Origin of the sequence: Legionella quinlivanii (assembly GCF_003265995.1) — a bacterium.
Taxonomy (GTDB): Bacteria; Pseudomonadota; Gammaproteobacteria; order Legionellales; family Legionellaceae; genus Legionella_C; species Legionella_C quinlivanii_A.
In genome coordinates this window covers 1-230,686 of the sequence record NZ_MVJN01000002.1, presented here as the reverse complement: position 1 = coordinate 230,686, position 230,686 = coordinate 1, and the positions used below count along the sequence as shown (strand labels likewise).

Here is a 230,686-nt window from a genome sequence, read left to right as displayed (position 1 = left end):
AGAAATAAAAAATAATGTCTTCTACGTATTGCCAGATCGAGAAGTGAAAGACTACTGCGAGCAGCGTACTCAGGCAATATTAGAACAAACACCTCCACACCAGCATAGTCTGGAAAAAATTCTGGCCTCTCTCAGTCGAAGAGCAATGACAATTGAATAAGGAAGCGATTATGAAACGTATCTTAGTACTTACTTTTGCCTTGTTGTCAGGCATTACACATGCCCAGGAGTTTAAAATTTTCTGGCGCTGTGCGGATACACATCTGGAGGCCATTGAGTCGCAAGCCAATCTGAACGGTAAACTTAGCGATCTCTATATTAATTATGCTTCGCCGGGAAATAACAGTTTTAATTTTTCACCGGTGAGCAAAAAAAGCCTTGTTGAGCTTCCCAAAGAAGTGGTTCATGGTAACTATCTGATGCTGGGTATAAAAGGCGAATGGTTGATGAATTGCGTCGGCCAGGTTGTTGTAAGTCCCAATTATCATTATCCAAAGGTAGTTTTTGATGCGGGTAAAAATGCCTATGGTTGTCCGCTTATTCCAAAAAATTGTTCCGGAGAGGGCAGCGTGGTGCTTCTCGATTATTAATTTTACTCGCACCTGAAGAGGGGTTTAGTCTCTGCAGGTGCAATTCATCTATGAGCTTTTAGGTGTGCCACCACGGTGCTGCGATAATATGCTGGTCTGTGCCTGTTGTTCAGCGGGCCTTGCACTGGGTTTGAAAAACTGTTGTCTGGCTCCCGGGTTTGCTTCTGGCTGCTCTGAATGTGGGGAAGTAGCGGTCTGCTGCGAGGGCATTAAAGGATCGGATTGTGTCACATCATAGTCGGGATCACTAATTACCGTTGGTAAGCTATTTGTTTTTCCCAACAGGTTACTAGCTGATTCGGAAGGCGGAGTGGGGAATGACTTGGCTTTATACTTTGATCCTTTTTCAGGTTCTTTCTCTTTATTTTTACTACGTACAATATTTGGCAGATTAAGCAGACTGCTGCCCATTCGATCCAGAAAACTTTTTTTGCTCTGCGCTGAGGACTCTGCAGCCGCTGGTGCAACTGATGCAGCGGGTTCTATAAAAGGGGTCTCATCGACAACCGCCTTATCACCTGGCAGATAGTGTTTTACACACTCAAGATGCCCCATCTGAAACCCTGCCTGGTAGGCAGACAGATAGTCCCGAATGGGCCTGCCCTGCGTTGGCTCTGACAGCTCTCCTGGTGTGCGCCCCAGTTTAGTAATAGTAACTGCCACGATATTTTTCACAAAGGCGATATGATCAATATCTAAACTGCCCTCTCCTGCTATGGGGGCATATCGTTTAAATAATTCAGGATTTGGGGTACCATCCGGCTTTAGCGGGCCCTCATAACCGATTATATGAAGATTAATGTTTTGGGGTATCATTTGCGGAAATTTCGACAAATAATTATGTAAGTCATTCAGTATTTCCGGATTATCATCCAGGATATAAAAATCGTGTGTTTCAGAATCGTTGCGGTACTTTAATGCAAACTCATACATCTCCCAAATGGCAATTATTAATTTGCTTTTATCATGGGCCCATTCAAGATGTTTATATTGTTGCTTGCGCGCTTCACCAATTTTTTTAGGATCGTATTCATTCGCAGGATTAACAAACTGCTTTATTGCCTCCATTGCAGTTCCATAAGGCTGTTTATTAAAAACATCTGCCATGAGCATGTAATTTGGAGTGGCATCAATTGCTTTACAGATCAAATTAAAATAATAAAAGCCGGACCCGCTTTTATTAGTGTAAGAGTTCAACAGATCATCAGAATAACATTGCCTGTTGCTAAACACATAAGCATCGGAGGATGCGTACTCCGAAGCATTTTCATTAAAAAGCTGAATCAGCTCTCTATTCACTTTATAAAAGATGGCCGTTAATTTTCCAAGATGCTCCTGATAAATAGCGTCTAACTCTTCTGTGTTATTCGAGTTAATTGCTTCTTCTTCAAGCGAGCTTAGCTGTTTCTGCAGGTTTTTATAACCTTCTTCTGCTCCCTGGACATAACGATAAAAAGCAGCGTTTAGCAGGCAATTATCGATATCAAATGCAAAGCCGCGTCTTTTGGGCATAATTTGTTTCTCAAGAAAACGGATGTTGTGCTTAGATTAAAGCACAGATTGAGCAAAATGTCATCATATTGCGTGGTTTGTGTATACGCTGATAAATGCCGAATGTTGCCTGAGTTTGACATCACAGCGCTTTGTGATTAACTTAGCGGCTTTATATCATAAAATCGAATAAATAGAATGAGATGGTACGAATTATTAGCTAAAAGAAACTTTCTTCCCCTGTTTATTACTCAGTTCTGTGGCGCATTGAATGATAATGTGTTTAAGCTGTCAATGCTTACGCTAATCAGTTACCATCTTAGTACCTCTCAAAGTCAGTCCGAGCATTTTCAGGCCTTGGCCGGTGCCTTATTCACACTTCCTTTTTTTCTCTTTTCAGCGACTGCAGGACAACTGGCTGACCGCTACGACAAAGCAACAATTTCAAGGGTTGTTAAATTACTGGAAATTATTTTAATGATTATTGGGAGTATTGCGCTTTATCGAGGGAGTATAGTTCTGCTCATGTTAACTCTTACCGGAATGGGAATTCACTCGACTTTTTTTGGTCCTATCAAATATGCCATACTTCCCGATCACTTACCCAAAAGCCAATTACTGAATGCCACCGCATTAATTGAAGCCAGCACCTTTCTTGCCATTCTACTGGGCACAACCCTGGGCGCTTTATCGATTGGCAATACAGGCTCCAAGGTTCATCTGGCCGTGTTTATCATTAATTTTACTGCAGTTACTGGTTTGATTTTTAGCCTTTTTATTCCTAAAGCACCTGCTTCTGCAAGCCAGTTCACTGTAGACTGGAACGTGTGGAGGGCCACAAAAACCATGCTCCGGGAAGTTGTGCATAACCCAAAAGTATTACCCGCAATACTTGCAATTTCCTGGTTTTGGCTTATTGGGGCAGTTGTGTTAACCAAGCTACCGGATTATACGCATTATATTTTACGTGCGGATACAACCGTTTTCGCATTGTTTCTTACACTATTTTCAATCGGAATAGCACTTGGTTCAATGGCTATAAGCCGATTTCTTGCTGGACGAATTACCATACAGTTCGTGCCTTCAACTATGCTGCTTATGACCTTGTTCGCCGCTGATCTGTATTGGGCTACTCCAGCGCTCAATAGTCAATTGCCTTTGCAAAGCTTAATCCAGTTTATGTTAAAGATACAAAACTGGCGTATTATTTGTGATTTCTTCTTTTTCTCTGTATGTGGCGGGTTGTTTGTTGTTCCTCTGTATACCTATTTGCAAATTTGTAGTGAGGAAGGCCAAAGGGCGCGCACCATCGCTGCCAATAATATTTTCGGTGCGCTGTCCATGGTTCTTGGTAGCCTGCTTATCATGGTATTGCTGCAATTCAATATCAATATTGCTTCGATATTTATCATTCTTGCCGTGCTTAATGCCTTGGTTGCCGCCGCGTTCTGGGGCACATTAATTTATAGTAATCGAAAAATTACGATGGGGGCGTGAAAAACCAGGCCATGTCCATTCGCCTGGTTTGAATTAGCCAACGCTGTTGTTTCATTTTTTCAGCCAATCTTTCGCCGGCAGAAAATCACTATACAAAGCAGCTTCCGGAGTACCGGGTTGTGGTTGCCAGTCATAGCGCCAGGAAACCTCCGGAGGCATGGACATTAGAATAGATTCCGTACGCCCGCCTGATTGGAGTCCAAACAGGGTGCCTCGATCATATACCAGATTAAATTCCACATATCGCCCTCGGCGATAAAGTTGGAATTCTTTTTCCTGCTGGGTGAATGTACAGTTTTTTCTGGCTTCCACTATCGGAAGATAAGCTTTTAAAAAATGATCGCCAATGCTTTTCATCAGTCCAAAACTCTCTGTAAAACCCAGCTCATTGAAATCATCAAAAAACAGGCCGCCGATTCCGCGTGCTTCCTGACGATGCTTGAGAAAAAAGTAGTCATCACACCATTTCTTAAAACGTGGATAAATATCAGTTCCAAAAGGGTCGCAGGCCGCTTTGGCCGTTTGATGCCAATGGATACAGTCTTCTTCAAAAGGATAAAAAGGCGTTAAATCAAAACCGCCGCCAAACCACCAGAAAGCTTCATTCTTTTGATTTCTGGCTATGAAAAATCGAACATTGGCATGGGTAGTGGGAATATAGGGATTATCGGGATGAATCACTAATGAAACACCAAGGGCATCAAAGTGGCACCCAGCTAACTCAGGACGCTGGGCGGTAGCGGAAGGAGGCAGCTGATCCCCATTGACATGGGAAAAATTAACGCCAACTTTCTCGAAAATCCCGCCATTAGCCAGTACTCGCGTTAAACCACCGCCGCCCTGGGCCCTTTGCCACTCATCTGTGATAAAAAGGGCCTTTTCATCAATTTGCTCCAATGCGCCACAAATTTCATTTTGCAAATTAAGAAGATAATTTTTTACCAGTTCAATGCCATTGGATGGAAGCTCATGCTGGTTCATTATTCTGACCCCCTGATGGACAACTCAAATTGGCACATTAATTGCTTGGGCATTAGCAGTTAATGAAGGAGTTGCTATGGTTGATTTGGATACTTATTTTGGCACGCATTCCAAAGCCTTGTTACTAAGAGAGCAGCGCGCTGCTCAGCTGGCTACCAATATCACAAATGCTGATACCCCTAACTACAAGGCAAAAGACCTTGATTTTAAGAGCGCCCTGGAGAATGCAATGGGTTCTTCGCCCCGTCAAATGGTAACTGACCAGCCCGCCCATATCAATGCTTCCACTGATTTTTCAGCTCAATTAAAATTTCGCCAGCCCAATCAGATTTCATTGGATGGAAATACTGTGGATAAGGATTTGGAAACGACCGAATTCGCAAAAAATGCTTTATCCTATCAGGCATCTCTGTCGTTCCTCAGCGGTAAAATTAAAAGCATGCTCATGGCATTAAGAGGGGAATAATGTCTTTAGGTAAAATATTTGACATAGCTGGCACAGGACTCGCAGCCGAGACAACACGTATGACCGCCAGCGCCAGCAATATGAATAATGCCAATGTGGCAACTGGCAATCCTGACGAAACGTATCGCGCTCAGTATCCTGTCTTTAGTACAGTTCAGGAGCAGATGAACGGTCTGGCTGGATTAGAATCCAGGCCAGGGGTTAAAGTGACAGGAATCTATGAAAGCGAAACCCCGCCGATACAGCGTTATGAGCCGAATAATCCCCTCGCTGATGCGGATGGATTTGTTTATGCACCCAATATCAGTTATGTTGAGGAGATGGCCAATCTGATTTCTGCCTCACGTTCCTATCAGATGAATCTGGAAATGATTAACACCACCAAGCAGCTAATGCAGCGGACACTGCAATTAGGTGAATAGTGTAAGGACAAAATTATGTCAATGGATCAAATTAATGGCATCAATTCAGTAGGCAGTAACATGACCACACCGGGTAATAATCTGGGGCAAAAGGATTTCTTAAGGCTCATGATTGCTCAGTTCAAAAATCAGGATCCCACCAGCCCTAAAACAAATGGTGACTTCCTGGCTCAACTTGCTCAATTCAGCACCAATGACGGGATCGGAAAAATGCAAGAATCAATACAACAGCTGGCCAATTCCTTACAATCGAATCAGGCACTCCAGGCTTCATCCCTGGTAGGAAGAAAAGTATTGGTGAATAGCAATACTGTCAAATTAGCGACAGAAGGGGAGTCAAAAATATCTGTCGATCTTCCCGCGCCGGTCAATAAAATAACGGCTTCAATTTATTCGGAAACAGGTGAGCTCATCAGACAAATCCCCCTGGGTCAACATGGAATGGGCTTATTTGATTTTAGCTGGGATGGTATGAATCAGCAGGGTGAGCGTGTTCCTGCGGGTAACTATGCGATTAAGGTAAATGGAATTTTTGACGGAAAGGAAGTCGCGTTAAGAACAATGACTGCCGCTAATGTGGATAGTGTAAGCCTTGGACAAAATGGAGAAGGTGTTAAACTGAATGTCGCCGGTATAGGTTCATTAACGCTGGATCAGGTTAGGCAAATTACTGCTTAAATCAGCAATATGACTTTAGAAATGGTCAGTGATGACCTGTTAAATAATGCAGGAGGCAAATATGGTTTTCGGAACAGCGATCAGTGGAATTCAAGCCGCTTCAAAAGACCTGGAGGTTACCGGTAATAATATAGCCAACGCCTCTACATACGGATTTAAAAGTTCGCGCGCAGAATTTGCAGATGTCTATTCTACCGGAAGTTTTGGCGGCGGACGTTATGCAATCGGTAATGGAGCCCGCCTGGCGCGTGTCCAGCAAATGTTTGGGCAGGGCCAGTTCGTGTTCAGTAATAACAGTCTGGATCTGGCAATCAGCGGCTCTGGTTTTTTTGTTTTAAATGATCAGGGCTCAAGAGTATATTCGAGAGCAGGGGCATTCGGTGTTAATAAAGACGGATATATTGTGAACAGCTCTAATCAGCGTCTTGTTGGATACACCGCTGATGATAATGGACAAATTACCACACTAAGCGGCGATTTAAAGGTTCAGACTGCCAATATTAATCCTCAGGCCACTTCCAGAGTGACTGCTGGCTTTAATCTGTATGCCAATGCGACACCGCCCTCTGTGGACTGGGCTGGCGGCAGCAATCCTGCCACCGACACTTACAATAATGTCGCCTCGTCAACGATTTACGACAGTTTGGGTAACTCACATGTTCTGTCAATGTATTTCATCCGGGCCAATGCGGATGCTGCTGTCGGTGATCCCAATGCGGCTTCACCTGCAGGAACTGCTAATCAATGGTATATCGCCTTCCAGATTGATAATCAGAATGTTCCAGCCAATGTGGGGAGTCAGAATATTGACAATTTATATCGTGTCAATTTTAATTCTGACGGATCATTTGCCGGGGTTAGCGATACTTCCAATACTCCCTTAGCCAATAACGTGATTCCATTGAGCATGGCCTTAAATAATGGCGCAAATGCATTAAGTTTTGATGTCGATTTGTCTGACACAACACAATTTGGCAGTCCTTTCGCTGTACAGGAGAATGTTCAGGATGGCTACACAACTGGCAGGCTGGATGGTCTTGATATTAATGAGGAAGGGATTGTTTTTGGGACGTATACCAATGGACAGTCGCGTGCAATGGGACAGGTTCAACTCGCCAATTTTGCCAATCCGGATGGTTTGCAGAATCTTGGCGATACCAACTGGGCTGAGACATCGGGCTCAGGACAGGCACTAATCGGAGCGCCGGGAACCGCGAGCCTTGGACTTATTCAGTCCGGTGCTCTTGAAAATTCCAATGTGGACTTAACGAGTGAGCTTGTCAATCTCATTACGGCGCAGCGTAATTTTCAGGCCAATGCGCAAACCATACGCACAGCGGATGCTCTTGCGCAAACCATTATTAATATTCGATAAACGGAGTTGAGATGGACCCTCTTTTGTACAATGCAATGAACGGCGCTCTGCATAATATGGATCGCCAGTCATTAATTGGGAATAATCTTGCTAATTCCAACACGCCGGGATTTAAGGCTGATATGGCTCAGGCCTCGAGTATGTATTTTAATAAAGAGAATCTGAATGGCGGAGCTCTGGTTGTTGCAGACGTGAACGCCAGCGATTTCACCCCCGGCCCCTTACTGACAACGGGAAGAGATTTGGATGTCGCTGTGCAGGGAGAAGGTTGGTTTGCTGTGCAGGATAGTTCAGGAAAAGAGGCTTATACGCGTGCGGGAAGTTTTCAGATTAATGAAAATGGCATGCTGATAACGTCTAATGGCAGGCCTGTTTTAGGCGATGGCGGCCCAATATCGATTCCACCCGCGCAAAAGATAGAGATCGGCAGTGACGGCACTATTTCAATCGTTCCGCTGGACGGGAAGCCTGATGAACTCGCTGTTCTCGACCGCCTAAAACTGGTAAGAGTCAAAAACACCGAGCTGGTTAAGGGAGGCGATGGCTTAATGCGGCTTCAAAAAGGTGGCGTGGCCCCGGCAGATGCTGATATTATGATTACTCCCGGCGCATTGGAAGGCAGTAATATCAATGCAGTGAACGAAATGGTTCATATGATTGAGGTGGGAAGAGAATTTGATGCGGAAATGCAGATAATTCAGACAGTTAATGAAAATTCACAGAAGCTGGCGCAGATTTTGCAACTCTAGGCGGCTATGTGAACAGGATTTGAGGAAAAGCAATGGAACCTGCACTGTGGGTCAGTAAAACCGGGCTAGAAGCTCAGGATAAAACAATTGCCAATATTGCCAATAATCTGGCGAACGTCAATACAACCGGCTTCAAGAAGGGGCGGGCAGTATTTGAAGATCTGATATATCAAAACCTGCGTCAGGCAGGGGCTCAGGCTACACAAAGTACAGAAATTCCTACGGGTATTAATATGGGAACCGGTGTGCGGATGGCCGCTACACAGAAAGTGTTCACTCAGGGAAGCATTCAAAATACTCAAAACTCTCTCGACATTGCGATACAGGGACGAGGTTTTATGCAGGTTCTACTGCCTGATGGCACACAGGCGTATACACGGGATGGCACCTTGCAGATTGATTCACAGGGCCAGATTGTTACGGCGGATGGCTATGTCATACAACCGCCGATTACCATACCCGAGCAAATGATAAGTCTCACCATTGGAACAGATGGTACTGTTAGTGCCTTGACTGCCGGAAATAATATACCAACACAGATCGGTCAGATTCAGTTGAGCGATTTTATTAATGCCACCGGTTTACAGCCCATTGGACAAAATCTCTTTTTAGAAACCCAGGCCAGTGGTCCGGCGCAGACCGACAATCCCGGAAATAATGGATTGGGAACCCTGCTTCAGGGATCGCTTGAAGCCTCCAATGTGAACGTGGTTGAAGAATTGGTTAACATGATTCAGGCTCAGCGTGCCTATGAAATTACAGCAAAAGGCATTCAGACTGTGGATAATATGTTGCAATATCTGACGCAAACGGTCTAATGGAACAGTAATGGGTTTATTACGCATTGTATCAACTGGTGTTTTAATCAGCCTCCTGGCAGGCTGTGAATTATTTCATCCACCAATTGCCGGTACTGATCCTGAGTATGCGCCCACTTATCCGGTGACCCCCGATGTCAAAAAAAGCAAATACATGAGCGGGGCAATTTACAGCGCTGAAAGTGCTTTGCCCTTATTTGAAACCCCCAGGGCCAGACACGCAGGGGATATTGTCACTGTACTGCTTATTGAAAAAACGGATGCGAAAAAACAAGCGACCACCCGACAACGAAAGAATGACAAAATGCAGATTCTGACCGCCAAATTTATGGGGCGGCCTATTGATTTTGGTTCTGGCTATAGCGCTGATTTTGACATTAATGCCAAGCGTCAATTTGACGGCGATGGGCAATCAGTACAAAACAATAAACTGGCAGGCAGCATCTCCGTGACGGTAGCCAAGGTACTTGCCAATGGCAACATGGTTGTCCAGGGTGAAAAATGGATCCAGATTAATCAGGGTAAAGAGTTTGTACGCCTTTCTGGAATTATCAGACCGCAGGATATCTCTCCGAATAATGTGATCACATCAGACCGTATTGCCAATGCGCGTATCTATTATGGTGGAACAGGACAAGTGAATAATACCAATGCTCAGGGCTGGTTTTCCCGTTTTCTATGGGGCCCCTGGTTTCCTGTATAGCGTCCTTCCGGTATGGGTTGATGGATTGAATATGGATAGTACATGCTAAGAATTTATGCCTTACTTTTTTTATCATGCTTTGGCTCTCTTCATGCTGAACGCATTAAGGATGTCGCAACACTGGCGGGGGTACGCACCAACCAGTTGGTTGGCTATGGTTTAATGGTAGGTCTTGATGGCACCGGTGATCGAGCCGGCACCAAGTTTACAGAGCAAAGTTTCGGTAACATGCTGACGCAACTGGGAATTAATATTCCACCAGGCACAAAACTCAATTCAAAAAACATAGCCGCTGTAATGGTGACTGCCAATCTGACCTCGTTTATGAAAAAAGGGCAGACCATTGATGTCAATGTGTCGTCTATCGGTGATTCAAAAAGTTTACGGGGCGGCACCTTGCTGCTTACTCCCTTGAAAGGGGCTGACGGCCGGGTTTATGCGATGGCACAGGGTAACGTGGTGGTTGTGGGGCTTAGTGTTACCGGAGAGGATGGTTCCAGTGTCACAGTGAATGTTCCAAGTGGCGGACGAATTCCCAATGGAGCAACCGTTGAAGTGGATATTCCAAACCCCTTCTATTTTTCGAGAACGCTTACCTATAATCTGCGGGTTCCTGATTTTACAACAGCAAAACGTATGAGTGACGCAATCAATGAGATGATGGGTCCCGAAACGGCCCATCCTCTTGATGCCGCCTCTATTGAAATCACCGCACCTCGCTTGATGTCACAGCGTGTTGATTATGTGTCGGTACTGGAGAATATTGAATTTCTTCCGGGTGAAGCTGAAGCCAAGGTTATTATTAATGCGCGAACGGGTACCGTGGTGATTAATCAATTGGTAAAGGTCAAGCCGGCAGCCGTTTCTCATGGAAATCTGATTGTCACTATCAGCGAGAACCCCCTGGTAAGCCAACCCAATCCATTTGCAAACGGGCGGACAGTCGTTACACCGGAAACACAAATTAATGTGCAGCAAAAGAATAACCGCGCCTTTGTATTCGCGCCTGGTGCCAATTTGCAGGATATTGTGAAAACATTAAATTCAGTAGGAGCAGCCCCCGGCGACATCATCGCCATACTGGAGGCTTTAAAACAGGCAGGCGCACTGAATGCCACATTGATTGTGATATAAATTAGTTGTCAGCTTCCGTAATTTAGGAGTGCTACGTCCCGCTATAAAGGAAGATAGGTGCTGCACAAAAAACCGTCTTTGCGAGCGTTAGCGAAGCAATCTAGCTCCATACTTTATTCAAGGTTAGATCTGGATTGCTTCACTTCGTTCGCAAAGACGACAGGGCTATTAGCTTGGTTACATTTATGCAACAACGCCGGATAAACCGCAGAACGTAGAGATTAAGAATTCAAGCGTAAATTAAAGCAGGAAAAATAATGACGATAGAAGGGATTGCAGTTAGCGATTTTAAACAATTGAATGACTTGAGATATAAAGCTCAAACGGATTCGAGGCAAGCTCTGCCCGAAGTAGCCAGACAGTTCGAAGCAATATTTTTGCAGTCAATGCTAAAAAGCATGCGAATGAGCCAGCATTTCCTTGATGACAGTAACCCGCTAAGGGGAAAGCACCAGGAAACTTTCCAGGAGATGCTGGATGGTCAATATGTCAATAATATTACAAGCAGACAAAGTATCGGTCTTGCGAGCATGCTGGCTCAGCAACTGGAAAAAACCTTAGGCGGTGCTCAGGTGACGAATGCTGCGGACTCCACGCCAGGGATTTCAGCAGATCGCTATCTGAAAAACCTCCATCCAGCGACTTCTTCCCTCAAGCCTGAAAACGCTGGCAGTATCGATGATTTTGTAAAATCCGTCTGGCCTTATGCACGTCAGGCTGCCAGTGCGATAGGTCTTGATCCTAAAATTTTGATGGCGCAGGCTGCCCTTGAAACAGGATGGGGAAAACACATTATTAAAGATGAAAATGGCTTAAGCAGTAATAATTTGTTTAATATAAAGGGAGTACTGGGGGATAAGGAAAACTCGGTAGAGATCAGAACGACGGAATACATCGCTGATACGCCGATTAGGATGAATGCCTCTTTTAAACGTTATGCGACTCCCGGTCATAGTTTCAGTGACTACATTGATTTAATCAAAGGCGACAGCCGCTATGAGGCAGCTCTTGCGAATACTGCAGATCCCCAACGCTACATTAATGAATTGCATCAGGCGGGTTATGCCACCGATCCTTCCTATGCTTCTAAAATTTTGTCAATATATAATGGAGGAGAGTTGCAACAGGCTTTAGAACGTAATGGTTTATTGTAAAGTTGACTAGAGCATGGTTTGCATTCACCTTGTAAACTGTCGGATAGGAGAAAGACAGCATGGCAAATATTCTGAATATAGCAACTTCCGGACTCCTGGCTTTTCAGCGGGGCCTGGATCTCACCGCCAATAATATTTCAAATTCAAAAACACCTGGCTATACCAGACAAATGCTGCTGTTAAAAAGCCTGCCCTCACAGCGGTTTGCCGGATCGTTTATCGGCGCGGGCGTAAATCCGGCTGAAGTGAAGCGCAATAGCGATCGTTTTGCAACGCAGCAAGTCAGGGAAACCTTAACTACCAAGTCACAATACGATATTTTTTTCGAGCAGGCCTCTCAGATTGACAAATTGCTTTCCCAGGATGGCACCAGTATTTCGACCACGCTACAAAACTTTTTTAATGCATTGGGGCAGCTTAATGAGTCGCCTGATAATACGGCCTCCCGAGGTGTAGCATTAAATCAAAGTCGTTTATTAGTTGAACAATTCAGAGCAATGCAGCTTCGTCTGGATGAGTATCAGCATAACAATAGCCAGCAACTTGATGAAGCAGCCAATCAGATTAACCGTTTAACTGCAGATATAGCGAAGTTAAATGAAAAAATAAGCGTTGTCGGAAACTCCCCTGAATTACTGGACACCCGCGATGAGTTATTACGTCAGCTTTCCCAATATACAGACGTTATTGTAGTTGATGATGGAAACGCAGGCATTAGTGTGGCTATTGGGAGCGGTGAGGTTTTGGTCAACGGAACCAACCAGCGAAATCTTGCAGTGCTACCAGGATTTAATGGACAAAGCGGGTCTCGTCTGGCAATTCAAAACGGAACTGCTTTCATTGATGTGACTGATAATCTTCATTCAGGGATGATTGGAGGATTGCTGGATTTTGAAGATACAGTGTTAAAGCAAGCCAGCGAGCTTTTGGGACAAATGGCAATAGGTTTGGCAAGCCAGTTCAACCAGCAGCAAAGACTGGGTATGGATATGAATAATGCAATTGGCAAAAATGTATTTACCGATTTCAATGATGCCATGAGCCAAATAGCCCGCGCCATACCCTCATCGCTTAACACCGGCACCGGTGGCATGTCAGTAAACCTCTCAGACCTTACTCAGCTTAAATTAAGTGATTATGAGCTATTTGTAACCGATACAGGAAGCAATGAGGTACGCATTTTAAGAAAATCAGATAATCAATCCTTTGTAATGAATTTAACAAGCTCACCCCCTGCACCTCCAGCAGGTCAATTGCAGATAGATGGGATGACCATTTCGATTGACAATCTCGCCAATATGGCGAATGGCGATCGTTATTATTTTAATCCAACCAAAGGAGCGGCTGGCAAGCTGGAGTTGGCCATCAGTGATTCCAAGGAGTTCGCCCTGGCTTCTCCAGTCCGTGTGCAGGCGGCACTTGGCAATTCAGGACAGGGAAGGATAGAGTTGGGTGATATACTGAATTCCAGCAATGTGAACAAGGATTTTCGCATTGAATTTATTTCAGATACGCAGTATAACCTGGTCAATCTAACTGATGCAGTGACGAGTGGTCCCTTTAGTTTTACCCCAGATTCCGATAATCTGGTGCAAATACCTGATGCGTTAAATCCATCCTATTCCATCGTTCTTTCAGGCAGACCTTCTGCAGGAGATCAATTTAATGCCTCCTATAATACCAATGGTTTTGGAGACAATCGCAATGGTCTTAAGCTTGCGGCCATACAGAAAGCAAACTTGTTTGAAGGCGGAACTGAAAATCTCTCGGATCGCTACGCTAATTTATTGGCGCAAGTCGGTAGTAAAACCAATCAGGCTAAACTGCGCAGTGAGGCTGCCGATATATTGCATAAGCAGGCCCTGGATTTCAGAGACAGCAAGAGTGCGGTGAATCTGGATGAGGAAGCAGCCAATCTCATTCAATTTGAACAGGCTTACCAGGCGGCCAGTAAATTACTTACTGTAGCCAGTGAAATGATGGATGTCCTATTTGCGGCAATGAGGTAGATCATGCGTATATCAACTAATCAGATTTACAGACGCGGCCTGGATAATATCCTTGAGCAGCAGCTACAGGTCTCCAAATATCAGGGCCAGCTGTCTTCTGGTAAAAAAGTTCAGTCGCCTTCGGATGATCCAATTGCCGCGGCCAAAATCAGTTTAATGAAACGACGAATTGCTGCTACCGAACAACTTCAGAAAAATAAAGAGGGCGCCCAGGCGGCTGTCAGTCTTGAGGAGCAGGTTCTGGGAAATACAGTAAATGTGGTGCAGCGCATCAGAGAACTGCAGGTACAAGCCGGCAATTCTGCACTCTCAGAAGCTGATCGCCTTTCCATAGCCGGTGAAGCCCAAACATTGCTTAATCAACTGCTTGATTTGTCTAACAGTCAGGATAGTAATGGCTATTATATGTTCAGCGGCGGCTTAACTGGAACGCAGTCTTTTAGTAAAGACAGTAGTGGCCAGTATGTTTACAATGGCGATGACACCCAACGTTTTCAGAATGTGACTGACAGTATGGGTGTGGCACTGAATGACGCGGGTTCGGATGTGTTTATGCGTATTCGTAATGGGAATGGCTATTTTGCAATCAATGCAACTGGTGCGCCTAATACGGGAACCGGGGTCGTGAGTTCAGGAGGGATTGTTAACTCGACGCCTTATGTACCTGATAATTATACACTGCAATTCAGTTTGAACAGTTCTAATCAATTGGTGTATATGGTAAGCGGTGCGAATGTGGGTAATGTCATCCCGCCTAGCGGAAATCCCGATGATGCGCCTTTATATTCAGACGGGGAATCAATAAGCTTTAATGGAATCCAGTTTAAGGTAAGTGGAATGCCCAACCCTGGAGATGATTTCTTAATTACCCCCGCCAGAAACGAATCTGTTTTTTCTACCGTGGAGCGGATGATTAATAATTTAAAACAGCCAGTGACCACTCCTGCTAATAAGGCGGCTATTGAAACTGAAAATAACCAGATTTTAGAACAGTTAGACAGTAGTCTGGATAACTTGCTTGCTTTCCAGGCTCAAACGGGAACCAGGCTCAATCAGTTAAGTATCGTCGAAAAATTAAATGACGATTTATTGCTAGTTAGCCATAGCACATTGGACGGGTTGGAGAATGCAGATTTAAATGAAACTGCTGTTAATTTAAATCTTCAGCTGATATTTCTGCAAGCTGCCCAGCAAAGCTTTGCCCGCATTCAGGGGTTAACCGTATTTAATTACCTCTAATCAATATCACTTCAATATTGGGGTAACCTCTGGTCGTCTCAACGTCCTCCTGAACGCAGTGAAGGATCTCCTGAATCTGGATCAGCTCTAAGCAGCAGCGTAGCCTGGTTGGCGCCTTGCGACAACCGGGGTTTCTTGAAACTTATACTGAAAAAACCCGGTTGTCGCAAGGCGCCAACCAGGCTACATAGGATCTAAATTATAATAAGAACTCGCGGTCTTGCTTATACCCAAAATGGAGTCAAGCAACGGGGTGCTCATTTTGATTTTAAATTCATTACTTATCATCCCAAAGAAAGATTTTTAAATCAACTTTACCCTTTTCGACAATAACACCTTCTGCTTCGAGCTTGCTTTTCTGAGTCTCGAAAAGGGGAGAGGATTGTGGAAATGATAACTGTCCGTTTGATTTAATAATTCGATGCCAAGGAAGCTCATGTTTATCGGTACAGGAATGAAGCAGCCAGCCCACTCCGCGAGCTCCCTGCGGACTACCGGCGAGTCTGGCGATAAGTCCATAAGTGGCAACACTGCCTTCAGGTACCGAACGAATGAGTCTGATTACATTTTTAGAAAATTCGGTGCGATTGTCTTTCATGAATACTATTGTAGAAATCGTAGCAGATTATTGAATTCTACATTGATTTTAAATCATTTACAGAAGTTTGTATGCTACCAGTTTAGCAGGGACTTTAAGCCTCAAAATATAACCTATACTTGATGTACATATTTCTATCAGAGATTACAATGGGAAACAAGAAATCAGGTCATAGATTTAAAGATAAACTGATATCGGATAAAGAATTAGAAAATGTTTCTGGTGGTAGATCAGGCCCAGTAGCGCCAGGATTTTCACCCAGTCGCGCTTCTTCAAACTCCTCATCATCTACCAAAAGAAAGCGTCCTAAATAAAGTGCTTGAGAGGCGCGCTAGTTCTGCTGCGCCATTTATTATGTACTGGAGCGCTCAAGATACAGGTGGAGGAACCTAATCCTCTTTTTTTGTGGCAATACTCGCTTTTCTTAGCAGTTGTTCCATTGAATCTGCGTTTAAAGGTCTGCTAAGCAGATAGCCTTGAATTTCATCGCATTCCTGATCTTTGAGAAAGTTCATCTGGTTTTCGCTTTCCACTCCCTCGGCCAATACTCGAAAATTCAGGCTTCTGGCCATTGCGATGATCGCTTCGATAATGACTTCGTCGCTTCTGGATTTTGAAATATTCTGTACGAATGACTGATCGATTTTCAGGCGATCTATGTGAATTTGTTTCAGATAATTGAGACTGGAGTTACCGGTACCAAAATCATCCAGTACGATTTTTACTCCAATTTTATTTAGTTCATGTATCATGCGCTGGACCTCCACATGAGTAATAATCACATTTTCTGTAATTTCAATTTCCAGATATTCTGGCGGGATTTGATATTCATTAAGAATCGATTGAACTGTTTCAGCAAAATTCCACTGTTTTAGCTGATGTGTGGCGACATTCACAGCCACTCGAACCAGTGGGAGCCCACGGTCGCGCCACTCAATTATTTGTCGGCAGACTTCACGAATTACCCATTCACCAATCGGGATAATGAGCCCGGAATCTTCTGCTACTGGAATGAAATCCAGGGGTAAAATAACGCCTTTTTCTGGATGCTGCCATCGTATCAGAGCTTCTAATGCTAACAAGCGTGTCTCATTCATATCAAACTGGGGCTGATAAAGCAGGAAGAATTCCTGATTGCTTATTGCCCGGCGCAATTCATTTTCCTGTTTCAGGCGCTTCAAACTCTGGTGATTAAGCTGATTAATATAAAATTTGAGCTGATTACCGCCTTGCTCTTTGGCCATGTACATTGCCAAATCTGCGTGTTTTAGCAGGGTATTTGCTGTTTTGCCATCTGTAGGATAAATACTGATGCCGATACTTGCACTGGTATTAACTTCCTTACCCATAATCATGAAGGGCTGGGTAAAGAGCATTAAAATCTTATGCGCTACATTCAGGCTTGCTTCTGATTTATTCAACTCAGGAATCAGCATGACAAATTCATCACCGCCCAAACGTGCCAAAGTGTCTTCTTCTCTGACTAATGAAGAGAGTCGTTTGGCTACAGCGCATAATAATTCGTCGCCAAACTGATGGCTGTAACTATCATTCACCAGTTTAAAACGGTCAAGATCGAAAAAAATAATTGCGAAATAGCGATCATGCCTGGCAGAGGAAGCAATAGCCTGCTGAATGCGATCATAGAGTAATACCCGATTGGGCAGCCCTGTCAGAGGATCGTGTGTGGCCTGATATTCAAGTTTCTGTTCCAGCAGTGCCTGATCGGTTATATCGCGAAAACTCCAGACCCGGCCCACGGTATCGTAATTTATTTTGTGGGGTTGAGAACGGCATTCGAGAATCTTACCTGTTTTGAATTTGACAACAACTTGACTAATTTCATTGATATTGTTAGACAGATGGTCAATCTGGCTTAAAAACTCATCCGCATCCTGCAGCTGCTCAACCATGTATTCCAACATTAATGTTTCATTACCTAAATCCATAACTGATTCTGGCAATTCCCACATAGCAACAAATTTAGTATTGTAATCTATAATTTTTTTATCCAGATTAACTACCAGAATGCCATCGGCGGAAGACTCAATGGTTGCCCGCAATAGCGAAAGCGATTGTTGCAAGGACTCCGTTCTTTCTTTAACAATGCGATTTAAGGATTCTGTATGGCTTTTGGATTCTTTGGACAAGATCCATTTCTTGGTCAATGCACAGGCCAGTTGGCGCACAGCTACTTTGTCGAATGGTTTTTTAAGAACAAGCAGATTATCTGTCATCCCCAAATTAGTGACAGTTTCTTCCCATGAGTAATCCGAATAGGCGGAACAAATAACGACCTGAATTTCCCGGTCAATTTCCCACATGCGCTTAATTGTTTCAATTCCATCCCAGCCTGGAGGCATGCGGATATCTACAAAAGCGAGTGCATAGGGTTTTCCTGAGTAATAGGCGGTCTTAATTTTTTCAACACCTTCCATTCCCTGTGATGCTGTATCAATTTGAAACTCTGGTAGAAAGTTAAGATTTTCTTTGGGTTGGGAATCGCCAAATAACTCCATATCCAGTTTATCAAACAGTGGAGACCTTTTTTCCGTAGTCAATACTTTGATGAAATCCTGATGAATGGCGGGATTATCATCAATAATAATAATGCGTAATTCGATGTCATTCATTGAAAATCCGTTTCGGTTGAAGATTACTTTTCTGAGAGGGTAGTGTTAACTTAAATACTGCGCCTCTACCCAATCCTTCACTGTGGGCCGTCAATGAGCCGCCCATTTCCTGAGTGGACAATCCCGAGCTATGCAAGCCAAAACCATGGCCCTCTGTTTTGGTGGTAAAACCAAAGGAAAATATTTTATTCAAATTCTCAGGGTCAATTCCTGAACCATTATCTTTTACGGTAATATGGATGCTGTCATTATGCTTTTGAGCGATTACTTCAATTTCCTTATTCTTGTTAATATTGCTTAAAACGGCATCTTTTGCATTGCGAATTAAATTAACTAATATTTGTAGCAACTTGGATTTATCTGAAACAATAAATACGGGCTCAAGATTTTTTTTAACTTCAATGAACGTATCTCGTGCCAAATTAATTGACAACTGTAAGGCAGTGTCGATGATATCCGGAATGAAAATTTTTTCCTGGACTCCGGGTACGCCGCTGAAACATTGCTGCATCGAAACGATATCTTTAATATGATGTAAATCTCTGCTGATATTAGCAATTTCTGCTTCGCATTTTTGATTGTTTTCTATAATAATCTCGTTTAATTTTAACAAGTATTGTGGGATCAATCTGCCCTTGGGATCCTTATCAAAGTAGTGGGCTAAACCTTTTTCGTTATTGCTAATCATTTCAATTACTTGTCCCAATTTCTTATAATAAGGTTGTTTAAACTCATCTCTTAAGATATTTATAGAAAGATTGGAGCTGTTTAAAATATTGCCGATATTATGTAAAATTGATGTCGCTACTTCGGACATACCTGCTCGTCTGGCGGATTGCATAAACTGATCATGCAATTCTCGAATTTTTTCTTCTGCTTCTTTTTCTTTGTGAATATCTCTGATAATTCCGGTTAGTTGGCCAGGCTCTTCAAGACAGTGAGCAATAATGTGAAACCATCGGTATTCACCTGTAGAGTCTTTAATTTTAATTTCGCAGTCATAATTAATTTGCATGTTTATAGCATTGCTCACCAGCTTTTGAAGCAAGTCGTGATGATCAGGGTGTACCAGCTTGAAAAACTCGTTGTAGTCTGGAGCTCCATGCAAAGGGTCCAGATCAATAATTCTATAAAGTTCCTTAGACCAGATGGCATTACCGCTATTATTGTCATAAAACCAGTAGCCCATTTTTGCGATATGCTGAGCCTGCTCGAGTTTCTCATTGAGCATCTGCATTTCCCGAGAAGAAATATCCATCGACCGTTCTATCAGATATCTGTCCTGATCTGCTTCCTGATAGGTTTTATTAATACGAGAAATCAACTCTTGCCATTTATCCAAATCAGGCGGCAACTCGTCAATTTTCAATTGCAGTCGGTTTAACTGTCTCGCTAAGAGCTTATGAACTTCCATCGCATTTCTCTCTCATGTAACAGCGATTTACAATTAATTGCTTTCATAATACGTTGTCAGGGTCATGGTTTGATTATGTAATTCACAGCTTCCCAGATTAAAAGGGCTAAGCTCGCCATAGGAATAAAATCCAATCTGTGTGGTCATGGGAGGCAGGGCTTCCAAAGTAGATTCAGTTTCTTCTTCGATTCGCTCTCCTAACAATAAACGTCTTCCTACGCAACTTACGGCAATTGCCAAAACCGGCCTATTTAATGGTTCCTCTTTGTCATAGAGTCTGTTTTTTGCCAATTCACCTGCTTCATATGCACTGGTTATCAAGCGATCGAAATTAGCCCGCATTAATTGAGCCTGATAGCCCATCGGCATGTCACCAGCAAATATCAGAGACTGTGTTTTTTCATCGACTCCCAGAATTGTTCTGACCAGCTGTACTGGATTTTTGGTATTTCCATCTTTTATCGCCAGAGGATACAGTAACCCGGAGGCAGGTAATTCTGCTGCCCGTTCTCCCAGATATTCTTTATATAACTGCAGGGCGGGTTGATTATCCAGCTCGTATAAAATATTTCCTTCAGACCGCGTGATGCGCCTCGCCGGGCCAAAAATATCCCAGCCTCCCTGTGAGGCGTGGCCTACATGGATATGATTACCATAAAATCCTACCGCTACTACGTAATTGTCAACAATTTCACCATTACATAATGTCCAGGTATTGCTGAAATGGCTGCCGTCTGCCGCCAGTCCTCCAGTAATAATCAAACCCTTCTGGGTGTTGGCATTTAAACCCTTTACCAGAGCAGTACCATTTACGGTTAAGCCATCAGATAAAACAAAAATACTCCGCAGATCCGGGCTTTTTAATTCATTTGCAATCAGTTCGCCTGCTTTATGGGATTCTGAGGGTTGGGCTACTTTGGCCGTGCATAAGCGAAGTGTTGTTTTTTCAAACTTTATAACCGCTACTGCCAGGCTTTCATCGACAATGTGAGAACCAAATATTTCCCCCGCAGTGGAGCATCCAATTATCTTCGATTTCTTGTAGGTATCAGCCAACTGTCTTAAAGGAACCTGATAATTAAGAAAAAAAGGGGAGGAAAACACTAATACCAAGGTATTTACTGAATCAATTTGTGGGAAGCTTTCGACACTCCATCCTTTATTTTTAATATACTGAAATGATTGAATTTGCATGCTTTATACTTTTCCTGGTTACTATTCAGCGATCACTAGGAAAAGTATAGTTTATAAAATCAACAATTTCTCAGGCTAGACAGCCGCTTCCTCGTTGGGCACTTCTATATCATGGGCAAGAAGCCGGCGATAAGCTCGAAAATAAGTGATAGGGGATTGAGCAAACAAATCAGTCAGTTTTTCCATATATATGCAGGCGAAACGATCCACTTGATAGGCAAAATAACTCTCCTCCGCGCCAGCTCGAAATGTTCTGCCCCAGCGTTTGTTATAAAAGGTTTGCTGTTTTTGTAACAAGGACGAGATCTCGGTGTCAATGGCCACAATTTTTTGTTGCAGTTCGCTTAAAAGTTCTTTTCCTTCCTCGAAATGCTCTTCGATAATTCTGGAGTGAAGTTCGACATATTGTTTCTCCAGTTTTTTCTTTGCATTCATTGAGGCAATAATTTCCTCCTCAATCGGAAGAGAATTGACCTGTGCCTGAATTTCTTCGCCAAGCTCCTCGACAACCAGAGCAGTACGCCAGTTGCAATCTTTTTTCAGACGAAGTATGTCGCCGTAAATGTGATCTCCAATATAGAGAATTTCATCACCATTTAACTGCAGATCGTCGGTAAATTTTCTGGCATTACCTCCCTGATAAATACCATGACTAATCAAACCATTCGTGTTTGTCATCGTGCCATCCTGCGGGTTAACCGTCAGAAAGCGAAGATTGTCATAAAAAAAGCGGGGTTTATTGGCAAGCGTTATGACTATCTCAAAAAAATCCTGCCAGGTTTCATTTTGGCCGAGGAAAGGATTGATGGCAAAATCGAGTAAAAGCTTGGAATAAAAATAATCAGAATTCGTCAGTATAAAAATCTTCTTACCATAATGAACATAGCGCTTCAATCCATCCACAAGCTCAGGGTCTTTTTGTACGAAACTTTCCAGATGTTGTGCGATGTAGTTTTTTATACTGCCGTCTGAGTGAGCTGTATCCACACAATATAGAACGTCACGGGCAATTTCTGAATAGCTGGGCAATTCATCCGGAGACTCATCTTTGTAATCCACTAATTGGCCATACAAAACGCAGAACGCAATCGAGAATGAGGTATCAATTGCCATGTAATTGCTATCTTTTAAATCTACATAGGTGCTGCGATAGATTTCTTTCTGCTCGGCAAAGCTGATTAGACGGGTGCCGTGATAGCTTTGTCGTATAGCACCATAACGGCTTAACTTAAGAATATTTCCATTTTTACTGTCTATAATCAGTCCGCGAATTGCATCTGAAAAGTTAAAGCTAAAGTTTAAGACAGCTGATGGATATTTTTTTTGCTCAACCAGTTTCCTGACGACGATTTGATAAACGAGAGCCTCAAAGTTCTCTGTATTATATCGAATAAGTGTATGATCCATATCCAGACCAATATACTTAATCTTTTTCATGTTCAATATTCGGTTCACAAACACAGGCTGAGACATCTGACTTTCCTTACCAGTTATTCAAAGTGGGCAATCTGGTGCAATTATTCACAAAAATGCTCCTGCCAATTAACCAATTAATGTTTCTGCCACAAGAGGCGATGACAATGGCCTTTATAGCACTACAGAACAAATTATTCTACTTTTCCATCAGTTAGAAGAGAGGGGCTTATTCTTTTGCAGATTATTGTTTATCATTCTCGCAGGCGTTAAAGCTAGCTAAGGAGTACAGAATGACAATATCGTATGATGAATTTGAAAAAGTTGATTTACGATCAGGCACCATTGTAAAAGTTGAGCCATTTACAAGGGCCAGGAAACCGGCCTATAAAGTCTGGGTTGATTTTGGACCGGAGATCGGCGTACTGCAAACCTCCGCTCAAATCACAGTACACTACACGCCAGAGTCTCTAACCGGGAAAACAGTGATAGGCTGTGTAAACCTGGGAGAGAAAAATATCGCGGGGTTTACCTCACAATTTCTGCTGGTCGGCTTCTCAGATTCGGAAGGGGCCATATGCCTGGCTACGATTAATCCCCTTGTACCTAATGGAAAAAAAATGCATTAGGGTCGTGAAATCGACCCTGCATTAATCGATTCAATTTGTTCTTTAAAAACGGCATTCTTCTCTAAATCGTGTCGAATTTCTTTGAAGCTTAAATGATTGGAATGTCTAAAGGAATCAAGTACCTCATTAACATGCTCAGTGCTCTCGAATTGACCTGCGTCGCGAATTTTTATCTTAATTGCAAGAAGTGTGTGAGAGATATTTTCTTCATCTGAATAATCAATAGCATTCGCTAAATCTCGTATCTCCTGAATAAGAATTGGTACAGTTCCATCCAGGCCTTTCATCAGATCATCATTATTTAATATATTACATACAGCAGTAATATTTTCTTTCCGATCATCTTCAGGTACTCGTATAACATTATTTCTGATTTTAAAATTATTGGGAACGCTAACGCTATTCGATGGGTTCCCTGGAGTGGGGGCATCTGTAGGTTTACTGGCTTTTATCAATTCATCTTGTTTTATACCCTCTACAATCTTCTGTAGTCGGCTTTCTATTTCATTTAAAAACGAAGGATCGATCTCTTTTTGCAGATCGTTTTGTTCCTTGATCTTTTCTTTTAAATTTCTTAGGTTCTGTAGAGATTGTTCTAAAATTCTCAGATATTCTGTAGAGTCTGATAATATAGAAGGTACGTTCTCCAGAGCGGCTACATGTTTGCTAATCTCTGACAACAATTTCCTTACAGTCACTTGTTCACTTTGTATAATCCTCCAATTGGGTGTTATAACAGGAGCGAGTGTGGAGTAGCGCTCTGCAGCATGTTTGCTTAGTTTAAGGATGTTCTCTCGTAAATTGGTATCCATTATTCCTTTAACAAATCTATCTTTCGACAATAGCAAAAACTCTTCGGACGCAGTGGATAGATCATACTGCTTCGCCATCCTGATACTATAGTCTATAGCGCCTAACGCTGATTCAATCCCGGATCTGTTTCCTATCATTAATTTAATGATGTTCAGACTCTCTTTCGCGCGTTTCGCTTCTGGAAAGTCAAAACGAGCCCATTCTTCATCATCAGGAAATTTATGTAGCATATAGGATGCCTGATATCCGCTTCCTTGTAGAATCGCAACATATTCTTCTAACAGAGGATTAATTTTTGTCTTTAGAAATTCTTTGTATTCCTTAACGCTGTCACTCTGAGTCTCCAATGGCAAGAGTTCTTGTGTTTTGAGTTGAATATATAGCTTATAAACGGAATCCAATTGATTTTTCTGATTATTCTCTAGCTCTTTTAGTTCCTGGTCCAGGGTATTTTTTATCTTTATTGCATCAGCAATTATGGTGTTCACTTCATCCGCCAATGGAGCCAGGTCTATTACGGGTTGTATCGTTCCACTGTTTATCAGTTCCAGTTGTTCATTTAACGCATTCAATATTGGTAAAGTTGCCGCTGCCTGTAAATCCTTCAGGCTGGTATTGTCCTTTAATTCTGTTTGAGAACTATATTCTGGTACAACAGATTCTCCACCAATGTTAAATGATTTGATATGGTGCAAAAATTCATTGAAATCTTTTTGCGCTGCAGGAGTAAAAATATACTGTCTAAAGGAACTATTTTCCAGCGCAGCTATTTTTAGATTGTCTCTGCGGGTTTTGATTAACTCGGCATATGACTTTCTGCTTATTTCATTGTCTTCAGGTATGTAAAATTCAACAAATTTATCGATATAATCATCAGATAAAGTTAAAACTCTTAGCATTGCCTGATTTATTTCAGAGCGGTATTGTTCATTAATCGAAAGCGTTTTTGGAAGAAAATTCAGCCAATTGCTTGCGGAAAATGTGCTTTTAGCGGGTAATTTAGCAATGGTTTCAGATGTAAGATTAAATTCAAGATTATAATTCAAAAGAGATGCGAGGCTCTGATCACCATCAATTTTTACAACTCTGTTCTGGCCATCAATACCTATGTTACCATTTTTTAAATCCATTTCCTCAAGAAAAACTGCAACCAACATGGCTTGTCCCAAGCCTGTAATATCTCCTCTTTCAAAACGGCTGCCTTCATAAGGGAGGTCTCTGTATGATTCTATTTTTTCTGAGCAGACAAAGTAGGTTGTTTCATCCTGTGCAATGCGTGTTTGCTGCTGATGAGGAATGAATAATCGAAAAAGCTCCTGTGCCAGCACCTCGTGTCTGGCAATCATGTGATCATCGGCAATCTTGACAATCCACTTCCCAGGCAGTTCTGAAAATGTTCCTTCAGAAAATAAATGGGTAGCTGCATGACCTTTTTCAGGTTTAGGACCTATAAAATTATTATAATTTAATAAGGAAAGAACCATGGGCTGCCCTTGCAATGACCTTTTGGTAATTATGGTGAACAGAAATAAGAAAATCCAATTACAAGAAGTGTCGAAAGGCGGATTAAAGAATGACTGTCTATCAGAATTGAGCGTATTGCTAAATAACTAGCTAAACAAATACATTATTGGCGTCCCGGAGAGGATTAGATCCCCCATTTACAAACAGAATCAGTTATCCGGCATTTCCGGATAACTGCCATTGAAAATAGAATTATAACACTTTGTTTTATAATTTAGATGCCATGAAGGGTTAAAAACAATTGTGCAACGCAACGTTGCACAATTGTTTTGTAGGAAAAATAATTATGGCTAAATTAACAGCAAAATATATTGAGCATCAAAACAATCCAAAAGATAAAGAATCGCAAACCAGATGGCGAAGGGTTATTTCTTCGGATTCGTCCTAATGGTGCCAAAAGCTGGTTATTTTGCTTTCGAATAGGGAAAGACCCAAAAACAAATTAATCGCTACTTATCAAAGAGCAGTTTATGCACAAGAGCAGAAAAATATCCGGGCGCGTTGGGGTAGCTTTGTAGATCTGCATATTGCTAATGAGTATCAAAATGTTACAGCGCTTAAAGAAATTAGCTGATTATGCTATGGCTGGTGAAAAGGCTACAGAGTATGGATTAACTGGTTGGTCACAAGGAGAAGCTTTGAAAAGTATTCTTGACCTTATGAAATATTGGCAAGATTTTAGAGGGGAAGGACAAACAGAAACAAGGCAAATCCTGGAATGTATACAGTCTTTTATTGAACGCCATGGTGACGGTCGTTTTTCTGGTCTTCATGATTTGAGCAAATCAGGAGATAACGACAATATAGATCAAAAACCAATTGTTCGTGATCGTGCTGGGTACTGGAAAGATATAAAAAAGGGAAGAGCTTCTCTATTTAATTCTTCTGCTCTGAAAGAGGCTGCTGCTGGTTATGATTTCAAATTTATCTTACGGACGTTAAATGATGCTGGATGGATTATGGCTTCATGATGCGAAAAAGCAGTCCAAAAAGGTAAAAGTTGATAATCGACCTCTCAATCTTTATTGGATTCTTCCCAAAGAACATTAAGAATAGATTACTGGATTGTCTTAGTTATCATCAATAAGGCAATCGTTCTCCGTGTTCACTCTGCCCTCTGAAAAGGGACAAAAGTCTAAAAAGAACATCAATCACACTCAGTAAAAGCGATATTTTTGCTGTAAAATACGGTAAAATAGTCAATTATAATGCTATTGGTTAATAAGATTTATCGGAGGTCATTATGAAGAAAAATAAAGCTGGCCGTCCAGGTGACTATACGCAAGCACTAGGCGATCTTATATGCGAACGAATAGCTACTCATAGTATCGGATTACAAAGGCTGTGTGATTTGTATCATGACATGCCTGAAAAATCGACAATACGGCGATGGTATTTAAAATATACACAATTTAGAACCCAATACGCGCAAGCAAAAGCACTTCAAGTGGAAACGTTGATTGATGAAATTATTGACATTGCTGATGATGCTAGTCAGGACATAGATAGTAGTGAAAAGGGAAGGAAATTTGTAATAGTGAATTTATTGCTCGATCTAGATTAAGGATTAATACACGTAAATGGTTAGCGTCAAAACTAGCACCCAAAATATATGGACAAACCCCTGTCACTCTTGAAATTTCACCCCGATCAGTAAAAGCCTCGCTGAAAGAGGTAACTGACCCAAATGAAGCTGCTCGAATTTATGCACAAATCATGCGTTCTCCTATAAGCTAGTCTCTTCTCATTTTTACATGAGTCATGTGTATTCTTATCTTATTAAGATTCTCCCATTCTTATAAAAATTAATAAATTGATTAATAATTTACTTTGAATAACTTTATGAAAAATATATGAATAATAATTATCATTGTGAATCGTACCATAAAAAGCATTGACAATTTATTTAGTCGTCCCCATACTTCGCTTCGAAATGTTTTTTAAAGTACGATTATAGAGAAATGCCATGATTAGAAAATTAGAACAAGTAACAACAATTATTTCAGGGGCTGGCAGTAACGCATACACTAACTTAGAAAATCCCGATATTCAGCCATTTCATCTTATGAGAGGCAATGATCTCGATCAAAATGGTCATATTTCATTACATTCTATGGAGCAGGTGTATTTATCGAGTTCTCAAAAGACTGGGCGGTATATACTAGAAAGCGAAGACGTTGTTGTTTTAGCCCGGGGTTCAGCAATTAGAGTGGGATTTATAACAAAAGAAATAGCCGATGCGGGGGTAATTGCGAGTGCGAACTTTATAATTTTGCGCCCTAAGAAAGCACAAGTTCAAGGTGAAGTTATTACTGCGTATTTAAACTCGGAAATTGGGCGAGAGCATTTATTAAAGTTAAGCAAAGGTGCGGTAATTCAACACATACCTACTTCCAATCTAAAAAGCATGGAGATTCCAGTTCCTAATCTGCAAATTCAGAATAAAATTCGTGAAATTTTTTATGCAACTCAGTTGGCTTATCAAGCAACTTTAGATCTTGCTGAACAGCAAAAAAGGACTGCCAACGCATTAATATTGGATTTAATGCAGGAGGCAGCATGAGCCTAAATAAACACCATCAAGTATTTGATGCTCATCACAAAGAATTCCAGTTATTTTTGTATGAGACACGTAAAAGCACGTTGCCTATTGATGATATTCTTGTCTGGTTGGTTTTTCTTTCATTGATATTCAAAGAAAGCCCACAAGTTTTTGATAGGCTACGAGATATTGATTTGGGCGATCAAAAAGAATTTCTCATTACTCTATTTCAAAAAAATGAATTTATCGATAAGTCTGATAAATCGCATCTTTTGTTATCGTTAAATCAATATATTTCAACGGATGATTTAGTCAAGCTAATTAGATATGTCAATAATATTAGTGACTGCAATAAATTTGCCGATGAATTAATCTATGCATTTCAAGAAGTAGCCTCAAAAGGAGAGGGAGAGTCAATTACGGATCAAGTGATAGTTGATATTATTAAAGAGATCCTTGGGGATGTAAGTCAATTAAAAATATATGACGGAGCTGCTGGTCTTTGCGCTCTAACTAGCCAGATAAATGCTAAAAACCTTGTTTTAGAGGATATTAATCCCAGAGCAGTGGTTATTGGTAAATGTATTTTATTATTAAAAAATATTAATAATGAATATTCATTGGGAAATAGCTTAATTTCACATAAAAAATCAGTTAAGGCTGATGTTGTTTTGACTCAAGCTCCTTGGGGAGTTCGATTGACTCCAGAGCTTATTGAAAAGATAAAAGCGTCTAAATATATTCAAATGAATGAACAGATCGAAATTCCGACTTCAGCAAGTGATTCCTTGTGGATACAGCATTCTTTATATCATCTGAATGAAAATGGGCGAGCTATTCTGTTAATGCCTCAAGGTTGGCTATTTCGTGGTGGTTATGATGCTCAGTTAAGAGATTTTTTGCTTGAATCTGATTTAATTGAAGCTGTTATTGGTTTGCCGTCAGGTTTATTAAAAATCACAAACATACCTACTGTTCTATTGATATTTAATAAAAATAAAGTAAATAAAAAAGTAGTTCACTTTATAGATGCTAGCCAGATGGGCGCAAATATCAAGCGAAACAAGGAGTTAGATAGAGATGAAATAAGATTAATAGCTGATTTGATCAAGGGCAAGCATCAGGCTCATTCTTATTATCGGTCTGTTTCCCTTGATGAAATAAATGAGAAGCACAATGAATTAAAAATAAGCAATTATTTTAACTTTCCAATAAATTTAAAAGTAAATGATTTAAAAAATGAACGGCATAAGCTTGAGTTGGCTCAGAGAAAATTTAATGAGGCTCAAGAAAAACTAATGAACTTAATTGTAGAAAATTTATAGGTGATGCGAAATAAAATAATTTTATGTTTTTGACTTGGTGTGGACTTTGTGAAATAACTGCATGCTTTTGGGCTCGAAAAGTCTGAAACATTATATTTATCGAATCCTGATTTAATTCAGGCGAATTTTAATAGAAGGGAACAAATGGGTAATTATTCTGAACTTGTAGGTTTTATTTGGTCAATAGCTGAAATTTTACGTGGTAATTATAAACAATCGGAGTATGGCAAAGTAATTTTGCCATTTACCATTCTTCGCAGATTAGATTGTGTTTTGGAGCCAACGAAACAAGCAGTGCTTGAGAAGGTTTCTAGTCTACCAAGAGATATTGATGCCACTATGTCTGAAGTAATGCTTGGATTGGCAAGTGGTCATAAGTTCTACACTACAAGTAAATATACATTTCCAATGTTGCTCAATGAACCTGAGAATATTGCAGCCAACTTAAATGATATTATTAATAAATTAAGTGAAGATGTCAGAGAAATCTTTGTTGAGAAATTTGAATTGCCAGTACAAATAGCTCGGCTTGAGAAAGATAATCTTTTGTATTTGGTGGTTCAACGATTTGCTCAAGTTGATCTTCATCCTGATAATTTAGATAACACCAGCATGGGATATTTATTTGAGGAGTTAATTAGGCGTTTTTCTGAGCAGTCGAATGAAACTGCGGGGGAGCATTTTACTCCACGTGAAGTTATTAAATTAATGGTGAATTTGCTATTTCAAGAAGATCATAAGGCATTGAGCCAAAAGGGAGTGATTCGACGTTTATATGACCCAGCTTGCGGTACGGGTGGTATGCTCAGCGTTGCAGAACAGTATCTTAAAGAACTTAATCCTCATGCTCATCTTGAACTATATGGCCAAGAGCTTAATGGCGAGAGTTTTGCTGTTTGTAAATCCGATATGATGATTAAAGGTCAAAATCCTAAAAATATTAAATATGGGAATAGCTTTACTGAGGATGGTTTGCCTCATGAATCCTTTGATTACATGCTTTCAAATCCTCCCTTTGGTGTCGAGTGGAAAAAAGTAGAAAGTAAAATCAAAGAGGAAGCGAGCGATTTAGGTTATGACGGTCGTTTTGGCGCAGGTCTGCCCAGAGTTAGCGATGGTTCATTGTTATTCGTTCAGCATATGATTTCAAAAATGAATAAGCTTAGTAATGATGGAGCGCAGATATCACGAATTGCAGTTGTGTTGAACGGTTCTCCTTTGTTTACGGGGAGTGCAGGCTCTGGCGAATCAGAGATCCGAAGATGGATTATTGAAAATGATTGGTTAGAGGCCATTGTCGCATTGCCTACAGATATGTTTTATAACACAGGGATTGCAACTTATATCTGGATTATCACCAATAAGAAAAAAGCAGAGCGACGGGGCAAAATACAACTTATTAATGCCGTGGATATGAGTGTCCCCATGCGTAAAAGCTTAGGCTCTAAACGTAAGCAGATTAGTGAGGAGCAGATAAAAACTATTACTCAGTGGTTTGGTGATTTTGAAGAGAATGATCAGGTTAAAATTTTTAATAACGAGGATTTTGGCTATTCACGAATTACTGTTGAGAGACCTTTACGGTTAAACTTTGCAGTAACAACTGAGCGGCTTGAAAAGTTGCAGGATGAAGCTGCTTTTTTAAAACTTAAGGAAGCTCAACAGACAGCAATTATGCAAGCTCTTAAAACATTGGATGATGAGCACATTTGGGAAAACCGAGAGATATTCTTAAACGCCTTAAAAACAGCATTCAAAGAGCATACTGTTGATATTAAAGGCCCATTACTTAAAACTATTTGGCAAGCTTTGAGCGAACGAGATGAGCATGCAGAAATTTGTAAAGATAGTAAGGGTAATCCAGAAGCGGATACTGATTTACGTGATTATGAAAATGTACCTTTGACAGAGGATATTGAGGCTTATTTTCAATGCGAAGTCATTCCTCATGTTCCTGATGCTTGGATTGATTATAGTAAAACAAAGGTGGGATATGAGATCCCATTTAACCGTCATTTTTATAAATATGTACCGCCTCGGTGTTTAGAGGAGATTGATGCAGATTTGGATAAAATTAGTTCTGAAATTATGCAGCTTCTTCAAGAGGTGCATGTATGAACTATTCACCATATTTAGAATATCAGAATTTAAATAATGATTGGAATAAATCTGCTCCGAAACATTGGCTTAAATCAAAACTTAAATATGATTCGTATATCAAGGCAAGGGTAGGTTGGCATGGACTTAAATCGGATGATTTTACTGATGAAGGTCCTTATCTTGTAACAGGTTCAGATTTTTTAGGAAAAATTGTAAATTGGGATAAATGTTACCATTGTGATGTTGAAAGATATGATCAAGATCCATACATCAAATTAAAAGATGATGATTTATTAATAACTAAAGATGGAACAATAGGGAAAGTTATTTTAGTTGGAAAACTACCAGGTCCTGCTACGTTAAACAGCGGGTTATTCCTATTAAGACCATTAAAATCACAGTACCTCACAAAATTTTACTATTGGTTAATGCAATCATCTGTATTTCATGGATTTGTAGAATATTATAGGACTGGCAGTACTATATTGCATTTATATCAAGAAACATTTTGTAATTTACCATATGCATTACCACCTATTGAGGAGCAACAAAAAATAGCAGATTTTCTCGATGAAGAAACTGCTAAAATTGATGCGTTGATTGGAAAGCAAAAAAAATTGATTCGATTGCTTGAGGAGAAACGCCAAGCGGTGATTTTTAATACTGTTACTAAAGGTTTGAACCCTGATGTTAAAATGAAAAAAACAGGGATAGCTTGGATGCCGTTGTTGCCTATGGGATGGGATTACGGTTCTTTGAGATGGTTCTCTAATATTTACGCAGGCGGCACACCATCGAAAAATATTGAAGCATATTGGAATAATGGAACTATTCCTTGGTTAAATTCTGGCTCTGTAAATCAAGCCCTTATTAAAGAGGCTTCAGCATATATTACACAAGAAGCATATAATAACAGTAGCACTAAATGGATAAAAAAGAATTCTCTTGTGATAGCTTTAGCTGGTCAAGGAAAAACAAAAGGGATGGTTGCACAAATGGGAATTGATGCAACTTGTAATCAATCAATGGCAGCTATTGTGCCAACCAAACATTTCCCAAGGTTTCTTTATTGGTGGTTAAATATAAATTATCAAAATATTAGGAATATGGCTGGAGGAGATTTAAGAGATGGTCTGAATTTAGAGATGTTAGCTGACATTAGATGTCCTTTGCCTCCAAAGAATGAACAGATTGATATAGCAAACTATCTAGATAACGTAACAGCTAAAATTTCTGTTTTAGTTTTAAAATCAAAAAATTTAATACAAATATCAAATGAGCGTCGAGTAGCATTAATATCAGCTGCTGTTACTGGAAAAATTGACGTGAGAAACATCACATTAGAGGATTTTAATGAGCACACGCCCAACACAAGAAAAAAACTTTGAAGACGCGATTGAAGATTGGTTAATTACTCATTCTGGCTATGAGTCTCGTTCTAACAAAGCATTTAATACAGAACTTGCATTTGATACAGAAGCGTTAATTGATTTTATTAAATCAACTCAAAAATCTGTTTATGCTGCATTAGCATCCAGTTATGGTAGTCAAGTAGATGATTTGATAGTCAGACGTATAGCAAAAGAATGTGATCAACGCGGTTTATTAGATGTGATTCGACAAGGCGTGCGTGATCGTGGGCAATTGGTGCGTCTTGCTTATTTCAAGCCAGCGACTTCATTAAACCCAGAAACAGAATGGCTCTATCAGCAAAATCGCTTAACTGTTATGCGTCAGGTTTATTTCAGTTTGGAGGGTAATGATAGCATTGATATGGTACTCTTTATTAACGGACTGCCAATTGCTACCGTTGAATTGAAAAATCAATTCACTAATCAAAGTTGGGTTCAGTCAGTTAAACAATACAAAGAAGATCGAATCCCAACGCTCAAGACACCATTAATCCAATTTAAAAAGCGAGCCTTGGTTCATTTCGCTGTGGATACTGATGAAGCTTACATGACCACAAGACTAATGGGAGACAAAACCTATTTCCTGCCTTTTAACACTGGTGAGCATGGTGGTAAAGGAAATCCCACTGATCATAACTATGCTACAGGCTACAAAACTGGCTACTTATGGGAAAAAATCTGGCAGCGTGATAGTTGGTTAGACATAGTCCATCGATTTATTCACTTACAAAAGAAGGAAGAAAAGGATCCTGAAACAGGAATGGTTAATATTCGTGAAGCAATTATTTTTCCTCGTTATCATCAATTGGATGCTGTTAGGCAATTAACGCAGGTGACTTGTTCTGACGGAGTAGGATTAAGCCGATTAATTCAGCATTCCGCTGGCTCTGGTAAATCAAATACTATCAGCTGGGCAGCTCATCAATTAGCTAGTTTACATGGTGGGGATAATAAACCATTTTTTAACTCAGTGATTGTGATCTCTGATAGGCGTAATCTTGATAAACAATTACAAGACAATGTGTATGCGATTGAACATAAGCAAGGTGTCGTTGAAAAAATTGATGAAAGTAAGCATGCTTCAGATTTAGCAGAGGCTTTGAATAAGGGGGTGAAAATCATAATCACCACTTTACAGAAATTTAGTTTCCTTTTGGATAAAGTAAACGATTTTTCTAATAAGACCTTTGCTGTTATTGTTGATGAAGCGCATTCTTCTACAGGAAGTAAGCACACTGGTAATTTAAAAAAGGCGCTTGGTTCGGTGCCACGCAAACCTGGCGAGAGTGATGAGGAGCATGATTCTGCTATTTTTGATGCAGCTACTTTAGAAGATTCAAAGGTTGAGGAAGAGCCGAGTATTGAGGATTTAATAATTGATGATGCCAGGAGTCGAGGTAAGCAGCCTAATATTAGTTTTTTTGCTTTTACAGCGACCCCTAAGCATAAAACTTTAACATTGTTTGGAACTCTTGATGCAAACGGTAAACCAAAGCCATTTCATTTATACTCAATGCGCCAAGCTATTGAAGAAGGTTTTATTCTTGATGTTCTGAAATATTACACGACATATAAGACTTACTTTAAATTAACAAAAGCAGTTGCTGAAGATCCCGAGGTGGATGAAAAAAAAGCCAAGAGAGCTATTAATACCTATCTCAACTTACATCCTTCTAACCTGGCTCAAAAAACGGAAATTATGATTGAGCATTTTCGAAAATTTACCCGACCTAAAATAGGTGGTAAAGCAAAAGCAATGGTTGTTACTCGTTCACGGTTGCATGCTGTCCGCTATAAGCAAGCTTTTGATGCTTATATTGCTAGACATGGATATAAAGATATTAAAACAATAGTTGCTTTCTCAGGTACAGTAGATGATCCTGATTTAACCGAAATTAATTATACAGAAGTTGGGATGAATGGTTTTAGTGAAAAAGAATTACCTAAAAAATTTGAAAGCCCAGGATATCACGTTTTAATCGTTGCAGATAAATACCAAACAGGCTTTGATCAGCCCTTATTGCACACTATGTTTGTGGATAAGAAACTTGCAGATGTTAAAGCAGTTCAAACTTTATCACGATTAAACCGGACAACAAGCGGTAAAAAAGACACTTTTATTTTAGATTTTGAAAATACTGTGGAAGATATTAGAGAAGCGTTCATGCCTTTTTATGAGGTCACAGAGGTTGATGAACCCACAGATCCTAATATTCTTTATAATTTCGATTTGACACTTAGAGAGGCGCCCGTTCTCAGGCAAAGCGATATCGATCAGTTTGCAAAAGTATTTTTTAAAGATCGCTCAAAACAAAATAAAGGGGATCATGGCAAATATAACCAATGGGTGGATCCAGCCGTTAAGCGTTATAAAGAAGCCTATCGCGATCATACCCAAGAGGGGGGGATATATACAGAAGAGGGCGAGCTATTCAAAAATAACTTAAGAAGCTTTGTTCGATTATATAGTTTTTTAAGCCAAGTTGTTGATTTTGTCGATCCGGATTTACATAGGCTATATGCTTATGGGGGATTATTACTAACTAAACTTCCTTATCGCTCCAATGCTGGTTCAATAAACCTTAATGAAGAAATTGCTCTAGAATCGTATCGATTAGAAAAAACTTTTGAAGGTAGTGCTGTCTTAAGCATCAATGAAAATGCTCCTGTTTATGGTCCGTCTGAAGTTGGAACTGCTGGAATAAAAGAGCAGAAAAACTCAACTTTATCCGTAGTTATTAAAGTAATTAATGATAAATATGGAACTGATTGGACAGATGACGATCGATTGTTATTTGATCAGATTGCTGGTGACATGGTAAACAATGAATCTCTAGTTGAAAAAATGCGCGCAAATACCAAGGAGCAAGTGAAGCCTGTATTTGAATCTGAGGCTATGACTGCTTTTGTTACTCGTCATGGCCGAAATGAAAAAATAATTGGTGACTTCTTGCAAAATGAGCATTTGAGGAAATTGATTATTGCTGCATTATTAGATGATGTTTATCAAAGGGCCAATGAGTAAATAACTCAATCTAACTAGCTTTTTTGTCTTCTTTTAAGTTTAAATTTGCCAATGACTCAGGAATATAGTTACTTATCGCAGACAAAAATTTATCTATATATTCATCGCGATTTGATAGTCGTATAATTAAAGCAGGTAATTCATTTTTACTTAACCCAAAGTTAGCTCCAACTCTTGATGCAAGAGCTTTTCGATTGTAAAAAGAGAGCAAGCCTTCGTAATTGCCAGTTTGAATAATTTGAGTAAGTTGACTATGCAATTCATCATAAACAGTATTCACATTGATTGCATTTATTAGTTGCGAATATTTGGAATCTAATTCGGTTTTTGTTTTGCAACTTAGGTCCAATCTACTAAGTCTATATTTTAATTCTTGAACAGCCATTTCTGAGACTTGAATATTAACTTCTTTTGCTAGCTCATTTGTTAGGAATTCTCGAATTTCTTGAAGTTTGTTTTCATAATCAAGCTCCAAATGATCCGCTACAATTTTTAATATTTCAGGAGTAATAAATAAATTTTCTACTTCAGCTACGCTCAAAGTAAATATACCATGTTTTTCTAATTCGGTGATTTCAGTGGGGGTGCGTCGGTCTTTATCTATTAGCCCGTAGACATCGAGTTGATGAAAACCTTGATTAGATCGTAGAGTCTTTGTATATGTAATTACATTTTCGCAGCTACCACAAGGCCTGACTAAAAAATCGCTAAAGATATTTTTATAAAATTGCACGTCATGACTACTATTTGACCCTTCAACAAGCAAAACTTTTTTTCTACTTCCATAAACCTCAAATAGCAATTCTTCTGGAAGATCCATTCCCTCTTCTAGTTCACTCCAAGTCCATTTTGCACCATTATAATCTTTAAGCCAGATCTTTTTATATCCTGCACGTGAAGCAGCAAATTCAACATCATGAGTCAAATATATAAAAAGACAATCATGTCGTATTTTTTCAATTTTATTCCAAAGAGCATATTGTATGGATTTATGTAAATGAAGCTCTGGTTCATCAATAATTAAAATGCTATTTTCAGGCACTGATAAACACCGACCAATAAGATAAAAAACAACTCGTTCTCCATCGCTCATTTGAGATGCATTGTAAGCGCTAGCGCCATCAGTGATAGGGCAAGTTTGAATGTTTCCACTTTTAATAATGAGGCTACGATGTGGCATAGTTTCTTGCCATATTTTTCTTACTAGATCCATTTTAGTAATGGGAGGTTTAACTTTGAGATCAGTTTTCTTTGAATCATCTACGTATTCTACACTGCGCTCATTATGTTCAGAAAGCAAATATACTAAAAGATGCTCATAATCATTAATTAGAATAGTCTCTGCTTGATTACCCCATTTATGAGAAGATTTATAACGTTGATACTGCTCTGATATTGCCCCTTCATGTCCGCATAATAAAATTGACATTGCTTTGTCAATAGCCATTGGACGTACATTGTCAGGTATATTCAGAGATTTTTGTGCAGAGATACGATGAGATTTAGCATTCTGAGCAGATTTAAGATCAATCCAACTACCAAAACGGGTTTTTCCTGAACCATTCGAACCTATAATGACGAGACCACGATCAACTTCTATTTGTTTGTCTTCAGGTAAAATTATTATTTGTTTACTTTTTTGAGAAATATTCAAGATGCAATACCGAAAATAAGATTAACAAGTTACACTTTTTCTATTGAAGTGTGCCATATAAAATAGTTTTGGTATTTATACCAAATTAGTTTTTGTAATTATTTTTAGGTACCCATCTAGGCACCCATAGAATAAAGCACCTCAATATTTTAGCATTTAAATCTGTAACCGATTGATTTTACTGGCGTCCCGGAGAGGATTCGAACCTCCGACCTGCCCCTTAGGAGGGGGCCGCGCTATCCACTGTGCCACCGGGACTGAGTTACAGAGAGCAAGTCTACTCTCTGATTTGATAAATGACAATGAGATTTACATTTCACTGTAATTTGGGCCGCCACCGCCTTCTGGAGCTACCCAGACAATGTTTTGTTTGGGGTCTTTTATGTCGCAGGTTTTGCAATGAATGCAGTTTTGCGCGTTAATTTGTAAGCGTGGTCCTTTTTCTTCCTCAACAATTTCATAGACGCCGGCTGGGCAATAGCGCGTTTCAGGAGAGGCGTATATTTTATAATTGACGGATATGGCGAGCTCGGGATCTCTAAGCTTAAGATGGACTGGCTGGTTTTCTTCGTGATAGGTATTGGTGAGATAAACTGACGACAGTCTATCGAAGGTTAGCAGTCCGTCTGGTTTGGGATACACAATTTTTTTGCATTGATCTGCCGGCAGAAGGGCGCTGTGATCTGCATGGTGCTTGAATGTCCAGGGAGATTTTCCGGCTGTAATATAGGTTTCCACAAATGCATTTGCAAGGCCAATCCATAGTCCATGACGAAAAGCGGGCCGTATGTTTCTCACTGAATATAACTCATCGCTTAGCCAGGATTGCTTCACTTTTTCGGGGTAAATGGTCATTTCCTGGGGAGATGAAGTTTCATTCGCAAGAAGGCTAAAACAGGATTCGGCTGCCAGCATACCGGATTTCATTGCGGTATGAATTCCTTTGATTTTGGGAACATTGAGAAAACCGGCTGCATCGCCAATCAGTGCACCTCCTGGGAATGTTAATTTAGGCAATGCCTGCCATCCGCCTTCATTTATGGCACGAGAGCCATAGGCGATACGCTCTCCATCTTCAAGAAGCGGGCGAATCAATGGATGTGTTTTAAAACGCTGCATTTCATTAAAAGGGCTTAGCCAGGTATTTTTATAATCGAGTCCGATCACAAAGCCCAGGGCTACCTGATTATTTGCCAGGTGATAAACAAAGGAGCCTCCGTAGGTTTTCGTGTCCAGAGGCCAGCCAAATGTATGGATGACCTTTCCAGGCTGATAATGAGAGGATTTTACCTGCCAGATTTCTTTAATCCCTATCCCATAGGTCTGCGGCTGCACCCCTTCACGAAGTTGGAAGCGGTTCATTAAATTCTGGCTTAACTGACCACGGCAGCCCTCTGCGAAAAGGGTTTGTTTAGCCAGTAAATGCATGCCTGGCTGATAGTTAGGTGTTTGCCTGGATTCTTTATCTATACCAACATCACCGGTGGCCACACCAATAACTTCACCCTGATCGTTATAAAGGATTTCAGAGGCTGGAAAGCCGGGGTAAATTTCGCAGCCCAGATTTTCGGCCTGAGTGGCCAGAAAGCGGCATAATTCCCCAAGGCTGATGATATAATTTCCTTCATTTTTCATAGGAGGAGGAGTGGGCAGGCGAAAGCTCTTTTTAGCGGTCAGAAAATAGAATAAATCCTCTGTGACTGGCGTATTGAATGGTGCCGTTTGCCATAGATCAGGCAATAACTCTATGAGGCTTCGTGGTTCAAGTACTGCGCCTGATAGAATATGAGCCCCCACTTGCGCGCCTTTTTCCAGGATACAGACACTGATTTCTTTGCCCGCCTGTGCGGCAAGCTGCTTAATTTTAATGGCTGCTGATAAACCAGCAGGTCCTGCTCCTACAATGACTACATCATATTCCATCATTTCGTGATCCACACCGAATTCCTTTACACAAACAAAAAAAGAATAATCGCCTGTCTGATTCTCAAGATCAAGCTTTTCCAGACAATGAGAGAATGATTTTTATGGCTAAAGTGTTCAAATTTACTCCATATTGTAGTATGATCGTTAATCTGCAGATAAGAGGATGGTTAGATGTCTCTTGATAATTGTTACGCTGGTGGTTTAACGCTTGATTTTTTCCCTTCTCGCGAATTAGAAAACGCAGATCCTTCTAACGAAGAACAATATGTTCTGGCGCAAGCTCGAAATGTGCTTCGTATTCTTATGATGGGCTGGCAAAAGGATTGGAAGAAACTGTTATCATGGCGCGCTTTTAATGCCGTTTTTGTAGAACGGGATCATCAGCTGACCAGGGCCATGCGACGAGGCTTTCAGGAGGGTTTTGATTATGTGTATGAGCAGCTTAAGAGCCAAAAAGAATTATCAAAAGAGCAAATAAGACAGGCTCAGTTATATATCAGTAATTGTTTATGCCTGCTTCCCTATGGTGATATCACTCCTTACGAAAGCTTCCATATTCCTCAGTTTGTGAATGGCCAGTGGGTTAAGGTGGAATATAAAGTCACCCAAATTGAATTAACACCAACCTCCGGCCTGAAGAAATTATTTCTAAGCGACAATGACCGTGTTTTTGCTTATGGGCTTACCCCGGTCAATAATAAAGATGCAGAACCCCATTTAGTCTTTATGGGTACTACCTATCCTGCAGGACAAGGATTCTGGCAGCAAGTCAAAACCGATCTGGAAGATGTCGAAACAGCAGGGAAGGAGTTATATCGCTCGGGAAATAAAAATGTAATTCGCTGGGCGGAAAAGCAAGATAAAAAAGTGCATGTATGTGGAACCAGTCTGGGAGGAGCGCTTTCACTGATATTCGCATGCCACCGCGGCGATTTGATTTCAAGTGTGGATGCTTTAAATCCGCCTGGCCTTTATAAAGGCCTTAGAAAAAGCCGTTATGATAATTGGGATGCTCTGGTCGCCGAAGGGAAAGCCCCTGAGGTACGTGTTCAAAAGCAGAAAAACGATCCGGTATCCAAATTTGGGGAATGGAAAAATGAATGGATTATTCTGGAGGTTGACCCGCCAAAGGAACTGGAAGGCCCGAATTCGGTCGCGGCTCATGCCTTGAATTATGCTGGTTTACCAGGAACTGAATTTCATCAGATCAATACTGAAGAAGATAATCGTGAGCGCAAGCGTAGAAACTTCTGGTTATATATTTTGGCTCGCAGTTTGTTTTCTTATTTTGTCATGCAGCCATTCAGATATCTGATACTCCCAACGGTCCGTTTTCTATGGGAGCATAAATTACAGCTGTTATTTTTTATTCCTCTGGTGGCTGTATTTTATATGTTTCCTCCACTGGGTGTAAGCCTCACAATTACTTTGCTCGGAGCGTCCACTCTATTGCTGATTAATGCAGTGATTTCAGCGGCAATAACCAGCTATTTTATCGATTCGGTTTTACGTTTTATAGGTGATCAGGTTTCAGGTAAAAGTACGACACTCTTATCGCGAGCACTGGATTGGTTTGGACAGCATCCTTTTCTAAAAACCGCAGCGTATTTTGCAATCGGAGCTTCGGTGGTTGGTCTGCTTGCAGCGGCTATTTTCTTTCCCCCATTTTTACCAGCAGTCATTCCTTTAATAAAACCGGTTATTATTCTAAGTGTTTTAAGTATCCCATTAGTTATCAGTATCGCTTATAAAGCCGTCACTAACTTTATGCTGCTATTTGGTTTGAAAAAGCCGGAGCCAGCCGCCTGCCATGATCCTGCGCTTCCCAGAAATAAAGAAATGGATATTTACGCTAATAAACAGGAAGGAACCTTCACTATGAAGGAAATACATGATTATTATCATGTAACGCGCTGCTTGTTAAAAAATAAGCCCTTAATTAAAGCTGAAGATGGTTCGTCAACCGAAGTGGATCTTGAGTCTGGGAAACCACAGAAACTGAGTAAAAGGCAAATCCTTACGAAGGGAATTAGCAAGGAAAATGCTAGTACGGAAGTGAAATGGACAGTTAGTAAAGCCAAGCTCTTTCACATAAAAGAAACTGTGAATATCTACAATAAATTAAGTGATCAGCCGCAACGATTAATGGATGAACTACATGAAGAAAAAGAAAATTATCGACTAGGAAAGAATAGGTAATTGCTGTGATGACTGGATCCCTCGGACAGCCCTGAGGAATCCCCCTCATTATTCCATTCAAAAAATACGTAGCTTATCAGGTCAAAATGACTGTAAACAGTGTCGTTTCCGCGTAGGCGGAAATCCATCTTGCAACCAACGTCAGGAATTATCTTGAGAAATAGATTCCCGCCTTTGCGGGAACGACACGATAATAGATCTGTTTGAGTAATTGGTAAGTGATCCGCTGACTATATAAATAATGAGGGGATCCGTCGGACAAGCCGTGGGATGCAGAAGCCAGAAGAAGGCTTTGTTATCGAGATATTTAGATAAGTATGCAACAAGTCGGGGGGCGAAGATAGCGAGTTAATTTTTTCTTAATCTTCATTTCTTATAATCATTATATATTTATAGTTCCATGGCTAATTTATAATGACGCATAATGAATTTCTTGATTGGCTGGATGAGCTTGACAGGCTTAATCCAGAGCAGCCTAAACTGGCGGTTTTAATTGAAAGACTGAAAGGAGAAGCGTACAACCTCAACCAAGATCAAGTTATCGCGAACATTCAGGCTTTACTCAACCAGATAAGTACCTTTGACGAGAGTATTGTCTATCCTCGTGCTCATCCGGTAGGTCGGGTACTAAACACCTTTATCAGAGGAAGTGAAACAGAGCTTTTTTTTAGCACGAGAACAGCGGTTGCAGCCATTCAAAGAGTGCTAGATGCCTTGCCATCAGACAGCTCACCGGAGTCAATACAAAGGTTTTATACCCGTGTAATGGATTGGACACAGTTTGCTCCAAAAGATGGGCAAAATGTTTTAAGCGAAGAAGAGAAAGCCTATATTAAGGCATATTTTAAAAAACAGGCAACTGAGGCAGTTAAACAAACGCTTGCCACTATTTATTCTGTAAATGATAAGGTTTCCAAAAGAGCCGCGCATGAGCGTTATATCTCGGCAACAGCTTCAAACGTCAATACAGCCATTTCCACTTTGTATGATCACGTTCTGGAGCCTAATGAGCGGATCTCACCTGAGAGAGCTCTTTCTTCCCGGGAGCTGGCGCGAGCAATTACCCAAATTTCCACGACGTCATTAATCTTCTATGCCCATAAGCTGAGCCTGATTGATGAACACCAGCGCGAAGTAAATCAACTCAGGAAAAGAGCGGAAATTGTCAGAGATCTGACTGGGGACGGATACAGAAACCCGAAAGATGTGAATCGCTTTTTGGATCTTTTAGTATCGATTCCAGATGAACATATCAGTTTCCTAAGCTATATAAAATCATATAAAAAAGGGATACAAACGGCTTCTAATACCAATGTGTTTGCACAGGAATTGGCAGGTAAGGAAATCAATCATCTGATAGATCGATGCCTTAAATATTTTGAGCAGCCACAGACTAAGGAAAATGTAAAACAATTCATTGAACAGGCTAATTTAGAGATCATTGGCATCTACAGCGCTTTTCAAGTGCACAGCAAGCAGATTTTTAGTACTTCGGCTAGCGATAAAATTACTGCTTTGCTGCAACTTGAGAGTGATACAACTTATTTTGTCCGAGTGTTATTTGCATTACAACAAACAATTGACCATAGCAAAGATCGTGCTATGCGACAAAGAATTTTCGATATGATTTTAAATGCTGGAGTTGCTTATCACAGTGATATAGAAAATCGCTGGTCAATTGATACCTTGGCAATTTGCCTTGCAGTTGTTAGTGTAGCCTTGAAGACGCCAGAAGAAGCCCAGCAAGTTATTGATTTCGCAGCCAGGATTAAACCTTTAATGAAGCTGCAGGAAGATAGAACCGAACTGGTTAGTCAGTTATTTAAACTTCAGCTCAAAATTGATAGCAGTAACTCTCCTCAGGAAAAACAAACGCAGCAAGAGATCTTTGATATTATTTTGGAAGAAAGTATTGCCTATTTTTCCAATCCTAAAACGCAATGCTCAAGGGACTTTTTTGAATATTACATCGAAATATGTGGAGTTGATCATTTCAAAACAGCCGACCAGGCTCGTCAATTTATGGCATTCGCTTCTGCCGTCAACAAGGATGGCACTGTATTGTTCCAGGAGCTGGCCGATTTTCATTCGAAAATAATCAGTATGGAAAAGAAAAATCCGGTTGTTTATCAACCAGCCGTTGACACAGCTACGAAGCTACTGTTTGATCTTATGAAACGAAGCACGGAATTTCTCTCAAAACCAAAAACCAAACAACTTTGCAAAGATTATGAGAATGATTGTCAGGAAATCATCCACGCGGCTCTTCCGGTACTGAAGGAGCACCGCGGTGCAAAGAACGTTTTGGCCTGGGCTGCTTTAGTAATGAGTGTGGGCATTATACCGCTGGCCGTAGCCACGTTTAACAAACTTTTTTATGGGGAATTTAAGTTTTTCCCTCAGACAGCAACAGAAAAAAAGGTGGATGGTTTAAAAGCGGTGGTTCATACTGTATCTGAGCCTCCTGAGGAAAAACCTGAGGGAACGGATAGTTCTGAACCGTTTCAGAGTCCATGAGCTCAGATTGATTGACATTTAATTTTCATGATCAAATATTAAACAATAGTCAGCGGCTTAAAACAGGGAAGGTATTATGACTAAGCGCAATCATTTCGACAGGGATCCCAAGCTCTACCGGCAGCATCGTCCCCAGTATCCCGATAGCCTGTATCAGTTTCTTTGGGAGCAAACGCTCCATCACGATACAGTATGGGATTGCGCTACGGGCAATGGCCAGGCAGCGCTGCCCTGGCTCAATCGTTTCAAGCAAATCATTGCGAGTGATATCAGCCAGTCGCAGTTGGATGAGGCTTTCAAACATCCGTCTGTTGATTATCGCTGCTGCTCAGCAGAGGACTCTGGTATCAAAGCGCAAAGCGTAGATTTAATCACCATTGCCCAAGCCTTACACTGGTTTAATTTTGACTTGTTTTATCAGGAGGTCAGACGAGTAGCCAAACCTTCGGCCCTGATTGCCGCCTGGTGCTATTCGTTGGGACGCTTCGATTGCAACCTGGATACCATTGTATGGAATTTGTATGAAAATATTCTGGGCGACAACTATTGGCCCCGTGAACGTCGTTATATTGATAACCGTTATACAGATATTCCTTTTCCTTTTGAAAAAATTGAAAGCCCTTTATTTTTTATCGAAAAAGAATTTAATCTTGACGATTTTAAAGGTTATTTGAATACCTGGTCTGCTGTGAAAGAATACCAGCTTCAAAATCAAACCAATCCAGTTGAATTAATTTCCGATGAATTAACACTGGCGTGGGGCGCACCTGATCAAATCCGCAAAATGCAATGGCCTATTCATCTGCTGGCGGGACGGGTTCGATAAATAAGCCAACTTCGCTGAGATTAACGGAAACCTTCCAGGACAATTTTTCCAACGGATTTTCCACTTTCAAGTAAGCGGTGAGCTTGTTGCAGATTGGCTGCAGTGATTTTACCCAGATTTTCATTCAATGTGGTTTTGATAGTACCTGCATCAACCATTATAGCCACATCGCTAAGAATCTGGTGCTGTTTTATCATATCAGGAGTTTTGAACATGGAGCGTGTGTACATCATTTCCCAGTGAATGGAAATACTTTTTAGTTTGAACAATTTGATATCAAGAGACTCCGGATTATCGATGAGCGCGAATTTACCCTGAGGTTTAAGGCATTTTATAAGCTCGGCTGCATGCTCATCGGTGTGGGTGAGACTAATCACATAATCGACTTCGCTTATCCCCAGTTGCTGCAATTGCTCTGATAGTGATTGCTGGTGCGAAATGACATGATGGGCGCCGTTTGCTTTAATCCATTGCGAGGACTCAGGGCGTGAGGCAGTGCCAATAATAGTGAGAGAAGTTAACTGTCTTGCTAACTGCACAAGAATGGACCCGACACCGCCTGCCGCTCCAGTAATAAGCAGTGTGCCTGTATCTGCCTTATCAATTTGCAGACGATCAAAAAGCAGTTCCCAGGCTGTTAGGGTTGTTAGCGGCATTGCAGCGGCTTCGGCATTGGAGAGGCTATGTGGTTTTAATGCGGCAATACGTTCATCAATCAAATGAAACTCTGAGTTACATCCCGGGCGGGTTAAATCACCGGCATACCAGACTGTATCTCCTTTTTTAAATAAGCTGACTTTACTGCCGATATCTTTCACTATACCGACTGCATCCCAGCCTAGAATTTTATAGGGGCTGTTTTCGGGTTGAGTCCTTGAGCGTACTTTGGTGTCAATAGGATTCACGGCTATCGCCTTAACTTCAACCAATAAGTCATGCTCCATCATTTCTGGCATTGGCAGCTCAATTTCCTCGAGAACATCTGCCACACCTGCTTGTTTATAACCAATGGCTTTCATAAATTGTCCTTAATAGTAAAAGTTTGATTATACTTCAAATAGGAAGAACTGAGAGGATGTAATATGAAAAAATGGATACTGCTGATTGGTTTGTACTTATCAGGCCAATCGTATGCTGCAGTTTATGATTCCCCTGAAATATTCATGAATGTAGATATAAACCACCCTCATTTTTCGATTAGTTTGCCCTCTAATCCAACCACAGGCTATAGCTGGACCCTCAAAAAATATAATGACAAATTGTATGAACTGATGACGCATCAATTTCATCCCACCAAACCTAAATTAATCGGAGCAGGGGGAAAAACTGTATTTGTTTTTGAGGTGCTAAAAGGAGTGACTCTTCCTAAGAGAAGCACCTTTGAATTTTTTTACGCTCGCCCGTGGGAACCTCAGAATGGAAGAACGCAAAAAGTGATTATTACATTTCAAAAAGGATTGAATACGGCTCCGCCTGTACTGGAGCAGTAAAACCTGTTGGTTTAAATCAACCCTCTCCCAGCTTGAGAGGGGATTTCCTTTTTAAATGAATCTTTCCTACAGTCCTCTCTCCCTTTGGGAGAGAGTTAGAGAGAGGGAATTTCTCTTAAGATGACGTGGCAGGACACAGCTTGATGAAGACTCTCGGTCATTACGCCTTGCGTCGAAAGGGCAAATACCGTGCTTCCCAGAACCGGTCATTAATCAGCTTGACCAGATTTTCATTCTGATTGGTCTGTGCCAGTCCTTCCTCAATCGCTGCCTTCGCAACGCTTACAGCAATTTGTCTGGCAACCAGTTGTGCGTCATTCAATGAGGGCAGCAGCGGCAGAAAACTGTCTTTACGGCTAGGTGAAAACTCACTTAAGGTTTTTGCAGCAGCCCAAATCATTTTTTTGGAAAGACGAGTTGCCTGTACAGTTAATATGCCCAACCCAATGCCTGGAAATACCAGTGCATTGTTGCATTGCGCGATATCAATCAGGCGATTTTGATATTCTACCGCTGGAAAAGAAGTGCCGGTAGCGACTAGTGCCCGTCCTTGGCTCCACTGCAAAATATCGGCGGGTTGCGCTTCGCATTTTTCATCGGGATTGGATAAGGGGAAAATAATTGGGCGATCACAGGCTTGCGACATCGTCTCAATGATATCCTGTGAAAAAGCGCCTGGTTGTGCAGAGCAGCCGATTAAAATGGTTGGTTGTACATGGCGTACAGTATCCGTTAATGATGGATTTGAACCATTTAACGACCAGGATTGGATTTCGCTGCGCAAGCGTGCATAAGGCTGTTGGGCTTCAGTGAGATCCGCATCATCATTTATCAGTAAGCCCTGGCGGTCTATCAGCCAGAAGCGCTGATAAGCTTCTTCCTCAGTTAAACCTTGCTGAATCAGCGCATCAACGATCTGATCGCTTATACCAGTTCCTGCCGAGCCTGCTCCGAATACTACAATCCGGTGTTCAGATAGTTTCTGCCCGCTGACATCGGAGGCTGCCAGTAAAGCTGCCAGAGTAACAGCACCCGTTCCCTGTATGTCATCATTAAAAGTACAAAGTTCATCCTGAAACCGTTCCAGAATCCGTCTGGCATTGCCGCGTCCAAAATCTTCCCAATGTAAAAATGCGTTTGGAAAATGCTTATGGACCGTTTTAACAAAGGCATTAATGAAGTGATCATAATCCGCTGCGGGAATGCGTGGATGACGGCAGCCTAAATAAAACGGATCATTTAGCAGTTCCTGATTATTGGTTCCCACATCAAGGAACACCGGCAGTGTACGGCTGGGATCAATTCCTCCGCACAGGGTATAAACCATCAGTTTGGCGACCGGAATATCCATACCGCCAATTCCCTGATCACCAATGCCAAGTACACCTTCGCCATCGGTTACGACAATTAAGTCAATTTCAGGATTGGAGCGATTATTAAAAATCTCATCCAGTTGGTTTTTATCCGAATGTGCAATGTACAAACCTCTCGGCTGTCGATACTCGTGGCTAAAACGCTTGACGGCAGTGCCTACGATGGGGGTGTAGATCGTAGGAAGCATTTCCCCAAGATGCCTGCTTAATAATTTATAAAAAAGGGTTTGATTTTTGTCATGCAGATTATTCAGATAGATATTTTGCTGGAGTCGGGTTTGATAACTTGAATACTGCAAATAGGCGCGCTTGACCTGTTCGTCCAGGGTTTCTACTCGATGCGGCAGTTTCCCCAATAAACCAAAGGCACGACGTTCCTCCTGAGTAAAGGCGGTTCCCTTGTTTAATTGCGGCAGAGTCAGTAAAGCCTTACCTGTGATAGACGTTTCAATATATATTTCATCGGTTTGTTTATCGCGAACAACACTAAAATCCAGCATAAATAGAATCTGTTGATTAGAAAGCTGACAACGATACCCAATTGCTGGCATTTATTCAATGAACAAAATAGCAATTAATGGATATTCTGAGCAAGATTTGGATGGTGAAGCTATTCCTGGCAATATAAACATCGTGGCATAAGTATTTGACTAATGATAACATGCAGGTTTTCAGTATTTTGTGAAGAGGTTGGGATGATAAAACATTTTGTCTGGGGGATGGCCGTTCTTCTCTCAACAAGCTGCTCTGCCCGAGACGAAAATTATTATCGACTAAATCCAGAGAAGGTTGAGCAGGCTTTAAAAAACTGTCCGGCGGCAAGCCCCGGCAAAATCAGCTGTAATGAGCTGAAAGCTTTGTCTGCCCGCCAAAATCAACTGGCTTATGAGCTACAATTAAGTCCACAGGGTTTTGGACAGCGAATTTTGTCCTTGCAAATGAAGCTGGCCGGACAAAAACTGGAGCTGAAAGAAAGCGCCAATCAGACTGAGTTACGGGAAATCATTGATCAGAATGAGCGGCAGCTGGCTGAATATCTGGCAATCGTAAAATGGTTAGAGTCTCCTGAGAGTTGATGAATGAGAATATTAGTGAGTAATGATGATGGTGTTTCTGCGCCTGGTATAAGAGCTTTGGCAAATGAAATGTCTACATTAGGCGACGTCAGTGTGGTCGCTCCTGATCGCAATCGCAGCGGAGCCAGCAATTCCTTAACCCTGACTCGTCCGTTACGGATAAGACAGATGGATAATGGCTATTACAGCGTCGATGGGACACCGACTGACTGTGTGCATCTGGCTCTTACAGGATTTCTCGAACCAACGGTCGATTTGGTTGTTTCCGGTATTAATGATGGCGCAAATCTGGGTGATGATATTCTGTATTCAGGAACAGTGGCCGCAGCTATGGAAGGCCGATACCTTGGTTTGCCGGCGATCGCATTTTCTATGACGGGGGAAAACATTCAGCATTATGATTCTGGGGCGCATATTGCAAAGCAGCTTGTTTTGAAAATGCACTCTAATATGCTGCCTTCCCAAACCATTTTGAATGTAAATATCCCCGATTTACCCTTAAATCAAATTAAAGGATTTGAGGTGACGCGTTTAGGTACACGCCATTGTGCTGAACCTACGATTACCGAGCTTGATCCCCGAGGCCGGCCGATTTATTGGGTAGGACCCTCAGGCTCTCAGGCCGATGCTGGGCCGGGAACAGATTTTTATGCAATCGCAAGGCAATACGTTTCAATTACTCCCTTGCATCTTGACATGACCCACTATAAGGTTTTTGATCAATTATCAACATGGGTGGATAAGTTAAATTGGGAATAATGAAAATCTTCAGTTTTCTGTATGATAAAACGGTGCAGTGGTCCGGTCATGCGCATGCGCCTTATTATCTGGCAGGTGTATCGTTTGCGGAATCTTCTTTTTTTCCTATCCCGCCTGATGTCATGCTTATTAGTATGGGCCTGGCAAATCCCAGACGTTCCTGGCAATATGCTTTTATCACCACGCTTTTTTCGGTGCTTGGTGGAATTTTTGGCTATTTGATTGGTTATTTTTTTATCGAAGCGATACTACCCTGGATTGAAAGCTCTTCCTGGAGTGATAATTACCATTTGATTCAGCAATGGTTTACCCAGCATGGTATTCTGGTTATTTTTATAGCAGGTTTTTCACCCATTCCCTATAAATTGTTTACGATTGCGGCAGGTGCTATGAGCATGGCTTTTTTGCCCTTTGTTTTTGCTTCGATTCTGGGAAGAGGGCTGCGATTTTTTCTGGTTTCAGGCATTATGTATTTTTATGGTCATAAGCTTCATAATAATTTGCGGCAATATGTCGATATAATTGGCTGGAGTGTGCTGGCCCTGTTAGTATTGGTCCTTCTAATAATGAAATTTGTTGCATGAGACAGACTATGCCTGCTTTATTTCTCCTGCTGTTAATTTCTTTTTTATCCGGCTGTGCGGTAAACCCGCGGCCGGTACCTGTTGAGGATATTCGTTCCCGGTGGGAGCTTAGCCATAAAACTATCCATGTAGTTCAGCCTGGCGACACCTTGTACGCAATAGCTTTTCGGTACGACCGGGATGTGCGTCAGCTGGCAGCCTATAATCATTTACGTATTCCATATTCTGTTCGCGTAGGTCAAACCATCCGTTTAAGCCCTAACGCACAAATCAGGACAGGCAGCAGCGTCAAACCTGCTCCACAACACTATGAAAAACCCTTTAAAACGGCAAAAACGCCACAATATATTCAAAAGAAGCCAAATTCTGCCGTTGTTCCTCAACCTGTTCCCGCTCAGTACGCCGGTGGTCAATGGAGATGGCCTGCTCCAGGTCGTGTGGTTACAACATTTAATCCTGGGCAAGGAAAAAAAGGCATAGATATTGCTGGTAGTAAAGGGGCGGCAGTGTATGCTTCGGCAGATGGAGTGGTTGCTTATTCCGGGAATGGCCTCTCTGGTTATGGTAATTTAATTATCATAAAGCACAATGGCCAGTTTTTAACTGCCTATGCCAATAATTTAAAAAATAAGGTACAAGAGGGGCAAAAGGTTAAAGCCGGACAGATTATTGCCGAAATGGGAATTATAGACAGGCAGTTTTGGGGCGTTCATTTTGAAATTAGAAAATCAGGTCAACCTGTAAATCCAATGCTGTATTTGCAAAAAAGATAATACTGACCTAATTTATATAATTCAGTGGCTAATTTCAAATGAGACTGTGTTTTTTTCAGGCTGATATAAACACAAAAGGTGACAATCATGCAAGCCGAAGATGAATCAATAAAAGAACCAGAGATCGCAGAGACTGAATGGGAAGATCCTGTCGAGGAAGATTCATTGCTGTTGGAAGAGGAAACCTTGGCTACTGAGGATAACGAGCCTGATTTTACTGATGAAGAGATTTTCCCTACCTACCAGCGAGGCAGACAGACCTCTAAGGCAATGGATGCTACTCAACTCTATTTAAGTGAAATAGGTTTCTCGCCATTACTTTCCGCTGAGGAAGAGGTTTATTATGCTCGCCTGGCATTGAAAGGGGATGTTGCAGCGCGTAAAAAAATGATCGAATCCAATCTTCGTCTGGTGGTTAAAATTTCCAGACGCTATCTTAATCGTGGACTGCCTTTACTGGATTTAATTGAAGAGGGAAATCTGGGATTAATGAAGTCCGTTGAAAAATTTGATCCGGACAGAGGGTTTCGATTTTCAACCTACGCTACCTGGTGGATTAGACAAACGATTGAACGAGCTATAATGAACCAGACTCGAACGATTCGTTTACCAATTCATGTAGTTAAAGAACTAAACGTTTACTTGCGCGCAGCCAGACAACTGACGCAAAAGCTCGATCATGAGCCCTCTGCGGAAGAAATTGCCGAGATGGTGGACAAGCCTCTCGAGGACGTTGAAAAATTACTGGGATTAAATGATAAGGTTGCATCAGTAGATACACCTATCGGCTATGACGATAATAAATCCTTGCTTGATACAATAGCTGATGAGAATAGTGTGAATCCGGCTGAATTGCTTACTGATGAAAATCTGCGAGCTCACATTGAATCCTTGCTGGATAAGCTGACAGATAATCAGCAGCAGGTCATTGCCCGACGCTTTGGTCTTCGTGGGTTTGAAAAAGCAACGCTCGAAGATGTAGGTAAGGAGATCGACCTTACTCGTGAACGAGTTCGCCAAATTCAGGTGGAGGCTCTGAAAACCTTGAGAGGATTATTGGAAAAAGTGGGATTAACTCAAGAGGATCTTTTTTAACTATACCCAGGCAACTTCAAAAATAGCATTTTAAAGTTGCTTGGGTATATACTGTATTTAGGAAGATCCGCATGCAGGTAAAGTATTATGATAAGGGATTTAAATTGGTTCCAGGAAGGCCCTTTGCCTGCAGATACTATTTATGGCAGCTATGATCCTAAACTGGTTGTTCTTTCATATATTATTGCTGTTCTGGCTTCCTATGTCGCCCTTGATTTTGCAGGGCGGCTAAGAGCAGAAAAAAATTCACGCGACAAAATATACTGGCTTCTGGGCGGGGCTTTTGCAATGGGAGCTGGTATATGGTCCATGCATTTCATCGGTATGCTTTCGTTTATTATGCCGATGGCAATGGGATACGATGTCTTCTGGACTGTTTTCTCCCTTCTCCTGGCCATCGCTGTATCCTTCTTCGCCTTATTTATATTAAGGGCGGATAATCATTCTGTTCCAAATCTTATCGCGGGTGGGATTGTAATAGGTCTGGGAATTGCAGGCATGCATTATGCAGGCATGGAAGGAATGCGGGTGCATGTTCAAATCCACTATATAATGCCCACATTTTTCCTCTCCATTCTGATTGCTATTCTGGCTTCAGAAGCGGCACTTTGGCTTGCTCTGGAAAGTAATCGAGGATCATCGCGAAAGCAGTTTTATACTAAAATGCTAAGTGCTTTAGTGATGGGAATCGCGATTTGCGGTATGCATTATACAGGCATGGCGGCAGCCGTATTTACGCCACTGGCAGCTCATGGTCCGCATATTGAAACGGTTAATCAGGATTTGCTTGCTTTTTTTGTAGCAGGTATTACCGGTCTTATCATAAGTCTTGCCCTGATGGTTTCTACTTATTATAAACAGATGCTTAAAGTCGTGCAGAATGAGCGTGAGTTTGTAGACGCTATTCTGAATAACCTTGATGACGGGATCATTGCCTGTAATACTAGCGGGATCATTACTGTTTACAATAAAGCACTGAAAAAAAACTATCAGCACAGCTCACACGTTGCCGGCTTAAAACTGTCTGATTACTTACATTTTGAATCATTAGACAATCAAAGAATCAATGACAATCAGTCGCCCTTGATTCGTGCTCTGCGCGGCGAAAAGATTCATGGTATGGAGTTGTTAATACAATTTAACAGTGGTGAGCGTCGAAATGTGGTGGTAGACGGCCAGGCGATAAAGAGCGCCGATGATTCCACAATGGGTGCGGTAATTGCTATTCATGATATTACTGATTTAAAAGAAACAGAAAAAATGAAAAGAGAATTTGTTTCAGTGGTCAGCCATGAGTTACGAACACCCCTCACATCTATCCGGGGGGCGCTCGGTCTGCTTTTAGGGGGAGCTGTAGGCAGTTTTACGGAAAAAGCACAACGCCTGCTTGATATCGCCAATAAAAATTGTGAGCGTTTGTTATTATTAATCAATGATATTCTGGATATGGAAAAAATCCAGGCGGGTAAAATGGATTTCAAAATAACAAAAATAAATCTATCCAGTCTAATACAGGATTCGATTCAAGCGATAAAAATGTATGGTGAAAAATACAATGTGTCGGTTCGCTTTGAAAAAGCACTTCCAGATATTATCGTGCAGGTTGACCCGGATCGTTTGATGCAGGTTATCGCCAATTTATTATCCAATGCCATTAAGTTTTCACCATCTGGAAGTGAAGTCACCATTTCCATGAAACAGCAGGGAAATCACGTTCGTGTGATTATTACCGATTGCGGCTCAGGGATCCCATCGGAGTTTCAACCGCGTATTTTCCAGCAATTCAGTCAGGCCGACTCCTCCTCAACGCGCGGAAAAGGTGGAACCGGGTTAGGTCTGAGTATAAGTAAAGCAATTATTGATAAAATGGGTGGTCACATTAATTTCACAAGTCAGCCGGGAGTAGGCAGCCAATTTTATTTTGATTTGACTACATGTGCTGAAGCACAGGAACAAACGGCGCCTCCAATTATTAATCAAAATCGCGATAGATTTTTAATCTGTGAAGACGATCCGGATCAGTCTAAATTTCTCGCGCTATTAATGGAAGGTGCCGGGTTTGCTGTGGATATTGTAGAATCAGTGGCTGAGGCAAAAAAATATCTGAACACAACAAAATACAAGGCCATTTTGCTGGATCTCATTTTACCTGATCAGGATGGAATCAGCTTTATCAGAGAATTACGAAACTCTGAAAAAACAAGAGAGTTGCCTGTAATTGTACTTTCCGTTATTGCTGAAACGGGGCATTCAATTATTAATGGTGATGCAATTTCAGTAATTGACTGGTTAGACAAACCTATCAATTTTGACAAATTACTATTATCTATTGGAAAAATTAAAGAAAAAAATAAAGACAGGATCCCGCTTATTTTACATGTTGAAGATGATATCGACATGCAGAAAGTCGTTCGTACTGTGTTAGAAACAGAAGCAAGCTTAACCTCTGTCTCCACATTGCATGAAGCAAAAGAAGTCTTGGAAAAGCAGCAGTTTGATCTGATTATTCTTGATTTGCTTTTACCGGATGGCAGCGGTACTCAGCTTCTGCCTGTATTGGCTGAGAAGAAATTTCCGGTAATTGTTTATTCAAATACGGAACTGGATCAGGAGTATTCCAAGTATGTTGTCGATGCTTTGGTTAAAGCAAAAACGACTAATGATGATCTTTTAAACAAGATTAAGCATTTGTTTAATGAACAGCAGGGAGGCCATTATGCCTGATAAAGAATTGTCGAGCATTCTGTATGCGGAGGATGAGGCCGATATTCGTGAGATTGCTCAGGTTGCACTCGAGGATTTGGGAAATTTTAAAGTCATTTTCTGCCATGATGGCTATGAGGTCATTGAGGCGGCAAAAGGTATTATTCCCGATCTTATTTTATTAGATGTGATGATGCCAGGAATGGATGGTCCGTCTACGCTAATTGAATTGAGGAAATTACCGAGGTACACCGATATTCCCGCTATATTTATGACTGCAAAAATACAGCCGGATGAGGTTGAACAGTATAAATCGCTTGGCGCTGTAGACGTCATTGCCAAGCCCTTTGATCCGATGACCTTAGCCAGCGATATAAGAGCGATCTGGGATCAATTATGAAAGCTGAGGTGAAGGAAAAACTCCAGGCATTATATACGGAATATGCCAGGAGCTTGCCAGATAAACTACAGTCTATAAAGGCTGAGTGGTTAAACCTTAAAGCGCATTGGGATAAGAACAGATTTCAGGATTTTCATAGAACACTGCACAGCCTTTGTGGTTCTGCAGGCACTTATGGTTATGACTCGCTTTCAAAAGCTGCAAGAAAGATTGAAATTTTCTTAAAATCAAAAACTGATCAGGAATTTCTTTCCAGGGAAGAGATAGATGAAATCTCTTCTCTTCTTGACAACCTGGAGGCTTCATTCAAACCAGCTCAATCACAAACTACCATTTCTGAAGATTTTTTCACTGGCAATGGAAAAATTTTACTGGTAGATAATGATAAGCGATTCATTCAGGAGTTAAATAGTAATTTGCAAGAGTCAGGTTATCAGGTTCATGTTATTTCCTGCGAGGAAAATATTAGACAAGCTTTTTTTGAGATCTCTCCAGCAGCATTAATTGTAGATGTCGAAAACATCAGCCAATCGACGGCAGATTTCTTATTTGAAATTTATAATAAGGAGAAGCTATCAACTCCCTTGTTCTGTATGGCATATAGTGCCGATATTCTCACCAGGCTGAAAGCGATTCGTCTGGGTAGCAGTGCCTTTTTCCAAAAACCAATGGAATCCATTTATCTGACTCGGAAACTTGACCAGTTCTGTGCCAGCATGCCGGGTGAGCCTTATCGGGTATTGATAATCGACGATTCTCTGTCGCTGGCTGAATATTACGCGCTTATTCTTAAAGAAGCCGGCCTTATTGCGAGATACATTACGAATCCTTTGCTTCTGATTGAAACGCTTGAAGATTTTCAACCTGATTTACTGCTAATGGATCTGTATATGCCAGAATGTTCTGGCCTGGAGCTGGCAATCGTACTTCGACAAGAACCCCAGTACACAAGGCTGCCGATTATATTTCTGTCAACTGAAGACGACAGATTAAAACAATTATCAGCCTTGAATCTTGGTGGAGATGATTTTCTTGTGAAACCAATTGTTCCCCAGCATTTAATCAAAACCGTATTTTCCAGAGCAAAGCGAGCCGAGATTTTAAACTCATTCATGACCAAGGACAGCTTAAGCGGATTGTATAATCATACTAATATATTACAGCGCCTTGACCTGGAAATAGCTCGTGCCGGTAGACAAAATGAGCAGCTGTCTTTTATCATGGTTGACATTGACCACTTCAAATTGATTAATGATAACTATGGTCATCCTACTGGCGATAATGTAATTAGAAAAATTTCTTCCATGCTTTTATTGTGTTTTCGTAAGACAGATATTATTGGCCGATACGGGGGAGAGGAATTTGCTGTAGTAATGCCCAACACCAGCCCTGAGGACGCTTTTCGGGTGATAGAAAATTTTCGGATTAAATTTTCAAGGTTCAGTTTCCAATGCAATGGACAGACCTTTTCTGTCACCATCAGTGCCGGTTTATCCAGCTTTCCTGCTATTCAGGACGTAAGCAGCCTCGTCTCCGCTGCAGATCAGGCTTTGTACGAGGCTAAAAATCATGGCCGAAATCAGGTTATAATTGCTGACTGTGGTATTTAATCAGCGTCGATGCTGCGAACAGGAAAGTTCTTCCAGCAATCCGTGTAATTCTTTTGTCTTGATGAATGCCGCATTGCCGCTTCGCTGACCCGCCATATCTCACGCGTCTCAAACATAAATGCCAGGGTATTTTCATAACGTACCGGCTTAAGATCCGCAGAAACCGCCTGCGCATAGCTTTCAATATCTGGACCGTGACCACTCATACAATTATGAATGCTGATGCCTCCCGGTAAAAAGCCAGATTTTTTCGCATCATATTCTCCCCGAATCAGGCCCATTAATTCATTCATAATATTACGATGAAAATAGGGGGGGCGAAAACTGTGCTCTGCCACCATCCATCTCGGTGGAAAAATAACGAAGTCGAGATTAGCTACACCTGCTGTTTCACTTTCAGAAGTCAGAACAGTAAATATTGAGGGATCAGGATGATCAAAGCTCACCGTGTTAATAGTGTTAAACAGGGATAAATCGTAGCAATAGGGTGCCAGGTTGCCATGCCAGGCAACCACATTCAAAGGAGAAGTGTCACTTTGAGCTGCCCATAAGCGCTGTTGTGATTTACAAACCAGCGTAACTTCTCGGTTCAGCGATTCAAAAGCTGCCACTGGATAGAGAAAATGCCTGGGGTTGGCCAGGGAGTTAGCGCCAATGACTCCTAAAGGCGGGAGTGTAAGAGGAGAGCCTGCATTTTCGCACAAATAGCCGCTTGCTGAAGCGCCATTTAATTCCACGCGAAATTTTACTCCTCTGGGAATTACAGCAATTTGTCCTGGTTTGATTTTCAGATGACCAAACTCGGTGAGCAAAGACAATTCGCCTTCATAAGGGACGAACAATAATTCACCGTCAAAATCGCTAAAATAACGATGTACCATCGATTGGTTGCACTGATAAATATAAGCCCGGATTAGATTGCTTCCTGCAATAGGAAATAATCCATCGATAAAATCCACTGAATTCTGAGGTGAGGGCAATGGCGACCAGCGGTAGGGATTAGGGGCCTGATATTCGAGCAAATCATTAAACTGAGCGCCTTCATAGGGAACATAATCCTGCTGTTTAACCGACGGAGCTGTTTTATAAAGCCAGCTGTGCAAATTTGCTGCACGCGCTTTGGTAAATGCAGAGCCGCTCAATTGCTCAGCATAAAGCCCATAAGCGCAATCCTGGGGAGAGTTCTGATTTTTGGGTAGTGCCCCTGCTATCGCTTCTGTCTGATGATGATTGCCAAATCCGGACAAATACACCGCAATTCTCCCTGAAGTTAGTTATTTTCTAGAATATCTCGATCGATTCAGCCTGTCGAGAACATAATTCTATCGGCAGAACCTCTATTCCGGAATCGGCTTGAATGCTATAATTTTTTCAATTTTTTTAGCATTGAGGTGTGTCGTGGCCGGTCATAGCAAATGGGCGAATATTAAATTCAGAAAAGGCGTTCAGGATGCCAAACGAGGTAAAATTTTTACCAAATTAATCCGTGAAATTACGGTTTCTGCTCGGATGGGCGGGGGGGACGAGTCATCCAACCCGCGTTTGAGAGATGCGGTGATTAAGGCACTGAAAGCCAACATGAAGCGGGATACAATTGATAATGCGATTAAGCGCGGCGCCGGTGGTCTTGACGGTGACAATATGATGCAAATGCGTTATGAAGGCTATGGTCCGGGTGGTGTGGCAATTTTGGTTGACTGTCTGTCCGACAATAAAAATCGTACCGTATCAGAGGTCCGCCATGCGTTTACCAAGAATGGTGGAAATCTTGGAACTGATGGTTCTGTTGCTTATTTATTTAATAATCAGGGTGAGATTTTATTAGCTGCGGGTCAATCAGAAGATGCTGCTATGGAAGCTGCCATTGAAGCAGGGGCTGAGGATGTTTCCACAGAGGAGGGGCAGGTTGAAGTGATTACCGCTTCAGAAAACTATCATGCAGTACTGAATGCGCTGCAGAATGCTGGTTTTGAAGTTGAGCAATCAAGTCTGACTATGCGTGCGCAGACAATGATTCCCGTCGATAAAGAGACTGCAGAAACCTTAATTAAGCTTATTGACATGCTTGAAGATCTTGATGATGTGCAGGATGTCTATAGCAATGCTCAATTGCCGGACTCATTGTTTGAATGACCGTTATTCTAGGGATTGATCCCGGTTCAAGGGTTACCGGATATGGAATTGTCAGAGAAGAAAAGCGCAAGCTGGTTTATGTGGACAGTGGCTGCATTAGAACATCCGATGCTGAATTAAGCCAGAGATTGCTGGAAATCTTTAATGGTATATGCCTTTTAATGGATAATTATACACCTGACGAAGTGGCTATTGAGCAGGTGTTCATGCATCAAAATCCTAATTCTGCTCTAAAACTGGGGCATGCCCGAGGCGTGGCTATGGTGGCCGCGGCTTCGCATCGCGTTAAGATCAGTGAGTATTCTCCCAGAGAAGTCAAGCAGGCGATTGCGGGTTATGGCGCTGCCGAAAAAGAGCAGGTTAAGCGAATGGTGGTCAGTTTATTAATGTTAAATAAAGCACCGCAAAGTGATGCGGCTGATGCGCTTGCTATCGCAATTTGTCATTGCCATAATCGGCGAACTGTCAAGGCATTGGCTTTAAGTTAATTCCTGAGTTTTGGACTATGCAGAGCGAGATGCTAACCGTTAATATGAAAAGTCAGGAGTTATGCTTATGATTGGTTGGTTACAGGGAACGATTATCGACAAGACGCATCCTGGACGTTTTGTAGTAAACGTCAATGGCGTTGGCTATGATGTAGAAACGTCACTTAATACATTTTTCCAACTGGAGGCTTCTGGCGGTCAAATTGCTTTGCATATTCATACCATTGTCCGCGAGGACGCTTTCCTGCTGTTTGGTTTTGCCGATAAACTGGAGCGTTCACTATTCCGTGCCCTGATTAAAGTAAACGGAGTAGGGCCGAAGTTGGCAATTAATATACTTTCCAGCATAGCCCCCACTGAGTTCATTCAGACGATAATACAGCAGAATGCGGTCTTTTTAACCAAACTCCCTGGAATAGGTAAAAAGACAGCGGAGCGTTTAATCATTGAAATGAAAGACAGCATTGAGCAATTGATGGTTTCGGAATCTCTTGAAGTGCCTAAACGGGAGCAAATTGTTAGTCATCGCGAACAAGACGAAGCGATTCGCGCCCTGGAGGCTTTGGGCTACAAGTTGCAGGAAGCGACAAAAGTAGTTTCTCGGCTGGATGACGGAACTAAAAACTGCGAACAATTAATCCGACAGGCACTGAAAGAATTGGCAGGTCGAGCCGTATTCGGCTGATAGAGATTGTTCATTAAACTGTGTCATTATTCACAGGTACGCCGTCATCTCGAACGCAGTGAGGGATCTCCCAAATCTGACATGGCATGACACAGTTTGATGAACACTCTCGGCTGATACAAATAAATGGATTAACTTAAAGGAAAAAGGACTCTGACGATTAAACCGGTACCTTCTTTAGGTGATTCCAGCTCGACTCTGGCGCCATGAAGGTCGCAGATTTGTCTGACTATAGCCAGGCCAAGGCCGCTGCCTGGGCTTTTATTTCCAAGGACTCGGAAAAAGCGCTCAAAAACACGGCTCTGTAATTCTTCCGGGATACCGGGACCATTATCGGATACTTCAAAAATAAGCTGACCTTCTTTTTGAAACACCCGAACGATAACCTTTCCATTTTCCTTGCAATAGCGAATTGCATTATCAACCAGATTACGAATTAAAATTCCTATGGCTGTAGAATTGCCTTCCAAAACCGGCAAATTGTCATCATGGTCAAACTCAAGCTCAATTTGCTTTTCTAATGCGCTGGGAGCGAGCATGGCCATGATTTCGCGAGCGACTTTAATCAGGTTAACTTCATCCACATCATTAATGCCTGTGGAACCTGGAACCAGTTTGCTCATGGTTAAGAGCTGCTGGACAATATGAGTACTGCGATTGACGCTGGCTATGAGTTTATGCAATGCCTGATTTTTTTCATCAATATTGCTAGTATTTAATGCGACTTGCGCCTGAGCTTTTAAAGCAGCCAGAGGAGTACGCAACTCATGAGCTGCATCAGCGGCAAATCGTTTTTCGCGCTCAAAACCTTCCTGCAGACGATAAAATAGTTTATTTAATTCATCAATTACCGGCTTAATTTCTTCCGGTACTTCCTGAAGATCTACGGGCTCCAGATGGGTTGGGGCTCTATTCGCGACCTCTTGGGCAACTCTATCCAGGCTATCCAGCCCGCGTCCGATAATAATCCATATTAACAGGCCTGACAGCGGAAAGGTCAGCAGCATGATATACAGATCGTCCTGAGCGATGCGGTGTCCCAGTTCGTTGCGTGTGTCGTAACGTTCTGCAAGTACGGTGCGGATTCCGGCTTTATCATTATAAGTAGTGAAAACCCGCCATTTCTGATTCGATAAAAATCGATCGCTAAATCCATCTATTTCTGAGGTCAGGGGAATTTTGGGAGCCGTTGGTGAGTGCAGTAATAATTTACCGCCATTAGTCCAGACCTGAAAATTAAACTTGTCCATGTAATTTTTAGGCGGTAAATCATTTAAAAAACGGCGCTGATAATAATTCTCGATTTTCTCTGGAATAACCTCCAAAGCATCCTGAATCTTTGCTAAAGGACGCTGGTGCAGATCGTCTCCTAAAAGCGCCTGATAAGAAAGCGCGGATACTGCCATGAGTGTATCAAGATGCTCCTGGATGTCTTTCTGGTCGAGATAATAGTTACCAATAGCAGTCAGGGTTGTTGTTATGGTAATTGCCAACAACAAATTGATTAATAGAAACTTGCGTATTGATGATTTCACAATAGCTAACTACTCTCGCTTTTATCAGTCTTTTCGGCCATGTAGCCTACGCCGCGTATAGTTCGGATAAAGTTTGCATTGAGTTTTTTGCGAAGATTGTGGATATGTACTTCGAGTGCATTGCTATCCACATCCTCGTCCCAGCCATATATACTTTGCATTAATTGCTCTCGGGAAAGAACCTGGCCGCTGTTTTCCAGCAGTTTTTGTAAAAGAGCAAATTCACGTCGTGGTACATTGACAATGACATCATCCACATAAACAGAGTGAGCTGCAGGATCAAGTGTAATATTACGATATTGAAGCACTGCGTCAGCTCGTCCCTGCGAACGCCTGACCAGGGCTCTTACTCTGGCGCTCAGCTCATTTAAGTCAAAGGGTTTGATTAAATAATCATCGGCCCCGGTATCCAGGCCTTTCACCTTGTCTTCTACCGAGTCTCTGGCTGTTAATATAATTACTGGTGTGGCATTGCCGTCGTTGCGTAGGGATTGCAGGAAGCCCAGTCCCGAGAGTTTGGGTAATCCCAGGTCAAGGATGATTAACTCAAAGGACTCTGATTTCAAAGCAGCGCGAGCCGCTTCACCGTCTTTTAGCCAGTCAACCACATAACCAAACTGGGTAAGCCCTGCCTTAACCGCATCTCCAAGCAGTTCATCATCTTCTACCAATAGTAATCGCATTACAACTCCTTTATTCAAGGCAGACTCTTTCCTGAGTCACCGGAGGGTTGATCACTTACTTCTTTATCTAACAAATGCCTGGTCAGATAAAGTGCCTGAAGAAATACAAAAACCAGAGTTAAGCCTGCACCGCCAAATAATTTGAAGTTTACCCATACATCCGTACTGTAAAAATAAGCAACATACAGGTTGATTGCGCCCATTATCGTGAAAAAAAAGAACCAGGCGTAATTTAGACGATACCAAATTTTAATTGGGAGTTGAACATTATTTTCCATCATACGCTGAATAAGCGGCTTGCTGGTTACGTAAGGGGAAAACAGAAAGGCCAGGGCAGTCAACCAATAAATTCCGGTAGGCTTCCATTTTATAAACCAGGGATTATGAAAAATCAAAGTGGCACCGCCAAGAACCGTTATTATAGCAAAGCTTATAACGTGCATTTTTTCAAAGCGTTGATGCCTGAGACGGTAAATAAAAACCTGCAATAAGGAGGCCACCATAGCTATTGCGGTCGCTGTGTAAATACCAAATAGCTTATAGCCAATAAAAAACAGAACAATAGGAAAAAAATCAAACAATAATTTCATAGTATTTATATGAGTTTACATAGTCTTAAGTATAACACACGATTTAAAATCAACTTGCAAGTTTTAAACATAGTATTTCGTTGGTATTTCACGGTACAAACAGAGCTCGACAGTATTAAATGCTTTAATTCAATCAAATCGTCCCAACGTCATCCTGAACGCAGTGAAGGATCTCCTGAAACTGGCTCCGCTCCAAGCAGTTCGAGATCCTTCGCTACGCTCTGGATGACGTACCTGGGGAGTTGGGGAGTACCTTCCAGAATTAATGTTTTTTTGCAAACTGCCAGGGCAGCAATACAAATAATACTAAACCGCCCACTAAAAAACTTTCATAGGCGGCTACATTGCCTATAGGAATCTGACTGGGAGGAATAAAACCGATGAGCATGGCGAATAAACAACATAATGTGCCAATTCCTGCGATTATCCACATCATGATATTTCCGCCTGGAACTGTATAGGCGCGCGGTCTTTGCGGATCGCTGTAACGTAATTTAATCGCGGCGGCAAACATGAAGATGTAAACCAGCAATGCCATTTGCGCGCACAAATCGCTGAGAACCCAATAGGCTGCGTTTATAGAGTCAAAGAGAATGAAAACACTACTAAGCAGAGTAAAAATTATACCCTGGGCAATAAGTATTCTGACAGGTGCATTGTATCGATTAACTTTTGCAAAATAAGCGGGTAGGGAGCCATCTTCCGCGGAAACCAGCAATCCTTTTGTCGGACCAATAATCCATGCTGAAACACCGCTTAATCCACCAAGAATAACCAGAATCGCAATCACCTTTGTCATCCAGGACAGGTGATAGGCATTAAAGAAAACGGCATAGGCATCAATTAACCCCGATACGACGCTTAAGCTGCCGCTGGGAACTACGATTACAATGGCGAGCGAGCCAAAAACAAGGGTAGCGAAGATCAGAATAGTGGAATACAAAATTGCTCTCGGATAATCGCGCTGGGGATTTTTGACTTCCTCGGCATGAACTGCAGACATTTCCATACCAATTAATCCAAAGAGAACGACTGCAAATAGTGATAAATTACTCAGCGAGCTTAAGTCAGGCAGCCAGGAGTTATGAATTCCATCTGCCAGCGGACGGCCTTGGACGAGCCATACAATACCCAGGCCTATAATGCCGAGCATAGGAATAATTGTGCCAAAAATAGCGCCCAATATGCTCACAATACTGGAGAGCCGCATGCCAAAACAATTTAAAAAAGTGAATAGCCAGAAAAGGCCGATAACCGTGCTTAACAGGTAAATCTTATTATTGGCCAGCTCCGGGGAAAACAGATAGGAAAATGTAGCCGCAATAAATGCAAGAATTGTGGGATACCAGACCACATTATAAATCCATTGCAGCCAGATGGTGATAAATCCGGCACGTTTACCGAATGCCTCGCGCACCCAAACATAAAGACCGCCAGTATTAGGATATGCAGTAGCCAGTTCAGCAGCGACCAGGGCAATGGGGATAAAGAAAGCAAAGGCGGCAAGCAGGTAGTAGGAGACGAGAGAAAAACCCAGCGTAGCGCTGATGGGAAGCGTTCGTAAGCTGTCAACAGCAATCACATTAATCATAACCAGAGAAAAAATGGATAAAACTTTTTTGGGTGATTGCATTTAAAGCCCTTTTCGCAAGTAACAGCGAAATTTAGCAGTTAATATGAACAAAATCAATGAAGGCCTGTTAAATCTTAGACAGAAAAGCATTTGTGTTAGATTATCAGGTAGCCTGGATGGTGCTTGCACCAACCGGGTTTTCTTGAAAGTTATACTTTTCTAAATTATCTTCCAGGAAATTGGGGATTAGGCTAGCAAGATTGAAAAACCCGGTTGTCGCAATGCGCCAACCAGGCTACATAGTAATGATGCAGAACTCCCGTACTCTTATTGAGCGAGATTTCTCAAAACATATTGCAGAATACCGCCATGACGGTAGTACTCCAGCTCATTGACAGTGTCGATTCTGCAAAGCACTTTTACCTCTTCTTTTTTGCCATTGCTTCGCTCAATCTGCAGAGCCAGGCGGGCGCCAGGTTTCAAGGAATCATCCACCGCAATGCTAATGCGCTCATCGCCTGTTAAATGGAGTGATTTTCTGTTTGTTCCTTCCTCGAACTGCAGAGGGAGAATACCCATACCAATCAGATTGGAGCGATGAATACGTTCAAAACTTTCTGTAATGACCGCTTTTACACCCAAGAGATTGGTTCCTTTAGCCGCCCAGTCTCTTGAAGATCCTGTGCCATATTCTTTTCCGGCAATCACTACCAGCGGGTTACCATTTGCCTGATATTTCATTGAAGCATCGTAGATTGACATCGTTTCACCCGATGGAATGTAGCGGGTAACGCCGCCTTCTACTTCCGGAGTCATTTCGTTACGGATTCTGATGTTGGCAAAAGTACCTCGCATCATGACTTCATGATTACCCCTTCTTGAACCATAGGAATTAAAATCAGCTTCACTGACGCCTTTGGATTTCAGATACAAACCTGCCGGCGAATTTGCCTTGATAGAACCTGCTGGCGAGATATGATCCGTGGTAATTGAATCGCCCAGCAAAGCCAGAACATAGGCGCTTTCGATGGACTTAATCGGTGCAGGCTGTTTGGGCAGGTTATCAAAGAATGGCGGATGCTGAATATAAGTGGAGTTTGAATCCCATTCATAAGTGGTTCCACTACTGGTTTTAATAGCTTGCCAGTGAGCATCACCCTGGAAGACTTCGGCATATTCTTTTCTAAACATGGCGCCAGTCACCTTATTAACTTCTGCAGCCACTTCCTCGTTACTTGGCCAGATATCTTTGAGATAGATTTCCTGACCGGAGGCGTCTTTACCGACAGGCTCAGTATTCAGGTCAATGCTGGTTGTGCCGGTTAAAGCATAAACCACTACCAGTGGAGGAGAGGCCAGCCAGTTTGCTCGAACCTGAGGATGTACACGGCCTTCAAAGTTACGATTTCCAGACAGTACAGAGCAGACAACCAGGTCGTTCTCACTGACGCTTTCAGCGATTGCATCTGGCAGAGGGCCTGAGTTACCGATACAGGTTGTACAGCCGTAACCCACCAGATTGAAGCCTAACTGATCAAGATAGGGCTGTAATCCGGCATGTTTCAGATAGTCAGTTACCACCTTGGAGCCTGGAGCCAGAGAAGATTTAACCCAGGGTTTACGAGCCAGGCCTTTTTCAACTGCTTTTTTGGCAACTAATCCCGCCGCCATTAAGACACTTGGATTGGAGGTATTGGTGCAACTGGTGATTGCTGCAATCACCACATCACCGTGGCGTAATTTGAATGAATTGCCTTTGACCGGAAATTCTTTCTGTTTTTCGTCTGCTTTTCCTGACTGAGTAAGGAAACTGTCAAATTCACCGGGAAGAGTAGCCAGATTGACCTTATCCTGCGGTCTTTTGGGGCCGGCCAGGGACGGCTCAACAGTTGACAGGTCAAGACTTAGCGTATCTGTAAATTCAGGATCAGCAGAGTTTTGGTCATACCACATGCCCTGTGCCTTGCAATAGGCTTCAACCAGTTTAATACGATGTTCGTCTCGGCCAGTTAATTCAAGATAGCGCAAGGTTTCCTTGTCAACGGGAAAAAAGCCGCAGGTGGCGCCGTACTCAGGAGCCATATTGGAAATAGTCGCCCGATCAGCTAAGGGTAAAGCAGCAAGCCCTGTTCCATAGAACTCAACAAATTTGCCAACCACGCCTTTTTTACGCAGCATTTGAGTGACTGTAAGCACCAGGTCGGTTGCAGTGATACCTTCGCGCAGCTTACCTGTTAATTTAAAGCCGATCACTTCTGGAATAAGCATGGAAACCGGCTGGCCTAACATGGCTGCTTCCGCTTCAATACCGCCCACACCCCAGCCAAGGACCCCCAATCCGTTAATCATGGTGGTATGAGAATCGGTACCTACCAGAGTGTCCGGATAAGCATAGAGATGGCCATTGTATTCGCTGGTCCAAACTGTTTTTCCCAAATACTCAAGATTGACCTGATGGCAGATCCCGGTACCAGGAGGCACCACCTGGAAATTGGCGAATGCTTTCTGCCCCCAACGTAGAAATTCATAACGCTCTTTATTTCGCTGAATTTCTATCTCGGTGTTGATAGTCAATGCATCGGCCGTTCCAAACTTGTCAACCATCACTGAATGGTCAATCACCAAATCGACTGGAGAAAGCGGAGAGATTTTACTGGCACTTCCGCCCATTTTTTCGAGAGCAGCCCGCATGGCTGCCAAATCGACTACTGCGGGAACACCGGTAAAGTCCTGCATCAGAACACGCGCTGGTCTGTAAGCAATTTCATGCTGTGAGGTTTTAGTATTTAACCAATCGGCCAATGCTTTAATATCCTCGACAGAAACAGTAGTCCCATCCTCAAAACGGAGCAGATTTTCAAATAATACTTTTAGAGAGTAGGGAAGGCGGTTAATGCCCTTAAAGTGCTTGTTTTCAGCTTCTTTCAAGCTGTAATAATGGTAGGTTTTACCATCGACCTCTAATTGACTGCGAGTTGAAAGACTATCTTGTCCAACTATCATAAATCCACTCCAGAGTTCAAAAACGCTAATCATAGCCTAAAAATTCAAGCTTTTCATCGAAAACAATAAGGCTTGTACCAGGCAAATGAAAAAACTTATTTTCAAAAATAAAAGATATTTGCTATTAATAAGTAAATACCCGATGTTTATGACAACTAGGATGTCATTCATGATTAATCAGATTCCCCCAGACTCCTTTTTTATGGTATCCGATGAGATCCCTCCTCTTGAGACCAGTGGGGAAATTGAAGCTGGGCCTTCTGGTATCAGCAATTACTTTTTAGAATTAATTACGGACTATTTATCTGAAGGCCCTCTTCCTGAGACGAAACCTGTTGAAAATGAGGTAATCCTCTCGGACGAGCAAACGCTTTCTCTCGATCCAAGCCCCAGAACTCAGTCTGAATTGCCTCTTGAGAATGAATCATCTGCTGAGTCTGATAATGAGGAAGATGATGATAGTAAATTCCTTGTTAATCCCGCACTGACCTGGCTAAATGCTATTCATAATGAAACCCTGGCTATTCAGGAAGTAGATTCCGGGGAGCAAGTTTCTGATGGAAACCTGTCGTCTCCATCGTCTGCTTCAGAAATACCATCATTGAATCAAATGCAAAATCGCCTCTTAAGTCCGGTTAAGAATAATCAAAAACAACAGAAAGAGGCGGCAGATATTGAATTCACGTCGATTGTTTCAGAGGAAAAAACGGCACAGGTAGTAGAGAGTGAGGTATTAACTAATCAAATCATCCAGGCAGATCCTGACAATGAAGAGTCAGCTGTGGAACCCGAAAAATCCCTGAATATTGATATAAAAGAAATCCCTCTGAGGGTAATAAAGACAGATTTCACCCCATCTCATCCAGAGAGTAAAACATCTGTAGGCATGACGAACACTTTCGAGCTTTCGTCTGAGGTTAATGAAAGCAGCTGGCAAGACGATTTCAATGCACGTGTCACGTGGCTGGGCCAGCATAAAATTAATCAGGCAATACTCAAGCTAAATCCTGTAGAGCTTGGGCCCGTAGAAGTTAAAATTCATTTATCAGAGGAAACGGCGAAAATAGACATAAGCACTCATAGTCTGCAGGTTCAGGATTTGATTGAGCAGTCGATTCCGCGATTGAGGGAGATGCTAATGAGCCAGGGTATACAGCTGTCAGAAGTTAATATTGAAACAGGGGATCGACGCTCGCATTCACAGCACACTCACCAACCCGATGAGGCTCTTTTTCAAAATCAGGAAGAAGAGAGCAGTGTTGAAACGAGACAGACAAAAGGGATTGTTGATTATTTTGCCTGATTATGTAGCGCAGGCAAAAGGTAAGAGGCAGCGTATGGCCACCTCTTAGTCGTTATACAAATTAACAACGTCTGACGCATTTAATAACTTGCCCATTCCACTGATTAATTAAACAAGTCTGCCGGCAATGCCCATATGGCCGCCATCCTGACCAATAATTTCGATAATAGTGTTTAGGATAATAGGTTCGGTTATAATAACGGGGGCCATAGTAGATGTAGCCAGGGCCATAATAATTTCCGGGGTATCGATACCAGTGTCCTCCATAATAGTAAGCGAGTTGTTGTCCTGCCAGAGAAGTTTGTGGCTTATTGGGAGTTGTTTGGGCTTGTACAGATTGAATTGATCCAAAAGTCATTAATAAAACTAACAGTGCAGGCAGCATTTTCCTTATCCTTGCAATATAATGATTCATTTTTCACTCCCTAAATCACATGGTGCCATTGAAATTATAGCCCCGTTGGTAATTTCTTGCCTGATGTATTCAGCTAAACACTAGATCGAGCTTTATATGAAAATTTTTGACGCGATAGAGAAAAATGAATTCCTGGAAAACTATTGGCAAAAAAAACCATTCATTTTTCGTCAGGCCTTTGGCCAATTTGACAGTCCTCTAAGCGGGGACGAGTTAGCCGGACTAGCGATGGAGGAGGGGATTGAAAGCCGTCTGGTCTGGCAGACACCAGGGAAGACACCGAACTGGCATTTAAAAAGTGGACCATTTTCCGCTGGTGAGTTTAAAAAACTGCCGGCTTCTCATTGGACCTTATTGGTCCAGGCCGTCGATCGATTTGTTCCAGAGGTCACAAAATTATTGGACGCATTTAATTTTTTACCCCAATGGCGGGTCGATGATGTCATGATTAGTTATGCGACAGAGCATGGCGGGGTGGGTCCGCATTATGATAATTATGATGTGTTTCTGCTTCAGGCCAAGGGGCGCAGACGATGGCTGTTAACGACTCAAAACTGTCAACCCGATAATTATCTGCCCAACCTTGAACTGCGTATAATGAGCCAGTTTGAAGTGGAAGAGGAATATATTCTGGAAGAGGGAGATATGCTATATCTTCCGCCACATGTCGCTCATAATGGTATATCGCTTTCAGAAGAATGTATGACCTATTCATTTGGCTATCGAAGTTATCCGGCGAGAGAGTTATGGGATAGTTTCAGTCAACATTGCTGGGATGCTCCGATTTTTTCGCAATTATATAAAGATCCCATCTGGTCAACATTGAAAAACAGCGCTGAAATCCCACAGCAAGCTGTAGATCAAGCCAGAAATCTGCTAAAGAAACTGATTGATGACAATGAAGCTTTCAACTCCTGGTTTGGTGAGTTTGTTACGGGCCTGGATGAGCAGGCAGAGGCTTTTTTGCCCTGTGAAAAGCAAAAGAAAAAAGCGAAACTGTCCAATTATTTAAAAAAATCAGGAGAGCTGGCTCGAAATCCCTTCAGCCGCTTTGCTTATTACGAAAACCCTGATCTTGAATTATTTATTAATGGCGAGCGCTGGAATATTCAGGATGTTTCAGCAGAGTTGGTTAAACTGATTGCCAGCCAGCGGATTATTTCTACTAGTCAATTATCAGATTATTCCGGGAATAGCCTGGATATCTCTTTTCTAAATAGTCTATGGGATATGGGTTTACTGGAGCCGGTTTAAAGGCACAGGTTTTGCATCTTGAGGATTACTGGCTTGTTTTATCAAGGATATCCATGAACATTAAGTCCATTGTTGCGGCTATGTTTCTATTGTTCAGCTCTAATCTTTTAGCTGCCGGGAAAGAAATTGCAATAACGATTGATGACTTGCCTTTCGTAGGCTCCGCTAATAATGATCCAAAGAAATTGCAGCGGGAGCATGATCGGTTTATGGCCATTTTACAGGCCCTGGTTGATCATAAGGTGCCGGCAACCGGTTTTATTATTGCCGGTAGTATTGAAAAGGGTCAATGGGAACTTCTGGAGGAGTTTCGTAATCAGGGATTTCAATTAGGAAATCACACTTACTCCCATCGAAGCCTGAACAGTGTGACACCTGAAAAATACATTGAAGATGTTAATAAGGCAGATGAGATTCTGTCACGGATTATGACCAGCCCTAAGTATTTTCGATACCCTTATCTTGCCGAAAGCAAGGGAGAAAAACGGGAAAAGGTGTATCAATTTCTGGCCGAGAAGAACTATACCATTGCTCCGGTGACTATCGACAGCAAGGATTTCATATTTAATAATCAGCTTTTCGCAATCCCCTATCGTCTGCGCCCGCAAAGTTTGCCTGCGCTGAAAAAAAGATATTTGAATTACATCTGGGGGCAGACTCTGAAAGCGGAAGCACGCTCTAATAAGCTTCACCCGGGAACCAGCAAGCAAATATTACTTATCCATGCCAACCTGATTAATAGCCATTTTTTAGGAGATATTATTGATATGTATCAGAAAAACGGCTATCGAATTGTGAGTCTCAACGAAATTATTAATCAGGAAAATATGCCCGTTGCAGGGGAGGTGAGTGGGGTAGTGAGGAGTTTGTTCAAGCAGTAATGATTTATGACTGTTATTTTATTCCAGCGCTACTTAGCTTAAATGTATATTAAACTGTCTTCCCCGCGAAGGCGGGGATCCATCTCTGAGCGAGCTATAATGCCAATTGAGGAATAGATTCCCGCCTTCGCGGGAATGACCAAATTCCCTAACTTAATGGCAGTGATGGTTGATTTTAACCCCGAGATCAATCAAATTGCTTTGGCAATTTCCCCGCAGCCTGTCGAGGTAAAAATAACCAATAATGCCCCGGGTTTTTCATTAGGCCCGCGGTGTAAGTTGCTTCCTCTCCCTCTCCCCAGAATACATCACCACGCACCTGGCCGCGAATGGCACCGCCTGTATCCTGAGCAATCATAAGACGCTGGAATGATTGCGGTGTTGAATCATTGGGAGTGGGACGTGATGTATCTAGCCACAGCGGAGTTCCCAGAGGGATCCATTTCCGATCGACAGCAAGAGAGTAACCTGGCGTGAGTTGCACTCCCTGGGCACCCATAGCGGCGCTGTCCTTCAGCTTCTTGAAAAAAACAAAGGATTTATTTTGATTGGTAATCGCTAGTATTTCATCTGGATGAGATTCCAAATAAGCACGAATGCTTTGCATCGAAGCATTTTCCTTAGTCAGAACTCCTTTTTCTATCAACACACGGCCCACCGGGGTGTAAGAGGCGCCGTTCTCTCCTGCATATCCCAGAAAGACAGTTTCGCCGTTTGGCAGTTTGACTATTCCAGAACCTTGAATTTCCAGGTAGAGGCGATCAATATGGCTATCCACCCAGAGCAACACTGGCGCGTTCTCTTTCAGTACACCCTCATTAATTTCCTTACGTACATGAAAAGGGAGAAGTTTGCCCTTCACTACACGGCCAACGAGTCGACGATTAATTCCGTTATAACCAAAGTCGGCCGGATTAACTGTCACAATATTGTCAGGAAGCCCATAGATAGGCACATTAAACTCATCTGTTTTAGCCAGGCTGCCGTGCAACAAGGGTAAATAATAACCGGTAAATAGCCCTTCAACGGATTTTTCCTGATAAAATTCATAGGGCTTAAACCATTTTTTGAAAAATGATCGCGCTTGTTTTTCTGAAATTCCGGATTTATTCGCTGCTGCTTTACAGGCTGGCAGCCAATCCTTGACTTTCAATGGAATTTGACTGCTCCCGGCATCAGCAAGCGGATCCTGTTTCAAAAAAGTTTTGCAGGATTTCTGAAAAGCTATGAATGATTTTTTTATTTTTGTTTCTTTCCAGCCTGGCAACTGGCTAAAAAGAGCAGGTTTAAGCTGAAGTGGGGGGGGTAATGGAAGAACGGGTTCAGTCTGAGTCACTGTTGGCGGTATAATTTGAGGTTCAGGATCTTTCGACCAGAACTTGAAAATCAGGATTGCTGATAAACAGACGCACAACAAAATAAGAGAATAAATTAGTCTTTTCATGCTTTGAGCAAACAATATTCTAACTGGAATTAATTTCAGCAATCTATCATTATTCGTTCAAAAATGCTACTAAAAACCCTCAAAAGTTTGGTATGATTATTAAAATATTTAAATTATTCATATGCTTGCTGAAGCTACCCGCAAATTTTTATTTTGCTGACAAGATAATGAAAGAAAGCTCGCCAATCCCGACTGGGCTATTTTTTCCCCTAATTGATACATGGTATAGCATTCAAACTTATCCTTAATGGAAGCCACATGCCGCTCAACCGTTTTTCGAGAAACGCCCTTGATTTCCGCAATTAACTCAGCTGATTTACCTAAACGAATCCATTGTAATAATTCCCGCTCTTTGGATGTCAGCAAATAATGATTACTATTGGTCCACTCAAAGCTGTTTTGCGCTACTTGCTCAAGCTCCATTGTTCTAAGATCGGCTTTTATATTGACAACTTTTTTCCCCATAGAAGCATGATCGATATCAATGTTAACAGGCAATTGATAGACTGAAGTTAATTCCGGAATCATTTGCAGACAATCTTTGAAGTAAGCAATAAAGGCATGCAATGAATCCATTTTTTCGAGATAAATCTGATTAATGCCCGTTTGACTAAGAGATGCGCTGAAATGATAGCAGTGGGTCATCTGTGGATCATGTGAGGTTATTGTCAATGTGTGGCTTTGATCAAATAATGCCGCCATTTGATAGAGTGATTGGGTGTGACTGTCTTTTTCAAGATAATCCCAGAAAGAGTATTCAAATAGATTTTTTTCTTTAGCATGATGGTAGTGGACATCATTCTGAGCATGATTTAATCGCAGATATTCTGATGCATATTCTGGTTTGGAGCCCAGACAAAATGCTTCCCCCTGCGCATTGACGGCGGTATAACCAAAAAAATTGACACCCAATTGTTCAAGAGGATTACAAATATCTCGAAGAATATTATGATGAGCAAGGCTAGGATTTTGTAAGATATGATCAATATTCATTTGTACTCCTTTATGATGGGAGAATAATAACATACAAAATGTATAAAATAAATACAATATAAGTAGAAATTAATCTTATTTGTCTCCTTCTGTCCGTTTTTCGACATTCCTATGTGCAAAATTTAGTCATATCATTGTGTCATAAATGAGCAACAGGAGAATTTAATGAAATCCAAGCATGAGAACAAAGCGTTCTTTGAGAAGAACTCATGGCCTAACAAAAGAGGCCTGGAAAAAATCCGTAAACTTCATGCGTATAACACAGAAACAACCTTAAAAAACACGCCCAACTTATTAGATATCGTTAACAATATTAAGGATGATGATATCGTAATGGATATGGGAATGGGTAACGGACAATTTTTAATTGATTTACGAATTGAACTCAATAAGGTAAAGAAAAGAGCAGAACTAATTGGTGTTACTGCTTCTGAGAAAGAAGTCCGGCATCACACTTGTGAATTGGCTAAAATTAAGATTGCTAAAATGAAGCTGCCCTGCGATTCAGCAAGATTCCAATTATTGCAGGACACGCCGCAATTGGAAGCAGTAAAGCGTCCGGAAGATGATCGCGCTCGGGAATACTTGCAAGCGCTCGAAGGGGAGGTAGGATTTATTTTTGATACTTATGGTCCGGGTACTTACAGCTACAATGTCTTACACAATCTAATTTATGCCGCGATACTTTTAAAGCCGAGCGGAAAGTACTCAGCTATCTCGTCAACAGGAGGAGATAATGAGGCCGACTTGTCTGTGTTGGGTGATACTAATTGCCGCGAGAAGATTCAGAAATTTTTTGAAGAAAAACTGGGAATCAGCATTACTTTTGAAAAAACTGCGATTGTTTCTGAGGTAAATCCTGGAGCTATCAATAGTGACTGGTTGATAAAGTTTGAGAAAGCTGCTGAGCCATTAAAGGCTTTGACTGCGATGGATTACAATGTTTTATGCAGGGCTGCTGATGAGATGATCGGACTTCCCTGGAAAAAACAGAAAAGCTGGTTTAAATACCGTGAGTTTGAGATCAATATGCGTGATTATGCACCTTTGAAAAGTAAGGAACCTGAAGCGGCGAGCGCGCTTGTGATGAAATAGCAGGTTGGGCTTTGAAGCCCAACCAAAAAACTAGGGTACATTCCTTTGTTTTTCACCAGTATATAATTGCCGTGGTCTGCCAATACGTGATTTGCTGGCCACCATTTCCATCCAGTGAGACATCCAGCCAACTGTTCTGGCCAGTGCAAAGATTACCGTATACATGTTGGTTGGAATACCTATTGCACTCAAAGTGATCCCTGAGTAAAAATCAACATTGGGATAAAGTTTTTTCTCAATGAAATAATCATCTTCCAGCGCAATACGCTCAAGTTCCATAGCGAGTTTAAATATTGGCAAGTCATGAGCGCCAACGGCATTCAGCACATCATAACAGGTTTTTCTCATTACTTTAGCGCGCGGATCATAACTCTTGTAAACCCGATGACCAAAGCCCATCAGACGGAATGGATCGTCCTTATCCTTAGCGCGTTTGATAAAATGATTAATGTTTTTTACGTCGCCAATTTCTTTCAGCATGTTCAGACAGGCTTCATTGGCTCCGCCATGAGCAGGCCCCCATAGGGCACCGATTCCGGCAGAGATACAGGCAAAGGGATTGGCTCCGGTTGAGCCGGCCAGACGCACTGTAGAAGTTGATGCGTTTTGTTCATGGTCTGCGTGCAGAATAAAGATTTTATCCATCGCGTCAACAATAACCGGATCAGGCGTTGTATCTTCTGATGGCACGCCAAACATCATGTGCAGAAAGTTTTCTGCATAGGACATTTTATTCTGGGGATACATGTAGGGCTGACCCACAGAATATTTATAGCTCATTGCTGCCAGCGTAGGCATTTTGGCTATAAGCCGTATAGCAGAGATATAGCGATCATGCTGATTATTAAGATCCATTGAATCATGATAAAAAGCAGAAAGGGCACCTACAATACCGACCATAATCGCCATAGGATGCGCGTCACGACGAAATCCATTCAGGAAATTATACATTTGCTGATGGACCATTGTGTGGTTATTAACCAGGCTGACAAAGCTGGTTTTTTCATTCGGATTAGGCAGCTCGCCGTTCATTAACAAATAGCAGACATCAAGAAAATCTTTCTTTTCAGCCAGTTGCTCAATGGGATAGCCGCGATATAACAGGATGCCCTGATCGCCATCGATGTAAGTAATCTTGGATTCACAGGACGCTGTAGAGACAAAACCGGGATCGTAAGTGAAATATCCTGCTTCACCTAATTTATTGATATCAATAACATCATTGCCAATGGTAGGCGTTAATATCGGTAATTCAATAGGCTCCAGGCCGTCAATACTAAGTTGTGCGGTTTTGTCGGTCATCGTGTCTCCTCATAAACAGTTGACAGCCAGCGCTGCGTTAAGCGCTGAACTATATAAAAATGCCAGGGTTGAGTCAATTTATCATTTAGGCATGTGTTATGATTTAGTATGAAGCAGTTTGATTATTATTCACAGCGTTTTAGCCAAAATTTAATTGTCTCCTGATAATACAAGCATAATCCAAAAACAGTCTCGGAGGCGAACTTTGCGAGCAAAGGCATTTTTATTCAATTGAAAGGCTGCTTGTGGTATAATTCGTGGTTTATTTTGAGTGATGCAGAAGGACGCCAGTTAGCTATGATCAATTCAGCAAAAGAAATCATCCCGGTCAATATTGAAGACGAGCTCAAACAGTCTTATCTCGACTACGCTATGAGTGTTATCGTCGGCCGCGCGTTGCCGGATGTTCGCGATGGCTTAAAACCGGTTCATCGCCGAGTCCTGTTTGCTATGAGCGAGTTAGGGAATGATTGGAACAAGCCCTATAAAAAATCAGCTCGTGTGGTCGGTGACGTAATCGGTAAATACCATCCACATGGTGATACTGCGGTGTATGACACGATTGTTCGTATGGCACAGCCTTTTTCAATGCGTTATATGCTGATTGATGGTCAGGGGAACTTTGGATCAGTCGATGGGGATATGGCCGCCGCCATGCGGTACACGGAAGTGCGTATGTCAAAGGTCGCGCATGCCTTATTGGCGGATTTGGAAAAAGAAACAGTTGATTTCAGTCCAAACTATGATGAGACAGAGTTCGCTCCCGTCGTTTTACCTTCGCGCATTCCCAATCTGCTAATCAACGGCTCATCAGGGATCGCAGTAGGTATGGCGACCAATATCCCGCCACATAATTTAACCGAGGTTGTCAACGCCTGTATTGCACTGGTAGAGGAGCCTGATTTAACGCTTGAAGATATCATGGGATACGTTCCAGGTCCTGATTTCCCGACTGCGGCTATTATCAATGGTAAAGCGGGCATTCTGGAGGCATACCGTACAGGTCGGGGGCGAATCTCTATTCGAGCAAGAACTGAAATTGAAACCGACAGTCATTCCGGACGCCAGGCCATTATCATTAATGAACTTCCTTATCAGGTAAACAAGGCTCGTCTGGTTGAGAAAATCGCTGAATTGGTCCGGGATAAAAAGATTGAGGGCATTTCCGGACTGAGGGACGAATCGGACAAGCAGGGTATGCGCGTTGTGATCGAGCTAAAGCGCGGTGAGGTGGCTGAGGTCGTTTTAAACAATCTCTATGCCCATACTCAAATGCAAAATGTGTTTGGTATCAACATGGTTGCCCTGGTTGATGGTCAACCGCGAACACTGAATTTAAAACAAATTCTTGAATACTTTATCAAACATCGCCGCGAAGTCGTTACCCGCCGTACCATTTACGAACTGAAAAAAGCACGAAACCGAGCTCACTTATTAGAAGGACTGGGGATTGCCTTAGCCAATATTGACGAAATGATTGAGTTAATCAAAAAGTCTCCCACTCCACAGGATGCGAAGGAAGCCCTACTGGCCAGAGAGTGGCAGCCAGGCTTAGTCAAAGCCATGCTTGAAAATGCCGGCAGCGATGCTTGCCGTCCTGATGACCTCCCATCAGAGTATGGCCTTGGAAGTAATGGATATAAATTGTCTCCAGCACAGGCGCAGGCAATTCTTGAATTAAGATTGCATCGGTTGACTGCGCTGGAGCAGGAAAAAATCATTAATGAGTTTGAAGATTTACTCAAACAGATTAAAGATTTAATGGATATTCTTGCCTCACCCGAGCGATTGATGCAGGTGATTAAAGATGAATTAATTGAAATTAAATCACAGTTTGGCGATGAGCGCCGCACAGAAATCACGGCATCACAGGAAGATCTGACTATTGAAGACCTGATCACTGAAGAAGATGTTGTTGTAACTTTATCCCATCAGGGCTATGTCAAATACCAGCCTATTTCATCCTATCAGGCCCAAAGAAGAGGTGGAAAAGGCAAGTCTGCAACGAATGTTAAAGACGAAGATTTTATAGAACGTCTTGTGATTGCCAGTACTCATGACACGCTTCTTTGTTTTTCAAATCATGGCAAATTGTATTGGCTTAAAGCCTATCAACTGCCTTTGGCCAGCCGAATTTCTCGAGGCAAGCCCATTGTGAATATTTTACCTCTGGCAGAAGATGAAGCCATTAATGCCATGTTGCCGGTGAGAGAGTTCAACGAAGGATATTTTGTGTTTATGGCCACCCGTTTTGGAACCGTCAAAAAGGTTTCTCTGGAAGCCTTCAGCCGTCCACGAGCCAATGGGATTATTGCGGTTGATCTGGATGAAAATGATCGCCTGGTCGGTGTGGATATTACTGACGGCAGTAAAGACATTATGCTCTTTACAGATGCGGGCAAGGTGATTCGATTTGATGAGAAATTAATCCGGCCAATGGGGCGCACCGCGCGTGGTGTGCGGGGAATTCGATTAGGTGAAGATCAATCGGTTATTTCTCTGGTTGTCGCCAAACCAGAAGGCACCATCCTGACCGCTACTGAAAATGGCTATGGCAAGCGAACCGATGTTGAAGAATACCGTGTGTCCGGTCGCGGCGGTCAAGGAGTTATTTCTATTCAGGTCAATGAACGAAATGGTAAAGTGGTAAGAGCGCTGCAGGTCAGTGAAGGAGACGAGGCGATGCTCATCACCGATAAAGGAACGCTGGTCCGCTTCAGAGTGGATGAGTTATCCATTATTGGAAGAAACACCCAGGGAGTACGTCTGATTAATGTCAGCTCCGGCGAACACGTGGTAGGGATGCAGCGCATTGAGGATCTGGGTGAGGCTGATAGCGATTCAGAAGATTTTGAAATGGATGATGATTCCGATGAGTAGAGGATACAATTTTGGGGCGGGACCTGCGATGCTGCCCGATGCAATCCTGTCAGAGGTTCAGGCTGAGTTATTAGACTGGAACAATACCGGGATGTCGGTGATGGAAATAGGCCATCGCACTAAAGAATTTACTCAGATAATGGAAGAATCAGAATCGCTTCTACGAGAGCTGCTGGTTATTCCCAGTGACTATCATGTGCTCTTCATCAGTGGAGCGGCGCGTAGCCAATTTGGTATGATTCCCTTAAATTTTTTGTCGGAAAATCAAAAGGCAGGCTATTTTCAAACAGGGATCTGGTCAGAAATGGCTTATGAAGAAGCTTGCCGCTTAAGCAAGGCCTATAGCGTATGTTCTGCTGATAAAAACTATAGCCGGATACCAGAACGCTCCACCTGGGAGATTTTGCCGGATACTCGTTTTTTGTATTATACCCCTAATGAAACAGTCAATGGACTTCGATTTCCTCAACCGCCTGTTATTAATGATATCCCTTTAATCGCTGACATGACTTCTTGCTTGCTTAGTGAGCCGATAAATATTAATGACTATGCACTGATATTTGCAGGTGCACAGAAAAATATAGCCAATGCCGGTTTGACGCTGGTTATTGTGCGAGACGATTTAATTAAAGAAATAAGCAATGACGCAATTCCGCGAATGCTTGACTATCGAACATACACCACAACTCGCTCAATGTATGCCACTCCGCCCACATTTAACTGCTATCTGGCGCTTAAAATGTTCCAGTGGATTAAAAGCCAGGGAGGAGTTGAGGCTTTGTATCGATTAAATTGTACTAAATCCAGATTGTTGTACGAATTTATTGATTCTTCCGATTTTTATGGCTGTAAGATAAGGAAAGAAGATCGAGCACTGGTTAATGTTTGTTTTAATCTGAAAAAGCCTCAGCTGGAAGATGAATTTCTCGCAAAGGCCCGTGACCAGGGCTTGCTTGCTCTGGCGGGACATCGTACAGTGGGTGGCTTAAGAGCCAGCATGTATAACTCCATGCCGCTCGCTGCAGTGGAGAAGCTGATTGACTTTATGGCAGTATTTGCCAAGGAACATGAAAATGAATGCTAGTTATGATTTTGTAAGTTCACCGGTTAAAACAATTTCCGGCGAAATTTCTGTTCCAGGTGACAAGTCAATTTCTCACCGCGCAATTATTCTTGGTTCAATTGCAAAAGGCACAACCAGTATTCAAAACTTTCTGCAGGGGGAGGACTGCCTGGCTACTTTGCAGGCCTTTCGCAGCATGGGAATCGAAATTGAAGGTCCTTTTAACCAGCAGGTAGTTATTCATGGCAAGGGTAAATTTGGTCTGAACGCTCCCAAGCAGGTTATTGACTGTGGAAATTCAGGAACCAGCATGCGTTTATTAGCAGGTTTGCTGGCTGCCCAGTCATTTAGCAGCATCCTGACAGGGGATGAAAGTTTGCTTCGACGCCCTATGGAGAGAGTAAGCCGCCCTTTAACGCAAATGGGCGCTGATATCAGCACCGAGCATGGAAAACCTCCAATTACAATCAACGGTAAACAGGAGTTAAAGGGAATTCATTATGTGATGCCTGAAGCTAGCGCCCAGGTTAAATCCTGCCTGCTTTTAGCTGGAATGTATGCAAAAGACGAAACAACGGTTACCGAGCCAGGGTTTACCCGGGATCATACAGAGCGCATGCTGACTACATTTTCATATCCCATCCAAAAATGTGGTCACCATATTACAATTAATTCCGAGAGCGAATGTATTGCAACCGATATAATCGTGCCCGGCGACATTTCCTCAGCCGCTTTTTTCATTGTGGCCGCTACCTTAATTCCTGGTTCTGAAGTGCTCATCCGAAATGTAGGCATTAATCCAACGCGTACAGGAATTATTCAGATCCTTAGTCAAATGGGAGCTTCTATTGAGCAAAGCAATAAACGTCTTTTTGGCGAGGAATTAGTGGCTGATTTGTATATCCGCCATGCTCCTCTGGAGGGTATCGATATTCCGGTGGAGTTAGTTCCCTTGGCAATCGATGAATTCCCGGTAATTTTTATTGCTGCTGCCTGTGCTTCTGGCCAAACCCGATTGCACGGAGCAAAAGAGTTACGCAGTAAAGAAAGTGATCGCATTGGAGCGATGGTTGAAGGACTGATCCAACTTGGAGTTACGGCTCAGGCATTCGAAGACGGCGTATTTATAAAGGGTGGTAAACTGCAGGGAGGCGAGATAAAAAGTTATGGGGATCATCGAATAGCGATGGCTTTTGCTATTGCGGGTGCGGCGGCAAAAGAACAGATTGTAATCAAAGATTGCAAGAACGTAGCCACTTCATTCCCTGATTTTGTCAAGACTGCGCAAGCCTTACAGTTAAATATCCAAGAGGTACATAATGACGCGTGAGAAAAAAGCTCCTGTAATAACCATTGATGGACCTAGCGGAACAGGTAAGGGAACCATATGTCATATGGTGGCAAAACATTTGAACTGGCATGTGCTGGATAGTGGGGCAATATATCGAGTTCTGGCTTACGCAGTTCGATTACGAGGTATTCCATTTTCAGACGCGGCCGCGATTGTCAGTTTAGCCAATCAGCTGAACGTCAAATTTGAAATGGATGCTGAAGAGCAGCAAGTCATTCTCGATGGAGTGAATGTTTACGATAATATTCGCAGCGAGCAATGCGGGCAAGATGCTTCGGTTATTGCTGCAGTGCCGGAAATACGCGCAGCATTGCTTGAACGGCAGCGTGCATTTGCCACGATCCCTGGTCTGGTAACCGATGGTCGTGATATGGGAACAGTAGTCTTTCCAGAGGCTATACTTAAAATATTTCTTTTTGCTTCAGCAGAGGAAAGAGCAAAGCGGCGCTACAATCAGTTGAAAGATGGTGGAATTGATGTTAGCCTCGCGCAGGTGATCGATGAGTTGGCTCAGCGTGATGATCGTGATGCAAAACGAGTTCATGCACCACTAAAACCGGCATCGGATGCGATTTTAGTCGACACCACTGGATTAACGATTGTACAAGTCTTTAATAATGTTTTAAAATTGATAAATAGGCATTCGTTCTTCCGCTAGATTGGGTCATTATTTCAACAACCTGATCGAATAAGAAGGGATTATTTGCATATTGGCAAAAAGCTGCTTATGCTTAGTCCAGTGTTTGTAAGATAGTTACAAACAGTTTGTATGGGGGGAAGGGTAATTCGGAATTACACTTTCATTTTTTTACTAAAGAGTTTATTAACATGTCTGAAAGTTTCAAAGAATTATTTGAACAAAGTATCGCTGGTGCGCAATTTTACCCTGGCGCAATTATCACTGCAAAAGTTATCGGTATCGACGACGATTTTGTCACATTAAATGCTGGCTTAAAATCCGAAGGTATTGTCGCTGTTGAAGAGTTCCACGATAAAAATGGTCAATTGGAAATTAACATCGGTGATACGGTCGAAGTAGCTCTTGATTCAGTGGAAGACGGCTATGGCGAAACTCTGTTATCAAGAGAAAAGGCCAAACGTCAGGAAGCCTGGCGCAAGCTGTCGAAATGTCACGAAAACAATGAAACCGTTACTGGTTTAATTTCGGGCAAAGTCAAGGGTGGTTTCACAGTTGAGATTGGTACAATCCGCGCATTTTTACCAGGATCTTTGGTAGATGTCAGACCTGTTCGCGATCCTTCTTACCTGGAAGGCAAAGAATTAGAATTTAAAGTGATTAAAATGGACCTGAAGCGCAATAATATTGTCGTTTCACGTCGCGCTGTTGTAGAAGAAGAAAGCAGCGCTGATCGTCAGGCCTTGCTTGAGTCACTGCATGATGGTCAAATTCTTAACGGTATCGTTAAAAACCTTACTGACTACGGTGCATTCATTGATCTCGGCGGTATTGATGGTCTTCTGCATATCACTGATATCTCCTGGAAGCGAGTTAAGCACCCAGCCGAATTACTGACTGTAGGTCAGGATGTCAAAGTTAAAGTATTAAGCTTTGACAGCGAACGTAATCGCGTATCTTTAGGTATGAAGCAGTTAGGTAATGATCCTTGGGTTGACCTGGTTGATCGCTATCCTGTCGGTAAAAAACTGCAAGGTAAAGTCACCAACATTACCGATTACGGTTGTTTCGTTGAAATCGAAGAGGGCGTTGAAGGTCTGGTTCACATGTCTGAAATGGATTGGACTAACAAAAACGTTCACCCAAGCAAAGTCGTTTCAATGGGCGATTTAGTTGACGTGATGGTACTTGAGATCGACGAAGAAAGACGTCGTATTTCTCTGGGTATGAAACAATGTGTCGGCAATCCCTGGCACCAGTTCTCCCAAAGCCATAGCAAAGGTCAGAAAGTCAGCGGAAAAATCCGTTCTATTACTGACTTCGGAATCTTCATTGGTCTGGATGGCGATATTGATGGATTGGTTCACCTGTCTGACATTTCCTGGACTATTCCTGGTGAAGAAGCTGTCAAGCAATTCAAGAAAGGACAAGAGCTGGAAGCAGTTATTTTAGCCATTGACGCAGAAAGAGAGCGTATTTCTCTGGGCCTGAAACAACTTGAAAGTGATAACTTCTCAAGCTTTGTTGATGAGTTTACCAAAGGAAGCGTTGTCAAAGGTCGTGTTACTGCCGTTGACGCTAAAAATGTGACTGTTGAATTGGCTCCAGAAATCTATGGTACTATTCGCGCGAATGAGTTATCTGAAGATCGTGTAGATGATGCCAGCCATTTCTGCAAGGAAGGCGATGAAATCGAAGCGAAAATTATCAATGTTGATAAGAAAAATCGCAGCATTGCCCTTTCTGTTAAAGCCAAAGATGCTCAGGAACAAGCTGAAGCCATCAAGAAATACTCCAGAAGTGGAGAAGTTGCTTCGACAACTCTTGGTGATCTGCTTAAAGAAAAAATGGCAACCAAAGATTAATTCTTTGTGCCAGTAAAAAAGCGTAGTTTAACTACGCTTTTTTTTTATTTATACAATTCTTAATCAGGTTTTGATATGTTCCATGCCAAGACTTGATTGTCCTCCTGCGAGGGATGATAATACTTCGTAAATTTATGCATTGTTTGCATAGGAAGGTAAATAAAAATGCGTTTACTTATGTTTTTTGTTTATTTAATTCTTATAATTGTAGGTGTGACATTTGCAGCTCTAAACGCGAGTTCCGTGCCGATCAATTTATACGTAAAGACCTTTAGCATGCCAATAGCCGTGTTAATGGCAATAATGCTAGCTTTGGGGCTTGTCATTGGTTTTTTCCTTGCACTAGGCAAGTATTGGCGCCTGAAAGTTGAATTTTCAAAAATGCGCAATCAACTCAGGCTCACTGAAAAGGAAATCAAAAACCTGCGAGATATCCCTCTAAAAGATCAACACTAGAGTCTGCTAAGTGATGCAAGCGTCCGCAAATTACCATAAGCTAAGCCCTCCAAATCAGAGTAAATCAGGTCTTGTGGAGGGCAATCATATGGATATAGCGATGGGGCTATTTGGGAGCTGGTGCTGTTTTTTCTGAAGTGGATTCAGCTGTATTCGTTTGTTTTACAACGGGTCTATCGATCTTCCAAAAAGCGAACAGCATACACCGCTCCAATTTACTTCGAGGAGATTTGCCAGACTCCTTTAGTTCTTTAATACTCTCATATGAAATTTGTTTCTCATTAAGGTCCGCTTTGAATTGCTCGAGTTGATTACGGTCGTTGGCATTTGCTCTTTCTGGAAGTTTTAGCCAAAATCGCGTCACAAAGTCAGGTGCTGGAATCGTATCGTTACCTCTGGTTATAGTGACCTCACTCCCGGTAACGCCAATTATAACGGAATTATCATCTGAAGATCGCGGAGCCTCATTCGTACTCAAGTTTGTCTCAGCCTCATTTAACATTCGACGAATAGCATCAAAGTTTGAAGTACTGCTTCGACGAGAACGGTGTTTCTTAATTTGCTTAATTATTGTCATTTAAACCTCTAAATTCTGACATCCACGCGAAAGGCGGGAATCTATTCCTCAGTCCGCATTGTGGCTAGCTCAGAGATGGATCCCCGCCTATCGCGGGGATGACAGTATATACAATTGAGCTTAACTTAATGGCAGTGGCTATTTGGGAGCTGATGCCATTTTTTGATGTGGATTCGGCTGTGGGTTCAATAATTGGCCATAGGGGCATCTAAGCTCCGATTACTGGATTTTTTAATACGCCTGGGTCGACGGGGCATTTAGCTCCTAACTAAAAATAGGTATTATATCCCTATGGGTGATAAATGTTAAGGCATTGTGAGCGTTTTTAGGTTTGATTGAGCAGCGCCAATTCGAGCGATAAATTTGCCTTTTAAGAAGGTTTTTTAATTGGGCTGAATTTGATAGTCTATTGCCATTGTTCTGAACAACGTATTTTGAATGCAGCACTTGTCTTTAAATCCAGGACCTAGTGAATTAATGGAGTGTGTTAATGATTAACTTATGGCCATTGTTATTACCTGCTGCTGCCTGGTCTGGTTGGTGGGTTGCAAGCCGTAATTATTCAGGTAAGAAATCTGAACAAAACAATAAACTATCAAGGGAATATGTCGTTGGATTAAATTATCTGCTTAACGAACAGCCTGATAAAGCAGTTGATGTATTCATTAAGCTATTAGAGATTGATAGTGAAACGGTTGAAACCCATCTGGCTTTGGGCAGTCTTTTCCGCCGTCGCGGCGAAGTTGACCGGGCCATCAGAATTCACCAGAACCTGATTGCGAGACCGCAATTAAGTCTTGCTGATCGAAAACAGGCCTTACTCGCACTTGGTCAGGACTATATGAGCGCTGGCGTGTTTGACCGTGCGGAACGCATTTTTCTGGAAGTCGTGGAGCTGGGAGGCAGCAAGGAAATCTGTAGTTTACAAGGTTTACTTGCTATTTATCAGCAAGAGAAAGCCTGGGAAAATGCCCTGGATACCATCAAGAAACTTGAAGTATCCACTGGACAGAGTTTGCATAGTCAGGCAGCCCATTATTATTGTGAAATTGCAACACAAGCGCTTAAAGATAATGCCATTGAAAAAGCTCAGAATGCCGCCAGGCAGGCACTGGCCATTGATAAAATGTCTGTGCGCGCCAGCTTATTACAAGCTTCTCTCGATATGAAGCATGGGCGGTACAAGCAGGCGATTCGCTCATTGAAGCGGGTTCCTCAGCAGGATCCTGAGTTTATTACTGAAATTATTGAGCCGCTGGTAATCTGCCACAAAGAATTGGGAATTATGGACGAATGCGTGGAGTTCCTTCAGCAAACACTGGAGAATCATCCGCGGGCTTCGACTATTTTCGTCATTGCCGAGTACCTGCGTAACACAAAGGAGATGGATTCTGCTGTGGATTTTGTAGCCGACAAACTGGGCAGTTACCCTTCAATCAGGGGTATAAATCGATTAATTTTTTGGCATCTTGAAACAGCGCATGGTAAAGTACGCGACAAATTACAAATGTTATACGATATTACAAGCAAGTTTCTGGACAATAAGCCAGTTTATCGTTGCGGTCATTGTGGTTTTGGAGGCAAGCATCTTCACTGGCATTGCCCAAGTTGCAAACAGTGGGGTAGAATGAAGCCTGTGCATGGTTTAGAGGGTGATTAAGACGAGTTTTGGAATTCCGTCAGACCCTGATACGAACAAAAATTACTGAGAACATTATGCAATTTATTGATTTAAAAAAGCAATATCAACTCATTGAAGCGGATATTTTAAAAGGTATACACGCAGTGTTAAATCATGGACAGTACATAATGGGGCCAGAGATAGCCCAGCTTGAAAAAAAATTAGCAGAGTTCGCCGGCGTCAAGCATGTCATTGTCAATGCCAGTGGTACTGACGCCTTGCTTATGGCATTAATGGCTATTGAAATTGAGCCGGGTGATGAAGTGATCACCAGCCCTTTCAGTTTTTTTGCCACTGCGGAAGTGATCACCCTGTGTCAGGCCAAACCAGTATTTGTTGATATTGATCCGCAGACCTACAATATCGACCCGCAAAAAATTGAAGCAGCGATTACCTCACGTACCAAGGCGATTATGCCTGTCAGTCTGTATGGCCAATGTGCGGATTTAACAGCGGTTAATGCAATCGCCAAGCGTTATGGTTTGGCGGTAATCGAAGACGCCGCCCAAAGTTTTGGTGCGACTCATCACGGGCGCTATTCATGTGCCTTGTCGACAATAGGATGCACCAGCTTTTTCCCATCCAAGCCCTTGGGCGGCTATGGTGATTCCGGGGCCTGCTTCACTGATGATGATATTCTGGCTGAGCGCCTGATTGAAATTCGCAATCATGGGCAAAATACTCGTTATAACCACCGCCGTATTGGAATTAATGGCAGAATGGATACGATCCAGGCAGCGATTTTAATAGAAAAAATGAAGCTTTTTCCTAATGAAATTCGACTTAGACAGCAGGTGGCCAGCCGATATATTTCCCTGCTGTCCGATCATGTCAAAACCCCTCAGTTATCTTCAGAAAACACCAGTGTTTATGCGCAATTCACTATTGAAGTAGATAATCGTGACGAGTTTCAACAGGCGATGCAAAAACAAGGCATCCCCACGGCAGTTCATTATCCTATCGCAATGCATCAGCAGCCGGCATTGTCCTTCTTAAACTATAAAACAGGGGATTTCCCTATTTCTGAACGGGCAAGTGGACGTGTGGTAAGCTTACCCATGCATCCCTATCTGACATCGAAAGAGCAGGAAACAGTCGCTGAGGCAGTGAAGCTAGCACTGGAGCAGGTTTCAGAGGTGATGGCCTAAAATGTCAGCTCAATTAATTGTCGCGCTGGATTTTGATACCAGGCAGGATGCCTTGAATCTGGTAGAGCAGCTCGACCCAGGTCGATGTGCTGTTAAGGTGGGCAGTGAAATGTTTACCTTATTTGGCACGGAATTCGTGCATACTCTGGTTAATAAGGGATATAAGGTTTTTCTTGATTTAAAGTTTCATGATATTCCCAATACGGTGGCTCAGGCCTGCCGCGCGGCTGCCCAGCTTGGGGTATGGATGATCAATGCTCATGCCAGTGGCGGAAGCCAGATGATGCAAGCGGCGAGAGAGGCTTTGGAAGAGGGCAGGAACAGACCTTTATTAATTGCCGTGACTGTATTAACCAGTATGAATGATAATAGCTTTTCTGCTTTGGGCATTCCAGAGTCGATAAATAGCCATGTTCAGCGTCTGGCCAGCATGGCCAGTGAGTCCGGTGTCGATGGTGTTGTCTGTTCGGCTTTCGAGGTTCCTGAGATAAAGGGACTTTGTGGAAAATCTTTTCTTACGGTAACGCCCGGTGTTCGGCTGGATTTGAACTCTCGGGATGATCAAAGCCGGGTAGTCACTCCACTCGAAGCAAGCAGGCTAGGGAGCGATTTTTTAGTGGTGGGGCGCCCTATAACCAGAGCAGCGAATCCCGCGAGAGTCGTTGAAGCCATTCTGCAGGAAATCGGCTAGTCTGTCATAAAATTAACCTTGATACACCTGCTGTATCAAGGTATATCTTTCCGTTTTTGTGCGAATGTTCAGTAATCCTGGTCATTTAGCTATTCATTTCTGACAAAAAGTATGCTAGTTATAAATTAGATAAGCAGCTTAGCAACTGGGCAGGATCAATAGAACCTGGAATTTACAGATATCAAAGCTCATCTTAAGTAAAGGATTACTCTATGGACAGAGACCAGGTATTGAAGGAATTGATTTCTCAAAACAGTGTCTTTCACCCCAATAGCCAATTATTAAAAAAGTTTGTTTTGATTGCATACTATGGATGGCTACGTATTAACGGGCAACCACCCGATGATCAGTTTTCTTTAGCGGATTACTTATTCGATGAAGAAAAAATAATAATTGATTACAATGGCCTAAGCGACAAATCACGCAAAAAATTCAACCATTGGTTTTGGAAATCCCATGCTAACAATGCCCACCGAGCTTTTTTAAGCGACGCCGCCACTACCGATTACCGAGGCTATACTGCGGAGGTAGGTTTAAGTTGGTGGGGTAGAATTGTCAATTGGATATTTTATCGAAAAAAATCATATCAATGGCCTTTATCCCCTGTAGAACTTACTTTTGATTATCAGCTTAATGGTTTGGAAATTTGCAAGGGGCAATACGGTTTGCTAGTTGGATTAAATCAATTTTGCACCACAAAACAAATCAACAAATATCATCAGCCAGGCGATCCGCAGGAAGAACCCCTATTAAATACCAAGCGTCTCCGATTAACGGATGATATGGTGGAAAGTCTCTCCTCTCTGGATATTGAAAATCAGGAATACGATTCTATCCTAAATTCACCGCATCCTTTTTCAATCCATGTCAGAGACCCTAAAAAGCGTATGAAAGCCATGTATGAATACCGAAAGGTGGAGCGCTTTATTACTGCTCCTGCCTGGTATCTGCGCTTATGGCAACGGCTGGTAAACATTTACACGGACAAAAAAGAGTCTGTAAAGCCTGAAAAAAAGCGGTCCAAACCCAATACGTTCCGCCCTGTCTTAAAAAAAGATAAAGCAGAAGTATTCCAGCATCCGGATACAGGAGAAATATTAATAATTGAAAAACGCCCTGAAATTGACACGATGGTCTTTTGCGGGGGAGGAGCGAAAATTTTTGCGCATGTCGGCGCTTATAAAGCGTTCCAGGACAGTGGAATACAGCCCAGTAAATTCGCGGGTAGTTCTGCTGGTGCCATTATGGCGATTCTGTGTTATCTCGGATATTCATGGTCAGAGATTCTTACTTTCTTTCAGCAGTTTAAGGAGGAAAACATTGTCCATTATAATATTGACAGCTCAGGGATTTCGGATACAGATGCCTTAAAAGCAGCACTGGATTTCATGATTATCAAAAAAGTAGATCAGATTTTATACGATTATGAGCTGATTGCAGGCAAAGCAGAAGCCAAAGCCTTACGCAATCAGGTTTTTGAACGAGGGGTGATAAGTTTTGAATCCTTAAAGCGCTTAAAAGAAGGGTATCCTGATTGTTGTTTGGGCGAAGAGCTTATCGTAACGGCAACGAATAAAGAAAAAAGAAAGACAGTTTATTTTTCCTATGAGCATTCGCCGCACAAAGAGGTTAGTAAAGCGGGGGCTATGTCGTCCAGTTTCCCTATTGTTTTTAAGCCGACCTTGCTGCCGGATGGAAATACCTATAACGATGGCGGAATTTTGAGTAATCTGCCTACAGAAGCCTTTAGCGATGATAAAACTACTTTTTTAAAATCTGAACATGAGAATTGCCTGAAACTGGTAGCTTTCCAATTTGATAATGGACCGGAGCGCAGGATTTTGAATCGGTTTGTCCATCGTATTTATAGAGAAAATTTTTTATGGAACTGGATTTATGGCCTGCTCACCGGGGTACGGGACCCTGTCAGCGGATGGGAACAGGACCGTTTGAAATTGTTGCATTATAGTGGACAAACTGTGCTTATTCCTATTGGGAATGTGAGCGCGACCCAATTTGATATCTCTGCAGAGGATCAGGATAAATTATTCAAAAAAGGCTATAAGGCTGCTAAACGCTATATCGATACCCGGTATCAATTTTCTGAAAACGGAGCTGAAAATGCAGAATACTTGCATGTAAAATTTTCTGGTATCGAGGAAGCTATTTATTACAGCTGTTTCAGAGGTAATCATGACTGGTTTGAAGAGTTGGCAAAACTTGGCTTGAGCCAGGGTATATGTGCTAAAAAAATTGAACAATTAAGGGATATGTATTTCACAGATGTTGAAATCGAGAAAAAAGACCCTGTAAAGACATCAAAAAATTCAGGCGGGCTATTTGATAGCCAACTCCCTAAAGTCATCGAGAAGAAAGCAGTTAAAACCAACATGCGAATTTTTCAATCGATTTATCCTATATTCCTGGACATTCCCTATGGATGGATAAAAAAAAGCAGTGATTTAAGCTTATATAAAGACGGACGGCATGCGAACTCTGCTCATTCCCCATTACGCGCCTTGCATAGTTTGAGTTTGATTAAGGGAGAAACTCATATTTTATTTCGTATCTTTGTCGAATTACTAAAAAATAAAACTGAAAAAAATATAAATGAATTATGCCGCCAGTTCAAAATACTTGAGCAGTCTTTATTACATAAAAATGAATTGAATCAGGTTGCCTTATTTGGACAATGGGATTTGCTGCCTCATCAGGTGAATCGTATTCTTAAAATTTGTGAAAATAAAGCCTGGGCGGCTTTGACCAGACTTTGTGAATCCCTGAAAAATGGAGAAGAGCCCTTGCAGCATATCGTTCGAGAGGGTGAGTTACAGGAAATAGATTCCACCACGGATTATTGGAAGATTAATTCTCAAAAGGAGCCCACACCAACGGATCATTGGTACGAGCATGCTTGCAGTTATACTATCAGTGCCTAGATCTGCATAATCTATAAGCCTCTAATTATTTCATTCAAGAAATAGGTAGCTTATCAGGTCAAAATGACTTTAAATTGTGTCATTCCGCGTAGGCGGAAATCCATCTTGCAAACAACGTTAGGAGTTATCTTGAGAAATAGATTCCCGACTACGCGGGAAAAGCATTGTTGCGTAAATGAAGATAGGTGCATAAAAAACCGTCTTTGCGAGCGTTAGCGAAGCAATCAAGCTCCTTACTTTATTCAAGCTTCAATCTGGATTGCTTCACTTTGTTCGCAAAGACAACAGGTTGCTGCTTGGTTCTATTTACGCAACAATGCCACGCGGGAACGACACGATAATAGATCTATTTGAGTAATTGTTAAGTTATACGCTGACTATATAAATATTGAGGGGTTCCTCAGGCCTTGTCCGACGGATCCAGAAGACTCATAGAGAAACACTGGACCCTGCGCACAAGCTGCAGGGCGTAGAGGTGATGGGTAGATACTTATGTCCCGAAGGCGGGGTCAATTCTGTAAGAATAGTATAAACGTGTCAAAAGTAATTTATTATTAATTATTAGGTTGTTAACGAAGTGTTTGCCCTCTAAAAAAGCACTGAAAAAAAGTCAAGACTGGTTCTTCTAAAAAAAAGAAGATACAATGCATTTCCCAAAATTCTATCTCATTCGTGCCCTTTGTGGATAAGTTTTTTGGTCCTTCCCCTGGCTTCACCACTTTAAAACACATTCTCCCTTCAAACTCCACGACTACAAAGGTTCCTTAACTTATATACGCAGGAAATGGCAGGCTTACTTATCCACAAAATCTGTGGATAACGATGTGCATAGAATGTTATAGCGCTGATAAGTAAAGAAAAAAAGAGACTGCCCAGACATTTCTCAATCTGTGTCGATGCGAAGGACGCTATGCCGCCTTTATTGTTTAGAACTTCAATTTAAAGGGGTTGTAATAAACGAAGTTCTAATTCGGAATCATTCAATTGAGTATTGTAGTCAGATTGTATTAAAATAGCGCATTGCAATTTGTGGTGTATTTTATGATTACAGTAAAACAGCTTAAAGATTTTCTGACAACCTTCAAAGATGCACCAATCGAATTACCTCCAGGGCTTGACGTAGAAACAATTAAAGCGATACAGGATGAATCTCAGTACAGCTTTTCTTTCTTTAGTCGGTTTATTGCTCGCGATGAAAGTTCCGTTTTGTCCGCAAGCGTTGTTCAAGAAATAAGACATTATCTAGCCCTTCGCTGGAAAATGCTTAAAACAGAACAGATTGCTTATACTCGTTTCCCTTTTTTACCCATCAATCAATTTTGCCTCAAGGTAGCAGAAGGAATTGCTGGCCAAGGAGAGGCCGTGTGTCAAATATTAATGCCGGGACTTACTGGTTTAAACAGGGCCTGTTTTTCTCTCAAATCTGAAACTGAACACAATGGTCATTTTGAGGTTGAAAACTTTATAGTCAATCAAAACTATACCAAGTTAATCCCCATTCAGGAAGTATTTGAAACGGCCGCACTGGACAGTAATCATGTATTACTGGACTTTCAGCCGGAAGGCACGAAGCTGTCCTACGAGCTTGGCGGGCAGGATTTTCTTAATCTGGCGAATGTGGCAGGGGATGCGAGCAGGGCCTTTATCCAGGCTTTAAAGCAAAATCATATTCAGCGCTATGATAATAATTCATTAGGTTTTGCGATAAAAAAGTTGGCGACTGAACTTAAAAAAGCCTCGGTATCGGATGCCGGTTCAGAAGAACTGGCCAACAATAAGGTCCTTGGGGATGCGGTGAAATCTTTTTACACCCTTTGGAAACAGCTCCCAGCTGAGCTAAGTATGCCGCAGGAACAATGTACTGCATCAGGTGAAATATGTTTTGTGAAAGATATCAAAGTTGAGACCTATGGATACGATTTACCTTTGGAAAGTTACTTTCTAACGCTTTTTTTTCATATGCAGCTCGCTATCACTGAGGAAGAGGGTAGGCGTGTTCTGGCAGAGGACGTCTTCCCTTGCGCCGATCAGCTTTCTAATATTTTGTCCGAGTTTCTAAACCAATATCCTGCGCTATATCATATTTTAATCCAAAATAACCGAGATGAGCCTGTAGAAAAGTTGCCGGCAATGGCAGATTTACTGCCTGCTGTCCTTGAGGTATTGCCCCAACGCCCCCCTGTATTCGATGGTGAGGGCAATCTTGATTCACAGTTCATGCAGCTGCTCATAGAAAGCAATTGCGGTGTTCCCGCTCGTCCTGAAGGATTAGTATTCATAGCAGAGCGAATAAAAAGTTATAGTTGTTTGATGCGCCTGAAAAATACCCCTGCGCTACTGTCATCAGTCACTCCCCTCATTCATGATCGTCTTGCGGCCTTCCCGTATGAATCCAGTTTACATCGTCTTTTCTCTTTCGTTCCAGAAGCGCAACAACAAGTAATTATCAAAGCGCATGTTAAGAAGCTGATTCAGGAATACAATACCCTGGAAAAATACAATCTATTAAAGTTCTATTTAAAGAGCGCGCCATTCAATTTTTTGAAGCAACAATATGCCGAAACTCTAGCGCCTGATATCCATACAGTAGATGATTTTTGTGCCTTAACAAAGAAGGTCGATAGCTCGATACTGGACCTGGTCTTTGAAAAACTACAAAATAAATATACCGCATTGCTTGGTTCTTATGAAAATACGCTTAAAGTTTTACCACTTCTTACAGAGACAGGTGGGCAGCGAAAGACGATTATTAATTTTGTCAGCCCCCATTTGTATGAATGGATAACGCCCGATAACTTCTATTTTTTTGAAGCTTGGGTTAAATGTTCAGTTATAGTCGCAAACCATATAAAAACCCGCATCGATTCATTCAAAACATGGTTAAAAGAATATATTCGCTGGCAAACTTGCTTTCCAGTACAGGATATTTTACGGGAGCAGCTGTTCACTCAGTTCCTTACGGGAGTAAACGATAGCGCCATGTTGCTAAGTGTTGTGAAGACGACTTCCGGGCTTGAGCGCTTGACAGTAATCGCGAAGTATACATCCTTAATTAGCTCAAAAGAGCTATTTACACAATTTGCTAAATTAATCTCTGAACAAGACAAAGAACGCTATCTGGATTTAATTCCCTGGGAACGCTTTATAGGATCTGTAAGTGAGCTTACAGAGCTTAAGACTCTTTTTAGCTGGGAAACAATTCAAAAACTGATTCCTTTCCGGCTTACAGCGGCCCAACTAAATTGTACTGAAGAAGAGTTTTCCGCCTTGTTGCCCCGTTACTCTCCGCAAGAGAAGGCATTACTTGATAAATTCGATTGTAACTATGCTATTGAGGAACTCAAACGCTACCTTGATGAGGGCTATCCTCCTCTTTTCGGGCCGAGGCTTTTAGCAGATAAACAGAAAACCGCAACACAGTTGATTGAAGCGATGAAATCCAAACATCTGACTTCACTTGAAAAAATTAAAGCATTGCAAACAGCCCTGCTCGATCTTGATTATCGATACCATTCCCCCCGTGGTCGATTAGAGCAGATTATCTCAGGAATTTTAAAAGGAAAGACGCCTTCTGCTTATTCAAGCAATTCCGCTGCGATGTTCGCGCGTTATGAACAAATCCCTGAGCATGAAGAGCGACTCAATCCATTGCGTCATGGTAACTAGATACCTTTAAGCGGTATCATCTGAAAATTCATTACCCGGTTACCTTCTTTCAACACGCAACACCTAAAGAAGAACTATGCAAACGGATAGTCCGAGTACTCGATACGATGAAAAAAGCAATTAAAAGCGCAGGGTCGCTGAAGAACTACAGGACTCTCTTACAAAAACAGTGTCTGGGGCCTGAAAAAATGTCGACGAATAAGGCGATGCATCAGAAGTTAATTGACTGGATGAATATAAGGAAGTTTGCTGATTGATCACTTTGTTGAGATCCTCTGGCTGCCTATTAATACAGCTTTCCATATTACTGATTTTCTTTTGTATTGTATTAAATGCGAAATTACCCATTAACGAGCTAAAATTTTGTTTTAATCTTTTACAGAAACGGCTTAGCCGTTGAATATGGCTGCTTTCGCCAGCCAGTAGCGAATCAAGATCCAATAGGTCTAGTTCTAAACGAATGGACTGGATGACCTTTTGTATTCGCTCATTATTTTGATAATACTCTTCCGTTTCGTTAGCAGGCAAAAGGCTTTGAACTCTAATTAATGATTTCAAACATTTATTCAATATCTCAAGACTTGTCAGTGGATCTTCTGTTTCTCTGCTTTCAAAGGCTGTAAATCGTGCACTAGCCGCCTGGACTGCAAGCCGGGCAGCTATATGAGTATAGTGTTTCTTTTTTATGCTGTCTGATGAGGATAATTTTGTCGCAGCGGATTCATAAAGATGGCTGAAATAATTGTGACCGTTGTAAATAGATTGCTGTCGGGATTGTTGCAAAACAGTCAGATCACTTCTGTACAGTCCATCAATAAACATAAACACTTCATCTTCGATTGACTTAAAATCAATAGTTTCAATAGTTCCCTTATTTATTTTAGTATGTTTGAGCATGATTTCAAAACAATCGATCCCGCTATCAACACCGGACGCACTGCGGTAATCAGTGCCTTTTAATGCATCAAAACCAACTAGGACTGCAGGAAGGGCGTTCGATTTAAAGGTAGCACGATTCAACACATGAATCTCATTTGTGAAACCCTCAATTCGTGGTTTTGTTTCATATTTAACAGGAGATTTTAAAGGAGTGTAGCTTGAAATTCTCCCATTGCTGTAAATGCCTAGTAATAGATTAACCCACTCTGATTGTTTCGCGTCGGATAAGTCATGCGGCGCCTCCATATAGGCACAGACTTTTCCCTTCGCTTCTCTCGAGTGTACATAAAATGTAGGAAAAGCGTCATAATGCCAGCCAAGGTCTTGCAGCGCTTCTCTTGTTGCTATGCTTTGTTCAGCAGACTTATGTCTTTTATAATAAGAAGGAACAGGATTTGCACTTGATAAATTATAGAAATTTTTTATTGAATTGGGATCAGCTATAATAATTTGAGCAATCAAATGATCAGGAATGGGATTTATATCAACAAGAGGGCGAGACACGAAGACTTTATCCAGATTTTGTTTCTGCTGATACTCATTGACTGCCCGTGCTACAATTCCTGTTTTGCCTGAACAGTCATAGACATAACTTGCAGGGTAAATATGCTGGATGCCGTCACTCGCAACAGTAATGACGCCACATTCCTGGCTTGCCTCTCCGGGTTTCATACCAATAAATGTTTCGTTCAGAAAAAGGCAGCCCTTTGACTGAAGGGATGTGTACATAAAGCGTTCCAGCTCTTTTATATGACAGGCAGGTGAGTGATCGCTGGTATCAATTCCTGTTTTTTCCTGGACTTTTGAAAATGTCGACTTCTTGATGTGCCCGGGTCTTGTATAAATTCCGCTACGGCGGTCGATAAGAACTATATTATCTGGATGAATCCCTTCATTAATTAATCGATTAGCGGTATACAGGCCGCCTAGACCGGCACCTATGATAATAATTTTTGACATATTCTCATCGTCTCACCCAAGGCAACTCAATTGTATAAAAAGAATATTAAGAGAGCATTAAGCAGTCAATGCGGAATGTTATCTGAGCAGTTACGAATAGATGTCGAAATTAACTCATTAATCTGGCACAATTCACATGAATCACCGCATTAATTGATCGATGAATAAAGAATTACAGCAATATTACTTACAGCAAATGGGAATAGAGCTTTGGCAGGAGCGTTCAGAGCCAGCAAAAGCGCCGGACTCTGATGATTTGAATGTTCTCTGTCAGGAAGTGGCATCCTGCCAGCAATGCGCTTTGCATAAAACCAGAAAGCAAACCGTTTTTGCGCGGGGTAATTCAAAAGCCCGATTAATGATAATTGGAGAGGCGCCTGGCTATCATGAGGATCAACAGGGAAAGCCTTTTGTGGGCAGAGCGGGGGGATTGCTCGACCAAATGCTTAAGAGCATAGGCTTTTCAGAGGACGAAGTGTACATTGCCAATGTATTGAAATGCCGCCCGCCGGATAATCGTGATCCGAATGGCGATGAGATTGTCCGCTGCAGCCAATATCTGACCAGGCAGATTGCGATAATTAAACCCGTAGCTTTATTAGCCGTGGGGCGCTTTGCCGGGCAGTTTCTATTAAAAGAGGCTCTCTCTATGGCGCAAATGCGCTCAAGCGTGCATCATTATGAAGGCACTCCTTGTATCGTCAGCTATCATCCTGCCTACTTGTTAAGAAAACCCATGGATAAAAAGAAGGCTTATAAGGATCTTTTGCAATTGAAAACGCTTTTAAACTGACAGAGAGACTGATAGTGTGAAAACCCATTTACTACTGAAAAGGAAATCCGATTGCGTCTGAAATTTTATGCCGGGTTTACGCTCATTGAAAGCCTGATTTGCCTGGCACTCATCCTTATTTCATTCTCTATAATCTCTCCCTTATTAAAAAATAATGATCAGCAGATTCGCTTAAATGTCTGTCAGAATCAGCTGATTCAAGCGCTTCATTTTGCCAGAAATCAGGCGATTCTTTCAGGAAAACCGATGGTACTACAGGCTGATCCGGCCAGTGATGACTGGGCAAAAGGGATGGTTTTGCTGGCTGATACCCCTGATCATCGATATGAAGCCGGCTTATTACAACACCAATGGCGCTGGAATTGCCGGAATGTTCTGATTAAATGGCAAGGGTTTCTTTCAGATAAATTCCTGGTTTTTGCAGCCAACCCTACCCAGGCCGCATCGAGCGGACGATTCAAGCTCTTGGCCGGAAACAGGTATTCCGATGTGATTATCAATCGATTAGGGCGTATTAGAAGCATCAGCTGATTAGCTCCTAAATCATAACGCTATGATATAATTATCAAGAGGCAATTCACTGAATCACCAGTATGAAAAGGATAGTTGAAAAAGGATTTACTCTGACCGAATTGATAGTCACACTTTGCATTGCTGCCATTTTTATCACCGTGGCGGTGCCGGGTTATTATGCTTTAATCCAAAATAATAAAGTAGTTGCCATGGTGAATCGATTGTCAGCCAGTTTGAATTTCGCTCGAATGGAAGCTATTAAGCGCGGAGTGCGAGTATCGGTGTGCTCTGCAGGAAATGCCGCTTTAACCACCTGCGGTTCCGCAAGCCAGTGGGCACAGGGCTGGATTGTATTTGTGGATGCCAATAACAACAATCTCATCGATAGCAATAATGATTTAGTGAAGGTCAATGAAGCCTTGCCCTCAGGAACACGAGTCAATGCCGATGCCAGTATAGTCAGTTATAATAGCATGGGTTTTGCATCCAGCGGGGCCATGAATTTAAGTGTTACCGCAACGGGTTGTAAGGGCAACAATGCCCGCTCTTTGAATATATCCGCCAGCGGGCGTCTCAGCATCAGCCGAATTGCCTGTCAGTAACTCGTGTTTCTTATGATATACTAGTCGAAATTTTGAATGAGACGATTCTCCTATGCAAACGCTATTACCGCCAGCCGAGTGGGCTACATGGCTGACTCATAAAGCGGCATTGACTGAAAAATTAAGGCAGGAGACGGGCGATGCGCGTCTGGAATTAATTCAGCAGGTCATGACAAAACGCAATTGGTGGGATCGATTTTTCCTAGGTATCTCGGAAGAAAGTGTAATTCATCGGGATGTAATGATATTTTCAGGGAATCAATGCTGCTGGTTTGCACGTTCTGTGATACCAGAATCCACTTTTGAGCAGAATAACTCTTTTTTTAATCGATTACAAAAGGAATCCCTGGGGCAGATCGTTTTTAACAGCCCAAATGTGGAGCGAGTGTCTTTAAGTCATTATTCTATCGATAACAATTTTCAGGAATATTATTGGATTAAAGAAGAATTAATACGAAACGCTTCTAAACTCTGGGTACGTTATTCACGATTTATTATCAACGGTCATTTTCCATTTTATCTGATAGAAATTTTATTGCCTGATTTGTCGAGGATTAAAAAATGAATTGGCATGCCTATTATCGATTAGGGCGTTTTGATAAACCTATTGGAATTATCTTACTGTGGAGTCCTTCCGCCTGGGGTTTATGGTTTGCCAATAAGGGCCATCCTTCCCTGATGTTATTTCTGCAGTTTTTAGCCGGCACTATTTTAATGCGGGCTGCGGGTTGTGTCATCAATGATATTGCTGATCGAAAAATTGATTGCCATGTTCGACGCACACAACATCGGCCTTTGACCGCAGGGGAGATCCCGCTTAAAAATGCCTTGGTCTACCTGTTCTTTCTGCTGTTTGCTGCCCTGATGATCCTGGTTCAACTACCGCTGACCTGCACATATTATGCCCTATTCGCATTGCTCATCACCATTATGTATCCTTTTTGCAAACGCTTTATTCAGGCCCCGCAGGTGGTGTTGGGATTGGCTTTTTCAATGGGTATCCCAATGGCTTATGCTGCTTCCCATGTTCCCCTGGATTCTATCGCAATCTGTTTGCTTCTCATCAATTTTCTGTGGACAGTCGCCTATGATACAGAATATGCAATGGCTGATCGTGAAGATGATTTGAAAATTGGAGTTAAATCGAGTGCTATCCTGTTTGCAGATAATGATCGTTTGATAATTGGTTTATTGCAGGCAGTCGTTCACGCCCTTTGGTTCTATTTACTGCTCAGTGCCCAGTTGTTTAATGGCGTGCTGGCACTGTGCTGGATAGCCGCAGGAGCCAATTTGTTCTATCAGCAATATCTAATCAGCAACCGTGAGCCTGCTGCCTGTTTCAGAGCGTTCATTAGTAATGCCTGGTATGGTCTTTTCTTATGGCTGGGGATGGTTGTCGGTTTTTGAAACTCAGGCAGTTATCAGCTCATCCAGCAGACTGCTTGCTCCAATTCTGAACCAGGAAGGGGCGATTTCTTTTTTGAGTAATAGCGTTGCCATTTCAGCGTAGAGAAATGCGTCCTCAGTTTTACGAACACCGCCCGAGGCTTTAAACCCGACTGAGGCGCCAGAATCCTGAATAGCTTTGAGAAGAGTGTAGGCAGATAAGGGTGTTGCGCCAATGGCAATTTTGCCAGTCGAGGTCTTTAGGAAATCACAGCCCAAATCTATAAGCTCGCGAGCCAGGATATACAAAGAGTCTGACTCTGTAAACTGACCGGTTTCCACAATTACTTTGAATAAAACATTTCGATGCTGACATAAGGATAGAGCTTGCCGACAGCGCTCAAGTGCTTGCTGTTTGTATCCTTTCAGGTACAGCGAGTAGGGAAAAACATAATCTATTTCATCAACTGGATAAGCCGATAGAGTGTCTTCCAGTTGTGACATTACCAATGCCGCTGGCAAATCGCCACTGGGAAAGTTAAGCACGGTCGCTCTTTTGCAGATATCCTGGGGTGCCAGAAAGGCTAAATGTTGCGGGTAGATGCAAAGAGCGGCCACTTTATACTGATTCGCTTTGAATTGCAGCTCGCTAATCTGTTGTTCAGTGGCTTTCTCATCCAACAATGTTAAATCAATGCAGGATACAATAGCCTGCCGGGACTGTGCTGTCTTGATATCCTGCTTTTCCAGACAAAAGTCTGCAAATCCGGTTTCTATATTCATGCCAGACTAGCAATAAATTCTTTAACCAGAATATTTAAACGCCTGGCTGCCTGATTGGCCATTTCCACTACCGAATCATGACTATGACTGCAGCTTGCAAGCCCTGTGGCGTGGTTGGTAATGGTGGCAATAACTGCTACTTTCATTCCACAATGATTAGCGACCAGTACTTCAGGCACAGTTGACATGCCTACGGCATCCGCACCTAAAATACGAAATGCGCGAATTTCAGCTGCTGTTTCATAATTAGGGCCAATCACTGAAATGTAGACGCCTTCATGCAGCCTGATTTGAGTCTGTTCTGCAATTTGCAGAAACTTCTGACGCATTGCCAGATCATAGGCGTTATCCAGCGGGAAGAAACGTGGTCCGAATTCTTCTTCATTATGACCTACCAATGGGTTGCCTGGCTGAAGGTTGATGTGGTCGGTGATCAGCATTAATTCACCGGGGCCTACTTCCTCACGTAAAGAGCCTGAGGCATTAGTGGCAAGAAAATATTCGCATCCCAATAATTTCAGTGTACGTATATAATTTTTGACAATCTCATGGTTCTGACCTTCATAGCTGTGCGCTCTGCCTTGCAGACATGCGATATTAACACCTGCCAGTTTTCCCAATACCAGATTACCGCTATGCCCTTTGACTGTTGTGCAGGGAAATCCGGGCAGGCTGTCGTAGCTGATAGTCACCGCGTCTTCAATCTGTTCTGCAAAACTTCCCAGCCCTGATCCCAATACAATACCAATCAGAGGTTTAAAATCAGGCAATATTTTGCGAATTTCTGAAACAGCCAGAGAAGGGGTGCTTTTAGTGATTTCGTTCATTTTACAATCGATTTAAAACTAAAAAGAGGAAGGAATATACTGGGTAATTGCAGTAATGACAAGTGGCGTTGCTGCATAAAATAGGATCATGCAACTAACCTGTAGTCTTTGCGAGTGTAGCGAAGCAACCCAGATAGAAACTTGAAGGTCTGGAGGTGGATTGCTTCGCTAATGCTCGCAAAGACGGTTTTTGTGATCTATCTCTCGTTGCTATACACAAACAGGCTGATTGCTTAAGATGGGTAGAATGATTCTGACCTGCAAACCACCCTGAGGACGATTATACGCCTTAATCTGGCCTTGATGCAGCTTCACTGCTTTTTGGGCAATCGACAGACCTAGACCATATCCACCTGTTTTCTTTTCTCTGGATGTGTCAACCCGATAAAAGGGATTGAAGATATTCTCGAGCTGGTCTTCCGGAACTCCCGGGCCGCAATCACAGATATCTATCAGCAAATTGTCCTCTACTATATCTATATGGACGGTAACGAGTTTATTGGGAGGCGAATAACGTAAGCCATTGCGAATAATGTTTTCTATGGCTCTGTGAATCAGGCGCTCGTCAATAAAGAGAACACAATCGACACTGTTTTGTAAGCTTACCAGTGGTTTTGAATTGGCAAACTCATAATTTGCATCAGCAATAATCCGGGTAAGTAATTCTTTAATATTGCAGGGTGTACGCTGCAGTTCATCTGCGGATTTATCAAGACGTGCGAACTGCAGGATTTCACTAATTAAGGTATTTAAACGCAGGCACTCCACTTCCATACGGCAAAATTCTGTATCTGCTGCACTTTGAGCTTTCTTGCGTCCCAGTTCTATCGCTATCTGCAATCTGGCGAGAGGTGAGCGCAATTCGTGGGAGATGTCTTGCAGCAATCGTTCTTTAGAGCTGATGATCGCTTCAAGCTTCTCCGCCATGCGGTCAAATTCTCCACTAAGCTCGGCAATTTCATCGCGACTGTGTCCTTTGAAGCTGCCTACCCGAGTATTTAATTTACCAGTGGCAATGGATCTGGCGGCCATTCTTAATGAACGAAGAGGTTGCGTCAGGTAAATTGAGAGCAAGTAGCATATAAGGCCGCTGATAAAAATGGCGATGGTCAGACGAATGGTGAGTCCTGCCCAGGGAATTTGTACAAAATGAGCCAGGGGTTTTTCACTGACAGCCACCAGACGATAGGCTTTACCTGATGTTGACAGGATCTCATGGCTGACAATAATTAAATTTCCGTATTTTATCAGGCCGTCATCAAGTTCTTCTTTAACCAGATGTTCAGTAATATCCTTAACTACATGAGGCGGCGACTGATTACCAATAATTTCACCGGTGCTGCAAATTAAGAACAATTCCATATGCCTGGCAATTCCAATCTGCGCCAGCCAGGTTTTTAAAGCGGTGTGTTTACCTGATTCAAAGGTCGCTACGGCTGCATTGGCATAACTATCCATAAAAACGTGTTCGCGTGCCGGTATTGACGATTTTTGAGCAATTTCACTGGTTACCCAGGCGGTAGTTATGATAATCAGAATGGTAGCCAGCCAAAAGGAAAGAAAGATTTTCCAGTACAGACTACGCATTAAACATATACCCAAAGCCGCGGACGGTCTTAATGAAAGGTTCGCCTTCCTGATTATCTCCAAGCTTTGTACGCAGATTGCTGATATGCACATCGATACTGCGGTCATAGGCGGTATATTTTCGTCCCAGAGCATACTCGGTTAATTCTTCCTTTGAAAACGCCTGGCCGGGGGATTTAATCAGCATTTCTAGTATATTGAATTCTGCATTGGTCAATTCCATCACCTCGCCATGATGGGTAGCGATCCGTTTGGAACAGTCTACCAGGATGTCATGATGCTCAATAACAGGACGATGAACTGGAATTTTCTGAGTCCGTCTTAATATAGCTCGTAATCTCGCGACTAATTCACGGGGATTGCAAGGCTTTGGCAGGTAATCATCGGCCCCAATTTCAAGGCCAACAATACGATCAATATCATCGCCACGAGCGGTAAGCATCAGAACAGGGGTTTCCAAATGCTCTCGAATGGCTTTCAATACTTCAAAGCCATTGAGTTTGGGTAACATCACATCAAGAATAATGGCATCAAAGGATTGGTTTAGCGCCTTTTTGACCGCGCTGTCTCCATCATGAACACAGACTACATTAAACCCCTCTGGTTCGAGATATTGCTCTAAAAGATCGGTTAATTCTGTGTCATCATCAACAATTAAAATATTACTGTTCATGCTATTTTATCCCGGAAGTCATTGATCTGAGTCCAATCATAAAGCAAACGATTGATCCAGATGTTTATCGCGTGGTCGTTTGTCCAGACAGGATAAAAGCTTAATCCGTCGGGCATCTGCATTAATTACTTTAAACTCAAACTGATCAAGGGTAATTATCTCGCCGCGCTTGGGCAAATATCCAAAACCCGCCATCACGATACCGCCGATCGTATCATAAACTTCATCACTGAAATGGCAGTTCAACTGTTCATTGAATTCCTCAATTGGCATATGTGCTTTAATAATGTATTGTGAATCGCCGTGTGCTTTTAAATAGGCTTCTTCATCGATATCAAATTCGTCTTCAATATCGCCAATAATCTGTTCGATTACATCTTCAATAGTCACGAAGCCGCTGACAGCACCATACTCGTCTACCACCAGGGCCATATGATTACGGTTATTTCGAAATTCGCTCAGCAACACATCAAGACGTTTGCTTTCGGGTACAAACGTGGCGAGACGGATAATATCACTTAAATCAAATTCGTCCTCAGTCTGCCCATTAAATCTCAATAAATCCTTGGCATGTAAAATACCGATAATATCATCCTCATCATCATCCATTACCGGAAAACGTGAATGACCGGAGCTTGTGACTGTCTCAACTATTTTATTAAAATCATCATGAAGTGATATGAAGGTAATTTGCTTTTTGGGGAGCATAATGTCTCTTACACGCATCTGACTGAATTGTATAACGCCTTCAATCATCCCCAGGGTTTCAGAGTCAATAAGAGAGCGAATTTGTGCATCTCTTAAAAGGCTGATTAATTCGTCTTTGTTTTGCGGTTCAACCTGAAGAAACTGCTTCAGTCGCACAAACCACGAACCGCCTTCGTCCTCTTTATTCAAGATGATCATCCTCTTCGTTATAGGGATTAGGAAAGCCGAATTGTTCAAGCAATTGGATTTCCTGTTGCTGCATTTGTTGCTCATCTTTGGCTTCGATGTGATCATAACCCAGCAGGTGAAGTACGCCGTGAATGATGATGTGAGCCCAATGGGATTCAAGCGATTTTTCCTGTTCACGGCTTTCTTCGTCCAACACCTGAGGACAAACGATGACATCGCCAAGAAAGGGGAAATCGAGTTCTATATGCTCAGGAATAGCGCTTGGAAAGGCAAGCACATTAGTTGGTTTGTTTTTTTTGCGATAACTGTTATTTAATTCCTGAATTTCCCCGACATCTACAAATCGTAAAGTGATTTCTGCGGAGGGCTTATGAGTGAGTAATGCGGATTGTGCCCAACTGATTACTGTTTCTTCTGCAAAGGGCAGGGGTTTCTCGCAGGCTACCTGTACATCAACGTGATAAGTCATTGTTTGTCATCCTCGGATTGCTGCTGCTCGTAGCAATCCACAATTTTTGATACCAGAGGATGTCTGACAACTTCCCGGCTTGAAAAAGTATGAATGGCAATATCGTCCAGCTTTTCAAATAATTTTACGGCATGAATTAAACCGGAGTCTATATTTTTAGGCAAGTCAATCTGCGTCATATCGCCAGTGATTACTGTTTTAGAACCAAATCCCATCCTGGTCAGGAACATTTTCATCTGCATAATCGTTGTGTTTTGCGCCTCATCAAGAATAATAAATGCCTCGTTGAGTGTTCTGCCTCGCATAAACGCCAAGGGGAGAATTTCAATAACGTCACTTTGAATGAGTTTCTGCGCTTCTTTAAAGCCGATCATCTCGTATAAGGCATCGTAAACAGGACGAAGATAAGGTAATACTTTTTCGACCAAATCACCGGGTAAAAAACCCAGTTTTTCTCCTGCTTCAACGGCAGGTCTTACAAAAACAAGCCGTTGAACTTCGCCTTTTTCAAAACATTCAATGGCTTTGGAAACTGCCAGATAAGTTTTACCTGTACCGGCAGGGCCCACAGCAAAAATTATATCATGTGAATCAATACTTGAAAGATATTCTGCCTGCCTGGGATTTCGAGCCAGGATCGTTTTTCTGCTTAGTCTGACTGGATGATGCATGGGTTTTTTAGATTCCTTTATTAGCAACAGAGATTGAACATCGTCCCGACTTATTGGCGCATCAGCCATTTCATATAAATCGACAATAATGCTGCCAGCCTGGCTGATGGAGTCTCGGGAATGGCCTGACAATGAAAAACCGCTCTGGCTCGATTTAATCGACACAGAAAATTTTTCTTCAATGAGGGAGACGTTTTCGTGGAAAATACCACATAGATTCGCCAGCCTTTCAACTGTTAGTTCAGGCAAACGAATATGTTTGTTATGTAGTGTACTGCTCAATGCAATATGGGGGATTAAATAACGTACTTTAAGGATAGTCCAAGTGATGGGTATTTCGCAAGCTGTCTCGGTCGCCCTATGTCATTCCTTCGAAGCGCTTAAGCGTCAATTAAGAGCTGAAATCCTGTGCCTTAAGTTAAGAGAATTCATAACTCCCCGGTTACGTCATCCTGAGCATCTGGTACGTCATCCTGAGCATAGCGAAGGATCTCAGACTGCTGGGGACGGAGCCAGCTTCAGGAGATCCTTCACTGCGTTCAGGATGACGTTGAGACGGCCCACAAGCTTGGAGAGGGGCTTTTCCTGGCTAGTGCCAACTCCAGATTTGCGGCAAATCCTCTTCATCCATAAAGCTTAAATCATCCTGTGTTACAGTGGTATCAGGATCTTCATTAATTTTAAATAAAGCGTCCATCAGGTCAAAACGATCACTGCTTGCAGAACTTCCCTGTGTTGCAGCTTCTGTACACGCCCGCTTACTACCAGTCGGCGCCCCATCTGTTGCTTTTCGTTTATGGGATCCAAAAAATGATTGTGAACTACGGCCAGGAGAAGCAGTCAGTGTTTTTTCTTCCCGGGGTGATTTTGCCTGCGTTGGGAGTGAAATAAATCCACCAGTCAATGCAGCATATTCTTGTTGTGTAAGATAGTTTTCTAAAACGAATAAATCGGCTGTTGACAGGTTAAGCGTTGGCATTAAGGGCTTGATTTCCTCAAGGAGCAAAATGATATTAATCGTAGATCGTTTCCCCAGAAAAAATAATAAGTCATTAAACGATTTGATCCAGTGCGATAAGGGGTAACTTTTGTTATTACAGATTGCTTTGAATTCATCGGCTGAGCCATTGGTTTCAAGCAGGCTGCAAAAAACATACTGTGCAGCTGGAAAGTTCTGCTCTCTTTCCATGATTTCATTAAAGATTGGAAAAAACTGAGTCCAGCTCAATGAGTTCAAAAGCCGAACACTTTCGGGCGGAATTAACTCAGAAGCTATCGTGGAAAAAATATCCACAAATAACTTATGGCATTGCCTGGGGGTGAGAAAGCTGCTGATTGTAATAAAATCATCTACAGAATTAATTTGTTCAGGGAGAAATTCCCTGATTTTCTCAATAGTTCGTTTACGGGTCTCAGTATCCATTTCAGACATTAATTTGACCGTTCTTTGACAAAAATAATTTCCTTCAATTATGCTGATTTTAGATCTGATTGAGTCCATTTCTTTTGTTGTAAGCGACTCGGCTATACAAACCAAATCATAGGTTGATGTGGTGACTTTTGGTACAAATCTCTTAAGGAGTTTAAATGCTTCATCACGTTGTTCAGCGGGCAAGGAGCGAAACAATGCACTAAGTCTATCCGCCGTCTTACTACCCATTTTACTGAAACGTGATTTGAAGATTTCAAATAGCTCTATGCGCTCTTCATCTGTCTGGGCGACTACCTCAAACAGGTCTCTCATATAATAAAAGGAATTAATGCATTTCAACATAGCTGCCTTTGTTTCACGAAAAACTCTAAGCCGCTGCTTTGTATCAAGGTATTTAAAGGGCCCATAAATATAGTCACTAGCCCTTTGAAACAGTGAGGATAATTGAGACTTGCTTAAAATTTGTTCCAAAACATATTGACGCTCTGATTCAGCAAGATAAGGAATAATAATCCCTGCATCCGTAGAAAAAGATTTTAACCAGAAGTGAAGTTTTGGCTTGATCACGTTAGTGAATAGTATTTTTCTTTCTGGTGCAGCGAGAGCTTGCAGCATACCGGACAGCATCTGGGTTGAATTGCAATCGAGTCTGGATAAATCTTTTTCAATAAGGTTGAAAAAGAATTTGACCCATTTTCGAGCATCGGCAAGCGCAAGAGATTCTTCAGGGGAGAGACTGGATTCAATGCGTGAATCCACGTCTGCAATATCTTTTACACTGAGCGGCGGGTTTAAACGATTGCCAGCCTGATTCAGTATATAAAGCTGTTTCCTGGAAAACGGTTCGGCAATCTGCGTGAAATGATAATAAGATTTTATCGCCTTCGTATTCACTAATGAGCTGAGCAGACAAGTATGGTTGCAGTGCAGTGGGAAACTGAGATTATCTTCATGCATCGATATCTCTGGAATTTCTGCAGGAGTTAAATTCTTTTGCAGTTTCTTGTTTCCCAGACTTTCCAGTAATTCTTTGAACAGCACTTCTGACAAAGTATTGAATAACTTCAGCAAATGACGTGAGGATGTGACCCAGGTTTTCAGCTTCTCTTTATTGGATTCAAATATTCCTGTTCGGTTTAATGTATGTCGAGAGGAGTAAATCGAGATAAAATCATCTAAATTTTTAATCTTGACGGTATCATCCACCAGGCCATTTGGAAATACTATTTTCCGATGCTCAGGAGATAGTGCATTATAAACCCTGGTGCGATCTTTAATTTTTGAAGTTAAAGCAGGAAGCTTATCTTTCATTGCATCGAAGAGTTTATCTTTACGCCCAGAATAAGCGAAGCATCGAAAAGAATAAATCTGGCAGAAACTTTCTGCCGAGCTTATCGATTGTATAATCGTCTCAAAAAGAGTATTGATAAGCAGAGACCTTTTATTTTGCTCAAGTACAAAGAGAAGTGCGTTCTCAAACTTCTTCGGCGAACTGATACAAAGTTTAATGAGATAGTCGCGAAGATGATTGCAAAGAGCGACACATCGCTCATTATCCAGCGTATGGAGTAAATGAGTTAGCAATGGAACCAGATGATGCAGCCTTTTTACTGAACCATTCATAAGCATTCTGCTTAACCCGCCTAATGTGGCATTCAGTTTGCCGGGTGAGGTGGTGAGAGCAAAATAAATCAGCGGCGTACTGTTATTGATTGAGAGCAGATTCGCAGCGATGGACGGATCAGAACAAAGCTCTTCCAGCTCCTTTTCATCAAGCGCCTCAAGAATCCCGAAATCATCAGAATGATTAAAAGTCACCTCCAGTTTGAGTCCATCCTTAATTATGCGGTTTATACCCAGGCGATCATATCCATGAAGTGGTTCTTTGTTGGCGAGTTTTTGCCTGAAGGATTCTTTTATGGTGTGGAAGCGTTTAATTGCTTCTTCACTTATGGCGCTTTGTTTTTTATCACCCAGGGCGACCTCGGCGAGTACGGCTCCATGATTTTTCAGAAGCATATCCAGTTCGTTGCCAAGCGAAATGAGACAAGTGGCAGGGTTTTCCTGATTATTTTTTTTGAAAGCAAAGCGCTTTAATTTTTCAAGATGTGGTTTAAGTGTGGTCGGGATAGATGCAGCAGGTGGTTGTTGCTCCTTGATACTAATAATTCCCAGATTTTTCAGGGCCTGATAAATAATCTGACGTGCTTCTTCCAACTGCTCTTCAGTGGGGATTAAGCCTTTCAGAACTGTAATGGACTTAACAAGCGTCTCTCTTTCGGTGAAAGGTAGTTGATTAAAGGCATTAAGAATTTTGTTCAGCACTTGCTTAGAGTAGGGTGGTTGTGAAGGTCCAATCAGTTCGCGAATTTTATCCATGAAGGGACGGATTTCATCAGGACTTTCCAAATGATCTTTCAATTGATCATATTGTGTAAGAGCTTGTTGAACTGCCTCCTGGGCCTGCTTAAATTGCTGGTCGTCGTCTGCCAGTTTTTTTAAAGGAGTGATGAATGCCTCAATGGATTCTTTATCTCCGGCTGGCAGTTGCTCAAATGATTTGAGCCCTTTTTCAAGCAGGCTTTTTGAGTATGGCTGTATGTTTGGGGCTGTAAAGCCACGAATTTTATTAATAAAAACTTGTACTTGTTTAGGCACTTTGGAATGATCTTCAATTTCTTCATACCATGCTAAAAAATCAAAAATATTTTTATCAAAAAAATGGCCCGCTGTACGCTCTTCTCCTACTCCATGTCGACTGTTCTCGAGCATTTTTTGTCGAAGAATGCCTAGCTGACCTAAAAGGTTCGCATGATTTAGAGAAAGCGCATCAAAATGTAGTTTTGCCTCAAAAAGTTCTTTCGTATCCAAAGAATAATGGGTCAATCGGTATATTTCATTGTCGCTGATCCTGATTGATTGCGGATCAGTATCATCATCAAAATATGGGTTATCCAGACGGGGTATTCCAATGCTCTCATTTAATAAAAGTAAAACTTTTACAGGAAGTAAATGAGTTCCCGCATTATTCAGAATATGAGTAGAAAAAATGTGAGTGAGATCATCAGTTTTCAGATCTGTATTGGCTATCAAATCAGGATAATCATTATGATTCGATATAGCGCATTGTAAATCCGGCATTAAATAGAGTAATGGATTTTGGGGCTTATGAATGGCTACCAGTTTAGCGGCTTGACACCAGACTTCAGTAATTTTATGAGTTGGTAACGCGGTGTAACAAAGCATACTGTTTTTTATGAACTTCCAATTCTTTCTCAATGCCTTCTCTATGGCCTCTACAGGCTCTCTGGTTTGGCCTATATCGGTCAATATTTCGAAGCAGCGTTGTGCGTAAGCAAAGAGTACCTTTTCATGGAGACTCAGTGGCTGTAATGCTTCTTTATAAGTGTTGATAATCTTTTGAAGCGTATCTTTGGATTGATTAATAAAATTTTGAGTGATTTCGTTCATTTTGACTTTTCTACAAACTTTCTGAGCGCGTATTCTACTGGATATTTAATTATTTATCCATCTTGTATAAAATTTGAATTAACCGGGAGTGTGGAAAAACAGATAAGCTGATATAATCAGTTACTATTAGACAGCTGGAAGAATTTGCATTCTTCAAACCAAAGCGATACCCAAATGATTGATTTACACTGCCACAGCACATTTTCTGATGGTCTGCACTCTCCGGAAGAATTACTGAATAAAGCGCTCCAGGCAAAGCTTGAAATAATGGCATTGACCGATCATGACACGATAGAAGGCAGTATTCGTCTCATCGAATTGGCGCAACACCAAGCAATTCGTATAATTCCTGGGATAGAAATCAGTACGCGATGGAAGAAATACGATATTCATATTCTGGGTTATCAACTGGATTTGCAGAGCGAACACTTAAGTGCACTCATTAAGAGCCAGGAAGCCAATCGTCATCAACGCGCATTGGAAATAGCGGAAAAACTGACTCAGCTTGGGATTGAAGATGTCCTCAGTAAAGTAACTTTAATTGCGGGCCATCGCCGCATTGGTCGTCCGCATTTTGCGCAGCTGTTGATTGATGAGGGTAGAGTAGTTGAAAAACAGGCCGCATTTAGCCGTTTTCTTGGTCATGGAAAAATTGCCTATGTACCAACCCCCTGGGTTTCGATTGAAGAGGCGGTGCAAACAATTATCCAGGCTGGCGGCCAGGCGGTGTTAGCCCATCCTGCAAAATATAAATTAACCCGTACCAAACTGCATGAGTTGATCACTGTATTTAAGGAGGCAGGCGGAGAGGGTATGGAAGTGGTTTCGGGTGAGGGAATGGCGAATGAAACCCAGGAACTCGCGGGGCTTTGTCTTCGCTATCAGTTACTTGCCTCAAGCGGCTCTGATTTTCATGGTGAGGGAATGTCAAGAATATCCCTGGGTCGACAGGCCAGACTACCAGAGTATTGCAAGCCAATTTGGCAGGAATGGTAGCTGATTCTCAGCGATTTAAATCAACCCTCACCCTACGCCCTCTCCCAGCTTGGGAGAGGGGACTTTTTAAATGAATCTTTCCTAAAGTCCTCTCTCCCCTCAGGGGAGAGAGTTAGAGAGAGGGGATTTTCTCTTGCTATCTTAGAAATCCAGTTTCAAGCTCCATACCTTCACTCTCAAGTTCCTCCTTCAACCAGTCATCAATTTCTCCATTGAATATGGAACTGAATGAGTTTGATAGGGCGTCAGTCTTCTCCAGGGAATAAGTACTCTGTGGTTGTTCATGGCCAGGCTCCGCGCGGTGTTGCCGTTTGCAATCTTTCATGCGAGCATCAGCATTTTTCCGCTTTAACCCAAAAAAAGCCTGTGGATTACGGCCAAGGTAATCGATTTGCATCCTGTCCTCCTGAGCGTGCTCCTTACTCTCGCTGAGCGCTGGAAAACATTGAACTGTTTTCTGGTATTCAGCAGGGAGTAAGCAATGGCTCAACCTGATTTTCTCGCTGGCCGATGGATTGAGCGTTTGTAAAAAAGGTTTGGCAGCCTCAAGAAACAAGTCGGTATTCAGAAATAAACCTCTTTGCATGAAATAAATAAAATCCTCGATGGTATGAAGCCAATTAGACAGAAGAAAATGAGGATTGTTGCAAAAACCTAAAAATTTGTCCGGCGCATCATTAAGGGTTTCCAGCATAAGGCAGAAAATAGTGCGGGATAATTGCTTGGGAAGATTCCTGGTTATTTCTGGATAAATCAGACAAGCCTTTTCAAACTCCAATAATTCAAGGAAATTAAGATAATCACCTATGGCCGTTAAGCGAGGAGCGATTAGGTGAAGCGTTTTTGAGATCAACAGCCGATAGGGCGCAGGGGGCAGATATTTGTTCAGCTCAATCAGTACGCTTAATGAAATACCGCCCTGCGAAGCATCCGCAAATGCTCCAATCAGAGTATCAAAGACGGCCTCGGATATCAATTCCGGGCGTTTTTTGCAAGCTTCATGATAGATTAAAAAGCCCTGTACCCAATCTAGCGATTGAATAAATTGAAGGTACTCATTCATCCCATACAGAAGAGGCGATAATTTATCAAAGCACATTATGAATAGAGCACCGCACTGAGTTGAACTTAGAAATTTACTGAGCTCAGAAAAGTCTTTGAGTGAATTGATTTGAGAAGGAAGAAAATCAAAAGTAATATCCACTGCTGCTGCACGCTCACCGGCAGTCATATGGCGAAGCTCATGCAAAGTTTCTGTAATCGAATACTGGTTTGCTTTAAACTTTATTTTAGAGCGTATCTGTTCAAATTGTCTCTTGTTCAGAGACCGACAAATTAAAATCAGGTCCCTTGCTGAGCTAATATGTTCAGGTATAAATCTTTTCAAAAGATCGAAGGCTTCCTGAATTTGTGTATCCTCTAAACAAGAAAAGAGTTGACTGATAGTGTCCGCATCTTTGCCTTTCCAACGGCTTAAATTGTTTTTGAATAAATCAAACAGCTCCTTATTTTCTTTTTTGGGACGGGCTAAATTGCTTAATAACTGAGTGAAGGCTCCAAACGAATTAATACATTTTTGCAGGGAGTGTCTCTGACTTGAAAATATAATATGGATTTGTTCGGGTTCAAGAAATCTGTAGGGGCCATCTATAAAATCACTTTGTTTAGTAAATAGCTGCGAGAGCTGAAGATTGTCAAAGACGAACTTATTAATAATTCGACGTTGAATAGGATTCAGATAAAATAACAGATTTGTCCAATCCTGAGGCTTGCGAATTAAAATAGCCAATTTGGGCTGAATATATTTGTCAAATACTATATCGCGCTGCGCTTCACTCAGTCCTTTCAGCACTTGTGAGATAACATAAGTGGAATTGTGTAATAACCCTTCGATGCGAAATTCAATACGTTCAAAAAGATAAGTAATATGGGCTCTGGAGATATTTAAAAAATGACGATCTGCTCCACTGAGAAGCAATTCATACTCAGCGTTTGTTTCCGGAAGAGGGCCGCTCATGTCAAAACGCTGGACCTTTCGCATTACCTCCTGCTGCTCTTGGTAGATAGGTTCGATGGCATCCCATAAACACTGAAAGGAATGAACGTTTTCAATGCTAGTCAATGGAACAATCAAAGAAAGATAATTATGAGGAATCTGATTGGAATATTTACTTGAAAGTGCAGAGCGTACTTCTCGTGAGCTCGTTTTTATTTCCAATTTATCAAGCTGTATTTCTGAAAGCAGCTCATCAAATTGATACGATATAAGGATTTTAAATAGTTGCAATAAATGAGTTGATGATTTAATCCACGTTAGAAGCATAGGCTTGTATGATGCGAACAAATGCTCCCGTTCCTGAAAATTTAAGCTATTGAAAAGTGCAATAAACTGATTGAGCGTTTTTACCTTATCTGATTGATTCATCAGACCATCAGGAAAAATGAGATCACGATGCTCAGTTCTCAGTCTGTTATACAACTGAGTACTGCCATTTATTGTTCTCATCATAGCAGGAAGTCTAGGTCGCATTTGATTAAAAAATAGTTCATTTTTCTCTATGCTGTTCGTATGAAGCAGCGAATAAACTTTACAAAAAGAGGCTGCTGTTTTAATCGAGTCTGGAAGTTCATTGATTATGGTATCAAGCAAAAGTTGTTTTTTGGGCTGTCTAAGCGGCACAAGAAGATCACCGGAAAAAATACTCGTTTTATCGGTACATAAACGAAGGATATAGCCCTTAATTCTTTCGTATATCAACTTGCACTGCTCAATCTCAAAGGCATCGGAAAGATGGAGCAACAAGGGAATTAATTTTTCCAGATTTTTTTGTGCCCCATTAAGTAATGACTGGCTTAGGCCGTCCAGAAGCGCATACAGTTTATCGGTTGAGGCAGTCAGGGCAAAGAGAATTAGCTGGTCGGTATTCCTTCTGTGAAGTAAAGACAATACCAGCCTTTCATCAGTACACAGCGAGGTAATCTCATCTGCACTTAGCGTTTCTAAAATTTCCAGGTCCTGAGAATGCTCAAATGACAGTCTGAGATTCAACTCATTGAGAATGTTACGATTTAACATTAATTTGTCATGACCATTCAGTGGTTCACCCTTATCCAGTTTTTCCTTAAATGATTCTTTAACTGATCGGAAATCTTTGAGTGCTTTTTCCATTAACACTTGTTGCCGGTCATCACTCGTTTTGATTCGAGATAATGCTTCAGAATGCCTGATCAACAGATTATCCAGTTTGGTTCCCAAAATAGAGAGGCAGGTGTTGGGATCTTCCTGATTATTTTTTTTAAACGCGTATCGTTTGAGCTTGCCTAGTTTATGAGCGAGCGGTTCGGGAATGGCATGAGGAAGAGGGTTATTGTGTGTGGCGGTTGCGATAATACCTAATTGCACAAGTAATTGATAAATGATTTGCCTTGCTTCTTCCAGTTGCTCCGGACCGGGATTATTCATTGCCACAATTGTTTTCAAAGGAGCAAAAAAATGCTGAAACACATTTTTATCATCCGGAGATAATTGTTCAACGATTTGAAGGGTCTTCACAATGAGCGATCTTTTAAAAGGCCTGACCAGAGGACCGCTGAAATCACGAAGTGTTTGAATGAACAGCCTGACTTCATTGGGTTCTTCACTATGATCTTCAATTTCATTATACCAACTGATGAAATCCAGCATGCTATTATCAAAATATGCACCCGCTTCCAATTCAGTTCCCTGGCCTCCCTGCCTGCTGTTTTCTTTCATCTTCTTGCGCAGGAGTCTTAGCTGACCTAATAAACCCTCATTGTTTTCAGCAAGCACATCAAAACGTTGCTTTGCTTCATAGATAATTTGTGTATCAAAAGAATAATGGTATAAACGGGAAGTTTCCTTTTCCTTTAGTTCAACTAATGCCGGATCAGTATTATCATCGAAATAGGGGTTATAAATTACCGGCAAGCCCACCGTTTCATCCAGTTTAAGCAAGGTGCTTAAGGGAATAAGATGAGTGCCTGCATCATTCAAAATATGTGTGGACAGAATTTTCAGGAGATCCATTTCCCATTGGCCAGTTGTTTGATTATAAACCGGAGTTAGATCAGGATAATCAAAATGCTGAGAGATTACACACTGCAATTCAGGAATTAATAATAAAAGTGGATTTACAGGTTCTTCGGCTCTGGATCTGGAGGAAGCTATCAGCTTCGCCGCTTCACACCAGATAGCGGTCAATGGATGAAATGGTAAGGCTGTATATGAAAGTAAACTGTTTCTTATCAACTTCCAATTATTCCGAAGGGCTTGCTCCAATGCTTCTAATGGATTTTGCGAATCAATTAATTCACGAAGCAGCTTTGCACAACGTATAGTATATGCCTGGATGGATTTTTCATGCATATTCTGCAAAGGACCCATTGAATCAAATTCTGCAATCACATTGGCAAGTGTTTCCAGGCTGTTGTCTAAAAATAATTGAATATCGTTGCTCATTGGGCCTCTTATTTGTCTAAATGGCGGTGTATATTTATCCACTTTACTGACTTTCTACAACGTAGGTGAAAAACCAGAGTGAACTCAAAATTTATCTTATAAATCCAGTCTCGAAATCCATAGATTCACTCTCGGGTTCTTCCCTCAACCAGTCGTCACAAGTTTCATTCCATCCAGTGAATAATGATTCAATCGAACGTGCTAAAGAAGGCTCCTCTTCATCCGAGAGATTGTAGGTATGACCACAATCAATCATTTCCCGGCGTAGTCGTTTGCTGTCTCTGCATTCATTGACGGCTTTACGTTTCGTTGAGCCAAAAAAAGCATGAGAGTTGGTACCTGGAGAGTCGATTCCGGGTTGACCTTCTTGTTCCTGGGCTGGAAAACATTTAATTGTTGCCGCGCATTCGGCTGGTGATAAACGTTGTCTTAGCCTGTCTATTTCACTGGCTGATGGATTAAATGTTTGCAGGATGGGTGTAGCTGCTTTGAAGAGCAATTCGGTATTTAGAAATAAGTTTTTCTCCATGAAGAAAATGAAATCATCCAGGTTGCGAATCCAATAGGACAGAGGAAAATAAGGGTTATTGCAAATTCTCAGAAACTTATCCGGGTCACCACTTAAACTTTCGAGCAGCAAACAGAAAATGGTTCTGGATAAATGTAAATCCTCAGAGAGTTCCCTGGCTATTTCTAAATAAATTACATAGGCCTGTTCAAACTCTAATGATTGGAGCAGGTTCAGGTAATCGCTTGCCGTCGTTAAAGCCGGTGTCATTTTGTGAATAGTTTTAGAGAACAATAGCTGGCATTCGGAAATTGATAAGTACTTGCCCAGATTGATGAACTCTTTTTGTGAGAGGCTGCTCAGCGGAGCCGAATTAAAAGTATCAACCAGAGATTCAAAAATACCTGTCGTTAGAAGTTCCGGACATTTCTTTCCAGCCTCTCGATAAATCATACAGGCTTGTGTCAATCGCAATGATTTAAGAAATTCAATGCTCTGGTTGACATCAGAAAGACTGACTAAATTATCAACGCATAATAAAAATAGATCTCGGCACTGAGTGTTACTTAAGAAGCTGCTGAGCCGGGAAAATTGTCGAGGTGAATGGATTTGCCTGGGAAGGAAATCAAAAATTGTTTCTATGGTTGCTGCCCATTCGCCTGGTTTCATTGTGCCAAGTTCAAGAGCCGTCTCTTCAAGAGAATGTTCATGTGTTTCCAATTTAATCCTTGGGCTTATTTCCTGAAGCTGGGCTTTTGTCAGAAAACGGCCAATTGAAACAAGATCTTTCGCTGATTTAATAAGATCAGGAATAAATCTTTTCAACAGGTCGAAGGCCTCCTGGAGTTCGGAAGGCCCCAGGCATGAAAAAAGAGTGCCGAGAGTGAATGCACTCTTGCCCTGCCAGCGGCAGAACCTGTATTTAAACAAATCAAAGATTTCCTTGTTTTCTTTGTTGGGGCGACCTGTTTTTCTCAAAAATTCAGAAAATGATTTGAATGATTTAATGCCTTCCAGTAAGACCTCTTTTTGAGTTGAGAAAATAATGCGACACTGTCCTTCGTCAAGATACTGGAAGGGAGCCCTGTTAAAAGAGTTCATATCAGAGAATAGTTCGAGATTCTCAAGATTATGAAATACAAAACGATTGATTATTTCCCTTTGCTGGGGAGATAGATAAATCAATAAATTCTTCCAATCAGTCGTTGTTTTCAGCAAATCCCTTAAGTGGGGTATTATATACTTGTCAAAAACACTATCGCGTTGCTGGATACTGAGGCCTTGAAGTACATTGACAACTGCATAAGTACCAATGCGTGATAACTCCCCCAGACGAAATTCGACACTTTCAAAAAGAGTATTAATATGCTGTTCTGAGCTGAGTAGAAACTGGCGATCTTCGGCATCAAGTAATTCCAGAGCGCAGCCAGTTACCGATGAGGAGCTGCCCACTGTATACACACTGGCTTTTTCGAAGACCCGCTGCCGCTCCTGATGAATGAGTTGGATAGCATGACTTAGACTATGAAAAGAACCGATGTTGGAAAAATCAGTTAATGTGACAAGCAAATGAAGATACCGTCTGGGTATATAGCTCCCCACATACTTGCTTTCAAGTGCAGAACGAACCTCAGTGGGGCTTGTTTTTTCCAGTTTATCCAGTTGAATTTCTGAAAGCAGTTCATCAAAGTGTGCCGGTATTAAAATCCTGAGTAACTGTAATAATTGGGCTGATGATTGAACCCATGCCGCTAGCTGGCCTTTGTAAGGTTGAAACAAATCTCTCTGTTCATAGTCATGTAAATTAGAGTAAAGCGATTTAAACTCATTAAACGTTTTTACCGGAACAGACTGATAGGCTAAGCCATTTGGAAATATTATCATCCGATGCTCAGGCGACAATTTCTTGTATACCAGTGTGCGATTATTCACTGTGTTCATCAAGGACGGCAGCTTTCCTCGCATTTGATTGAAAAAAACCGTCCTTTTTTCGGTGTTATGTGTTGAGATTACTCTATAGACTTTGCAAAAAGAGTCTGCTGTTGTAATCCGTTTTGAAAGCTCGTCGATAATTGTACCCAAGAGGAGATTATTTTTTTGCTGATCAAGCTCAGCAATCAGGTCCCAGGAGAACTGGGATGGTCTGTTTATGCATAATCGAACCAGATAATCTTTCGTGGTTTCGTAAACAGCCCGGCATTGTTCTATATCCAGAGCTTCTGAAAGATGGCGCAACAATGGAATCAACCTATCCAGTGCTTTCTGATGGAATGGAAGCAGAGACATGCTTAACCCCTTCAGCAGCGCATGCAATTTGTCAGTTGAGGTGGTCAGGGCGAACAGAATTAACTGATCTCTAACGCGTGGATCAAGTAAAGAGGCAGCGAGCCTTCCATCGTTACAAATGCTGGTAATTTCATCGGGGCTAAGGCTTTCCAGAATGTCTAAATCTTCAGGTTCCTGAAAAGAATAAGAGATTTGTAATTTATCAAGAACCTGGGGATTTAGAGGGAGTTTATCATGACCATTTAAAGGTTCGGAATTATCGAGTTTTCTCTGAAATGCTTCTTTCGCCGCTTTGAGAATTTTTAAGGCTTCTTCTGCCAGCGATTGCTGCCTGTTTGTGCTGGTTTTTATTTTAGCCAAAACCTCATGATATTTAATTAATAGTTCATCCAGTCTTGTCCCTAAAATAGAAAGACAGGTGCTGGGATTTTCGCGATTATCTTTCTTAAAAGCATAGCGTTTCAGGCTGGATACCTTATCAGCAAGGGTTTCCGGAAGCACCCTTTGCAAGGGAGGTATATTGGTTGAAGAGGCAATAATACCTAGTTGTACCAGCAAGTTATAAATAATTTGGCGAGCCTCTTCCAATTGCTGTTCATCAGGCTTATCCATTGCAACAAGGGTTTTGAGAGGGGCAAAATAGTTCTGAAAAAATTCATTGTCCTCTGGCGGCAGCTGTTCGACAATTTCGAGAGTTTCAACAATAAGACCTTTGTTGAATGGATTTACTACAGGCCCGCTGAAACCGCGGAGTCTTTGAATATACTGGTGAATTTCTTCCGGTTCATTGGAATGATCTTCGATGGCATTATACCAGGTGATAAAATCCATAAGACTTTTATCAAAAAACTGACCTGCCGCCAATTCGCTTCCTCTTCCATGAACACTGTTTTCTTTCATTTTTTTGCGAAGCAAAGTCAGCTGGCCTAATAAATCATCATTATTTGCCGCCAGAGCGTCAAACTGCTGCTTTGACTCATAGATAGTCTGGGTATCCAATGAGAAATGGAAGATACGGAAGATTTCTTTTTCATTCAATTGAACCACAGAGGGGTCTGTATCGTCATCAATATAAGGATTATAAATTGTTGGCAGACCCACTGCCTCGTCTTGCCTGAGCAGGCAGCGCAGTGGAATCAAATGGGTGCCCGCGTCATTCAGTATGTGAGTGGATATAATTTTCAGCAGGTCCATTTCCCATTTCCCTGTCGTCTGATTGGAGACGGGCAGCAAATCAGGGTAGTCCTCATGCACCGAGACGACGCATTGTAGACCAGGAATTAAAAATAAAAGGGGATTGGCAGGTTCCTGAGATTTGGGTTTGGATAAGGCAACCCATTTTGCTGCATCACACCAGAACGCCGTCACCGGGTGAAACGGTAGGGCCGTATATGAAAGAAGGCTTTTTTTTATTAATTCCCAATTGTCTTTAAGGGCTTGTTCCAGCGCTTCTGAAATGTTTTCTGATTCGGATAATTCCACAAATACCTGATGGCAATGGAGAGTATAGGCTCGAATTGCTTTTTCATGCATCGTCTGCAAAGGGTCTGTTGATTCAATTTCCTTTGCCATATCTGAAAGTGATGCCAGAGTTTTGCCTATAAATTCGCGAATTTCGTTATCCATTGTGTCTCTAATAAAACCTATGTGGTCTGTCATTGTACTAAGAGTTGGGTTTGTAATCCAGCTTTTCTTTGCTGCCATTGACTAATCAGGAAACAATTGGAATAAAACATTTTATCTCGAATTATGGTATAATCCGTCATTATAAAAAGCACATTGAATGGATAGGATTAAAATTCATTGTAAATAACTATCGCATTCGAGGAATAAATTATGAGTTTTAAAGAGCTGGGATTGATTGAGCCCTTGGTTTTGGCAACCAGCGAACTGGGATACCTTAAGCCATCTCCTATTCAGACGCAGGCCATTCCTGCTGTTTTGGGGGGAAGAGATGTTCTGGCTTCCGCACAGACAGGTACAGGAAAAACAGCAGGTTTTGTTTTGCCTCTTTTACAAAAAATACATGATAAACCACGGGCAAGATCCAACCGGGCTCTCATTTTGATACTAACTCCAACCAGAGAGCTGGCAGCGCAGGTCCATGAAAGTATTTTGGAATATGGGCGTCATTTATCATTGCGTTCCGCTGTTGTTTTTGGCGGGGTAAAAATTAATCCTCAGATGATGAAGTTACGCAGCGGTGTTGAATTATTAGTTGCAACTCCAGGACGTTTGCTGGATTTACATCAGCAGCGAGCGATTTCCTTTGATCAGATTAATACTCTGGTGCTCGATGAGGCCGATCGAATGCTCGATATGGGTTTTATCCACGACATTAAACGGATTATCAGCTTGTTACCAAAGAATCGGCAGAATCTTTTGTTTTCAGCTACTTTTTCCGATCAGATTCGTTCACTTGTGAAAAATATTCTCAACAATCCTGTGGAAATTGATGTGGCCCCCCGCAACACTACTGTGGCGACAATTAAACAAACCGTTCATCCGGTCGATAAAGGTCGGAAAGCGGCATTGCTCGGCCATCTGATTCATAAAAATAAATGGGGACAGACGATAGTATTCTCGCGTACCAAACATGGGGCAAACAAGCTGGTCAAACAATTGGCTGAACAGCAGATCTATGCCGCAGCAATTCATGGCAATAAATCACAGTCACAGCGCACCAAGGTTTTAGCCGAGTTCAAAGCGGGTACATTGCATATCCTGGTTGCTACTGATATTGCAGCGCGAGGAATTGATATTGATCAACTGCCCTGTGTGGTTAATTTTGATTTACCGCAAGTGGCTGAAGATTATGTCCATCGCATTGGCCGCACCGGTCGTGCGGGTGCTGACGGCTTGGCTGTGTCCCTGGTAAGCGCCGATGAAGTGGGTCAGTTAAATGCCATTGAAAAATTAATCAAACGCAAATTAAACCGGGTTGAAATTGAAGATTTTGAACCTAATCACAATTTACCTGCTTCAGTTCCTAACAAGACTCCTCCCGGAAAAGCTGTGGCATTCAAGAGGAGAAAACCCCTCGGTGCTGACAAGCAGCAGGCGAAGCGAAATCGCAGACCTGCTTAATAAAGTATTCGTACAAATCGTCTCAACGTCATCCTGAACGCAGTGAAGGATCTCCTGAATCTGGCTCAGTTCCAAGCAGTTTGGGATCCTTCGCTACGCTCAGGATGATGTACCTGGGAAGTTACCAGTATTCTGTACCAGTGATCCTGTTCGCAGGATTGATCAGAGTTTGAAAGCTGCACAGAAACAAAATTAAATGATACAATCAGTCCCCTAAACTGTATCTGGCATCAATGGACATTTAACAGGGGACCTTTCAATGAGTCAGTTTTTTGCAATTCACCCGGACAATCCACAGGCAAGATTGCTAAGAAAAGCAGCGTCCATTATTGAAGAGGGTGGTTTGATTGTTTATCCAACTGATTCAGGCTACGCTTTAGGATGCCGTTTGGGCAACAAAGCGGCGCTTGAACGTATCAGACGCCTGCGTCAGCTTGATAAAAATCACAATATGACGCTGGTCTGCCGCGATCTTTCGCAGCTGGGCACTTATGCCAGAGTATCTAATCCGATATTTCGCCTGTTAAAAGCATTCACTCCCGGATCCTATACATTTATTTTAAACGCCACTCATGAAGTACCCAGGCTTATGCTGCATCCCAAGCGGAAAACATTGGGTTTGCGTGTGCCGGACAATAATATCACCTTGTCATTGCTTGAATGCCTTGAGGCGCCCTTAATGAGTACAACCCTGATTCTTCCTGGCGCCGAGGTTCCCTTAAGTCAGCCTGAAGCCATAAGAGACTTGCTGGGCAATCAGATTGATTTAATTATTGATGGAGGCGACTGCGGTCACGAACCCACTACGGTCGTCGATTTAACTGGTGATTACCCTGTAATAATCCGGGAAGGTAAGGGTGATCCGGAACCGTTTCGCTGATTTATATAAACCTGAGGTTTTAGATGTCTTTATTTAGTGCTAACAAACGTGTCGTTTCAGGTATGCGTGCCAGTGGCCGTTTACATTTGGGTCATTATCATGGTGTTCTAAAAAATTGGTTGAAACTCCAACACCAGTATGATTGCTATTTTTTTGTTGCTGACTGGCATGGCTTAACCACTTCCTATGAAGAACCAGGATTTATAGAAAATATTTTATGGGATATGGTTGTTGACTGGCTGGCTTGCGGGATTAATCCCAGTTTATCCAAGGTTTTCATTCAGTCCTGGGTGCCTGAGCATGCCGAATTACACCTGCTTTTATCGATGATAACGCCGCTTGGCTGGCTGGAAAGGGTGCCTACTTATAAAGATCAGCAAGAGAAACTTCGAGAGAAAGATTTATCAACTTATGGATTTCTTGGTTATCCGCTTTTACAAAGCGCTGATGTTTTACTGTATAAAGCTGATTGGGTTCCTGTGGGTGAAGATCAGGTTGCGCATATTGAATTAACCCGTGAAATTGCACGACGTTTCAATTTCATTTATGGCAAAGAGCCAAATTTTGAAGTGCAGGCCGCTGAAGCAATCAAGAAAATGGGCAAAAAAAATGGTTCCCTTTACAGCGAGTTGCGAAAAAAATTCCAACAGGATGGTTGCCATGAATCACTTAACACAGCCAAAGCATTGATTGCTAATCAACATAATCTTTCGATTGGGGATAAAGAGCGCTTAATGGGCTATCTGGATGGTTCAGGCAAAATTATTCTTCCCGAGCCGCAACCTCTTCTGACGGAAACACCGAAAATGCCAGGTACAGACGGGCAGAAAATGTCGAAGTCTTATGGTAATACTATTAGTCTGAGAGAAGATTTGACGCAGGTAGAAAAGAAAATTTTCACTATGCCGACCGATCCTGCTCGAGTGAAAAGGACAGATCCTGGCGAGCCTGAAAAATGTCCGGTCTGGCAATTGCATAAAATTTACTCCTCTGAGGATGTGAAAGACTGGGTTCAAACTGGCTGCCGCTCTGCTGGAATTGGCTGCATTGATTGCAAACGGCCCGTGGTGGATGCGATTAAGCAGGAACTGATTCCCATTCAGGAAGCTATTAAAACATATGAAGCGGATTTAAGTTCTGTTAAACGTTTGGTAGCGGAGGGTAGTGAAGCTGCCCGCGATGAAGCGAATAAAACGCTGAAAGATGTGCGTGAAGTGATAGGCCTTGATTATTAATGCACACTGCTGAAACAGAGCCGGAACAAATAATACTCGCAACGATCGGAGGCAAACCATTCACTGATTTGCCTCCCGATCTGTTCATCCCTCCTGATGCGCTGGAAGTATTGCTCGATTCATTTACCGGACCGTTAGATCTCTTGCTGTATCTGATTAGAAAACAGAACCTGGATATTCTGGACATTCCTATTGCCTTGATTACCCGTCAATATATGCAATACATTCAATTGATGACGGATAGAATGGAGCTGGCCGCTGATTATCTGGTGATGGCTGCCATGCTTGCCGAAATCAAATCAAGAATGCTTTTGCCGCAAACCAGTTCTGAAGAAGAAATTGAAGAAGACCCGCGCGCGGCGCTGGTTCGAAAATTACAACTCTATGAGCAATTTAAACAGGCCGCACTACAATTAGATGAATTACCCCGTGAAGAACGGGATTTTTTCAGTGTGAATCTGCCGGTTGATGGCGCGGAAAAATTAAGATTACATCCGGATGTTTCGCTTCAATCGCTAATAGAAGCAATGGCGGAGCTGATTACCCGCCAGGGTCATCAGGTGCATCATCAGATTATGCGTGAGCCGCTATCGGTTCGCGAGCGAATGGCCATCGTTCTCGAACGCCTGCAGCAGGGCGAAAACATGTCCTTTGTCGCGCTGTTAAACAAGGAAGAAGGGCGAATGGGAATTGCTGTTACATTACTGGCTGTTCTCGAGTTAGCCCGGCAATCAATTGTCATTATTATTCAAACGGCCGCGTTTGAGCCCATTCATATTCGGGAGTTTGATAATGGATGAGATTAACTTAAGAGGAATTCTCGAAGCTTTATTAATGAGTTCGGAAAGTCCATTGACTATTGAACAATTGCAATCGGTCTTCGATGAATGCCCTCCAGAGAAAGAACTAATTAAACAGGAGCTTGAGAACCTTGCCCGGCAGTATGATAACAGTGGTATTGAGTTAAAGCAGCTAGCCAGTGGTTTTTGCATACAAACAAGGAGTAAATACAGCTACTGGGTTAATCGGCTGAATGCCGAGAAACCGGTAAAATATTCGCGTGCCTTGCTGGAAACCCTGGCCATAATTGCCTATCGCCAGCCGGTCACAAGAGCTGATATTGAAGAGATCCGCGGCGTTGCTGTAAGTACCGCCATCATTAAAACCCTGTTGGAGCGAAACTGGGTAAGGGCTGCTGGTTATCGGGATGTTCCCGGAAGGCCGGCAGTGTATATCACGACCAAATTTTTTTTGGATTATTTTAATTTATCATCAATCCATCAGCTGCCGCCGCTTCCTCATTTCGAGGATATGCCTTCAGGCAAAACCGAGCAGTCTGTCGATGTAGAAGAAGAGTGTGTTGAATTATGAAAGAACGTTTACAGAAGATATTAAGCCAGGCTGGTTTTGGCTCGCGCAGAGAAATGGAAAAGTGGATTGAGCAGGGTTTGGTTTCAGTGAATGGAGAAGTTGCCAAAATTGGAGAATCGGCAGGCCCAGAGGATAAAATTGCGGTAAAAGGCAGACTCATCGCGAATCCACTTAAACACAAAACTAAAACTCGGGTGCTTATCTATCATAAGCCGGTCGGTGAAATTTCCAGCCGCCGCGATCCCAAACATAGCAAGACCGTTTTTGATCAGCTGCCTCATTTAAAGGAGGGGCGCTGGGTGCAGGTCGGTCGTTTGGATATTAATACCTCGGGTTTGCTTATATTTACCAATAATGGGGAATTGGCAAACCATTTGATGCACCCCAAACAACAGCTTGAAAGAGAATATGCTGTCCGTGTGCATGGTCAGGTCAGTGATGAAATAGTAAGTAACCTTTTAAAGGGGGTTACCCTGGACGACGGTTTCGCCAAATTCAAAAAAGTGGAATACCGGGGCGGTGAAGGCGCGAATGCCTGGTATCATGTCACACTGACTGAGGGACGAAATCGTGAAGTCAGGCGCCTTTGGCAATCGCAAGGTGTTGAAGTCAGCCGTTTAATCCGCATCCGTTATGGTCGAATTACCATGCCAAGATCGCTGGCAAGAGGAGATTCTCAGGAGTTGTCCGATAAGGAAGTGCATTCCTTTTTATCGTCAGTAGGCATGAGCGACGTATGACAAGATGATAGGTAAATTTCCTAATTAATATAGAAGATAGATGTAACATGACAAGAAAACGCAAAACTCCACCTGTTTTAAGCACTGCTATTATCGAAAAATTCAGTCATGATGGGCGTGGGATCGCCCGTATCAACGGCAAAACGACGTTTATTGATGGTGCTTTACCTGAGGAAACCGTTTCATTTGAGTATCTGCGAACCAAAAAAGATTATGACGAGGGAAGACTGGTTGAGGTGATTAGCCCTTCCGTTCATCGGGCAAACCCTCGCTGTCAGCATTATCAACTTTGTGGCGGCTGCTCTTTACAGCATTTGGATGAAGAGACGCAAATTCAGGAGAAACAAGCCCTGCTGTTTGATATGTTCCAGAGAATAGGCCATTGTCAACCTGAAACGATTCTTGAGCCTTTAAGTGCTGGCAGCTGGAATTATAGAAACAAAGCCCGCTTAAGTGTTCGTTATGTACATAAGAAGCAAGCCACTCTGGTTGGGTTTCGAGAAAAAAATAATCCTCGCTATATCACAGAAATCAGCCATTGTCCGGTCCTGCATAAAAAAGTGGATGATAATATTCAGGCTTTGCGCCAATTGATGGACTCTTTAGAGTCTCCTGAAAAGATAGCACAGATTGAGGTAGCGGCGGGCGATGACGAGGTGGCTCTAATTTTACGAAATCTGGATGCGCTATCCAGTCAGGAAGAACAGCAATTGAAAGCTTTTGCGGATGCCAGCGGGTTTATCTTATATCTTCAGCCGGGTAACAGCGAAACTGTAAAACGTTTCTATCCGGAATCAGATGATGAGTTTCTGCACTATGAATTACCTGAGGAGGGAATTCGCTATCAATTTCACCCCACTGATTTCACTCAGATAAATCCGCGATTAAATCGAATTATGATTCCAAAAGCTTTAAAATTATTGGAGTTAAATCAAGAAGATACAGTTCTTGATCTGTTTTGTGGACTTGGAAATTTCTCTTTACCCATTGCCAAACGATGCCGCCAGGTGATTGGTTTTGAAGGAAGTGAAACCATGGTTGAGCGCGCTGCGATGAATGCCAGAATCAATCAGCTGGATAATCTGCAATTTTATGCCGCCAATCTTGATGAGCCAGATGTTCTGGCTAAATTTAATCTTCCAGCCATCAGTAAAATGTTAATTGATCCTCCGCGTTCAGGAGCACTGGAAATTATGCGGCAAATCGATAAACTTAAACCAGAGCGTATTGTTTATGTTTCCTGTAATCCAGCCACTCTGGCTCGCGATAGCGATATTCTGGTTAATCAGCAGGGTTATCGTTTTGTCGCTGCGGGGGTTATGGATATGTTCCCTCATACGTCTCATGTAGAATCGATTGCGGTGTTTCAAAAGGAAAAGTAGTTATGGTAAAGGTTAAAGAAGATACTCCCTGGTTAAGCGACAATGGTATTGATCTGGAGCAATGGCTGCACCAGTTAGGGAGCAAGGGGTATTTTCAGGATTTGGATTTAATCCGCAATGCCTGTACCTTAAGCCAGCTTGCAGGCTTCGATCATGCTACTGAAACCGGAATTTCCTGCCTGCAGCAGGGTTTGCAAATGGCTGATCTGCTGGCTGATCTTGAAGTGGATCAGGAAACACTCAGCGCTGCTATTATTTTTGAAAATGTTCATTATGCGGAACTCTCACTTGATGATGTCGAAGAGCAGCTGGGGCCATCAATAGCCAAGCTGGTTAAAGGCATTGAAAAAATGAGTGCTATTCATAATCTGCAGGCACTTAACAAATATCCGCAAAATAAACATCAGATCGATAATGTTCGCAAAATGCTGCTAGCTATGGTGGATGATGCACGGGTTGTGCTGATTAAGCTGGCAGAGCGTTTATGTGTTCTGCGTACCTGCTCACAATTACCGGAAGCTATTCGCCGCCAGATTGCCACCGAGGTCATGGAGATTTATGCGCCACTGGCGAATCGTCTTGGAATTGGTGCCATCAAATGGGAGATGGAGGATCTCGCTTTTCGTTATTTGCATCCAGCGGAGTATAAGTCCATTGCCAAAGGATTAAAGGCCAAACGTCTGGACCGCGATCGTTATGTCAATCTGATTGTTCAGGAGCTAAATAAACGGATCAAGGCCACTGGTGCTACTCATTTTGCTGTTTACGGACGCTCTAAACATATTCACAGTATCTACAAAAAAATGCAGCGCAAGAATGTGCCGCTGGAAGAAATTTATGACGCCACGGCAGTTCGCGTTCTCCTTGAAACGAAAGAGCAATGCTATGATGTGTTAAGCATGGTGCATGCACTATGGAAGCAAATTCCCGCTGAGTTTGACGACTACATTGTCAATCCCAAACCCAATGGGTATCAATCGCTGCATACAGCAGTTGAAGGTCCCGAGGATCGCGTGTTTGAAGTTCAAATCAGAACTTTTCATATGCATGATTTGGCTGAGATGGGAGTTGCCGCTCATTGGAAATACAAAGAAGGTGGATTTCAGCAAAAAGAAAGCCATGAACGTAAAATTGAATGGCTGCGGGATGTTTTGGCCTGGCATAAGGAAATGGCTGCCTCAAGTGGTGTTTCTGAAGCAATGGAAACCGAATTTCTTGAAGATCGTGTCTATGTATTTACACCAGATGGTGATGTGCTCGATCTGCCGAGCGGAGTAACTCCTCTTGATTTCGCCTATCACGTTCATAGCCAGCTCGGCCATCGATGCCGCGGTGCGAAAGTGAATGGTTCTATTGTCAACCTGACTTATCAACTGCAAACGGGCGATCGGGTCGAAGTGTTAACTGGCAAAGAATCAAGGCCTTCACGCGACTGGATTAATCCTCATTTAAACTATCTGAGAACTTCCCGCGCCAGGGCAAAAGTATTGCATTGGTTTAAAATGCAGGATTATGACAAAAACAAGGCGGAAGGCCATGAGATTCTCGATAAAGAGTTGAAGAATCTCGGCATCAAAATGGATCGCCTTGGCGACGTGGTCTCTTCGTTCAATTTCAAACGTCTCGACGATATGCTGGCAGCATTAGGCCGCGGTGATATTAAACTGGGGCAAATATTACATCGAATCACGCCTTCCGTGGAATCAGAGCCAGACATCCATACGATTGTCAAATCCCAGGCTATCCCGGAGGTCAGGGGAAGTGATTTACGTATCGAAGGAGTGGGTAATTTATTGACTAATATGGCGAGATGCTGTCAGCCATTACCTGGTGATGATGTCGTAGGTTATATTACCGTTGGACGCGGTGTGTCTGTTCACCGCAAAGATTGCGCTAATATTCTTCATGCCAGTGACAGGCAAAAGCAGCGTTTTCTGCAAGTCTCCTGGGGCTCGGCGACCCGCGATCATTATGTGGTTGATGTCATTATTAAAGCCTTCGACCGCTCAGGACTTTTACGCGATGTCACCTCCCTGTTATCCAATGAAAAAGCGCATGTCTATGCCTTGCAAACGCAAAGCGACAAGCAGGAAAACATGGCGACTATTAAATTAACCGTGGAGATTGATGGCTTGAACAGCCTTTCGAGATTACTGAACAAACTGGAACAAATACCCAATGTTTTAGAAGCTCGCAGGCAGGTTTAACCGGTTTATTCTGAGGAGAGCAGAGTGATAAAAAATCCCATCTCCCAAGTTGGGCGAGGGCAGTCACTGCCATTAAGTTAAGGAAATTCTGCAATTGCATGTAGGTTGTGCCCTTGGCACAACATTGAGTTCTGGAGTGGTTTAACCCCTTTGTTGGGCCAAGGGCCCAACCTACGAGGATTCCTTAACTTAATGGCAGTGAGGCCTAGGGTGAGGGTTGATTTTAACTACTTAGGACCTACAAGAGGAGACTGTTCCGGCGTTGGATTGCTGGCTGTAATCCTTGAAATCCAGGTTGAGAGGAAAGCAGGGCTCCAGCTTCCTTGTCTTTCAGGAGCAGCTCTTCGGGATTCTCTTGCTGCTTGCAGTCTTTCTTCAAGAACTGCGGCGTCTGCTTCTGCTTTTTTAACAAGGTTCAATTCTGCGATTGTAACTGAACGTTTGGTTCCCTGCGTATGTTCTATATGCGCTGCATAAGTGTGTGTGAATTGTCTTTTAATGGTTTCCATATCAAGCTCAATTGGAAGTCTTACAGCATTCCAATAATTGTAGTTACCGGATACATTCGCTGTTAATGGTATATCATTCTTTTGGTCTTTTGATAATGGAACGATATCGATATCAAAAGAGGCCGAGCCGTAAAATTCGCGCAGTTCTGCCCGAGCTTTGAGTACATCGTCTCCTGTAATGAATAAATACTGATGCACACTCTGATACTTAGGTTTAATGTGTTCTAAATTAAGGATATGTTTATCCATAAACGATTTAACAGTGTATTTAGCGGTGAAGTTTTTTAGTGCTTCTTCATTATCAAACAAGAGACCAGAGTTTTCATCATCACTGTCAGCTAAAAATATGAGCCGCTGGCAATCTTTATCTTTTAAGGGATCTGCAACGGGTAATTCACTTAAATTGAATAGTTCATTTTTATTAGTAAGGTACAGCGTAACTTGGGGAAGTAAACCAATTATAGCAGGAGAAGATGGCGTTTCTGATATGCTTTTGAATTGAAAAGGCATAAGGACTGTTACACTTGGAGCCTGAAGGGATGGTATGAAGCTTCCATATACTTTATTGTGAGTTGACGCGTGAAGCTTATATTCATCTGCAAAATATAAAGGAGTGACTGTTGACAGCCACTTGGTTGGAACAAGAATTACTTTAATCATATTTTAATTTCTACCTGGTGAACAATGCGGGCATTATATCACCTTAAAGTACAAAATTCAAACAAAATTAGAGGTGTAATTTATCGGCCGGACTTATGCCAGCCGACTTGAGGGTGGCTTATCAACTGAAGTATGATATGTTTCTTGCTTCTTCTTGACTATCTTTGGACTCTTCTTTCTTAGCTACTGGCTGAGGTACTGTAGCGCCGTACATTCCATGTCGGTTTGTTCCCGGGCTGGATGGCTGCTCTTCCTTGAAAGAACTCAATTCTAATTCCAGCGCGCCTTTCTGAGCGATCAGTTCTTGCAGTTGCTTATTCAGTGGTCCTTCAGTCTCAATAGTTGCTAATATTTCCTGATCAAGCTTTTCGGGATCAACCATTCTGATTTCTTGGGTCTGTCTTAAGCGTTTGAATAAGTCCAGTCCTTTACCAATTAAGAAAAGAAGCCTGGCTTTAAAGCCGGCATATTCTGGAGAATAATTCTCATCTCTTGGTTTTTCCTGCTCTTTATCCACCATAACCATTAATGAGATACTTTCAGGCCCTGCTTTTTTCAAGTGCTTCCTGACTTCAAGGTAGGTGTGTGCGGTTTCACAGACATCATCCAGAAAAATAACATGCCGCCCGCCCAAAGGAACTTTGGATTCAGCAATTATATTAACCTTACCGCCTGTTGTTTTGTTGCCATAGCTTGACACCTGCATGGTGGCTGGCGTGTAAATATATTCAAGCTCATTGAGGGCGTCTTCTACATCGCGAGCAAATGGTATGCCTCCATCGAGAAGGGTAATGAGTACCGGATTAGTGCCTTGCGGATGTTTTTCTTTAATCTCGGCTGCCAATTCTTTGGCACGAACCTTTATTTGTTCAGCGGTGAATGCTACAGGACTTTCCTCCCAGACTTTGTTTGCATAGTCCTGGGTAATTTTATGAACTCGTTTCAACTCAGCAGTTACTGCTTTGATTTCGTTGTCAGTCTGCTCTATTTTCTGCATCAATGCTTGTCGTGTCACAACACACCTCTTATGTAATGTAATGGCTAAATACAGCGTGCAGGATTTTTATTCATTCAGTAAAAAATAGCAAATTCTTTTTAGCTTTATGTATTATTAATTGACGTCACTTTTGACAGCTTTATCGTAATTTAGCAAGTTTTGACAATAATAAATCTCTTCTTTACGATATTGGTTGCATAAATTATTTTGTATGCAGTTTGTATTATGCTATTGAGAGTAACATGTTTGAATATTCGTGGCGTATGATAAGTAGTGTCTGTCAATGGATTATCAGGCAATTGGAAATTGATTCAAGAACTTATAGACGATCAATATCGTTTGCAGGAGAGCCTCCCGTAGTTAATGCAAGTCATCCAATGGCTGCATTGCATGATAACAGCAGAGGGATGCGGCAAGAGAGTGATAATACTAAACAGTATCTTGCTAAAGTTGCGTTACATCTACTCCCGGATTGATGGCTAAAAAAATGCTAATAAAACCTGCTCTTAAAGATGAAAAAATCATTGCGTGTTTATGGGATGCGTACGGACTGAATGTGGAAAAGATAAGCTTTCTGCCTCTTGGAGCCGATTTCAATACAGCCGTATACCAGGTGACAACAAGCAGCCAGGTGGATTACTTTCTAAAATTAAGACGCAGTGAATTTATTGATGCTTCAGTTTCAGTTCCTAAATATCTTGCTGACTTTGGTATCAAGCAAGTGATTCCGCCTCTAGTAACAAAGACAAGGCAACTTTGGACTAGCTTGGCATCTTTCAAAGCGAGTCTTTACCCTTATGTCGAGGGTAGTAATGGTGTTGAAACCAAACTATCAGAAGAGCAGTGGGTTCAATTTGGGACGGCTATTAAAAAACTTCACAGCACCCATATTCCAAATACCCTAACAAGTGGCCTACCACATGAAGTATTTTCTTCCAAATGGCGAGAAACCGTCAAAGCATTTCTTATGCGCATTGAAAATGAGATTTTTGAGGAGCCTGTTGCTGTAAAAATGGCTTGGTTTCTTAAATCCAAAAGCAGCGAAATACTTAAAATTGTGGAGCGCGCTGAAAAGCTTGCGATAAAGATCCAAAAACAGCCCATCGAATATATTTTATGCCATGCAGATATCCATGGCTGGAACTTGATTGTTGATAAAGAAAGAGCTCTTTATATTGTTGACTGGGATACACTCATCTTCGCCCCTAAAGAACGTGATTTGATGTTTGTCGGTGCTGGTATTTGGGACAGCGGTCGCACAGCGACTGAAGAGGAATCACTATTTTATCAGGGTTATGGTCAAACTAAAATAAATCAGGATGTCATTTGCTATTATCGTTTAGAACGAATCATTCAGGACATCGGCGACTATTGTGAATACATCTTTCTGTCTAATGAGGGTGGTGAGGATCGAATGCAATCCTTTAAACACTTACAGTCCATTTTTCTACCCAATGGAGCAATAGAGAGAGTTTATCAATTCGACATGGACTGAGATGGCCCCTTGTTTTGGAAATCCATCCATTATGATTATACATAATGCTTATATAGTTCCTCTTCGTTCTATTTCGGCTTTTACGTGATTAATTGAAGTAAATACATCATAAGCAGCATAAAAAATGAAAGTATCGGGTATCACTTGGTCAATTGCATAATTTAAAGCGTCAAGCTCATCTGAAATAACTTTAACTTTAGAGTTTGAATCGCTTGAGTTAATTCCTTCAAGCAATAAACGGGTAAGGTATTCATTGCTCCTTCCTCTAGGATCTTTTTCATGTCTGATAATAATTTCGTCAAACATTTGGGTCAAGACACGTTTTAAAAGAGATAAGGTTTGTATTGCAGGTACCAGTGCCGGTTCTATGATAATGTCACAAAAAATGATTGCTTCAGGAAGTAATGCAGAGGCACAAGCGGATGAAGATTTGGAACTAAGTACAGGGCTTAATCTTTTGCCTCAAACACTTGTGGATACTCATTTTATAGAGCGTGGAGGATTTGCAAGGCTTGCTCATGCTATTGATCAATATCCCCACTTACTGGGAATAAGCATTGAAGCAGATACTGCAATTTTGGTAGATGAACACTTCGCTACAACTTATGGCTCCGGCACTATTACTTTTATTGATGGTCATTGTATTAAAGATTATAAGCATTCCCCTGAAAATCAATGCGTTATCAATTTAAATGTGCATTTACTTGTTTCAGGTTGTCAGTTTGATTTAAAGCAGTTGCAGCTGATTGTGAAATAACTCAGTTTTTTGGTCAGACTAAACAAGACATCTAGCTAAGCACCTAATTTTTTAGGGATTATCCGGGCTTATTAGAAGATTCATAGTTTGGTTGGGTATAATAAAAACTGTTCGGCAGAATACCTCCCTTTTTCAAACAGGTAAGTGAAAAAGGGTAATTCACCATTAAATTTGGTAGAATATTCAAGTTCCAGTATTTCCTCATCAGCAATAGAATAAACTTGTAGATTAGCCCATCGCTTTGCTTCGCCTGACAAATGTTTCTGACTCCTTAAAAGTCGGAATGATTTAAATAATTAGCATATAGCGATAAAAAATCGCAAATTGCGACAGATGATTTGTAGTACAAAGAGCTCATAATCAGATATCCATCGTTGCGCCAATTAACCATAAATAAGGGGAGGAGTCCTGTCTACAAAAACTTATCTATCTCAACGGCATGAATCAATTTTACGCCCCGGCTTCAAAATGATACCCAAAGCGACTCGTCGTTGTTCGCTAAGTAATACATTGTAAGTTCGGCAGGCGGCACCTATGGACATGGATTCCAAACCGATGCGTTTTTGCGACAATAACTCAAAAATAGCCGGAGAGGGTAATTTACCAGACTCTGTATGGCCAATGATGATAATCTGTGGTTGAACAGCTAAAAAACTGTCTAATGATTGAATAATCATTTCAGAGATCCTGGTGACAGGCCAATCGGTAAGTACTCCTTGAGCTGAGACAATAAGATTGTGCTGATAAATTTCGCCGTCAATTTTAACTTCTGAATCACTGTATGCCTGCACGGCAAATTTATCTGCGGATTCCAAATGTAGGTGCATGGTTTTTAGTCACACAATAATTTATAATATCGAGCATTATATCATAGAGGTGAATCATGAGTCAGTTTCCACGCATAAAACGTTTACCCCCTTATGTCTTTAATACAATGACCCAATTAAAGTCAGAAGCGCGGGCGCGTGGAGAGGACGTAATTGATTTTGGCATGGGAAATCCCGATCAGCCTACGCCGCAGCATATCGTCGACAAGCTTGTTGAAACGGCACAACGTCCCGATACGCATCGGTACTCGATGTCCAAAGGTATTCCTCGCCTGAGACGGGCAATGGCCAGCTGGTATAAGCGCAATTACAATGTTGAGCTGGATAGTGAAAAGCAGGTGTTGACCACTATTGGATCTAAAGAAGGCCTTGCTCATCTGGCCCTGGCTATCAGCGGCCCGGGAGATACGGTGATTGTACCTGACCCAGCTTATCCAATTCACACCTACGGATTTATTATCGCTGGAGCCAATGTCAAGCAAATTCCGCTGGTTGATGAAAATCAGTTCCTGCAGGATATTGAAATAGCCATAGAGCAAACCTGGCCACGGCCCAAAGCGCTGGTTATTAACTTTCCTGCTAATCCCAGTACACACTGTGTGGAATATGATTTTTTTGTAAAAATAGTTGAATTGGCAAAACGTCATCACATCTGGGTTATTCATGATTTGGCCTATGCTGATATTGTCTTTGATGGATATAAGGCACCTTCCATTTTACAGGTTCCCGGTGCTATCGATATCGCCATTGAAACCTATTCAATGTCAAAGTCCTATAACATGCCTGGCTGGCGGGTTGGTTTCGCCTGTGGAAACGAAGAGCTGGTTGCCGCCTTAACCCGCATAAAATCCTATCTCGATTACGGCACCTTTACCCCAATTCAGGTAGCAGCAATTGCAGCACTTGAGGGACCGGATGATTGCGTCCATGAGATTAGATCCTTGTACGAAAAGCGCCGCGATGTGCTCTGTGAAGGTTTGTGTGAATTGGGCTGGTTTGTAGAAAAGCCCAAAGCCACTATGTTTGTCTGGGCAAAAATTCCTCCGTTTTATCGTCATATGGGTTCGCTTGAGTTCTCAAAATATCTATTACAGGAAGCGCATGTCGCGGTATCCCCTGGTATTGGCTTTGGCCCGCAGGGTGATCAGTATGTCCGTTTTGGACTGATTGAAAACAGGCAGCGAACTCGCCAGGCACTTCGTAACCTAAAGGCATTATTCAAAAAGGATGGTTACGCTGAGGCGGTATAAATGGATATTATCATCAATGGCTTATCTGATGATTGCCCACCTGAGGCCAGTCTCTTATCAACTCAGGGTAATTACTGGCTGAACATTCTTCATGTTCTGGATAGTCATAATGAAAATCCTGCGATTGGAGATTTTTTACGACGCCTTCATCAATTGGAAGGCCAGTGGATTGTCGCCTCTCCCATTCACTGGGAAGCAACTCATAATGATGCAATGATTGTGGCAATGGGCCATGAACTTGAATTAAGCGAGGCAGATGCCCGAAACTTATTTCTGCAAGTTAAACAATTTTTAGAGCAGGACAATTGTTCACTCTATTACCATGATGCACACTTATGGCTGTTGAATCCAGGTGATAAGCCCAAATTACAAAGCCAATTTCTTCCTCGCATTTTACATCACTCCTTATTACCTATCTTAAAGAATATGGGCGAATCTCTATATTGGCAACGTCTGTTTACCGAAATGCAGATGTTGTTTTCCGCAAGCAACGTGAGTAATCAGAATAATGGGGCTAATGTAAACGGGCTGTGGTTTTATGGCGAAGGGGAATTTCATTTTCCCGCTAAAAAAAGAATTTTAAGCGATGATGCACAATTAATCTCAGCATTTCCTCAAATTATTCAGAATCTTAATCTGCAGTGTAAACTGGATAAAAACACCGTCATTTGTTTGCAGAATCAACAAGCGCTGGATGTTCTCCTCGATAAAGCAAAAAAGAAAGGTTTGGCAGTTCGCTGTTACTGGAATAATATGGCCTCCCAGATAACAAAACCAAATGTATTAATACGATTGTGGAGATCCCTGATTCATGCAAATAAAAAGAAGAACGATTGCTGAAGTTTCCTCGACCCTGAGCTCATTATCCCCGCTGTTACAACGTATTTATACGGCCAGAGGTATTGAGCATGAGAGTCAACTGGACAAACGTTTGCAATCTCTGCTTCCTTATAATGAGTTAATCGACATTGACAAGGCCAGTCAACGTCTCGAGCAAGCCTTACGACAGAAACAAAGAATCCTGGTTATTGGTGATTTTGATGCCGATGGCGCCACCTCAACCGCGGTAGCTATTTCGGCATTGAGGAGCATGGGGGCAGCCCATGTGGATTATCTGGTTCCTAACCGCTTTGAATTTGGCTATGGACTGACTCCCGCAATTGTTGAGGTGGCCAGACAACGAGCTCCTGATTTATTAATTACTGTCGATAACGGCATCGCCAGCATTGAAGGGGTGGATGCTGCCAACCAGGCGGGAATAGATGTATTAATTACGGATCATCATTTACCCGGAGAGCAATTGCCCAAAGCCTGTGCTATTGTAAATCCCAATCAGTATGGCGATGGCTTCGCCAGTAAATCAATGGCTGGAGTTGGGGTTATTTTCTACGTCATGCTGGCCTTGCGCAGGCATCTGGTGAATTCCAACTGGTTCACTGAACAAGGTATTGAAGCACCGAATATGGCCCAGTTTCTGGATTTGGTGGCCTTGGGAACTGTCGCCGACGTCGTTACTCTGGATCAAAACAATCGCATCATGATTAATCAGGGGATTGCCCGCATTCGGCAAGGGCATTGCCGGCCTGGCATTCTGGCCATACTGGAAGTTGCAGGCAAAAGTGCTGAAACGATTCGCGAATCGGATATGGGATTTTCTGTGGCTCCGCGTTTGAATGCTGCCGGGCGTCTTGATGATATGTCTCTAGGTATTGAATGCCTTTTATGTGAGGACATGAATCGGGCAAGGCTTTATGCGCGTCAATTGGATGAGTTGAATCAGGAGCGCCGTCAAATTGAGGCGGAGATGAAAGAGCAGGCTTTAGCGGTCGTAAACCAGATGGCTAAAAAAATGGAAAATAGTGTTCATCTTCCTCCGGCATTATGCTTAATGGATGAAAACTGGCATCAGGGAGTGATAGGGATCCTGGCGGGGCGCCTGAAAGATCGCTTTCACCGGCCGGTTATCGCTTTCGCGGTAGTCAGTGACAGTGAAATGAAAGGTTCTGCACGCTCTGTTTCAGGCCTCAATATTCGAGACGTTCTTGCAGAAATCGATACCCATTACCCAGGTCTTATCAATCGCTTTGGCGGCCATGCGATGGCTGCGGGATTAAGTTTGCATCCCGGCGCATTTTCAGATTTTCAAAAAGTATTTGTTGAGGAAGTCGCAAAGCATCGCCATGAACTGGATTTGGAAGGGGTGTTATTAAGCGATGGCTCGCTGACATCATCAGAACTATCCATAGAAACTGCTTTAATGCTGCAACAGGCAGGTCCCTGGGGACAGCAATTCCCCGAGCCTTGCTTTGATGACATATTTGAAATTATTGAACAGCGCCTGGTTGGTAAAAATCATCTCAAGCTGAGTCTTATTCATGAAAGCGGGGGCGATACAATTGACGCGATAGCATTTAATGTGGATCTCAATCAATGGCCGAATCATCGTCTGCGTAAGTTGCATATGGCATATAAACTGGATATTAATGTGTTCCAGAGGCGGGCAAGGCTACAGTTAATCGCTGAAATGTTAGTGCCTTTGACTTAAATGCTCACTTATAATTAATTTGTACAAAATAAAAGCTACTGTATACTATGTCTAATTTTTTGAAGTTTATTTTCCATTATGTCAAGTGACGCGATTTTTTCCCCATTGGCTATTGCCCCAATGATAGACTGGACGAATACTCATTTTCGCGTATTCATGCGTCTGATAGCCCCGAGGGCATTGCTTTATACGGAAATGCAGACAGCAGGAGCCATACGCAATAAGCCGGAGCGGGCATTAGGTTATGATGCCTGCGAACATCCGCTGGCTTTACAGTTAGGGGGCTCAGAACCTGAGACACTCGCAGAATGTGCAAAGATTGCAGAGGAAAGGGGCTTTGCGGAAGTGAATCTGAATTTGGGCTGCCCCAGTGATCGAGTCCTGGCAGGGCGCTTTGGCGCCTGTATGATGCGAGAGCCGTCGCTAGTTGGTGAATGTATCGCTGCAATGAAGGAGGCTGTCCGAATTCCGGTTACAGCCAAGACAAGAATAGGCATAGATCATCAGGACAGTTATGATTTTTTTGCAGGCTTTGCAGAGAAAATTATTAAGGCAGGCGCTGACAAGTTAATTGTTCATGCGCGAAAAGCCTGGCTGCATGGCTTAAATCCCAAGCAAAACCGCAGCATTCCCCCTATAAACTATGACTATGTGTATCGACTAAAAAAAGAGTTTCCAGCGACTCCAATGGTTGTAAACGGAAATATATCAAACCTTGAGGCCATTAAAACACATCTTGAGCAAGTAGATGGAGTTATGCTGGGCCGGTTAGCATGCGATAATCCCTATGCACTGGCTGGTTTACATCGTCACGTTTATCCTGATGTTCCCGTTTTAAGTCGTCTGAGTATCTTTCAGAACTATATGCATTATGTGAAAATCCAGTTGGAGCAATCGGTTCCGCTTTCAGTTCTGTTAAAGCCTGTTTTTAATTTTTATCATGGACAGTCGGGAAATAAAGAGTGGAAAGCATTATTGCAGTCTATTTTGCAAGCTAAAAATGCCGCCCAACTGGACTTTGCGACAGAATGGCTTGAAAATCGGGAGTCATTACTTAACTCAGTCATTCCCGAAGCTGCAGCGCTTTGAAGTTCAAAGGATTTTCAGGAGTAATTATGTTTACAAAAACCGTGTTAACTTTGCTTATCAGTTTGGTTTCCTTTACTGCCAATGCCTATTTTTGTCTATCGGGCTATCATTACAGTGAAAATTATAGCTTTCAGGCAAGCTGCGATTACTACCGTCTGCAGGATTTAATGAGAGGGAAAACTTACAATACAAGTTGTTATAAAGGATTAATTTTTTATTACTATTGCCAACTGGATGAGAAGCCTGTCAGCACTAAGTGAGCTGCTTTCCCCATTCATAGACTTTCTGCTCATCAACAATATTGCGTGTTTCAGCAAAACCCTCCCTGTTTTTCAGGGGTTCAATTGCTGAGGCGGCAATATTAATACAGTCAGGTTTCGCATGTTTTTGCATATGCCCCGCAATATCAATTGCCCGATCACTGACTTGTTCCAGGGGAGTATCATCATCGATATAAACAAAGCCGCCATTTATGCCACAGCGGACATGAAAATTCCGCTTAATCTGTTTTGAGTGTTGATTAAAGTCAACCAAGCGCTCAAGAAGCATTTTGGCAGCGCTGACCGCTTCATCTATTTTTTGAAAGCAACTCATCATACCATCAGGTGTCATTGCATATTTAATGACATGGTTTTCTTTCAGGCACTGTATTACCAATTCATTATAGCGATCGAAATCATAGGCCGCGAGGTACTTGTCTTCATTACGTTTCATTCCTGTGGAATCCACAACATCAATGGATAGGAATGCTAATTGCTGTCCCATCGCATCCAGTTTACTTTTAAGACGGGCAAACTCTTTCAACATTTTTCGCCGTTCGCTGGATGAGAGGGAGGAATCGAGTTGCGAAAATTTACTGTCAATTTCCTGCATCTGCTCCCTGGACAGGCGTTCCTCAAGCTTTTTTCGCCATTGCTGATATTGAATACTTTCTCGTCTTTTGTATATCAATAAACCAAGCTTGTCCTGTATCAGGTTTAAAAAGTGCAGGACGATTGAGATTAAACCTATCAGGATAATCTGACTGAAATCCGTTCCGGAAAACTGGTAGGGAACCGTTCTTTTAATTAATCCGATTGCTTCGGCTGTATGCGAGTTTGTAAACTGATTGAGTTTCATCAGAACAGGATAGGCCTTTGGATCGGATATATAATGGCTTAGAAATGAAATGGCAATGAGTATTATAACCAGAGTGCATAGCATTTTAATAAATCTGACAAGGTAAATGAGTCCTCTTGCGGTTGTGACTTGCATATTGAATAACCTCTTTTTTGAAATAGTTCATTGGCAGGTTTTTAATTCTCTCCTAAAAATCCTTATTCAGTGCAAGGTTTCTCTTAAGATTTTAGCCCAAAATTCAACCTGCGCGTATTTTGAAATTGTGTTGCACTGCCAAGTCATAACACAGAATTTTCATAATTCGAGCCGATCTGGGAGTCTGCACTTTGTTTTGAGAGCTTAATTTACATAGAAATGGTCTTATTCATGGCAATTTTTCTTTAATTCTAGTAAATTAAGCGCTTTTGACGTGCAAAAATCACAGGGGATTATTAGGCCATGCTAAATACATTGATGAAAAAAATGTTTGGTAGTCGGAATGAGCGGACCTTGAGACGCATGGAGAAGGTTGTGCTGGCTATCAATGGTTTTGAGCCAATGATGCAAAGCCTCTCTGATGAGCAATTGGCAGCAAAAACCCAAGAATTTAAAGCGCGCCTGGAGCAAGGTGAATCGCTTGATGAAATGCTGGCTGAAGCATTTGCGGTTGTCAGGGAAGTCTCTGTACGGACAATGGGATTGCGGCATTTTGATGTGCAATTGATTGGGGGAATGGTTCTGCATGAAGGGAATATTGCCGAGATGCGAACTGGTGAAGGTAAAACCCTCGTAGCCACATTGCCCGCTTACTTAAACGCTATTAGCGGTTTAGGTGTCCACGTGGTGACTGTAAATGATTATCTCGCTAAGCGGGATAGCCAGTGGATGAAGCCAATCTATGAATTTCTGGGCTTAACGGTTGGAGTCATTACCCCCGACATGGCGCATCCAGCGAAACAGGAAGCGTATAAAGCCGATATCGTCTATGGAACCAATAACGAATTTGGCTTTGATTATCTGCGCGATAATATGGCATTCAGCCTGGCAGATAAGGTTCAGAGAGAGTTAAACTTTGCTATCGTCGACGAAGTCGATTCCATCCTCATTGACGAAGCGCGAACGCCTTTAATTATTTCTGGTGCTGCAGAGGGCAGCTCTGATTTCTATGTGAAAGTAAATAAACTGATCCCCCAGCTTAAGAAACAGGAGGAAGAAGGTGATGGCGGCCATTACACCGTAGATGAGAAGCAGAAGCAGGCGCATCTGACTGAATCTGGTCATCAGCTTATTGAAGAGCTATTGACCAATGAAGGTTTACTCGATCCAGGTGAAAGCCTCTATCATGCAAGCAATATCATACTAATGCATCATGTCAATGCGTCCTTGCGCGCCCATGTCATGTTCCATCGTGATGTAGATTATATCGTCAAAGACAATCAGGTTGTTATTGTGGACGAACACACTGGACGTACCATGCCCGGTCGTCGATGGTCCGAAGGGTTGCATCAGGCTGTTGAAGCCAAGGAACGAGTGGCTATCCAGCATGAAAATCAGACGCTTGCCTCTATTACCTTCCAGAACTTCTTCCGTATTTATAATAAGCTGGCTGGAATGACTGGTACAGCGGATACTGAGGCTTATGAGTTTCAGCAGATTTATAACCTGGAAGTGGTTGTCATCCCAACCAATCGCTCGATGCAGCGTCAAGACCAGGCCGATCTGGTTTATCTGACTCAGAAAGATAAATACGAAGCGATTATTGAAGATATTCGTGATTGTATTACCAGACGTCAGCCTGTACTGGTCGGTACGGCTTCCATTGAGGCCTCTGAGCTGGTTAGCCGCCTCCTGGATAAAGTCAAGATCAAGCATCAGGTGCTCAATGCAAAATTCCATGAAAAAGAAGCGCATATCATTGCTGAAGCGGGTCGGCCGGGTGTAGTCACAATTGCTACCAATATGGCGGGCCGAGGAACCGATATCGTATTGGGAGGCAGCTTGTCTGCCGCTCTGGCTGAGCTGCCTGCCGATGCTTCAGAAGCAGATCGTCAGAAAGTAAAAGAAGAATGGCAACAGCGTCATGAAGAAGTATTAAAGGCAGGGGGCTTGCGAATTATTGGTTCCGAGCGCCATGAATCTCGCCGTATTGATAATCAGTTGCGGGGTAGAGCAGGCCGTCAGGGGGATCCTGGCAGCAGCCGCTTTTATCTGTCGCTGGAAGACAATTTAATGCGTATCTTTGCTTCAGAGCGTGTGGCGAATATGATGCGCCGTCTGGGAATGAAACCTGGAGAGCCTATCGAACACAACCTGGTTACAAAAGCAATTGAAAATGCACAGCGTAAATTGGAAGGTCATCATTTTGATGTGCGTAAGCAATTACTGGACTACGATAATGTTGCCAACAACCAGCGTAAAGTGATTTATAGCCAGCGGGCTGAAATTATGGCAATGAGTGATCCTAAGGAAACTGTCGATTCAATGCGCGAAGATGTAATATTTGGTCTGGTTGATAGTTACATTCCTCCACAGAGCCTTGAAGATCAATGGGATTTAAAAGGCTTAGCCACTACCCTGCAGGAAGATTTTCAAATTAAAGCGGATGTAGAAAGCTGGGTTGAAAACGATCACTCCCTGCAACCTGAACAAATCAGGGATCGAATTTTTGATTTATGCTTGAAACGCTATGAGGAAAAAGAACAGCTGGCTGGACGCGAAGTGCTTTCACAATTCGAGAAGTCAGTGATTCTCCAGACGATGGATACCCAATGGCGTGAGCACCTTGCAGCAATGGACCACCTGCGTCAGGGAATCCACTTAAGAGGTTATGCTCAAAAAGATCCGAAGCAGGAGTATAAACGAGAAGCGTTTACATTATTTACAATGATGTTAGACAATTTGAAATACGATATTATTCGTCTGCTCACCTCTGTTCAAGTGCAGACTGAAGAAGATGTGAATGCGGTCGAGGAGCAGCGCCGCTCTGAACAGGTTCAGAAAATGCAATTCATTCATGAAGATGAGTCGCTAGCTGAACAAGACCAGCAGCAAGACGGGCAAACTACTTTTCGCCGGACAGAGCAAAAAGTAGGGCGTAATGAGCCTTGTCCTTGTGGTTCTGGCAAAAAATATAAAAGCTGTCATGGTAGTCTGGTGTGAAAGTAGCCGTTGCAGTCATTGTTGACCACTTACAGAAAATTCTCATTACTCAAAGGCCCTTGCATGTTCCGCATCCAGGGGCCTGGGAATTTCCAGGGGGGAAAGTCGAGGCCACTGAAAATGCAGCGGAGGCGCTCATTCGAGAAGTGCATGAAGAAGTGGGTTTAACTGTTGAGAAGTATGATTTCTTGGGCGAAGTTGTCCATTCTTATGGGGCAAAGCTCGTTCAACTCCAGGTTTTTCTGGTTTCTCATTTCTCAGGCACTGCCGTTTGTAAGGAATCCCAACTTGACCTGAAATGGGTGAGTCTTAATAACCTGAGCGATTTTGAGTTTCCAGAAGCTAACCTCAAAATTATCCCAATGATAGAAAAGGCTCTATTAGAGTAACAGCTTTAATTTATTGAATTGATAAGCCCTGGGTTTTGCGAGTTGCTTGTGATAGCCAACCTAAAGATCTCCAGACAGTGCCGTCTTTGCAATCGCATAAAACTCATCCCTGAGTTTACACCGGGTAATTAGAGAGGGGCTGGAGAGGGTTGTGATTCTTCATTGGCGTTTAGATAAACACTTTTACCGACATGATAAATGGCTTTGGCTAATAAAATTAAGCTAATTCCAAAAAGTACTAAAGCTAAAGTAGGATTTAGAAATAAAGCTCCTACACTTGCAATGCCAAATATACTTGCTCCAATCAGCGAATTTAAGCCTGATTTTCTTTGTTCTTCTGCTCTATTCGTTTGGTAGCTTATAGAATTAGAAGCAGATGGTGGAAAGAAAGAAGGGCTTTGCGAAGTATCGGACTTTCTACCCATAGTGTCGGATGACAATCTGTTCGGTAATTTGACTAAAGGCCCGTTTTTAAAACTGGAATTTTCGTAAGAATCATCTTTGAGCTCGTTAAGTGCAGGATCGTACCTAAATATATTGTTGTGAATGTACTGCGCATGAATGTTTGCATATTGATTTAATTGCGAATTCTCATCATCGGTGGCAGCAGCATAATAAAACTTAAGATGCGGTCCAAAACAGCGCTCTATAGCATTGTCTGCTTCTACGTTAGCTTCTTCGAAGGAGAGGTAATAATCATAGTTTAAAGTTTTTTGCTCGAAAGAGAGCCTACTGTAAAATTGGTTAAGCATATTTAATAATGCAGGCTTTTGATAATTATTTACACTTATAATTACTTTTATGGATGGCATGATTCGTATTCTCTTTACTTTGTGTGGTCTTTGCTTATTCAAACTGATTGTTATACTATTGTATAGGGTAATATTCTCCCAAAATATTCACTTTGATTCAACTATGGCTAAAAACGTGTCAAACCAAAGTAAATAATAAGAAAGTCAATAAAATATTATTCCATCATCTGGGTTTTCTTAGGTACGAGTATTTCAATGCAATTTGCCAGGTTAGTCAGCAAAAGCTAGCCAGTTTCCGTGTTTCTAAGAGTCAGAACGTCGCAACTTGCATGATGCATGACTGCATTGGCTGTGCTTCCTAAAAATGCAGGAAGGCTTGAGCTATGACTGCCAAGGATAACCAGATCGCAGCCTAAGTCTTTAATTTTCTGTAAAATATGCTGAGAAGCTGTGCCAATTTCAATGTATTGCTGTTCGGGCGGGATACCCAGACTTTCGCAGAGTAAGTCCATAACTGTTTGGGCATCTTCCTTGGAGGGCTTCGCGATTTCAGCAAATCCCAGGCTTTGTGCGAATTGAAGCGACTTGGGCGGCTCGATGACATGAAGAAAATGAAGTTCGGCATTAAATGCCTTTGCCAACTTCACTGCCTGTTGACAGTAAATCCTATGATTTTCTTTTAAGTCCGTCGCATGCAGAATTATTTTATACAAGATTGCCTCATCCATAAAACAGATATCAACTTAATTGTAGTTTCTTTCAGTAAAAACAACAACCTTTATCCCGTTTGTAAGCCTTGTGAGTTGATGTATCTTAAATTTACCTGTTAAGTTTAGAATCTTGTCCTTCCCGCGAAGGCGGGAATCCATTCCTCAATTGATACTGCAGCTAGCTCAGAGATTGGATCCCCGCCTTTGCGGGGAAGACAGTTAATACAAAATTGAGCTTAACTTAACGGCAATGAGGGCCAGGGGGAGGGATGATTTTAACCCTCTCTTTAACCCACTCCCCTAGGGAGTGAGGATTTTTAATGAAGCGATATATAATTCCTGGTCTAAAATTTAAACCCTGGTCGATCAATATCCTGTTCGAGTGAATTCATGGCCTGTTCTGCAGACTTCACAAAGGGAGAGGTAAATGAATCCTCTCTGTGAGCATGTATGCCAAATTTCGAAAGATGCCCTGCATTTTTTGCTCGTGACGGACTTTGATTTCCTTTCTGTTTTTTTAGGGTATCAGTATCTTGGTTGTCATTAGCTCTTTTAAAAACCGCACCACCTGCCAGTACCTCATCTTCTTGCAAGGGATCTTCAGGTAATAGAGGGGGTTCATTAGAATAATCCGAAGACATTAATGCCAAAGCAGATGCTGCCATTAATTTCTTCTGCTCAAACTCATCAACGCAGGTTTCATCATTGAAGTTTCCACCGCCTATAAATTCTAAATTTTCTGATATTTGCAGCTGAATCGGCTTTTCTAATGGAAATGAACCAACATATCTCACCAAGAATGTCGGGGTACTGTAATACCTGGTATTAACAAACTTGCCGAGCTTTTCTAATTGGGGACATTTGCCGAGATAAGTGTCAATATCGCCTGGGATATCGATTGATCTATCCAGGGCGCTTCCCATTTCAATAGCAATAAACCCGCCCACTTCCAAACCCATCTGCGCCTGGCTAATGAGTGGCATCATAAAGTTTTTGAACCAGTCCTCATATTTTGGATACAATTTATGTGATTGTAGTTTGCCTGGATAGTTTTCTTTATCAAAATAAGGAGGTGAGGTTAACATCATGTGGTTGGGCTTGCCGTCTGGGCATAACTGAGCTTGTGTGAGGGCTTCCATTGGAAGTGCGTAAGTAAAGGTTTGGAAGTTTTTAGGTTGATGGTTTGCAATGATCTCTTTATAGGCTGGTACCAGCTTAGTGTTCGGATCGGTTCCAACATAACGATTAACGCCCAAAGGGGAAGCACCAAAGGCACCTGCCATCCGATCGGCCCATCCCATACATAAATCGAGATAGCTTTCCACTGAGTAGCCATATTCTCTTTTCAGGAATTCAACAAGAGAACCTACGTATAAGGGATGATACTGGTTTACACCATATTTTCTTATAAGTGCATATCTTATTTTTGAACATGAAAGATGCATGTCAAGCCTGTGAAAATTATACATATCTGACGGTGTATTTCCAGATAGATTGGGAGCAGCCACCGCAGTTTGTGCTTTCTGGGCATTTTTTCTGGCCTTCATCGCTGTCTGGCGAAGCTGCCCACAAAAAAATGAAGCCAGATTATCTTCACTCCAGGCACTTAAAGGAGTATAGGCATTTGTTTTGGCCCTTTGTCCATTGCTAACGGCATAACGGAAAGGATCCATATAGCGGGCTGAGACAGACGCTCCCACTAGAGTTTGTGGAAAACTGTCGTTAAAAGACAGGGTCAGTTTTTTTGTTGTACCAAGCTTTGGCATAATATTTTTTAAAGCTTGCAAATCTTTTTCCGCGTCTTTTCTACTTATCTGTTCAAATGGGAGTTCCAGTTTCTTTTCCCTGATTTCTTTGAGCAATCGTAAACCAATCATTTGGCATATCAGGAATTCAATGGCATCAACTTTAAGCGCCCTTTCATCGGGGCTTAAGGACGAGTGGCAGATCTGGATATAATTCTGCACTTCGATCAATTTGCTCTTAAAATAATCTGCACTGATTAAGACATTTTCTTCGAAATTAAGAAAGTCGAAGCGATCACTGAATAAAATAGATGTAATCAATTTGAGTAGTTGAGGATTATCTTTCACTTCATTTTCAGTAGGAATGAAATCCGAAGGCGATGCGTTTATAAGTTTCTTTTGTGAAAAGTACTTATAGCTCTTCATTACTTTAAAGTTAATATTTTCATAAGCTGTGCAATCGACATTATATTCTTTGCTAAGGAGATTGATTATTTGCTGAGAGTTATTTAAAAAACGGGGCATAGTAATTGATACCGGAATAATGCTTCAAAATCGGCTATTTTAGGTATATTATCGATAAACTGTCAATAAATAGATCACCCTGTTTAATTATTTAGAGATGGTAAAACAGGTTTGAGTTGGATTTTTTGCAATAAAATCTGACACCTTGTTTCCATCGGGTAGTTGAATTTTCGGTGAGATTTCCAATAAGGGCAGAAACATAAAATCGCGCTCCAACAATCGTGGATGCGGGATCTGAAGCCGTGGATGGCGTAAGAAATGCTTTCCAAAAATCAGGATATCAATGTCCAGGCTACGAGACCCCCAGCGTATTCGTCGGATCCTGCCATGAGTTTTCTCAATCTGCTGGCATTGTTTCAACAAATCTAAGGCCCGAAGCCCTGTTTTAACCTTAATGACTGTATTACAAAAACAAGGCTGAGTTTTTCTGCCCCAGGCGACACTCTCATACAGACTGGCTGTTTTGAGTACATGGGTCTTAGGTAAGGAAGCGATGGCCTGAATTGCCGTTCGTATCTGCCTTTCAGGACTTTTCAAGTTACTTCCAAGCGCAAGATAGCAAATCATTCTGAAACCGATTTGCTCCGTTGTCTGCGTCTGGGTTTTCTTGACGGAGGGGGGGATATTTCAGTGATCATTTCATGCTGCCTGGTTTCGTCTGCATCCTGAAAATTTGTCCACCATTGGGCAAGCTCCATGGATTCATCACCAGCCAGCGCCCTTAGTGCCAGAAAATCGAACGCTGCCCTGAATCGGGGATGTTGCAACAAATTAATCGCTCTTCCGCCATGTCGTTTGGTAAAGCGAAATTGCAAAAGCCAGATTTCACGAATAACCTGAGTAAACCGTTTGGGAATAGCAATGACCTTATTCTGTTCAAAAATCACATGATTCATTGCTTTTTCCAGTGCCGATAAGGGCGGTAAATTTTCTGCTTGCTGATAAATCGCTGCCTGCTGTTTCAGAGGAAACCAGAGCAATACGGCAAAAAGAAAGGCAGGGGTTACCGGTTTATTACCTTGTATTCGGGTATCTGTACTTTCCAGAGCAATTCCTAATAGCGCACTTACCGGATATTCGGAATGAAGCAGTTGCGAGGTTTGGCTAAAGAGTTCTGCAAATAAGCCATGCTCAATCAATAAGCGCTGAACGGCCTCACCTTGTCCGCATTGATAGAGCTTGGTGATCTCATCAAATAATCTGGAGCTTGACACATGACGTATTAACGAACTCATCTTCGTCAGTGGTTTCGCCGTTTCTTTTTCCAGAGCAAAATTAAGTTTGGCGCTGAAACGAATGGCACGAAGCATCCTCACCGGATCTTCCTGATAGCGAATGAGCGGATCGCCTATCATACGCAATTGTCTGCGATGTATGTCATCCACTCCGCCAGTGAAGTCGACAATGGAGGAATCTTCGATATTATAGTAAAGCGAGTTAACGGTAAAATCACGCCGCCAGGCATCTTCATCCAGACTACCGTAAACATTATCGCGCACAAGCATGCCGCGCTCATTAACCTGCTGGCTTTCATCAATTGACTGATTGCCGCGAAATGTGGCTACTTCGATAATATCGCGATGGAATATAATATGAACTAATTTGAAGCGGCGACCAATAATACGGGCATTTCTAAATAAGCTTTTGATCTGGTTGGGGGTGGCGTTAGTTGCCACATCAAAGTCTTTGGGAGCCTGACCTAGAAGAAGATCACGCACGCTTCCACCAACAAGATAGGCTTGAAATCCGGCCCCATTGAGGCGGTTTAAAACCTTCAGGGCATTAGGACTGATATCCGTTTTTGAAACATTATGCTGTGTGCGGGGTATGATGAAGCTGGCTTCAATAGGAGTATGTTTTCCCCTGGACTTTCGCAACAGCTTTTTTATTAACTTAATTATTGTGGTCACCTAAATAAAGATTGTATAACGCTGTCTATTATAGCTAAGATATGTAGTAAAGTGAAATGGTTATGTTTAATTAAAATCATAGTCTTATTCTTAAGAGAAAATTCATCTTTTTTAACTCAATAAATAATTGATTTCGATCAAGTCATGAGAATTACAAATGGATATGTTGGATATTATATTTAGTCTGATTGCATTGGTTATATTGGAGATAGTACTAGGAATAGACAATTTAGTCTTTTTATCAATCCTTACAGAAAAACTGCCTTTAGAGCAACGTAAGGCAGCCAGACGATGGGGGCTTACATTCGCCTGGGTGACCCGCTTATGCTTGCTAGCTTCAGCCGTGTGGCTGGCAGAACTTAAGCATCCCTTATTTTCAATAAGTAAGTTTTCCTTCTCGGCACGGGATCTTTTTCTTTTCGCGGGCGGTGCGTTTCTCATCGTCAAGGCGACACAGGAAATTCATGATGAAGTGGGGGAACACTCTCCACTTATTGCTGATCATTCCTCCAGGAAAACCTCTATGAAAGCGGTGGTGACACAGGTTGCAATTATGGATGTGGTATTTTCTCTGGATAGTGTTCTAACCGCGATTGGCCTGACTAACCGATTCTGGGTTATGGCGGCTGCAATTACCTGCGCTATTCTGGTAATGATTTATGCCAGCGAACCAGTCAGCCGTTTCATCGATAAACATCCGACGATAAAAATGCTGGCCTTGTCTTTTCTTATTTTAATAGGTACGGTTCTTATCGCAGACAGCTTCTCATTCCATGTTCCTCGGGCTTATGTATATTTTGCGATGGGTTTTTCAATTAGTGTAGAGTTGCTTAATATGCTAAGACGCTCACGTCATAAACGCAAAAGAATTCATAAGTAACAAATTGAATTGTAGAGCCGGGCTCTACATTTTCATCGACTGCGACAGCTTTTCAGCTAATACTGAAAAAAGGAGCATAGGTTTGAGTTGGTTGAAAGCAACCTGTCTCAGTTTGAGAAATGCTTTTGTAAATTTAAAATTACCATCTTTCAAAAGATGGTAAGCCGGCTTATTAAGGGCCAGCTCGTGCAGAAACTCCTCTCGTGAGGAGAATAAAATCGAGGGCGTTTGAAATCCAGATGCGGGTGGATTGATTTTCCGAATCACAGTCTCTTCGCTTTGCCTCAAGTCTCTTAAAATATCTGGCGGAATGGTCAATAAATTTACGCCCGCAACTGAAAGCACTTGCTCTTTATCCCTGAAGCTGGCTGCCATAATTTCAGTAGAAATCGCATGGGCACTGTAATAATCAACTATGGATTGTACCAGTTCTGCGCCCGGGGATTGTTTCGATTCGATATGATTATTGGCATAATATTCATTCAGGCGCCCTACAAAAGGGGAGATAAGTGTAACTTTCGACTGTGCACAGGCTGCTGCCTGAACCAGGGAAAACACAAGAGTTAAATTACAATGGATCCCTTGCTTTTCCAATTCTTCTGCTGCCTTAATCCCTTCCCAGGTGGCTGCTACTTTTATCAGAATGCGCTCCGGTGCAATCCCATTTTTTTCATAAAGAGAAATTAAATATTGAGCACGTTTGATTGTTTCAATCGTATTGAAGCTTAAACGAGGGTCCAGTTCACTGGAAATTCTGCCAGAAATCACCTGTAAGAGTTCTGTACCAATTTTGGTGATGAAGCGTGCTGCAAAGCGAATGGCTTGCGGGTAGCCGGAGTTATCATCTTTTTCAGCTTCGATGAGGGCTTCTTTCAATGTCCGTTGGTAATCCGGATTGAGTGCGGCATCAAGAATCAGTTTTGGGTTGGTTGTTGCATCGCGCGTTTGAAATTCATTCAACAGTTTGATATCTCCAGTATCTGCAACCACTTCAGAATACTGTTTTAGTTGTTCTAGCTGGTTCATCATACCACCTCTCCATCACTGCCACGAATTGGGCTGTATTGCTATTCCTGCTTATACAAGAATAGCAATAATTTTAGAGAGACGCAGAAACCAGATTAATCTTCTATTTCAACCATCTCAAAATCTTCTTTTCCTGCCCCGCAATCCGGACAAAACCAATTCTCTGGAACGTCTTCCCAGCGAGTACCCGGCTCAATACCGTCTTCGGGCCAGCCTTCCTGTTCATCGTAAATAAAACCACAAATGACACAAATGTATTTTTTGAAATCCTGCATAAATGAAAGTCTCTATCTCTTAAAAAAGCTGTAATTTAACGATTGTATTTTGTCTTGTAAAGTAAATTACTGTTAAGTATAGAAAGGTGATTATTTTTGATCAAATGGTTAAAAAAAGGTAGAATGACCGTCTTTCTTAGGCAAAGGAGTCGTCGTGAGTCAGTCTCAACAACTTTTTAATGAAGCTCAGGCCATTATTCCCGGCGGAGTTAATTCCCCTGTTCGTGCATTTCGAGGAGTTGGCGGTGAGCCCATATTCTTTAAACAGGGGAAGGGAGCTTATCTCATCGATGCAGACAATCGGCATTATATCGATTATGTTGGATCCTGGGGGCCATTGATTCTCGGGCATTGTCATCCTAAGGTAATCGAAGCGGTTTCTTTTGCCCTTCATAATGGAATGAGTTTCGGTGCGCCTACCGAGTTGGAAATTCGTCTTGCCGAAAAAATAATCCAGTTGATGCCCTGTATTGAAAAAATACGTATGGTTAATTCCGGCACTGAAGCGACAATGACTGCGATTCGCCTGGCCAGAGGATTTACCGGAAAAAATAAAATCATTAAATTTAATGGTTGCTATCATGGTCACAGTGATAGTTTACTTGTCAAAGCCGGTTCAGGTCTTTTAACTTTAGGGATCCCGTCTACTCCAGGTATTCCAGCCAGTATTACCGAGCACACCCTGACTGCAGATTTCAATGATCTTGCTTCTACCGCCCAATTATTTGAGGCCTATGCCGGTGATATTGCTGCGGTAATTCTTGAGCCGGTGGCAGGCAATATGGGGTTTGTTTTACCTCGTCCTGAATTTTTAAAGGGTTTGCGTGAACTTTGCGATCATTACGACTCGCTTCTGATTTTTGATGAGGTGATGACTGGGTTTCGTGTGGCACTGGGCGGCGCTCAGGCGGTTTTCAGCATTGAACCGGATATTACGACATTAGGCAAAGTGATTGGCGGCGGAATGCCTGTCGGCGCGGTAGGCGGCAAGGCTGCGATTATGAGCCATCTTGCGCCAGAGGGGCAGGTTTATCAGGCCGGCACTTTATCAGGTAACCCTTTGGCAATGGCCGCGGGACTAGCCACATTAAAAGAAATAGAAAAGCCTGAGTTTTTTGAAAATCTTGGACAAACAACAAAAAAACTGATCCAAGCCTTGGCCGAAGTAGCGGGTTCGTTAAAAGTACCATTTTGCTCAGCGTCTCTGGGAGGAATGTTTGGTTTCTGCTTTAGCGAAGCATCTCAGGTCTTTGGCTATGAAGACATTGCGGCATCTGATGAAGCATTATTTAAACGCTTTTATCATGGCATGCTTAACAAGGGCATCTATTTTGCGCCCTCTCTTTACGAAGCCGGATTCGTGTCCTCTGCCCATCAGAATGAAGAAATTAAGATGACGCAAGAGGCAGCGGCGGAGGTGTTGGAAGCGTGTTTTAAAGTTGGGGCGTGAGTTTGTACTGCTATTAAACTGTAGTTTGGGCCCTTGGCTTAACATTAAGTTCTGAAGTAGTGTCTTGTTGGGCCAAGGGCCCAACCTACATACATATGACTGGGTTATTTCAACCCAAATACCTTCTCTGCAATCATCGCTTCCTCATCCCCGCGTATTACCAGTATGTTATGACCTACATCCGAGATGTTATCGCAGTTGTCTATCTTCTCGGAATTTTTTTCCTCATCGATAAAAAAATTAAAATGCTTTAGCGAACTTAGAATCATTTTACGGATCTGAACGGCATTTTCACCAACCCCGCCTGTAAAGATAAGCGCGTCGAGTTGTTCTATTTGGCTGAGATAAGCGCCTATTACTTTTTGAATGGTATAAACATACATATGAATGGCCAGCTTTGCCTTCGGATCGCCTTTGGTGAATCGAGAGGATAAATTGCGCATGTCATTATCGCCGCCAATACCATAAAGTCCGCTTTTTTTATTTAACAGATGATCTACCTCTTTGGGGCTTAGGCCTTTATCTATCAAATAGAGTGGAATTGCCGGGTCAATATCGCCGCAACGCGTTCCCATAACAAGGCCGGCAAGTGGTGTTAATCCCATTGTAGTATCTGCGGACATTCCTCGTTTGATAAGACATGCACTGGCTCCATTACCCAGATGCAAGCTGATAAAATTACAGGCGTTTAAAGGTTTTTCAAGAAATTGGGCGGCGCGTCTGGCAACATATTCATGATTAATGCCATGAAAACCGTAACGCCTGATTTTAAATTGTTTACTTACTTCCATGTCAATTGGGTAATTGTAGACCTGATCAGGCATCTGATGATGAAACCCGGTATCAAAAACAGCGACATGCACTGCTTCCGGGAAATTTTCCTGTGCCAGCTCAATCCCAATGACATTAACGGGATTATGTATCGGCGCAAGAAAACTCAATTCTTTGATTTGCTGGAGAGTTTCCGGAGTAATAACAGTTGGTTCAAACAAGTCAGTACCGCCATGCACCACCCGATGACCAATACGTGTGAGAGGATGATGGGCGAGATCTGATTTCAAGCGGGAAGACAGCAGTGAAAACGCCTCGGCATGATTGGCTAATTGTACCTGGGAAACGGAGCTGGTTTTAAAATGGTGATGCCAGTTGGCACTTGATTCGCCTATTCCTTCAATAAGACCGCTTAGCAAAAGCTTGTGCCCTTTTCTGGAAAACGCATAGGCCTTGTATTTAATAGAAGAGCTGCCCGCATTAATCGAAAGAATATTCATAGTTTTTCCCGGTTGACCTGAAGTGCCGTAACCAGAATCGTATTGATTACATCCTGGGGTGTGCAACCTCTGCTTAAATCATTAATTGGTTTATTCAATCCCAGTAATACTGGGCCAATAGCCAGTGCACCACTTTCTCTCTGTACTGCCTTGTAAGTGTTATTCCCTGTGTTCAAGTCCGGGAAAATTAATACATTGGCTTTGCCAGCCACTTTGGAATCAGGCATTTTCTTTGCGGCGACTTCTGCGTCAACCGCCGCGTCATATTGTAAGGGACCCTCAGCCGCCAACTTAGGATGTTTCTGACGTAAAATTTCCATGGCGCCCGCTACTTTCGCTACACTTTGGCCTTTGCCGGATTCTCCTGAAGAATATGATAACAAGGCTACTTTGGGGCTTATTCCAAGCCTTCTTGCCATATCCACTGCCTGTTCAGCTATTTCTGCCAGCGTTTCACTGTCTGGCTCTGGATTAATAGCGCAATCACCATAAATCAGCACACGGGTAGGCATGCACATGATGAACACTGAGGATACCTTGGAAATTCCCGGTCTTGTTTTAATAATCTCCAGAGCAGGGCGTACTGTATCTGCTGTAGTATGAGCAGCACCAGATACCATCCCATCGGCCTCACCACTGTAAACCATCATTGCGGCAAAATAATTCACATCCGTCATACGCTCAAGCGCGATGGGGAAATTGATATTTTTATGCTGCCTTAGTTTGAAATACTCATTTGCAAAAATTACCTTGTCAGTAGATTTGTCAATGTCAATAATACGGACATTGGGAAGCTCCAGTTCCAGGCGTTTGGAATGCATCTTAATTTTTTGCGGATCACCAATGAGAGTAATTCGGACCACGTTGCGTTTGAGTAAATAATCTGCAGCAATAAGGATTCTGCTGTCTTCGCCCTCAGGAAGAACGATGTGGCATTTTTTTTCTTTGGCTTTACGGATTAATTCATAGAGAAAAATAGCCGGACTCATTGAGCGGATATAAGTTTTGCTGCTTAATACACTCAACAAGGGCTGTGACAGATAAGGCACCAGGGCCTGCATCGCTGTTTTAACGCGCTCCTCGTCATGGGTACTGAGGCTGAATTTTGCTGAAAATAATCGCGTGGCCGTTTCATAGGTTTTGTGTTCAACTAGTAATACAGGGAAGCAATGCTCAAGCCCGGTAATGATGTTTCGGATGATAATGCCCGGTTTTTCACCACCAGTCAGAACAATTCCCGCGATTTTTGGGTAGTTGGCGGATTGTTCGGCTAGCAATGAACCCAGTAGAATGTCGATTCGATCATCCGGGGTAATAATCAGCATGCCGCCTCGGTCCAGCCGTGACTCAAGAAAGTTACCTATGGTTTTTGCTGCGATGGTAAATTGTCGAACTGGTCTGTCCAGTTCCTCTTTACCGCAAAGTACTTCAGCCTCCAACAACTCTGCTATTGCTTTGACCGATGGACTGGATAATTGCTCAAATTCGGGGATAATTACAAGAAACGGGATGGATGCAAATTGTTTTTTAAATAATAATTCCGCCTCTGTTTCATCCTGCACACGGCTGATAATGATCCCGGCAACGGCCACATGGGAGCGCCTGCACATTTCAATTGCCGTATTGAGTACTGCAAGAGTATGTTCCAGGGTCCTGTCTTTTGAGGAAACGACCAGAAATAATGAACAGTTTAACTGGTAAGCCATGTTAATGTTAAACTGGAATTCATACACATCATTATCGCTTTCAAAATCAGTGCCTTCAAAATAATCGAGACTCGACGTGTTATCGAGCTGCGTTTTTTCAAGAACCATCCCGAACAGATCATCGGGTTGGGTTCGCATCATGGAGATAGCCTGGTTTACGTCCATAATTGCTGGAACCACTGTCCCGGTGGTTTTTTCTAATAAGCTCTTCTGAGAATCATCTTTTTCGCTGAAAAGCTTAAAGCAGCGAAACGCAATATGCTCTGCTAATAAGGTCGAAACGATACCCAGGGAGACAAATGATTTACCCGCTCGTTTCTCAATACCTGATAGATATATTTTTTTGTGCATATTGATTCTCACTGGGTCAGTCTTAGTTGATTTTAGACTATTCGGAGATCCAAGTTAAGAAAAATAATACAGTTTTTTATTTAACCGGCCATAAAAAGGAAGGTTAAATTCCTAACCCGACATAGACAGCTTAATAATTGCATGGCATAGTCAAAACAGGCAATCTAACAGAAGGACGTATTGTGTCGACAGAAGATAGAATCCAATCAGCCTCCAATCATTGGCCACGAGGTGTTTTTGCTCTGTTTTGTATTCAGATTTTTTCGACTTTAAGCTTTAGCGTCCTCTATTCCACTCTTGTTCTTTATATGACTGGCCCTTTAAATCTCTCGGCACAGAACGCCAACAGTATCATGGGCGTGTTTGTTGCATTTAATTTTGCTCTTCATCTGCTGGGCGGTTGTTGGGGAGGGCGTTATCTTTCCAACCGAATGCTGTTTAGTATTGGGATGCTTGCTCAGGTTATTGGTTGTATTTTGCTTTCAACCGAAAGTCTGACGTATCTTTATTATGGACTTGCTGCATTTTTAACAGGTTGTGGTTTAAATGTGACTTGTATTAACTGCATACTGACGCAATTGTTTTCTCCTGAGGATACTCGGAGGGAAACAGCCTTTATATATAATTATGCCGGCATGAATATTGGTTTTTTCGTGGGATTTAGTTTAAGTGGATATTTCCAGCTATCTCAGGGATATGAACGATTATTTATATTAAGCAGCCTGGGAAATTTAATAGCGCTGGTTATTTGTCTTTATAATTGGCCATCTCTCGCTGATAAGGATACGATTTATGCCAGGCTGCCAAGACAAAAGCAGAAAAAGTTTCTTTTTTTAGGCGCTATGATGGTATTCCTGCTATTCCTTCTACTGCAGCCTTTGCTTCATTTCGCCTCGTTTGCTAACAAGCTGGTTCTGACAACCGGTGGAATAATGCTGCTAGTGATATTGTACATTGCAAGATCACAGGACACGCCTGTGGCTCGAGACAAGATTTATGCCTTTATTACGTTGATGGCGGTAAGCATTGTATTCTGGACCTTGTATCAGATAGGACCGATGGGTCTTACCCATTTTATTGACCATAATGTCCAGCGTCACTGGCTATTTGTGACCATTCCACCGCAGTGGTTCCAGAATATTAATACAATTTGTATTGTTTTCGGCGGCCCGTTATTAAGTGTGATACTAAATAAATTAAGAGCCCGTAATATTGGTGTAAATATTCCCACTCAATTCGCGATTGCCCTGGTATTTATTGGCGTTGCCTTTGCGATATTACCTATAGGTATCAGTCATGCAGATGCCAGGGGACTGACCTCACCATTTTGGGTTGTTAGCAGCTTTATTTTACAGAGCGCAGGCGAATTATTAATTTCACCCATAGGCTATGCAATGGTGGGGAGCCTGGCTCCGGCCTCGTTGCAGGGGGTAATGATGGGAATGTGGATGCTGACCACAGGTGTGGGGGCAACGCTTTCCAGCTATAGCTCTAACTGGATGACCGCCGGGATGAATAGCGTTGAACCGCTTGTAACGAACCCAGGATATGGCCGTGTGTTTCTTATTCTGGGTATAACGGCTATCGCTGCCGGTTGTTTGCTATTTACATTGACTCCCTTATTGAAGCGGTGGATGTATAAATCCACGCTTCGTTCAAAAACAAATGTCAGCATACTAGCTGCAATTGGATAAAAATTCAAAGGATCACTGCCTGTTCATGAAGAGCTAATCGGGATACACTGTTGTCAGTTGTATTTTTGAAGAGCTCTTCATGTGAGTAATCCCTTTATTCCTATAGAAACTGCCCAAATTGTCTGGCAGGAAAACACCCCTTATTCATTTTTGTACCAAGACTTCTATTTTTCCAGAGAAAACGCTTTGTCAGAGGCGAGAGATGTTTTCATAGAAGGTAATGATTTAATCAATCGCTGGCTAAAACCACAGCCTCTTGTGCGCAAGCAATTTTGTATTGGAGAAACAGGATTCGGAACTGCCTTAAACTTTCTTACAACCTGGCATTACTGGCTTCAACATGCGCCTGATGAGGCTATATTGTATTATTACAGTTGTGAGAAGCATCCATTATCTATTGCTGATTTGAAAAAATGTCTTGCTCAATGGCCTGAGTTTGAATGCTTATCGGCCGAGCTGATTAGCCAGTATCCTCTATTGACGCCAGGATTTCATTATCTTTCTCTTTCCGAAGGAAAAGTCAAATTGATTCTAATGCTGGGCGAGGCAGACGCCTGTTTTAAGCAGCTATCAGTTTCAGGTGATTTAAAGCTGGATACCCAGCTACAATGTGCAGGATTTGATGCCTGGTACTTTGATGGCTTTGATCCTGAAAAAAATGAATCCATGTGGAGTGAAGATCTCTTTAAGGTAATTGCCTTGCTGTCCAGGCCGGCCTGCACATTCGCGACACGGTCTACGGGAAGCAGAGTTAAAGACAATTTATTAACCTGTGGTTTTATAATCAATAAACAAAAGAAACTGGATACGAAGACTGATATGCTAAGCGGGGAACTTCTTACCGCACGGTATGATGGCGGCAGACGAAGTACCCCCTGGCATTTTTCAACAAAAAAAGAAGTAACAACCCGCAAGGCAGCTATTATAGGGGCAGGTCTTGCAGGAGCAATGACTGCCAATGCGCTGGCCCGGCGGGGATGGAAAGTCACAGTGCTTGAACGGGCAGCCAATCCAGCTCAAGGCGCCTCAGGAAACTCGCAGGCGATATTATATCCTCAGCTATCTGCTTTTAAATCTCCTCTGACCGATTTCATGCTGATGGCCTATCTCTATGCGCTGCGTTTTTATAAGCAATTACCAGCCATTGAAAAGTTTGCTGATTTAAAGGGTATTATTCAACTCGCTTATAGTGATAAGGAACGTAAATTACAGTCGAGTTTAAAAAAATGGCTCGAACGATATCCTGAAATGGCTGTTCCAATCGATGCAAAAGAGGCTTCTCAAAAGGCTGGTATTGTTTTGGAAAATGGAGGTTTGTTTATACCTGAGACCGGATGGATCGATCTGCCTGAGTTATGTCGTTTTTTACTTGAGCATCCAGGAATTAATACTCAGACTGATACATCCGTTTCTCAAATTCACTACGAGAATGGATACTGGCTGGTTAATAGCCAGAGAGCGGAAGTCCTGGTTATTGCAAATGGATATCAGGCAAGTCAGTTTGAGCAAACCAGCTGGCTGCCATTGAAACGAATCAAAGGGCAGATGAACTGGATTGATGAATCATTTGAAAGTCGTGCTTTAACCCGGCCGCTATGCGGCGATGGACATGTGCTTCCTGCGCGAAATGGCCTTCATGCTGTGGGGGCCACATTTGAATTAAATTTTACGCATGAGCAAGCGGATGACCAGGGGAGTCAGCTGAATTTAAACAGGCTAGCCTCTCTGGCTGGTAATATAAACTGGCAAAAAGAAGTGCGTGAACAATGGGCAGGTGTTCGAGCTGCAGCACCTGATTATCTTCCAGTGGCAGGACCTGTGCCAGATGCGCATACTTTTTTGAAGCGCTTTGCAGGATTGGCCGATGACTCTAAACGCTGGATTGCAGCGAGTGGGAGTTATCTCCCTGGATTGTATGTCTGTTCAGGTTTTGGTTCGCGTGGCCTGACCAGCGTGCCTGTCTGTGCGGAATGGCTTGCCGGGCTTATAAATAATGAACCTGGGTTTCTGCCCAGAGACACTATCCGGGCACTATCAGCGGGTCGTTTTTTAATCAAACGTATTGTGTTTGGGAAAAAATAGTAATTATGCACAAAAAATAGATTCTGCGTTCAAATAACTTTTCCTTGATTCTGATTGCAGAGATAGTTAATCTTGGCAGCATTTGTTAAGACCGACTGCCATGAGGGGTTTGTTGTGTTAAGTATTGAAATTTTTCAAATAGATGCGTTCACTGACAAGATTTTTCATGGTAATCCAGCGGCAGTCTGTCTCTTAAGCGACTGGTTAAATGATGAGTTGATGCAGGCAATCGCGGTAGAGAACAATTTGTCCGAGACTGCATTTGTCATTGAAACGACTAATGGCTTTCATATCCGCTGGTTTACTCCCAAAGGCGAAATCAGTCTTTGCGGTCATGCCACTCTGGCAGCTGGATTCGTTCTGTTTGAACTGGGCAAGTGCAGCGGCGATGTGATTCATTTTTCCAGTATCGGTGGGCAGTTAAGCGTCAAGAAGAAATCAGAGCGTTACATGCTTGATTTCCCCAGACTCGGATATTCTCAAATCCACGCACCGGAACAATATGAGACGCTGATCGATCAGAAAGTAGTGGAGTTTTATGAAAGTGAACTGGATTATCTCTTTCTGCTTTCTGATGAAACTGCGGTCGCTTCGGCACAAATAGATTATCGAAGTTTAAGCTTATTACCCAAACGCGGTTTAATTATTACCTCAGCTGCAGCAGATCATGATTTTTACTCGCGCTGTTTTTACCCCAAGCATAATATCACTGAAGATCCAGTCACTGGATCAGCGCATTGCGTACTGGCACCATTTTGGGCTGAGCGCTTGCAAAAAAATGCTTTAAAAGCAGTTCAGGGTTCTTTAAGAAAAGGCGAGCTTTGGTGTGAGGTTTCCTCTGACAGAGTATATATAACTGGCAGCTGCAAGTGGTTTCTTAAAGGCCAGCTGGTGATTTAGCATTTGTTTTTCACAGTCCCGCGAAAGGCGGGAATCCATTCCTCAGCAATTCCTTAACTTAATAGCAGTGAGGGCTAGGGTGAGGTTTACTTTAAGGGGAGAGAGAATTTTTAAAGCATCGTCTGAATGTCCGTGGCAAGTTTTAATATTATGGTTTATGCTGAATAAGTCGTCGGTAAAGACGATTTTTATAAATTGACTAAGGATAGTTAAAATGATGAACAATTGGAACAGCGTTATTTTCTTAAAAACTGAAAAATCATCTTCTGACATGATGAACATGATGTCCAAATGGGACGGCATAGAAAATATGTGGTCAACCACCGGCGATTGGGATTGGTGCATCAAGCTGGATAGCAAATCTTCAAGTCCTGAGAAAACTGAAGAGTTTGTTAATCGCATGCGTGAAGGCCATTGGGCTACTCAAACCAAAACCAATTGGTGGAAGCAAATCGATAAACGATAAGCTGAAATTGTTTATCGAATGTTAAAGATTTAGTGCGCAATCCAGACTAAGCATTGATGATTTAATTTGGATTGCTCACGCAAGCCTCACTATAGTCCATATCGGTTGTATTCATTTAAGCTCTTACTATTTCACATAAATTCCTTTTTAAAACTTCTGTCTTTTCGTCTTGCCATACATCATTCATCATGTAAAAATGCCAACACACTCAGGATGGAATCATGTTATGACTGAATCTGCAGGGAAACGATTTAGGTTATTAGTAAAAACCCAGGCACCACTTCAGGTGATGGGAACAATTAACGCATATTGCGCTATGCTGGCAGAGCGTGCAGGTTGCCAGGCAATTTATTTATCTGGAGCAGGTGTCGCCAACTCATCTCATGGTTTACCGGATTTGGGTATGACCAGTTTGCAGGAAGTTGCTGAAGATGCGCGACGGATCACCTCTGTTAGCGAGCTTCCACTTTTAGTGGATGTCGATACTGGTTGGGGGCATGCATTCAACATTGCCAGAACAATCAGGACAATGGAAGATGCGAAGGTTGCCGCCATTCATATAGAAGATCAGGTTATTGCCAAGCGTTGCGGCCATCGCCCCAATAAAGCAATAGTCAGTATGAGCGAAATGGGCGATCGGATAAAAGCCGCGGTGGATGCGCGTACTGATGAACAGTTTGTCATTATGGCAAGAACGGACGCTTACTCGGTAGAAGGCATGACTGCTGCTATTGAGCGTGCCCAGCTTTGTGTAGAACTGGGTGCTGATATGATTTTCCCAGAGGCAATGGCTTCGCTTGATGAATATAGGCAATTCACAGACAACTTGCCTGTACCCGTTCTGGCAAATATCACCGAGTTTGGCAAGACCCCTCTATTCACGCGCGACGAGCTGAAGAAGGCAGGTATCAGCCTTATCCTTTACCCGCTGAGTGCTTTTCGAGCCATGTCAAAAGCTGCTTTAAAAATGTATGAAACAATTCTGAATCAGGGAACCCAGTCTTCATTGCTTGACTCAATGCAAACGAGAGAAGAATTATATGATGTTTTGGGATATCACCGCTATGAACAAATTTTGGATCAACTGAGGGAGAAAGAGGATGGTCAATAATACAGCCGGATTAGCTGGAGTTGTTGCTGGGCAGTCAGCAATTTGTACAGTAGGGAAAGCTGGAAAGGGCTTAAACTACCGTGGATATTCGATTGATGACTTGGCCCTGTATGCCAGCTTTGAGGAAGTGGCCTACCTTCTTCACTACGGTCATTTACCTACTCAAAAAGAGCTGGATGCTTATAAAGACAGATTGATGAGCTTGCGAAAATTACCTGAGCCATTAAAACAAGTCCTTAAAATGATTCCCAGGAACTCACATCCGATGGATGTATTAAGAACGGCGTGCTCGTTTCTTGGAAACATTGAGCCAGAAACTGATTTCAAGCAGCAATATGATATTGCTGATCGCCTGCTAGCCTCATTTCCGGGAATGATTTGCTATTGGCATGCCTATCATTTTGAAGGCAAGGAAATTAGTCTTGAAACCGATGAAACGTCCATCGGCGGCCATTTTCTCGCAATGCTTCATGGCAGAAAGCCCGAAAAACTCGAACGAGATATGATGAATGTTTCATTGATTCTTTATGCAGAGCATGAGTTTAACGCGTCTACTTTTGCTGCCAGAGTTACTGCTGCCACATTGTCCGACTTTTATTCTGCAATTACTTCAGCTATTGGTACTTTGCGTGGACCCTTGCATGGCGGTGCCAACGAAGCGGCGATGGAAATGCTGGAACAGTTTAAAAACCCCGATGAGGCAGAATCACGGCTGATGTCAATGCTGGCTAATAAAGAAAAAATTATGGGATTCGGCCATCGGGTCTATACCGTGAGTGATCCGCGTTCGGATATTATCAAGGAATGGTCGAAGAAATTAGCAGAAGTGCGTAATGACACTCAGTTATATCATATTTCTGAGCGGGTTGAAGCTGTAATGCGCAGAGAAAAGAAACTCTTTCCCAATTTGGACTTCTATAGTGCCTCGGCATACCACTATGCAGGTATTCCAACTCCTCTGTTTACCCCGATTTTTGTGATGTCCCGTATCACCGGATGGGCTGCCCATGTCTTTGAACAGCGAGCGGATAACAAGCTGATCAGGCCTACTTCAGAATATACCGGACCAGAGCCAAAATCTTACCTGCCCATTGAAAAACGAGGTTAATATGCATTCCTATGTTGAAGATAATGTAAAACCAGATTATGACTCGGTGATTCAGGATATTGCAGACTATGTTCTGAACTATGAAATAAATAGCCCTGAGGCTTATGAGACTGCCAGGCTGTGCCTGATGGATACTCTGGGCTGTGGAATGCTGGCGCTTAATTTTTCAGAATGCACCAAGCTCCTGGGGCCTGTTGTACCGGGGGCTGAGCTGCAGGGTGGGGCGAGAGTGCCAGGAACTTCCTACGAACTGGATCCGGTTCAGGCGGCTTTTAATATTGGCGCGATGATTCGCTGGCTCGATTTTAACGATACCTGGCTTGCGGCAGAATGGGGACATCCATCTGATAATTTAGGGGCAATTCTTGCAGTTGCCGACTACATAAGCAGACTCAATTTAAAGCAGGGCAAGTCGCCTTTGTATATGCAGGATGTCTTGACTGCTATGATCAAGGCGCATGAAATACAGGGTTGTCTGGCACTGGAAAACAGTTTTAATCGTGTCGGACTGGATCATGTTTTTCTGGTCAAAGTGGCCAGTACAGCGGTTGCAGCCCAATTGTTGGGTGGTGATCGCGATATGCTGTTACGATCCTTATCGCAGGTTTTTGTCGATGGCCAAAGCCTTCGCACCTATCGCCATGCGCCTAATGCCGGTTCACGAAAATCCTGGGCTGCCGGCGATGCTACTTCGCGTGCAGTTCGTCTGGCATTGATTGCCAAGGCGGGTGAAATGGGTTATCCAAGCGCCTTGTCAGCACCCAAATGGGGCTTCTATGATGTGCTTTTCAAAGGCAAGCCATTCGCTTTCCAAAGACCCTATGGCAGTTATGTTATGGAAAATGTCCTCTTTAAATTATCCTTTCCGGCGGAGTTTCATGCACAAACTGCAGTGGAATGCGCAGTTAAACTTCATCCGGAGGTTATTGCAAGGTTTGATGAGATTAGTCAAATTAAGATGATTACCCACGAATCGGCTATTCGTATCATCAGTAAGCAGGGGAAGCTTCATAATCCGGCGGATAGAGACCATTGCCTGCAGTACATGGCTGCTGTTGCCTTATTGCATGGTGATTTAAGAGCTGAGCATTATGAAGATGATTATGCTTCCGATCCACGTATCGACCAGCTGCGGGAACTGATGCATGTTACTGAAAATGAATCTTTTTCCAAAGATTATCATGATCCGGACAAGCGTTCGATTGCCAACAGTATGCAACTGGTGTTTAAAGATGGAAGCCAATCTGAATTGATAAACATTGAGTATCCAATTGGACATAAGAGACGTCGTGCTGAAGGGATCCCGGTGTTAAATGATAAATTTATGCGTAACCTGAAAACCCGCTTCTCAACCCCGCAAACTGAAAAAATAGCCTCTGCCATGTATGATACCAATTCACTGGCTGCGATGTCTGTGGATCAATTTATGGCGATGTGGCAGGTTAAATAACTAAGTTACGGAAATTTGTCATTCCCGCGAAGGCGGGAATCTATTCCTCGGTTGGCATTATAGCGAGTTCAGAGATGGATCCCCGCATGCGCGGGGATGACAAACTAAAACTTTCGTTTTATATTTGCAGCGGCGAGGATCTTGGTAGCGATTTCTTCAATAGAAAAGCGAGTTGAATTCAAATAGGGAATGTTCTCGTGTTTATACATCGCTTCAACTTCAGCAATTTCAAGCCGGCATTGTTCAGCTGAGGCATACTGACTATTTGGACGGCGTTCGGTTCTTATGTGCTGCAGACGTTCAGGATCAATAGTTAAGCCAAATAATTTACGCTTGTAAGGCCGTAATATCTCGGGTAAATGATAATGGAGTGTGTCTTCCTCAGTAAAAGGATAATTGGCGGCCAAAACACCAAAATGCAAAGCCATATAAAGACAACTGGGGGTTTTGCCAGAGCGTGAGACGCCCACAAGAATAATATCGGCTTTATCATAATCCCTGATTTTGATGCCATCATCATGCATCAGGGCATAATCGACTGCCTCAATGCGATTACTGTAGGATTGGGAATTGGCAACCCCATGAGTACGGCCTACAGTGTAGGATGATTTTGAGTGCAGTTCAGTCTCTAGCGGGCCGATAAAGGTATTAAACAAATCAAAAACACAGGCCTCTGCAAGCCGAATCGTCCTGGCGATTTCCATATTGACCAACGTCATAAACAGCAGGGGTTTAACGCCAGTTTCCTTATAGCAATTGTTTATGCGTTCAACGACTTTTTCCGCCTTTTCATGAGTATCCACATAAGGGATGGTTTGTTTTTCAAATACGATATTTTCAAACTGGGTCATCAGGCTATTGCCTAAGGTTTCAGCAGTAATCCCGGTGCCATCTGAAATCATAAAAACATACCGTTTCATTCTTTTGCCTTTTGGTTTAGCAGATTGACACTATATTACAAAATTTATCCAGACTCGGCAAACTTGGCAAGAGTGCATTCTTCTGCTATGTTGAATTTAATCATAAAGTTATAGAAACAATTTGAATGACTGAATTAAAAGAGAAAACAAGAGATTTACACGCAATTGCCACTGAAATCCAGGCAATAGCTCAAATTGGACTGGCATACAGCAAAGATCCCTTTGATCTCGAGCGCTACCAGCAATTAATGCGAATTGCCGCAGAATTGTTTTCACCTCTTTGCGACTTAAATTCCGAGCATCTTTCTGTAGAATTTCTTACCGAAATTGGTTATTCCTGTCCTAAAATAGATGTCAGGGCCTTTATTCGTAAAGATGATCAATTATTATTAGTCAGAGAGGCTCAGGATAATAAATGGTCTTTGCCTGGTGGATGGGCGGATGTAAATCTATCGCCTTCGGAATGTGTGGCTAAAGAGGTATTGGAGGAAACCGGGCTGATCTGTCAGGTAAACAGATTGCTTGCGCTCTGGGATACAGCAAAACATGATCATCCGCCACATTGGCCCTATATTTATAAATGTATATTTGATTGCAGTATCGTGGGAGGAGAGTTTTCTGTGAGCCATGAAATCAGTGATGTTAAATTTTTCCCTTTAGATAATTTACCGCCGTTATCGCGCTATCGAATAACAGTTTCTCAAATAGAAAAACTGGTTGATTTACAAAGTGATGGAACTTTATGCACGGTATATGATTAAGAGGAATATGCAATGGAACCCAGTCGATTTGAGTACAACAATAAGTTGTTCATAACGGGTATGATTAGTCTTGCCATGTGTCTGGTGCTGATTTGCCTTGCACTTTATCTGTTTCCTTATCTCATTTTTAACTGGGTTTATGATGTGCCAGAGTTTGCGATTACTTTTCGTCAGTGGTTGGTTGAAAAGTACGGCATAAGTGAAATAGCAGCTGGCTGGAGTGTTTTTCTGATGTTTTTAATCCCGGCATTGATTACAGGGTTAATTTCTTATAGTACTTCCAATGCCATCGATAATAAAATTCACGGCCTTGACAAGCCTTCAGATGAGAAAGAAGAACAGAGTAAGAACAGACTTGAGAGCGTGACATTCGGATCGCAATTGTTACTTTTAATCATAGGAATAATAATGCTTGTCCTTTTTGTGGATTGGTTAATGTTTTCGATATGAGTTATATCTCATAAATACAAGGAATTTGGGGGTAATCATGACATTTTTTAAACGTTATAAAATCAAATCGCTCAATAAAAAATTAAAGGCTTTGCAGCAAAGTCGTTTAAGTACTCAGCCGAGCGAAGAGGCTCTGATTAAGGAGCGCGCAATTTATAAATCACTGATTGATATTTATAAATCCCTGAGAGGAAAGAAAAAGTATCCATTTGCTGATCAGATGATTCGGGAGTGCCAACGCGCAGCCTCAGCAATTGATGATGCAGAAGCCCAGTATCTGCTGGGGAAAGATCTCCTGGAGGAAGCTAAATTCAGAGAGCAATTGGAAAAAGATAAAATCTTTTCCAGCACAATCAATGAAAAACATATGACTCAATTGTATGACGAAGCGCATGCGTATTTTATTGCTGCACAGAAACTGAATCACATCCAAGCCAAACGCTTGCAAGGACTTGCCTATATCAATGGCTGGGGTGTTGAGCCCGATCGTGAGAAAGGTTTTGAGATGATTGTTGCCAGTATCAATCAGGAAAATAGCTGGGATAAGGTACCGCAAATCTTTGCCTCTCTCGGTTTAAATAAACCTGAGTTCTTTTCTGCCCTAACTAAACTCAGAGGCAAAAGTTAGTACTCCTATTTGCTTCTTCTATACTGCCTATGCTCCTAACTTCTACGTTCCTCGGCTTGTCCGAGGGATCCAGAGGTCTGATAGATCAACTGGATTCCCCGCATAAAGCGAGGACGTAGGAGTAAGAGTTAAAGCCTTATGTAAGTGCTATTAGGCCCACGAAAAGGGGTTGAACCACTTCAGAACTCAATGTTGTGCCAAAGGCACAACCATGCAATTACAGAATTTCCCTAACTTAATGGCAGTGGGCTTAGCCACAGGGCGCAGTGGAGCTGTATGCCAGCTCAGCCAACAAGTGAATAGGCCTGAGCTTTAAAAGCCCTAACCTTTATGATATAACAGCGTGGATATGAAGTGGTTTAATTAAAGGAATTATGATGTTATCTGGCAAGTTATGGAAGCTGGGAGCTCTTTCAGTTGGTCTATTATCATTCTCTGTATCTTACTCAAACACGGGTCAATCAGTCGATACCTCCATTTGGGAAACCTACCAGGGCAATGCTGCCCATACAGGATATGTTCCCATCGCCATTGATCCTGAACTGATCAAACAGCTTTGGGCAGTATCCGTGGGACGGGATGGCTTTCCAGGTTGGAGAACTGAAGTTCATCAGGCCTCCATTGGTCAGAAGTATGTATTTGTCTCAAGATATAACTATGGCCAGGCAAATTCATTAGAAGCATTTTCGTTCACAGACGGGCAGGTTGTCTGGACCGCAGATTTAAACCACGTGGCCGTTCAGCCAAGTGCCTATCATGATGGTGTGGTTTATGTACAAACGGTGTATAGCGATTCGTATAAAACCAGGCTTAGAGCATTTGATGAAAATACAGGCGAATACATTTTTTCATCGCATTTTCCTGCACAATACCAGAATTACAAGGCGCCTGTGATTGATGAAGACGTCGTGTTCATTAGCTCTGGTTATTACTCTGGAATTACTGCATTTAATGCACATAAAGACAATAAAATCTGGCATACTCCTTTCTCTCGCTTATCTTATGGAGCTTCTCCTGCTGTAAATAAACAGTATGCCCTGTATTATAATGCCGGATACCTGTATAAGCTTGATAAAAACAAAGGCAAGGTTCTCGCTAAAATTCACGATGATAATTGGGAATGGAATAATGACTATGATCCAACGCCCGTCCTCTTGGGTGATTCTGCTTTTGTGACCAGTAATCATTCCTTAACTAAATTTAATATTGCAGAAGATAAAATTGAATTTGCAATTTCTAATGTGTCCAGCAATCCATCAGTGGATGATAAAAACGTCTATGTTATTAAAGACTCTCATCTTACGGCAATCAATGCGGGTACAGGGGATGTGGTATGGAGTATTAATAGCTCTGAATACCATAAAGTGGAGGATCTTCTGGTCACTAAAAACCTGGTTTTTGTTTCGGATGGAAAAGAAACAAAGGCCTATTCAAAATCAAAAAAACATGAAGTGGTTTGGCAGGCACCTGTGGGGGGTAAAATGTCTTTATCATCCAGAGGCTTGTTTATAGTTTCTAAAAACGCAACGCTTACAGCTTTTGATATAAACAGTACCGTAGACGCTGAAGTCAAATAAAATAGTCAAACCCGTATAACAAACAGGAATCGCCTTCATGAATGAAGATAGCATAGTGGTTAGTCCCGAAATTTATTCCACAGATAATTATCCTACCCCCGAAATTGCAGAGGACTGGAGTGACAGTGACTCATCCTCTGATGAGGACGATTCGCCACATATTTCTTTTTTTTCCAGAGACTGTATTCTGAAACTTAAAATTGATGTGGATGAGCGTTCCCTTGAGCCGGTATATCAGCTAAGCGCAGTCCCTTATGTCTCTAAAAATAATCCCTTAACAAAGCTTAAAGAAAATAACTGGTGTATTGGAGATCAACAAGCGGTCTATGATCATTTTCAAATTTCAGGCAAGGATGAAATCCTTTCACAATTCAAATCACTGCTAAACAGAACCCCTTTGGATATTGGTGATACACGCTATTGCCTCTCTTTCCATGCAGTCATTAGCGGCGCTCTGGGTAAACATTTGCTTCCCGTCAGCTATTATTCCCGCGAGTATTCCAAGGAGCAGTTTCGCTTGTTTATTAGTGTTGCTGATCTTTTGATGCGCAATGTAAGTCTTGAAGATAATGCCATTAATGAGGCTTTTGAGTATCAGCAACAAGCCTATGATCTTTTCCTTTTAGCGGAAGAAAAGAAAGAAATAATTAACAAATTAAACTACCATCCAGCACGTGCCCGAAAGAAACATCTTAATACAATCAAAGCGCAATGGTCAGTTTCAGAGAGCCCTCAGATTGGATATTCTAATCCTGCACTTGATTATCTTCATACATTTGGGAGTTGGCTTTCAGACCAGTTGGTTCGCTTCACGCAGGCAACTTCGTATGTTGCTCCTCAAACAGAGGCATTAGAGGGGGAGCGCTTAAATGTTATTGCCAGATTAAGAGCCAATCAGTACGATTCCCTGACTGCGCAAAAAAATGATTTAAAACGATTGATTGAATTACGTTCATCGTATAAACCTGATGCTGGATTTTATGCCCGTCTGGTCCATACCTCCAGGTTATCAAGGGAGTTTTGGCACTCAATTAGTAAACCAGAATGCTGGGAAAATCCTGAAATAATTGAAAAGGCCAGACAATTAGTTCTGGAAAATATTATCTTAAGCGATGAAATTCTTGCGGATATGGAGTATTTCATTCGTGACGCTGGTTTTGAGCCCACGCCACTTCATGTAGCAGCACTTTTAGATAATCAGAATTTGCCTTTTGGCAGAACATTTATTTATTCAGGCATTGTTGATTTTTACGCCTATTTCAGAGAAAAAGGTTGGAGCGGTGTTATAGGGGGATTACTTATTAATGGTAAACCAGCCAGAGGTTTTAAATTTGCTGAACCTGCGCAAACCAATTCACTGTTCTTTAATAAGAATACTCAGGAATATAAGCTGCGTAAGCTATATAATACATTCATAAAGTACGGTTTTTATCAGAAATATGGTGAAGAGGAAGAGGGAGCAGATTTTAGAAGGACGCTAAGTGTTGCGGACAATCGATATGTTAACTGGACTTCAATTGATAAGAAAATAAATAAACCTTGTCCTGAAACCTGGCCGCAATTTTTTAAACGAAATATCCTGGGTGGCGAACAGCCTACGGAAGAATCTTATACTTATTCACATCCAGTATATGATACCAGACCCACTTAATAATATATAATTTTGCCTTTTAGTTAAGCAATGCGATAACTGCATTGAGGTAAAAAGCGAAGGCAAGCCAAATAATATAAGGTAGCAATAATGAAAAAACTAATTTATTCGTGGTTCGGATTTTTACCATTAATATTAAATTAATCATAATAAGAATCATTAATAGAAAAGCGCTGAAAATCAGGTAATGAAACTGAAAGAAAAATGGCGTCCAGAGCCAATTTATAAGCATCTGGAGTGCAAATAAATATCGGAATGAGTGAGGATGATTATGTGTTTCTTTACTCCATAAAGTCCATGCGATGAATGCAAGTATCACATATAGAATTGCCCAGACAATTGAGAAAACGAAGCCTGGAGGGGTGAGAGCTGATTTATTAAGATTTTCGTACCAGGGGTGTAGGTTGCTTTGTGTTAATAATCCTAATGAAAAACCTATCAACTGAAATATAAGGATCCAGATTAGTAATTTAACGAAGTTGCTCACAGTCAAATTCATCTCCATGAAGTCAACATATCTTTTCATTGATTATTGTCAGAATTAATATATATTTCCAGGAGAAGTTGTTTTGATTAGGATTATAGTATTTACCACAAGGTAATTTAAGAGTGAGAACATATAAAATAATAAGTATTTACATCCTTTCCTATTTCTTCTTTGGTGTCATAGTTTTTCTTTTAATATTTGGCTTCGCTGATAGCTTTAAAATTTTAAAATCTTCCCCACTTAGCAAAGACATAAATGGAACAATAATTTTATTTTCATCACTCATAGCCAGTGTCTTAATGATTAAATTAATGAGAAAACGTTTGTCACACCAGCCGTATCCCTATTTTCTATTAGGCTTTTATATTGGGAATTTATCTTTATTGTTAATGTTCCTATTAGATGCTTTGTTGAATAACTATGTGGTTTGGAAATTCCCTGAATTTTTATTAGTGTTTTTTGCGCCATTTATGGAATTATTTATCTCCTACCTCTTTGGTTTTGCATTTTTGGCATTAATTCCCTCTTGTTTAAGTGCATATATCCTTTTCAGAGTAATACAGATCAAAGAAAAAGAACTTATTAAGCCTGGGAGTAGATAGGTATTTCATAACTTTCATTGCCATTACGTTAAGGAATCCATTTCTCAGTGACTGGATACTGGAAAATTTGATTCAAATCGACCGGAGTGGTATAATTACTGCACATTTGGATTGATATTTGTTCTAGCATGCATCTTTCGGATAAGCATTTATTCTTTACAGCCAGCAGCGAAATGCAAGAGCTGATCAAGCCTTTAGAAAAATACAATATTAATTATTTCACTTATAATAAAAATTATTTAGATGGTTCCCGTATTCGTCTCACCACAAATGCTCCTCATTTAAAGGCTTTTCTAGAGAATGAGTTTTATAAAACTGGAAATATCGATGCCAATCCTGAACTTTATCTGAATCAGGCAATGCTTTTTTCCTCCTTAAAAAATCAAGTGATAGTGGAATGGGTGCGCGTTAATTTTCAGATCAATAATGGCATTTATATAGTACGAAAATCTGAAAATTACACAGAGTTTTTCGGTTTTGCCACCTCATCAAATTCGCAAGACATGGTCAACTTTTACTTAAATAATTTGGATTTTTTGCAGAAATTTTGTGACTATTTCCAAGATCAAGGTAAAAGCCTGATCGACCGTGCTGAAAAAAACAAATTAATCCATGAATATAACAGCACCCCGATTGAGATCTGTGAGAAAGCCGATATTAACTCTCTATTGAACACCGATGCCGAAAAAAAACTGACTCCAAGACAATTGGATATTGCACTCTTCCTCATGCAAGGTAAACGTGCAAAAGAAATTGCCCAGAGCCTGCATTTGTCTTACCGCACAATAGAAGATCATATCGCTATATTAAAAAACAAATATCAGGCTCGAAACATGATTGAATTGGTTATTAAAATCAATAATCAATTAAGATCTTAATTTGATGCCTGTTGCTGTTAATGAGCAGAATAATTTACCTTTTTTACTGAATCACAGCCAAAACCCGAGATACCAATGGATTATTGATTTGCCCCAAAATAAAGCGACTAGTCCCGCGAAGCATAAAAATGGGCCAAATGGAATCGGGGTATTGCGGTCTTTGTCCTGTAAGCGGAGATATATTAATCCGATAATTGCCCCGCAAAGGGATGCTAAAAGCAAAATCAGAGGAAGCATGATCCAGCCGAACCAGGCACCAAAAGCGGCAAATAACTTAAAGTCTCCATTTCCCATTCCTATCTTACCGGTTATGAGATAGAAGATTTTCATAATCGACCAGAGAAACAGGTAGGCCGCTGCGGCTGAAATGACTGCATTGGGTAAATCTGCAAACAGATGCTGTGTATTAGCCAAAAGGCCTAGCCATAAAAGACTTAGGGTCAGATTATCAGGAAGGATCTGATGTTCAAGGTCAATATAGACCATGATAATTAATATCCATAAAAACAAAAAAATAAGCGGCAATAACCCGGTAAAGCCGAATACCCAAGTCGCATAAAGACTAAGGATGCAGGTCAGCAACTCAATAAATGGGTATTTAAATGGAATGCTTTGCTTGCAGGATTTGCACTTTCCACGCAAAAAGAGATAACTGAGTAGTGGAATATTAGCAATTGCCGGAATCGTTTTTTTGCAGGAAGGGCAGAATGAACGGGGGAAAAAAAGATTAATATTTGCTGCCGGTTTTTCTGTTTCAAGGTTCAAAAGGCACTCGCACTCCTCAGTCCATTGTCGTTTTAACATAATTGGCAAACGATAAATAATCATATTGAGTACACTGCCTACTGACAATGTAAATAGAGCTATGAAAGAATATAATACAGCGGGATGTAGTTGTGAGAGTTGATCAAGCATGAAATTACACCACAGAACCAAGTTTGAAAATAGGCAGATACATAGCAACAACCAATCCGCCCACCAATATACCCAGAATCGACATAATTATCGGTTCTAACAAACTGCTTAGGGCATCAACCGCGTTGTCAACCTCTTCCTCATAAAAATCAGCTACCTTGCCTAACATCTTTTCAAGAGTACCTGATTCTTCACCAATGGCAACCATTTGTATCACCATATTGGGAAACATATGGGTATTGTGCATGGCAAGCTGCATTTGCTGGCCTGTGGAGACATCCTGGCGAATCTTGTCGGTAGCCTCTGCATAGAGGATGTTTCCTGTCGCACCGGCAACTGATTTCAGTGCATCCACCAGCGGTAATCCGGCTGCAAAGGTTATTGAGAGCGTTCGAGCGAATCGAGCGATAGACGCATTGACGAGAATAGTACCAATAATCGGAATTTTAAGCAGGCTGCGATCAATTGTATGCGCAAATTGAGGTGAATGATTTTTTGCATAGATAAAGGCATAAATAGCACCACCCAGCAATCCAAAGATAATATACCAATAGGATTGGAAAAACTTTGATAAATCAATAACGCCTCGAGTCAAAGCGGGTAAGTCCGCGCCAAAGCCTTCAAAAAGGGATTGAAATTGCGGCACTACAAAGATGAGTAATGCAGCGGTTACCAGAATCGCAACGATAAGGACGGCGATAGGGTAGGTTAATGCTTTTTTGATTTTCTTTTTAATGGTTTCGATTTTTTCTTTATAGGTGGCAACCTTGTCTAGCATGATATCCAATGAACCTGATTTTTCACCAGCATCCACCAGGTTTGTAAACAATTCATTGAAATACACCGGATGCTTGGATAAAGCTTCCGCCATGCCGGTACCCGACTCAATATCCTTTTTTACGCTTTCAAGCAGTTTGATCATCCGGGCATTCGTTTGGCCTTTTGTGACTATATCAAAAGATTGAATGAGGGGGATCCCAGCGGCAATCATAGTCGCCAGTTGCCGGCTAAAAATTGTGATATCTGCCTGCTTGATTTTTTTATTTTTTCTATCAAAAAAGGACTTTCTCTTTTTGACTACTTTTTTAACGATATAGCCTTGCTTGTTTAAATCAGCTTTAGCCAGAACTAAAGTTTTGGCTTCAATTATGCCTTTGACCTTTTCTCCGGCCCGATTAACGCCTTCCCAGCGAAAGCTTTTTAAATTATTTTCAGTTTTTTCCATTGATTAATCCATTGTGACTCGGTTGACCTCTTCGATGGTCGTAATTCCTTCCTTTATTTTTTCAAGTCCGGCATGATAAATGGTCCACATTCCTTCTTTCTGTGCCTGCTTTAGAATGTCAAGGGATGTGCCGCCTGACATGATAATTTCACCCAGCGCCTTGGACATTGGCATCACTTCAAAAAGGCCAACACGCCCTCGATAGCCGTTTTGATTGCAGTTGGGGCAGCCGACTGCCTTATAGATTTTCATTTGCTGACTATCTTCTTCGGAGAATCCCAATTCAACAAGACTTTTGGGCGTGGTATCATCACGAACTACTTTACAGGCATCGCATAATTTACGCGCAAGTCTCTGAGCAATCAACAGGCTGACAGAGCTGGCTATATTAAAAGAGGGGATTCCCATATTAACCAGACGGGTGAGGGTTTCCGCTGCACTATTGGTGTGTAGAGTCGATAAGACAAGATGTCCTGTTTGTGCAGCTTTGACCGCAATTTCTGCCGTTTCGAGATCGCGTATTTCCCCCACCATAATAATATCCGGATCCTGACGTAAAAATGCTCTCAAGGTGTTTGAAAACGTTAATCCCGCTTTGGGATTAATGTTAACCTGATTAATTCCAGGCACCTTGATTTCCACTGGATCTTCCGCTGTCGAGATGTTACTTTCTTTAGTATTCAGAATATTCAAGGCGGTATAGAGGGTTACGGTTTTACCGCTTCCCGTCGGGCCGGTTACCAGTATCATACCCTGCGGTTTTTCAATTGCTTTTAAAAAATGACCTCGTTGCAGAGGGCTAAATCCAAGGGCCTCAATTCCAAGTTTCGTCGACCCGGGATCCAGGATCCGCATCACAACTTTTTCACCGGCAATCGTCGGACAGGTGCTTACCCTGAAATCAATAGAGCGTGCACGGGAAAGTTTCATTTTAAAACGTCCATCCTGAGGGATTCGTTTTTCTGAAATATCCAGATTGGACATGATTTTTATTCGAGCTGTAATTCGACTTGCCAGACTGATAGGAGGGGCAGCCACTTCGTTTAAAAGACCATCGAGCCGGTAGCGGATACGATAATCACGCTCGTAGGGCTCAAAATGAATGTCCGAAACGCCTTTTTTAATTGCCTCATAAAGAATTTTGTTGACGAATTTAACAACGGGAGCATCTTCGCCGGCCGCACTGCGCTCTGCTTCTTCCTCGTCTGCGCTTATTTCGAGATCATCAAGGGCATTGGCATCCTTGACGTAATCATTTAGACCCTGATTTTCTTTTTCATTAAGTAATCTATCGACCAGTTTTGCTAATTTATTGCTTTCAACAACAATCGTGTTGGTGTGAAGACCGGTATGAAACTGAATTTCTTTAAAAGACGCTTGCTTGCTGGGATCATCCGTGGCCAGGAAAAGATGGTTTCCACGGGTAAAAAGAGGGAGAATAGTATGACGTCGAATAAGCTTTTCATTAACGAGTGATACAGGAAGCACTTCAGGATCCACGCTATCCAAATCAATAAAAGGCAGGCCGAAATTCTGTGCGACAATCAAAGCCACCTGCTGTGCGCTTAAAATATGATTCTGCACCAGATATTGCAATAAAGTTTGCTTATTCTGGTGAGCCTGGGTTTGACATTCAAGGGCTTTGGTCTTGTCAAGGAGATTTTCATGGACCATTAGCTGCGCAATCCCTTGTAGTCTTTGTTCTTCCGTTGTGATTGCCATCAGTTTATTAAGAAGTTAATACTATGATTACTATAGACAAAAAATCGGCTCAATGCACGAAATAGACGAGTCTGTGCTGGTAAGGAAATACAGGAATCTTGCTGTTTCTGTTATGCCTGTGATACAAAAGAAGCTGGTTATATAACTGGAATAAAGCTTGTCCCTAGAAAAACAAAAGAGCCGATTCAGGATGCTGGATGAATGGTTTTTAAGCGAGCCAGGTCTGTCAGTATCAAAGGCGTTCTGCCAGGAGCTGCAGCCGTTGAAAGAGCTGCTTCATGGTGAATGCCTGCTGCAATTAGGTTGCTGTGGGCAAAACGAATGGCTTCCCCTTTTACGCTATCAGCATAAATGGATTGCTACACCGCATTCCAATGTTAATCTCAGTACGTTTATTTCAGAACTGGATCTGCTGCCTCTCGACAGAAATAGTGTCGATTGTGTTTTAGCGCCATTGACCCTGGAGGGTACTTCTCGCATGGCGGTCGTTGATGAAATTGACCGGATATTAAAACCTATGGGCTATGCGGTATTTCTTGGCATTAATCCAATCAGTCTATGGGGGGCGCGCCTGCGCTGGTCAGAGGACTTGTGTTTTGGCCATACTCGAAGTACAACACGCTCCGCTTTTTCGCTCAAAAGGGCGATGATTCACCGAGGCTTTATTCAATGCCATCTATCCTATTTTCACTATATCCCGCCCTGCAGTAATCCTTTGTGGATACAGAGATTTAAGGTGTTGAATCAATTAAGCAAGATGATATCGATTCTTCCTTCAGGATTTTATTGTCTGGTTATGAAAAAATACCAGGAAGATCCTATTCATCCTCAGGCGATAACCTTTAAAGAGCAATTGGCTGAAATGCGTATCCGACCAGCCCAGCAGGGTTGTAACTCAGAGCAGACTCGTTGACTCCAGATGAACAGGAACGTGTAAACTCTGAATAAATTCGGTATAATCGCGCTAGGTTCTGTGAAGCAATTTTATTGTGAGCGAAAATGCCGATAATTGAGTGCTAATATGTTTTTGAATGAGGCGAATAGCGAGTTCTATTTAACGAATTCAAAAACATATTGGCACCAGTTAGCTGCATTTGCAGCCACAATTAAAATTGCTTCACAGAGCCTAAGATTGTCTATCGTTTTATAGACTGCACCCAAGTCACTTACTTCAGGTCAAATTATGTCAAAAAAAACTATTTACCGCATTATGTTTAATCATCAGGAGACTGTGTATGAAATTTATGCTCGTAAAATTAGCGAAAGTGAAATGTTTGGCTTCCTTGAGGTAGAGGACTTTGTATTTGGTGAAAACTCTTCGCTGGTAGTCGACCCTTCCGAGGAGCGTCTTAAACTGGAGTTTAGCAACATTAAAAAAACATTCATCCCGCTTCATTCCATTCATCGAATCGATGAAGTGAACAAGCAGGGGGTTGCTAAAATTAAAGAGCATGGCAAGTCGGAGGCCAAGGTGAGTATGTTCCCAGTGCCTGGTAAAAGAGAATAATATTTAATGAAGACGATGCTTGCAGATTAATTAATTCAATTTTAGGAATTCTGATGTCAATACCAGTTAATATCAAAGAAGTTTATGAAAAGTCATCGCTTCTTTTCAGCACCCAGGAAGTGGAAGCTGCCTTGGACAGGATGGCGGCCAGTATCAATGAAGTGCTGCAGGATAAAAATCCGGTCATCTTATGCGTTATGATTGGCGGCCTGGTTCCTATGGGCAACTTGCTTCCCCGGCTTAACTTTCCTCTGGAAGTTGATTATGTCCATGCGACACGCTATAACGGCGAGATTCGTGGCGGCGAGCTTATCTGGAAAGTAAAGCCCAGCGTAAATCTTGAAGGGCGTACGGTATTGGTTGTAGATGACATTCTTGACGGGGGGGTTACTCTGGCAGCTATTATCGACACAGTGGCCGCGATGGGGGCTGAGGCGGTGTATAGTGCCGTTCTGGTAGATAAATACCGCAAGAGAGTTCCTAATGGCCTGCAAAAAGCAGATTTTGTCGGACTTGAGGTAGAGGATCATTATATTTTTGGTTATGGAATGGACTACAATGAGTATCTGCGTAATGCACCTGGAATATTTGTAGTAGATCCCGAACACGAATAAGTCGATTATAGACTCTATGTGTAGCTCGGCTTGTCTCTGAGGAATCCCCTCATTATTTATATAGTCAGCGGATGACTTACCAATTACTAAAACAGATCTATTATCGTGTCTTTCCCGCGAAGGCGGGAATCTATTTCTCAAGATAATTCCTGACGTTGTTTGCAAGATGGATTTCCGCCTACGCGGAAACGACATTATTCAAAGTCATTTTGACCTAATAAGCAACTAACAAAAAATGGTGTTCAAATATGGGTCAATTAATGTTATAATGGCTCAATTGCTTTGGAGAGCTATTATGTTTTTAAAAAGATTTCCTGAAAATCCCCTTTCTCAAGATAATTCCTGACGTTGTTTGCAAGATGGATTTCCGCCTACGCGGAAACGACATTATTCAAAGTCATTTTGACCTAATAAGCAACTAACAAAAAATGGTGTTCAAATATGGGTCAATTAATGTTATAATGGCTCAATTGCTTTGGAGAGCTATTATGTTTTTAAAAAGATTTCCTGAAAATCCCCTTTCTCAAGATAATTCCTGACGTTGTTTGCAAGATGGATTTCCGCCTACGCGGAAACGACATTATTCAAAGTCATTTTGACCTAATAAGCAACTAACAAAAAATGGTGTTCAAATATGGGTCAATTAATGTTATAATGGCTCAATTGCTTTGGAGAGCTATTATGTTTTTAAAAAGATTTCCTGAAAATCCCCTTATTCAAAAAATAAAAATTAATGGCCGGTTTATAAGTGTTTATGTGCCATTAGATAAACTGGAAGCGTTCAAGGAGCGTTATAATCGCCTGGGCCATGGGTATGGAACACTCGCCATAGGTGAAGGCGTAATGCATGATTATGCCCATAACTCCCGCAATAAGCATCTTGACTGGCTAATCAAAAAGAGCCAGCATGAGCATTTTCATTTTATATTGCCTGCCCTGGCAACCCCATCAAACCTGGAAATGTTTTTAAATCATTTTGATGCGGATTTAACGCAGTTACAAAGGCATGAAATAGTATCAGGCTACGAGTCTTACATTAGTAAAATGTCGATGGAACGTGTTCTTGAATGTTCAAAAATTTATGAATACATATCAGCTGCAATTAATCAGCAGGATTTTTATGTAAAGCAGCTAATGCCTTTATTCAACGAATTGTGTATACGGATAGACACGTATTGTCAGGCTGTGAATGAGCAAGAAAAGATACCATCAACAATTCAGTTGGGGAATCGAACTATCAATGCAAAGAAAGCATTCGACACTGTTTCCAATTTTTTTGGCCATATAGGGATTATTATTCAACTTGCTAATAAATTAAGAGAGCTGCAAGAAGAAAATGAGACATGTGTAGCGATAATCGAGGAATTTAATCAATTATTTGAAAAGGCGTCCTCCATGCCGCTTCCTGATATGCTTAAACTGTCCCCGGAACTATCTAGGGAATTAGCTGATAACTTTCCATTTATCGATGCCAAAATCAGTGAATTCTATTTACATATTAAAGAGCAACTCTCCGAACGGCTAAATACTTCAGAATTAGTGTTTACTCCAAAGGAAGCGGAGCTAAGTAATTATGATAAAGCAATTGCGATCTTAAATAATCAGGGAAAGATAGGTAATACGATTATAAACCTGATTACCCGCCTGGCTGAGAATCAAAATAGCTGGAACCCTTACTGGCGTAACAGCAACGCAAAAATGGAATTAATAATTAATGCAGTGTTAAACGCTGAGAAGGGGGCAGATTTTGCATCGATATTAAACGATAAACAATCTGAACTTTATACAGCACTCAATATGCAACGATTACTTCCAGTGACTATTTTGGGTAACCTGGGTTTTTATCACGCTAAATCTGCCATCAGAGCAGAGAATGAATTAGCGAAACACAATGATATTAAAGACACATCTGCCAGTATCATCTGATATCTGGTTAACCAGTAAGTTCATTGGTAATAAACAGCAAGTTAAAACAGGCGGTTGTGGCAGGATCTCGACGAGATCCTGCCCTTAAACACTGCTTATCTCTCGGTCAGCGCGTTTTCCTTGGCTTTCAATATAGGTTTAAGCAAGTAATTCAAGACGGACTTATGTCCGGTCAATATATCCACTGTCGCCATCATTCCGGGGATAATATATAGCGGTTTTTGCTCAGTTCCCAGGTAATTCTTCTCTGTTCTCACCCGGATAATATAATAGGTTTCCTCTTTTTGTTTTTTTTCATCGGTGATCGTATCGGCACTAATCTGCTCTACTTTTCCGGGAAGACCTCCGTAGATAGAAAAATCATAGGCGGTTATTTTCACCATTGCTTCTTGCCCAATCTTTATAAATCCAATATCGGAGGGTTTAATTTTGGCTTCGATTAATAAAGTATCGTCGAGCGGAACAATTTCAATGATATCCATTCCTGGTTGAATTACTCCCCCAATGGTATTTACCTTGATTTGTTTGACTATTCCTTTCACCGGTGAGCGTACGGTAGTTCTGACCAGTCGGTCCTTGTCTGCCATATGCGCTTCGTTTAAGGCTGCAAACTCGCCCTTGGCTTTATTCAGTTGTTCTAATGCCTGCGATTTAAACTGGAATATTTTACCCTTTAACTCGTTAACACTACGCTGCAGGCGTAAAATTTCAACTTCGGATACAGCTCCTTTATCAACCAGGGGTTTAGAAAGATTTAGTTCTTTTATGGCATTGTCGAGCGCCTCTTTCATCTGTTCCAATTCTTCTTTTCTGGAATTGAATAATGCTTTTTCCGCCTCGACCAAACCTGGATTTTGCTTGGAAAAATCAGAAGGCACAGACATTTTCGATCCGCTCATTTCCGCATTCAGACGCATTATCTGGATCTGTAAGGCTGCCATTTTTTTTTGAGCTTCATTAAAAGTAGCCATAAAACGAGTATTATCGATTTGCATGAGGATCTGATTCTGCTGAACAATCTGTCCTTCTCGTACATAAAGTTTATGAACAATTCCTCCCTCAAGGTTTTGAATAATCTGAATCTGACTGGAGGGAATTACCTTGCCTTCTCCTTTGGTGACTTCGTCCAGAATGGCAAAATGGGCCCATAAAAATGCAACGCAAACAAAGATAATCGTTCCCCATAGGATTAAATGTGAAAATATGCGTGATTTTTCAGACATTATTTTTTTCCTTTTGAACAGTCATCCCTGAACGAAGGGTTGCCAGGACGGTTTCTTTGCTGCCATTGGCGACTAAGCGGCCCTCATCAAGGACAATAATTCGATCGACTAATTCCAGCATGGACAATTTGTGAGTAATAAGAATCAGAGTATGCTTGGGAGTCAAAAATTGAGTAAGCTGATCTTTTACATAGCGCTCACTGTTATCATCCATTGCGGATGTCGGTTCATCCATAATTAGTAAATGCGGATTACGAAGCAGAGCGCGGGCAATTGCAACGGATTGACGCTGTCCTCCTGACAGCTCGCTTCCTTTTTCGCCAACTTGACGATCAAAACCATCCGGATGTTTATTAGTGAAACTACCGACTCCTCCCGCATTGGCTGCTCTTATGATTGATTTGTCGTCAATAAAAGGGGCGCCAATGGTAATATTTTCTCTGACGCTGCCATAAAACAGGCTGACATCCTGGGGTACATAGCCAATTTGCTGTCTAAGATCGTCAGGATTAATCTGCCGATAATCGGTATCATCCAACAATATTGCACCCTCAGTAGGGAGATACAGCTTAAGAATCAATTTCGCCAGGGTCGATTTACCTGAACCGACACGCCCGATAACCGCTACTTTCTCACCCGCTTTTATGGCGAAAGTCAGATTTTTCAGGATAGGAAGTTTTTTATCCCCATAATCAAAGGAGACTTGTTTAAACTCGACATTCCCCGTTAAGGCAGGACGATGCAGAAAATGCGAATCCTCGGAAACATCGAGAGGCATCTGCATCACGCGGTTCAATGACTTAAGTGCATTGACGGACTGATAGTAGCGAGTCAGCAGGGATGCAACCTGCGACATGGGCGCTAGTGCACGGCCGGTTAGAATAGTGCAGGCGATCAATGCCCCCATTGTTAAATTCCCTTCGCTTATCATATATACACCGGCAATAACCATAATTATCGTTGCTGATTGCTGGGCGAATGCCGTTAAATTCATACTGATATTGGAAACACTACGCAGTTTCATCCCGGTCTTGGCAGAAAGCCGGATAAGTTGCTCCCATCTTGATTGCAAAGCTGATTCAGCCCCCACTGTTTTCACAGTTTCAATATTAGCAAGGGACTCAAATAAGGTCGCCTGTTTTTCAGCGGCTAATTGATAAGACTGCTTGGTTAGTCTGACTAAGGGAAGTTGCAAAATGAAACCGACAATAAAAATTATAGGAACAATAATTAATGGGATAAGAAACAGATTACCCCCGATAAAGTAGATAACGAGTATGAAAATAGCGACGAAAGGTAAATCAACCAACACGGTCATTGTGCCTGAGGTTATAAAATCACGGAAAACTTCAAAGGATTGAACTGTATTGCTTAAAGCGCCCACAGATTTGGGCCTGTCTTTCATGTTAACACCCAGAATCTGTTGAAAGATGGAAGCAGAGAGTTCAACATCACTGCGCTTACTCGCCTGATCGATAAAATGTGCGCGCAAAGTCTTGAACAATAAATCGAACAGAAACACCAGGCCGACACCGCCAGCAAGTACCCACATGGTTTCAATAGCATGATTAGGCACTACCCGGTCATACACGTTCATCGTGAACAGAGGCAATACCAGGGCAAAAATATTAATTAACAGAGAAGCAACCAGTACTTCGGAATAGAGCGGCCAGGATTTTACCACAACCTTCCAAAACCAGTTCCTGGATCGTTTGCCTGTAGTTTCTTCAGCTCTGGTTGTAAATTTATATTCAGGATGTACCAGAAATGCTTTTCCAGTATAAAGGGGTAAAATGTCCTCCACATTAAACAGCTGGCTGGAATCCTCTGGTTTGAAAATTTTTCTTTGTCCATGAGCGTCATGAATCAGTAAACAGGCTTCATCCTCTTTTAAAAGTAATACTACAGGCAGGCTTTCATCCAAAATTTTATTAATGGGTGTTTCTTTAAGCTCGGCATTTAACGATGCTCTTGCGGCAGCGCGAGAAAATAGTGCCGGACTTAACTTGTTACGTTTTAATGGTAGTCGTGCTGAAAGCGATTGAGCAGAGTAAGGGTTTTGATAATACCTGCTTAATAAAACGAGACAGGATAATAAAGAATCATTAGGAGGAAGCGATTCTTTATCAATAGACGACCAGGATTGTTTTTGAAATATTGTCATAATAATTATCTTTTATAGTTAGTTTGACAAAAAAATTAAACCTCAAGCCATCATAAAAAGGTTAGTTTTTTCACGCTATTTCTCAGCGCCATCTGCTTTTTCAAATGGTAATTTATAAAAGCTCAGTGCAAATGAAGAGAACGCCAGTATTGCAATGACCAGTAAGAAAGAAAACTTATTCTCTAAAAGGCTTAAAGCGATAACTCCCATAAAGAAAGAACTTATATTAAGGAGAAGAGAGTAAAGTGAAACTTTAATCATAACTGACTCATCATTACTCTCAACAGCAAGCCGGCTAAACACTGGAAATCCTATCCCCAAAGTAAAAATCAGTGGTAATAAGGTGGCTATAAGCGTTACGAGCGTAAAAATTCCCAGGAGACTAAATAGTATGGCCAGGAAGCCTGAGATTAGAACAATTATACTGCATAGTGTAGCAATACCCTTGAGGGAATACCGTTTTAATAACCAGCCTATACATCGTGTTCCCAGAATAAAAAAAGCAAAAATCAAGCCTTGCACCACACCAAATGCTATCGGATTATACTTCAGGTAGCTGATTACGAAAAATGGCCCGCAGATACTCCATGCGGTCATACCGGCAAAAAGTAAACACCATACCGATGCAGGACGGAGAAAGCGTGGGTTAAATGTTGTTTTCAAATATTTTTTGATCAAGAGGATAAAGTTACTCTTGTGACCATCCTGACTGGCCGTTTCTGGCATGATTTTGTACAAGTAAATAAGACAGAAAGAAGCAGCCAGGGCAAGAATAAGAAATATCCAGCGCCAGCTGGCCAGCTTCATGATAAATGCTCCCAATATAGGCCCTACGGCAGGAGCAAATACGGTAATACTTCCCATCCATGCAATAATTTTTACGGCCTGTTCCTGGTCATAAAGAACATGAATGGTACTATAGCCTGCAATTATAAGGGAGGTGATGGCCATTCCCTGCAGAAAACGAGCAAAAATTAATACTTCAATTCCAGGAGAAAAAGCGGCCATAAAGGATGCAATGACAAACACAGCTCCTCCCCACAACAGAATTTTTCTCCGGCTATATTGCTCAGAAATCCAGCCTAGCAAAAGCTGAGCAAATACATTACCCAAAAATATGACCGTAAGAGTGAGCTGGACCATAGAATCGTTAACCTTAAACTGCTGGGCGATTATCGGCATTGCAGGAAGGTAAGCGTCGATGGATAGATAGCTGATTAATTCGTATGCGACTAGAAATACCGGAAACAACTTTAGATTAGAAGATCTTAGCATTTGTCTGCTGCCTTATTAATACAGCTGGATGCCCAGCCTCATTATTTTGCTTCAAGTATTGATACTATTGTAATTTTAGCTCAAATCCTAATTTTATCCATCTAGAGACAGGCAGTACCTGCGAGGTAGCCTTCAAGTGCCATCTCAAATTTATCCTGGCTCATAAGAATGATTTCACAGATTTCCCTGACTGCTCCTTCACCGCCGCTGCGCTCGGTGATCCAGTGTGACCACTCTTTCACCTGTTGCACTGCATTGGGAACAGTGATGCCTAATCCGACTTGTTTGATAATCATCAAGTCAGACAGATCATCTCCGATATAAGCAAAATCACCATCGTGTAATTGCAATTCTTCCTTGATCTGCGTATATGCTTTACGCTTGTCAACTTGACCGCAAAAACACATGATGCCCACTTTCTGCATTCGCTCATAGATGACATTGCTATTGGAGGTGGTGATAACTGCAAGATGAATGCCTGCCGCAATCAACATTTGCATACCAATCCCATCATGGGCATTAAATGCTCTCGTGTCCTCGCCGCTACTACCTATGTATACTTTGCCGTCCGTCATTACTCCATCAATGTCGCAAATAAGACATTTTACTTTTTTCGCACGCTCAAACAAATCGCCTTTATTTAATTGATTCATTTTATTTTCCGAAAAGAGTTTTATAAGTTCTGGTTATGTTCTTTCAGTATAGGTACAAATCAATACACAATCATTTCAATCAGGAAAAAGAATTTGGGCTTTATGAATGTCATCATAAATTTGTCCAATAAGGGCATCTATAGATGAAAACTTTATTTCGTCACGCAACTTATGAACAAATAAAATTTCCAGCGCCTCACCATACAGATCGCCAGAGAAATTGAAAATGAAAACTTCCAGCACCTGGGTCGAACCTCTTACTGTAGGTCTTTTACCAACACTGGCAATTCCCTGGTAGCTCTGGCCATTTTTGCGTCTTACCTTGACGTAAAAAATGCCTGACAGGCAAGGGTACATATGTTCAGCATCGATATTTGCTGTAGGAATACCCCATTGACGACCCAACTGCTTTCCCTTTTGAACTCGTCCGATATAGCGAAAGTCGTCTTCGAGATCATGTACGAAATGATTGCAATCGCAAAGCTTCTCAAATTGTTCAAAATGCACAGGGAATTTTTCGTTGTGGATAGAATTTTCAGAGATTAGTAAAACTTTAGGAGGGTCGCCCAAGGGCTGGTAAGAATATTTTGACTGCGTAGACTGTTTGATTTCGTTTGGAGCGGACGCTTTATCTTGATAATATTTCATGACAGGGCCTCTTTCATACAAAACTGCTAAGCCAATCTCGCAATAACAGTAATGAATAACTTGATATTGTTGAAGATCTTACCGTTCAACACCCAAATCTCTCGCGATAAAAATTGAACTCAGCCGAATTCGACTGAGCAAGTAGTTGTATTTTGTCAGATGAAACATTTTTTATAAAAATCTTCATATCAGACAACCTTTCTTACTAAAGTCGCCATCCTGGTAACTATTAAGCATCCTGGTCAGGATCCCATCGTTTGACGACTCCAGAATCAATATCAAAAAGATCGAGAGCTCGGCCTACGCTGTGGTCAACGACATCCGCTACAGTTTGTGGATTGTTGTAGAAAGCAGGCATCACTGGGCAAATAATGCCGCCTTGCATGGTTACTTTAACCATATTTTCCAGATGGCCAAGATGCAAAGGAGATTCTCTGGTCATCAGAACCAGTTTTCGTCTATCTTTGAGCATAACATCGGCAGCACGTCCAATAAGATTGGTGCTGATACCATGTGCAATTTCAGCCAGTGTTTTCATTGAGCAGGGGGCCACGATCATTCCCAGGGCTTTAAAGGAACCGCTGGCGATATTGGCACCAATGTCATTAATAGGATGATATACATCCGCCATACTTTTTAATTCTGAGACAGAGAGCTCTGTTTCGTATTCGCGAGTCAACTGAGCTGATTTACTGACAACCAGATGAGTTTCAACCGGGAGAGAGCGTAACAGCTGTAACAAACGGATTCCGTAAATAATACCGGATGCACCACTTATACCAACAATAAGGCGAGGATTATTCTTCATCCTATGACTCCTTCAAGTAATAATATTTTTGCAGACGCAAGTCAAAGATAAGTATAGCAGTGTTTTTTTCCTGCATGCCTATGAATTGATTATTATTAATCAAAAAAACACTTTAAAATTATGCTACTACAAATAAAATACTATGAGAAAAGGAATCCTTTTATGTAAAAACAGATAAGTTCGGTACCAGAGGGGTAAAAAGCGTATCTCTGTTACAACGAATTGACATGACCTCAAACTTTTACTTGTCGATGGAGAATGGGATCAAATCTCATAAGGGAACCTATTATGAAGTCATCAATCCCAGCACTGAAGGGCTTTGTACCGTCAACTTGCGACACCGATTAATTCGCGGTCCCCTAATTCAACTTTTCACACAAAAAACACCTGTCAGGCTTCATATTTCATGTCTATACTTTTTACGTATTCCTGGCAATATTTCCTTGGCAAAAATAGGAATGTCGTGTAAATAATCAGGAAAAATGATCATCATGCCATCAATATGAGTGCGATCAAATATTTCCAGAATTCGCTCCATAATGGTTTCTGTTGAACCAGCTATTCGCATCGATAAAAAACCAGTGCGTGCAGCTTTAACATAATCATTTTCTTTACCAATTTCTTTGTCCAACAGGCCATAAGCTTTTAGCATCCCGTTTAGGGCGCCTTCATCCAGACCCTCACTATAATAATTAGCACGAGCCTGAGCTTTAGCATCGGTTTCATCCATGACTAAAGTCATCTGAATATAGGTGCGCATATAACGACTTTTTTGCTCAGCATGTTCTTTGACAGACAAGCTGATCTTAGCCAAATCTTCATCTGTTTTACCACTTAGGAAAATAGCGTCTGTTTCATTGATGGTAAAATTCATGCCTTGCGGAGAAATACCTGCGCAAATCAGGAAAGGCTGCTTTTCAGGTTTAGGCCCAGATTGACAGTCAATGAGGGTAAAATACTTACCTTTCATTGTCACCGATTCCTCATGCCAAAGTGCTTTTATTGCCTGGATCCACTCTGTTGCCAAATCATAACGTTGATCATGATTAACATCATCCAGCCATGCTCCCATTTGAGAAAATTCATCCTTATAGGAACCCGTTACTATATTTAATCCAGCTCGGCCATTACTTATCTTATCCAGAGTGGTGATTATTTTTGCCGCAACCGCGGGGTTTTGTAATAGAGTATGAATGGTTGTCCAGATTTTAACACGTGATGTGATGGCTGCAATTGCTGCTGCCAATAATGTAGCATCAAGCGTATCGTTCCAATGACGAGTCTCTCCACCGTATCCTCGATACTTAGCCATTGACATAACAAAATCAAAGTCTAATTTCTCAGTCATTAACGCAATTTGTTTATTAAGCTCATAACTGCCATCAAGTTCAGGTTTATTCTTGGATAAAATCCAACCGCCATTACCCATAGGGAGGAACACACCAATATCTTTTCCCTGGGTGTCAGACGGTAAACCAAAGCTATTTTTATAGATGCTCATTGTTTTTCGACTCCTGCTACTTAAACATTGATGAAAATTAACTTAATTTGCTTTTTCAAAGTCAAATGCATCAGCAAAAATCATTTTTTTACAAACTCCTTTTCGAACCTAAGCATCACGAATGTCATATATCATTTCAAAACGGCCACTAATTGATAATCAGTTAACGAGCTTGAGGATGCTTGTTTATATGGTCCTTTATTTAAACAGTCCTTCGATAATAATCCTCAATAGTTGATTCAAGCTTATTCTGTGCCGATAGAATAAACTCACAGACTTCACGTACAGCACCATGCCCGCCTTCATTTTTTGTCTGCCAGTGAGAAATGTCCTTTACTTGCACTACTGCATTAGCAACTGCAATACTAAGACCGACCCGGCTCATAACAGCCAGATCAGGAAGATCATCACCGCAATAAGCGATAGCCTCATCATCTAATTGAAGTTCTTCTTTAAGATGATAATATGACGGTAATTTATCACTTAGTCCTGTATAACAAATCACACCAAACCGCTCTAAATGATGAGTAATTGAAGAAATTTCGGAAGTAGTCAGAATTGCAAATTTAATGTCATTTTTTATGAGCATATTTATACCGACACCATCCAAGGCATTAAGCACTTTTAAATCAAACCCAGTCTGAGACATGTAAATTGAACCATCAGTCATTACACCATCCAGATCACAGATTAGACATTTTATTTTTGATGCCCTCTGAATCGGATCATTGATTTTTGTATTTGTTTTAAGATTGCTCATAATTATAACCTGCTGTGTTTAAATTAATTTTTTTGGTTTTCAATCTAAGAATGGATTCGTTCTTTGGGTAACTCTAGTTCTTTGGGTAACTCTATAAGGTATAGCTTACCCTTCTTGAATTGGTCAAGCTTCATTCAAGGCCACCAGGAGGTGCAAAAAATTAATCTGGCAGTGAAATACCCAGGATTCCAAACCGCTGTTTTGGAAACCTTTACTTTTTATGGCTTCAGATTACACCATCTCAAGATTGCACATAATTAATCCTATGCAGCATCTTTTTGTCTAGTAAACTAAAAAAATTATCTTTTTTTCCACAAAAATCAAAATATAAAACTATAGTTAGATAAAAGAATAAATAGTTAGTTGCCAGCATGGATGAAAATTATCTTTTAGCCGCCTTAGAACAGGCCTTTCTGGGACGAGGAACTTGTGCTCCCAACCCTAGTGTTGGAGCTGTTGCTGTCCGTGAAGGGAACATTATAGCTCGGGCATTTCATAAAGGAGCCGGTACTCCACATGCGGAGGTACTGGTTTTTGAGCAGTTTCCAAAGCATTTGGAAGGAGTCACTCTTTATGTCACCCTGGAGCCTTGTAATCATTGGGGACGCACACCACCTTGTGTGAATGCGATTATTGCGCAGGGAGTTGATAGAGTGGTGTACGGATATCGTGATCCCAATCCTGTAGTCATTTCTAATAATACCCCTTCAATTCTGAAAGAACATGGCATTGAAAGCCGTTATCTTCCTCTGAAAGAAATCGATGATTTTTATATCAGCTATCGACACTGGCGGCTTACTAAAAAGCCTTTCGTCAGCACTGCGTTAAAACAAAATTTTTCAGGCGAATCGAATTCCAGATTCATTAATCCATCACAGGATGAATTTTTTCAAATGCAAAGAAAAAATGCAGATATTATTCTAACAGTTGCTGAAGGTCGTTACCCAAACATTCAAATGAGTAATATCAATATAAATGGCAATAAATATCAGAAAAATATCGCCATAATTGATGATAATCTTCAATTAGATAATTCCTCTGAAATCTTTAATTCGTCAAAAAAAGTATTAATTTATTTTGATGAAGGAAAAGAGCCAGTATCCCAAAACAAATCAGCAACCTATTACACTAAAAAGTCGAAAGATTATGAGTCAAGTTTGGACGAGATAATTACTCATCTTGGTGAGCTTGGATTTCATGATGTATGGGTGGAAGGAAGTGCTGAGCTTCTGGCAGCTATACATCAAGCAGATCTCGTCGATAGAACTTACATTTATTTAGATGAAAATCAGAAGAAGATAAGTGACGAAGAATTATTGAAAAATAGTCTGAATCATCAAAAAAAAGCTGTCTTAACCTGGCAAATTATGAATGAGGAATCCATACTTTGCTGTGATTGGAGGAAACGCTAGTGTTTACTGGTTTAGTAGAGAAAGTGGGGAAAGTTTTGACCAATACAACTGTATCGTCTGGAAAAAGGCTGGTGGTTGAAGCATTTATACCCGATTTACAGGAAGGTGAAAGTATTGCCGTCAATGGAACATGTTTAACCTGGTTGCCTGAATCGCCAACAAAACTACAATTCGATGTTTCACCAGAAACACTCGATGTAACGACTCTGGGGAGTCTGCAGGAGGGAGAGCCAGTTAATCTTGAGCGTGCCATGATGGCATCCACGCGTCTGGGGGGGCACTATGTATGTGGCCATGTCAATACAACAGCATTTGTAAAAGAGAGGAGGAAAATTAAAGATTTCACAGAACTTGTGGTCGGTGGTTTTTCAGAAGATCAAAGGAAATACCTTATACCAAAAGGGTCTATTACCTTGGATGGAGTGAGTTTGACAATTAATGATGTTAGAGGGCGAGAAATTTCATTAATGATTGTGCCATATACTCTCGAAAATACCACGCTGAAGTTTATAGGAGAAGGGAAAAAAATCAATGTGGAATTTGATTATATCGCACAAATTGTTGCATACAATTTGTCTCTAGCTGGTTAATTTTTTACAGATATTTAGGGGTGAAAAATATGTCAAATAGTGCCTTTGCATCAATAGAAGAAGCTGTTGCAGCGTATAAAGCCGGTAAAATGATCATTTTGATGGATGATGAAGACCGGGAAAATGAAGGCGATTTATGTATCGCTGCGCAATTTGCGACACCGGAAGCAATTAATTTTATGGCTACACACGGCCGGGGACTCATTTGCCTTGCCATGGAAGGAGCAATCATTGATAAATTTAACTTACCAATGATGGTTGCTAAAAATGGTTCGCCTTTTGGCACAGCTTTTACAGTTTCAATTGAGGCTTCAACAGGAGTTTCAACTGGTATTTCTGCTTATGATCGGGCTCGAACAATTCAGGTAGCAGCGGATCCAAACAGCAAATGTGGTGATCTTATTTCCCCAGGACACATATTCCCATTACGAGCCAGGGATCGAGGTGTGCTGGAGCGTGGCGGTCAAACCGAGGGAAGTGTTGACCTGGCTAGATTGGGAGGTTTAACACCGGCTTCAGTGATCTGCGAAATTATGAATACTGATGGAACAATGAGTCGACGTGATACCTTAACATTTTTTGCCAAGAAACATGGATTGCTCATGGTAACCATTAAAGCGCTTTTAGAATATCGTATCCGCAATGAAACACTGATTCAACCACAGGCCACCGTTAATTTACCAATGAAAAATTACAAAGATTTTCGTATGACTGTGTTTTCGAATCAACTTGATAATTCAGAACATTTTGTGCTGATTAAAGATTCCGTTAATAAAGATGTTCCTCCTTTAGTCCGTATCCATTCGGAATGTATTACTGGGGATGTTTTCGGTTCATTCCGATGTGACTGTGGCATGCAGTTGCAAAACTCAATTGACCGTATCGCTCAGGAAGGGGGAGTTTTAATATACCTGCGTCAGGAAGGACGAGGTATTGGTCTTGCTAATAAACTGAAAGCCTATGAGCTGCAGGAAAAAGGTCTGGATACAGTGGATGCTAATCTGAAACTGGGATTGCCGGTTGATAAACGCGATTATGCGATGGCTTATCAGATACTTCGCCATTTAAAAGTGGACTCTATCAGACTTTTAACTAATAATCCTTCAAAAATCGAAGACCTGGAAAAGTATGGTATCAAGGTGGTCGAGCGTATTTCAGCACAAATGCCGCCCACTATGGAAAATCATTTCTATCTGAAAACCAAAAAAGACAGATTAGGGCATTTTCTTAATTTAGGTGAGGATGTGTCATGATACATTATAAAAACACTGAAGAAGAAGGTATCGTTGAATCTTTTCCGGTTGGAATCGTTTTCAGCCTGTTTAATCCGTCAGTGTCAAAGCCCCTTTTAGAAGGGGCTCTTGAGCACTTGCGGGCAAGAGGATTCAAAGAAGAGCACATAACGGTTGTAGAGACGCCCGGAGCGCTTGATATTCCCTATTTTGCGCGTATGTTAGCAGCTCAGAATCGCTTTGAGGCACTCATTGTGCTTGGTTCAATTATTCATGGTGAAACCTACCACTATACCTGGGTTGGCCCACAGGTTTGTAAAGATTGCCAGGATATATCAAGAGATTTTAATATTCCTGTTATATTTGGCATCCTGACGACCGAGCATGCCTCGCAAGCGATGGAAGCTCTTGGTGGACGCTACGGGCATAAAGGCGTGAATTGTGTAGATTATGCGATTGACATAACCAATGTGCGACGGCAGCTCGCTGCAAGTTAAATAAGTCATGACCGATTAAAAGTAGGGAGAATATAATGCAATATTCAAAGCCGGCTGAAGATCTCAAGCCTGTGAAATCGTTTCCTGTTGCAATAATTACAAGTCAATTTAATTCTGATATTACAGCGGCATTAAAAGAAGGTGCAGTGGATCAACTGCGCAAAAGAGGAATTGAAGATAAAGACATACTGCTCTTCGATGTTCCTGGCGCTATTGAAATCCCGCTAGTGGCCCAACGTATTGCCAGCAAGAAAATGGCAAAAGCGATTATAACTTTAGGTTCGGTGATTCGTGGTGATACCAGTCACTATGATTTGGTCTGCGATGTGGTGAGTGATGGCTGTATGAGAGTATGCCTTGATCATAGCATTCCAGTACTTTTTGGGGTGCTGACTACTGAAAATAACGAGCAGGCCTGGGATCGTCTGGGAGGCAAGTATGGCCATAAAGGCAGAGAGGTAGCGGATTGTGCCGTGGCAATGCATGAACTCTTAACCAATCTGGGTTAATTTTCACGATTAAAAGACGTTGAAAACTGTTTGTGGAGTTCACAAAGTCCATTGCGAAAGTCGCATAGCTCTTTTTAATGAGCTCCACTTATCAAACAGCCTTCAATAAGTGACAATCAGTAGTGAGTACCTTTATGGCTAATGAGTTTGAGCAGTTTGAAAAACGGAAACAGGATCATATTAAACTGGCATTGATGCCTGAGAATCAAACCAATAATCTAAGCAGCTTTGATAATTTACATTTTGAACACGAGGCTTTACCCGATTTGGATTTTGATGAAATTTCAATCGAAAGCAACCGCTTTGGGGTCAAGGTCAAATCTCCTTTTTTAATCAGTTCGATGACAGCGGGTCACCTCCATGCTGCCTCAATTAATCGAAACCTGATTGAAGCCTGTGCGCAAAGCGGGTGGGCTATGGGTGTCGGATCTCAACGGCGCGAATTAACCGATCCACAAGCGGCTTTTGAGTGGCGCTCTTTACGCCAGGATTATCCTCATGTCAGCCTATTTAGCAATATTGGCATTGCCCAATTAATCATTTCTTCAGTTACTAACATCCAACGTATTACAGAGTCACTTCAGGCCGATGCGTTAATAGTCCACTGTAATCCCCTGCAAGAGTGTATACAGCCGGAAGGAGATACTACCTATAAAGGCTGTTGGGCCGCATTGGAAAATATTGTTAAAAAACTTGGCTTACCGATCATTGTTAAGGAAACTGGCTGTGGTTTCTCAGCTTCCACAATTAAAAGACTGAAAGATATTGGTATTGCTGCCCTTGATGTAAGTGGATTGGGTGGAACCCATTGGGGACGTATTGAAGGACATCGGGCTATTCATGATCCTGTACGTTATCAGGCCGGTATTACATTTAAGGATTGGGGTGTGGATACGGTGGAGTCGGTGAAAACCGCTGTTGAATTACAACCTGTTTTTGAAGTTTGGGGATCCGGTGGTGTTCTGAATGGTTTAAATGCCGCAAAACTTTTCGCATTGGGTGCCAGCACCGTGGGTTATGCCAAGCCAATGCTTGAAGTGGCTTTGGAGTCGGTTGAGCAAGTCATGTTGCGCATGTCCACCATTGAATACGAATTAAAAGTAGCCATGTTTTGTACTGGGAGTCGTGTACTCAGTGACTTAAAGGGGAAACTATGTGCCTAGATGATGATACAGCAGAATTATTTCATGGGTTCTCCAAATTAAATTCACAGGAGCGATTCGAGCGATTGATGGCCTTTGGAGTTCTCAGCCAGGAGGATATCAGCTACCTTTCCAGGGGAGGGGTACAGCATCTTGATTTATCGGAAAAACTAATTGAAAACTCTATTGGTTATTTTCAGCTCCCTTTAGGTGTGGCTACCAATTTTCGCATTGATCAAAAGGACTATACTATCCCTCTGGCAGTGGAGGAGACATCCATTATCGCGGCTCTATCAAAAACAGCTCGCTGGATAAGACGGCAGGGGCAGATTGAAACCAGAATTAATGGAGAGGGGATTATTGGGCAGATTCAATTGGCTAATGTGAGTAACTTTGAGCGATTAGCTGAGCTCTTTTCTGAAAATCAGCAGCGATTGATCGATCTTGCCAACTCAGAAGTTGCTGCAAATATGGTCAGGCGGGGCGGAGGTGTGACCGATTTAACTTTGCGACGAGTTCCTTTGGATGAGCAGCGCGATATGGCAGTTATTCATCTTACTCTAAATAGCTGTGATGCGATGGGTGCTAATTTAATCAATCAGGTATTGGAGTTTTTAAAAGAACCCATAGAGCAGCTGACAAATGAAAAAGTAACCATGTGCATCTTGTCAAATTTAAATGATCAGAAGCTGACCACTGCAAAAGTGTCAATCGAGGGTGTTGACTCGCATCTGGGAAATCGCATACAAGAGGCCTCATTTTTTGCAGAGAAGGATCAATATCGAGCAGCCACCCATAATAAAGGGGTGATGAATGGGATTGATCCAGTGCTGATTGCCACTGGCAATGACTGGCGAGCTGTGGAGTCTGCGGTTCATGCCTATGCCTCAAGAAATGGACGTTATCAGGCTATTACCATTTGGCGATATAAGGATGGGGTACTAACAGGAGAGATTACTGCACCGATCATTGTGGGGATAGTTGGCGGCGTGACCACCCTGCATCCCACTGCCAGGTTATGTCTTGGTATGATGAAGGTACAATCTGCCAATGAGTTATCTCGAGTGATTGCCGCAGTTGGCCTGGTACAAAACCTGGGTGCGCTCACCGCATTATGTACAGATGGGATTGTTAAAGGGCATATGCGTCTGCATATCAATAATCTACTGATGGCCGCAGGAGCCAGCAACGAGGAAATGGACGCCCTGAAAGAGCGATTACAGGCTTATCTGGCATTAAATAAGCGGGTCAATTTAAGCGATGCTCAACAGTTGTTGGAAGAGTTAAGGATACAAAAACAAAACCTTTCCTCATTATAAGGATATCAGGGAGATTTTAATGACAAACAGTAACTCCGAGGCACTGACTTATTTGCAAAATCCCTTTTGGGATTTTTCAATTTCGACTTACGGCAATTCCCGCGTTCAGGAAATTACGCACTCCCTGCAGGATAATGAGGGTGCCAACGTCAACTTATTATTATACTGCTGTTGGTTAGCCTTTCATGTAGAAAGATTATCTCAGGAAGAATTCAACAAAGCCTGTCAGACGGTTTTCTCGTGGCAACAGGATGTCACTACAAATTTACGTCAGGCGCGTCGTGCTATCCCTGAATTGGGGAAAGAAAATAAAGACTGGGTGGATCGTTATTTGAAGCAGGTATTAAACGTTGAAATACTCTCTGAGTCCTATCAACAGCAGCTTCTATATAGCGCGGTGAAGGATAAAGATACCCAGGCTAATAACAACGATATCAACCTGGCTGCTAATTATCTGGTGTGGTTGTTTGAATTAATGGGGCGACCAGTAACAGAACAACATAGAAAGTTGTTTAATGAGTTAGCCCATGAATTATTTTCATCATTAAATAATGAGGATCATAAGATCCAGTTCTAGTTTCATACGGCTTTGTGACCTGGTTCACAGAGCCTGTGGTGCAACTAAAGATCCTCTCTCCCCTCAGGGGAGAGAGTTAGAGAGAGGGGTTTAAATCAACCCTCACCCTAGCCCTCTCCCAACTTGGGAGAGGGGATTTTCATTAAGACGACTCTTTCAAAGCCCGTCTCAGTATTTTTCCGACATTAGTTTTCGGCAGCTCGTCAACGAATTCCACAATCTTAGGGATCTTGTAACCTGTAAGATGTTCTCTGCAGTGCTCAATGACCTGTTCTGCTGTCAGGGCAGGATCGCGCTTGACGATAATGGCTTTCACCCGCTCACCGCTTTCTTCATGCTGAACGCCGATAACACCTACTTCATGTACGCCTGGCATCATCCCGATAACCTGCTCTACTTCATTGGGATAGACATTGAAACCGGAAACTACAATCATATCCTTTTTACGGTCAATAAGATAAACGAAACCATTTTCATCGATTTGCGCCATGTCTCCGGTACGTAAAAACCCGTCTTCAGTCATAACCAGAGCAGTTTCATCCGGACGCTGCCAATATCCAGCCATAACCTGAGGGCCTCTGACGCAGAGCTCGCCTGTTTGATTGAATCCAAGCTCCACACCGTCGTCATTGCGTATCGATACTTCAGTCGAGGAAATGGGTAAACCAATGCTGCCATTGTAATCTTCCATATACATTGGATTAATGGTTACCGCGGGACATGTTTCGGTTAATCCGTAGGCTTCGAGAATACGGCTTTTGGTCAGTTCGACCCATTTCAAAGCAACGGCTTTTTGTAAAGACATTCCGCCGGAGAGCGCCAGTTTTGACTTGCTGAAATCAATTTCATGAAAAGCGGGGTTGTGCATCATCGCATTAAACAGAGTGTTAACACCTGTAATCGCTGTAAACTGTATGTTTTTGATTTCCTTGATAAAGTGGGGAATATCGCGCGGATTAGTAATCAGAACATTTTTCGCACCAGCCTTTAAAAAGGTCAGGCAATTGGCTGTCAGTGAAAAAATGTGGTAGAGCGGCAGGGCTGTAACAATAATGTCCTGCTCACCCACATCCATTGGGCTAATCCAGGTATAGGCCTGCAGCACATTGGCAACCATATTTCCATGAGTCAGCATGGCGCCTTTGGCCACCCCTGTTGTTCCACCAGTGTATTGCAGAAATGCAATATCATCGTGATTAAGATCAACAGGCTGCACTGGTTTGCCGCTGCCTTGACTCAGGGCTTCGTTAAAACTGATGGCCTGAGGGAGGTGGTAGGCTGGAACCATTTTTTTAATGTATTTAACAACGGCATTCACAATAATCCGTTTAATAAATGGGAGCAAATCACCAATTTGCGTGACGACAATATGTTTAAGCATTGTATGCGGCAAGGCTTTTTCCACCGTTTTCGCAAAATTAGCCAAAACAACAATGACTTCAGCTCCAGAATCATTCATCTGATGAATCAGTTCATCGGCTGTATAAAGCGGATTGGTGTTAACTACCATATAACCGCCGCGTAAGGCGCCAAATAATGCAACCGGATACTGAAGCACGTTAGGCATCATAATAGCGACGCGTGCGCCTTTTTTTAAACCCAGTTGTTGTAGATAAACCGTAAACTCGTTGCATTTCCTGTTTAATTCTTCATAGGTTATACCATGCCCCAGATTTTCATAGGCAATTTTATCAGCATGCTTGTTGCAGGCTTCGTCGAATAACTGTGCCAAAGAACGATATTCATTAATATCAATTTCAGCGGGCACACCTTTCTGATAATTTTTAAGCCACACTTTCTCCACAATAGTGTCCTTCTGTTATCTGTCCTCTCGTGTTAGTATAAACAAAAAATGCGACGGTGGATATCAGAACAATGGTAGATAATTTATTGAAATCTCAGGCTTTTAAACTAAAAGGACGGTTATACACTTTTACGGTGATACAATTATTATCCACGGACAAAACTCTTTTTGTTCACCAATTAAATGAGATGATAGCCAAAGCGCCCAGACTGTTCGACAATACGCCTGTTGTATTGGATTTTAGCCAGCTGAATAACCAGTCAATAGATCTGGAAGTTTTTTACCAGGAATTGAGAGAACATAATCTTTTTCCGGTAGGAGTCCAGGGCGCTGATCCCCTGGTGTCCACAGTGGCCCAATGTAAAGGTATGGCTGTTTTGCATGCCTCTATGAATCATGATAAACCGCTCCTCGATGAGCAGCCTGAAGAAGTACCTCACCATGAGAATTCTAAAAGCAAATTATTAACGACTCCTGTTCGCTCTGGCCAGCAAGTAGTTAGCAAGGGCGGTGATTTGATTATTACCGCATCGGTCAGTCATGGCGCTGAGTTGCTTGCTGATGGAAATATCCACGTGTATGGCACACTCAGGGGACGAGCTCTTGCAGGTATTTCAGGCGATAAAACGGCCCGTATTTTCTGCCAGGCTCTTGAGGCCGATCTGGTGTCTATCGCGGGCTTTTATCGTCTGAGTGATGCGATTGAGCCTAGTACAACACCTTGTCAGATTTATCTTCAGGATGAGCACATTCACATTGAACCCATATGCTAGAAGCTGTTTTTATTTCGGATTTACATCTGCATCCTGGTGATAATGAGATTGCCAGACGTTTTGAAGCATTTCTTAACTGGATAAAGAATAATCCCTGTCGTCAGTTATATATTCTTGGTGATTTTTTTCATGCCTGGGCTGGTGATGATGGCATCAGTCCCTGGAGCGAGAGGATTGCCGAGTCGCTAAGAGAGTTAAGCGGTTTTGGCATTCATACCTATTTCATGCATGGCAACAGGGATTTTTTGATTGGTCATCAATTTATTGAAAAAGCCTCTCTCCAGTTACTTGCTGATCCATGTATCATCCAGCTGAACGGACAAGCCATCTTATTATCCCACGGCGATCGCTATTGCACGCTGGATAAGGCTCATCAACGTTTTCGACGTTTAACTCGAAACAAATTCTTCCGTTTTCTTTTTCTAAGTCTGCCTTTAAGTACCAGAAATCGAATGGTTGAACGCGTTCGCCAGCAAAGCCAGTTGAATCGTTCTTTAAGCTACGAATCAATGGATGTGGTTGCCGAAGTCTGTATTCAGGAAATGAAGTCCAAGCAAGCACCCATTCTGATACATGGTCATACTCATAAACCAGGTATCAGCGAATACCCAATGCCTGACCAGTCAATACTGCGAAGATTTGTACTAAGCGACTGGGACAATACCCCAAAGATTTTAAGTTTCGATAATGTGAAGGGTTTGAGTTTTGTTAGTTTGGAATGAGAACGTAAATGCCTAATGTAAAGAAATCGAAAAAAAGTTTAAATGATATAATTCGCCATTATGTTACAGGGTATTCTAGTGCAAAAATCAATCATATAATGTCATGATAGATGTGTTATTATTTATTAATAGAGTAATATTTGGACAGCCGAACCTTGCTTAGAGGATAGATTATGAGTACGAACAAAGAAGAGATAGAAAAACGCCTGCGCGAAGAAATTATTGCTAAAGAGAATGCCAACATTCAGGCTACCCGTGAAGCAAAACAGCGTATTGCCGCGGAAACAGACTGGGCCAATGCTCAACCTTACTGGAAGGAGGTCGATGACAAGGCGTCTCATTTAATGGACCGGAGTATGGAAGGGTTCACTGAATGGTCGACTGGTGCATCAGAATTGGTGAATGCGTTTATGAAACTAAATATTGCACTGAGAGTCACTTTTGCCAATAGTCATCCGGTTGAAAACGCCATTATATGGCTTGGGGGGAAAGCAATCGACATAGGTAAAACAGTTGCCGAGAAAGCCGGAATCTATACACCTCAACCCGAAGAAGCCGTTGATTATGCTGTTAATTTTGATGCAGATGGCAAATTAACTACTCATCTGCGCTATAAAGACGAAGAGTTTACCAAAGATCAAAAAGAGCTAGTGGATACAGGATTAATGGTCTGGTTAAAGAAAAATGGATTTAAAAGAGAACCTGATAACACCATTAAAAACGTAGCGACAGGCAAACCCATGACGCAAGATGACTATATAAAGATGAATGCGGATAGTAAGAATGGATTAAGAGCACACTTTGAAAACTATTTCCAAATGGCTTTCAATAATGTTAATGAGAATACAGACGAGAATACAAACAGTCCGTCTATGTGACAGGCATAGAAATCCTTTCTTCCCTCCGAATCAACCCTCACCCTGGCCCTCTCCCAACTTGGGAGAGGGGAATCTTCCTTGAGATCCTCCCCCACTCAGGGGAGAGTGTTTAGAGACACTGCCATTAAATTAAGGAATTTTGTCCTTCCCGCGAAGGCGGGAATCCATTCCCCAATCGGCATTATAGCTAGCTCAGAGATGGATCCCCGCCTTCGCGGGGAGGACAGTATATATACAACTAAGCTTAACTTAATGGCAGGGAGAGAGTTAGAGAGAGGGGTTTAAAATCAACCATCTCAACTTGGGAGAGGGTATTTCTTACACAGCAAATTCAAACCGGAATGCCGCTATGAAAGCGAAATAGCTCATCCTTATCTCTTATAATCTGATTCTCTATCTCAAGAAAAAATTGCAACCGCTCTTCAACATTCTGCCCATATAAATGAGCCAGTTTCAGATAGTCCTGAAAATGACGCGCTTCAGATTTAACCAGTGAGGAATAAAAGCGGCTTAAAACCGAGTCATCCAATAAGGGAACCAGCGCATAAAACCGCTCACAGGAACGTGCCTCGATGATTGCTCCTACTATCAACTGGTCTCTCAGGCGATCAAAGCCACCACCCTTTGTCACATGAGCATGTATTTTCTGAGCATAATTACATGACTGTAAAGGTCCAAAGGCAAAGTTTCGTTCCCGCATTAAATCAAGCACTTTTTCAAAATGCAATAATTCCTCACGAGCCAGTGGAGACATGGTTTTAACCAGCTCAGCCAGTTCAGGATATTTGCTGATAAAATTGATCGCAGTAGCTGCAGCTTTACGTTCGCAATGGGCATGATCCAATAGCAGTAAAGGAATATTTTTTAACGCTGCGGTCAGCCACTCTTCAGGGGTAGGTATTTGTAAAAAATCAATTAAAATTTGCAAATCATTGGAAATAGGGCTTAGCATGAGGGTATTCTATAATTCAAAATATGCCTTATAACATAGATGTATTATGTCCTCAATTAGCGATCCTCCCGAGTTTTCTAATTGAGATTCACTTGTTGCAATTTTAATTGGACGCATCATGAGCGAAGAAAAAACAGAAAATGATTTATCCAAATGGTTTTCAAGCTATGGAATAATTACTGCCAAGCGGATATTGGAAAATTATAAGATAAAGCTGGCTGATGAAGATTTACTTTATGCACTGAAAACACCAAACAATTTCTATCATACACTGATGCGTATGCCTTTAAAAAATGTTTTCAATGGCATCATCATGCAACAGGCGAGAGACTATCAGCTTTATGCGCAGAAATTGTTCATTGATTATCTTCTCTCCGGTGAGACAGGAAAAGTTGAGGAAGCTCCAGGCGGTGCCACCAGAGAAGATCTGGAGGCGGAACGTCAAACCCTTTTAAAGATTAACGATACATTTCATATCGATGAACTGGCTCAAGAACAGTTAATATCAGAAAGCCAGAAAAAACTTAGATACTACGCTGAAGAATGGCAAAAGAAAGTACAAGCAATGGCGAAAGAAATTAATCAGGAATTAGCTACCCAAGGCATTCATGAATCTGATAACTCAATTGCACAATTCCTCACCAGCCTCCTGGTCCATTACGATTTTACCAAAGGAGACAACTCTATTAGCAAGGATGTTTGGGCCAGAGCCGAAACAAGTCTCGGCATCACTCTCGATGCAGAGCGCCACCGGCAAATTTTAAGTCGAATCAGCGAATTAAAGCCGGTAGTAATTGCTGCGGAACAGGATTTGGAGGAATACTTCGATCGAGTCATTGGGATGGGAGTTAAAATGAGAGACTACCGAAGTGTTTTTCATGATCTCATTATACGCATTAATGAATTGATCAAACTACTTCCCGACTACAAACCGGACGTAGCACAGGTTCAGGAAAATCAGGAATCTTTATTATTTGATGCCAGTTTAGGTGAGGATGAGAAATAAGAAGAATTCCGAAAGAATTTCGTGTATAATAGCGCGCTTTAATGAGAACTGAATGGAGTGACGATGTCAACTGAATTAACCCTTTCCATTATCAAGCCCGATGCGGTTGCCAAATCGGTTATCGGTCAAATCTACTCACGATTTGAAGAAGCAGGCCTTAAAGTAGTTGCTGCAAAAATGGCACATTTGACCAGAGAGCAAGCTGAAGGGTTTTATGCTGTTCATAAAGCACGCCCATTTTTCAACGATTTGGTGAGCTTTATGATTTCCGGTCCTGTTATGATTCAGGTTTTAAAAGGCGACAACGCAGTCATGAAAAATCGTGATCTGATGGGTGCAACAAACCCTAAAGAAGCTGCACCAGGCACTATTCGTGCTGACTTTGCTGACAGCATTGACGCTAATGCAGTACATGGTTCTGACAGTGCTGAGAACGCTGCTACTGAAATTGCTTTTTTCTTTGAACCTCATGAAATTTGCGACAAATAATTCTGTTTCAATCCGCACGAGCTCTTGATTAAGAGCTCGTGAACACGGCCAGTTAATTTCTGATAAACTATATAAATGCTGCGAAGCGTGTATTATCCCCTGAGGTTGTCATGACTAGTAAGATCAACTTGTTGAATTTTAATTATCAGCAAATGCAAAACTTTTTTTTAGAACTTGGCGAGAAAAAGTTTCGCGCGCAACAAGTCATGCAATGGATTCATCAGGCGGGTTATCATGATTTTTCTCAAATGACGAATCTTGGAAAGGCATTGCGCGAACGTCTTTCTCAAATTGCTGAAATCAGACTTCCAGAAATAGTAGCCTGTCAGCAATCAAAAGATGGTACCTGCAAATGGCTTTTAAAGCTGGACTGCGGTAATTGCATTGAAACCGTTTTCATACCTGAAGCCAATCGAGGAACTCTCTGTGTTTCATCACAGGTTGGATGTGCCTTGAATTGCAGTTTCTGTTCTACAGCAAAACAGGGATTTAACAGGAATTTAAGCACTGCTGAAATTATTGCTCAGGTATGGTTAGCTGTAAGAACCCTGTCTAAAGAAGATGGGCATCATGATAAACACATAACCAATGTCGTTATGATGGGAATGGGCGAGCCCTTGCTAAACTTTGATAATGTAGTTGCGGCAATGGACATCATGATGGATGACCTGGCTTATGGACTCTCCAAGAAACGAGTAACTTTAAGCACATCCGGCGTATTACCTGATCTAGAAAGACTACGCGAAGTCAGTCCGGTAGCCCTTGCTGTCTCATTACATGCACCTAATGACGAATTGAGAAATGTGCTTGTTCCAATCAATAAAAAATATCCCCTTGAACAGTTGATGAAGCTTTGCAAGTCTTATTTTAAAGATGAACCTAAGCGCAAAGTGACATTTGAATACGTCATGTTAAAAGGGGTGAATGATCTGCCTGAACACGCGAGACAGCTAGTTAAACTACTCAAGGATATTCCATCAAAGGTGAATCTGATTCCTTTTAACCCCTTCCCCTTAACCCAGTATGAACGGTCTTCCAAAGAGTCAATTGATGCGTTTCGAGACATATTAGTGTCCAAGGGAATTAATACCATTACAAGAAAAACACGAGGCGATGATATTGATGCCGCCTGTGGACAACTCGCCGGAGAGGTGAAAGATCGCACCACGCGTTCGCAACGATGGCAAAAACTGCATTTTCAATCCAAAGAGAAAGCAGTCAGTCAAAACGAAAATCAAAGCTAAGTCTTTTTAAATTGCTTTATTCGCGGTTATAATGGGCGCTCTTTATCATAGTGGTGAAAAAAATTGTGTTAATCTGTTCACGGCTTTTATTACTGACTCTTTTTTCGTTGCTCATATCTTGTCAACACAGCTCAGAAATTCAGGCTGAAAAAAAACTTGAAACACAAAAACGTAATGATGCATCCTCCTATAATGTGCAATTGGGAATGGCTTATCTGAAGCAGGGTGATATTCCCCGGGCTAAACGAAAATTGTTAATGGCTCTGGATTTAACTCCAAACTCACCAGACGTCAACGCCGCTATGGGGTATTATCTCGAGAAGACCGGTGATAAGGCTCAGGCGAAAACCTATTATCTGAAAGCGCTTGCAGCAGCACCGCAAAATGGTTCCCAGCTAAATAACTATGGCGCATTCCTGTGCCGTCAAGGGCAATATCAGCAAGCTGAGCAATATTTTCTTAATGCCGTGAAAGATGTTCAATATGTTCATACTGCCGGAGCCTATGAAAATGCAGGGCTTTGTGCAGAACAAATCCCTGATTTTCCAAAAGCAGAACAGTATTTTATAAAGGCACTGGAGCATGATTCTCAGCGCAAACAGTCGCTTTATGAATTAGTTAATCTGGAAATTAAACACAATAAAACCGAAAAAGCACTTACCTATTTAGAGCAATATAAGGATTTAGTTAACAGCGATACGGTCCTTTTAACAAAAGCAATGGACGCTGCTCATGAAGCAGGACGCTTCGACATGGAAGAAAGCTATAAACAACGTCTTAGCAAGTTGGAACAACCAGCGGACTATACCGGAGCAAAAAATGAATACGACAACATTAACGGATGAAGTTAATCAAATCAATCAGGAACTTCCTGGTTCACAATTAGCTCGTATACGTGAAAAAAAGGGCTTTAGTCAGGAATATGTGGCCGGAAAACTTCATCTCAGAGTACGTGTGATCGAGTTACTCGAGGCGGATAATTATGAACAGATGCCTGAACCGGTATTTATCAAAGGTTATCTGCGCGCTTACGCAAAATTATTGGGGATTTCACCGGAACCTTTTCTGTCAACCTATAACAGTTTATTTAACTCAGAACGCAAGCTGGAAAAAGCCTTGTGGCAAAGCAGACGCGAATCAAACCGTAAAGAGAAAGTGGTCCGCTGGATAACCATGATTGTTGCCTTGGCAGCAGTGATCTCAGTAAGTCTCTGGTGGCAGAAAAATAAAACAAATCAAACGGTTATTTCTGCCGAAAAAGTATCCGAAGAAAAACCTGTGGCTGCCAATACTGAAGCCGATACCAAGTTAACCGAACTGTCACAAATGCAATCCATGTTTAGCAATGATTCAGACAGCAGCGCTTCGGAGGTCCAAGGTGGTTGAGAAAATCCAGGCCATCAGAGGCATGAATGATGTCTTGCCCCAGCAAAGCGCTGCCTGGCAAAGACTTGAGGAACGATTCAAATATTGCATGTCCCGTTATGGTTACCATGAAATCCGTTTCCCAATCGTAGAGTCCACTCAATTATTTAGACGATCTATCGGCGAGATTACTGATATCGTTGAAAAAGAGATGTATACATTTAACGACTTGAACGGAGAGAGTATCAGTTTACGGCCGGAGGGCACGGCAGGATGCCTTAGAGCATGCCTTGAGCATGGATTATTGCACAATCAGCAGCAAAAGCTCTGGTATGCAGGCCCAATGTTTCGCCATGAAAAACCTCAGAAGGGACGTTACAGACAGTTTCATCAGTTCGGCGTTGAAGCACTGGGTATGCCTGGACCTGCAATTGAACTGGAGCTCATCGCTCTTTGTTTTCGTCTGTGGCGTGAACTGGGAATACAGGATCATGTTAAGTTACAGATTAATAGCCTGGGTGAAATCAGCGAAAGACAGCGTTACAAGGAAATTCTCACAAATTATTTAAGTCAGCATTTTGAACGACTTGATGAGGACAGCAAGCGCCGATTATATAAAAATCCATTGCGGATTCTGGACAGCAAAAATCCAGATATGCAGGAACTGCTATCTAATGCTCCAAAATTAGGCGATTCCCTTGGAGAAAAAAGCAGTCAACATTTCTCAACGCTTTGTTCTGGTCTTGAGCGTCTGGAAATTCCATACACCATTAATCCTCAGCTTGTCAGGGGCCTCGATTATTATGGTCACACTGTTTTCGAATGGGTTACCGACAAGCTTGGCAGTCAGGCTACTGTTTGTGCCGGTGGACGTTATGACGCTTTAGTTGAACAATTAGGAGGAAATCCTGCACCTGCAGTGGGTTTTGCTATTGGTGTTGAACGAATGCTGTTATTATTGGAAACTCTTGATATAAGCATGCAAGCGCCAGCTTACCCCAGTTTTTTTATTGTAGCGACAGGTGAACAAGAATTGTTACAGGCTCTGGTTGTTGCAGAACAATTAAGAGCAACTAACCCGGAGTGGCAAGTGTTGACCAATACAGCAGGCGGCGGCTTTAAGAGCCAGTTTAAAAAAGCGGATAAGAGCGGTGCTGATTATGCCATCATTATTGGTGAGAATGAGTTACTTAATAATGAGGTCAGTATTAAAAACCTGCGTAATCAGGAAGAGCAGATTACAGTTTCACAAACTGCCCTGGGCCAATTTTTAACAGATCATCTTGGATGATGACAGGAGAAGATAATGTCAGTGTACATGACAGAAGAAGAACAGTTAGAAGCAATTAAGAAATGGTGGAATCGGTACAGCACTCGGATTACCATAGTGCTTTCTATTATTCTGCTGGCCGTATCCGCTTACAAGTATTGGAACTGGCATGTTGAAAAGGTCAACATACAGGCATCCAACGCCTATGAGCACATGATGGTTGCTTATTCCAATAAGGATAATAAATCAATCAAATCCTATGCGAATGATTTGATAACCAATTATAGCGAAACGGTCTATGCAGATGCCGCACGCATGATTCTGGCTAAACTGCTGACTTCTCATAACCACTTCGGCAAAGCCCGTACCATGCTTGAGGACGTTGCCTCCCATTCTAAAATGAAAGCCTTGAAACAGGTTGCCCGGATTCGCATTGCGCGCCTTCTGGCTGCTGAAAAAAATTATGACAAGGCGCTGGAAGAGCTGACATCGGTAGATGATGCCGCTTATATGCCTGTAATCAATGAACTGAAGGGAGATATTTTTGCCGCAACAGGTCACTACCAGCAGGCAATCACTTCTTATAAAGAGGCGATTACAGAAGTGAGGACACATGGCATTGGTAACTTGTTTTTGGAAATGAAAACAAATGAGTTAGCCGCGTTATCTCAATCAAGCGTATCAAAAAGCAATTTACAGGCTGCATAGTAATAAGAGGTCACATGTTTAAAAAAAGTTTATTATTAGTTGTAATTTCGGCTCTGAGTGCCTGCTCTACGGTAGATGATTACCTTTTAGGTAAAGATAATACCCCTGTTCCAAACGAACTTGAGCCAATTAAGCCCAAAGTGGCATTAACTGAAAAATGGTCTGTTCCTGTCAGCCGTGCCAAGCATTCAGGGAATTATCTTAAATTACAACCGGTTATCGTTGGAAATACGATATATACAGCGGATGCCAGTGGCTCAGTTGAAGCAATCGACAAAAAAAATGGAAAAATCCTTTGGTCACGTAAACTGGACAATGTGTTAGTTAGCGGTCCCAGTGTTGGCGCTGGCTACATTGCTGTAGGTACTGAAAATTCCAAGGTGATTGTTCTAAAACAGGCTGACGGCAGTGATGGTTGGCAGGCCAGTGTATCGGGTGAAGTATTGTCAAAGCCTGTGATTGCTCAAGGTAAAGTGCTGGCAAAAACCATTGATGGTAACCTGTACGCTTTTAACCTGGCTTCCGGCGAACAATTATGGGTATCTGATCATGGCGCACCAGGCCTGGTATTAAAAGCAAGCTCATCTCCGGTTGTAGTGAACAATCAAACCGCATTAGTAGGCTACTCCGATGGCAAAATGGATGCGGTAGATATTCAAACCGGGCATGTCATCTGGCAACGCAGCATCGCATTTGCCAGCGGTGCCAGTGATGTTGAGCGTCTGGTAGATATCGACGCGGATCCCATCGTTGAAGGGCAAACAGTTATTTTAGGCAGCTATCAAGGTTATGTCGGTGCATTTTCCCTCTCCGATGGCCAGTTTATATGGAGAAAACCAGCCTCCATCTATAAGAATATGACAGTACAAGGCAACACGCTCTATCTGACTGATAGTGAGGATGTTGTTTGGGCTATTAATAAGCAAAACGGGCAGGTGAACTGGAAACAGGTCGCATTGAAAGCACGTGGCTTAACGGAGCCGGTGATTTCGGGCGACCGCTTACTGATTGGTGATAAAACTGGAATGCTGCATGTTCTTTCAGCTCAGTCAGGGGAATTTATTTCGAGAGCTCAGGTAGGAAGTGCAATTACCTCAACACCAAGTGTTTCAGGTAAAGATGTGTATGTAATGACCAATAACGGCAAATTAAGCCGATTTTCAGTAGGGTAAGCATGATTCCAGTGGTTGTATTAGTGGGCAGGCCTAATGTAGGCAAGTCCACTCTGTTTAATCGGTTGACGAAGACTCAGGACGCATTAGTGGCGGATTACCCCGGGTTAACACGAGATCGGCAGTATGGTCAGGCAGAGTTTGGAGACAAACCATTCATTATTGTCGACACAGGCGGGGTAGGTGTCGAAGATTTGGCTGTGGATGCCTTAATGTCTAAACAATCGGCAATGGCTCTTGAAGAAGCCAATGTCATTCTTTTTCTGGTGGATGCCAGAGATGGACGAACAGGGATTGACGAAACAATCGCTGTTCAACTGCGCAAACTGGGCAAGCCTGTCTATCTTGTTGTAAATAAAATTGATGGCCTTGACGAAGAAATTGCCATTTCAGAGTTTCAGCAACTGGGTTTTTCTGATATCTATCCCATTTCGGCAACTCATGGTCGAAACATGTCCGATCTATTGCATGATTTAACGGCTGATTTTAACTCTGTCGAATCGGATCTGGACAATGAGAATCCAAACGAGATTAAAATTGCATTTGCCGGTAAACCTAATGTTGGGAAATCTACCTTAATCAATCGCATACTGGGCGAAGAACGAGTTGTTGTTTATGATATGCCTGGAACGACTCGAGACAGCATCTCAATTCCTTTTGAGCGAGATGAGCAACGCTATATATTGATTGATACAGCTGGAGTTCGCCGCCGAGCGCGGGTTGATGAAAAAATTGAGAAATTTTCGGTTATTAAAACTCTACAGGCTATCAAAAACTCACATGTCTGTTTAATGCTGATCGATGCAAAAGAAGGTTTAACCGAGCAGGATATGCACATTCTGGGCTTTATTATCGAAGCCGGGAAGGCGCTGGTTATCGCAGTCAATAAATGGGATGGATTGGAGGAGGATCATAAGGAGCATGTGCGTAGTGAAATCGGACGACGTCTCCATTTTGCAAATTTTGCCAAAATCCGTTTTATTTCTGCATTGCATGGCAGTGGAGTAGGATTATTATTCAAAGATATCAAGGAGGCCTTCGCTTCTGCAGTACAGGCGTTTTCAACACCCAAACTCACCCGGTTGTTACAGGATATTGTTAGCCAGCATGAGCCGCCATTGGTTCAGGGAAGACGAATCAAACTGCGGTACGCACATGCAGGAGGGCATAATCCTCCTATCATCGTCATTCATGGAAATCAGCTTGAATCTTTACCAGGCAGCTACAAACGGTATCTGACCAATGCCTTTGTAGAGCATTTGGGCTTGATTGGCACTCCTCTGAAACTTGAGTTTAAGAGCAGTTCCAATCCCTTTAAAGATAAGAAAAATAAACTGACTGACCGCCAGATAAAAAAGAAAAGACGCCTGATGAAAAAAGTCAAAAGCAAATAAACTTTCTCTGGGGGCCTTGATTAGTAAACTATATCGGGCTTCCGTTTGGCTTTTTGATTATTTTTTCACTTCCAAAATGCAAGCTCTGGCACTTGATTTTTTCCGTTTTAAGGACTATCTTTTATTGTGCAATGCAACAGAACGGGGATTGTCATGATTATGGAAAATTATATAAATCAGCTAAATCAATTTGCAAGACAGATACAAAAGCCGATGGAAGAAATGATGCAATTGAATATCAAAACCTTGCAGTCATTCCAGGCTTTCAAGCCAGAAAACTTACAGAAAATTGAACGGCCCGAAATGATTTGGGAAAGACAAATTTTTGCCCTGATTGATTCTGGACACAAGTGGCTTGATTATGTCGAAAAATCTTATGAAATATCTGAACGAGCCATGCTGCAATTATTGAAAGGACTTGGTCAAATGAGAGAAGAAACAAAAGCAGGCAAAAGTGCTTTTGATACCGCCATGTCAAACATGAGTCAATTTAATCCAATGACAGCCTGGCAAAATACGGCTAAGCAAGTACTGGATCCATCTGCAATGGAGGGTATCGATCCAACTCAGATCGTTCGTGAAGTTGCTGAGGCCGCTGGAATGCCGCAATATAAGAAAGAGGTATCCAAGCCTGAGGGCAATGGTTCTATGAGCCAGAACAAGCCCGGTAAACGCTCAGAAAGAGCGGCTGATAAGAAAGACAAACACTAGGCCCTGTCTTTTCTGATTAGCATGATGATCGCATTCTCAACAACATGTATCCCCGCAATGCGGGGAAGAACAATGTTACCTCTTCCTGAAAAGGAAAATAATGCGTAGACAGGAAATTAAATGTCTCTATTTTTATTTGTTCAAATAATCTGTACCCTTGTTGGAATAGTGCTGCTTTTCGTGGCTTTTAACATGCTGCGCCCCAGAGAAAACGAGCAAAAAAGAATTCAGGATCAGTTTATGCTTTATTTGGGTCTTGGACTTTTTTTAATCTTTTTTCCCTTTGTTATTGATTATCTTTTACTCTAGCGGTGATAAGTGCTTGAGATTAGATGTTCATTGGCTTTGCTTGTTGAATGCAGCTTGTACATAGAATGGGTTTCTGCGGTTCGGTCTCCATTTCTTCTTTTTTCTCAACAGACAAATCGAGATTGTCTGTATCCTCAATCTCTACTTTGATGCCACAATTCTCACAGTGCTGTACAAATGTCATGTTTGATTTCCCTGTCTATGCTTATATTTACATTTTAGCTTATTTATTGCGGAGACGGATTGCTTTGTAAATGAGGTCAACTATGATCATTAATGAGAGTGTTCATTGAGCTGTGTCATTACTCACAGGCCCGCCGTCATCTCGAACGCAGGCCGTCATCTCGAACGCAGTGAGAGATCTCTCTGATTTTGGTTTGTGCCAGCATCCGGAGATCTCTCACTGCGTTTGAGATGACATGGGATGACACAGTTTGATGAAGACTATCTCATTAATAATAGTCTTTGAGGAGATCTTGATGGCTATCTGGTCCAGGGAAATTACGATTGAACAGCTTAATCAATATATCAAAAATACCATGTCAGAAGTTTTGGGTATGCAGTTTGTGGAAATAGGCGATGATTTTTTAAAGGCAAGCATGCCGGTTGATGATCGAACCAGGCAGCCTTTCGGCCTTCTTCATGGCGGAGCGAATGTCGCGCTGGCAGAAACTGTGGCCAGTATGGCGGCCAATGGAGTGATTGATCCGCAGAGGTATTATTGCGTGGGTTTGGAAATCAACGCGAATCATCTTCGCGCTGTCAAGGAGGGAGTTGTAACTGCAATCGCATCACCAATACATCTGGGGCGTACTACTCAGGTTTGGGAGATCAATATTTTTGATGAACGCGGGAAAAAAACCTGTGTATCAAGAATGACTGCGGCAGTAGTGAAGCGTTAAGTTAAATTATATATCGCCGCGCCTTGGTGGAAAGCGCGGCAGCAGGCGATTATCTGCCAGGCTAGCAAATAAAACTTAGACTAAACTGCAATTCATGAGTATATAAATTGGATAGCTTGGGATAGCCGTAACCCCAGGGATCAGGCATCTCATTGTTTAATCGGCTCTTACCCCAGTCAGCAAACTCATATCCCAGTCCTACTTGCCAATGACGGCTCAGTGATTTTTGAACCCCGGCACCCAGCGTAAATGAGAAACCTTGTGTGGTGTTGCTTTGATAGCCAAGTTGTAACAACGCGACGCCAGGATTCAGCAGATAAACTGGGGGCTGTGTCTGGAAACTATAGGCATGGTTAAAGCCGATACCGAAGCTGCCACTCAGGTAAGGTTGCACATAATAGCCTGGATTTTCTGTAGCCAATAAACCTTTTATTGCTACACGTGTGTGATTAATGTGATAGCTATAGTTTGCAACGCTCGGAACGCCAACCAAATCCATTGTTCCCTTGACTTCTACCTGACTGGACCCTGCAAAGGCAAGACCGAGCCGGCCAATCATATTCGGTCCGGTCTGATGTTGTAATGCCAGAAAGACTTCACCAGTTCCAAGAGTGCTGGCATCCTTGCTTCCCCTGAAACGATGCACTTCATCGAAATTGACGGGATAAACATAAAGACGACCTAAAGTCTGGTCATCCCCCGGCCAGGCCCAGGCAGGCCCCGCACTCAATGTTATCACTTTGGACCATCCAATGAGATAGGGTTCATCTTCAAGAATGCCGTCAGCATAGCTGTTTACAGAAAATAAAATCCCAATCGCTAAAGAAATTGGCTTATAAAACCTCATCTTTTGTCCTTAAATTAATAAGAAATTTATTCAAAATATCTTCCAGGCGTCTATTTAACGTTGACTCTTCGGGTGAGTCAATCACTATTTGAAAAATTTGATAAATCTGAGCAGACAGAATAATGTCCCTTAAGCACCTGTTTAAATATTGTGCTATATATTGATAAAGTAGTAACCTTGTCGAGTGTGACTTGTATGGCACTGTCAGACCAGCTTTTTGCGCAAATTGGTGTCTATCAACAACCGCATAAAGAATCGAATTACCAATTAGTTAACCGCTTGCTATCAACGGATGCTCAAACGGAACTTTATGCCGGTGTCGGATCTTACCAGGAGCAGCATAGAGAAAAGGTAGATAACTATCTTAACCGAAACAATGTACTCCCTAATGTTTCGATGAGTGATCCTGAGTTTTTTAGAAAGCTGTTTATTCAGCATGTCGAGAAAATAAATTCACAGACAAGCAATCAATACAAGGTTGGAGATCCCGATACCCGAGGAACAAATCCAGAGCAGGCAACAATTACAATGGAGAGTTTTTTAGGTAAAGATGGAGCAGAACTCTATCGGCTTGCACTTGAGGAGGAGATGAATAGCAGGGAATATCGAGAAGGGGTGTTCAGCGCCTCAACAACTCATTATGAAGGCGAAAAATGGTCCAAACGGGCAGTTGTTATTGTTGCAGGCCCTTCCAGTTCTGGAAAAACAGTTTCGGCTGTTCAGGCGGTGAAAACTACTGCGCAGTTCATGCCTAAGGTGCCTGGTGATATGTCAGGAAATGATGTAGTGGCGGTGGATGGCGGGGTAGCCCGGGAAGTATCCCAAATAAGAAAACTGGCTATTCAGGCATCCATTGCTAAAGGTTATACGGGAATAAAAGATTTACATGAGCAAAGTGCTGTTCTTGGAAAAGCAAAAGATCGAGTTCAGGAAGCTTTGTTTAAAACGGATACTGGAGTAGGGGTAGTTATACCTGAAACCTTTTCAATGTGGATTAAGCCTTTGAACGCCATCAAAAAATTGATGCCTCGTATTGAAGCCTTGCCCAATACCAAGCATGTATTTTGCAGAGTCGAGGGCGAGGAGCCTGGCTTGTTCCAGAAAGTGGTTTCTTTTCTGGGTTCACGTCGTGCCTGGAAAACTGATCAATTTGATGCAGAGCAAAAATTTGATATGAACTCAACTCAGGGCATACCAGAATCCAAGGCCTATGGAGCCAGTGGTTTCAAATTTGGCGATATGGGTTCACGTATGGCTGAAAAATGGTTTGAATCAAACAGCAAAGATAAACTAAGAATGGTCGTTATCAACGATATGATCCTGGTTAAGCCAAATCCTAATGGCCAAAAGAACAACTGGATCCCTGCTGAGCAAAATGACAAAGGGGCGATCGCTATATCGAAGCGTGCCTTTGATACCTGGACTAAAAATCCCGATCCAGACAAAAGTGATTTAAAAAGCTACAGCCGAACTTCCGAAGGAAGGCCTCCTCCAATAATTAAAACGTCTGCAGAAATTGATATCGCTATCGCTTATCAGACGCTTCTTAACCGACGAATGGATTTACTCGGCCAAAGAGCGAATATACGTAATCTGGAAAATAACCCAGAAAAAGAGGCAATGCTCACTAAAAAAATTGATAATATTGAATTAGCTATTAAGGCTATTGAATCGCCCAATCTCACCGATAAACATTCTGTGGAGCAATCCAAGGCGCAGGTATCTAATGTTCTGAAAGATATGAAGGCAGAAGGCCAGCTTGCGATGTTTTTCAGTACAACAAAAAAAGCGCTAGAGACAGCGATTAGCGCATTCGAGAAAACTTCCGCCGCATTGGAAAGCAGCCAGGAGAAAAAGGTTGAACCAGCCCAGCCCGTGGCAGCAACCCCAGAGCAGCAAAGCTCGTCTGAGGGAATTAAAAATTTTTCTTCATTTAAAAACAATTTTAAATCCCAGATTATGGCCGCAAAACCGCCGCCTGATTTATCCGAGGAAGTCGAAGCAACAGCGGCTCCCAGTGCCTGAAATTATGTAATATTCTCTTTTTCTGTGCAATGTATTCAGCTAGAATGGCGGTTTTTTTGGATCATTACTTTGAAAAGGAAATCACTGTCTCTGCTGGCACTTCTGTTTACCAAAACGACTCTTTCATTTTCCATCCCAACCTGCGATCCCGTATCAGGGCCGATGCGAATACAAAATCCTGCTGAGGAAACCGTATTTAATCATAGCAGCGGATGTCCAATTCCTAATGGCGATTACTCGGATAACCCGGCACGGCCTTTTATTGCAGCGGATCAGACGGTCTGGTGGTTTGCAAGTAATTCAAAGGGCTATTTTAAATCAGTAGGGGTGCCGGTGGCTGATGGTGCCAAAGATATTATTTCCAATCTGGTACGCTATCAGGAAAACAATCAGTGCATTGCCTGGCTGGAAAGTCGATTTAATACCACATTAAATGAATATCCAATCGCGAGCTACAACAATGAAATCTGGATGGTTACGCCTTTTACCCTGGATGGGCAAAATATTTTCACATTTGTTCATAATGAATATCATATTATTCCATCCAACGTGGATGATGTGTATGGAAATCTGATTGGCGCCTCTTCCACAGACGGTGGAAACAGTTTTCAATTTTACACCAATGCACAGCAGCCAGGGTATAACATGCCGCTTATTGTCGCCCCATATCCTTTTAACAGCAGTGGTAAAGGGGGAATGTTCGCGCAGAGTAATATTATTCAATGGGGAGACTATTTCTATATTTTAGTTGAGCAGAATCTGCAGCCTTTTAACAGTTCCGCACCTGCCGCGGGAGTTTGTATTTATCGTAATGACAATCTAGCGAATCCCCGAGGATGGCTTGGTTTTGACGGCAAAGCTTATACGGTTCCTCTTGTTCCGGAATATGATCCGACAAACCCGGAACAATACTTGTGCCACAGCGTATTACCGAATTATTATCGCTTTTCCTGGACTTATAATTCAGTGCTCCAAAAATTTATCATTATCGGCCTGGACACCAATTACTCTCAGTCAGGTCAATCCATCGAGGCATTTGTCTATACCCTCGCAAATCTTGATCCCGATACGGGCATTCTGACATCAGCAACCAATACCGGTTCTTTGTTTAAAGAATATTTTCTGCGTCAAATTACCTGGCTTGACCAATGGCAAAATGCAGGCAACGTATTCGGGCAAGCTTATCCAGGCATGCTGGACCCCGGCAGCCCAAATATCAATGGAGATAGAAATTTTCAATATTCAGGAGCCAATCCCTATCTTTACTATACTTCTCTATTTCCTGCCCAGGAAAATCATGGAAGGGATAGGGATGTCGTACGGCAACAATTGATTGTTGAGAACTGCATACCCCAGTAATAGGGATATTATTAATCGCAAACGACTGACGACCCAAGGAAAACTTCCTCAGTTTCGGGCTCAAGATCCTCCACTGAGAAAAAACTTAAATTTTCTTGCCAGCGGTTGACGCTTGCTTTTATTGTTGTAAGAGCCATTTCTTTCGGAGAATCTGGCTCTTCAACGATACCGGATACAACCACTGAGGTATCTTCTGAAAGATTTAATTTATCAAGCGCTAAACCGTCTACTTCACAGTCATCCTCTAAATCGACGACTCTTGGCTGTTGTTTGGGTGCACAGTAAATTGCCTTGGAACATTCATTAAACTCGGGCTGGTTTTCAAAATTTATACTATTCAGGTCTAGTTTATGGCGAAACTTTTTGGGGTTTCCTGCCTCTATGGTCTCACCTAAGCCAGATTCTGCACGATTATTTAAGTTATTGTATTCATGCGTGTAGGGAAATGCCACGGCAAGTGTCGCTGTGTAATAAAACAAATTTAAATTTTCGTAACTCTTACCTAATGATTGAGCAAAATGAGCTGCAAGATTTCGGTTACTGTCATTTTTTTCACAAATATATAACTTCAGTGCCTTAAGATCGTTGGCCATCTGATCAGTTAGTCCACATGCCTTTAGACGCCCAGCCACTGCATTAACTGGTAAGACAAACGTATCTTCGCCAGATCTTTTAAAAAATGAATTAATATTGCTTACCCATTGAGACTGCCCTATGCCGTCCGCAAAAAGATAAACAGTTGAACCTTTGGGACAGTTTTTTTCGCTAAATTTAAATTCATCAACATACTCTTCATAATCATTCTCTGTCTCATGGAAATGGCGGTAAGTAACAATACTGATATCTTTATCATTGTTTTTAGTTTGCTGATAATTATAGCGCCAGCTGATTGCTCGCAAATAAAGTGAGAAGTTATTTTCAGTGGCAGAAAAAGGGATAAATAAGACAATTTTCGACATTGGATCTGGCTCATAATGCGAAATTCAGGTTTTATATTAACCGCACTTGATTAAGGAAATATTAACGTATAATCCAGAGCTCCCATTACTAAAGAGCCCATTATGAATATGGTTCAGTGTTTTGTTTCTTGGTACAATCACCAGCTTACAACACTAATTCATAAACGCAGAAGATGACTCAACTTGCCTCTGCCTTTTAGAGATTAATCGCATGAACGAATTATCAGTGGAAAACTATAAAAACCCCCAGCAATCGGAGCTAGGGCAGTCATCTGAATATGATGATCACTATAATCCGGAGCGCTTATTCGCCATAGCTCGTGCACCCAAACGCAAGGAAATTGGCATTGATCCAATGGCTCTGCCTTTTTACGGTTTTGATTGCTGGAATCATTATGAAGTGTCATGGCTCAATGAGAAGGGGAAGCCTGTCGTCGCCATCGCAGAAATTATCTATGACTGTGCAACACCAAATATCATTGAATCAAAATCATTAAAACTGTATTTCAATTCATTCAACAATACACGGTTTAAAGATAATGAAGCAGTAAAACAAATCGTTAAACAGGATTTGGCGCAACGTGTTGGCGGGGATGTGCAGGTTCGTATACTTGGCTTAACAGAATCAGGCTACAATCACATTGAACCAAGCGCTGCTGGCGAATGCCTTGATGATCTTGATGTGGCTTGCTCTGTTTATCTCGTTGAGCCTAATTTTCTTTATACAGAGGATCAGCGAGTAGAGGAAATACTTTACTCAGACTTGTTAAAATCCAATTGCCTGGTAACTAATCAACCTGACTGGGCTACGGTACAAATTGCTTATACCGGTATGAAAATTGACCGTGAGGGATTGCTGAAATACCTGGTTTCCTTCAGAAACCATAACGAATTCCATGAGCAATGTATTGAGCGCATCTTTGCGGACATTATGAATCGCTGTCAGCCGGAAAAACTAACCGTGTATGGGAGATATACAAGGCGCGGCGGCCTGGATATAAATCCTTATCGTTCCACAGAAAAGCTTAGATCTCAGGCGCTGAATTTCCGATTAATACGCCAATGAGATCTGAACAGCTCTTTTTGAATTTTTCATCTACAATTAAGCTAAGCGCTCTTAAAAGGAATTAATATGCTGAAAATAGCCGGGATTTTCGCCTCATTTTTGTGCTTTTTTACTTTGCCTTCTATAAGCCAGGCGGATGATACTTATAGCTCCAAATTTATCAATCAAAGTGATAAAGGCTCTCAGCAATATACATTAGTTAAAACAAGATTCTGGCCTGATTCCGGATGTATTATGCAGAGCGGTCCGGAAGTACTTAAACCTGGTGACAGCACAGAGCTTGTTATCGCAAAAAAACAAGGCTGTGATCAGGCTGGTATTGGCTACTCTCTGTATAAAGTGAGCGATACTAAAAAAGAGCAGCTCTTAGGTTATGTCTCTCATCGTTTTCGAGATGGAACCTTCAGTTTGCAGGTTTCAGTATTTTGCAAAAATGAGCACTGTGTTTTTAAAGATTTAAATCCTCAACAAAGTGATTAAACTCAGATATGCTTATAAAGGTTCAGGGTTTTCATTTTTTATAGATGACTTTTTAAGAAAGATCTATAGACTAGGCTTAAACGAAGCATAGGCAAGAATCTTTTGAATCAAAGTAATCTAACCCCTTACGCAACACTCAATCCGAATACTATTCTGGATGCAATTGAGAGTATCGGCTTTCTTTGCACAGGGAGCTTGCACGCACTCAATAGCTATGAAAATCGTGTTTATCAAATAGGCATTGAGAACGCTGAACCTCTTATTGCCAAATTTTACAGACCTCATCGCTGGAGCTCAGAGGCAATCCTGGAAGAACATCAGTTTTCACTGGAGTTGGCGGAACAGGAAATTCCCGTTATTGCTCCATTAATTGTAAACGATCAAACCTTACACCATCATCAGGATTTCAGATTCGCACTTTTCCCAAGGCGTGGCGGGCATGCTTTAGAGTTAGATAATGATGAACAATTAGAATGGATGGGACGGTTTATAGGGCGTATGCATAGTGTCAGTGCCAGCCGATCCTTCCAGCACCGTATCTCCCTGAATATACAAACTTACGGTTTTGAACCTTATCGTCTTCTCATTGAGCAAGGCTTTATCCCTGACTATTTAACTTCTAATTTTTGCAAAACCGTTGAAACAGCATTAGAGAAAGTAGCACAAATATTTGAATGGGTAGGCGACCTCGATCAAATAAGACTGCATGGCGATTGTCATGCCGCTAATATACTATGGAGAGACTCCGGCCCTCATATCGTAGATCTGGATGATTGCCTGATGGGGCCAGCCATACAGGATATCTGGATGTTACTTTCAGGCGAGCCGAAACAGATGGAGTTACAGCTTGAAAAAATTCTAAATGGGTATTATGAATTTCACGATTTTAATCTGCGAGAACGTCATTTAATCGAAGTTCTACGCACACTACGCATGCTGCATTACTCAGGATGGCTCGCAAAGCGATGGGGCGATCCGGCATTTCCTTTAAGTTTTCCCTGGTTCAATACACCAGTATATTGGGAAAATATGATGAGAAATCTAAACGATCAGATTGATTTGTTAGATCAGATTGAATGTTAAAATATCTAGCGTAATGAGGAAGAAGCATTCTCTTCAGGAGCCTCTTCTTCATTTAATTCGGCAGCTTCCTGCTCTTCTGCATCGGCTGTGTTCTCTGGGGAGAGTTCTAGATTGTTTGTTAAATTACTGCTTACTGTATCAGAGAGCGAGCAGTTGTTCTGATTCTGTAGAAATTGATCGCATGTTTTGGTATTGGCATCAAAAGCATTCAAATAGGCCTCATACGCCTTATCACTTGCTTTGTCATTCTGGTGTTTAAGAGAGCATGCAAAATCATAGGCTTTGTCATTAGCCAAATCATTTTTTTCTTTAATGGCCACAGCTTCTTCATAGGTCATTTCTCCTGCTCTGTAACTGTCAAAGGCAGCTGCTGAATTAGCATTATTGCGCTCACAGGTGTCTCTATAGGCATCAAAGGCCTCGTCACTTTTAGCATTGTTCTGATTTTGGACAGCAAGATAGCCCTGATAAGCTGCATCGTTTGCGCTTTCAGTTCGGGCTATTGCTTCAAAAGGAGATGAACCCATCATATTTTTATTAAGATCTTTATTGGCTTTGCGCATCTGTTCAATAAAATCTTCCAGTAATTGCGCTAGCTGACGCTGCAGTTTTAGTGCATCTTCTTCGGTTAGATTCATACATAATAACCATCAATACGGGCTTTTATTAGTATAGATCAAGAACCGGGCAATACTAGCAGAAGGGGGCTTAGCCATTTGTCGGTCTTTGGATTTTCCAATCGCTTTCATCCTTGTGATATAGATTTTCAAAATGTTTAACTAATGCATTAAAAGACTGATTTCCAGTGGCATCATTTCGATAGGTCTCTACAAATTTCTTCCCAAATGCGCTGCTTTGATAACATAAATCCGGCTCCTTCGCTTCAATAACCTCTGCAAAAACTTGTGCAACCTCTGTTCCTGTTTGAAAAGAAGAGGGGTCGTACCACTGATAAGCCTGTTGTGTAAAATTTTTATAATGCTCATTAATTACATCGGTTCTTGACCCTTCAAATCGGGTCAATTCAGTAGTAATAGGGCCTGCCTGGAAGTTAATTACCTTAATATTCCATGGTGCCAGCTCGATGGCCAGTGATTCCTGCAGCCGTTCAAAAGCCGCCAGGGCTGAAAAATAGACTCCCACGCCAGGCATGCTGATGGGCGACGAAGTAAAGATGGAGGAGGTCGTAGTCAATAATCCTCTTCGGCGTTGGCGCATAACTGGCACAAATCCTCGAATTAAGGCCAAAGGACCAAATACTTTGGTCTGATAGGTCGTTAAAACATCCTCGTCTGCGGCTGATTCCACAGGACCGATTGCCACATTGGCTGCATTGTTTACCAGAATGTCAATATAGGAATACTGAGATAATATCCGTTTGATAAACGCATCAACTGAGTCCTTTTGGCAAAGATCTAAAACCTGAATGTCCAAGTTTTCAGGATTGGGAACGTTTAACTTGTTCAATTCCGATCTTTCTATATTTCTTACAGTGGCAATTACTTTGAATCCTCGCTCAAGCAGTGCACAAGCCAGGTTATAACCCACACCAGATAGTTTTGAACATCCGGTAATTACTGCAATCTTTTTATCCATAATATGTATTCCAATGCTTGCTGCCATTAGAGATAATTGTAGTCGTAATGTAAGTAAGAATGATTCATATATCTAATTATATGGTATGAGCTCAAACCAAAACTGGAGAGGAAATAAATTGTCGAATGAAGCTATCGCTCAATTAAAAAAAGCCTGCGATCTCTATATTAACCCATTTTCTAACCGCCTTCTTTATGAAGCAAACAATACGCTCGAAGAGATAAATCAAGAAAAAACACCCGCTAAATTATTGAAATTATATAGAAAAGTTAGTTTTGAGTTGGATTTTTTCTTGGGTGATCATAGTGATAATTTGATAGTACCAACTTGCACAGCTATTCGCGATGCAATTAGTAAATTTGCTCAATTATCACAGAGTGACGGGTGCCTCTCCATAGTTGCAGCAGACAAGACTCAAACCGGCAGTTATTCCAGATTAGAACCCATAGACGAGACTAAATTCAAACTCTTACCGACCGTTTCCAATAGACATATTCATACCGCAAATAATTTACTGAGAGCTATTAGTAAAGAACAATCATCCGAAGTACTGTTGAAAATGGTAGGAAAACTATACTTAAATCTTCATTTGATTGAAGAAGATTTGTCTAGGATTAACGACATAGTCAACGAGGTAAATTGTTTATTAAAAAGAATTAATTTACAAAAGAGCGCGGTTGAGGAGCTGACCAGAAACAAGCCAAAGCCAGAAAATAAAAATGAAACGGGCATTTCATCGGTGGAAATCGAAAATCAGGTTTTTTTTGAAATGCGATCACTAGGTTTAAAACAATTACTAAGAAATTATCCACGTATAAAGACACCCAGGCTATTGGAAAAGATTGCACCCGCCAGACCTGAGAATTGTGTAGAAGATGATCATCTGTATTTAGATAGACTTTTTACTTCAGTTCCTGAGAAAAAAGAAATACCAATTACCTCAACTCCTGAGAAAAAGGCCGTGGCGGGACCCCGAATCGCTAGCTCCGAAACTTTCTGTCCGGATCAGGAGGAGCCAGTATTTTCAAAATCTCATCAATCATTTTTTTACAGAAAGAAAGCCGATAAGTTCAGGGATCATAAAATCGTTGCAAACCAATATAATCCAACTGGCATTTGATTTAATGTTTGTCAAATAAGATCGAATCAAATGACATAAAATGAACAATATGTCCTTATAGATATAAATCAACACATCAGGGGTTTTATTGTGATTATTGAAACTGAACGACTTTTGATAAGACCACCAAAATTAGGGGATGCCAAATCTGTCAACCTAGCTATTAATCAATCTCTAAACGAAATAAGCAGATGGATGCCTTGGGCTTCAGATCCGAGCATGGAAACTACGGAAGATTTTATAAGGCGTGGCATACAATCTTGGAAAGAACCTCAACCTAAAGAGCTTCCGATGATTATTGAGTTAAAATCAACTAGAGAAATTGTTTCTGCTTCAGGCTTTAATGAAAAAAGTAATTTTGAAGTTCCAATGTTTGAAACAGGATATTGGATTAATACTGAGTTTGCAGGTAATGGCTTTATTACAGAAGCAATTATTGCTATTGCACGATTTGCTTTTGAATATTTTTCAGCCGTCCGTGTGCAAATCTGCGCACAGAGGGAAAATATCAAGAGTATCAATGTTGCTAAACGTGCTGGGTTTATTGAGGAGGCAATTTTAAGAAATTTCAGAATAGATTGTGTATCTAAAAAACCTTGCGATGAAGTGATCTATGCATGCTTTGGAAAAAGGATGCTACCAAACCTTGATGTTTTTAAGATAATTAAACAAGAATAAGATATTGCATTAGCGAGTTGAGCTTACCCACCCCTAATTTACACTAAGTCTGATTATCAAAATAATCAGACTTAGTGGGTCTCTATATGATAAACCAACCCCTCTATTTTCAATTCTATCAGTACCAGACCCAACTGATTAACCATTATTGTTCAAGCTTTTGCTCCATTGATTATTTTTCGTCTTAAAGTACAATGTATTTTTTAAACTATAATCAAATAGGCAATAATGGTAACGATTGAAGATGCGATATTGAGAAATTATAGAAGACACGCAAAAACAAATCGCCCAGATGTTGATTTGCTATTTGATGTTACTTCCAGGTTTATTAAAGAAAAAAAATGGATATACGAAGGTAATGCTGAATCAGTTGATATTTACAAACGACCTGAAAACGAAAGAATCAAAGCTAACTGCTTTATGCTAGCTGATTTATTTGTTCACCTGTCCAAAACAATTGGTGTATCTTCAGATGAATGCTTTCCGATAAATATACCTAATTTCTGCAACACCAAAAATAATTCATTGGTACAAGGTGATTATCAACCTTTTTCGCCAACATGCACTGCAAATACAGATGGACTATATGAATTTGATGTTCATTGCATAGCACTGATAAATGGTTCCTATTTTGATTTGCTTTTACAAGTAACATACTCTGTTATTACTGATGGAGCGGATATTTACTCATCTCTATCTACAGCTATGGATGATAATAATATTTGTGATTTTGAATATTTACTGGATTTTTTTCCAGACAAAAATGAACAAGCGCCTGATACTGGCCATACACTATTACATAAAGCCTTATGGGAGGAAAAATTTGATTTTGCTGTATTACTATTAAAACACGGCGCTCAAGACAATATTATGGATAATATTCAACTAACTCCACTAAATTTGTTAAATATTAAAATATACGACCCTCGTGTATCTCTTGAAACTCTAGGCAAAGCCAAAGAGTACCTGGACACAAAGATGGAGTTAATGATAAAAAATAGAAAAAAGCAATTAGAAGTAGAAAATAAAGCGGCTATTAGCATCCAGCGCTTCTGGCGGAGTCATCATACCCCCCCTGCTCCATCTGTTTCAAATGAGGACGCACTAGCTAGCGGCATTTGTCGAACTTAAAATCACAAGCATTATCTGGGTTCAGCCTATTCTAAATTAGCAAGACTACAAACGACCTACTTGGCTTTTAATCCTGGAGAACTGGTAAGAAAAAATAATGGGAGTTTATGGGGAAGTATTTCCTATCATTTTACAAACAATCTTTTTGCAGTAGCTGGCTCTGTTGTGAGGAAAGGATGTAAAGAAGCATTGAATTCAATAACATTATTTACCCTTTAATTTATACAAAATGCGGCCACTCGGAGGACCGCATTGGTTCTTTTCCATATTTTTTTTATTTAAGGCTGTCAGGCACGACACCGCCGCTTTCGGCAAGCTTAATCATAACCTGCTCGTGAAGCCAGACATTCATCTCAGCCGAACCGTTGAGGGCTCCAGTGTAGCCAAGTTCCTGGGCAAGCTGCTTGCGAGCGCTAAGGCTTGAATCGAGATTCAGCAGCTTCATCAAATCGACAATTGATTGTTCCCAATTGTAGTCCTTACGACCAGTAGTATCGGCGACCTTTTGGATCATCGCTTCGACTTCGGCTCTTGTCATCGGCTTTCGGGTAGAGGGGGCTGCCGCCGTATTGCCGCTGGTGACCACTGCTGTAGCTGCTTTTGCAGTTCCAAAAATTGCGGAAACGATGCTACCAAAAATGCTCATGTCTTCCTCCTTGAATTAATTCCAGGCGCATCGCTGATGCGCGTTCCTGGTTAAGTCTAGTGCCCGCTTTCTGATCTTACAACCTTTTATAGACAAAAGGGAACAATTCATCGATTTAGCTAAAATGCCACTACTTAGTATCCTTGCTGATTCAAAGCTATAAAACCGTGTTTAGACATTATAACGCAAACCCGATATGCTTAATTACAACTAGTTATAATGTAGAAACACTATGCTCACCGTTTACTGGAAGCGCGATTTTTTCACGCAAGGAGACTGCTTAAAACTGACCTATGAGAGTGGTGATTTTTTTGCAACAGTTACAGCCCGACTAAAAAAAGAAGATCGCACGTTTAAATTTCAACATATACTCTGGGAAGGGATTGATTATTTAACTATTAAAGAATTTAAGAAATTGTTGAGGACCGATTCTTTTTTAGGTTCGATGTATTTGAACTCTGAGGAAGAATTATGTTTAAAACTAGTTTTATCACCACCCCCCTTGTCTGATTTTTTTACTGAAGAAAATGTACAAAAACACCCCTGGATTCCTGGATTTCGACGAATGCGGGAGTATTTAGCAAACGCTTTGGAAACGAGCAGCAACAATTCGAAAGATTTACACTTTAGCGAAAATGAAGGTCATGTTCCTTTATCTAACTTAATCCACCAAACATATAAACAAAAATCGGTGACAACCGTTATTGCTTTACTAAACGATTTACCAGCCCAGCAACGAAGTTACTTCCTCCAAAAGTTTGCACTAGACACTTTGAATAACTATCGTGAAGGACGATTTCTAGTTATCTATTGCCCCCTATCACGATTGACTTCTCCCACCGATCTAAAGATTGAGACACTCTCTTTATATGGTTTAAATCCTCATGTCTATCTTTTGCAAAAACTTCCGATAATATGGGTTATTGATGAGCTGGAGCAATTTTTTGACAAACATAATTTATTCAATGTCCTAAGCGGAGAGCGTTATCGCTTTGATCTCTGGAATTGCCATTTTCTCCTTAGCGCCGCCGACAAGCCCAACCCTGATAGATTCTATAGTGGTTGTTTCAATCCAATACAGACCATTCGGGTTATAGGAAGGAGAGAAGATGAAGGGCCGTCTATTTATCGCTTTTTCTATAGTATGACCGCAGAGCCCATTCTGAATAACATGACTTCCACAGCAATATCAGGCATCCCAATCTCAATTGAAGAATTGCTTGCTCTCTCCAAAGAAAAAACGAGCGCAACTATTCCACAACAGCCTCACCCTACTCCACCTGAGCTTCAAGAACCTCTGGATGATCCAAAAGCCATCGAAGAGTTATCAATAATCATGCAAGATACAATCAACGCCATTGAACGCGCTAGTTTATTTTGTGTGGGAATACAAAATGTGCGCAAGGTAAGTGAACTACGACAGTCTCTAAATAACGCAAAAAGCAAGAGCACAGGAACGTTAGAAGAGTTTTTAAATCACAAAGAAAAAGGGGCTAAATCAATTCTACAAGCATTCGCTTATTATCGCATCGGGTTATTTGGCGAATCACGCTCTGTGAAACGATACCACGAGCATGTGGAAGCGTCTTCTTTAGCAAAAATATATTAACTAGACTTCACGGAATTCTTTTATTTCTATAACTCCAACTTCTTGAACTGAAAAAGCCAAATACGCTTGCCGTAAATTAGAAACACAGGGAATGTTGATGCAGAATTTGTCTACTGGTAATTTACCCGACAAAGAAGTTAGCAAGTTAAATGAGAACCTGTTATCAATTATAGAAAACCTTACAATTTTATATACCTATACTTAATTATAAAGCTATTTATGAAGTAAGCTATGCCTAATTTTAATTTTCAATTTGAGCAATACAATAATGATTTTAGCAAATTCTTAATCGCTTGCGGTGTAATCCCTAAATTACCTCCCCTACCGAAATATTATACTAAAGCTGAAGTCGATTTGATAAACAAGCAGTTTAGTAAGGAATTTAAACAGTGGTGGAAGAAAAACCAAAACTCTATTTCCATTGAACGTTATATAACCATATTTAAAAAAAATCTCTCTGCAATTTTAGCCCTACCCACAGAGCAACGGGAGTTAATTTTAAAAAAGCTAAAAGAAGTTATTTCACATCCTCAAATTATTGAAAATATTGAAAAACAACTTACTAAGAAACTGTCTTGGAGCCAATTGTATAATTATTTTCATCGTATTTGGCCTGATTCGCATATTTCGGAGGATTTGGTAGCAAACTCACTTTCCTATTTTGATGAAGAGATTATGCAAGAAGCGCTGAATATTGATTTATTTAATTTAAGCTCTATACACAGATCTTTTCTTTCACCAATAAATTTTATTATAAATAATATTCAGGATGCACTCGCTAAAAAACTATTTTGTATGAAGATTATCCAGAATCAAGTATATTGGCTAGAGATTATGGCGAGTATGTTTAGTAGTACTGAAATACAGTTTTTAAAAACCAATACACATAGCCGCGCTCCCTTTGCAGATAATATTCCTGGAGAGTATTTAATTGAAAAACTTCTTAATGAAGTTAACAGCAATCCGGTACATTATCGCAAACATATCCCGGTCAGCTTCCATGAACGATTGAAAACGTGCCTACAATGCAATGAAGCTTTTACAAAATTTATAGCTGAACAAACAATATTGTATTTTAATTTATTAAAAACTAAAGATAAATCCAGCCTATACCTGCCGTTAAAATATATGCTCGAACAATTTGGTTTAAAACGTTATTTTGAAGAACTAGGAAATGGTAAGCAGCAACCGCTTTACATTCCTCTTTCAGCATTAAAAATAATTCAGACTGATGCCCAAAGTGCCCTTAATCCGCTTGCCAAACCTGGCGATTGATTTGAGTCTGTTGTAAGAAATTTACCTACCAGCCTGAATCAAAGCATTAATTTGCAAGTTCAAATTGTGATCATTTGTGCTGAGTCGGGCATAACTATTGAATTTTTCCATATCATTCTCAATAAATATGTTTATTAATGACTTCCTAATAATTTGATTAAGATATGAGTTTTTAATAAATTGAACAAGGGATGAAAAGGAGTATTTGGGTTTTACCGCATATCCAGCCCAAACTGGCAATGAGATAGTTAAGCGACTTTAAGTGCTAATATTTTATCCATATCGAACAACATATCCTGTTCTTCAATATCCTGAGTAAAGTCATATTCCCCAT

The 230,686-nt window shown here is 41.8% G+C and carries 202 protein-coding genes and 1 tRNA gene (1 of these 203 cut by a window edge); 132 read left to right on the top strand and 71 right to left on the bottom strand.

Going from position 1 to position 230,686, the window contains the following annotated elements; translation table 11 throughout:
* Positions 1-160, top strand: the 3' portion of a protein-coding gene (locus tag B1207_RS03030) for an SDR family NAD(P)-dependent oxidoreductase (protein WP_112218526.1). It extends 692 nt beyond the left edge of the window; only the last 160 of its 852 coding nucleotides appear in the window; the start codon falls outside the window, past its left edge; the stop codon is at positions 158-160.
* Between the two features lie 10 nt (positions 161-170).
* Complete coding sequence (locus B1207_RS03025; protein WP_112218525.1) at positions 171-590, top strand: hypothetical protein; 420 nt, start codon at positions 171-173, stop codon at positions 588-590.
* A 48-nt stretch (positions 591-638) separates the two neighbouring features.
* Here the strand turns inward: B1207_RS03025 and B1207_RS03020 are convergent, their stop codons facing one another.
* Entirely contained in the window at positions 639-2,102 is a 1,464-nt protein-coding gene (locus B1207_RS03020) for a hypothetical protein (RefSeq protein WP_112218524.1), read from the bottom strand.
* Positions 2,103-2,279: 177 nt separating this feature from the next.
* Here B1207_RS03020 and B1207_RS03015 point away from each other — a divergent pair, with 177 nt between their 5' ends.
* The gene (locus tag B1207_RS03015; RefSeq protein WP_112218523.1) at positions 2,280-3,578 is read left to right on the top strand and encodes an MFS transporter; all 1,299 of its coding nucleotides are present in this window, start codon (positions 2,280-2,282) and stop codon (positions 3,576-3,578) included.
* 51 nt (positions 3,579-3,629) lie between these two features.
* Here the strand turns inward: B1207_RS03015 and hemF are convergent, their stop codons facing one another.
* Positions 3,630-4,559, bottom strand: coding sequence for an oxygen-dependent coproporphyrinogen oxidase (gene hemF, locus B1207_RS03010; protein WP_112218522.1), 930 nt, complete (start codon positions 4,557-4,559; stop codon positions 3,630-3,632).
* Positions 4,560-4,635: 76 nt separating this feature from the next.
* Here hemF and flgB point away from each other — a divergent pair, with 76 nt between their 5' ends.
* The 11 genes from flgB to flgL all read left to right on the top strand — a co-directional run bounded on the left by flgB (position 4,636) and on the right by flgL (position 15,306).
* Positions 4,636-5,025 carry a flagellar basal body rod protein FlgB gene (gene flgB / locus B1207_RS03005; RefSeq protein ID WP_112218521.1) on the top strand — a complete coding sequence of 130 codons (390 nt, stop codon included), beginning with the start codon at positions 4,636-4,638 and terminating at the stop codon, positions 5,023-5,025.
* Positions 5,025-5,447, top strand: a complete 423-nt coding sequence (gene flgC / locus B1207_RS03000; RefSeq protein ID WP_112218520.1) for a flagellar basal body rod protein FlgC — start codon at positions 5,025-5,027, stop codon at positions 5,445-5,447. The genes flgB and flgC overlap by 1 nt, the downstream gene beginning before the upstream one ends.
* Before the next feature lie 15 nt (positions 5,448-5,462).
* The gene (locus tag B1207_RS02995; protein WP_112218519.1) at positions 5,463-6,125 is read left to right on the top strand and encodes a flagellar hook assembly protein FlgD; all 663 of its coding nucleotides are present in this window, start codon (positions 5,463-5,465) and stop codon (positions 6,123-6,125) included.
* Positions 6,126-6,186: 61 nt separating this feature from the next.
* Positions 6,187-7,500 carry a flagellar hook protein FlgE gene (flgE, locus tag B1207_RS02990; RefSeq protein ID WP_112218518.1) on the top strand — a complete coding sequence of 438 codons (1,314 nt, stop codon included), beginning with the start codon at positions 6,187-6,189 and terminating at the stop codon, positions 7,498-7,500.
* An 11-nt stretch (positions 7,501-7,511) separates the two neighbouring features.
* On the top strand, positions 7,512-8,249 hold the full coding sequence (flgF, locus tag B1207_RS02985; RefSeq protein WP_112218517.1) for a flagellar basal-body rod protein FlgF: 738 nt from the start codon (positions 7,512-7,514) through the stop codon (positions 8,247-8,249).
* Positions 8,250-8,281: 32 nt separating this feature from the next.
* Entirely contained in the window at positions 8,282-9,067 is a 786-nt protein-coding gene (flgG, locus tag B1207_RS02980) for a flagellar basal-body rod protein FlgG (protein ID WP_112218516.1), read from the top strand.
* Between the two features lie 10 nt (positions 9,068-9,077).
* Complete coding sequence (locus tag B1207_RS02975; RefSeq protein WP_112218515.1) at positions 9,078-9,770, top strand: flagellar basal body L-ring protein FlgH; 693 nt, start codon at positions 9,078-9,080, stop codon at positions 9,768-9,770.
* A gap of 42 nt (positions 9,771-9,812) precedes the next feature.
* Entirely contained in the window at positions 9,813-10,904 is a 1,092-nt protein-coding gene (locus B1207_RS02970; RefSeq protein ID WP_112218514.1) for a flagellar basal body P-ring protein FlgI, read from the top strand.
* A gap of 257 nt (positions 10,905-11,161) precedes the next feature.
* Positions 11,162-12,058, top strand: coding sequence for a flagellar assembly peptidoglycan hydrolase FlgJ (gene flgJ / locus B1207_RS02965; protein WP_112218513.1), 897 nt, complete (start codon positions 11,162-11,164; stop codon positions 12,056-12,058).
* Positions 12,059-12,117: 59 nt separating this feature from the next.
* Complete coding sequence (gene flgK / locus B1207_RS02960) at positions 12,118-14,067, top strand: flagellar hook-associated protein FlgK (protein ID WP_112218512.1); 1,950 nt, start codon at positions 12,118-12,120, stop codon at positions 14,065-14,067.
* A 3-nt stretch (positions 14,068-14,070) separates the two neighbouring features.
* A complete protein-coding gene (flgL, locus tag B1207_RS02955) occupies positions 14,071-15,306 on the top strand; it encodes a flagellar hook-associated protein FlgL (protein WP_112218511.1) in 1,236 nt (411 codons plus the stop codon).
* A gap of 277 nt (positions 15,307-15,583) precedes the next feature.
* Here flgL and B1207_RS02950 read toward each other — a convergent pair whose 3' ends face one another.
* Positions 15,584-15,904 carry an MGMT family protein gene (locus B1207_RS02950; protein ID WP_112218510.1) on the bottom strand — a complete coding sequence of 107 codons (321 nt, stop codon included), beginning with the start codon at positions 15,902-15,904 and terminating at the stop codon, positions 15,584-15,586.
* Between the two features lie 149 nt (positions 15,905-16,053).
* Here B1207_RS02950 and B1207_RS02945 point away from each other — a divergent pair, with 149 nt between their 5' ends.
* Positions 16,054-16,218, top strand: a complete 165-nt coding sequence (locus B1207_RS02945) for a bacteriocin (RefSeq protein WP_172458090.1) — start codon at positions 16,054-16,056, stop codon at positions 16,216-16,218.
* 75 nt (positions 16,219-16,293) lie between these two features.
* On the opposite strand, the gene B1207_RS02940 is transcribed toward B1207_RS02945, so the two are convergent.
* The 4 genes from B1207_RS02940 to B1207_RS02925 form a co-directional block, all read right to left on the bottom strand.
* Positions 16,294-18,537: an EAL domain-containing protein gene (locus B1207_RS02940; RefSeq protein ID WP_112218508.1), complete on the bottom strand. Its 2,244-nt coding sequence runs from the start codon at positions 18,535-18,537 to the stop codon at positions 16,294-16,296.
* Entirely contained in the window at positions 18,530-19,951 is a 1,422-nt protein-coding gene (locus tag B1207_RS02935) for a sensor histidine kinase (RefSeq protein WP_112218507.1), read from the bottom strand. The genes B1207_RS02940 and B1207_RS02935 overlap by 8 nt, the downstream gene beginning before the upstream one ends.
* A 33-nt stretch (positions 19,952-19,984) precedes the next feature.
* Entirely contained in the window at positions 19,985-21,145 is a 1,161-nt protein-coding gene (locus B1207_RS02930) for an FIST signal transduction protein (RefSeq protein WP_112218506.1), read from the bottom strand.
* Positions 21,146-21,220: 75 nt separating this feature from the next.
* A complete protein-coding gene (locus B1207_RS02925) occupies positions 21,221-22,618 on the bottom strand; it encodes an HAD-IG family 5'-nucleotidase (RefSeq protein ID WP_112218505.1) in 1,398 nt (465 codons plus the stop codon).
* A gap of 233 nt (positions 22,619-22,851) precedes the next feature.
* On the opposite strand from B1207_RS02925, the gene B1207_RS02920 reads away from it, so the two are divergent.
* Positions 22,852-23,187, top strand: a complete 336-nt coding sequence (locus tag B1207_RS02920) for a tRNA-binding protein (protein WP_112218504.1) — start codon at positions 22,852-22,854, stop codon at positions 23,185-23,187.
* Here the strand turns inward: B1207_RS02920 and B1207_RS02915 are convergent.
* A complete protein-coding gene (locus tag B1207_RS02915) occupies positions 23,184-25,130 on the bottom strand; it encodes a hypothetical protein (protein WP_253255773.1) in 1,947 nt (648 codons plus the stop codon). The genes B1207_RS02920 and B1207_RS02915 overlap by 4 nt on opposite strands.
* 705 nt (positions 25,131-25,835) lie before the next feature.
* Between B1207_RS02915 and B1207_RS16190 the strand changes: the two genes are divergently transcribed.
* The 9 genes from B1207_RS16190 to B1207_RS02875 all read left to right on the top strand — a co-directional run bounded on the left by B1207_RS16190 (position 25,836) and on the right by B1207_RS02875 (position 35,928).
* Complete coding sequence (locus B1207_RS16190; RefSeq protein WP_172458089.1) at positions 25,836-25,970, top strand: Arm DNA-binding domain-containing protein; 135 nt, start codon at positions 25,836-25,838, stop codon at positions 25,968-25,970.
* Between the two features lie 99 nt (positions 25,971-26,069).
* Positions 26,070-26,495: a hypothetical protein gene (locus B1207_RS02905; RefSeq protein WP_112218501.1), complete on the top strand. Its 426-nt coding sequence runs from the start codon at positions 26,070-26,072 to the stop codon at positions 26,493-26,495.
* A gap of 272 nt (positions 26,496-26,767) precedes the next feature.
* Positions 26,768-27,088 (top strand): hypothetical protein, encoded by a 321-nt coding sequence (locus B1207_RS02900; protein ID WP_112218500.1) that lies wholly within the window; start codon positions 26,768-26,770, stop codon positions 27,086-27,088.
* The gene (locus tag B1207_RS16185) at positions 27,052-27,261 is read left to right on the top strand and encodes a hypothetical protein (protein ID WP_367379929.1); all 210 of its coding nucleotides are present in this window, start codon (positions 27,052-27,054) and stop codon (positions 27,259-27,261) included. The genes B1207_RS02900 and B1207_RS16185 overlap by 37 nt, the downstream gene beginning before the upstream one ends.
* A 229-nt stretch (positions 27,262-27,490) precedes the next feature.
* Complete coding sequence (locus tag B1207_RS02895) at positions 27,491-28,087, top strand: restriction endonuclease subunit S (protein WP_112218499.1); 597 nt, start codon at positions 27,491-27,493, stop codon at positions 28,085-28,087.
* Positions 28,084-29,391 carry an HsdM family class I SAM-dependent methyltransferase gene (locus B1207_RS02890; protein WP_112218498.1) on the top strand — a complete coding sequence of 436 codons (1,308 nt, stop codon included), beginning with the start codon at positions 28,084-28,086 and terminating at the stop codon, positions 29,389-29,391. Before B1207_RS02895 ends, B1207_RS02890 begins: the two co-directional genes overlap by 4 nt.
* A 144-nt stretch (positions 29,392-29,535) precedes the next feature.
* Positions 29,536-31,509, top strand: a complete 1,974-nt coding sequence (locus B1207_RS02885) for a type I restriction-modification system subunit M (RefSeq protein WP_112218497.1) — start codon at positions 29,536-29,538, stop codon at positions 31,507-31,509.
* On the top strand, positions 31,506-32,879 hold the full coding sequence (locus B1207_RS02880; RefSeq protein ID WP_112218496.1) for a restriction endonuclease subunit S: 1,374 nt from the start codon (positions 31,506-31,508) through the stop codon (positions 32,877-32,879). Before B1207_RS02885 ends, B1207_RS02880 begins: the two co-directional genes overlap by 4 nt.
* Positions 32,845-35,928: a type I restriction endonuclease subunit R gene (locus B1207_RS02875; protein WP_112218495.1), complete on the top strand. Its 3,084-nt coding sequence runs from the start codon at positions 32,845-32,847 to the stop codon at positions 35,926-35,928. Before B1207_RS02880 ends, B1207_RS02875 begins: the two co-directional genes overlap by 35 nt.
* Positions 35,929-35,938: 10 nt before the next feature.
* Here B1207_RS02875 and B1207_RS02870 read toward each other — a convergent pair whose 3' ends face one another.
* The 3 genes from B1207_RS02870 to B1207_RS02860 form a co-directional block, all read right to left on the bottom strand.
* Positions 35,939-37,582 (bottom strand): DUF4435 domain-containing protein, encoded by a 1,644-nt coding sequence (locus B1207_RS02870; protein WP_112218494.1) that lies wholly within the window; start codon positions 37,580-37,582, stop codon positions 35,939-35,941.
* A 182-nt stretch (positions 37,583-37,764) separates the two neighbouring features.
* Positions 37,765-37,840, bottom strand: a tRNA-Arg gene (locus B1207_RS02865).
* 51 nt (positions 37,841-37,891) lie between these two features.
* Positions 37,892-39,520 (bottom strand): electron transfer flavoprotein-ubiquinone oxidoreductase, encoded by a 1,629-nt coding sequence (locus B1207_RS02860; RefSeq protein WP_112218493.1) that lies wholly within the window; start codon positions 39,518-39,520, stop codon positions 37,892-37,894.
* A gap of 159 nt (positions 39,521-39,679) precedes the next feature.
* Between B1207_RS02860 and B1207_RS02855 the strand changes: the two genes are divergently transcribed.
* The 3 genes from B1207_RS02855 (at position 39,680) to B1207_RS02845 (ending at position 45,050) form a co-directional block, all read left to right on the top strand.
* Complete coding sequence (locus B1207_RS02855; protein WP_112218492.1) at positions 39,680-41,707, top strand: hypothetical protein; 2,028 nt, start codon at positions 39,680-39,682, stop codon at positions 41,705-41,707.
* A 414-nt stretch (positions 41,708-42,121) separates the two neighbouring features.
* Positions 42,122-44,224: a hypothetical protein gene (locus B1207_RS02850; protein ID WP_112218491.1), complete on the top strand. Its 2,103-nt coding sequence runs from the start codon at positions 42,122-42,124 to the stop codon at positions 44,222-44,224.
* A 76-nt stretch (positions 44,225-44,300) separates the two neighbouring features.
* The gene (locus tag B1207_RS02845; RefSeq protein WP_112218490.1) at positions 44,301-45,050 is read left to right on the top strand and encodes a class I SAM-dependent methyltransferase; all 750 of its coding nucleotides are present in this window, start codon (positions 44,301-44,303) and stop codon (positions 45,048-45,050) included.
* Between the two features lie 20 nt (positions 45,051-45,070).
* Here B1207_RS02845 and B1207_RS02840 read toward each other — a convergent pair whose 3' ends face one another.
* The gene (locus B1207_RS02840) at positions 45,071-46,069 is read right to left on the bottom strand and encodes a zinc-binding alcohol dehydrogenase family protein (protein WP_112218489.1); all 999 of its coding nucleotides are present in this window, start codon (positions 46,067-46,069) and stop codon (positions 45,071-45,073) included.
* A 63-nt stretch (positions 46,070-46,132) separates the two neighbouring features.
* Between B1207_RS02840 and B1207_RS02835 the strand changes: the two genes are divergently transcribed.
* Positions 46,133-46,540 (top strand): protease inhibitor I42 family protein, encoded by a 408-nt coding sequence (locus B1207_RS02835; protein ID WP_112218488.1) that lies wholly within the window; start codon positions 46,133-46,135, stop codon positions 46,538-46,540.
* Between the two features lie 160 nt (positions 46,541-46,700).
* Here B1207_RS02835 and B1207_RS02830 read toward each other — a convergent pair whose 3' ends face one another.
* Positions 46,701-48,413, bottom strand: a complete 1,713-nt coding sequence (locus B1207_RS02830) for an NAD-dependent malic enzyme (RefSeq protein WP_112218663.1) — start codon at positions 48,411-48,413, stop codon at positions 46,701-46,703.
* A gap of 195 nt (positions 48,414-48,608) precedes the next feature.
* Between B1207_RS02830 and B1207_RS02825 the strand changes: the two genes are divergently transcribed.
* The 8 genes from B1207_RS02825 (at position 48,609) to B1207_RS02790 (ending at position 56,913) form a co-directional block, all read left to right on the top strand.
* Positions 48,609-48,989, top strand: coding sequence for a hypothetical protein (locus tag B1207_RS02825; RefSeq protein WP_112218487.1), 381 nt, complete (start codon positions 48,609-48,611; stop codon positions 48,987-48,989).
* Positions 48,990-48,992: 3 nt separating this feature from the next.
* Positions 48,993-49,748: a 5'/3'-nucleotidase SurE gene (gene surE, locus B1207_RS02820; protein ID WP_112218486.1), complete on the top strand. Its 756-nt coding sequence runs from the start codon at positions 48,993-48,995 to the stop codon at positions 49,746-49,748.
* Positions 49,748-50,332 carry a YqaA family protein gene (locus tag B1207_RS02815; RefSeq protein ID WP_112218485.1) on the top strand — a complete coding sequence of 195 codons (585 nt, stop codon included), beginning with the start codon at positions 49,748-49,750 and terminating at the stop codon, positions 50,330-50,332. Before surE ends, B1207_RS02815 begins: the two co-directional genes overlap by 1 nt.
* On the top strand, positions 50,329-51,105 hold the full coding sequence (locus tag B1207_RS02810; protein WP_253255772.1) for a peptidoglycan DD-metalloendopeptidase family protein: 777 nt from the start codon (positions 50,329-50,331) through the stop codon (positions 51,103-51,105). The genes B1207_RS02815 and B1207_RS02810 overlap by 4 nt, the downstream gene beginning before the upstream one ends.
* Before the next feature lie 87 nt (positions 51,106-51,192).
* Positions 51,193-52,200 carry an RNA polymerase sigma factor RpoS gene (gene rpoS / locus B1207_RS02805; RefSeq protein ID WP_112218483.1) on the top strand — a complete coding sequence of 336 codons (1,008 nt, stop codon included), beginning with the start codon at positions 51,193-51,195 and terminating at the stop codon, positions 52,198-52,200.
* Positions 52,201-52,287: 87 nt separating this feature from the next.
* Positions 52,288-54,924: an MHYT domain-containing protein gene (locus B1207_RS02800; protein WP_112218482.1), complete on the top strand. Its 2,637-nt coding sequence runs from the start codon at positions 52,288-52,290 to the stop codon at positions 54,922-54,924.
* The gene (locus B1207_RS02795) at positions 54,917-55,303 is read left to right on the top strand and encodes a response regulator (RefSeq protein ID WP_112218481.1); all 387 of its coding nucleotides are present in this window, start codon (positions 54,917-54,919) and stop codon (positions 55,301-55,303) included. The genes B1207_RS02800 and B1207_RS02795 overlap by 8 nt, the downstream gene beginning before the upstream one ends.
* Positions 55,300-56,913 carry a diguanylate cyclase gene (locus B1207_RS02790; protein ID WP_112218480.1) on the top strand — a complete coding sequence of 538 codons (1,614 nt, stop codon included), beginning with the start codon at positions 55,300-55,302 and terminating at the stop codon, positions 56,911-56,913. The genes B1207_RS02795 and B1207_RS02790 overlap by 4 nt, the downstream gene beginning before the upstream one ends.
* On the opposite strand, the gene hmgA is transcribed toward B1207_RS02790, so the two are convergent.
* Complete coding sequence (hmgA, locus tag B1207_RS02785; RefSeq protein WP_112218479.1) at positions 56,910-58,166, bottom strand: homogentisate 1,2-dioxygenase; 1,257 nt, start codon at positions 58,164-58,166, stop codon at positions 56,910-56,912. The two genes, B1207_RS02790 and hmgA, sit on opposite strands and share 4 nt — an antisense overlap.
* A 145-nt stretch (positions 58,167-58,311) precedes the next feature.
* Between hmgA and B1207_RS02780 the strand changes: the two genes are divergently transcribed.
* From B1207_RS02780 to ruvA, 3 genes are all read left to right on the top strand, one after another.
* On the top strand, positions 58,312-59,046 hold the full coding sequence (locus tag B1207_RS02780; RefSeq protein WP_112218478.1) for a YebC/PmpR family DNA-binding transcriptional regulator: 735 nt from the start codon (positions 58,312-58,314) through the stop codon (positions 59,044-59,046).
* A complete protein-coding gene (gene ruvC, locus B1207_RS02775; protein ID WP_112218477.1) occupies positions 59,043-59,534 on the top strand; it encodes a crossover junction endodeoxyribonuclease RuvC in 492 nt (163 codons plus the stop codon). The genes B1207_RS02780 and ruvC overlap by 4 nt, the downstream gene beginning before the upstream one ends.
* A gap of 67 nt (positions 59,535-59,601) precedes the next feature.
* Positions 59,602-60,219, top strand: a complete 618-nt coding sequence (gene ruvA / locus B1207_RS02770; RefSeq protein ID WP_112218476.1) for a Holliday junction branch migration protein RuvA — start codon at positions 59,602-59,604, stop codon at positions 60,217-60,219.
* A gap of 131 nt (positions 60,220-60,350) precedes the next feature.
* On the opposite strand, the gene B1207_RS02765 is transcribed toward ruvA, so the two are convergent.
* From B1207_RS02765 to acnA, 5 genes are all read right to left on the bottom strand, one after another.
* Positions 60,351-61,754, bottom strand: coding sequence for an ATP-binding protein (locus B1207_RS02765; protein ID WP_112218475.1), 1,404 nt, complete (start codon positions 61,752-61,754; stop codon positions 60,351-60,353).
* Between the two features lie 5 nt (positions 61,755-61,759).
* Entirely contained in the window at positions 61,760-62,437 is a 678-nt protein-coding gene (locus B1207_RS02760) for a response regulator (protein ID WP_112218474.1), read from the bottom strand.
* Between the two features lie 14 nt (positions 62,438-62,451).
* Positions 62,452-63,027 (bottom strand): septation protein A, encoded by a 576-nt coding sequence (locus B1207_RS02755; RefSeq protein WP_112218473.1) that lies wholly within the window; start codon positions 63,025-63,027, stop codon positions 62,452-62,454.
* A gap of 262 nt (positions 63,028-63,289) precedes the next feature.
* Entirely contained in the window at positions 63,290-64,660 is a 1,371-nt protein-coding gene (locus tag B1207_RS02750; protein ID WP_112218472.1) for an amino acid permease, read from the bottom strand.
* 267 nt (positions 64,661-64,927) lie between these two features.
* The gene (acnA, locus tag B1207_RS02745) at positions 64,928-67,603 is read right to left on the bottom strand and encodes an aconitate hydratase AcnA (protein WP_112218471.1); all 2,676 of its coding nucleotides are present in this window, start codon (positions 67,601-67,603) and stop codon (positions 64,928-64,930) included.
* A 169-nt stretch (positions 67,604-67,772) separates the two neighbouring features.
* Between acnA and B1207_RS02740 the strand changes: the two genes are divergently transcribed.
* Entirely contained in the window at positions 67,773-68,906 is a 1,134-nt protein-coding gene (locus B1207_RS02740) for a flagellar hook-length control protein FliK (protein ID WP_172458088.1), read from the top strand.
* Positions 68,907-68,967: 61 nt separating this feature from the next.
* Here the strand turns inward: B1207_RS02740 and B1207_RS15845 are convergent, their stop codons facing one another.
* Positions 68,968-69,321 carry a hypothetical protein gene (locus B1207_RS15845; RefSeq protein ID WP_146740002.1) on the bottom strand — a complete coding sequence of 118 codons (354 nt, stop codon included), beginning with the start codon at positions 69,319-69,321 and terminating at the stop codon, positions 68,968-68,970.
* Between the two features lie 96 nt (positions 69,322-69,417).
* On the opposite strand from B1207_RS15845, the gene B1207_RS02735 reads away from it, so the two are divergent.
* Positions 69,418-70,575, top strand: a complete 1,158-nt coding sequence (locus tag B1207_RS02735; RefSeq protein WP_112218469.1) for a JmjC domain-containing protein — start codon at positions 69,418-69,420, stop codon at positions 70,573-70,575.
* Positions 70,576-70,628: 53 nt separating this feature from the next.
* Positions 70,629-71,456, top strand: a complete 828-nt coding sequence (locus B1207_RS02730; RefSeq protein WP_112218662.1) for a polysaccharide deacetylase family protein — start codon at positions 70,629-70,631, stop codon at positions 71,454-71,456.
* Positions 71,457-71,643: 187 nt separating this feature from the next.
* On the opposite strand, the gene mltA is transcribed toward B1207_RS02730, so the two are convergent.
* Together mltA and B1207_RS02720 are read right to left on the bottom strand one after the other, a co-directional pair.
* Complete coding sequence (gene mltA / locus B1207_RS02725; RefSeq protein WP_112218661.1) at positions 71,644-72,900, bottom strand: murein transglycosylase A; 1,257 nt, start codon at positions 72,898-72,900, stop codon at positions 71,644-71,646.
* 117 nt (positions 72,901-73,017) lie between these two features.
* Positions 73,018-73,893 carry a helix-turn-helix transcriptional regulator gene (locus tag B1207_RS02720; RefSeq protein ID WP_172458086.1) on the bottom strand — a complete coding sequence of 292 codons (876 nt, stop codon included), beginning with the start codon at positions 73,891-73,893 and terminating at the stop codon, positions 73,018-73,020.
* 165 nt (positions 73,894-74,058) lie between these two features.
* Between B1207_RS02720 and B1207_RS02715 the strand changes: the two genes are divergently transcribed.
* On the top strand, positions 74,059-74,988 hold the full coding sequence (locus B1207_RS02715) for a hypothetical protein (RefSeq protein WP_112218467.1): 930 nt from the start codon (positions 74,059-74,061) through the stop codon (positions 74,986-74,988).
* Positions 74,989-75,018: 30 nt separating this feature from the next.
* On the opposite strand, the gene gltA is transcribed toward B1207_RS02715, so the two are convergent.
* Positions 75,019-76,290: a citrate synthase gene (gltA, locus tag B1207_RS02710; RefSeq protein ID WP_112218466.1), complete on the bottom strand. Its 1,272-nt coding sequence runs from the start codon at positions 76,288-76,290 to the stop codon at positions 75,019-75,021.
* 297 nt (positions 76,291-76,587) lie between these two features.
* On the opposite strand from gltA, the gene gyrA reads away from it, so the two are divergent.
* From gyrA to B1207_RS02680, 6 genes are all read left to right on the top strand, one after another.
* The gene (gyrA, locus tag B1207_RS02705) at positions 76,588-79,170 is read left to right on the top strand and encodes a DNA gyrase subunit A (RefSeq protein ID WP_112218465.1); all 2,583 of its coding nucleotides are present in this window, start codon (positions 76,588-76,590) and stop codon (positions 79,168-79,170) included.
* Complete coding sequence (serC, locus tag B1207_RS02700) at positions 79,163-80,254, top strand: 3-phosphoserine/phosphohydroxythreonine transaminase (RefSeq protein WP_112218464.1); 1,092 nt, start codon at positions 79,163-79,165, stop codon at positions 80,252-80,254. Before gyrA ends, serC begins: the two co-directional genes overlap by 8 nt.
* Entirely contained in the window at positions 80,244-81,563 is a 1,320-nt protein-coding gene (gene aroA / locus B1207_RS02695; protein ID WP_437178495.1) for a 3-phosphoshikimate 1-carboxyvinyltransferase, read from the top strand. The genes serC and aroA overlap by 11 nt, the downstream gene beginning before the upstream one ends.
* Positions 81,553-82,242, top strand: a complete 690-nt coding sequence (cmk, locus tag B1207_RS02690; protein ID WP_112218462.1) for a (d)CMP kinase — start codon at positions 81,553-81,555, stop codon at positions 82,240-82,242. The genes aroA and cmk overlap by 11 nt, the downstream gene beginning before the upstream one ends.
* Positions 82,243-82,412: 170 nt before the next feature.
* Positions 82,413-84,086: a 30S ribosomal protein S1 gene (gene rpsA, locus B1207_RS02685; RefSeq protein WP_112218461.1), complete on the top strand. Its 1,674-nt coding sequence runs from the start codon at positions 82,413-82,415 to the stop codon at positions 84,084-84,086.
* 165 nt (positions 84,087-84,251) lie between these two features.
* Complete coding sequence (locus B1207_RS02680) at positions 84,252-84,542, top strand: LapA family protein (protein ID WP_112218460.1); 291 nt, start codon at positions 84,252-84,254, stop codon at positions 84,540-84,542.
* 106 nt (positions 84,543-84,648) lie between these two features.
* Here B1207_RS02680 and B1207_RS02675 read toward each other — a convergent pair whose 3' ends face one another.
* A complete protein-coding gene (locus tag B1207_RS02675) occupies positions 84,649-85,119 on the bottom strand; it encodes a hypothetical protein (RefSeq protein WP_146740000.1) in 471 nt (156 codons plus the stop codon).
* Between the two features lie 490 nt (positions 85,120-85,609).
* On the opposite strand from B1207_RS02675, the gene lapB reads away from it, so the two are divergent.
* The 5 genes from lapB to B1207_RS02650 all read left to right on the top strand — a co-directional run bounded on the left by lapB (position 85,610) and on the right by B1207_RS02650 (position 95,244).
* Positions 85,610-86,779: a lipopolysaccharide assembly protein LapB gene (gene lapB, locus B1207_RS02670; protein WP_112218458.1), complete on the top strand. Its 1,170-nt coding sequence runs from the start codon at positions 85,610-85,612 to the stop codon at positions 86,777-86,779.
* Positions 86,780-86,835: 56 nt separating this feature from the next.
* Positions 86,836-87,948, top strand: coding sequence for a DegT/DnrJ/EryC1/StrS family aminotransferase (locus B1207_RS02665; RefSeq protein ID WP_112218457.1), 1,113 nt, complete (start codon positions 86,836-86,838; stop codon positions 87,946-87,948).
* Position 87,949: 1 nt separating this feature from the next.
* Positions 87,950-88,639, top strand: a complete 690-nt coding sequence (pyrF, locus tag B1207_RS02660; protein ID WP_112218456.1) for an orotidine-5'-phosphate decarboxylase — start codon at positions 87,950-87,952, stop codon at positions 88,637-88,639.
* Positions 88,640-88,851: 212 nt separating this feature from the next.
* Complete coding sequence (gene vpdC / locus B1207_RS02655; RefSeq protein ID WP_112218455.1) at positions 88,852-91,578, top strand: Dot/Icm T4SS effector VpdC; 2,727 nt, start codon at positions 88,852-88,854, stop codon at positions 91,576-91,578.
* Positions 91,579-92,619: 1,041 nt separating this feature from the next.
* Positions 92,620-95,244, top strand: coding sequence for a hypothetical protein (locus tag B1207_RS02650; protein WP_112218454.1), 2,625 nt, complete (start codon positions 92,620-92,622; stop codon positions 95,242-95,244).
* A 120-nt stretch (positions 95,245-95,364) separates the two neighbouring features.
* Here the strand turns inward: B1207_RS02650 and B1207_RS02645 are convergent, their stop codons facing one another.
* Positions 95,365-97,143 carry a hypothetical protein gene (locus tag B1207_RS02645; RefSeq protein ID WP_112218453.1) on the bottom strand — a complete coding sequence of 593 codons (1,779 nt, stop codon included), beginning with the start codon at positions 97,141-97,143 and terminating at the stop codon, positions 95,365-95,367.
* A gap of 160 nt (positions 97,144-97,303) precedes the next feature.
* Between B1207_RS02645 and B1207_RS02640 the strand changes: the two genes are divergently transcribed.
* The 5 genes from B1207_RS02640 (at position 97,304) to ubiA (ending at position 100,458) form a co-directional block, all read left to right on the top strand.
* Positions 97,304-97,936: a uracil-DNA glycosylase gene (locus B1207_RS02640; RefSeq protein ID WP_112218452.1), complete on the top strand. Its 633-nt coding sequence runs from the start codon at positions 97,304-97,306 to the stop codon at positions 97,934-97,936.
* A 51-nt stretch (positions 97,937-97,987) separates the two neighbouring features.
* Entirely contained in the window at positions 97,988-98,467 is a 480-nt protein-coding gene (locus tag B1207_RS02635; protein WP_172458084.1) for a GspH/FimT family pseudopilin, read from the top strand.
* 62 nt (positions 98,468-98,529) lie between these two features.
* A complete protein-coding gene (locus B1207_RS02630) occupies positions 98,530-99,051 on the top strand; it encodes a GspH/FimT family pseudopilin (protein ID WP_112218450.1) in 522 nt (173 codons plus the stop codon).
* Between the two features lie 52 nt (positions 99,052-99,103).
* Complete coding sequence (locus B1207_RS02625) at positions 99,104-99,616, top strand: chorismate--pyruvate lyase family protein (RefSeq protein ID WP_112218449.1); 513 nt, start codon at positions 99,104-99,106, stop codon at positions 99,614-99,616.
* Positions 99,613-100,458, top strand: coding sequence for a 4-hydroxybenzoate octaprenyltransferase (ubiA, locus tag B1207_RS02620; protein WP_112218448.1), 846 nt, complete (start codon positions 99,613-99,615; stop codon positions 100,456-100,458). The genes B1207_RS02625 and ubiA overlap by 4 nt, the downstream gene beginning before the upstream one ends.
* Before the next feature lie 3 nt (positions 100,459-100,461).
* Here ubiA and B1207_RS02615 read toward each other — a convergent pair whose 3' ends face one another.
* The 8 genes from B1207_RS02615 to B1207_RS02580 form a co-directional block, all read right to left on the bottom strand.
* Complete coding sequence (locus tag B1207_RS02615; RefSeq protein WP_112218447.1) at positions 100,462-101,220, bottom strand: deoxyribose-phosphate aldolase; 759 nt, start codon at positions 101,218-101,220, stop codon at positions 100,462-100,464.
* Positions 101,217-102,047, bottom strand: coding sequence for a purine-nucleoside phosphorylase (locus B1207_RS02610; protein WP_112218446.1), 831 nt, complete (start codon positions 102,045-102,047; stop codon positions 101,217-101,219). Before B1207_RS02610 ends, B1207_RS02615 begins: the two co-directional genes overlap by 4 nt.
* Positions 102,048-102,257: 210 nt before the next feature.
* On the bottom strand, positions 102,258-103,634 hold the full coding sequence (cpxA, locus tag B1207_RS02605) for a two-component system sensor histidine kinase CpxA (RefSeq protein ID WP_112218445.1): 1,377 nt from the start codon (positions 103,632-103,634) through the stop codon (positions 102,258-102,260).
* Positions 103,627-104,307, bottom strand: a complete 681-nt coding sequence (gene cpxR / locus B1207_RS02600) for a two-component system response regulator CpxR (RefSeq protein ID WP_112218444.1) — start codon at positions 104,305-104,307, stop codon at positions 103,627-103,629. Before cpxR ends, cpxA begins: the two co-directional genes overlap by 8 nt.
* A gap of 36 nt (positions 104,308-104,343) precedes the next feature.
* A complete protein-coding gene (locus B1207_RS02595) occupies positions 104,344-105,204 on the bottom strand; it encodes an HlyC/CorC family transporter (RefSeq protein WP_112218443.1) in 861 nt (286 codons plus the stop codon).
* Positions 105,197-105,673 (bottom strand): rRNA maturation RNase YbeY, encoded by a 477-nt coding sequence (gene ybeY, locus B1207_RS02590; RefSeq protein WP_112218442.1) that lies wholly within the window; start codon positions 105,671-105,673, stop codon positions 105,197-105,199. The genes B1207_RS02595 and ybeY overlap by 8 nt, the downstream gene beginning before the upstream one ends.
* The gene (locus B1207_RS02585) at positions 105,670-106,626 is read right to left on the bottom strand and encodes a PhoH family protein (RefSeq protein WP_058508377.1); all 957 of its coding nucleotides are present in this window, start codon (positions 106,624-106,626) and stop codon (positions 105,670-105,672) included. The genes ybeY and B1207_RS02585 overlap by 4 nt, the downstream gene beginning before the upstream one ends.
* Positions 106,627-106,933: 307 nt before the next feature.
* Positions 106,934-111,247: a hypothetical protein gene (locus tag B1207_RS02580; protein WP_112218441.1), complete on the bottom strand. Its 4,314-nt coding sequence runs from the start codon at positions 111,245-111,247 to the stop codon at positions 106,934-106,936.
* A 174-nt stretch (positions 111,248-111,421) separates the two neighbouring features.
* On the opposite strand from B1207_RS02580, the gene B1207_RS02575 reads away from it, so the two are divergent.
* Entirely contained in the window at positions 111,422-112,243 is an 822-nt protein-coding gene (locus tag B1207_RS02575) for a PHP domain-containing protein (protein ID WP_112218440.1), read from the top strand.
* 136 nt (positions 112,244-112,379) lie between these two features.
* Here the strand turns inward: B1207_RS02575 and B1207_RS02570 are convergent, their stop codons facing one another.
* Together B1207_RS02570 and B1207_RS02565 are read right to left on the bottom strand one after the other, a co-directional pair.
* A complete protein-coding gene (locus B1207_RS02570; RefSeq protein ID WP_112218439.1) occupies positions 112,380-116,723 on the bottom strand; it encodes a hypothetical protein in 4,344 nt (1,447 codons plus the stop codon).
* A 91-nt stretch (positions 116,724-116,814) separates the two neighbouring features.
* Positions 116,815-121,143, bottom strand: coding sequence for a hypothetical protein (locus B1207_RS02565; protein ID WP_112218438.1), 4,329 nt, complete (start codon positions 121,141-121,143; stop codon positions 116,815-116,817).
* 210 nt (positions 121,144-121,353) lie between these two features.
* Here B1207_RS02565 and B1207_RS02560 point away from each other — a divergent pair, with 210 nt between their 5' ends.
* The 8 genes from B1207_RS02560 (at position 121,354) to relA (ending at position 130,419) form a co-directional block, all read left to right on the top strand.
* Positions 121,354-122,604 carry a DEAD/DEAH box helicase gene (locus B1207_RS02560; protein WP_112218437.1) on the top strand — a complete coding sequence of 417 codons (1,251 nt, stop codon included), beginning with the start codon at positions 121,354-121,356 and terminating at the stop codon, positions 122,602-122,604.
* A 259-nt stretch (positions 122,605-122,863) separates the two neighbouring features.
* Positions 122,864-123,484 (top strand): L-threonylcarbamoyladenylate synthase, encoded by a 621-nt coding sequence (locus B1207_RS02555; RefSeq protein WP_112218436.1) that lies wholly within the window; start codon positions 122,864-122,866, stop codon positions 123,482-123,484.
* Between the two features lie 23 nt (positions 123,485-123,507).
* Entirely contained in the window at positions 123,508-124,719 is a 1,212-nt protein-coding gene (locus B1207_RS02550; RefSeq protein WP_112218435.1) for a tryptophan--tRNA ligase, read from the top strand.
* Entirely contained in the window at positions 124,719-125,519 is an 801-nt protein-coding gene (locus B1207_RS02545) for a segregation and condensation protein A (RefSeq protein WP_112218434.1), read from the top strand. The genes B1207_RS02550 and B1207_RS02545 overlap by 1 nt, the downstream gene beginning before the upstream one ends.
* Positions 125,512-126,090 carry an SMC-Scp complex subunit ScpB gene (gene scpB / locus B1207_RS02540; RefSeq protein WP_112218433.1) on the top strand — a complete coding sequence of 193 codons (579 nt, stop codon included), beginning with the start codon at positions 125,512-125,514 and terminating at the stop codon, positions 126,088-126,090. Before B1207_RS02545 ends, scpB begins: the two co-directional genes overlap by 8 nt.
* The gene (gene rluB, locus B1207_RS02535) at positions 126,084-126,830 is read left to right on the top strand and encodes a 23S rRNA pseudouridine(2605) synthase RluB (RefSeq protein ID WP_112218432.1); all 747 of its coding nucleotides are present in this window, start codon (positions 126,084-126,086) and stop codon (positions 126,828-126,830) included. The genes scpB and rluB overlap by 7 nt, the downstream gene beginning before the upstream one ends.
* A 47-nt stretch (positions 126,831-126,877) precedes the next feature.
* Positions 126,878-128,212 carry a 23S rRNA (uracil(1939)-C(5))-methyltransferase RlmD gene (gene rlmD / locus B1207_RS02530; protein ID WP_112218431.1) on the top strand — a complete coding sequence of 445 codons (1,335 nt, stop codon included), beginning with the start codon at positions 126,878-126,880 and terminating at the stop codon, positions 128,210-128,212.
* 2 nt (positions 128,213-128,214) lie between these two features.
* A complete protein-coding gene (gene relA / locus B1207_RS02525; protein ID WP_112218430.1) occupies positions 128,215-130,419 on the top strand; it encodes a GTP diphosphokinase in 2,205 nt (734 codons plus the stop codon).
* A gap of 227 nt (positions 130,420-130,646) precedes the next feature.
* On the opposite strand, the gene B1207_RS02520 is transcribed toward relA, so the two are convergent.
* Together B1207_RS02520 and B1207_RS02515 are read right to left on the bottom strand one after the other, a co-directional pair.
* Positions 130,647-131,588, bottom strand: coding sequence for a hypothetical protein (locus B1207_RS02520; protein WP_112218429.1), 942 nt, complete (start codon positions 131,586-131,588; stop codon positions 130,647-130,649).
* A gap of 121 nt (positions 131,589-131,709) precedes the next feature.
* Positions 131,710-132,603 (bottom strand): phosphoribosyltransferase, encoded by an 894-nt coding sequence (locus B1207_RS02515; RefSeq protein ID WP_146739999.1) that lies wholly within the window; start codon positions 132,601-132,603, stop codon positions 131,710-131,712.
* A 224-nt stretch (positions 132,604-132,827) separates the two neighbouring features.
* Between B1207_RS02515 and B1207_RS02510 the strand changes: the two genes are divergently transcribed.
* Positions 132,828-133,061 carry a hypothetical protein gene (locus B1207_RS02510; protein WP_112218427.1) on the top strand — a complete coding sequence of 78 codons (234 nt, stop codon included), beginning with the start codon at positions 132,828-132,830 and terminating at the stop codon, positions 133,059-133,061.
* Positions 133,061-134,080, top strand: a complete 1,020-nt coding sequence (locus B1207_RS02505) for an aminoglycoside phosphotransferase family protein (protein WP_253255771.1) — start codon at positions 133,061-133,063, stop codon at positions 134,078-134,080. The genes B1207_RS02510 and B1207_RS02505 overlap by 1 nt, the downstream gene beginning before the upstream one ends.
* A 48-nt stretch (positions 134,081-134,128) precedes the next feature.
* Here the strand turns inward: B1207_RS02505 and B1207_RS02500 are convergent, their stop codons facing one another.
* A complete protein-coding gene (locus B1207_RS02500; protein WP_112218426.1) occupies positions 134,129-134,386 on the bottom strand; it encodes a hypothetical protein in 258 nt (85 codons plus the stop codon).
* Here B1207_RS02500 and B1207_RS02495 point away from each other — a divergent pair.
* On the top strand, positions 134,334-134,837 hold the full coding sequence (locus B1207_RS02495; RefSeq protein ID WP_301182683.1) for a cyanophycinase: 504 nt from the start codon (positions 134,334-134,336) through the stop codon (positions 134,835-134,837). The two genes, B1207_RS02500 and B1207_RS02495, sit on opposite strands and share 53 nt — an antisense overlap.
* Before the next feature lie 431 nt (positions 134,838-135,268).
* Here B1207_RS02495 and B1207_RS02490 read toward each other — a convergent pair whose 3' ends face one another.
* Positions 135,269-135,664: an Mth938-like domain-containing protein gene (locus tag B1207_RS02490; RefSeq protein WP_112218424.1), complete on the bottom strand. Its 396-nt coding sequence runs from the start codon at positions 135,662-135,664 to the stop codon at positions 135,269-135,271.
* Between the two features lie 56 nt (positions 135,665-135,720).
* On the opposite strand from B1207_RS02490, the gene alaC reads away from it, so the two are divergent.
* The 5 genes from alaC to B1207_RS02465 all read left to right on the top strand — a co-directional run bounded on the left by alaC (position 135,721) and on the right by B1207_RS02465 (position 140,808).
* Positions 135,721-136,914 carry an alanine transaminase gene (alaC, locus tag B1207_RS02485; RefSeq protein ID WP_112218423.1) on the top strand — a complete coding sequence of 398 codons (1,194 nt, stop codon included), beginning with the start codon at positions 135,721-135,723 and terminating at the stop codon, positions 136,912-136,914.
* A complete protein-coding gene (locus B1207_RS02480) occupies positions 136,915-137,754 on the top strand; it encodes a hypothetical protein (RefSeq protein ID WP_112218422.1) in 840 nt (279 codons plus the stop codon).
* Positions 137,726-139,459, top strand: coding sequence for a single-stranded-DNA-specific exonuclease RecJ (gene recJ / locus B1207_RS02475; protein WP_112218421.1), 1,734 nt, complete (start codon positions 137,726-137,728; stop codon positions 139,457-139,459). Before B1207_RS02480 ends, recJ begins: the two co-directional genes overlap by 29 nt.
* 78 nt (positions 139,460-139,537) lie before the next feature.
* On the top strand, positions 139,538-140,548 hold the full coding sequence (gene dusA, locus B1207_RS02470) for a tRNA dihydrouridine(20/20a) synthase DusA (RefSeq protein ID WP_112218420.1): 1,011 nt from the start codon (positions 139,538-139,540) through the stop codon (positions 140,546-140,548).
* Between the two features lie 26 nt (positions 140,549-140,574).
* Positions 140,575-140,808: a hypothetical protein gene (locus B1207_RS02465; protein ID WP_112218419.1), complete on the top strand. Its 234-nt coding sequence runs from the start codon at positions 140,575-140,577 to the stop codon at positions 140,806-140,808.
* Here the strand turns inward: B1207_RS02465 and B1207_RS02460 are convergent.
* Positions 140,801-141,802 (bottom strand): adenylate/guanylate cyclase domain-containing protein, encoded by a 1,002-nt coding sequence (locus B1207_RS02460; protein WP_112218418.1) that lies wholly within the window; start codon positions 141,800-141,802, stop codon positions 140,801-140,803. The genes B1207_RS02465 and B1207_RS02460 overlap by 8 nt on opposite strands.
* 303 nt (positions 141,803-142,105) lie before the next feature.
* On the opposite strand from B1207_RS02460, the gene secA reads away from it, so the two are divergent.
* Both secA and B1207_RS02450 read left to right on the top strand, forming a co-directional pair.
* On the top strand, positions 142,106-144,805 hold the full coding sequence (secA, locus tag B1207_RS02455; RefSeq protein WP_112218417.1) for a preprotein translocase subunit SecA: 2,700 nt from the start codon (positions 142,106-142,108) through the stop codon (positions 144,803-144,805).
* Positions 144,802-145,194 carry a (deoxy)nucleoside triphosphate pyrophosphohydrolase gene (locus B1207_RS02450; protein ID WP_112218416.1) on the top strand — a complete coding sequence of 131 codons (393 nt, stop codon included), beginning with the start codon at positions 144,802-144,804 and terminating at the stop codon, positions 145,192-145,194. Before secA ends, B1207_RS02450 begins: the two co-directional genes overlap by 4 nt.
* Before the next feature lie 128 nt (positions 145,195-145,322).
* On the opposite strand, the gene B1207_RS02445 is transcribed toward B1207_RS02450, so the two are convergent.
* The 5 genes from B1207_RS02445 to pcnB all read right to left on the bottom strand — a co-directional run bounded on the left by B1207_RS02445 (position 145,323) and on the right by pcnB (position 150,806).
* Positions 145,323-146,006 carry a hypothetical protein gene (locus tag B1207_RS02445; protein WP_112218415.1) on the bottom strand — a complete coding sequence of 228 codons (684 nt, stop codon included), beginning with the start codon at positions 146,004-146,006 and terminating at the stop codon, positions 145,323-145,325.
* Between the two features lie 224 nt (positions 146,007-146,230).
* Entirely contained in the window at positions 146,231-146,659 is a 429-nt protein-coding gene (locus tag B1207_RS02440) for a universal stress protein (RefSeq protein WP_253255770.1), read from the bottom strand.
* 341 nt (positions 146,660-147,000) lie between these two features.
* The gene (locus tag B1207_RS02435; RefSeq protein ID WP_172458081.1) at positions 147,001-148,827 is read right to left on the bottom strand and encodes a hypothetical protein; all 1,827 of its coding nucleotides are present in this window, start codon (positions 148,825-148,827) and stop codon (positions 147,001-147,003) included.
* Between the two features lie 186 nt (positions 148,828-149,013).
* On the bottom strand, positions 149,014-149,493 hold the full coding sequence (gene folK / locus B1207_RS02430) for a 2-amino-4-hydroxy-6-hydroxymethyldihydropteridine diphosphokinase (RefSeq protein ID WP_112218412.1): 480 nt from the start codon (positions 149,491-149,493) through the stop codon (positions 149,014-149,016).
* On the bottom strand, positions 149,490-150,806 hold the full coding sequence (gene pcnB / locus B1207_RS02425) for a polynucleotide adenylyltransferase PcnB (protein ID WP_112218659.1): 1,317 nt from the start codon (positions 150,804-150,806) through the stop codon (positions 149,490-149,492). Before pcnB ends, folK begins: the two co-directional genes overlap by 4 nt.
* A 187-nt stretch (positions 150,807-150,993) precedes the next feature.
* Between pcnB and B1207_RS02420 the strand changes: the two genes are divergently transcribed.
* Positions 150,994-151,716 carry a TerC family protein gene (locus tag B1207_RS02420; RefSeq protein WP_112218411.1) on the top strand — a complete coding sequence of 241 codons (723 nt, stop codon included), beginning with the start codon at positions 150,994-150,996 and terminating at the stop codon, positions 151,714-151,716.
* Positions 151,717-151,740: 24 nt separating this feature from the next.
* Here the strand turns inward: B1207_RS02420 and B1207_RS02415 are convergent, their stop codons facing one another.
* Together B1207_RS02415 and B1207_RS02410 are read right to left on the bottom strand one after the other, a co-directional pair.
* Entirely contained in the window at positions 151,741-152,745 is a 1,005-nt protein-coding gene (locus B1207_RS02415) for a transaldolase family protein (protein WP_112218410.1), read from the bottom strand.
* Positions 152,746-152,837: 92 nt separating this feature from the next.
* Complete coding sequence (locus B1207_RS02410) at positions 152,838-153,017, bottom strand: rubredoxin (protein WP_112218409.1); 180 nt, start codon at positions 153,015-153,017, stop codon at positions 152,838-152,840.
* 154 nt (positions 153,018-153,171) lie between these two features.
* Between B1207_RS02410 and hemL the strand changes: the two genes are divergently transcribed.
* The gene (gene hemL / locus B1207_RS02405) at positions 153,172-154,467 is read left to right on the top strand and encodes a glutamate-1-semialdehyde 2,1-aminomutase (RefSeq protein ID WP_112218408.1); all 1,296 of its coding nucleotides are present in this window, start codon (positions 153,172-153,174) and stop codon (positions 154,465-154,467) included.
* Between the two features lie 104 nt (positions 154,468-154,571).
* On the opposite strand, the gene B1207_RS02400 is transcribed toward hemL, so the two are convergent.
* Complete coding sequence (locus B1207_RS02400; protein WP_112218407.1) at positions 154,572-155,738, bottom strand: acetate/propionate family kinase; 1,167 nt, start codon at positions 155,736-155,738, stop codon at positions 154,572-154,574.
* Positions 155,735-157,795, bottom strand: coding sequence for a phosphate acetyltransferase (gene pta / locus B1207_RS02395; protein WP_112218406.1), 2,061 nt, complete (start codon positions 157,793-157,795; stop codon positions 155,735-155,737). The genes B1207_RS02400 and pta overlap by 4 nt, the downstream gene beginning before the upstream one ends.
* Before the next feature lie 182 nt (positions 157,796-157,977).
* Here pta and B1207_RS02390 point away from each other — a divergent pair, with 182 nt between their 5' ends.
* The 7 genes from B1207_RS02390 (at position 157,978) to B1207_RS02360 (ending at position 166,606) form a co-directional block, all read left to right on the top strand.
* The gene (locus B1207_RS02390; protein ID WP_112218405.1) at positions 157,978-159,489 is read left to right on the top strand and encodes a peptide MFS transporter; all 1,512 of its coding nucleotides are present in this window, start codon (positions 157,978-157,980) and stop codon (positions 159,487-159,489) included.
* 81 nt (positions 159,490-159,570) lie between these two features.
* Positions 159,571-161,571, top strand: a complete 2,001-nt coding sequence (gene mnmC, locus B1207_RS02385) for a bifunctional tRNA (5-methylaminomethyl-2-thiouridine)(34)-methyltransferase MnmD/FAD-dependent 5-carboxymethylaminomethyl-2-thiouridine(34) oxidoreductase MnmC (RefSeq protein WP_112218404.1) — start codon at positions 159,571-159,573, stop codon at positions 161,569-161,571.
* A 114-nt stretch (positions 161,572-161,685) separates the two neighbouring features.
* The gene (locus B1207_RS02380; protein WP_112218403.1) at positions 161,686-162,471 is read left to right on the top strand and encodes a PhzF family phenazine biosynthesis protein; all 786 of its coding nucleotides are present in this window, start codon (positions 161,686-161,688) and stop codon (positions 162,469-162,471) included.
* 217 nt (positions 162,472-162,688) lie between these two features.
* Positions 162,689-162,937, top strand: coding sequence for a hypothetical protein (locus B1207_RS02375; RefSeq protein WP_058508394.1), 249 nt, complete (start codon positions 162,689-162,691; stop codon positions 162,935-162,937).
* 226 nt (positions 162,938-163,163) lie between these two features.
* On the top strand, positions 163,164-164,048 hold the full coding sequence (gene prpB, locus B1207_RS02370; RefSeq protein ID WP_112218402.1) for a methylisocitrate lyase: 885 nt from the start codon (positions 163,164-163,166) through the stop codon (positions 164,046-164,048).
* Complete coding sequence (gene prpC, locus B1207_RS02365; RefSeq protein ID WP_112218401.1) at positions 164,038-165,156, top strand: bifunctional 2-methylcitrate synthase/citrate synthase; 1,119 nt, start codon at positions 164,038-164,040, stop codon at positions 165,154-165,156. The genes prpB and prpC overlap by 11 nt, the downstream gene beginning before the upstream one ends.
* 1 nt (position 165,157) lies before the next feature.
* A complete protein-coding gene (locus tag B1207_RS02360; RefSeq protein ID WP_112218400.1) occupies positions 165,158-166,606 on the top strand; it encodes a bifunctional 2-methylcitrate dehydratase/aconitate hydratase in 1,449 nt (482 codons plus the stop codon).
* Between the two features lie 104 nt (positions 166,607-166,710).
* On the opposite strand, the gene ppsR is transcribed toward B1207_RS02360, so the two are convergent.
* Positions 166,711-167,526, bottom strand: coding sequence for a posphoenolpyruvate synthetase regulatory kinase/phosphorylase PpsR (gene ppsR, locus B1207_RS02355; protein WP_112218399.1), 816 nt, complete (start codon positions 167,524-167,526; stop codon positions 166,711-166,713).
* 125 nt (positions 167,527-167,651) lie between these two features.
* On the opposite strand from ppsR, the gene B1207_RS02350 reads away from it, so the two are divergent.
* The 5 genes from B1207_RS02350 to B1207_RS02330 all read left to right on the top strand — a co-directional run bounded on the left by B1207_RS02350 (position 167,652) and on the right by B1207_RS02330 (position 172,593).
* On the top strand, positions 167,652-168,287 hold the full coding sequence (locus tag B1207_RS02350) for an NUDIX hydrolase (protein ID WP_112218398.1): 636 nt from the start codon (positions 167,652-167,654) through the stop codon (positions 168,285-168,287).
* Between the two features lie 12 nt (positions 168,288-168,299).
* Complete coding sequence (locus B1207_RS02345) at positions 168,300-168,737, top strand: hypothetical protein (protein ID WP_112218397.1); 438 nt, start codon at positions 168,300-168,302, stop codon at positions 168,735-168,737.
* Between the two features lie 37 nt (positions 168,738-168,774).
* Positions 168,775-169,365 carry a hypothetical protein gene (locus B1207_RS02340; protein ID WP_112218396.1) on the top strand — a complete coding sequence of 197 codons (591 nt, stop codon included), beginning with the start codon at positions 168,775-168,777 and terminating at the stop codon, positions 169,363-169,365.
* A gap of 374 nt (positions 169,366-169,739) precedes the next feature.
* Positions 169,740-170,942: an outer membrane protein assembly factor BamB family protein gene (locus B1207_RS02335; RefSeq protein ID WP_112218395.1), complete on the top strand. Its 1,203-nt coding sequence runs from the start codon at positions 169,740-169,742 to the stop codon at positions 170,940-170,942.
* Between the two features lie 37 nt (positions 170,943-170,979).
* On the top strand, positions 170,980-172,593 hold the full coding sequence (locus B1207_RS02330) for a hypothetical protein (protein WP_112218394.1): 1,614 nt from the start codon (positions 170,980-170,982) through the stop codon (positions 172,591-172,593).
* 19 nt (positions 172,594-172,612) lie between these two features.
* On the opposite strand, the gene B1207_RS16180 is transcribed toward B1207_RS02330, so the two are convergent.
* Positions 172,613-173,092: a TspO/MBR family protein gene (locus B1207_RS16180; protein WP_172458080.1), complete on the bottom strand. Its 480-nt coding sequence runs from the start codon at positions 173,090-173,092 to the stop codon at positions 172,613-172,615.
* Positions 173,093-173,240: 148 nt separating this feature from the next.
* Positions 173,241-173,366 carry a hypothetical protein gene (locus B1207_RS16130; RefSeq protein WP_301182682.1) on the bottom strand — a complete coding sequence of 42 codons (126 nt, stop codon included), beginning with the start codon at positions 173,364-173,366 and terminating at the stop codon, positions 173,241-173,243.
* Between the two features lie 25 nt (positions 173,367-173,391).
* Between B1207_RS16130 and B1207_RS16060 the strand changes: the two genes are divergently transcribed.
* Both B1207_RS16060 and B1207_RS02315 read left to right on the top strand, forming a co-directional pair.
* A complete protein-coding gene (locus tag B1207_RS16060) occupies positions 173,392-173,682 on the top strand; it encodes a hypothetical protein (RefSeq protein WP_253255768.1) in 291 nt (96 codons plus the stop codon).
* A gap of 128 nt (positions 173,683-173,810) precedes the next feature.
* Positions 173,811-174,560, top strand: a complete 750-nt coding sequence (locus B1207_RS02315; RefSeq protein ID WP_112218391.1) for a LuxR family transcriptional regulator — start codon at positions 173,811-173,813, stop codon at positions 174,558-174,560.
* Positions 174,561-174,611: 51 nt separating this feature from the next.
* Here B1207_RS02315 and B1207_RS02310 read toward each other — a convergent pair whose 3' ends face one another.
* The 3 genes from B1207_RS02310 to pilB are packed head-to-tail and all read right to left on the bottom strand — an operon-like array spanning position 174,612 to position 178,422.
* Positions 174,612-175,475 carry a prepilin peptidase gene (locus B1207_RS02310; RefSeq protein ID WP_112218390.1) on the bottom strand — a complete coding sequence of 288 codons (864 nt, stop codon included), beginning with the start codon at positions 175,473-175,475 and terminating at the stop codon, positions 174,612-174,614.
* A gap of 4 nt (positions 175,476-175,479) precedes the next feature.
* Positions 175,480-176,700 carry a type II secretion system F family protein gene (locus B1207_RS02305; RefSeq protein ID WP_112218389.1) on the bottom strand — a complete coding sequence of 407 codons (1,221 nt, stop codon included), beginning with the start codon at positions 176,698-176,700 and terminating at the stop codon, positions 175,480-175,482.
* Positions 176,701-176,703: 3 nt separating this feature from the next.
* On the bottom strand, positions 176,704-178,422 hold the full coding sequence (pilB, locus tag B1207_RS02300) for a type IV-A pilus assembly ATPase PilB (RefSeq protein ID WP_112218388.1): 1,719 nt from the start codon (positions 178,420-178,422) through the stop codon (positions 176,704-176,706).
* Between the two features lie 157 nt (positions 178,423-178,579).
* Between pilB and B1207_RS02295 the strand changes: the two genes are divergently transcribed.
* The 4 genes from B1207_RS02295 to B1207_RS02280 all read left to right on the top strand — a co-directional run bounded on the left by B1207_RS02295 (position 178,580) and on the right by B1207_RS02280 (position 182,469).
* Entirely contained in the window at positions 178,580-179,335 is a 756-nt protein-coding gene (locus tag B1207_RS02295) for a methyltransferase domain-containing protein (RefSeq protein ID WP_146739998.1), read from the top strand.
* Positions 179,336-179,605: 270 nt separating this feature from the next.
* The gene (locus B1207_RS02290) at positions 179,606-179,929 is read left to right on the top strand and encodes a DUF1820 family protein (protein WP_058508328.1); all 324 of its coding nucleotides are present in this window, start codon (positions 179,606-179,608) and stop codon (positions 179,927-179,929) included.
* Positions 179,930-179,982: 53 nt separating this feature from the next.
* The gene (locus tag B1207_RS02285; RefSeq protein ID WP_112218386.1) at positions 179,983-180,543 is read left to right on the top strand and encodes a hypoxanthine-guanine phosphoribosyltransferase; all 561 of its coding nucleotides are present in this window, start codon (positions 179,983-179,985) and stop codon (positions 180,541-180,543) included.
* Between the two features lie 681 nt (positions 180,544-181,224).
* Entirely contained in the window at positions 181,225-182,469 is a 1,245-nt protein-coding gene (locus B1207_RS02280; RefSeq protein ID WP_112218385.1) for a hypothetical protein, read from the top strand.
* Positions 182,470-182,564: 95 nt separating this feature from the next.
* On the opposite strand, the gene B1207_RS02275 is transcribed toward B1207_RS02280, so the two are convergent.
* From B1207_RS02275 to B1207_RS02240, 8 genes are all read right to left on the bottom strand, one after another.
* Positions 182,565-183,692, bottom strand: a complete 1,128-nt coding sequence (locus B1207_RS02275; protein ID WP_112218384.1) for an HlyD family type I secretion periplasmic adaptor subunit — start codon at positions 183,690-183,692, stop codon at positions 182,565-182,567.
* On the bottom strand, positions 183,685-185,856 hold the full coding sequence (locus tag B1207_RS02270; RefSeq protein ID WP_112218383.1) for a type I secretion system permease/ATPase: 2,172 nt from the start codon (positions 185,854-185,856) through the stop codon (positions 183,685-183,687). The genes B1207_RS02275 and B1207_RS02270 overlap by 8 nt, the downstream gene beginning before the upstream one ends.
* A 75-nt stretch (positions 185,857-185,931) precedes the next feature.
* Positions 185,932-187,131 (bottom strand): MFS transporter, encoded by a 1,200-nt coding sequence (locus B1207_RS02265; RefSeq protein ID WP_112218382.1) that lies wholly within the window; start codon positions 187,129-187,131, stop codon positions 185,932-185,934.
* A 101-nt stretch (positions 187,132-187,232) separates the two neighbouring features.
* Entirely contained in the window at positions 187,233-187,784 is a 552-nt protein-coding gene (locus B1207_RS02260) for a KdsC family phosphatase (protein ID WP_112218381.1), read from the bottom strand.
* A gap of 75 nt (positions 187,785-187,859) precedes the next feature.
* Complete coding sequence (locus tag B1207_RS02255) at positions 187,860-188,432, bottom strand: riboflavin kinase (RefSeq protein WP_112218380.1); 573 nt, start codon at positions 188,430-188,432, stop codon at positions 187,860-187,862.
* A 229-nt stretch (positions 188,433-188,661) separates the two neighbouring features.
* Entirely contained in the window at positions 188,662-189,240 is a 579-nt protein-coding gene (locus tag B1207_RS02250; RefSeq protein ID WP_112218379.1) for a UbiX family flavin prenyltransferase, read from the bottom strand.
* A gap of 397 nt (positions 189,241-189,637) precedes the next feature.
* On the bottom strand, positions 189,638-190,741 hold the full coding sequence (locus B1207_RS02245; RefSeq protein WP_112218378.1) for an LLM class flavin-dependent oxidoreductase: 1,104 nt from the start codon (positions 190,739-190,741) through the stop codon (positions 189,638-189,640).
* Between the two features lie 202 nt (positions 190,742-190,943).
* Positions 190,944-191,501 (bottom strand): KdsC family phosphatase, encoded by a 558-nt coding sequence (locus B1207_RS02240; RefSeq protein WP_253255767.1) that lies wholly within the window; start codon positions 191,499-191,501, stop codon positions 190,944-190,946.
* Between the two features lie 371 nt (positions 191,502-191,872).
* Here B1207_RS02240 and ribD point away from each other — a divergent pair, with 371 nt between their 5' ends.
* The 8 genes from ribD to B1207_RS02200 all read left to right on the top strand — a co-directional run bounded on the left by ribD (position 191,873) and on the right by B1207_RS02200 (position 198,779).
* Positions 191,873-192,913, top strand: a complete 1,041-nt coding sequence (gene ribD, locus B1207_RS02235; protein ID WP_112218377.1) for a bifunctional diaminohydroxyphosphoribosylaminopyrimidine deaminase/5-amino-6-(5-phosphoribosylamino)uracil reductase RibD — start codon at positions 191,873-191,875, stop codon at positions 192,911-192,913.
* Positions 192,913-193,503, top strand: a complete 591-nt coding sequence (locus B1207_RS02230) for a riboflavin synthase (RefSeq protein ID WP_112218376.1) — start codon at positions 192,913-192,915, stop codon at positions 193,501-193,503. Before ribD ends, B1207_RS02230 begins: the two co-directional genes overlap by 1 nt.
* A 29-nt stretch (positions 193,504-193,532) precedes the next feature.
* The gene (gene ribB / locus B1207_RS02225) at positions 193,533-194,756 is read left to right on the top strand and encodes a 3,4-dihydroxy-2-butanone-4-phosphate synthase (protein ID WP_112218375.1); all 1,224 of its coding nucleotides are present in this window, start codon (positions 193,533-193,535) and stop codon (positions 194,754-194,756) included.
* On the top strand, positions 194,753-195,232 hold the full coding sequence (ribH, locus tag B1207_RS02220; RefSeq protein ID WP_058508314.1) for a 6,7-dimethyl-8-ribityllumazine synthase: 480 nt from the start codon (positions 194,753-194,755) through the stop codon (positions 195,230-195,232). The genes ribB and ribH (B1207_RS02220) overlap by 4 nt, the downstream gene beginning before the upstream one ends.
* A gap of 35 nt (positions 195,233-195,267) precedes the next feature.
* Complete coding sequence (ribH, locus tag B1207_RS02215) at positions 195,268-195,741, top strand: 6,7-dimethyl-8-ribityllumazine synthase (protein ID WP_058508313.1); 474 nt, start codon at positions 195,268-195,270, stop codon at positions 195,739-195,741.
* Between the two features lie 134 nt (positions 195,742-195,875).
* Positions 195,876-196,904 carry a type 2 isopentenyl-diphosphate Delta-isomerase gene (fni, locus tag B1207_RS02210; protein WP_112218374.1) on the top strand — a complete coding sequence of 343 codons (1,029 nt, stop codon included), beginning with the start codon at positions 195,876-195,878 and terminating at the stop codon, positions 196,902-196,904.
* Positions 196,895-198,202 carry a hydroxymethylglutaryl-CoA reductase, degradative gene (locus B1207_RS02205; RefSeq protein ID WP_112218373.1) on the top strand — a complete coding sequence of 436 codons (1,308 nt, stop codon included), beginning with the start codon at positions 196,895-196,897 and terminating at the stop codon, positions 198,200-198,202. The genes fni and B1207_RS02205 overlap by 10 nt, the downstream gene beginning before the upstream one ends.
* Positions 198,203-198,221: 19 nt before the next feature.
* The gene (locus B1207_RS02200) at positions 198,222-198,779 is read left to right on the top strand and encodes a TIGR02444 family protein (protein ID WP_112218372.1); all 558 of its coding nucleotides are present in this window, start codon (positions 198,222-198,224) and stop codon (positions 198,777-198,779) included.
* A gap of 142 nt (positions 198,780-198,921) precedes the next feature.
* Here the strand turns inward: B1207_RS02200 and B1207_RS02195 are convergent, their stop codons facing one another.
* Entirely contained in the window at positions 198,922-200,583 is a 1,662-nt protein-coding gene (locus tag B1207_RS02195; protein ID WP_112218371.1) for an AMP-binding protein, read from the bottom strand.
* A 71-nt stretch (positions 200,584-200,654) separates the two neighbouring features.
* Between B1207_RS02195 and minC the strand changes: the two genes are divergently transcribed.
* The 3 genes from minC to B1207_RS02180 all read left to right on the top strand — a co-directional run bounded on the left by minC (position 200,655) and on the right by B1207_RS02180 (position 202,956).
* Positions 200,655-201,356 carry a septum site-determining protein MinC gene (minC, locus tag B1207_RS02190; RefSeq protein WP_112218370.1) on the top strand — a complete coding sequence of 234 codons (702 nt, stop codon included), beginning with the start codon at positions 200,655-200,657 and terminating at the stop codon, positions 201,354-201,356.
* On the top strand, positions 201,350-202,078 hold the full coding sequence (locus B1207_RS02185) for a UDP-2,3-diacylglucosamine diphosphatase (protein WP_112218369.1): 729 nt from the start codon (positions 201,350-201,352) through the stop codon (positions 202,076-202,078). Before minC ends, B1207_RS02185 begins: the two co-directional genes overlap by 7 nt.
* 173 nt (positions 202,079-202,251) lie before the next feature.
* Complete coding sequence (locus tag B1207_RS02180; RefSeq protein WP_112218368.1) at positions 202,252-202,956, top strand: hypothetical protein; 705 nt, start codon at positions 202,252-202,254, stop codon at positions 202,954-202,956.
* 331 nt (positions 202,957-203,287) lie between these two features.
* Here B1207_RS02180 and B1207_RS02175 read toward each other — a convergent pair whose 3' ends face one another.
* A complete protein-coding gene (locus B1207_RS02175) occupies positions 203,288-203,908 on the bottom strand; it encodes a tRNA-(ms[2]io[6]A)-hydroxylase (RefSeq protein WP_112218367.1) in 621 nt (206 codons plus the stop codon).
* 118 nt (positions 203,909-204,026) lie between these two features.
* Between B1207_RS02175 and B1207_RS02170 the strand changes: the two genes are divergently transcribed.
* From B1207_RS02170 to B1207_RS02120, 11 genes are all read left to right on the top strand, one after another.
* On the top strand, positions 204,027-204,914 hold the full coding sequence (locus B1207_RS02170) for a hypothetical protein (protein WP_112218366.1): 888 nt from the start codon (positions 204,027-204,029) through the stop codon (positions 204,912-204,914).
* A gap of 63 nt (positions 204,915-204,977) precedes the next feature.
* A complete protein-coding gene (ndk, locus tag B1207_RS02165) occupies positions 204,978-205,403 on the top strand; it encodes a nucleoside-diphosphate kinase (protein WP_112218365.1) in 426 nt (141 codons plus the stop codon).
* Between the two features lie 110 nt (positions 205,404-205,513).
* Positions 205,514-206,647, top strand: a complete 1,134-nt coding sequence (gene rlmN, locus B1207_RS02160; protein WP_112218364.1) for a 23S rRNA (adenine(2503)-C(2))-methyltransferase RlmN — start codon at positions 205,514-205,516, stop codon at positions 206,645-206,647.
* A gap of 53 nt (positions 206,648-206,700) precedes the next feature.
* Positions 206,701-207,492, top strand: a complete 792-nt coding sequence (gene pilW / locus B1207_RS02155; RefSeq protein WP_253255766.1) for a type IV pilus biogenesis/stability protein PilW — start codon at positions 206,701-206,703, stop codon at positions 207,490-207,492.
* On the top strand, positions 207,467-208,033 hold the full coding sequence (locus B1207_RS02150) for a helix-turn-helix domain-containing protein (protein ID WP_112218363.1): 567 nt from the start codon (positions 207,467-207,469) through the stop codon (positions 208,031-208,033). The genes pilW and B1207_RS02150 overlap by 26 nt, the downstream gene beginning before the upstream one ends.
* On the top strand, positions 208,026-209,303 hold the full coding sequence (gene hisS / locus B1207_RS02145; protein ID WP_112218362.1) for a histidine--tRNA ligase: 1,278 nt from the start codon (positions 208,026-208,028) through the stop codon (positions 209,301-209,303). The genes B1207_RS02150 and hisS overlap by 8 nt, the downstream gene beginning before the upstream one ends.
* A 15-nt stretch (positions 209,304-209,318) precedes the next feature.
* Complete coding sequence (locus tag B1207_RS02140) at positions 209,319-209,990, top strand: YfgM family protein (RefSeq protein ID WP_112218361.1); 672 nt, start codon at positions 209,319-209,321, stop codon at positions 209,988-209,990.
* A gap of 14 nt (positions 209,991-210,004) precedes the next feature.
* On the top strand, positions 210,005-211,162 hold the full coding sequence (gene bamB, locus B1207_RS02135) for an outer membrane protein assembly factor BamB (protein WP_112218360.1): 1,158 nt from the start codon (positions 210,005-210,007) through the stop codon (positions 211,160-211,162).
* 2 nt (positions 211,163-211,164) lie between these two features.
* Positions 211,165-212,556: a ribosome biogenesis GTPase Der gene (gene der, locus B1207_RS02130; protein WP_112218359.1), complete on the top strand. Its 1,392-nt coding sequence runs from the start codon at positions 211,165-211,167 to the stop codon at positions 212,554-212,556.
* Between the two features lie 159 nt (positions 212,557-212,715).
* Positions 212,716-213,267 carry a hypothetical protein gene (locus tag B1207_RS02125; RefSeq protein ID WP_146739997.1) on the top strand — a complete coding sequence of 184 codons (552 nt, stop codon included), beginning with the start codon at positions 212,716-212,718 and terminating at the stop codon, positions 213,265-213,267.
* 120 nt (positions 213,268-213,387) lie between these two features.
* Entirely contained in the window at positions 213,388-213,576 is a 189-nt protein-coding gene (locus B1207_RS02120; RefSeq protein WP_133140397.1) for a hypothetical protein, read from the top strand.
* Positions 213,577-213,595: 19 nt separating this feature from the next.
* Here the strand turns inward: B1207_RS02120 and B1207_RS15900 are convergent, their stop codons facing one another.
* Positions 213,596-213,760, bottom strand: coding sequence for a hypothetical protein (locus B1207_RS15900; RefSeq protein WP_172458076.1), 165 nt, complete (start codon positions 213,758-213,760; stop codon positions 213,596-213,598).
* Positions 213,761-214,055: 295 nt separating this feature from the next.
* Here B1207_RS15900 and B1207_RS02115 point away from each other — a divergent pair, with 295 nt between their 5' ends.
* Entirely contained in the window at positions 214,056-214,478 is a 423-nt protein-coding gene (locus B1207_RS02115) for a hotdog fold thioesterase (RefSeq protein WP_112218357.1), read from the top strand.
* A gap of 61 nt (positions 214,479-214,539) precedes the next feature.
* Here B1207_RS02115 and B1207_RS02110 read toward each other — a convergent pair whose 3' ends face one another.
* Complete coding sequence (locus B1207_RS02110) at positions 214,540-215,325, bottom strand: outer membrane beta-barrel protein (protein WP_112218356.1); 786 nt, start codon at positions 215,323-215,325, stop codon at positions 214,540-214,542.
* 195 nt (positions 215,326-215,520) lie between these two features.
* Here B1207_RS02110 and B1207_RS02105 point away from each other — a divergent pair, with 195 nt between their 5' ends.
* On the top strand, positions 215,521-217,350 hold the full coding sequence (locus tag B1207_RS02105) for a hypothetical protein (protein ID WP_112218355.1): 1,830 nt from the start codon (positions 215,521-215,523) through the stop codon (positions 217,348-217,350).
* 69 nt (positions 217,351-217,419) lie between these two features.
* On the top strand, positions 217,420-218,709 hold the full coding sequence (locus tag B1207_RS02100; protein ID WP_112218354.1) for a hypothetical protein: 1,290 nt from the start codon (positions 217,420-217,422) through the stop codon (positions 218,707-218,709).
* 11 nt (positions 218,710-218,720) lie between these two features.
* Here the strand turns inward: B1207_RS02100 and B1207_RS02095 are convergent, their stop codons facing one another.
* A complete protein-coding gene (locus tag B1207_RS02095) occupies positions 218,721-219,668 on the bottom strand; it encodes a hypothetical protein (protein WP_112218353.1) in 948 nt (315 codons plus the stop codon).
* A 211-nt stretch (positions 219,669-219,879) separates the two neighbouring features.
* Here B1207_RS02095 and queF point away from each other — a divergent pair, with 211 nt between their 5' ends.
* From queF to B1207_RS02080, 3 genes are all read left to right on the top strand, one after another.
* The gene (queF, locus tag B1207_RS02090; protein WP_112218352.1) at positions 219,880-220,734 is read left to right on the top strand and encodes an NADPH-dependent 7-cyano-7-deazaguanine reductase QueF; all 855 of its coding nucleotides are present in this window, start codon (positions 219,880-219,882) and stop codon (positions 220,732-220,734) included.
* 66 nt (positions 220,735-220,800) lie between these two features.
* Complete coding sequence (locus B1207_RS02085) at positions 220,801-221,214, top strand: hypothetical protein (RefSeq protein WP_112218351.1); 414 nt, start codon at positions 220,801-220,803, stop codon at positions 221,212-221,214.
* A gap of 102 nt (positions 221,215-221,316) precedes the next feature.
* The gene (locus B1207_RS02080) at positions 221,317-222,297 is read left to right on the top strand and encodes a serine/threonine protein kinase (RefSeq protein WP_112218350.1); all 981 of its coding nucleotides are present in this window, start codon (positions 221,317-221,319) and stop codon (positions 222,295-222,297) included.
* 5 nt (positions 222,298-222,302) lie between these two features.
* Here the strand turns inward: B1207_RS02080 and B1207_RS02075 are convergent, their stop codons facing one another.
* Positions 222,303-222,935: a hypothetical protein gene (locus tag B1207_RS02075; RefSeq protein ID WP_112218349.1), complete on the bottom strand. Its 633-nt coding sequence runs from the start codon at positions 222,933-222,935 to the stop codon at positions 222,303-222,305.
* A 70-nt stretch (positions 222,936-223,005) separates the two neighbouring features.
* Positions 223,006-223,893: an SDR family NAD(P)-dependent oxidoreductase gene (locus tag B1207_RS02070; protein ID WP_253255765.1), complete on the bottom strand. Its 888-nt coding sequence runs from the start codon at positions 223,891-223,893 to the stop codon at positions 223,006-223,008.
* Positions 223,894-224,011: 118 nt separating this feature from the next.
* Between B1207_RS02070 and B1207_RS02065 the strand changes: the two genes are divergently transcribed.
* The 3 genes from B1207_RS02065 (at position 224,012) to B1207_RS02055 (ending at position 226,822) form a co-directional block, all read left to right on the top strand.
* Complete coding sequence (locus B1207_RS02065) at positions 224,012-225,013, top strand: hypothetical protein (RefSeq protein ID WP_146739996.1); 1,002 nt, start codon at positions 224,012-224,014, stop codon at positions 225,011-225,013.
* A 90-nt stretch (positions 225,014-225,103) separates the two neighbouring features.
* Positions 225,104-225,691 (top strand): GNAT family N-acetyltransferase, encoded by a 588-nt coding sequence (locus B1207_RS02060; protein WP_172458074.1) that lies wholly within the window; start codon positions 225,104-225,106, stop codon positions 225,689-225,691.
* 228 nt (positions 225,692-225,919) lie between these two features.
* Positions 225,920-226,822, top strand: coding sequence for an ankyrin repeat domain-containing protein (locus tag B1207_RS02055; protein ID WP_112218346.1), 903 nt, complete (start codon positions 225,920-225,922; stop codon positions 226,820-226,822).
* Positions 226,823-227,096: 274 nt separating this feature from the next.
* On the opposite strand, the gene B1207_RS02050 is transcribed toward B1207_RS02055, so the two are convergent.
* Positions 227,097-227,468 (bottom strand): DUF3597 domain-containing protein, encoded by a 372-nt coding sequence (locus B1207_RS02050; RefSeq protein ID WP_112218345.1) that lies wholly within the window; start codon positions 227,466-227,468, stop codon positions 227,097-227,099.
* A 232-nt stretch (positions 227,469-227,700) separates the two neighbouring features.
* Here B1207_RS02050 and B1207_RS02045 point away from each other — a divergent pair, with 232 nt between their 5' ends.
* Entirely contained in the window at positions 227,701-229,077 is a 1,377-nt protein-coding gene (locus tag B1207_RS02045; RefSeq protein WP_112218344.1) for a hypothetical protein, read from the top strand.
* A 231-nt stretch (positions 229,078-229,308) separates the two neighbouring features.
* On the top strand, positions 229,309-230,352 hold the full coding sequence (locus B1207_RS02040) for a hypothetical protein (RefSeq protein WP_112218343.1): 1,044 nt from the start codon (positions 229,309-229,311) through the stop codon (positions 230,350-230,352).
* Positions 230,353-230,686: the final 334 nt, after the last annotated feature.

Coding starts and splice junctions, on each gene's coding strand:
- ppsR (WP_112218399.1), bottom strand. CDS start 167,526: ATGAAACGGTATGTTTTTATGATTTCAGATGGCACCGGGATTACTGCT.
- rlmN (WP_112218364.1), top strand. CDS start 205,514: ATGACTAGTAAGATCAACTTGTTGAATTTTAATTATCAGCAAATGCAA.
- B1207_RS02285 (WP_112218386.1), top strand. CDS start 179,983: ATGTCAATACCAGTTAATATCAAAGAAGTTTATGAAAAGTCATCGCTT.
- acnA (WP_112218471.1), bottom strand. CDS start 67,603: ATGATAGTTGGACAAGATAGTCTTTCAACTCGCAGTCAATTAGAGGTC.
- B1207_RS02730 (WP_112218662.1), top strand. CDS start 70,629: ATGAACATTAAGTCCATTGTTGCGGCTATGTTTCTATTGTTCAGCTCT.
- B1207_RS02185 (WP_112218369.1), top strand. CDS start 201,350: ATGCTAGAAGCTGTTTTTATTTCGGATTTACATCTGCATCCTGGTGAT.
- B1207_RS02315 (WP_112218391.1), top strand. CDS start 173,811: ATGCATCTTTCGGATAAGCATTTATTCTTTACAGCCAGCAGCGAAATG.
- B1207_RS02905 (WP_112218501.1), top strand. CDS start 26,070: ATGTTACAGCGCTTAAAGAAATTAGCTGATTATGCTATGGCTGGTGAA.
- B1207_RS02800 (WP_112218482.1), top strand. CDS start 52,288: ATGATAAGGGATTTAAATTGGTTCCAGGAAGGCCCTTTGCCTGCAGAT.
- surE (WP_112218486.1), top strand. CDS start 48,993: ATGAGAATATTAGTGAGTAATGATGATGGTGTTTCTGCGCCTGGTATA.
- B1207_RS16060 (WP_253255768.1), top strand. CDS start 173,392: ATGAGAAAACGTTTGTCACACCAGCCGTATCCCTATTTTCTATTAGGC.
- B1207_RS02555 (WP_112218436.1), top strand. CDS start 122,864: ATGAGTCAGTTTTTTGCAATTCACCCGGACAATCCACAGGCAAGATTG.
- B1207_RS02855 (WP_112218492.1), top strand. CDS start 39,680: ATGTCTCTTGATAATTGTTACGCTGGTGGTTTAACGCTTGATTTTTTC.
- recJ (WP_112218421.1), top strand. CDS start 137,726: ATGCAAATAAAAAGAAGAACGATTGCTGAAGTTTCCTCGACCCTGAGC.
- B1207_RS02615 (WP_112218447.1), bottom strand. CDS start 101,220: ATGAATATAGAAACCGGATTTGCAGACTTTTGTCTGGAAAAGCAGGAT.
- B1207_RS02415 (WP_112218410.1), bottom strand. CDS start 152,745: ATGATGAACCAGCTAGAACAACTAAAACAGTATTCTGAAGTGGTTGCA.
- scpB (WP_112218433.1), top strand. CDS start 125,512: ATGGATGAGATTAACTTAAGAGGAATTCTCGAAGCTTTATTAATGAGT.
- relA (WP_112218430.1), top strand. CDS start 128,215: ATGGTAAAGGTTAAAGAAGATACTCCCTGGTTAAGCGACAATGGTATT.
- B1207_RS02830 (WP_112218663.1), bottom strand. CDS start 48,413: ATGCTGGATTTTAGTGTTGTTCGCGATAAACAAACCGATGAAATATAT.
- B1207_RS02460 (WP_112218418.1), bottom strand. CDS start 141,802: ATGCAAGTCACAACCGCAAGAGGACTCATTTACCTTGTCAGATTTATT.
- B1207_RS02790 (WP_112218480.1), top strand. CDS start 55,300: ATGAAAGCTGAGGTGAAGGAAAAACTCCAGGCATTATATACGGAATAT.
- B1207_RS02290 (WP_058508328.1), top strand. CDS start 179,606: ATGTCAAAAAAAACTATTTACCGCATTATGTTTAATCATCAGGAGACT.
- B1207_RS02645 (WP_112218453.1), bottom strand. CDS start 97,143: ATGTCAAAAATTATTATCATAGGTGCCGGTCTAGGCGGCCTGTATACC.
- B1207_RS02675 (WP_146740000.1), bottom strand. CDS start 85,119: ATGACAATAATTAAGCAAATTAAGAAACACCGTTCTCGTCGAAGCAGT.
- fni (WP_112218374.1), top strand. CDS start 195,876: ATGGCTAATGAGTTTGAGCAGTTTGAAAAACGGAAACAGGATCATATT.
- B1207_RS02445 (WP_112218415.1), bottom strand. CDS start 146,006: ATGCCATCCATAAAAGTAATTATAAGTGTAAATAATTATCAAAAGCCT.
- B1207_RS02175 (WP_112218367.1), bottom strand. CDS start 203,908: ATGCTAAGCCCTATTTCCAATGATTTGCAAATTTTAATTGATTTTTTA.
- gyrA (WP_112218465.1), top strand. CDS start 76,588: ATGATCAATTCAGCAAAAGAAATCATCCCGGTCAATATTGAAGACGAG.
- B1207_RS02550 (WP_112218435.1), top strand. CDS start 123,508: ATGTCTTTATTTAGTGCTAACAAACGTGTCGTTTCAGGTATGCGTGCC.
- flgG (WP_112218516.1), top strand. CDS start 8,282: ATGGAACCTGCACTGTGGGTCAGTAAAACCGGGCTAGAAGCTCAGGAT.
- B1207_RS02795 (WP_112218481.1), top strand. CDS start 54,917: ATGCCTGATAAAGAATTGTCGAGCATTCTGTATGCGGAGGATGAGGCC.
- serC (WP_112218464.1), top strand. CDS start 79,163: ATGAGTAGAGGATACAATTTTGGGGCGGGACCTGCGATGCTGCCCGAT.
- B1207_RS02435 (WP_172458081.1), bottom strand. CDS start 148,827: ATGAAGAGCTATAAGTACTTTTCACAAAAGAAACTTATAAACGCATCG.
- B1207_RS02545 (WP_112218434.1), top strand. CDS start 124,719: ATGCACACTGCTGAAACAGAGCCGGAACAAATAATACTCGCAACGATC.
- B1207_RS02255 (WP_112218380.1), bottom strand. CDS start 188,432: ATGAAATATTATCAAGATAAAGCGTCCGCTCCAAACGAAATCAAACAG.
- B1207_RS02095 (WP_112218353.1), bottom strand. CDS start 219,668: ATGTCGAAAATTGTCTTATTTATCCCTTTTTCTGCCACTGAAAATAAC.
- B1207_RS02115 (WP_112218357.1), top strand. CDS start 214,056: ATGGCTATCTGGTCCAGGGAAATTACGATTGAACAGCTTAATCAATAT.
- B1207_RS02945 (WP_172458090.1), top strand. CDS start 16,054: ATGGGAAACAAGAAATCAGGTCATAGATTTAAAGATAAACTGATATCG.
- B1207_RS02150 (WP_112218363.1), top strand. CDS start 207,467: ATGAATACGACAACATTAACGGATGAAGTTAATCAAATCAATCAGGAA.
- B1207_RS02240 (WP_253255767.1), bottom strand. CDS start 191,501: ATGAGCAATCTTAAAACAAATACAAAAATCAATGATCCGATTCAGAGG.
- B1207_RS02610 (WP_112218446.1), bottom strand. CDS start 102,047: ATGAACGAAATCACTAAAAGCACCCCTTCTCTGGCTGTTTCAGAAATT.
- B1207_RS02490 (WP_112218424.1), bottom strand. CDS start 135,664: ATGCACCTACATTTGGAATCCGCAGATAAATTTGCCGTGCAGGCATAC.
- B1207_RS02630 (WP_112218450.1), top strand. CDS start 98,530: ATGAAAAGGATAGTTGAAAAAGGATTTACTCTGACCGAATTGATAGTC.
- B1207_RS02105 (WP_112218355.1), top strand. CDS start 215,521: ATGGCACTGTCAGACCAGCTTTTTGCGCAAATTGGTGTCTATCAACAA.
- cmk (WP_112218462.1), top strand. CDS start 81,553: ATGACGCGTGAGAAAAAAGCTCCTGTAATAACCATTGATGGACCTAGC.
- B1207_RS02810 (WP_253255772.1), top strand. CDS start 50,329: ATGAGACAGACTATGCCTGCTTTATTTCTCCTGCTGTTAATTTCTTTT.
- B1207_RS02055 (WP_112218346.1), top strand. CDS start 225,920: ATGGTAACGATTGAAGATGCGATATTGAGAAATTATAGAAGACACGCA.
- mltA (WP_112218661.1), bottom strand. CDS start 72,900: ATGAAAAGACTAATTTATTCTCTTATTTTGTTGTGCGTCTGTTTATCA.
- pilB (WP_112218388.1), bottom strand. CDS start 178,422: ATGGCAATCACAACGGAAGAACAAAGACTACAAGGGATTGCGCAGCTA.
- dusA (WP_112218420.1), top strand. CDS start 139,538: ATGTCAAGTGACGCGATTTTTTCCCCATTGGCTATTGCCCCAATGATA.
- B1207_RS02200 (WP_112218372.1), top strand. CDS start 198,222: ATGACAAACAGTAACTCCGAGGCACTGACTTATTTGCAAAATCCCTTT.
- B1207_RS02825 (WP_112218487.1), top strand. CDS start 48,609: ATGATAAAACATTTTGTCTGGGGGATGGCCGTTCTTCTCTCAACAAGC.
- B1207_RS02360 (WP_112218400.1), top strand. CDS start 165,158: ATGCATTCCTATGTTGAAGATAATGTAAAACCAGATTATGACTCGGTG.
- B1207_RS02250 (WP_112218379.1), bottom strand. CDS start 189,240: ATGAAGAATAATCCTCGCCTTATTGTTGGTATAAGTGGTGCATCCGGT.
- ybeY (WP_112218442.1), bottom strand. CDS start 105,673: ATGACTTATCACGTTGATGTACAGGTAGCCTGCGAGAAACCCCTGCCC.
- alaC (WP_112218423.1), top strand. CDS start 135,721: ATGAGTCAGTTTCCACGCATAAAACGTTTACCCCCTTATGTCTTTAAT.
- queF (WP_112218352.1), top strand. CDS start 219,880: ATGAACGAATTATCAGTGGAAAACTATAAAAACCCCCAGCAATCGGAG.
- ribH (WP_058508314.1), top strand. CDS start 194,753: ATGATACATTATAAAAACACTGAAGAAGAAGGTATCGTTGAATCTTTT.
- B1207_RS02075 (WP_112218349.1), bottom strand. CDS start 222,935: ATGAATCTAACCGAAGAAGATGCACTAAAACTGCAGCGTCAGCTAGCG.
- B1207_RS02310 (WP_112218390.1), bottom strand. CDS start 175,475: ATGCTTGATCAACTCTCACAACTACATCCCGCTGTATTATATTCTTTC.
- ribH (WP_058508313.1), top strand. CDS start 195,268: ATGCAATATTCAAAGCCGGCTGAAGATCTCAAGCCTGTGAAATCGTTT.
- cpxR (WP_112218444.1), bottom strand. CDS start 104,307: ATGAACAGTAATATTTTAATTGTTGATGATGACACAGAATTAACCGAT.
- gltA (WP_112218466.1), bottom strand. CDS start 76,290: ATGACCGACAAAACCGCACAACTTAGTATTGACGGCCTGGAGCCTATT.
- B1207_RS02465 (WP_112218419.1), top strand. CDS start 140,575: ATGTTTACAAAAACCGTGTTAACTTTGCTTATCAGTTTGGTTTCCTTT.
- B1207_RS02125 (WP_146739997.1), top strand. CDS start 212,716: ATGGAAAATTATATAAATCAGCTAAATCAATTTGCAAGACAGATACAA.
- B1207_RS02280 (WP_112218385.1), top strand. CDS start 181,225: ATGTTTTTAAAAAGATTTCCTGAAAATCCCCTTATTCAAAAAATAAAA.
- B1207_RS02575 (WP_112218440.1), top strand. CDS start 111,422: ATGATTGATTTACACTGCCACAGCACATTTTCTGATGGTCTGCACTCT.
- B1207_RS02265 (WP_112218382.1), bottom strand. CDS start 187,131: ATGCTAAGATCTTCTAATCTAAAGTTGTTTCCGGTATTTCTAGTCGCA.
- B1207_RS02420 (WP_112218411.1), top strand. CDS start 150,994: ATGGATATGTTGGATATTATATTTAGTCTGATTGCATTGGTTATATTG.
- B1207_RS02500 (WP_112218426.1), bottom strand. CDS start 134,386: ATGTTTGACGAAATTATTATCAGACATGAAAAAGATCCTAGAGGAAGG.
- flgF (WP_112218517.1), top strand. CDS start 7,512: ATGGACCCTCTTTTGTACAATGCAATGAACGGCGCTCTGCATAATATG.
- B1207_RS02880 (WP_112218496.1), top strand. CDS start 31,506: ATGAACTATTCACCATATTTAGAATATCAGAATTTAAATAATGATTGG.
- B1207_RS02970 (WP_112218514.1), top strand. CDS start 9,813: ATGCTAAGAATTTATGCCTTACTTTTTTTATCATGCTTTGGCTCTCTT.
- B1207_RS02340 (WP_112218396.1), top strand. CDS start 168,775: ATGACATTTTTTAAACGTTATAAAATCAAATCGCTCAATAAAAAATTA.
- minC (WP_112218370.1), top strand. CDS start 200,655: ATGGTAGATAATTTATTGAAATCTCAGGCTTTTAAACTAAAAGGACGG.
- B1207_RS02480 (WP_112218422.1), top strand. CDS start 136,915: ATGGATATTATCATCAATGGCTTATCTGATGATTGCCCACCTGAGGCC.
- B1207_RS02625 (WP_112218449.1), top strand. CDS start 99,104: ATGCAAACGCTATTACCGCCAGCCGAGTGGGCTACATGGCTGACTCAT.
- B1207_RS02410 (WP_112218409.1), bottom strand. CDS start 153,017: ATGCAGGATTTCAAAAAATACATTTGTGTCATTTGTGGTTTTATTTAC.
- B1207_RS02760 (WP_112218474.1), bottom strand. CDS start 62,437: ATGCGATTACTATTGGTAGAAGATGATGAACTGCTTGGAGATGCGGTT.
- B1207_RS02715 (WP_112218467.1), top strand. CDS start 74,059: ATGAAATCCAAGCATGAGAACAAAGCGTTCTTTGAGAAGAACTCATGG.
- B1207_RS02260 (WP_112218381.1), bottom strand. CDS start 187,784: ATGAATCAATTAAATAAAGGCGATTTGTTTGAGCGTGCGAAAAAAGTA.
- B1207_RS02890 (WP_112218498.1), top strand. CDS start 28,084: ATGAGCCTAAATAAACACCATCAAGTATTTGATGCTCATCACAAAGAA.
- B1207_RS02560 (WP_112218437.1), top strand. CDS start 121,354: ATGAGTTTTAAAGAGCTGGGATTGATTGAGCCCTTGGTTTTGGCAACC.
- B1207_RS02085 (WP_112218351.1), top strand. CDS start 220,801: ATGCTGAAAATAGCCGGGATTTTCGCCTCATTTTTGTGCTTTTTTACT.
- B1207_RS02335 (WP_112218395.1), top strand. CDS start 169,740: ATGATGTTATCTGGCAAGTTATGGAAGCTGGGAGCTCTTTCAGTTGGT.
- flgC (WP_112218520.1), top strand. CDS start 5,025: ATGTCTTTAGGTAAAATATTTGACATAGCTGGCACAGGACTCGCAGCC.
- B1207_RS02205 (WP_112218373.1), top strand. CDS start 196,895: ATGTGCCTAGATGATGATACAGCAGAATTATTTCATGGGTTCTCCAAA.
- B1207_RS02850 (WP_112218491.1), top strand. CDS start 42,122: ATGACGCATAATGAATTTCTTGATTGGCTGGATGAGCTTGACAGGCTT.
- B1207_RS03020 (WP_112218524.1), bottom strand. CDS start 2,102: ATGCCCAAAAGACGCGGCTTTGCATTTGATATCGATAATTGCCTGCTA.
- B1207_RS02720 (WP_172458086.1), bottom strand. CDS start 73,893: ATGAATATTGATCATATCTTACAAAATCCTAGCCTTGCTCATCATAAT.
- B1207_RS02570 (WP_112218439.1), bottom strand. CDS start 116,723: ATGAGCAACGATATTCAATTATTTTTAGACAACAGCCTGGAAACACTT.
- B1207_RS02330 (WP_112218394.1), top strand. CDS start 170,980: ATGAATGAAGATAGCATAGTGGTTAGTCCCGAAATTTATTCCACAGAT.
- B1207_RS02505 (WP_253255771.1), top strand. CDS start 133,061: ATGGCTAAAAAAATGCTAATAAAACCTGCTCTTAAAGATGAAAAAATC.
- B1207_RS02900 (WP_112218500.1), top strand. CDS start 26,768: ATGAAGAAAAATAAAGCTGGCCGTCCAGGTGACTATACGCAAGCACTA.
- aroA (WP_437178495.1), top strand. CDS start 80,244: ATGAATGCTAGTTATGATTTTGTAAGTTCACCGGTTAAAACAATTTCC.
- lapB (WP_112218458.1), top strand. CDS start 85,610: ATGATTAACTTATGGCCATTGTTATTACCTGCTGCTGCCTGGTCTGGT.
- rpoS (WP_112218483.1), top strand. CDS start 51,193: ATGCAAGCCGAAGATGAATCAATAAAAGAACCAGAGATCGCAGAGACT.
- B1207_RS02180 (WP_112218368.1), top strand. CDS start 202,252: ATGAGTACGAACAAAGAAGAGATAGAAAAACGCCTGCGCGAAGAAATT.
- B1207_RS02270 (WP_112218383.1), bottom strand. CDS start 185,856: ATGACAATATTTCAAAAACAATCCTGGTCGTCTATTGATAAAGAATCG.
- B1207_RS02930 (WP_112218506.1), bottom strand. CDS start 21,145: ATGCAAATTCAATCATTTCAGTATATTAAAAATAAAGGATGGAGTGTC.
- B1207_RS02995 (WP_112218519.1), top strand. CDS start 5,463: ATGTCAATGGATCAAATTAATGGCATCAATTCAGTAGGCAGTAACATG.
- B1207_RS16130 (WP_301182682.1), bottom strand. CDS start 173,366: ATGAGTGATGAAAATAAAATTATTGTTCCATTTATGTCTTTGCTAAGT.
- B1207_RS02885 (WP_112218497.1), top strand. CDS start 29,536: ATGGGTAATTATTCTGAACTTGTAGGTTTTATTTGGTCAATAGCTGAA.
- B1207_RS02755 (WP_112218473.1), bottom strand. CDS start 63,027: ATGAAATTATTGTTTGATTTTTTTCCTATTGTTCTGTTTTTTATTGGC.
- B1207_RS16180 (WP_172458080.1), bottom strand. CDS start 173,092: ATGAATTTGACTGTGAGCAACTTCGTTAAATTACTAATCTGGATCCTT.
- flgK (WP_112218512.1), top strand. CDS start 12,118: ATGGCAAATATTCTGAATATAGCAACTTCCGGACTCCTGGCTTTTCAG.
- B1207_RS03015 (WP_112218523.1), top strand. CDS start 2,280: ATGAGATGGTACGAATTATTAGCTAAAAGAAACTTTCTTCCCCTGTTT.
- B1207_RS02275 (WP_112218384.1), bottom strand. CDS start 183,692: ATGTCTGAAAAATCACGCATATTTTCACATTTAATCCTATGGGGAACG.
- B1207_RS02170 (WP_112218366.1), top strand. CDS start 204,027: ATGAGCGAAGAAAAAACAGAAAATGATTTATCCAAATGGTTTTCAAGC.
- B1207_RS02040 (WP_112218343.1), top strand. CDS start 229,309: ATGCCTAATTTTAATTTTCAATTTGAGCAATACAATAATGATTTTAGC.
- B1207_RS02110 (WP_112218356.1), bottom strand. CDS start 215,325: ATGAGGTTTTATAAGCCAATTTCTTTAGCGATTGGGATTTTATTTTCT.
- B1207_RS02510 (WP_112218427.1), top strand. CDS start 132,828: ATGTTTGAATATTCGTGGCGTATGATAAGTAGTGTCTGTCAATGGATT.
- B1207_RS02940 (WP_112218508.1), bottom strand. CDS start 18,537: ATGAATGACATCGAATTACGCATTATTATTATTGATGATAATCCCGCC.
- B1207_RS02400 (WP_112218407.1), bottom strand. CDS start 155,738: ATGAATATTCTTTCGATTAATGCGGGCAGCTCTTCTATTAAATACAAG.
- B1207_RS02640 (WP_112218452.1), top strand. CDS start 97,304: ATGAATAAAGAATTACAGCAATATTACTTACAGCAAATGGGAATAGAG.
- ubiA (WP_112218448.1), top strand. CDS start 99,613: ATGAATTGGCATGCCTATTATCGATTAGGGCGTTTTGATAAACCTATT.
- B1207_RS02815 (WP_112218485.1), top strand. CDS start 49,748: ATGAAAATCTTCAGTTTTCTGTATGATAAAACGGTGCAGTGGTCCGGT.
- flgJ (WP_112218513.1), top strand. CDS start 11,162: ATGACGATAGAAGGGATTGCAGTTAGCGATTTTAAACAATTGAATGAC.
- pta (WP_112218406.1), bottom strand. CDS start 157,795: ATGCACAAAAAAATATATCTATCAGGTATTGAGAAACGAGCGGGTAAA.
- B1207_RS15900 (WP_172458076.1), bottom strand. CDS start 213,760: ATGACATTTGTACAGCACTGTGAGAATTGTGGCATCAAAGTAGAGATT.
- B1207_RS02580 (WP_112218441.1), bottom strand. CDS start 111,247: ATGAACGAAATCACTCAAAATTTTATTAATCAATCCAAAGATACGCTT.
- B1207_RS02925 (WP_112218505.1), bottom strand. CDS start 22,618: ATGTCTCAGCCTGTGTTTGTGAACCGAATATTGAACATGAAAAAGATT.
- B1207_RS02305 (WP_112218389.1), bottom strand. CDS start 176,700: ATGGAAAAAACTGAAAATAATTTAAAAAGCTTTCGCTGGGAAGGCGTT.
- B1207_RS15845 (WP_146740002.1), bottom strand. CDS start 69,321: ATGAATCATTATATTGCAAGGATAAGGAAAATGCTGCCTGCACTGTTA.
- B1207_RS02735 (WP_112218469.1), top strand. CDS start 69,418: ATGAAAATTTTTGACGCGATAGAGAAAAATGAATTCCTGGAAAACTAT.
- prpB (WP_112218402.1), top strand. CDS start 163,164: ATGACTGAATCTGCAGGGAAACGATTTAGGTTATTAGTAAAAACCCAG.
- rlmD (WP_112218431.1), top strand. CDS start 126,878: ATGACAAGAAAACGCAAAACTCCACCTGTTTTAAGCACTGCTATTATC.
- B1207_RS02120 (WP_133140397.1), top strand. CDS start 213,388: ATGTCTCTATTTTTATTTGTTCAAATAATCTGTACCCTTGTTGGAATA.
- B1207_RS02750 (WP_112218472.1), bottom strand. CDS start 64,660: ATGCAATCACCCAAAAAAGTTTTATCCATTTTTTCTCTGGTTATGATT.
- B1207_RS02835 (WP_112218488.1), top strand. CDS start 46,133: ATGAAAAAATGGATACTGCTGATTGGTTTGTACTTATCAGGCCAATCG.
- B1207_RS02045 (WP_112218344.1), top strand. CDS start 227,701: ATGCTCACCGTTTACTGGAAGCGCGATTTTTTCACGCAAGGAGACTGC.
- rpsA (WP_112218461.1), top strand. CDS start 82,413: ATGTCTGAAAGTTTCAAAGAATTATTTGAACAAAGTATCGCTGGTGCG.
- ribD (WP_112218377.1), top strand. CDS start 191,873: ATGGATGAAAATTATCTTTTAGCCGCCTTAGAACAGGCCTTTCTGGGA.
- B1207_RS02935 (WP_112218507.1), bottom strand. CDS start 19,951: ATGGAAGTTCATAAGCTCTTAGCGAGACAGTTAAACCGACTGCAATTG.
- secA (WP_112218417.1), top strand. CDS start 142,106: ATGCTAAATACATTGATGAAAAAAATGTTTGGTAGTCGGAATGAGCGG.
- bamB (WP_112218360.1), top strand. CDS start 210,005: ATGTTTAAAAAAAGTTTATTATTAGTTGTAATTTCGGCTCTGAGTGCC.
- pyrF (WP_112218456.1), top strand. CDS start 87,950: ATGTCAGCTCAATTAATTGTCGCGCTGGATTTTGATACCAGGCAGGAT.
- flgL (WP_112218511.1), top strand. CDS start 14,071: ATGCGTATATCAACTAATCAGATTTACAGACGCGGCCTGGATAATATC.
- B1207_RS02915 (WP_253255773.1), bottom strand. CDS start 25,130: ATGGATTTAAAAAATGGTAACATAGGTATTGATGGCCAGAACAGAGTT.
- prpC (WP_112218401.1), top strand. CDS start 164,038: ATGGTCAATAATACAGCCGGATTAGCTGGAGTTGTTGCTGGGCAGTCA.
- B1207_RS02520 (WP_112218429.1), bottom strand. CDS start 131,588: ATGATTAAAGTAATTCTTGTTCCAACCAAGTGGCTGTCAACAGTCACT.
- B1207_RS02845 (WP_112218490.1), top strand. CDS start 44,301: ATGACTAAGCGCAATCATTTCGACAGGGATCCCAAGCTCTACCGGCAG.
- ruvA (WP_112218476.1), top strand. CDS start 59,602: ATGATTGGTTGGTTACAGGGAACGATTATCGACAAGACGCATCCTGGA.
- ruvC (WP_112218477.1), top strand. CDS start 59,043: ATGACCGTTATTCTAGGGATTGATCCCGGTTCAAGGGTTACCGGATAT.
- vpdC (WP_112218455.1), top strand. CDS start 88,852: ATGGACAGAGACCAGGTATTGAAGGAATTGATTTCTCAAAACAGTGTC.
- B1207_RS02375 (WP_058508394.1), top strand. CDS start 162,689: ATGAACAATTGGAACAGCGTTATTTTCTTAAAAACTGAAAAATCATCT.
- B1207_RS02245 (WP_112218378.1), bottom strand. CDS start 190,741: ATGAGCATCTATAAAAATAGCTTTGGTTTACCGTCTGACACCCAGGGA.
- B1207_RS02350 (WP_112218398.1), top strand. CDS start 167,652: ATGACTGAATTAAAAGAGAAAACAAGAGATTTACACGCAATTGCCACT.
- B1207_RS02975 (WP_112218515.1), top strand. CDS start 9,078: ATGGGTTTATTACGCATTGTATCAACTGGTGTTTTAATCAGCCTCCTG.
- cpxA (WP_112218445.1), bottom strand. CDS start 103,634: ATGCGTAGTCTGTACTGGAAAATCTTTCTTTCCTTTTGGCTGGCTACC.
- flgB (WP_112218521.1), top strand. CDS start 4,636: ATGGTTGATTTGGATACTTATTTTGGCACGCATTCCAAAGCCTTGTTA.
- B1207_RS02740 (WP_172458088.1), top strand. CDS start 67,773: ATGATTAATCAGATTCCCCCAGACTCCTTTTTTATGGTATCCGATGAG.
- B1207_RS02950 (WP_112218510.1), bottom strand. CDS start 15,904: ATGAAAGACAATCGCACCGAATTTTCTAAAAATGTAATCAGACTCATT.
- B1207_RS02050 (WP_112218345.1), bottom strand. CDS start 227,468: ATGAGCATTTTTGGTAGCATCGTTTCCGCAATTTTTGGAACTGCAAAA.
- B1207_RS02665 (WP_112218457.1), top strand. CDS start 86,836: ATGCAATTTATTGATTTAAAAAAGCAATATCAACTCATTGAAGCGGAT.
- B1207_RS02680 (WP_112218460.1), top strand. CDS start 84,252: ATGCGTTTACTTATGTTTTTTGTTTATTTAATTCTTATAATTGTAGGT.
- B1207_RS02140 (WP_112218361.1), top strand. CDS start 209,319: ATGTCAGTGTACATGACAGAAGAAGAACAGTTAGAAGCAATTAAGAAA.
- B1207_RS02070 (WP_253255765.1), bottom strand. CDS start 223,893: ATGGATAAAAAGATTGCAGTAATTACCGGATGTTCAAAACTATCTGGT.
- B1207_RS02875 (WP_112218495.1), top strand. CDS start 32,845: ATGAGCACACGCCCAACACAAGAAAAAAACTTTGAAGACGCGATTGAA.
- B1207_RS02650 (WP_112218454.1), top strand. CDS start 92,620: ATGATTACAGTAAAACAGCTTAAAGATTTTCTGACAACCTTCAAAGAT.
- B1207_RS03025 (WP_112218525.1), top strand. CDS start 171: ATGAAACGTATCTTAGTACTTACTTTTGCCTTGTTGTCAGGCATTACA.
- ndk (WP_112218365.1), top strand. CDS start 204,978: ATGTCAACTGAATTAACCCTTTCCATTATCAAGCCCGATGCGGTTGCC.
- B1207_RS02895 (WP_112218499.1), top strand. CDS start 27,491: ATGATTAGAAAATTAGAACAAGTAACAACAATTATTTCAGGGGCTGGC.
- ribB (WP_112218375.1), top strand. CDS start 193,533: ATGTCAAATAGTGCCTTTGCATCAATAGAAGAAGCTGTTGCAGCGTAT.
- flgE (WP_112218518.1), top strand. CDS start 6,187: ATGGTTTTCGGAACAGCGATCAGTGGAATTCAAGCCGCTTCAAAAGAC.
- hemF (WP_112218522.1), bottom strand. CDS start 4,559: ATGAACCAGCATGAGCTTCCATCCAATGGCATTGAACTGGTAAAAAAT.
- B1207_RS02345 (WP_112218397.1), top strand. CDS start 168,300: ATGGAACCCAGTCGATTTGAGTACAACAATAAGTTGTTCATAACGGGT.
- der (WP_112218359.1), top strand. CDS start 211,165: ATGATTCCAGTGGTTGTATTAGTGGGCAGGCCTAATGTAGGCAAGTCC.
- folK (WP_112218412.1), bottom strand. CDS start 149,493: ATGATTTGCTATCTTGCGCTTGGAAGTAACTTGAAAAGTCCTGAAAGG.
- B1207_RS02565 (WP_112218438.1), bottom strand. CDS start 121,143: ATGGATAACGAAATTCGCGAATTTATAGGCAAAACTCTGGCATCACTT.
- B1207_RS02840 (WP_112218489.1), bottom strand. CDS start 46,069: ATGAAAGCCATTGGTTATAAACAAGCAGGTGTGGCAGATGTTCTCGAG.
- B1207_RS02920 (WP_112218504.1), top strand. CDS start 22,852: ATGACAATATCGTATGATGAATTTGAAAAAGTTGATTTACGATCAGGC.